The following is a 226,633-nucleotide window of genomic DNA, read 5'->3' on the forward strand; positions in this document are numbered from 1 at the left end:
ACTCAACGACCGCCCCCGCATGACCCTGGGCTGGGCCACCCCCGGTGAGAAGATGACCCAGCTACTCGGTGTTGCAACCACCGCTTGAGCCCGCCGCGAGAACGGAAACTGTCCAAGATCTGCGGGGATGCATCACCACCCGCACCGGCAGCGGTCAGAAGAGGACGGTGGCCAGGGTGCCGATCGGCTGGAAGCCACAGCGCTCGTAGACGCGGCGGGCCGGGAGGTTGAAGTCGTTCACGTACAGGCTGACGGTGGGGGCGACCCGCAGCAGCGCGTCGCGGACCACGGCTGCCATGGCGGCGGTGGCGATCCCCCGGCCTCGCCACTCCGGTGCCACCCAGACGCCCTGGATCTGCGCCGTCCGTTTGGTGACCACTGCCAACTCGGCCTTGAACACGACCTTGCCGTCGATGATGCGGGCGTACGCGCGACCGGTGCGGACCAGGTCGTTGACCCGTCGGCGGTAGCTGCGTCCGCCGTCCTCGGCCAGCGGGGAGACGCCAACCTCTTCGGTGTACATGGCCACCGCCGCCGGGAAGAGCCGGTCGACCTCGCCGGAGCGAACCTGGCGTACCTCCGGATCGGCCGGTACGGGTGGCAGCGTGTCGGTGACCAGCAGTGGCTGATTGGGGCGAACGTCTCGCGCTGGCCCCCACGTGTCGGAGAGGCGGTCCCACAGGCCGAGGACGGCATCGGCCCGGCCGACGATGGAGGAACAGAGCCGCTCCTCGCCTGCGAGCAGGTCGGCGAAGGCAGCCACCGCGGCGTCGCTGGCCAGCACCGGCGTGAGGTTGCCGCCGAGCCAGCAGAGTGATTCGAGGTTGCGGCGGGCTCCGTACCCCAGGATTCTGCCCTCGGCCCGCCACCACGAGAGTCCGCGCGCGGCGATGCGCTCGGCGACCTGCGCGCCCGCGAACGGGTCATGGTCGAGCAGTCGCTCGACCGCGCGGCGCTCCGATTCCCCCAGTTGGCGTACCGGCACCGTCAGCACGGCTATCAGCCTGCCAGATCAGCCCCCCGCTTCGCCGGTCGAGTGACAAGGCCGGCACCGGTTACCCGAGGCCGGGTCCGCCCGGCCCACCGGACGACCGGGGGCACCAGGGCTCCGAGCAGGAGGAACAGGGCACCGAGTACGAGCCAGCCGGGTACGCCCCAGCCGAGGGCCAGGGTGGTCACCACTACCGGTGCGAGCATCTTGCCCAGCTCGTAGCCCATGCCGTACGCCCCCTGGTACTGCCCCTGGGCGTCCGCCGGTGCCAGCCCGAAGGAGATCCCCCAGCCGGCGGCGGAGTGCCACAGTTCTCCGGTGACGTGCGCGAGCGCCCCGAGGCCGAGCAGGCCCACCGCCCCGGCGGTGGGCAGCGCGCCGCTGGCGGCGAAGAGTACGCAGGCCAGGGCGATGGCCACGCCCGCTCGACGAGCGGCGCGGGCGGCTCCGGGCAGGGTGGCGGCGGTGCCCGCGGCGCGTACCTGAAGGAGCACCACCGCCACGGTGTTGACCAGCGTCAACGCGGAGATCATCCAGGCTGGGGCCTGGGTGTGGCCGGCGATCCACAACGGCAGGGCGATGGTGAGCAGACTGAAGTGCATCGACATCAGCCCGTCGACCAGGGTGAAGGCGAGGAACGGGCGGTCCCGTAGGGCGACCAGCCGAGGGCCGTGCGTCGGAGCGGCGACCGGGGCGACGGTGGGTAGTCGAAGGAAGACCACCGCTGCTGCCAGGGATGTCCCCGCCGAGGCCAGGATCAGCGCGACGTACCCGGTCCGGGTGTCGGCGGCGATGGCGAAGCCGCCGAGGACGGCGCCGACGGAGATCCCGACGTTCGTGGTGGCTCGCAGGTAGGCGCGGGTGCGGACCCGCTGGTCGGCCGGGATCGCTCCGGCGATCAACGCGCCGCGGGCACCTCTCTCGACCGCGTCGGCAAGCGCGGTGGCGGCTCCCACCAGCACGAACGTGGGGAACGACCGGACGGCGACCAGGCCGACGGTCAGGGTGCCGGCGGCGAACAGCGCGCCGACCTGCACGCCGCGTGGGCCGACGCGGTCGGCCAGGTAGCCGCTCGGGGCGCTGGCCAACACACCGACCAGGGCCGAGATGGTCAGCCCGATGCCGACCTGGGTGGCCGACAGGCCGACCGACCGGGTGAGGAAGAGCGCGCTGGCGACGAGCCAGAGGCCCCGCCCCACGGTCTTGACCAGAGTGCCGAGGGTGAGGACCCGGGCCGGACCCGGCGGGGGAAGCAGGCGCATGACCGACACCCTAACAAGACGTACGTACGGTTTGTTAGATCGGGGTTGTCGGCGATGCATTGCCGATATATCGTTGATGCATCAGCGATAGTCCTAAGGAAGGAAGAGCCTCATGAGGTTCCACCGACAGCACCACCCGATGCACGAGGCCCGGATGCGGGGGTTCGGCTTCCCACCGGTCCCGCCCGGTCCGCACGGTCATGGCCACGAGCACGGACACGGCGGCCCCTGGGGCGGCCGGGGCCGTGGACGGGGTCGGGGCAGACGCCCCAACGTCCGAGCCTCCGTGTTGGCCCTGCTCACCGAGCGGCCGATGCACGGCTACGAGATGATCCAGGAGATCGACTCCCGCACCGGCGGTGCATGGCGGCCAAGCCCCGGCTCGATCTACCCCACCCTCCAGCTCCTCGAGGACGAGGGCGTGATCGTCGCCAGCACCGAGGAGTCCGGTGGTGGGCGGAAGCGGTTCACCGTCACCGAGGCCGGTCAGGCGGAGGCCACCGAGGCCGCGCAGACCCCGCCGTGGGCGGACGTCGCCCAGGGCACGGTGAGCAGCTGGCACGACATCCGCGACTCCGGCACACAGGCGATGAACGCTCTGCGCCAGGTGATGATGAACGGCACCGACGACCAGCGTGAGCGGGCCGCCCAGGTGCTCGACGAGACCCGGCGCAAGCTGTACGCGATCCTCGCCGAATCCGAGTGACGCCAGGCCGCGCCACAGCGCCAGCCCGCACCACAGCGCCAGCCCGCACCACAGCGCACGATCAGCACAAACGCACAGCGGCCGTTCCCCGCACGGGGAACGGCCGCTTTTTTCACATCGAAAATCAGTGCACGGTGACGGTCGGGCCGGTGACCAGCCCGCGCAGTTCCTCGGGAAGCTCGGCGCCCATCTCGTCGGCGATCCGCAGCGCCTCTTCGATGAGGGTCTCGACGATCTGGGCCTCGGGCACCGTCTTGACGACCTGCCCCTTGACGAAGATCTGGCCCTTGCCGTTGCCGGAGGCGACGCCGAGGTCGGCTTCCCGGGCCTCACCCGGACCGTTCACCACGCAGCCCATGACGGCGACCCGCAGCGGCACCGGCAGCCCTTCCAGGCCGGCGGTGACCTCCTCGGCGAGCTTGTAGACGTCCACCTGGGCCCGCCCGCAGGACGGGCACGAGACGATCTCCAGGCCCCGCTCGCGCAGACCGAGGGATTCCAGGATCTGGTTGCCGACCTTGATCTCCTCCACCGGCGGGGCGGACAGCGACACCCGGATCGTGTCGCCGATCCCCTCGGCCAGCAGCGCTCCGAAGGCGACCGCCGACTTGATGGTGCCCTGGAACGCCGGCCCGGCCTCGGTGACGCCGAGGTGCAGCGGGTAGTCGCACTGCTCGGCGAGCTGCCGGTACGCCCGGATCATCACGACCGGGTCGTTGTGCTTGACCGAGATCTTGATATCGCGGAAACCGTGCTCCTCGAACAGCGAGCACTCCCACAGCGCCGACTCGACGAGCGCCTCGGCGGTGGCCTTGCCGTACTTGCTCAGCAGCCGCTTGTCCAGCGAGCCGGCGTTGACGCCGATCCGGATCGGCACCCCCGCGGCCCCCGCGGCACGGGCGATCTCCTTGACCTTGTCGTCGAACTGCCGGATGTTGCCCGGGTTGACCCGGACCGCCGCGCAGCCGGCGTCGATCGCGGCGAAGACGTACTTGGGCTGGAAGTGGATGTCGGCGATCACCGGGATCTGCGACTTCTTGGCGATCGCGGGCAACGCCTCGACGTCGTCCTGGGACGGCACCGCCACCCGGACGATCTGGCAGCCGGACGCGGTCAGCTCGGCGATCTGCTGGAGGGTCGCGTTGATGTCGGAGGTGAGGGTCGTGGTCATCGACTGCACGGACACCGGCGCACCGCCGCCGACCGGAACCGAACCGACCATGATCTGGCGGCTGGCCCGACGGGGAGCGAGCGGCGGGGGCGGCACGGCGGGCATACCGAGACTGATAGCTGTCACTTCAGGCACTCACCTTGAGAAGAGCGTGATGGGGTTGACGACGTCCGCGGCGATGGTCAGCAGCGTGAACGCGCCACCGATCAGGATCACCGCGTACGTGAAGGGCATCAGTTTGAGGTAGTCCACCCGGCCGGGGTCGGCCCGGCCGATCCGGGCGTAGATCCAGGAGCGGGCTCGTTCGAACCAGGCGACGGCGATGTGGCCGCCGTCGACCGGAAGCAGCGGCAGCAGGTTGAACACGCCGATGAAGAAGTTCAGCGACACGAAGAGCATGAAGAAGACCAGCCAGGCGTTGTTCTCGACCGCCTCGCCGCCGAGCCGGCTGGCGCCGACCACGCTGATCGGGGTGTCGATGTCGCGCTCGCCGCCGGTGAGGGCGGTCCACAGGGCGGGGACCTTCTGCGGGAGGCGCTGGAGTGCCTGGACGGTGCCGACGGCCAGTTGACCGGTGAAGTCGGCGGTGGCGCCGAAGGCCCCGACCGGGCCGTACGTCACGCGGGTGGGCGTGCTGGGGACGAGCCCGACGCCGAGGGCGGCCACCGGGGCGGCGGCACCGGTCGGGTTGTCCAGCGGCGGACGCTGCGTCTGCGCGAGCACGGTGCTGGTGGTGGCCGGCTGCCCGTCGCGGACGTACGCGATCTGCGCGGTGTCGCCCGGCTTGAGGCTGCGCAGCGTGGTGAGCAGGTCGCCGTAGGAGTTGACCGGGGTGCCGTTGATCGAGGTGATCCGGTCCCCGTTCTTCAACTGCGCCTGGGCGGCCGGGCTGGCCGCGTCGGCGGAGGTGCAGGCGCGCACCGCGTTCTCCGGGACCACGCACTGGCTGAGCTGGATGACGGCGGGCTCCTGGCGGGCCTGCGCGTCGGTGGTCGGGAAGTCGGGGTTGGGCAGGCCGGCGGAGACGGCCAGGATCCAGATGGTGACCAGGGCGAGCGCGAAGTGCGTGATCGACCCGGCGGCCATCACGATGGTCCGCTTCCAGACCGGGTAACGCCACATCACCCGGGACTCGTCGCCCGGCTCGACATCGTCGTCCTGCGGCGTCATCCCGACGATCTTGCAGAAGCCGCCGAGGGGGATGCCCTTGAGGCCGTACTCGGTCTCACCCCGCCGGAACGACCAGATGGTGGGCCCGAAACCGACGAAGTACTTGGTGACCTTCATCCCGAACGCCTTGGCGGTCAGCAGGTGACCCGCCTCGTGCAGGCTCACCGAGATGAGAATGGCCAGGGCGAAGAGGACCACCCCGAGCAGGTACGACATCAAGCTCCTTCCACCGAACCCGCGATGATCTCCTGCGCATGCGCGCGCGCCCACGACTCGGCCGCGAGCACGTCCTCGACGGTACCTGGTTCGTCGAAGTCCGGAGCCTCCTCCAACACCCGTTCGAGGGTGTCGACGATGCCGAGGAACGGCAGCCGGCCCGCCACGAACGCGGCCACGCACTCCTCGTTCGCCGCGTTGTAGATCGCCGGCCGGCAGCGCCCGGCCTCCCCGGCGGCCTTGGCCAGGGCGACGGCCGGGAACGCCTCGTCGTCGAGCGGCGCGAACTCCCAGGTGTGCGCGGCCGTCCAGTCGACGGCGGTGGCCGCCTCGGGGACCCGGTCGGGCCAGCCCATGCCCAGCGCGATCGGCAGTCGCATGTCCGGTGGGCTCGCCTGGGCGATCGTTGACCCGTCGACGAACTCGACCATCGAGTGGATCACCGACTGCGGGTGCACCATCACGGTGATGTCGGAGTACGGCACGTCGAACAGCTCGTGCGCCTCGATCACCTCAAGGGCTTTGTTGACCATGGTGGCCGAGTTGATCGTGACGACCGGCCCCATGTTCCAGGTCGGGTGCGCGAGGGCCTGCTCGGGTGTGACCTGCGTCAACTCGTCGCGCCGCCGACCCCGGAACGGACCGCCGCTGGCCGTGACGATCAGCCGCCGCACCTCACCCCGCGTCCCGGAGCGCAGACACTGGGCCAGCGCCGAATGCTCCGAGTCGACCGGCACGATCTGCCCGGGCCGCGTCACCGCGGCCTTGACCAGCGGGCCGCCGGCCACGAGCGACTCCTTGTTGGCAAGCGCGAGGGTACGACCACCGCGCAGCGCGGCCAGCGTAGGAGCGAGGCCCAGCGAGCCGACCACCCCGTTGAGGACGATGTCGCACTGCCACTGGGCCAGCTCGGTCATGGCGTCCGGCCCGGCCACGATCTTGGGAAGCTTGAAGTCACCGGTGGCCCATCCGCGCCGGCTCGCCTCCGCGTAGAACGCGAGTTGCAGATCCTGCGCGGCGGACGCCTTCGCCACCCCGACCGCCTCGACGCCCAGTTCGAGGGCCTGCGTGGCGAGCAGCTCGACGTTGCCGCCGCCGGCACCCACGGCGACCACCCGGAACCGGTCCGGGTTACGCCGGACGATGTCGATGGCCTGGGTGCCGATCGAGCCGGTGGACCCGAGCAGAACAAGGTCGCGGGGGGTAGTCACCCGGCCATTCTTCCCCACCGCCGCTGCACGCCCGCTGGGAGCCTCAGCCCTCCCCCTCCGCCGGCTCCTCCTCGTCCAGCAGCTCGGCCGGATCGATGGAGAACTCGAACGGCTCCCGCATCGCGAAGGTGCTCCCCGCCGCAGCGGCGGCCAACGGCCGGTACTCCCCGTCGGACAGCTCGAACAGGGCAATGGTCGGCACCCGGTTACGCAGGTCCACCCGGAGAAAGAACGGCACCCCGACGGCGGCGTACTCGCGGGGTCGGTCGATCACGTCCTTACGCCGGTTACCCGGCGAAACGATTTCCCCCAACAACACCGCCTCGGCGATGGGGACCGTCGTGCGGCCACCACCTGATTTCCGCAGCACAGCGATGTCCGGGATGAAGAGGTCATCCCCGGAGATGACGTTGATCTCCGGATATACCCAGAATCCGGCCTTCCGCGCAGCACGGTGCAGCACGTAGGGCAATTCCCGCTCGACCGACTGATGATCGATTCCCGCGTGTGGTGTCACGATCACGCTTCCGCTCAGGACCTCAACCTTGGGGCCGTTGGTCTCCGGCAACAGGTCGAGGGCGAGCTGCGCAGTCCAGGGTTCGTCGTGCCACCGCAGCACGTCGAACGACGGCTCGGTGTGCTGCGGCGCCGGCTCCGGCGCGAACGCGGCCTGGGCCATCCGGGCTCACCCCCTCAGAGGGACATTCTGCTCAGGTCAGCCTAGCCACCGCAGCCCCAGAAACGCGTCATCGCACACCGGGTCCGTCTATCCGAGTGGACTGCACCGCAGCGAGGCGCGTGCAGATCTTGGACAGTTTCCGTCATGGCCGAACGGAAAGTGTCCAAGATCTGCGGGCCGGCGCCCGACTCGTCGTTGTTCGAGGCCGCACGACGGCCAACCAGACCGCTGCGCCGACGCAGAGGACGGCCAGCAGGGACAGCAGCACCAGGGCCGGGTTGATCCAGGCGGGCACCAGGTCGTAGGTGGCGTTGCACCGGTCGTGGAGGGGGAACCACCGCGACGACTCACGCCAGTGCGCGGCGCGGTAGGCACTGTCGTAGGTGACGCCGGCCTGTCGGCAGGACTCCTCCGAGCTCATGGATGAACCCGAGAACGCGCCGACGAACCAGGTGACAGCGGTGGCGACGACCGAGAGCCCGGCCGTCGCGGCGAACCAGCCCGGAGTCTTCCAGCGGCCGGTGAGCAGAGGTCGGCCCCACAACCAGAGCACGAGCAGAGCGGGTACGGCGAGGCAGAGCCCGGTCGTCACGACACCCATCCTGATTCGTCAGCCTCCCGCCAGCGAGCCGGCCTTGATCATCGCACGGGCCGGCTCACCGCCGCGAACGCGACGAAGCGATCGACTCGGCTTCATGGAAATCGGGGTGTCCGCAGTCCGCGGACACCCCGACTTCACTGAAGCCGTGTTGATCAAGCGGCGAACTAGCCGCCGGTGATGACGAACTGCGAGCCCGGCTGGATGACGATGTTGCCGTCGGCCGAGTTGGTGATTGTCACGTTCGTCAGGTTGGCGTTACCACGCGCGCCGCTCATCGCGAGGATGCCGGCACCGTTGTTGGACTTGTCGATCCGTACGTTGGTGATGGCGACGTTCGGGATGTTGCCGCCACCGTTCTTGAACTGGATGCCGTCGAAGGTCGAGTCGATGATGTCGGTGTCCCGGACGGTGACCCCGACGATGTCCCTGGTGGCCGGGAAGATCGTGATGGCACCGAACTCCTGGTCCTCGTTCCAGAACGCGCCGCCGGTGCGGTAGAGCCCGTTGTTCGCGATCAGCGTCGTGCCGGAGAACGGCAGCGGGTCGTGGTCGGTCGCCAGCATGATGCCCGGGTAGTTGGCGGTGTCGTAGATCAGGTTGTTCTGGATCGAGTTGTCGTAACCGCCGTAGATGGCGATGCCGTTCGCCCGCCAGGGCAGCTGGATGGTGTTGTTGACGAAGTGGTTGTCGTGGGCGATGTCGACGTTGCGGTCCTTGACGTACGGGTTGGCCCAGACGGCGAGCGCGTCGTCGCCAGTGGTGCGGAACGACGAGTTGAACACCCGCGAGTTGCGCGTGCCGTTGCTGAAGTTGATGCCGTCGGCGTACGTGTTGCGGATCCGCATGCCGCTGAAGTCCAGCCCGTCGGCCGGCCCCCACAGGTCGGGGATGTTGTCGTAGTCGCGACCCACCCAGACGCCCACGTTGGCGTGCTCGATCCAGACGTTGCTGATCTTCGTGCCGGCGCCGAAGCGACCGTTCAGACCGACGCCACCCTCGGCGTTGCCGTCACCGCCGCGGATCCGGCCCGAGCCGAAGATGGCGATGTCGGAGATCTGGGTGTTCTTGTCGATGTCGAAGCCGAAGTTGCCCTCGTGCGGGTGGTTGATGCCGCCCACCACGTTCTGCGGCTCGGTCAGCGTGTAGAGCTGCGAGTGCCACATGCCGGCGCCCCGGATCGTGACGTTGCTGATGCCGACCTGGTTGTGCGTGCCCCGGTTCAGCGGGTCGTCGGTCAGGATCTTCTGCTCCTGCCGCCACTGCCCGGCCGGGATCCAGACGCAGCTGATGACACCGTTCTGGTCGTCGGTCACCGCCCGCTGGATGGCTGCGGTGTCGTCGATTCCGTCGTTCGGAACCGCGCCGTACGAGGTGATCGAGGTGCAGCCGGCCGGCTGGCTCGCCGGCCCCGCCACCTGCTCCAGGTCGATCATATCGATGACGTAGAAGGAAGCGGTGTCACCCGAGTCGCGCTGCAACTTGAACCGGGTGCCGGCCGGGTACGACTGCGCCAGCAGCGCGTTCGACTCGTCGAAGAGCCGCCGGGCGTCGGCCTGCGGGGTGTTGGTCAGCGCCTCCGGCCCGTCGGTGTTGCCGTAGAGCCAGCTGTGCTTCGACGACAGTGTCAACTTCCGGGAGAAGACGTCGTTGACGTAGAGGCTGATGGTCGCCTCGATGCCGCCGCCACCGGGCGCGTCCGGGATGGAGTTGCGCACCACTATGGAGTTGGCCTGGTTGGCCGAGGTGAACTCGACGAACTGGCCGGTGCTGGTGAGCCGTACCGACTTGCGACCGGACGACTCGCTGGCGAAGTTGGTGTGTCCGAACGTCCGCAGGGCGTCGGTCTCCAGCAGCGTGCCCTGGTAACGACCGGCCTCCGCCTCGTAGGAGACGTACGGGACGGCTGCCCCACGCCCGACCACTATCGACTGGCTGAACGCGTTGTTGGTCTCGTTGGTCTCGGCGACCACGTTCGTGGCGTCGGCGGTGGCGGTGAGGGTGGCGCCGCCGCTGGTGGCGGTCCAGGTGCCGCTGACGGCCACGGTGACCGTCGCGCCGGCGGCGATCGAGGCGGTGTTGGTGTTGAGCGTGGTGCTGCCCGCCACCAGTCGGGTGACGGTGGTCGCGCCGGTCGCGGTGGTGCCCCGGTTGCGAACCGTCACGGTGAAGGTGACGGACGCCCCGACGGCCGGGTTCGGCGGGTTCGAGGCGATGCTGAGCACCTGAAGGTCCGGGCCCGGTGCCTGCGCCACCACCAGCGGCGACGCTGCCGTGAAGCTGTTGTTGCCGTTGTTCTGCTCGACGATCGTGTTCGCCGGGTCGACCACCGCCGAGACGGCGTAGCTGCCCATCGGCCGGGTACCGGCGTTGAACGACACAGTGGTCGAGGCGCCTGCGGCCAGCGCGCCCACCGAGGCGCTGCCGACGACCGCGCCGGCCAGGCTGAAGTTCACTGTCGTCGCACCGGCGGACGCTGAGCCGATGTTCTGCACCACGGCCGAGAGGGTGACCGGGGAGACCTCGCTGGGCGACGAGGGCGACCAGGTCACCGAGCTGACGACCAGGTCCGGGTTGGGCGCCGGGGTGCCGCACACCTCAAGCTCGGCGACCTGGCCGGACGGGGCACTGGTGTTGCCGGTGAACCGCAACTGCACGTCTGCGGTGGTCGCGCTGACCGGGATGGTCACCACGTTGCTGCCCTGGACGAACTGGTAGGCCGCCGCCGACACCAGGCTGGTGTACGAGGACGAGGCCTGGTCGCGGCCGAGGACCTGGATGGTCTGGGTACGGGTGCCCCAGGACGAATCCGGGTTGAGCTTCACGGTGACGCCGGAGATGGAGTGGTTCGCGCCGAGCGCCACAGTCAGGTTCTGCGGGTAGCTCGCCGCGCCCTCCCAGTAGGTGGAGAGCTGCCCGTCGTTCGCCTTGTCCGGGGTGAAGCTGAAGGTGGAGCCGCTCGCCGTCATGCTCTTGCCCTGCGCCACGTTGGTGCAGGCGGGCGGGTTGCTGCCGGTCCGGGTGACGGTGTTGCTGTTGCCGGAGAGGTTGCCGGCACCGTCGCGGGCCCGGACGTAGTAGGAGACGGTCGCCGTCGCCGGCTGGGTGTCCTGATAGGTGAGGACGGTGCCCAACGTGGCGATCAGGCTGCCGCCCCGGTAGACGTTGTAGCCGGCGAGCCCGCTGCCACCGGAGTCGGTGGAGGCCCCCCAGGTGAGCGTGATCGTGCTGCCCGACGTGCTCTGCGAGAGCGTCCCCGGGACACTCGGCGCGGTGGTGTCACCACTGCCCGTGCGGGTCACCGTGTTGCTGTTGCCGGACAGGTTGCCGGCCGCGTCGCGGGCCCGGACGAAGTACGACACTGTCGCCGTGGCCGGCTGGGTGTCGTTGAAGGTGGTCACGGTGCCGACGGACTGGAGGAACGCGCCGTTGCGGTAGACGTCGTAGCCGGCGATGCCGCTGCCGCCCGCGTTGTCGGTCGACGCGACCCAGTTGAGGCTGATGGTGGTGCCCGACTGGGTGTACGAGAGGTTGCCGGGAACGCTCGGCGCTGTGGTGTCCGGGGTGGTGCCGCCGCTGCCGTACACCTCCAGTTCGGAGAGTTGCCCGGCCGGCCAGCCGCTGTTGGCGGTGATGGTGATCCGGACGTAGCGGGTGGAGGCCGAGCTGAAGTTGATCGTGGCGGTGCTGCCGCTCGCCGGGTTGAAGGTGTACGTCTGCGACCCGACCAGGTCGGTGAAGGACGAACCGTTGGTGCTGCCCCGCACGCTCAGCGTCTGCGTCCGGGTCCCCCAACCGGAGGTCGGCAGCTTCAGAACAACCTGGTTGACGCTCTGCGACGAGCCGAGATCGACCTGCACCCACTGGGGGAACGCGTTGTTGACGCTCTCCCAGTAGCTGCCCGCGTTGCCGTCGACGACCTTCGACGAGTCGTAGACGTCGGCGTGGCCGCTCTCCTGGGTGGGACGACCCTGGGCGAGGTTGGTGGCCGCCGGGGCGAAGGCGCTCGGTGCTGCTGCGCCCGCCTCGGTGGGGCGGGCGGCGGCGGCCGGGTTCGCGAGGGCGGTCGCCCCGGCCGTCGCGATCAGCGCGGCGGCGGCCGTGGCCGCCACCATCCTGAACAGATTCGTTCGTCTCATCACTGTCCTTGTCGTCGGGGGACGGTTGCCGCGGTGGCTGGACCACGGGGGTGGGGGTGCGGCGGTGCAGCGCCGGCCGACGCGAGAGGGCCGGTGTCGAGAGAGACGGGTGGTACGGGCGGCGCGGGGGCGCCGACCGCCCTGGAAACACCAGAGGGGTACGACCATCAACGGGCCTCCCCAGGAGGCCCGTTGAATCTTCCGAGTGTGTGCACAGAACCGTGCACGCCTTTGTCGAAATCTTGCGTTACTTTGGCCCAAAGGTTACTGACGTGCTACGGGAGCGTCAACACTTCGACCGCCGTGACTATTGACGAACTTGTCTGCCCTGGGAGTCGACCCACGGCCCGACCTGCAGACAATTTCGGGGAAGGTGCCGCCTCCCGACGACTGGAGGCAGCACCTTCCCCGAAGTTGCGCGGATCTTGCGTCAGGTCGTGCGGGAACGATCAGGCATCTGGTGCGGTCAGCACGAACGTCTCCAGCAGCTCCCCGCCGTACCAGTCGGTGCGCTGACCGACATGGGTCATGCCCAGCCTCCGAGCGACAGCCATCGACGGCTCGTTGCCCGGCGCCACGACCGCGTAGATCTGCCGGGTGCCGGCGGCGAACTCCCGGTCGACCGCCGCGCGGGCCGCCTCGGTGGCGAAGCCGTGGCCCCACGCGTCCGGGTGCAGGTGCCAACCCACCTCGATGTCGTCGCTCCGGCGCGACTCGTCGCGCCCCGGCAACGGCTTGAGCAGCACCGTGCCCACCACCTGACCCGTCTCCCGTACCTCGATCGCCCAGGTGCCGTACCGGCCGCCGTCGGCGGCGTGCCGCTCCTGCCAGATCCGCAACCGCTCGACGGCCTGCGCCGGGTCGGTCAGCGGCAGGCCCGGCGCGACTCCCAACCAACGGCTGATCTCCGGGCGGGAGTAGATGTCGTAGATCCGGGCCAGATCGGCCGGATCGGCGGTCCAATCGCGCAGGATCAGGCGTTCGGTGGTGAGAACAGTCATGACCGGCGATCTTAAGGAGTGACAGCCGCGACGACAGGGAAGGAGGACCCGATGGGCAACGGATGGCAGCGCACGAAACGGATCACCAGTGCGGCGTTCCGTCCGGTGCGCGGACGGGACCTGTCGCTGCACGCCGCCGCGATCACCTTCTACGGGGCGATCGCCGTGGTGCCGGTCGCCCTGCTGGCGATCTGGCTCACCGCGCTGGTGGCCGGGGCCGACCGGGTACGCCGGCTCACCTCGTACGCCGTGGAGGCCCTGCCCACCGCGATCGGCGCGCCCCGGGCGGTGGAGGCGCTGGTCGACGCCGGGGTGGGGTTGACCCCGCTGCTGGCGCTGGCCTCCCTGCTGCCCGCCTCGCTGTACGGCGAGGGCCTGCGCCGGGCGTTCGTCTCTGTGGCCGCGCCCCGCTCCGACGAGCACCTGGTCGGCTGGCGGGGTCGGCTCCTGCTGCTGCCACTGCTCGCGCCGGCCCCCGCGCTGCTGCTGTCGATCCTGCTGGCGCTTCCGCTCACCACCCGCCTCGTACGCCAGGGCGGTTGGCTCGGTGTGCTCGGCGTGGTGCTGTCGTTCCTGGCGGTCTGGCTGGTGCTGACGCCGGTGCTGGTGTGGGTGTTCCGGGTCGTCGGGCCGGCCTCACCGGACTGGCTCTCCACCCTCGGGGTCGGGTCGTTCACCGCGGCGAACCTCTCCGGATTCCTGCACGGCTTCGTGCTCTTCGCCTCGCTCCCGCTGGACCTGGGAGTGCCCTTCGGCGGCTTCGACGACATCGGCGCCGGCGTGGCCGTCCTCCTCTGGCTCTACCTGTTCCACGTGATCGTCCTGGCCGGCTACTCCGCCACCCTGGCCCTCTCAAACTGGCGCACCAACCGCCCCACCCCCACCCCCGCCCCCACCCCCGACCCGTCGCCCTCCCCCGACCCGCCACCCCGTTGATCATGAAGTTATTGCCACGACCCGCCGCGCCGAGTGGCAATAACTTCATGATCAACCAAGGGGGTCACCGCAGCGGGGGCCGGTCGTCAGGGGGTTGATAGGGCTTCGGTGGGGGTTTGGCGGGCGGCTCGGATCGACGGGTAGACGCCGGCCACCACGCCTACCAGGAGGGCGGCGGTCACTCCGCCGAGCACAGCGGGCAGTGGGATGGTGGGCGGCCAGCCCTGGTAGCTGGCGTAGCCGACAGTGGCGAGCACCCCCAGGGCGGCCCCGGCGGCACCGCCGAGCACGCTGAGCAGCACCGACTCGGTGAGGAACTGCACCCGGATCTGGCCGCGGTTCGCGCCGAGCGCCCGGCGCAGGCCGATCTCCCGACGTCGCTCCAGCACCGAGATGACCATCGTGTTGGCCACGCCGATGCCGCCGACCAGCAGGGCCACCGCCGCCAACCCGAGGAACAGCGCGGAGAAGCTGTCCTCGGTGGCCCGTTTCGCGGCGAGCGCGTCGGAGGGGCGGCTGACCTGGACCAGCCCGGGCAACTGCGGGTTGAGGGTGGCCGGCAGCACGGCACGGACGTCCTCCAACGCGTCCTCCCTGGCCCGCAGGTAGACGACGGTGGGGTGACCGTCGAAGCCGAGCATGGCCCTGGCGGCGTCCCACCCGACCAGCACCGAACGGTCGAGATCCGGGGAGAGCGGCAACGGGTCCAGGATGCCGATCACCGTGAACCAGCGCTCGCCGATGAACACCTGGGGTGGTTGTCGCGGGTCCACACTGGCGAAGCCGAGCCGGCTCGCCGCGACGTAGCCGAGGACGGCGGTCGGAAGCCGGGCCGACCCGTCGTCGAGGGGCCGACCGCTGCGGACCCGGCCGTTGACGGTCCCCAACAGGTCCGGCCGGGACGCGAGCACGGTGAGCCCGGACGTGTCGTACCGGTCCAGCAGGTCGTTGCGGCGCACGGCGGTGTGGGTGTTCGCGACCGCGCTCGCCGCGTGGACCGGCCCGATCCGCGCCGCCATGGCGGCGGCGTCCTCGGGCAGGAGGACGGGCGGGTTCTGATCGGGCACGGGTTCGGCCCGCAGCAGGTTGGTGCCGAGGGCGGAGAGCTGCTCCATCAGGTCGCGCTGGCTGGACGCGGGGATACCCACCACGACGACCAGCGTGGCGATGCCGATGGAGATGCCCAGGGCGGAGAGGACCGCCCGCATCCGGCGGGTGGTCAGGCCGAGCAGACCGAGCCGGAGTACGTCGGTCGGGGCGAGCCGGGTCGACCGGGTGCCACCCGGGGACGCGCTCACGCCCCGCTCCCGGCGACGGTGTCGGCGACGATCCGGCCGTCGCGGATCTCCACCTGTCGAGGCGTACGGGCGGCGAGATCGCGGTCGTGGGTGATCACGGCGATGGTGGTGCCCTCCGCGTTGAGGTCGGTGAGCAGGGCAAGAACCGCCTCCCCGTTCGCCGTGTCGAGGGCGCCGGTCGGCTCGTCGGCCAGCACCAGCGCCGGCTCGTTGACGAGCGCCCGAGCTATCGCCACCCGCTGCCGCTCCCCGCCGGAGAGCTGCTGCGGCAGGTGGTTCACCCGGTGCGCCAGGCCGACCCGGGCCAACGCCTCGATCGCGGTACGGCGACGGCGACGACGGGGCACCCCGGCGTAGAGCAGGCCGGTGGCGACGTTCTCGGCGGCATCCAGCCCGTCGCTGAGGTGGAACTGCTGGAAGACGAAACCGAGCCAGCGGCCCCGCAGCGCGGAGAGCCGACGGTCGGACAGCGCGGTGACCTCCTGCCCGGCGACGCGTACCCGACCGCTGGACGGCAGGTCGAGGGTGCCCATGATGTTCAGCAGCGTGGACTTGCCGGACCCGGACGGCCCGACGATGGCGAGCATCTCGCCGGCGCGCACGGTCAGTGAGACGTCGTCCAGTGCGGTCACCCCGCCGGGGTACGTCCTGCTGACTCCCTCGACGTTCAGCACCGCTTCGGCGATCACGATGCCGTCACCACGTCGAGGCCCTCGGTCACACCGGTGCCGCTGACCTCGACCAGGCCCCGGGCGAACATCCCGGTCTCCACTGCCACCAGCGCGCCGTCGGGCAGTTGCAGCGCATGCCCACCCTCGCGGAGCGCCACGAGCGCGCCGACCGGCACCGCGAGTACGCCCTTGTGGACGGCGGTGGTGAAGCGGACCTGGACCGTGGCCGCGTCCAGCTTGGCCACGTCCGCCGCCCGGGTCGGTGCGACGAGGACGTCCACGGTGGGCGGGCTGCCCTGCCCGGTGCCGCCGTCCGACCCCCCGCCGCGCACCGTCTGCGAGATCGAGGCGACCTTTGCCGGGATCTCGGAGCTGTCCGGCAGGGCGACGACCACGGCGGCGCCCACCGTGATGGCGCCGACGTCGGTGGCCCCGACCGGCACAGTGACCAGCTTGACCTTCTCGGTGACGGCCAGCAGCTCACCGGCGACCGGGTCACCGGGCAGCGCCTTCACCGCGCTGATTCGGGCCGGCCCGGTCAGCACCGCGACCTGCCCGACCCCGATCGTGCCGGTGGGGTCCAGACCGAGGGCCTGCTGCCACTTCTTGATCGCGCCGACGAGGCTCTTGGTGAGCAGGGCCTGACCCGTGCCGATCTTCGTGCCGTCGGTGGCCCGGGACGGCTGCGAGCCGGTGTGGTAGCCCAGCGTCTTCAGGTTGTCCGACACGATCCGTACGTCGCTGCCCACCAGACCCGGCTTGTCGAGCGTGCGAAAGAGCGGCGTCCCGCCGAACAGCACCGGCACCGGTCTGTCGTTGACCCAGTAGAGCGGCTTACCCCGGGCCACCGTGTCGCCCACCCTCGGCAGCCGGGTGACAACGCCCTCCCCGGCACCCTTCACCAACCGCTCCGGGCCGAAGCCGAGCGTGCCGTTGAGCGAGCGGCTGTCCGACAGGTCGGCCCGGGTCACTGTCGTCGTGGTGACCGGCGGCGGTGCGCTCGCGACATCACCGCCGGGGTGGCGCCGCAGAGCCAGCGCACCGACGCCGGCAGCGACGGCGACGGCGACCACCAGGGTCACCGCCGCCACCACGATCGCGGTACGCCGGGTCGTCCGCCGGCCAGGATCATCGGTCGGGTTACTTCTTGGCACCGAAGATCTCCATCGTGCATTCCCGCTCGACCTTGTCCATCGCGGGACCCTCAAGTCCGTTGGTCGGGTCGGCGACGCCGTCGTCGTAGGTCCAGCCGGAGCCGTCCGGCAGTGAGTGGATCTTCAGCCCGCGCCCGCGCAGGCACTGGACGTAGTCGTTCCACTGGCTCACGTAGTTCGGGTTCTTCTCCGGGTCCAGCTCCGGCGGCTGGAGCGGCAGCTTGTTCGCGCACGCCACGTACGCCGCCTTCGGCTCCCCGCTCTGGTCCAGCGACAGGCCCGTGCCGTCCCCCACCGGGCCCGGTTGTGACCGGCCGTCGTTCAGCTTCACGCCGTTGTCGTGCAGGCAGATGTTGTACGTCCCCCAGAGCCGCTCCTCCTCCTCGTCGGTCATGTCCAGGCGTAGCTGCGGCCGACCATTGGTGGCACCACCGGCCGGGGTGGCGCTCGCCGGGGCGGACGGGGTGACGAGCGACGCGACGTCGCCGCTGGCGGTGTCCTTGTCGGCGCTGGACGCACCGCCGCCGCAGCCGGTGAGGGCGACGACGAGCACGACGACCGCGGCGAGCCCGGCCGCGACCCGATGGGTTGAGTTGGTCATGGCGTGCAGCTTCACGCCCGGGTGTCAGAGACCTGTAAGGAAGCGGTCGTCATCCGATAGCCCCAGCTCAGCGGCCCTGCTGGAACCGGTCTGGGCCACGTACAGTCGCTGCCGTGTGTGCGTACGTGCTGGTAGCCGAGGACGACCAGAAGCAGGCGGAGTTGGCGCGCCGGTATCTGGAACGCGAGGGGCACGAGGTGACTGTGGTGGCCGACGGGCGGGCCGCCCTGGAGCAGATCCGTCAACGGCCCCCGGCGCTGCTCGTCCTCGACGTGATGATGCCGAAGGTCGACGGCCTGGACGTGTGTCGCATCCTGCGCCGGGAGTCCGACCTGCCGGTACTCATGCTGACCGCCAGGTCGACCGAGGACGACCTGCTGCTCGGCCTCGACCTGGGCGCCGACGACTACATGACCAAGCCGTACAGCCCCCGCGAACTGGTCGCCCGGGCCCGTAGCCTGCTGCGCCGGGGCCAACGGACGCCGGCGGACCCGGTGCTGCGGGTCGGCGCCGTGCACGTCGACCCCGTACGCCACGAGGTACGCAGCGACGGACGCCTCGTCGACTGCACACCCGGTGAGTTCCAGCTGCTCCAGGCGATGGCCGCCCAGCCCTCCCGGGCGTTCACCCGGGATCAGCTCCTGGGCTACCTGCACGGGTTCGACAGGTACATCACCAACCGGACCGTCGACGTGCACGTGATGAACCTCCGCCGGAAGATCGAGCCGAACCCGCGCAAGCCCGCCCGCTTGGTGACCGTGTACGGCATCGGATACAAGCTCGTCGAAGAGTCACCCCGTGTCGGGTGAGGTCCCGCTGCGCCGCAGCCTGCTGCTCCGACTGCTGGCGCTGGCCGTCCTCATCGCCATCGGCTCGATCGCGGCGACCGCGTGGCTGGCCGTCCGCACCACCACCGGAGCGATCCGGCAGGAGCAGGGGCAGGCGCTCGCCGACGACGCCCGCATCTACGACACAGTGCTCGCGTACGCGGCGACCCACCCGAGCTGGGACGGAGTCGACGCGGCCCTTCGGCCGCTCGCCCAGGACGTCGGCCGACGGATCGCCCTGACCACCGAGACCGGTGCGCTGATCGCGGACTCGGCCCCCGGCGCGGGCCCCTTGCCGACGACGTCGTCCGCGACCGTCGACGCGCTCGCCGTCGACACCGCCCTGACACCCGGCACCACACTGCCGGGCGGCGGTGACGGCGGCACCACCCTGCCGAGGGGCAGCGGTGACGGCGGCACCGGCCGCATCGACCCGCGCACCACCGGGCCGTACCTGCTCCCGCCCGAGGAGCGCGCCGCGCTGCGCGACAAGGCGGCCCGGGCGGCCCAGTGTCTGCGGCTCCGGGCGCAGATCGACGCCACCGTCGTGGACGGGCCCACCGGCCGCCCCCGCCTCGACACCCCCGGCACCGACCTCGCCGACAGTGCCGCCTGCGCTCAGCTGAGAGAAGAACTCGCGGCCCGTACGGCCACCGAGGGCAAGGCGCTCGCCCAGCTCAACGCCCTGGTGAACACCTGCCTGGCGCGGCGGCGCCTGCCCGCCGTGCAGGTGGACCTGAACTGGACCTGGACGAGGCAGCCGGCGGCCAGCGCACCCGACTCCCGCAGCGCGGCCGGCGTCGACCAGGAGCACAACCGGGCGGTCAGCGCCTGCGTCGGCACCAGTCGACGCGAACAGCTCCTCCCGTACGTCGCCCCGGCCGCGACCCTCTTCGTCACCGACCCGGGCGGTCGCCCCTCGACCACCTTCGACCTCTCCCCCGCCAACCAGACCCGCATCGTCGCGGTCGCCGGACTCGTCCTGCTGGTGACGATCGGCTTCACCGTCCTCGCCGGCATCCGGCTGACCCGTCCGCTGCACGCGCTGACCGGGGCCGCCCAACGGATGCGCGACGGCGACGGCGCCGCCCGGGTCCGGGTGACCGGCCGCGACGAGATCGCCCGGCTGGCCGAGGCCTTCAACGACATGGCCGAACGGCGGGAACGGCTGGAGCAGCTACGCCGGGCCATGGTCAGCGACATCGCCCACGAGATGCGGACGCCGGTGAGCAACATCCGGGGTTGGCTCGAAGCGGTCGAGGACGGCGTCGCGGCCCCCGACCGCCGGCTGCTCTCCTCACTGCTGGAGGAGGCGACACTGCTCCAGCATGTGATCACCGACCTGCAGGACCTGGCCGAGGCCGACGCGGGCGCGCTGCGGCTGCACCGTGAACAGGTCTACCTCACCGACCTGCTCGCCCAGGTCGCGGAGGCGCACCGGGCCCAGGCCGACCGGGTCGGCGTCACCATCACGGTACGCACCGAGGCCGACCCGCAGGTGGACGCCGACCCGGTCCGACTCCGCCAGGCCGTCGGCAACCTGGTGGCCAACGCGGTACGGCACACCCCGTCGGGCGGGCACGTGACGATCAGCGCCGGTGCGACCGACGCCGAGGTCACCATCTCGGTGACCGACACCGGCAGCGGTATCAGCGCCGAGGACCTGCCCCGGGTCTTCGACCGCTTCTGGCGGGCCGAGAAGTCCCGGAGCCGGCAGACCGGCGGCAGCGGCCTGGGTCTCGCCATCGTGCGCAAGCTCACCGAGGCCCACGGCGGCACAGTGCGCGCCACCAGCACCCCCACCCAAGGCTCCACCTTCACCCTCCACCTCCCCCACCCGGCCCGCCGGCCTGGTTGATCATGAAGTTGTTGCCACTCGGCGCGGCGTGTCGCGGCAATAACTTCATGATCAACGGGACGACGGGGTGGGGGTGGGTGGGTGGGGGTGGGTGGGTGGGTGGAAGGGGTGACCTGGGGTGTTGGGGCGGACTAGGCTGCCGCGGCATGAGCAGTGAGATTCCGGCCCGCGCCGACGTCGTGATCATCGGTGCCGGGCACAACGGTCTGGTCTCCGCTGTCCTGCTGGCCCGGGCCGGCCTGGACGTCCTCGTGCTGGAGGCCGCCGACGTGATCGGTGGCGCGACCCGCACCGAGAACCCGTTCCCGAAGGTGCCGGGGCTGCGCCACTCCACCGGGTCGTACCTGCTCGGGCTGATGCCCCCGGAGCTGCTCGCCACGCTCGACGTACGGATCCCGGTGCTGCGCCGCGACCCGCACTACTTCCTCCCCACCCCGGGCGGCTTCGGCTCGCCGTACCTGCTCTTCGGCAGTGACACCGCCGCCACCCGGGCGCAGCTCGCCGAGTTCTTCTCCCCCGCCGACGTGGCCGCCGACGACGCCATGCAGGCCGAGCTGGCCGCGCTACGGGAAGACCTCGCCCCGGCCTGGCTGGCCGAGCCGCTGAGCGTCCAGGAGACCGCCGAGCGGCACGTCCGTCCGGCGCTGCGCCAGGTCTTCGTCGACCTCGTGCAGGGCTCGGTCGCCGACTACCTGGACCGGTTCGAGTTCCACTCGGAGCTGCTGGTCAGCATGTACGCGGTCACCGACGGCCTGTCCGGGCTCAACGCCGGCCCGGACGACCCCGGCACCGGCCACAACTTCCTCGTGCACAACATGTGCCGACTGCCCGGCTCCGGCGGCACCTGGATGATCGCCGAGGGTGGGATGGGCACCGTCTCCAGGACCTTCGCCGAGGCCGCGCGCGCCGCCGGAGCGACAATCCTGACCGGTACGCCGGTGCGCGCGGTGACCATGGACGGCGGCGCGGCGAGCGGAGTGGTGCTGGCCGACGGTCGGGAGGTCGCCGCCCGGGTGGTGCTCGGCGCGTGTGACCCGTACCGGCTGATGGACCTGTTGCCCGACGGCGCGCTCCCGGCGCGGCTCGGCGAACGGATGGCGGCGGTTCGTCGGTCCGGCACCACCCTCAAGCTCAACCTGGCGCTCACCGGGCTGCCGCGGTTCTCCTGCCTGCCGGACGGCACGCCGAGCCCGTTCGGCTCGACCATCCACCTGCTGCCAGGGTCGGCGTCGCTGGTCGGCGGGGCGGAGACCTCACCGATGACCGCGCTGCGCGCCATGTGGGCGGACGTGCAGGCCGGGCTGCTGCCGGCGGAGCCCACCATCGAGTGGTACCTGCACACCACTGTCGACCCGTCGCTCTCCGACGCCGCCGGGCACCACTCGTCGGCGCTCTTCGTCCAGTCCGTGCCCTACGAGTTGGCCGGCACCACCTGGGACGCGGAGCTGCCCGGCTACGTCGACCGGCTGCTCGGGATCGTCGAGCGGTACGCCCCCGGCACCGGCGAGCTGATCGCCGACGCGGTGCCGCTGCCGCCGCCCGGCATCGAGGAGCACTTCGGTATCACCGGCGGGCACATCCACCACGTCGACAACACCGTCTCGTTCACCGACCGGATGCCCTACGCCACCGGCGTCGACGGTGTGTACGCCGGCAGCGCCGGCTGCCACCCGGCCGGCAGCGTCATCGGCGCCGCCGGCCACAACGCCGCCCGCCGCATCCTCACCGACCTCGGCCGCTGACCGAACTCCGGCGATCTTGCACTTTTGGTCGCCGCTATGGGCGGTACGCCCTGCTTCGGCGCAACAGAAAGTGCAAGATCGCGGGTGGGGCGCGGGGTCAGATCACCGCTTCGCCGGCCGGGGCGGGGGTTTCCGCGTCCACCCGGTGGGCTCGCACCTTGTGGCCGACGCTGGTCAGGCAGCGGCCGCTGGGCAGGTCGAAGCGCCAGCCGTGCAACTGGCAGGTGAGCTGGTCACCGTCGACGATGCCGAAGCGGGTCAGGTCCGCCTTCAGGTGCGGGCACCGCCGCTGCACCACCCAGTCGCCCAACGTGATGTCCTCGGCGTCGGTGCTGCGCTCGTGCTCGTCGTACCAGCCCTCGGCGTACTGGAGCCTCTCCTCGGAGAGGCACTTGAAGAACGCGTAGACGAACTCGTTGTACTGGCCGATCCGGGCCGCCGAGAACCGGCAGGACAGGAAGAGCGAGTTGACCCAGTCCACCTCGTCGATGAAGAGCAGGTGCTCGATCAGCGACCGCTCGGTCCGGAACCGGTAGCGCACCTTCTCGTCCGCATACGGCCGGACCTCCTTACCGGGGAAGTCCACCACGATCGACTCGACACTCTCGCCGTCGTACCCCACCAGGTCGAAACGGACCGGGCCACCGACCCCCTTGGCCAGGTAGATCGACTCGTCGAGCAGCGGTTCGATCCGACGCTTCATCTCGCCGAGCACGTCCACCTCGGGGTGCCGCCAGGACGCCTTCTCCGCCTCGATGATCGGGCGCTTGCGCTCCCGCATCTCCTCCAGGTGCGCGACCTTGTTCGCGAAGAACTCCTGCACCGGCACGGGGTGGGTGGTGCTCGCGCCCTCGGTGGTGACCTCGGCGACGCTGCCCGGCAGCAGCACGATCCCGTTGGTGCCGCCGACCTTTGCGTACTCCGACAGGAAGACGGACTGGTCGGGGAAGATGTTGCCCTCGTCGCCGTGGATGTCGTTGAACTGCCACAGCGCGTCGTCGAGGAAGCACGGCGGGCCGGCGATCGGGAAGACGTGCGACGCCTTCAGGTCGTCGATGTACCGCCAGGTCCGGTCGAACTGCCGGTCACGCTTCTGCTTACCGAACGCGGTCTTCGCCGCCTGCGGAAGTTCGTAGACCATCGGGTACCAGATCGCACCGGAGAACTGGAGCAGGTGAGCGTGCACGTGCCCCAGCTCGGCGAAGACGCTCAGGTCGGTGGGGCGGGCGTCGTTCTGGTTGAGCAGCCGCACACCCTCGTACTCGACCCAGAGCGAGGAGTCGCCGATCGGCCCGTCGGTCGGGCTGGTCAACGCCTGAATCATGATCTTCAGGCCGCCGGGCAGCTCCACCACCTGCTCGTTGGGCGCCTTCAGGAACTTGGTGAAGCCCAGCGCCCGGAACTCGTCCTCCATCTCCGAGGTGGGGAACTCGGGGAGCAGGACCGTGGCGTCCTTCGAGATGAACTCGCGCAGGTGCTTCGCGTCGAAGTGGTCCCGGTGCAGGTGGGAGACGTACAGGTAGTCGACCTGACCCAGACTCTCCCAGTCCAGCAGTGAATTGTCGGGGAACGGAAACCACGACGCGAAGTAGGCCGGGTTGACCCACGGGTCGCAGAGGATGCTGCCCGCGGCCGTGTCGATCCGCATGCTGGCGTGCCCGGTTCCGGTCACTCGCACCGCACAGTCCCCCTCAAACAGACAATCAGGTGTACGCCAAACGCTACCGGAGCGAGTCTGACCGCCGCCCCGCGACGCCGGTAGTGCCATCCAGCCCGGGTGGGGCAGGGCCGATGGCCAGGAAACCCCCACCCCACCGCACCGCGTACGAGGCGTGCCAGACTAACCAAAGATCCGATCGCGAGGGAAGGACCGACAGTGGCAGGAAGCGAGCCGGTAACGTCGCCAGACCAGCACAAGCCCGGGCACCGCAAGGCCGGGCAGATCGGCGCCGTGCTGTCCGCACTGGCGCTGCTGGCGATGATCTGCGGCAACCACGAGGGCAGGGTCGAGGACATCTGGCTGATCGGCCTGGCCGCGCTGCTGCTGATCATCGTGATCGGCGACATCGTGTTGCGGCGCAGCGGTCTGCGCTCCTGACCCGACCCACCGCCGGACGACCGGCCGACGTACGCCGAGGGCCCGCCCCCACCTGGGGGACGGGCCCTCGTCCGTATCGCGTCGGGGTCAGCGCCCGAAGAGAATGTCCTGCACGTCCTTCAGCGCGGCGTCGACCTCGGCCTCGAAGTAGCCACCCGGCACCAGGCCGAACCGGAGCGTGTCCAGGTCCTTCGGGTCGACCGGCATCGGGTTGCGGCGCTGCATGCCACCGAGCAGGGTGTCGAAGAACCGGTCCACCTGGTCGGGGTCGTACCCGCTGCCGAACCGGCGCACCTGGAAGCTGCGACGAATCTGGTCGACCCGGTACAGGTCGCTGCCGGGCGGACCGGCCATCGGCGGGCCACCCATCGGCGGACCGGCCACCGCAGGCGGACCGGCCATCGGCGGCGGACCGGCCATCGGCGGGCCACCCATGCCCTGCTGCGGCAGCGGAGGCGGACCGGCCGGACCACGGCGCATGTCGCGCAGATCCCGCTCCGGCATCCGGATCTCGGCCGTCATGTCGGCGCGACCGTGCCGCCCGGCCTCGAAGCCGTCGAAGCGCGGCTCCTCCGGCGGCGGCGGATAACCGCCGGGCGCGCGCTGGTCGTCCTGGCCGTACCCGCCGCGCTGGTCATCCGGGCCGTAGCCACCGGGTGAGCGCTGGTCGTCCGGGGGGCCGTACCCGCTGGGGCCGGCGGGCAGGCCGCGCTGCGGCATGCCGTGGCCACCCATCGGGCCGGGGCCCATCGGGCCAACGGGACCCATCGGCGGGCCGGCCGGGCCACGTGGCGCGTCGTAACCACCGCCGCGGGGGGCGTCGTACCCACCGGCGAAGGCACCGGTCGGCTCGTCGTAGCGGCCGTAGGGCGGGCCGGGCTGCGCGGGCATCGGGCGGGGCGGCATCGGCTGCGGGACCATGCCCCGCTCATCACGCATCGGCGGACCCATCCGGTCCGGTGGGCCCATCCGGTCACCCATCCGGGGGTCGCCGCCGCGTCCGGCGCTGTTGCGCTCCTCCAGCTCGGCCAGCTGCCGCTCGACCCGGTCCAGGTGCAGGTCGACCTGCCACTCGTCGTAGCCGTTGAAGCGGACCCGGAAGACGACGTCATGAACCTCCTGGGAGGCCACCGGGGCACCGACCTGTCGGCCGTCGAGCGTCGCCTCGACCCGGTCGAGGAAGGCATCCACCTCGTCGACCTTGTATCCCCGGCGGAGCGCCTTGCGCCGGAAACGCTGACCCTGACTCGCCACTATGTCTCCTGGTCTCGTTCGCCACGCCCGGTCACGCCGGTGCCTCTCCGGCGCGGTCGGTGTTGGTGTCGTTGTCTTCGGCAGCGGCAAGCTGGCCACACGCGCCGTCGATCTCGCGACCTCGGGTGTCCCGAACTGTGGTGGACACCCCGGCGTCGCGCAACCGCCGGACGAACTCCCGCTCGACCGGCTTCGGGCTCGCGTCCCAGCGGCTGCCCGGCGTCGGATTGAGCGGAATGAGGTTCACGTGGGCCAACTTGCCGGCCAGCAGCCGCCCGAGCAGGTCGGCTCGCCACGGCTGGTCGTTCACGTCCTTGATCATCGCGTACTCGATCGACACGCGGCGGCCCGTCCGGGCGGCGTAGTCCCACGCTGCGTCCAGCACCTCGGCTACCTTCCAGCGCTGGTTTACCGGCACGAGTTCGTCGCGCAGATCATCATCGGGCGCGTGCAACGACAACGCAAGGGTCACTGAGAGGTCTTCGCTGGCCAGTCGGTGGATGGCCGGAACCAGGCCAACCGTGGAAACGGTGATGTGCCGCTGGGACAGGCCGAGCCCCTCCGGAGCCGGGCTGACCAGCCGACGGATCGCCGCGATCACCCGGTTGTAGTTGGCCAGCGGCTCGCCCATGCCCATGAAGACGACGCGCGACAACCTCGGCGGGGAACCCGCCACCACGCCGGAGGCCGCCACCCCGGCCATGTAGACCGCCTGGTCGACGATCTCCGCCGTCGACAGGTTGCGGGTGAGCCCGGCCTGACCGGTCGCGCAGAACGGACAGGCCATGCCGCAGCCCGCCTGGCTGGAGATGCAGACGGTCACCCGGTCCGGGTAACCCATCAGCACGCTCTCCACCAGCGCGCCGTCGTGCAGCCGCCAGAGCGCCTTGCGGGTCGCGCCGTCATCACAGGCCAGCTCGCGCACCGGGTTGAGCAACGTCGGCAGCAACTGGTCGGCCAGCCGCTCCCGGGTCGCCGCGGGCAGATCGGTCATCGCCTGCGGGTCGCGGACCAACCGCCCGAAGTAGTGGTTGGAGACCTGCTTGGCGCGGAAGGCCGGCTCACCCAGCCCGGTAACCAACGCCTGGCGACCGGCCAGGTCCAGGTCAGCGAGGTGCTGAGGGGGCATGGAGGCCCGGCGCGCGGCGGGGGCGACCGAGATGGCGGGGATCAAGGGCAGGCTCGTCATGGCTGGTCCAGTGTGTCACGCCGTCGGCGGCGGCTGCCGGTCCGGAGGTGTCGAACGGGCCGCGACCGCCGGAGCCGGATGACCGGGACGCCGTGATTCATACCTCAGCTCACCACCGGCACGAAAACCGCCAACAGCAGGTAGGCCGTCGGCACCGCGAACAGGATCGAGTCCAGCCGGTCCATCAGACCGCCGTGGCCGGGCAGCAGGTTGCTCATGTCCTTCACGCCGAGATCCCGCTTGATCATCGACTCGGCCAGGTCGCCGAGGACCGCCGCGCAGGAGACGGCCACCCCGAACAGCGCGCCCCACCAGGGAGCCACCTCGAACATCAGCCACAGCAGCAACGCCCCACCCAGGGCCGCCGCGGTGACCGAGCCGGCGAAGCCCTCCCAGGACTTCTTCGGGCTGATCGACGGGGCCATCGGGTGTTTGCCGAAGGAGACCCCGGCCGCGTACCCACCGGTGTCGGAGAGGACCACCCCGATCAGCGTGGCCAGGATGCGCAGATGCCCATCGTCGGGGGCCGCCGCCAGCAACGCCGCGAAACCGGCGAGGAACGGCACGTAGACGGCGATCAGGGTGGCCGCCGTGAGATCCCGCTGGAAACCGGCGGGCCCGTCACCCAACCGCCAGATCATTGTGCCCAGCACGGTGACCAGCAGCCCCAGGCTGAGCGCGTCCGGGCCGGCGTACCAGGCCAGACCCACCGTCAACACGCCGCCGGCGATCAGTGGCACCAGCGGCGGGTGCGCGCCGCTGCGTCGTACCGCGCGGGCCATCTCCCAGGTGCCGACGGCGACCGCGGCGGCGATCACCGGCAGGAAGGCCAACGGATAGAAGGCCAGCGGCACCACGATCAACGCGCCGAGGCCGAGCCCGACCCCGATCGCCGCGGGCAGGTTGCGCCCGGCCCGCCCGGTGCCCACCTGCTGCGTGGCCGGTCGGTCGAGGCTGGCCCGACGTCGCCCCTTCGACCGTCGACCGGTCGTCGGCTCCGGCTCGACGGTCGGCTCCGGATCCGGCCCGATCTCGGCCCCGATGGGCGCCAGCTGCGTGGTCGGGTAATCGGCGTCGTCGTCATGACGGAACGGCCCGTCGAACGGTCCCGGGCCGTTGTACCGGCCGGGCTCGTCGAAAGGCGGGAGGCCGCCGCGGGAGGGGGCACCGTCCGCACCGGCGGGCACGCGGTCGCCGTAACGGTCACCGCGACCCCGGTCGTCGTACCGGTCGGGCTGGTTGCGGTCGTCGACGTGCCGGTCACGGTCGTCGAAACGGTCGTCCGGGCGGACCGGGCGGCCACGCTCGTCGTACGGGTCCGCGGGCCAGGGTTCGGCGTACGGCCGGGCGTGCGGATCGGCGTACAGCTCAGGGCCGGCGGCCGGACGGCGGCTCCACTGGCCGGCCTCCAGCTCCTGCTCCGGCCAGGGCAGCGCCACCGGGCGCTCCGGCCGGTCCCAGCCGCGAGGCTCGCTGCCGTAGGGGTCGGGGTGGGACATCACGCACCGCGAAGCGGCACGAGAACCACCACATGACGCAAGACCACAAGCATCCCCTACACGTGCGATGTTCCTCCGATTGACCGCCCCGACGGTCGGTCGATCCCCGGTGTTCACCACCCGGTGGCCGGGAATCCTGCCGAGCCTACTGCACACGCCGGATCGGCACGGCGGACGAGGCACGCCCACCGACGCCACCCGGCGCCGCCGGCCCGCCGGCCAGCGACGCACACCCATCCGGTACGGCAGAGCTGACCCAGGAATGGAACGAGGCCCGTTCCCGACGTCGGGAACGGGCCTCGGAGCATGGGTCACACCTCGAGCAGCTCGGTTTCCTTGTGCTTCACCAGGTCGTCGATGCTGGCCACGTACCGCTGGGTCAGGTCGTCGAGTTCCTTCTCGGCGCGGCGGCCGTCGTCCTCGCCGGCCTCGCCGTCCTTGACGATCCGGTCCAGCTCCTCCTTGCCACGGCGGCGGACGTTGCGGATCGCCACCTTGGCCTCCTCGCCCTTGTGCCGAGCCACCTTGATCATGTCGCGGCGGCGTTCCTCGGTCATCTGCGGGAGCAGGATGCGCAGCTGGTTGCCCTCGTTGTTCGGGTTCACCCCGAGGTCAGAGTCGCGGATCGCCTTCTCCATCGCATTGATCTGCGAGTTGTCGTACGGCTTGATGATGGCCATCCGCGGCTCGGGAACCGCGATGGACGCCATCTGCGTCAGCGGCGTGGGCGTGCCGTAGTAGTCGATGATGACCTTGGAGAACATGGCGGCGTTGGCGCGACCGGTACGGATGGCGCCGAACTCCTCCTTGGCGTGCTCAACCGCACGCTCCATCTTCTCCTCGGCCTCGAGGAGGGTGTCGTCGATCACCGGTCTCCTCGCCTCCTTCTGTGCTCGTGGTGGGCTCTGCTGAAAGTCGTCAGACCGCTGTCGTCGTCGCCGGTGGGCGGGACTCAGGCGGTGATCAGGGTGCCGATCTTGTCGCCACCCACCGCGCGGATGATGGTGTCGTCACCCTGCGCGCCAAAGACCAGCATCGGCAGGCCGTTCTCCATGCAGAGGCTGAACGCCGCCGCGTCGGCCACCCGCAGGTTGCGGCGCAGCGCCTCGGAGAAGGTGATCGAGTCGAGCTTACTGGCGGTGGGGTCGATCCGCGGGTCGGCGGTGTAGACGCCGTCCACGCCGTTCTTGCTCATCAGCACCACGTCGGCCCGGATCTCCAGCGCCCGCTGGGCGGCCACCGTGTCCGTGGAGAAGTACGGCATCCCGGCGCCGGCGCCGAAGATGACCACGCGGCCCTTCTCCAGGTGCCGGATGGCCCGCAGCGGGATGTACGGCTCGGCGACCTGAGCCATCGTGATGGCGCTCTGCACCCGGGTCTCGATGCCCTCCTTCTCCAGGAAGTCCTGGAGCGCGAGGCAGTTCATCACAGTGCCGAGCATGCCCATGTAGTCGGCGCGGGCCCGGTCCATCCCACGCTTCTGCAGTTCCGCGCCGCGGAAGAAGTTGCCTCCGCCGACCACCACGGAGACCTGCACGCCGCGGCGGACCACTGTGGCGATCTGCCGGGCGATGGCCTGGACGACATCCGGGTCGACGCCGATCGCGCCGCCACCGAAGACCTCACCGGAGAGCTTCAGCACCACCCGGCGGGCGCGCCCCGGCGGCGGTGCCGTCGGATCGTCCAGCTCCAGCGTCCGGTCACTCACAACCTGCGTCATCCGCCCCGCCCTTCCCCACGCGCACGCCCCGTGCGGCGCGTACCGCGAACCTGCCGCTGCCGACCCTATGTGACGAGGAGGCCGCGGTGCCTGTCACGTACACCGGCGGCCTCCTCGTTGACGTCTTCTGCCCACGGGCGCGCGTGGCGCCCGGTGGCGGCTCAGGCCTGGCCGACCTCGAACCGCACGAAGCGGGTGACCTCGATGCCGGCCTCGGCCAGCAGCTGCTTCACCGACTTCTTGTTGTCGGAGACGGACGACTGCTCGATCAGGACGAAGTCCTTGAAGAAGGAGTTGACCCGACCCTCGATGATCTTCGGCAGGGCCGCCTCGGGCTTGTTCTCCTCGCGGGCGGTCTGCTCGGCGATGCGCCGCTCGGACTCGACGACCTCGGCCGGAACCTCGTCCCGGGTGAGGTACTTCGGCCGCATCGCGGCGATCTGCATCGCCACACCGCGGGCGTCGGCGTCGCCGGCCTCGTCGGTCTTGCCGGTGTACGACACCAGCACGCCGACGGCCGGAGGCAGGTCCTGGGCCTTGCGGTGCAGGTAGACGGCGGTGGTGCCCTCGACCCGGGCGAACCGGTTGAGCACCAGCTTCTCGCCGATCTTGGCGGACTGCTCCTGGATCAGGTCCGCGATGACCTTGCCGTCGAGCTCGGAGGCGAGCAGCTCCTCGGCGGAGTTCACGCCGGCGCGCTCACCGTGCTCGACCAGCTGCTGGCCCAGCGCGATGAACGACTCGGTCTTGGCGACGAAGTCGGTCTCGCAGTTGAGCTCGAGCAGCGCCTTGCCGGAGTGGGCGACCAGGCCGTTCGCGGCCGTACGGCCGGCCCGCTTGCCGACGTCCTTGGCGCCCTTGACGCGCAGGATCTCGACGGCCTTGTCGAAGTCGCCCTCGGCCTCGGTCAGCGCCTTCTTGCTGTCCATCATGCCGGCGCCGGTGAGGTCGCGGAGCTTCTTGACGTCCGCGGCGGTGATTTGGGACATGGCTCTCTCTTCGATGTTGAGACGGCGTGTGGATGGTCAGAGGTGCCGGTTACCCGGATCCGGGCCGATAGTGCCCGGCGTACCGTCGCTGCCCGCCGTCCGCGAAAACGGACGGCGGGGCAGCGACGGTGCGATCACTCCGCGGTGGCGGCCGCCGGCTGCTCGGTGGCGGCCTGCGCGGGCTGCTCCGGGGTGGCGGGCTGCTCGGTGGCGGCAGCGGCGGGCTGCTCGGCCGGGGCGGCCTCGTCGGCCTTCTTCGGCTCCAGCAGCTCGCGCTCCCACTCGGTCAGCGGCTCGTCGCTCGCGACACCCTCGGGCTTCTCGTCGTTGCCCCGGCGACGGCCGGAGCGCGCGATCAGACCATCCGCGACGGCGGCGGCGACGACCTTGGTCAGCAGCTCCGCCGAGCGGATCGCGTCGTCGTTACCCGGGATCGGGAAGTCGACCTCGTCCGGGTCACAGTTGGTGTCCAGCACCGCGATCACCGGGATTCCCAGCTTGCGGGCCTCGTCGACGGCGATGTGCTCCTTCTTGGTGTCGACGATCCACACCGCGGCGGGAAGCTTCTGCATGTCCCGCAGACCACCGAGGGTGCGGGTCAGCTTGATCTTCTCGCGGGAGAGCTGCAGGGTCTCCTTCTTGGTGTAACCGGCGGCGGTGCCGCTGAGGTCGCCCAGGCCCTCCAGCTCCTTCATCCGCTGAAGCCGCTTGTAAACGGTCTGGAAGTTGGTCAGCATGCCACCGAGCCAGCGGTGGTTGACGTACGGCTGGCCGACCCGGGTCGCCTGCTCGGCAATCGCCTCCTGGGCCTGCTTCTTGGTGCCGACGAACAGGATGCTGCCGCCCTCGGCGACGGTCCCACGCACGAACTCGTACGCCTTCTCGATGTACTCGAGGGTCTGGCGCAGGTCGATGATGTAGATGCCGTTGCGCTCGGTCATGATGAAGCGCTTCATCTTCGGGTTCCAGCGCCGGGTCTGGTGCCCGAAGTGGACACCGCTCTCCAGCAGCTGACGCATGGTCACGACGGCCATGGTTGGGGTACTCCTCAAGGTCCCTGGTTGTCACGCCCGGCCGGTGGCCGGGCGTCCTGGTGCCTGGTCGCCGACCCATGGTGGACCCGATCAAGATCGGGACCAGGGAGGCCGTCGCTCCACGACGATTCGTGAAGAGGGCACGCGAGGTCGACCGCACGAGGCGGTCGCCAGTTGGCCAGTGTACGCCCCTCACCCGTTCAGCCGCCCCGGGGTGCGCGTGGCGTGCTGCTCCGCCGCCCCACCGCTCTCTCGCGCGAGTTACGCGGGCCGGGTCAGCCGGCGGCGAGCGCGGCGGCCACGAAGAGCACCAGGCCGACGGTCAGGTAGGCCGTCGGTGGGCGCAGCCAGCCCCGACCGTTGTCGGCGAGCGCCAGACCTCCGGTTCGTAGCCCGTACAGCCCGGTCGCGAAGATCGGCAGTCCGGCAACCAGGGCGATACCCACCACCACGTTCCCGGCGTCCACCGGGTCGCCGGTCACGCCAGCGAACAGCACCCGCAACGCGGGGACTTCGAAGACCAACACCAACAGAGCGAAGAGTACGGCCAGCACCGGTCGCCTGGTCCGATAGACGCCGTCGGCGGCCGGCGGATACACCGGTGGCTCACCTGCGGGCAGGTCGGGTCGCGGGCCGATCCCGGGCATCGGCCCGGTCGGCATCTCCAGCGGGTGCGGCGTGTCGACGCCACCCCGGGTCGGCTCGATGATCGGGTACCCACCGAGCGGAGCGGGACGAGCCTGGTCAGCGAGCACGCCGGCCGGCGCTGTCGACGTGCTGTCGCGGGTGGTCTCCGGCACTGCGCTGGTCACCGGAGATCCCGTCGTGGTCGTCTCTCGGGCGGCCCTACGTCCGGGTAGCTCCCCGGAGGTCTCCGACGGGTCCCGGTCCGCCCGCCGCGACCGGGTGGCCCGGTAGGCGTCCGCCTCCGGCCGCGCCACACCCAACGGGTCGACCGCGCCGAAACGCCCCGAATCAGCCTCGCTCCCGCCGAACCGACCGGTCTGAGCGTCCAGGGCGCCAAAGCGACCCGAGTCCGATTCGGGCGTACCGAAGCGGCCCACGTCCACCGCGCTCAGGCGACCCGAATCCGACTCCGGCGTACCGAAGCGGCTCTCGTCGACGGCGCCGAAGCGTCCCGAGTCCGGCTCGCGGCGGCGGCCGACGCCGGTGTCCTCGACGGAGCGGCCGTCTTCAGCGCCACGCGGCTCGGGGATCTCACCGTCCCGGTAGCGCGGTTCGCCCGCGCCACGCCAATCCGACTCGCCGTAACCGCGACCCCGCTCGTCGGGGTACCAGCGCGACTCCTGATCTTCCGGGAAACTCCGTCGTCCGTCCACGTCAGGCACCGTATGCGACCGGCCACGCCCGCGCCATTTCAGCCCGGCCGAACGGGCCCTCGATCGTCGGGGCAGCGCGGACACGGGTGGGCCAGTAGCACAGCGCGGGCATGATCGTCCGACTGTCCACAGCACCCCTGTTGTCCACAGGTGGGCTGCTGCCGGGTCGCGGCGACCACCCTCCGGCGGGCACCGTGCCGGCCATGACGAAGCGGAACCAGGCGGTTGGCGCGTACGGCGAGCAATGTGCGGCCCGGCACCTGACCGAGGCGGGGCTGCGCCCGATCGCCCGGAACTGGCGCTGCCCGGCCGGGGAGATCGACATCATCGCGTGGGACGGGCCCGTGCTCGCCTTCTGCGAGGTGAAGACCCGCCGGGGTGAGGGCTTCGGCACCCCGGCCGAGGCGGTCGTACCGGCCAAGGCCCGCCGGCTGCGAGGGCTCGCCGCGCGGTGGCTGACCGAGACCGGGACGACCGCCGAGGAGGTGCGCTTCGACGTGCTGTCGGTGCGGCTGCCCGACGCCGGTCCGGCGCAGGTCGACCACCTCAAGGGCGCGTTCTGACATGCGTACCCGGAGGAACGGTGATGTGCCGTGAGCTACGCCAAGGTGCTCTGCGTGGGGTTGGTCGGCGTGACCGGACACCTCGTCGAGGTGGAGGCCGACCTGGCCGCCGGCCTGCCGGCGGTGGTGATCTCCGGGCTGCCGGACACCGCCCTGCACGAGGCCCGCGACCGGGTCCGCGCCGCCGTGGTCAACTCCGGCCAGCGCTGGCCCAACCGGCGGATCACCCTCAACCTGCTGCCCGCCACGCTGCCGAAGTTCGGGTCGGCCTTCGATCTGGCCATCGCCGCAGCGCTGCTGGGCGGCTCGGGTGAGTTGCCGCTGCTCCCGCTGGAGGGAGTGGTGGTCCTCGGCGAGCTGGGGCTCGACGGGACGGTCCGGCCGGTGCGCGGCGTACTCCCGATGGTCGCCGCCGCGGCCCAGGCCGGTGTCGCGCGGGTGATCGTCCCGGTCGGCAACGCCGCCGAGGCCGCCGTCATCCCCGGCGTACGGGTGCGAGCGGTGGACAACCTGCACCGGCTCGTCGCCTTCGTTCGGGACGGGACCCCGCTGATCGAACCACCGGCGGACATCCCGGAGCCGCTGACCGGTGGGCCGGATCTCGCCGACGTCGCCGGGCAGCAGCTGGGTCGGCGCGCCTTGGAGGTCGCCGCGGCCGGCGGGCACCACGTGGCACTGCTCGGCCCACCGGGGGCCGGCAAGACGATGCTCGCCGAACGGCTGCCGTCGATCCTGCCCGAGCTGGACGACGACGCGGCGCTGGAGGTCACCGCGCTGCACTCGGTCGCCGGGCTGCTGCCGCCGGGTGGTCGGCTGCTGCGTCGCCCGCCGTTCCAGGCGCCGCACCACACCGCGAGCATTCCGTCGCTGGTCGGGGGTGGCTCGGGGCTGGCCCGACCCGGCGCGGTGTCGCTGGCGCATCGCGGGGTGCTCTTCCTGGATGAGGCTCCCGAGTTCAGCAAGGGTGCGCTGGAGGCACTGCGCCAGCCGCTGGAGCACGGCCGCATCCAGCTGAGCCGCAGCGGGGGCGGCACCGTGTATCCGGCCCGGACCCAGCTGGTGCTGGCTGCCAATCCGTGTCCGTGCGCGAAACCGGCTGGCGACGCGCACTGCGAGTGTTCGCCGCTGGTTCGCCGCCGCTACCTGGGAAGGCTCTCCGGGCCGCTGCTCGACCGGATCGACGTCCAGGTACGGCTGATGCCGGTGCGGGCGGCCGAGCTGATGGCGACCGACGGCGGTGTCGAGCCCTCGGCGACGGTCGCCGCCCGGGTGGCGGCGGCCCGGCAGGCGGCGGCCAGCCGCTGGGCAGACCTCGGCCGACGGCTCAACGCCGAAGTGGAAGGGCCGCACCTGCGCCGGCCGCCGTGGCGGCTGCCGGCCCGGGTCACAGTGGAACTGCGGGGCCGGCTCGACTCCGGCTCGCTGTCGGCGCGCGGCTTCGACCGGGTGATCCGGATGGCCTGGACCATCGCCGATCTCGACGGTCGCGACCGACCTGACCAGGACGACGTCCGGGAGGCGCTTCAACTTCGGACGGGGGAGGCGACATGAGCGCCGAGGAGCAACGACGGCTGGCCCGGGTCGCCCTGACCTGGTTGGCGGAGCCGGGCACGCGCGCTGTGCATCACCTGGTCGAACGGCACGGTCCGGTGGAAACCCTGGAACTGCTGCTCGACGGGGGCAGTCCGGACGGCTGGCTGCACACCACTGTCGCCGCACGCTCGGCGGCCGGCGACGCGCGGGCAGTGGCCGCGGAGGCCCTGGAGCGGGCGGACCGACTGGGTGCCCGCCTGGTAACGCCGGACGACGAGGAGTGGCCGGCCCAGGTCGCCAGCCTGGCCGCGTTGCGGCTGCCGGACGTCAGCCGCCGGGTGGACGCTGAGACCGCCCCGCCGCTGTGCTTCTGGGTGCGCGGGAGCTGGCCGCTCGGCGAGGCTCTGGATCGTTCGGTGGCCGTGGTCGGGGCGCGGGCGGCCACCGGATACGGGCAGCACGTCGCGACCGAGCTGGGATACGGCTTGGCGGAGCGGGACTGGACAATCGTGTCCGGTGGCGCGTTCGGCATCGACGCCGCCGCCCACCGGGGCGCACTCACCGCTGGCGGTCTGACCGTCGCGGTGCTCGCCTGCGGGCTCGACCGTCCGTACCCGATGGGCAACGCCGCGCTCTTCGACCGGATCGCCGAGACGGGGCTGCTGGTCAGCGAGTGGCCGCCCGGTGCCGAGCCGCTGCGGCCCCGGTTCCTGATCCGCAACCGGGTGATCGCCGCAGGCACCCGGGGCACCGTCGTGGTGGAGGCGTCGGCGCGCAGTGGCGCGACGCAGACCGCGCGGCGAGCCGTCCACGTCAATCGGGTGGCCATGGTGGTGCCGGGGCCGGTGACCTCGGCGATGTCCGTCGGCGCGCACGAGTTCCTGCGCGAGTTCCCCGACAAGGTCCGGCTGGTCACCGGGGTGGCGCACGTGTTGGAGGAGGTGGGTCGGATCGGCGCGGACCTGGCCCCGCTGGCGCGTGGACCGCAGCGGGCCACCGACGCGTTGGACGACGACGCTCGGTCGCTGCTGGAGGCGCTTCCCCGCCGCGGCGCGATGGGCGTGGACCGACTCTCCGCGCGCGCCGGCGTCGACGTACGGACCGCATTGCGCAAGCTGTCTCTGCTGGAGGAACTGTCCATGGTGGTCCGTCGTGACGACGGCTACGCCATCGCCGCACCCGCCAGACAGCAGCGTGCGGCGGCGGAGATGTCCGGTCGGCCTGTTGCCTGAGCGGATGCGTCACCGCCACCCGGCCGGGATGCCCGTAACCGCTCGCGATCGGGGTCTCGGCCAGCCGATACTGCCGGTACCGTGCCCGGTCATGGGTGCAATCAAGCCGTGGCACGTAAGCGTGCTCTGCTGTCTCGCGGTGACCGCCGTGCTCGTCGTCGGCCTGGTCGTGTTGCTGAGCAAGAGAAACAACCGCCGCTAAGGCGTGGACGCCGGCAGCGTCGTGTCCGGTGGTGGCCGCGGACCGGCCGTAGGCTGGTGCCGTGTCAGCCGTCAGTGAGGGTGCCGGGGCCGAGGAACCGGCCGGTACGTCGGTGCGGCCACGATGAGCCGACCGGACCGGGGCACCCGGGCCATGCACCAGGCACTCCCGCCAGCGTTGCGCGACGCTGTCGACGACTTCGCCGAGCACCTGTCCCGGGTGCGTAACCGCTCGGCGCACACCGTCCGCGCGTACGTCACCGATCTGGTCTCGCTGCTCGACCACGCCGTCCGGATGGGCTGCGTCGACCTCGCCGAGCTGGACCTGTCGGTGCTGCGCAGTTGGCTGGCGCGGCAGCGCACCACGGGTGCGGCCCGCACGTCGTTGGCCCGGCGGGCCGCGTCGGCGCGGGCATTCAGCGCCTGGGCACACCGGGCCGGCCTGCTCCCCGCCGACGTGGGCGCCGCGCTGGCCAGCCCTCGCGCGCACCGGGATCTGCCCAGCGTGCTGCGCGCCGATCAGGCCGCCGCTCTGGTCGAGGCGCCGTCCCGGCAGGCACCTCCCCCGAACCCGCCAGCCGAGTCAGGCCCGAGCCAAGCCGTCGAGGCGGTTCCGCTCCGGGACCGGGTGCTGTTGGAGCTGCTCTACGCCACCGGCGTACGGGTCAGCGAGGCCTGTGGGTTGGACGTCGGGGACGTCGACCACGGCCGACGGGTGATCCGCGTGTTCGGCAAGGGCGGGCGGGAGCGCTCGGTGCCGTACGGGGTGCCCGCCCAGCGGGCGTTGGACGACTGGCTGCGCCGGGGCCGCCCGGTGATGGTGGGCGCCCGCTCCGGTGACGCGCTGCTGCTGGGTGCCCGGGGTGGTCGGCTCAACCCGACGACCGCCCGTCAGGTTGTCGGTGCGTACGCCGAGACCGCCGGGCTGCCCCCGACCAGCCCGCACGATCTGCGCCACTCCGCTGCCACCCACCTCCTGGAGGGTGGCGCTGACCTGCGCGCCGTGCAGGAACTGCTCGGCCACTCGTCGCTGGCGAGCACGCAGATCTACACCCACGTCTCGGTCGAGCGGCTGCGTACCGCCTATCGGCAGGCGCACCCGCGCGCCTGACAAAGGGCCGGAGAGCACGCCCGCCCGCCCTGATCAAGGGCCGCGGGCGCGCGAGCGTGGCGGTTACGATCATCAGGTGAGCGTCCCGAATCCTCCTGAGCCGATCCCGGGCGCCCGCCTGCTCTTCTCCCTGGATCCGGCGGTCAGCCACCTCAACCATGGCTCGTTCGGCGCGGTGCCGATCAACGTGCAGCGCGCCCAGCAGCGGCTGCGCGACGAGATGGAGGCGAGCCCGCTGCGCTTCTTCACCCAGGGGCTGGTGGACCGGATCGCGCACACCCGCCGGCATCTCGCCGGGTTCCTGGGCGCCGACCCGGACGGCAGCGCCCTGGTGGGCAACACCACCACCGGCGTCGCAGTGGTGCTCCAGTCGATTGGTCTCAAGGCCGGCGACGAGGTGCTGAGCACCGACCACGAGTACGGGGCGGTGAGCCTGGCGATCCAGCGCGAGTGCCGCCGCACCGGCGCGGTCAGCCGAGTCCTGCCGATCCCCCTGGCCGCCACGGACGAGCAGATCGTGCAGATCATCCGCGCCGGCCTGCGCCCGGGGCGGACCCGGTTGCTCGTCGTCGACCAGCTCACCTCGGCCACCGCGAAGCTGTTTCCGACCGCCGCCGTCGTCGGGGTGGCCCGCGAACACGGCGTGCCGGTCCTGGTGGACGCCGCGCACGCCCCGGGCATGCTGCCCATTTCGGTGGCCGGCATCGGCGCGGACTTCTGGGTGGGCAACCTGCACAAGTGGGCGTTCGCACCGCGTGGGACCGCCCTGCTGGCTGTGGCACCGCAGTGGCAGGACCGGATCGAGCCGCTGGTGGTGTCCTGGGAGCAGGAGTCGGGTTTCCCGGCCCGGCTCGAGTGGCAGGCCACGCTCGACTACACGTCCTGGCTGGCCGCCCCGGCGGGCCTGTTCACGATGCGCAGCCTCGGCGTCGACCGGGTGCGGGCGCACAACGCGGCGCTCGCCGCGTACGGCCAGCGGGTGGTGGGGGACGCCCTGGGGGTGGCCCCCGCCGATCTGCCCGACCCCGGCGGGCCGGGGGTGGCTCTGCGCCTCATCCCGTTGCCGGCCGGCACTGGCACCACGATCGACGCGGCGCGGGCATTGCAGGCGCGGATCGGTGAGCGGCTCGCCGCCGAGGTGGCGGTGATGAGCTGGAACGGCCGGGGGTGGCTGCGGCTCACCGGCCAGGTCTACAACGCCACCGACGAGTACGAACGGCTGGCCGCACGGCTGCCGGCACTGCTCGCCCAGCGCTGACCGGACGGCCGGGAGCGGACACCCGGGCCAGCCCGACCGGGAGCAGCCGCACCGGGCCGAGGCCGAACAGGGCCAGCGGGTCGAGATAGTCCTCGCCGCGGCGCAGGCCCCAGTGCAGGCACGCCTCGGCCGGGCACCCCGGATGCCCGGGCAGCAGCTCGCCCAGCGGCGCGCCGGCGGTGACCGGCTCGCCGGGGCGTACGCCGGGTCGGACCGGCTCGTGGGTGGTCCGCAGCCCGTCGGCGTGCCCCACGGTGACCACCGGTCGACCGGCCACCAGACCGGCGAAGAGCACGGTGCCCGGCCCGGCGCTGCGGACCACCGCCGCGGCGGGAGCGGCCAGGTCGACGCCGCGATGGCCGGGCAGCCACGGTCGCGGCGGCGGCTCGAACCGGCGCACCGGACGAGGCGGCCCGTCGAGCGGCCACCGGAACCGCCCGGCGGGCGTCGGGCCAACGACCGGCGCGGCGCGGGCCGCGACCGGCAGAGTCGGGTCGACGACCGGCTCCCCCAGGGCCGCGACCGGCGCGGTCGGGGTCGGGGCCTGGCCGGGCACCGCCGCTGCCAGCACCGCCAGCCCGCAGAGCTGGACGGTCAGCGCGAGCGGGAGCGCGGCGCAGAGCAGCACGGTGCGGCGGATCGAACGGACGGAGGGCTGTCGCATGACGGCAGCCTCCAGCCGACGCCGGGCCGTCCGCCAGCCCGACCGACGAGGCTGTGGACAACCGGAGGCGCTGTGGACGACCACCCGGAGCCCTCGATGATCTGCTATGCGAGACGGCGGAACGATGGCCACGGCCCGCCGCGAGAACGCGGCCGCAGCTCCGGTGTCGTTCTCGGGCCGCCATGCAGGGCCTAGGCTGGGCCGCGTACGGCGGGTGCCGCCGTCTGTGCCGGGGAGGCCGCATGACCACTCTCGATGACCGGACGTCGTCCCCCACCGGGCCCACTGTGGCCGACGTGAGCGGCCCGGCCCGGCTCGCGGATCCGGACGAGACGATCAGCGCCGAGGAGCTGCGACTCGCAGCCCGCAACCACGGCATCCCGTTGGAGGCGCTGCGCTACGACGTCACCCCGGCCGGGTTGCACTACCTGCTGGTCCACTACGACATCCCGGAGCTCGACCCGGAGACGCACACACTGACCATCGGCGGCGCGGTCGACAGTCAGTTGACTGTCACCCTCGCCGACCTGCGCGAACGGCCCCGCGTCACCCGGCAGGTGACCCTGGAGTGCGCCGGCAACGGGCGAGCCCTGCTGCACCCTCGACCGGTCAGCCAGCCCTGGCTGGTCGAGGCGGTCGGCAACGCGGAGTGGACCGGCACCCCCCTCGCTCCGCTGCTGCGGGAGGCGGGCGTCGACCCGGACGCGGTGGACGTGGTCTTCACCGGCGCCGATCACGGTGTGGAGCGTGGGATCGAGCAGGACTACCAGCGTGCGCTTCCGGTCGCCGACGCGCTGCGCGAGGAGGTGCTGCTGGCGTACGAGATGAACGGCGCTCCCCTGCTGCCGCAGCATGGCGCGCCGCTGCGGCTGATCGTGCCGGGCTGGTACGGAATGGCCCACGTGAAGTGGGTCCACTCGATCGAGCTGCGGACCGAGCCGTTCGAGGGGTACCAGAACGCGGTGGCCTACCGGGTACGCCGCGACGCGGACGACCCGGGCGTGCCGGTCACCCGGATCGAGCCACGGGCGCTGGTTCGTCCGCCCGGCTTCCCCGACTTCATGTCCCGTCGTCGGGTGCTGCGACAGGGCCCGTGCACGCTGGATGGTCGGGCCTGGTCGGGGCACGCCCCGGTGGTCGCCGTGGAGGTGACCACCGACGGCGGGCGGAGCTGGGCGCAGGCCGAGCTGGACCCGGCGGACGCGGGGGATTTCGCCTGGCGGCGCTGGCGGCACGAGTGGGTCGCCACCCCCGGCCGGTACGTGCTCGGCGCGCGGGCGACCGACGCGTCCGGGCGGACCCAGCCGGTCGAGCAACAGTGGAACCGTGGCGGCTTCGCCAACAACATGGTGCAGCGGGTCGAGGTCGTGGTGCCGACCGAGTGATCGGCGGCGGGTGTCACGTCACGGGTGGGGGCCCGTGGCACGGCCCGGCGGTTCGGGTGCGTTCAGCCGCCGAAGCCAGAGTCGGCGGGCAGTGAGATGTCGGGCTTCTCCAGCTCCTCGACGTTGACGTCCTTGAAGGTCATCACTCGGACGTTCTTCACGAAGCGGGCAGGACGGTACATGTCCCATACCCAGGCGTCGTGCATCTCGACCTCGAAGTAGACCTCGCCGTCGGAGTTACGCACGTGCAGGTCGACCTGGTTGGCCAGGTAGAACCGGCGCTCCGTCTCCACCACGTAGGAGAATTGGCGGACAATGTCGCGGTACTCCCGGTAGAGCTGCAGCTCCATCTCGGTCTCGTACTTCTCGAGATCTTCCGCGCTCATCGCACTCCGCCTTCCATGGCCACATCTTCCCCCACCGGCGTCTGAGGCCGAGGCTGCTCGCCCAACGCCACGCCGACGGTACCCCCTGACGCCCACGAGCGCTCCATCGGCTCGTCCGGGCCGTGGCCGCCGGGCCGTCGGGCGCGCGGCGGCCGGCCGTCGCGGCCGGAGACCGCGGCGACATTGACGTACGAGAACCGGTGCTCCCGGCACGGCCCGTGCTCCCGCAGCGCCGCCGAGTGTTCCGGGGTGATGTAGCCCTTGTGCTCGGCGAAGCCGTACGCCGGGAACACCCCGTCCAACTCCACCATGAGCCGGTCCCGGGTAACCTTGGCCAGCACACTGGCCGCCGCCACACACGCGGCCACCCGGTCGCCCTTCCACACCGCCAACCCGGGCACGCCCAGGCCGTCCACGCCGAACCCGTCGGTCAGCACGTACTCCGGGCGGGTGGTGAGCGAGGCGAGCGCCCGGCGCATCGCGGCCAGGTTGCACACGTGCAGACCCCGGGCGTCGACCTCCTCGGCCGGAATGACCACCACGGCGTACGCGAGCGCGCGGTCCACCACCTCCGCGTACACCCGTTCCCGGCTGGCCGGGGTGAGCAGCTTCGAGTCGGCCAGCCCCTCGATCTCGCCGCGCCGCCCCTCGGGCAGCACCGCCGCGGCGGCGACCAGCGGACCGGCACACGCCCCCCGGCCCGCCTCGTCGGCGCCGGCGACGTGCCGGAAACCACGCCGCTGCAACGCCCGCTCCAGGGCGTACAGGCCGGCCTCGCGGCGCACCACGGTGCGCGGCGGGGTCAGCACGACGCTCCGCCCTGGCCGGCCGCGGTCGACTGCCCCAGCCGGGTCAGCAGGGCGGGCAGTTCGGGCGGGTAGAACCGGTCACCGCTGGCCACCAGCTCGGCCGGAACCCACCAGCGGTGGTCAGCGATGCTGCGGCGCTCGATGTCGTTGAAGCCGGTGGTGTCCACCTGCCAGGAGTCCACCCGGAAGAGGAAGAAATCCTGCTCCTGGCGGTACCAGGTGCCGTCGAAGGAGAACTCGGTCGCATCGGCCCAGACCGGCTCGCCCAACTGGGCCGGGTCGAGCCGCAGGCCGGTCTCCTCGGCCAGCTCCCGGGCCGCGCCCGCCGCCGGCGACTCCAACGGATCGAGCCCGCCGCCGGGAGTGAACCAGTATCGGTGCCCGGGTCGGGCCGGGTCGAAGCCCTCGAACAGCAGGACCCTGCCGGCCGCGTCGACGAGCAGCACGCGAGCCGCGCGTCGAGGGGTGTAGACGGTCACCGCACCAGCCTGCCAGACCGGCGGCGGATCGCCCACGCCCCATCGGCCTACGGCTTGGGAATGCCGTCGAACCCGTCGGGCACCGTCAGCCAGGTGGCCCGGTTGACCGGCCAGAAGACGGTGAACGCTCGCCCGACCACATCTTTCTCGGGGATGGTGGCCTCGGTGATGTCCTGCTGGGACTGCTGCCAGTGCTCCAGTGAGTCGCCGGAGGCGGAGCGGTGGTCGCCCATCACCCACAGCCGACCCTTCGGCACGGTGATGTCGAACTCCTGGTCGGCGGCCTTGTCGCGAATCCCGTCCATGGAGAAGATGTACGGCTCGTCCAACGACTTGCCGTTGATCATCAGCCGTTCCTCGGGGTCGCAGCAGACCACGTGGTCGCCGGGGATGCCGATCACCCGCTTGATGAAGTCCTCACCGTCGGGGTTACCGCTCCAGGCGGTCGGTGCCTTGAACACGATCACCTCGCCGCGGTGCGGTGACCGGAAGTCGTAGACCAGCTTGTTGACCAGCACCCGGTCATCGATCTTGAGAGTGTTTTCCATGGACGGGGAGGGGATGAAGAAGGTCTGCAGCACGAAGGCGCGGACCAGCACCGCGACCAGGATCGCCACACCCAGCAGGATCGGCAGCTCCTTCCAGAAGGAGCTGCGCGGCTTGTCGGTCTGCTCGTCAATCACGCCAAGGAGCCTACGTTGCCCGGCTGGACGGCACCGTCCGGAACGCGCGGGAACCACGTAGAGCGGCTGCCAACGGAAGCATCAGCAGCACACCGCCCTGCGGAGTCGGTCGCGCCGGAGTCGCACCGGGGGACGCCGTGGCCGGCCCGGAGACGTCCTCGAACGTGGACGGCACCGACAGCGCGCTCCACCGCGACGACGGCCAGACCACCATGAAGGCTCGGCCGACCACGTTGTCGATCGGCACCGGCCCCTGGCAACGCGCGTCCTGGGAGACCTCACGGTGGTCACCCATCACGAAGATCTGACCGGGTGGCACGACGATCTCGTCGAAGCGCCGGGAGCGACACTCCGCCGGGTTGGGTGGCAGGTCCAGGGGTGAGTCCCGCAGGACGTACGACTCGTTGAGCGGGACGCCGTTGACGGTCACCCGGCCCTGACTGTCGCAGCACTTGACCCGGTCACCGGGGAGACCGATCACCCGCTTGATGAAGTCCTTCTCACCGGGGCGACTCACCCCGACCAGATCGCCGACGGTGCGGGCGAGCCGGCCGCCGACGCCGGGCTTCGGCTGCTCGTCGACCTGCGGCGCCCAGCGGTCGGTGCCCCGGAAGACCACCACCTCGCCGCGCAGCGGGTCACGAACGTCATAGACGACCTTGTTGACCAGCACCCGGTCACCGACGAGGAGGGTGTCCTCCATCGAACCGGACGGAATGAAGAACGCCTGGAGCAGGAAGGTGCGAATCAGCACCGCGAGGCAGAACGCGACCACCAGCAGCAGCGGCAACTCCTGCCAGAGCGGCATCTGCCGGCGGGTGCGGCGAGCCCGTCGGCGCCACGGATCGACGGTGCCGTCCTCGTCAAGCGTCTGCACCACGCCACTCCCCGGTCCGCAGAAAACACCACCGCCCGGGAGCCTCGTCGAGGCTCCACGGGCGGTAGTGGACAACTACCCGCCACCTGGGCGGGATCGCCGCCTCGCTGCGCCCGTACCGACCAGGGTAGTGCGCTCTGGTCGGTACGGCATACGCGCAGCTCGGGCGGCGTGGCGAGCGGGAAGTCAGCTGGGCTGCTTCTCCCGCTTCTCCTTGATCTTGGCCTTCTTGCCGCGCAGCTCGCGCAGGTAGTAGAGCTTGGCGCGACGCACGGCACCGCGGGTCACGACCTCGATCCGGTCGATGCCCGGCCCGTTGAGCGGGTAGGTCCGCTCGACGCCGACACCGAAGCTGACCTTGCGGACCGAGAAGGTCTCGCGCAGACCGTCACCCTGGCGGCGGATCACGACGCCCTGGAAGATCTGGACACGGGACCGGTTGCCCTCGACGACGCGGGCGTGCACCTTGACGGTGTCACCGGCCCGGAAGTCGGGAAGGTCGGTCCGCTTCGACTGGGCGTCAAGGGCGTCCAGGATGTTCATCGCTGCGTCCTCGTAAGGCTCACGGCGCACCGTCACTCGGTGCGCGGGTGGGTGATTCTGATTCCCGGGTGGTGATCGGCGAACCGACCCCGGTCGGGGATCCTCGCAGCCGACCGCGGGCGCGGACGGATGCGGCAACCCCCCTACTTTGCCACATCCCCCGGTGGAGGTTGAAATCCGGCCTGGTCCAGGGCCGCGATGTCCCGTTTGTCGAGCCGATCGGCCGGCAGCGCGGCCAGCAGATCCGGCCGGCGGGCGGCCGTGCGCAGCAGACCCTCCTCGCGCCGCCAGCGGGCGATCCTGCCGTGGTCACCGGAGCGGAGCACGTCCGGCACGTCGTGCCCACGCCAACTCGGCGGCTTGGTGTAGATCGGCGCCTCCAGCAGCCCGTGCGCGTGCGACTCCTCGTCCAACGAGCCCGCGTTGCCCAGCACCCCGGGCAGCAGCCGGGTGACCGCTTCCAGCATCACCAGGACCGCGACCTCGCCGCCGAAGAGCACGTAGTCACCGAGCGACACCTCGGTGACCGGCATCCGGGTGGCGGCGTGCGCCAGGACCCGCTGGTCGATCCCCTCGTAGCGGCCGCAGGCGAAGAGCAGATGCGACTCGGCCGCCAACTCGTACGCCATGGCCTGAGTGAAGGGGGCACCGGCCGGCGACGGCACCAGCAGCCGTGGCGGCGGGGCGTCGAGCGGCGCGAGGGCGTCCAGTGCCTCACCCCACGGCTCGGGGCGCATCACCATTCCCGGCCCGCCACCGTAGGGGGTGTCGTCGACGGTGCGGTGCACGTCATGGGTCCAGGTCCGCAGGTCGTGCACGGCGAGTTGGAGTACGTCGTTGGCCCGCGCCCGTCCGATCAGCGACAGGTCCAGCGGGGCGAAGTACTCCGGAAAGATCGACACGACGTCGACGCGCATGCGGGCTGGTCCTAAAGGTCGAGCAGTCCGGCTGGCGGGTCGACGATCACACGTCCGCCGGCCAGGTCGACCTCCGGAACGATCGCCCGGACGAACGGGATCAACGCGGTACGCCCCTCGGGGCGCCGCAGCACCAGCAGGTCGGACGAGGGCGCGTGGTCGATGCGGGCGACCTCGCCCAGGCGTTCGCCGGCCGGGGTCACCACGGCCAAACCGACCAACTGGTGGTCGTGGAACTCCTCCGGGTCGTCCGGTGGGGTCACGTCGGCGCTGTCCACCACGAGCAGCGTCCCCCGCAGCGCCTCGGCGGTGTTGCGGTCCGGGATGCCCTCGAACGCGATCAGCACCCGGCCCTGGTGGAAGCGGGCTTCCTCGATGGTCAGCTCCGCGGGAACCCGGAACGGCACCCCGGGCTCATCGCTGGCCGGCGGGGGTGTCGCCCCCGGCTCAGTGCGCAGCACGCCGCTGCTGCGCGGGGACGCAGTCGGGGGCGTCGCCCCCGGCTCAGTGCGCAGCACTGTGCCGGGGGCGAACCGTGCCTCGGGCTCGTCGGTCCGCACTTCCACGGTGACCTCACCGCGGACACCGTGCGGCTTGCCGATCCTGCCGACGACGAGCTGCATCAGTACGAGTCGACGATGTCGACGCGAACCCCGCGCCCGCCGATGGAGCCGATCACCTGGCGCAGCGCCTTGGCGGTCCGGCCGGACCGCCCGATCACAGTGCCGAGGTCCTCGGGGTGCACGCGGACTTCGAGCCGCTTGCCCCGACGGGAATCGACAAGCCGCACCCGGACGTCGTCCGGGTGGTCGACGATGCCCTTGACCAGGTGCTCCAACGCCGGACGCAGTGGCATGTCAGGCCTGCTCACCGGCGTCGGCAGCGGCCGGAGCCTCGGCCGGAGCCTCGGTCTTCGGAGCCTCGGCGGCCGGAGCCTCAGCCGGAGCCTCGGTCTTCGGAGCCTCGGCAGCCTTGGCGGCCTTCTTGGCCGGCTTGGCCGGGGTCTCCGGGGCGAGCCCGGCGGCGGCCTTCGCCTCAGCCTCGTACGCCGCCTTGCGGTCGGCCCGCTCGGGGGCGACCAGGAGCGGCGGCGGGGCCGGCAGGCCCTTGTACTTCTGCCAGTCACCGGTCAGCTCCAGCAGACGCTGCACCGCCTCGCTCGGCTGAGCGCCGACGGACAGCCAGTACTGGACCCGCTCCGACTTGACCTCGATGATCGAGGGGTCTTCCTTGGGCTGGTAAACCCCGACGAACTCGATCGCCCGACCGTCACGCTTGGTGCGCGAATCGGCGATGACGATGCGGTACTGCGGGTTGCGGATCTTGCCCATCCGCAGGAGCCGGATCTTTACGGCCACAGTTGTTTCGCTCCTGTTGCGATCTCACCGGCCCAGGCGGGCGGTGTGCATGGGTGAGCGCCGACCGGACCCGTGGGGTTGGGCCGGAGACTACTCGGTGGACTGGCGACGCGCCCGGGTTAGAGGGCGCCGGACGCGCGCCGGATACCAGCGACCCATTCTGCCAGATCCGCTGTCGATCGCACGCATCGGACCCGGACACCGCGTCACCGGTGACCCGGAACACTCGTCAGCGAACCGGCGGACGGTCCCATCCGGGCGGAAGTTTGTCCGGTACGCCCCAATCCGACGGAGGCGTGAAGTCGCACCAGGTGCCGTCGAACGGGAACGCACCGGCCTTGGCGAGCGCGATCACCCGCTCCCCCTCGGCGCGGACCGCCTTCTCGTCGGTCACCCAGTAGTCGTCGGCGAAGGCGAGCCGCTCGGCGAACTCGTCCTCGTCCTTCCACTCCCAGCTGAGGTCCGGTCGCACCACGACGTCCAAGTCCTGGTCGACCATGTCGACACCGGCGACCGGGCCGTCGTCCCAGCGGACGGCCGGCTCCTCCAGGTTGACGTACCAGTTGGCGAAGCGACCCCGCTCGTCGGAGAACCACCAGACGGAGTGCGCCACCCCGGTGGGCAGGAACTTCAGCAGCGGCGGGCCGTTCCAGCGCCCCTCCGCCAACCGGTACGTCGGGGTGATCCAGTCGGCGAACGGCAGCGACCGCATGGTCAGGCCCGCCGCGTTCACCTCGTGCGCCACCGGCGAGTCCCTGGCGATCCAGAGCAGCAGACCCCGCTCGTCGTCGAGGACCACCCGCGCCGGCCGGGCCCACCCGATCCGCCCCCGCCGCACGTTGCGGTGCACGATCAGCCGGCCCGGCGCGAACCGGTCGACGGGGTTGCCCGGCCGCACCTCAGTAGGCGCGGGCGAGGATGGCGACCAGATCCGGCTCGTCCTCCGAGTCCGGTACCGAACCGTCGGCGCGCAGCAGGCAGCGCACAGTGACGCCCTGACCGTTCGCCTCCGCCTCACCGGCCACGCCGACCGCCGACCACGGCACCCGCGCCCAGCCGGTCGCCGCGGCCTCGATCGCCTCGGCCAGGGTGGCCACCTCGACGGTGCGCGACTCGCGGTTGGCCAGCGCCTGGTCGTGCAGCACCTGCTGGTCGGTCTCCAGGGCGGCCAGCACCGCGGTGACCACGTCCGCCACCGGCGTCGGCGTCTTCGAACCGTCGGTCCGACGCACCACCGTCGCGTTGCCCACGGCCAGGTCACGGGGGCCCACTTCGACGCGTACCGGATAGCCACGCAGCTCGGCGTCGACGGCCCGGCGGCCGAACGGGGTGTCGGTCCGGTCGTCGAGCGCGACCCGGACACCGGCGTCGCGCAGGGCGTCGCGCAGCTTGGCCGCCGCCTCGCCGACGCCGTCGCCGTCCTTGACGATCATGACGTACGCCTGGATCGGCGCGAGCCTCGGCGGCACGCGCAGGCCGTTGTCGTCGCCGTGCGCCATGATCAGGCCGCCGAGCATCCGGGTGGACGTGCCCCAGGAGGTGGTCCAGGCGTGCTCCCGGCCGCCCTCCTTGGAGGAGTAGCTGATGTCGAACGCCTTGGCGAAGTTCTGGCCCAGCTCGTGGCTGGTGCCCAGCTGCAACGCCTTGCCGTCGCCCATCATGCCTTCGCAGGTGTACGTGGCCGTCGCCCCGGCGAAGCGCTCACGCTTCGTCTTCAGACCGACCACCACCGGAATGCCGATCACGTTGACCATCAGGTCCTCGTACGCCTCGTGCAGGATCCGCCGCGCGTACGCCCGGGCGTCCTCACGGGTGGCGTGCGCGGTGTGCCCCTCCTGCCAGAGGAACTCGCTGGTACGCAGGAAGATCCGCGGACGAAGCTCCCACCGGACCACGTTCGCCCACTGGTTGAGCAGCAGCGGCAGGTCCCGGTACGAGTCGATCCACTTGGCCATGAACTCGCCGATGACCGTCTCGCTGGTCGGACGCACCACCACCGGCTCGGCCAGCGGCTTGCCACCACCGTGGGTGACGACCGCCAGCTCCGGCGAGAAGCCCTCGACGTGCTCCGCCTCACGCTTGAGGTAGCTCTCGGGGATGAACAACGGGAAGTACGCGTTCTCCGCACCCGCCGCCTTGATCCGAGCGTCCATCTCGGCCTGCATACGCTCCCAGATGGCGTAGCCGGCCGGTCGGATGACCATGGTGCCGCGAACCGGGCCGTTGTCGGCCAGCTTCGCCTTGGCGATCAGGTCCTGGTACCAGCGGGGAAAATCCTCCGCACGGGGAGTGAGCACGCGTGCCATGACCGCACATCCTATGCGCCGCTCGTCAGGGCGGTGCGCTCGGGCGCGGCATCGTCGGCCCCCGCCGCCGAATCCTTCCTCCATCCGCACGCCCGGGGAGCGGCTCCCACCCCCGGGTCCGAGGCCCCCGATCCGGCTCACCGGGCCGCGAACCGGGTGCGCCGGGCGGCCCGACACCGGCAGCTGAGCCGGCCCGATCGTCGACCGGTCCGGCCGGCGCGCCGGCCTACACTTCGACCACCATGATTGAGCAGAGGAACCCCACCCCGGTACGGACCGGCATCGTCGACGCCGCCCGCGCGCTGACCGTCGCGACCGGATGGGACGGCGTCCGGATGGGTGCCGTCGCGAACACCGCAGGGGTGAGCCGACAGACCGTCTACAACGAGTTCGGCAGCAAGGCAGGGCTGGCCGAGGCGCTCGCCCGCGCGGAGGTGGACCGGTTCGTCGGCGCCGTCCGGGCCGCTCTGCTCGCCCACGACACCGACGTGCGGGCCGGCGCGTACGCGGCCATCGCAAACACCCTCACCACGGCTGCGGAAAACCCGCTGATCAAGGCGATCCTGACCAGCGCCCGCGGCGGCTCGGACGAACTACTGCCGTACCTCACCACTCGGGCCGAGGTGGTGCTCACCGAGGCGTCCGGCGCCCTGATCGACTGGGCCGGCGACCACCTGCCCGGAGCGGACCAGGCCGCGCTGACCTTCGCCGCCGACAGCATCGTCCGCCTGGTGGTCAGCCACATCGTGCTCCCCCGCGAACCGATCGAGCAGACCGCCACGGCCCTCGCCGACCTCGCCGTACGCCTCTTCAGCGCCGCCGCCCGCCCACTCTCCTGACCCCCCACTCCCGCGCCCCGCGCAACTTCCCGGATGTTGCGGCCTCAGGTGCGCAAGAGGCAGCAACATCCCCGATGCTGCGGGGATCCCTCTCGGGCCCGCCTGATCTCGCTACCACGACCAAGATCGCGCCCGATCATGGATGTAGTGGCATCCTCCAACGCGGAGGCCATTTCATCCTGGTTCGAGCGCGATCCTGCGACCCGGCCGGCTCGGCCCGGGGCCGGGCGGTGTGGCGCTCGCTGGGGGTCAGCGGATGACGCGGCCGCGAAGGATCGTGCGCGACGGGGCACGGACGACGCGCAGGTCACTGCGGGGGTCTTCGGGGTAGACGGTCAGGTCGGCGAGGCCGCCTTCGACCAGGCCGGCGAAGCCGAGCCACGCGCGGGCGCCCCAGGAGGCGGCGGCGAGGACGTCGATGGGTGCCATGCCGGCCCGTTCGTGCAGCAGCAGCATCTCCTCGGCGGCGAGCCCGTGATCGATGCCGCCACCGGCGTCGGTGCCCACGTAGATCGGCACCCCAGCCTCGTACGCGGCACGCACCACCTCGGGGAAGCCGTCGCGCAACGCGAGCATGTGGTCGGCGTACCCGGGAAACTTGCCTCGCGCCTGCTCGGCGATGCCCCCGAAGGTGGCGATGTTGATCATCGTGGGCACCAGGGCGGTGCCCTGACGGGCCATCTCGTCGATCAGGTCGAGGCTGAGCCCGGTGCCGTGCTCCACCGAGTCCACCCCGGCCCGCACCATGATCTCGACTGCCGACTCGGAGAAGGTGTGCACCGCGGCGCGTACCCCGGCGTCGTGCGCCGCCCGCACCGCGGCGGTGAGGGTGTCCGCGTCCCAGGCCGGCGCCAGGTCACCGACGCCACGGTCGATCCAGTCGCCGACCAGCTTGACCCAGCCGTTGCCGGCCCGTGCCTGCGCGGCAACAGTGGCGGCCACCTCGGTCGCGTCGACCTCCACGCCGATGTCGCGCAGGTAGCGCTTCGGCGGGGCGACATGCTGGCCCGCGCGGGCCAGTCGCGGCAGGTCCGGCTCGTCGTCGAGTTCGGGGTACGGGTACGGCGAGCCGGCGTCCCGGATCGCCAGCACCCCGGCGTCCCGGTCGACGTGGGCCAACGCGCGGGCCTGGTCGAGCGAGGTGATCGGGGCGCCACCTCGGGCGATGCCGATGTGGCAGTGAGCGTCGACCAGCCCCGGCAACACGAAGCCGCCGTCGACGACGGTCTGGGCATCGGGTACGGGGGTGAAGGTCACCCGGTCGCCGACCAGCCAGAGATCCCGGACCTCGTCGTCGGGGAGCAGAACGCCGCGCACATGAAGAGCCATGCGCACAGTCCTACCCGATCACGCCCCGTCGGGGGCGAGCAGGTCGTCCCGCGCCGTTACCGACACACGTCAGCGCGGGCCCTTGTCGCCGCCCTTGCCGAGCTTGTTGAAGTCGATCTTCGGAAGCTTGAAGCCGGGCGGCAGGCCCTGGCCGCCAGCGAGGTCGTTCGGGTCCATCCCCGGCGGGAGCTGCGGCATGCCGCCCGGGAAACCGGCGGGCATACCGGCGCCGGCGCCGGTACGCGGACGACCGCCACCCTTGGTGCCCTTGCGCTTGTTCTTCGGCGACTTGGTCGCCTTGCGGCGGCCACCGCCGGGCAGGCCCATCATGCCGCCCATCTGCTTCATCATCTTCTGCGCGTCGGCGAAGCGGTTGAGCAGCTGGTTGACGTCCATCACGGTGACGCCAGACCCGTTGGCGATGCGCGCCCGGCGGGAACCGTTGATGATCTTCGGGTTGGTCCGCTCGCCCGGGGTCATCGACCGGATGATCGCGGTGACCCGGTCGAAGTGACTGTCGTCCAGATCGGCGAGCTGGTCCTTCATCTGCCCCATGCCGGGCATCATTGCCAGCACGTTGGCGATCGGGCCCATCCGCCGCACCGCGATGAGCTGGTCGAGGAAGTCGTCAAGGGTGAACTGCTCACCGCCCATCAGCTTGGCGGTCATCTTCTCCTTCTGATCGGAGTCGAAGGCCTGCTCGGCCTGCTCGATCAGAGTGAGGACGTCGCCCATGCCGAGGATCCGGCTGGCCATCCGGTCGGGGTGGAAGACGTCGAAGTCCTCCAGCTTCTCACCGGTGGAGGCGAACAGGATCGGCTGCCCGGTGACCTCGCGGACCGACAGCGCGGCACCACCACGGGCGTCGCCGTCGAGCTTGGAGAGCACCACACCGGTGATGCCGACGCCGTCGCGGAACGCCTCGGCGGTGCGGACTGCGTCCTGACCGACCATCGCGTCGATGACGAAGATGACCTCGTCCGGCGAGACGGCGTCGCGGATGTCGGCGGCCTGCTGCATCATCTCGGCGTCGATGCCGAGGCGGCCGGCGGTGTCGACGATGACGATGTCGCGGGCGGCGCGCTTCGCGTGCTCGATCGACGCGCGGGCCACCTGCACCGGGTCACCGGTGCCGTTGCCGGGCTCCGGGGCGTACACCTCGACACCGGCCCGGCCACCGAGCACCTGGAGCTGCCCGACGGCGTTGGGGCGTTGGAGGTCGGCGGCGACGAGCAGCGGCTGATGCCCCTGGCCCTTCAGCCAGCGGGCCAGCTTGCCGGCGAGGGTCGTCTTACCGGAACCCTGGAGGCCGGCCAACATGATCACCGTCGGCGGCTGCTTGGCGAACTGGAGCCGCCGCCCCTCGCCGCCGAGCACGGTGATCAGCTCTTCGTTGACGATCTTGATGATCTGCTGGGCCGGGTTCAGCGCCTGGGAGACCTCGGAGCTGCGGGCCCGCTCCTTGACGGCCGCGATGAAGCCCTTGACCACCGGCAGCGCGACGTCCGCCTCCAGCAGCGCGAGACGGATCTCGCGCGCGGTGGCGTCGATGTCGGCGTCGGTGAGCCGCCCCTTGCCGCGGAGCTTGGTGAAGATCCCGGACAGGCGGTCACTCAAGGTGTCAAACACGCGAACATCCCGTTTGTCAGTGTTCCGGCGGGCACAACACGGCCGGCACTGCGGAGTCCGGCCACCGCTAGGGTAACCGCCCGGCCGTAGGGCCGCTGTCGCCCGGCCCGGGCCTCACCCCGACACCAACCCCGACTGGTACGCGAACACGACGAGCTGGGCCCGATCCCGGGCTCCCAGCTTGCCCATCGCCCTGCTGACGTGGGTCCGCGCGGTCGCCGGGCTGACCACCAACCGTGCGGCGATCTCCTCGTTGTTCAGGCCCTCACCGACCAGGCCGACGACCTGACGCTCCCGATCGGTCAGCGCCTCCAGTCGCGGGTGCGGACGAAGCACCCGGGACGGCCGGGTGGCGAACTCCCGCACCACCCGACGGGTCACCGACGGCGACAGCAGCGCCTCCCCCTCGGCGACGAGCCGGATCGCGCGCAGCAGCTCAGTCGGTCTGGTGTCCTTGGTGAGGAACCCGCTCGCACCGTGCCGCAGCGCGTCGAAGACGTACTCGTCCAGCTCGAAGGTGGTGAGCACCACCACCCGCGTGCTGGTCAGGTCGGGGTCGGCGACGATCCGGCGGGTCGCCTCGATGCCATCGATGCCGGGCATCCGGATGTCCATCAGCACCACGTCCGGCCGTTCCCGACGAGCCAACTCGACCGCCCGCAGCCCGTCGGACGCCTCGCCGGCCAGCGCCAGGTCGTCCTCGCTCTCCACCAGCGCACGCAGCCCGAGCCGGACCAGATCCTGGTCGTCGGCGATCAGCACCCGGATCACGTGGTCGGCTCCACGGGCAGCCCGGCGTACACCCGGAACCCGCCCCCGGAGCGCGGCCCGGTGGTCAACCGCCCGCCCAGCGCCGCGACCCGCTCGCGCATGCCGGCCAGACCGTGGCCGCCCTCGCCGTCGGCCGGAGCCGTCCCGGCGCGGTCGGCACCTGCCCCCCGGTCGGTGACCTCGACGGTCACCTCGTCGACGCGGTAGTCCACTGTCACCTCCGCGCTCGCCACTCCCGCGTGACGCAGCACGTTTGTCAACGCCTCCTGCACCACCCGGTACGCGGCCAGGTCGACCGCGGCCGGCACCTCCCTGGGCTCCCCGACCACGCGTACCTCGACGGCGAGCCCCGCCCCGGCCAGCCGGTCGCGCAGCGCTGGAAGCCGGGCCAGGCCGGGTACCGGCTCGCGCTCGGCGCCCCGCCGCACCGCACCCAGGGTGACCCGCAGCTCGTCCAGCGCCTCGCGGCTGGTCCGGCTGATCGCTGTCAGGGCCACCTCCGCCTGCTCCGGCCGCTTCGGCAGCAGGTGCAGGGCGATCTCCGCCTGCATACTGATCGCGGCCAGCCCGTGCCCCACCACGTCGTGCACCTCCTGCGCGATGCGCAGCCGCTCCTCGTCGGCCTGCCGTCGCGCCTGCTCAACTCGGCTGCGGGCCTCTTCGGCACGGGTACGCGCGGTCGCCTCACGGCTCACCCGCACCACCACCCCCACCGCGAACGGTACGACCACCCAGGCCGACGCGGGCAGCACTCCCGTCCAACCCGGCGCGGGCCCCCGCCCGAAGAAGACGTGCGCCAACAACAGAACGAACGCGCCGCCGGTGGCGAGCGCCGCCGGTCGCACCGGCAGCCACCCGGCCACGGTGTAGACCGCAACCAGGAACGTGATCAGAATCGGCCCGTACGGGTAGCCGACCAGCAGGTACGTCGAGGTGGCCACTGTGACCACGGCGAGGACGGCGACCGGAGCACGCCGCCGCACGAGCAGGGCGAGCGCCGCGACGGCGATCAGCACCCGACTCACGGCGTCCACCGGCCTCGACCCCGGCTGGTTGTCCCCGGCCAGGCCGGTGGCGAGCAATCCGAACCCGAGCAGCACCAGGGCGAGCACGGCATCCGCCGCCACCTCCGGCCACCGCCACTGCCCGCCTCGCCGCATGGCCGTCATTCTGCCCGCGCAGACACCGCTCGACGTGCGTCCACGAGCGGCACCGCCCCTACGCCCCCCGACGTACCCCCACCCCCGCCTCCGCCCTCCGCCCTCCGCCCTCCGCCCTCCGCCCTCCGCCCTCCGCCCTCCGCCCTCCGCCCTCCGCCCTCCGCCCTCCGCCCTCCGCCCTCCGCGATCTTGCACTTTGTGTCGTCACTACGCGGCTTTTGCGTGGTATGCGAGGACACAAAGTGCAAGATCGACGCGGGAGTGCGGGGCGGGGCGGGGCGGAAAGGCCGGGCGGGAGGGCAGGGCAGGGCGGGGCGGGGCGGGGCGGTCAGACGGCGGCTAGGACGGCGGCTTCCAGGCGGGCCCGGGTGGCGTCGTCCGGCCAACCGCCCACCAGGTAGAAGGCGTCGACCACGTCGGCGCCGAGGGTGGAGATGCGGGCCGCCCGCACCAGAGCGCCGGCCTCGTCGAGAGCGCAGGTGACCCGGTAGAGCAGCCCGGCGGCGTCGGCCGCGCGCAGTTCCAGCAGTACGGCGTCAGTGGCCGCCTCGCGGTGCCAGACCACTCGTGGAGCCGCGCCGCCGCCACGGCTGGCGAGCGCACGGCCCCGCAGCCGTTGGGTGACCGACACGTCGCCGGCGACCGCCCGACGCAGGTCGGCGCGGAGCGGGACCGGGTCCGGCGGAAGGCCGTAGCGGGGCTGCACCCGGCACTCGACCAGGGCCCGGCCGTCGACGGCGGAGGCGTCCGCGGAGATCACCTCCAGCCGGTGCAGGGCCAGGCAGCCGGCCACAGTGCCGAGCAGACCCCGTCGGTCGGCCGCCGCGACCGACACCCGGTCGCCGGTCAGGTGGACGACCGGCAGGGGCCCGGCCAGCAACTCCGGGTCCGGGGCGGGTGGCTCGGGGAGTACGCCGGTGTCCAGCGCGGTGCGGACCCGGGCGACCAACTCGGCGACGAGTCGGCCCTTCCAGTCGGACCAGGCCGCCGGCCCGGTCGCCGCCGCGTCGGCGCGGACCAACGCGTGCAGCACGTCGAGGGTGCCGGTGTCCCCGACCGCCTCGGCCACCGAGGCGATGGTGACCGGGTCGCTCAGGTCCCGGCGGGTGGCCACGTCGGGCAGCAGCAGGTGCAGCCGGACCAGCTTGCCGATCAGCTCGACCTCGGCGGTGGGCAGACCGACCCTGGTGGCAACCGCCTGGGCAACCGGCACGCCGACGGTGCTGTGGTCACCGGGGAGTCCCTTGCCGATGTCGTGCAGGAGAGCGCCGAGGAGCAGCAGGTCCGGGCGCTCCACCTCGCGGGCGTGCCGGCTGGCCTCGTGCGCGGTCTGCACGAGGTGCCGGTCGAGGGTGAAGCGGTGCACCGGGTTGTGCTGGGGCAGGCTGCGCAGCCGGGTCCACTCGGGCAGCCAGCCGTCGACCAGCCCGTACCGGTCGCAGGTCTCCCAGGCCGGCACCAGGCCGGGACCGGCGCCCAGCAGGGTGATCAGCGCGGCCCGGGCCTCGGCCGGCCAGGGGGCCGGCAGGGGCGGACAGTACGCCGCCAGCCACTCGCACGTGGCGCGCGCGATGGGGATTCGGGTCGTGGCCGACGCTGCGGCCACCCGCAGCGAGAGGCTCGGGTCGGGGCGTGCCCCGATCGCCGTGCGGGCGAGCACCAGCTCGCCGTCGTGTTCGACCACGTCACGGGCGACCGGGCGGCGGGCCGGACGGCCGTTGCCGCCGCGGGAACGGCCGGAGCGCAGCCGGTCGGCGGCCCGGAAGGCGTCGTCCAGGGCGTGGCTGACAGTGCGGGCGTCACCGGCGACCCGACGCAGCAGCGCGTCACCGTCGTGCACCACGGCTCCCGGCCGCCCCTCGGCGTCGGACGCGCCGGGCTGGAGTTGTCGCAGGCCGAGCAGGTTGGCCACTCCGTCGCGCTCCTGGGCGACCAGCCGGTCGACCCGTCGGCCGACCTGCTGGTGCAGCGCGTCGCGGGTGTCCAACAGGCGCAGGTGAGCGGCGCGTACGGCAGGACGCAGCGCGTCGGTGATGCCGGCGGCGGAGATCGCCCGCAGCAGCCCCACGTCGCGCAGACCGCCGGCGGCTTCCTTGAGGTCGCCCTCCAGCAGGAACGCCAGCTCACCGTGGGCCTGCCAACGGGCCTCGGTGACCTCGCGCAGGCCGGCGAGGTGCCGGACGGCGGTACGCCGCCAGTGATCGGCGGCGGTGCGGATCAGCGCGTCGGCCAGCGCCTGGTCCCCCACGATCAACCGGGCGTCGAGCAGCCCGAGGGCTACCTTGACGTCGTCCTGGGCCACCGAGAGCGCCTCGGCGACGGTGCGTACGGAATGGTCGAGCCGCAGGCCCGCGTCCCAGATCGGGTACCAGACCGAGGCGGCCAACTCGTCCGTGCCGGGCACCCCGGCGTGCACCAGCACCAGGTCGAGGTCGCTGTACGGGGCACACTGCCGCCGACCCAGGCCCCCGACGGCCAGCAGTGCCACCCCGTCCCGCGGCGGCAGCAACCCCCGCAGGAACGAGTCGTAGGCGGCGGCCCGCCCCCGCCGGGCCGCTTCCCCGATCCCCCCGGGAACGCCGACGACCTCGTTGATCAAGAGGTTCGCGTCGCCGTCATCGGCGGGTCCTGACGCGTTCTTCTTGATCAACGAGGTCATGTCAGTCGTGGCCGCGTCAGAGTGCGTCGAGGCCGCGTTCGCCGGTACGTACCCGGACGACCTCTTCGACACCGGTGACCCAGACCTTGCCGTCACCGATCTTGCCCGTCCGGGCCGCTCCGACGATGGCGTCCACCACCTTGTCGACGTCGATTTCGTCGGTGAGCACCTCGACCCGGATCTTGGGCAGGAACTCGACCGTGTACTCGGCACCCCGGTAGACCTCGGTGTGCCCCTTCTGCCGTCCGTACCCCTGAACCTCGCTGACGGTCAGCCCGGCCACCCCGAGGGCGTGCAGGGCCTCCTTCACCGCGTCCAGTTGGTACGGCTTGATGACTGCGGTCACCAGCTTCATGTCCAACCCCTCCATCCCAGGAACGTTAACCGGCGACCTTTTCGCTGACCGGCTCGGCGGGCTCCGCCTCCGGCTTGGCACCACTCGTCGTGCCGCCACCGGGGGTGCCGATGCCGGCCATCGCGAATGCGCCACCAGTGCCGCCACCGGCCGGGGACAGGTCGTAGCTGCTCTCGGCGTGCTCGGCGATGTCGATGCCCTCGACCTCGTCCTCACCCTTGACCCGGAAGCCGATCGTCTTCTCGATGACGAAGGCCAGCACCCAGGCGATGCCGAACGACCAGACGGTGACGATCAGGCCGGCGAGGGCCTGCCGCCCGAGCTGGGTCGCGCCGCCGCCGTAGAAGAGGCCGTCGGAGGCGCCCACCACGTCGGTGATCGCGGCGTTGACCGAGTTGGTGGCGAAGAGACCGAGCCAGAGCGAACCGATCCAACCACCGACGAAGTGCACGCCGACCACGTCGAGCGAGTCGTCGTAGCCGAGCTTGTACTTGAGGCTGATGGCGAGCGCGCACACCGCGCCGGCGACGACGCCGAGCAGGACGGCCGCCCAGGGGGCGATGAACCCGCAGGCGGGGGTGATGGCGACCAGGCCGGCGACGGCGCCGGACGAGGCACCGACCATGGTCGGCTTCCGGTCCTTGATCCACTCGACAGCGATCCAGCCGAGCACCGCAGCCGCCGTGGCGAGCTGGGTGTTGATGAAGGCGAGGCCGGCGACCGAGTCGACGGTCAGCTCGGAGCCGGCGTTGAACCCGAACCAGCCGAACCACAGCAGGCCCGCACCGAGCGCGACCAGCGGGATGTTGTGCGGCTTCATGCCCTCCCGCGGCCAACCGAGCCGCTTGCCGAGCACCAGGGCAACGGCCAGGGCCGCCGCACCGGCGTTGATGTGCACCGCGGTGCCACCGGCGAAGTCCAACGCGTGGATGTCAGCGCCGATGATGCCGCCGCCCCACACCCAGTGGGCGACCGGGAAGTAGACCAGGGTGGCCCAGCCGAAGGCGAACAGCAGCCAGCCGGCGAACTTGGCCCGGTCGGCGATGGCACCGCTGATCAGCGCGACGGTGATCACCGCGAAGACCATCTGGAAGGCCATGAACACGTAGAGCGGGACGCCGATGCCGCTGGGGTTCTCCGCCGTGGCACCCCACAGGTCGGTTTCGGCGAGGAAGGTCTTGGTGCCGAGGTACGCGCCCGGGTCGCCCCAGAAGCCGTTCACGTCGGTCCCGAAGGCGACGCTGAATCCGTAGAACCACCACAGAATAGAGATGAGCCCGATAGCCGAGAAGCTCATCATCATCATGTTGAGTACGCCCTTGGCCCGGTTGAGGCCGCCGTAGAACAGCGCCAGTCCGGGGGTCATGAGCAGCACGAGCGCGGTCGAAACCAGCAGCCACGTAGTATTGGCGCCGTCGATCGTCGGTGCTTCAGGCACGCTGGCCTCCTAAAGGTGAAGTCCTCCTTCGCGGCTTTCCGGGGCAGCGTCGCCCGTAGGCCGGTTGGGCGGAAGCTTCGCGGCCGCCTGTTTCACTTTGGGTCCCGTGCGGGTTTCCGTTTCGTGACGGGTTGTTTCGGACGTGTCACGAACTCCGCACAGTCGTCAGCATGGACGATTGTGGATCGACCGGACGGCGATCGTCGATGGCTGACCGGTCAACGGCATCGACCGGTGCGCGTGACGCGTCCGGCCGAGCATCGCCGGACCTGCGCTCAGCGGAGGGCGTTCTCCAGGGTGTGCCGCTCGTAGTCGAGCAGTCGCAGATCGCGCATCGGTCGACGCAGGTGGCCCTTGTGCACGATCCGGACGAACGCCGGCTCACCGGCGGCGGCCATCCGGCGGATCCCCTCGACGTGGTCCACGATCCGTTTACGGATGGTCCGGATCAGCCGGTGCCGGTCCCGGGGGATCAGCCCGTACGCGTCGGCGAAGAGCCGGAGGCGGCGAGGGCGGTCCGGGTTCTTCCAGCCCAGCGTGATCGAGTCGCGGTCCGCGAAGATCGGCACCCAGGTCCAGGCCGCGTACGCCACGTCGTAGATCCGCGCTCCGGGCGAGGCGAGGTCGAAGTCGATCAGCCCGAGGGTGCCGTCCGGACGCCAGATCACGTTGTGCGGCGCGGCGTCGTGGTGGCAGATCACCTCGGTGTCCGGCGGTGGGGGCCCGAACGAGCGCCAGACCGCCGCCTGCGGAGGAGTGAAGCCGTACTGCGCGTCGTGGAACATGCGCAGCATCGTGGCGACGGTGACCAGGGCCTCGTCGGTCACCCAGTGCGGGGCGAGCGGATATTCTCCGCACTCCCCCTCCAGGTACGACAGCACCTCACGGTTGCGCTCGTCCATCCCGAGGGCCCGGGGGGCTCCGGTGAACCCCACGTACTCCAGGTGGCGCAGCAGCGCGTGCACGGACGGGGTCCACGGCCCGGCGTTGCGCCGGACCGTGTCACCCACACGGACAACGGTGCTCACGTTGCCGCCGTGCAGCGGGATCTCCTGCGAAGTCACGTACGGTCTCCCGAGGCGCTGCGAAGGATGGCCCGGGTCACGCCAGCCCGCGTACGCGCGATCGTCAGTGGTCACCCGAGACTACGCGTCCCGGCCGGTGGCCTCGGTCCCCAGCAACGCGTCGACGAACTGCGCCGGGTCGAACGGGGCCAGGTCGTCCTTGCCTTCGCCGAGGCCGACCAGCTTCACGGGGATGCCGAGCTTGCGTTGCACGGCGATCACGATGCCGCCCTTGGCGGTGCCGTCGAGCTTGGTCAGCACCACGCCGGTCACGTTGACCACCTCGGTGAAGACCCGGGCCTGCTCCAGGCCGTTCTGCCCGGTGGTGGCGTCCAGGATGAGCAGTGTCTCGTCGATCGGGCCCTGCTTCTCCACCACGCGCTTGACCTTGCCCAGCTCGTCCATCAGGCCGATCTTGTTCTGCAGGCGGCCGGCGGTATCGATGAGCACGGTGTCCACGCCGGTGTCGATGCCGCGCTTGACGGCGTCGAACGCGACGCTGGCCGGGTCGGCTGCCTCGGGCCCCCGCACGGTCTCCGCTCCGACGCGCGAGCCCCAGGTCTCCAGCTGGTCGGCCGCGGCGGCCCGGAAGGTGTCCGCCGCGCCGAGCAGCACGCTGCGACCGTCGGCCACCAGCACCCGGGCGATCTTGCCGCAGGTTGTGGTCTTGCCGGCGCCGTTGACGCCGACGACGAGGACCACCGCCGGCACGCCGTCCTTGGGGGCGGTCCGCAACGAGCGGTCCAGGCTCGGGTCGAGCGCGTTGACCAGCTCGGCGGCGAGCAGTGCCCGCAGCTCGGAGGCCGAGCGGGTGCCGAGCACCCGGGTGCGCTCGCGAAGCCGGTCGACGATGTCGCGGGTGGCGTCGACGCCGACGTCGGCGGTGATCAGGCTGTCCTCGATCTCCTCCCAGACGTCCTCGTCTAGGTGGTCACGGGCGAGCAGGCCGAGCAGGCTCTTGCCGAACACGTTCTGTGAGCGGGACAGCCGCGAGCGGAGACGGACCAGCCGCCCGGCGGTCGGCTCGGGCACCTCGACCTGCGGTTCGAGCACCGGTGGCGGCTCGACCAGGACGCCGGTGGACAGATCGGACTCCGGTGCCTCGACCGGCGGGCCGGCGAGGTCCTCCTCAGCCCTGGTGTCGACCTCCGTGCGCGGCAGCGGGGGCTCGGGTCGTCGCCGCAGGCGCGGCACGACCAGCCCGACTGTGCCGGCGATCAGCACACCGAGCAGGACCAGAGCGAGGACGAGATATTCGGCCATGCCGGAATCCTGTCAGATGCCGGCGGCGGCGTCCCAGCCACCGCACCCCGAGCCGTGCACGGAGTCCCAGCCACCGCTCCCCTGGGCGATGCCCAGCATCTCAGCCACCGCCCCCTGGGCGATGCCCAGCATCTCAGCCACGGCCCGCAGCCGGTGCCCGGAATCCGGCGGTAGGCTCGCGCCATGTCCGCCGCACACCTCCTCATCGGCCCACTCCTGCGGCGAGTCGTGGACACCCGGGCCACCATCTGGGTAGAGACCGCCGGGCCCGCCGTGGTCACCGTCCGTACCGCCGACGGCGCCACCGGCACCGCGCCCACCTTCTCGGCGTACGACCACCACTACGCCCTCGTGGTCGTGGCGGGGCTCACCCCGGACAGCGAGACCACCTACGAGGTGCTCGTCGACGACGAGCTCGTCTGGCCGGTGCCGAGCAGCGGGTTCCCGCCGAGCGTGATCCGCACCCGGGCCGCCGACGACCGGGACCAGCCGGTCAATTTGATCTTCGGCTCGTGCCGGGAGACCACTCAGCACGCCACCACCCGCAAGCTGCCACCTGACGCGCTGGACGCGTACGCCCGGCGGTTGATGGCGGACCCGGAGTCGAACCCGCTGCCCGACCTGCTGGTGCTGCTCGGTGACCAGGTCTACGCCGACGTCACCTCGCCCACTGTCCGCCGGCTGCTGCGTCGACGGCGGCGGCGGCCGAAGGGCGCTCCGGCCGACCAGGTGGTGAGCTTCGACGAGTACACCAAGCTCTATCTGGAGTCCTGGCGTGATCCGGAGATCCGCTGGCTGCTCTCCACGGTGCCCAGCGTGATGATCTTCGACGATCACGAGATCATCGACGACTGGAACACCTCGGCGGCGTGGCGGGCCGAGGTACGCGAGCAGCCGTGGTGGGCGGAGCGGATCGGCAGCGGGCTCGCCTCGTACTGGGTCTACCAGCACCTGGGCAATCTCTCCCCCGACGAGATCGTCGCCGATCCGGTCTTCGCGAAGGTCGCCGCGGCCGAGGACGCCACCAGCGTGCTGCGCGAGTTCGGCCACCGGGTCGACCAGGAGTCCGACCTGGCGCACAACACTGAGCGCTGGCGCGCGGTGCAGTATCAGTGGAGCTACGCGCTGGATCTGGGCCGGACCCGGCTGGTCATGCTGGACAACCGGTGCAGCCGGGTGCTCGAGCCCAACAGTCGGGCGATGCTGCCGCCCGGCGAGTGGGCCTGGTTCCTCGACCAGGCGCACGGGGTCTACGACCACCTGGTGGTGGGCGCCTCGCTGCCCTGGCTGCTGCCGCAGGGCATCCACCACATCGAGGCGTGGAACGAGAAACTGGCGGACTCACGCCGACCGTGGGTGGCGCGCGGGGCGGAGAAGCTGCGGCGTGCGCTGGACCTGGAGCACTGGGCGGCGTTCCGGCGGTCCTTCGAGGCGCTCGCGGAGACGTTCGCAAGGATCGGCACCGGCACGCCGCGGCAGTCCGGCGCGCGGATCGGGGCCGGCCCGGCGTACGCCCCACCGGCGTCGATCAGCGTGCTCTCCGGTGACGTGCACCACTCGTACGTGGCGCGGGCCCGGTTCGCGGACCCAGCGGTGGTCACTCCGGTGCACCAGCTCACCTGTTCGCCGATCCACAACCAGGTGCCGGCGGGCATTCGCCCACTGATGAAACTGGGCTGGTCGCCGGGTCCGGCCGGGGCCACCCGGGCGCTGGCCCGTTCGGCGGGCGTACGCCGGCCGGGGGTGCGCTGGCGCAAGCTGGCCGGCCCGTACTTCGGCAACGCGGTGGCCACTCTGACCCATCAGGGGCGCGGGGCGGACGTGGTCATCGAGGGCACCACGAAGGACGGGCACCTACGCCCGGTGATGCGGCGTCGACTCTCCGGCGACGGCGAGCCGGCCGCGCCGTAGTCTCTACGCCGTGGACGAGCACCTGCCGGAGCCGATCCGGGCGGTCGAGCACGAGTTGACCGCTCTGTTGCGCCGTGGGCGGGCGGTCTCCTGGGAGATCGCCCGGGAGGTACACCCGAATCTGGAGCCGAACACCTACGGGTTGTTGCTGTGGTTGCGGCGTAGCGGGTCGATCCGGTTGACCGAGTTGGCGGCGCGGCTGGGCGTGGGCAAGGGCACGCTGAGCCGGCAGATCAACGCGTTGGAGGTCCTCGGCCTGGTCCACCGCGACCCCGATCCGAGTGATCGGCGGGCCGCGCAGATCAGCATGACCGAGGAGGGGCAGCGCCGGTTCGACGTTGCCCGTTCGGCGCGACTGGGTGAGTTTCTGCGTGCCCTGGACGGTTGGCCGGAGCGGGACGTCGAGGAGTTCGCCCGGCTGCTCGGCCGGTTCAACGACTCCTGGCAGTAGGCATCGCGAGGGGGAATAGCGCGCCGGTCCGACAAGTTGTTGCTTCAGGCAACCAAGGCATACGGTTGCCTCAGGCAATTCTCAGGCGGCCCACGCGTACCAGCCCGCCGCCGTTCCACATCGACTCCGCTCGGAGGCAACACACGATGAGCCAGGCCACAGTCCCCACGCGGGCGGCCGCCGTCGACATGACCCACCGGCAGATCCTGGAAGCACTCTCCGGCCTGCTGCTGGGTCTGTTCGTCGCGATCCTCTCCTCCACGGTCATCTCGAACGCGCTGCCGCGGATCATCACCGAACTGCACGGCGGCCAGTCCGCGTACACCTGGGTGGTGACCTCGGCCCTGCTCGCGACCACAGCGACCACCCCCATCTGGGGCAAAATGGCCGATCTGACCAACAAGAAGACACTCGTCCAGCTCGCGCTGGGGATCTACGTGCTGGGCTCGGTGCTGGCCGGCCTCGCCCAGGGCACCGGTGAGCTGATCGCCTGCCGGGTGCTCCAGGGCGTCGGCGCAGGCGGCCTCACCGCACTGGCCCAGGTGATCATGGCCACGATGATCGCGCCGCGCGAGCGGGGCCGCTACAGCGGCTACCTCGGCGCCGTGATGGCCGTCGGCACCATCGGTGGCCCGCTGATCGGCGGCGTGATCGTGGACACCTCCTGGCTCGGCTGGCGCTGGTGCTTCTACGTCGGCGTGCCGTTCGCCATCATCGCGCTGATCGTGCTCCAGAAGACCCTGCACCTGCCCGTGGTCAAGCGGAAGGCGCAGATCGACTGGTGGGGCGCCACCCTGATCACCGCCGCCGTCTCGCTGCTGCTGATCTGGGTCTCGCTCGCCGGCGACCAGTTCGCCTGGGCGTCCTGGCAGACCGCCGCGATGGTCGTCGGTGCCCTGGTCCTCGGCGCGCTGGCGATCCGGGTCGAAACCCGGGCCGCCGAGCCGATGATCCCACCGCGGCTGTTCCGCAACCGCACCATCACCCTCGCCGTGGTCGCCAGCATCGCGGTCGGTGTGGGCATGTTCGGCGCGTCGATCTTCCTGGGCCAGTACTTCCAGATCAGCCGTGGGCAGAGCCCGACCATGTCCGGCCTGATGACCCTGCCGATGATCCTCGGCCTGCTGGTCGCCTCCACGGTCATCGGGCGGGTCATCAGCAAGACCGGCCGCTGGAAGCGGTACCTGGTGATCGGGTCGGCGCTGCTCACCGTCGGCTTCGCGCTGATGGGCACCCTGCGAGCCGACACCAGCTTCACCCTGCTCAGCGTCTACATGCTGCTGATCGGTGTCGGCCTGGGCATGACCATGCAGAACCTGGTCCTCGCCGTACAGAACACCGTCGGCCCGCACGAGCTCGGCGCGGCCAGCTCGGTGGTGGCGTTCTTCCGCAGCCTGGGTGGCGCGATCGGCGTCTCCGCCCTCGGCGCGGTGCTCGCCCACAAGGTCAAGGACTACACCGCCGACGGGCTGGCCCAACTCGGCATCCCCGCCTCCAGCTCGGGCAGCGGCGGCGCCCTGCCCGACGTGCACACCCTGCCCGGCCCGCTGCGGGCTGTCGTCGAGAGCGCGTACGGCCACGGTGCCGGTGACATCTTCCTCGCCGCCGCCCCGTTCGCGTTGATCGCGCTGATCGCTGTGGTCTTCATCAAGGAGGTGCCGCTGCGCCAGCACAACGGCGACCCGGTTTCCGAGCAGGTCGAGCGGGAATCGACAGTCGCCGCCGGCGCTGGCGCACCCGTGATCCGTACCGGCGAGCAGAGGTGAGGTAGAGCCATGGGCGTGGGAGCACCGGACCGCGAGGAGTACGGCCCCCGGACCCGACCGCTGCCCTTCGAGCGCGGCACGGACGGCCCTCGGGTGATCATGGCGGGTGTCGACGGCACCCGCACCTCCGAGCGGGCCGGTGCCTACGCCGCCGGCCTGGCCCGTCGGCAGAGCGCCGCGCTGGTGGTGGTCTTCGTCAGCTCACCGAGCGGGCTGACCGCCCTGGTTCCCGGCATGGACGCCGGCGCGATCCAACGCACGCACGACGAGCTGGCCGACGAGCTGCGCCGGGAGTGCCGGCGTGGGGCCGAGCAGTGGGGCATTCCGGTGACCCTGCTGGTGCGGCGCGGCGACGCGTACGGCGAGCTGTGCGCGGCGGCCGACGAGTTCCAGGCCGACATGCTCGTGGTCGGCGCCTCCGAGCAGGCCGGACACCGGCTGGTCGGCTCGGTTGCCACCCGGCTGGTCCGTGCCGGCCGCTGGCCGGTCGTCGTGGTGCCCTGATAACCCGTCGCGGCATGTCCGGGGTGCCGGGCAGGATGCGCGGCATGACCTGGACCGCACCGGAGATCACCCGGACTCCCGAACCGTACGTCGGCGACGAGCGCACCATGCTCGACGGCTGGCTCGACTACCACCGACAGACACTGCTGCTCAAGTGCGCCGGGCTGACCGAGGAGCAGTTGCGCACGCCCAGCGTTGAACCGTCCGGGCTGACCCTGCTCGGCCTGGTCCGGCACCTGGCCGAGGTGGAGGCCTGGTGGTTCCGGGAGAACTTCGCCGGTGAGCCTGTCGACTACCCGTACTTCACCCCGGAGAACCCGGACGCCGACCACGACGTCAGCACCGCCGACGCCGAGGCCGACTTCGCCATCTTCCACCGCGAGGTGGCGCTGGCCCGCGAGGCCGCCGCCGGCCACTCGCTCGACGAGACGTTCACCGAGGTCGGCGCGAAGAAGCGCACCTTCAACCTGCGCTGGGTGTACGTGCACATGATCGAGGAGTACGCCCGGCACAACGGCCACGCCGACCTGATCCGGGAACGCATCGACGGCGTCACCGGCGAGTGACAGGCGCTCAGTAGTCCAGGGCCGCCCGTAGGTAACGCAGGTCCGCGTGGCCGCCCCAGCGGTGCGCCGACAACCCGGCGGACCGGGCACCCCGCACGGCCCAGTCCTCGTCGTCGACGCAGAGGACCCGGGCCGGCGGGGTGGCCAGTGCCACGCAGGCGGCCTTGAAGTATTCCGGGGCGGGCTTGTGCACGCCGATCACCGAGGAGTTGACCACCACGTCCAGCTCGCCGACCAGGCCGAGCGCTGCCAGGTCGGAGTCGAGCAGGTCGGTGGCGTTGGTGCCCAACCCGACCCGGACGCCCGCCGCACGGACCTCCCGAACGAACGCCAGCACCTCCTGGTCGACCTCTCCGCGGTAGCTCTGCCACTGCTCCACAGCGGCGCGGGCGCGTTCCGGGCTGCCCACCGATTCGGCCAGGGCGTCCGCCACGCTGTCCATCCATTCAGCGTGGTTGACCTGGCCGGTGAGCACCGGCTGGAGCCGCCCCCACTGCATGGCGATCTCACCGAGCACCCCCTCGGAGAGGCCGTACTCCCGCTCGACAACGGCGGCCACCGCCGGGTCCCACCGGCGCAGTACACCGTCGAAGTCCAGCAGGAGCGCCGTCGCGCGTTCCCGAGCCACTACCCGTTCTCCTCGCCGCGGCCGTGCCGCTGGTCGTCCTCGTCGGCCCGGTTGAGCCGTTGGCTGATCACCTGGGTGACCCCACTGCGCATGGTCACGCCGTAGAGCGCGTCGGCGATCTCCATCGTCCGCTTCTGGTGCGTGATGACGATCAACTGACTCTTCTCGCGCAACTGTGCCATCAACGTGATCAACCGGCCCAGGTTGACGTCGTCCAGGGCCGCCTCCACCTCGTCCATGATGTAGAACGGGCTGGGCCGGGCGCGGAAGATCGCCACCAACATGGCCACCGCCGTCAGCGACCGCTCGCCACCGGAGAGCAGCGACAGACGCTTGATCTTCTTGCCCGGCGGGCGGGCCTCCACCTCGACGCCGGTGGTGAGCAGATCGTCGGGTTCGGTGAGGATCAGCCGTCCCTCGCCACCGGGGAAGAGCACTGTGAACACCTGCTCGAACTCCCGGGCGGTGTCCTCGAAGGCGCTGGCGAAGACCTCAAGGATCCGCTCGTCCACGTCCTTCACCACGGTGAGCAGGTCCCGACGGGTGGCCTTGAGGTCCTCCAACTGCTCGGAGAGGAACTTGAAGCGCTCCTCCAGCGCGGCGAACTCCTCCAGCGCGAGTGGGTTGACTTTGCCGAGCAGGGCGAGTTCCCGTTCCGCCTTCGCGGCCCGCTTCTCCTGCACCGGCCGCTCGTAGCGCACCGGCTCGGGCACCGGCAGACCGTCACGTTCGGCCGTCGCGACGTCCACCGGGGTCGGCGGAACGGGCTGAGCCGGACCGTACTCGGCGACCAGCGTCTCCACGTCCAGCCCGAAGTCCTCGGCGGCCTTCGCCTCCAACTGCTCGATGCGCAGCCGCTGCTCCGCCCGGGCCACCTCGTCGCGGTGCACCTGGCTGGTCAGTCGCTCCAACTCCGCGCCGAGCCGCTTGGCGGCACCGCGTACCTCCTGAAGCTCCGCCTCCCGCGCGGCGCGCTCCAGGGCGACCGCGTCGCGGTGCTCCTCCGCCGTCGCGATCGAGGTGGTCAGTCGGGTCAGCGCCTCCCGGGCGCCACCGGCGACGGACCGGGCGATGCCCGCACCCCGGGCGCGGGCGGCCCGCCGGGCCGCCGCGCGTTCCCGGGCAGCCCGTTCCGCGGTGGCCTGCCGCGCGAGCGAGTCGGCCCGGCCGGCGATCGAGGAGACCCGCTCCTCGGCGGTACGCACGGCGAGCCGGACCTCCATCTCGTTCTGCCGGGCCTGCGGCACCATGGCCGCCAGTTGATCCCGTTCCTCGGTGGAGGGCTCGGCGTCGACCGGGGTCTCCTCGGCCAGCCGTAGCCGCTCCTCCAGCTCGGCGAGCGCGGTGAGGTCCCGTTGCCGGGCGGCCTCGGCGCGGGAGCGGGAGTCGCCGAGCCGGTCGGTCTCGGCCTTCGCGGAACGGGCCGCCGCGCCCAGCTCGGCCAGCCGGCGAGCGGCGGCGTTGCGGTGGCTCTCCGCCTCACGCTTCTCGGCGGCGGCGTGCTGCACGGCCTCCTTGGCGGTCGCCACCTCGGCGCGCGCCTCGACCAACTGATCACGCAGCTCCAGACCGGCGCGTTCGGCGGTGACCCGGTTCGCGCGGGCCTCCTCGACTGCGGCCTGCACCTCGATGTAGCTGGGAGCCTTGGCCGACCCGCCCGCCGCCGCGTACGCCCCGACCACGTCACCGTCCGGGGTGACCGCCCGCAGCTCGGGGTTGCTGGCGACCAGCTCGGCGGCGGCGGCGAGATCGTCGACGAGCGCCACGTCCCGCAGGGCCCGGTGCACCGCCGGACGCAGCTCGGCGCTGCACTCCACAAGGTCGGGCGCCCACCGGGCGTCGTCCGGCAACTTCGGACGCAGCGCGTCGGCGGAGCCGGTCATGCCGGGCCCCGCCGGGCTACCGACCAGCAGTCCGGCCCGGCCGGCGTCGGAGATCTTCAACAGCCGCATCGCCTCGACGGCCTCGTCCACCCCACTGACGGCGACGGCGTCGGCGAGGCCGCCGAGCGCGGCGGCCAGCGCGGCCTCGTGACCGGGCGCGACGGTGAGCAACCCGGCGAGGCTGCCGAGCAGGCCGGGCACGTCTCCGCCGCGGGCGAGCAGCGCCCCGGCGCCGTCCTTGCGCCGCAACCCCAGGGCGAGCGCCTCCTCACGGGCCTTCCAGGAGGCGGCGTCCTTCTCCGCGGCCCGCTCGGCGTCGGACAGCGATCGGACGGTGGCCTGGGCCCGTTCCTGCACGGCGACCGCCTCGGCGTGCCGGGCGTCCAGGTCCGCGTTGTCCCGGTCGGCCTCGGTGGACTGGGCGGCGACCGCGTCCAGGTCGGCCTGCGCCTGCTCGGCGCGGCCCAGCGCGTCGGCGTGCGCGATCGCGAGGCGTTCGATCTCCTCGCCGGCGCTGGTGGTCCGGGCCCGGGCGGAGTTGACCTGGCCGGTGAGTCGGGCCATCCCCTCGCGCCGGTCGGCGATGGCCTTGGCCGCGACGACCAACTCGCGCTCGGCGGCGGCCAGCTGCCGCTCCAACTCCTGGCGGTGCTCGACCGCCTCGGCCAGTCGGATCTGGTCGTCGGTGAGCGCGCCGCGCAGCTCCTCCTCCTGCTCGCGGACGCGTTCCGCCTCGGCTTCCAGCTGATCCGGGTCGCGGCCGGGCCGCTCGTCGTCGCCGGTGGCGCTGAGGTGCCGCAGCCGCTCCCGGGCCAACTGCTCGATCGAGCGGAAGCGTTCCTGGAGGGCGGAGAGCTTGTACCAGGTGTCCTGGGCGGCGGCGAGCAGCGGCGCGTCCTCCGCGAGGGCGGCCTCCAACTCGCCGAGCCGACCCTGCACCTCGGTGTGCTCACCCTCGATCTGCTCGCGCCGCTCGCGCAGCGCGGTCTCGTCGGCGATCTCCCGGTCCAGGGTGGTCCGCAGGGTGGCCAGGTCGTCGGCGAGCAGCCGCAACCGGGCGTCGCGCAGGTTGGCCTGGATGGCGGCGGCGCGCCGGGCCACCTCGGCCTGCCGGCCCAGTGGCTTGAGCTGACGACGCAGCTCCGCCGTGAGGTCGGTCAGGCGATTGAGATTCACCTGCATCGCGTCGAGCTTGCGGAGCGCCTTTTCCTTGCGCTTGCGGTGCTTGAGGACGCCGGCCGCCTCCTCGATGAACGCGCGGCGGTCCTCCGGCTTGGCGTGCAGCATGCCGTCGAGGCGGCCCTGCCCGACGATGATGTGCATCTCCCGGCCGATGCCGGAGTCGGACAGCAGCTCCTGGATGTCGAGCAACCGGCAGGAGTTGCCGTTGATCTCGTACTCGCTCTCGCCGGAACGGAACATCCGGCGGGTGATGGAGACCTCGGTGTACTCGATCGGCAGCGCGCCGTCGGTGTTGTCGATGGTGAGGGTGACCTCGGCACGGCCCAGCGGGGCCCGGCCGGCGGTGCCGGCGAAGATGACGTCCTCCATCTTGCCGCCACGGAGGGCCTTGGCGCCCTGCTCGCCGAGGACCCAGGCGATGGCGTCGACGACGTTGGACTTGCCCGAGCCGTTCGGGCCCACCACACAGGTGATCCCGGGCTCCAGCTTCAACGTCGTGGCGGAGGCGAAGGACTTGAACCCCTTCACCGTCAGGCTCTTGAGATACACCTACTCGATCCTCGTCCGGTGGCCGCCGTACCGTCGCCGGCTGTGGGGACCTGGGTGAACCCGCAGACTAACCCGGCGGTGGGAGCGGGCCGGCACGCGACCCGCCCCGCGTCGCGTCGGCAGTGGGCGCGCTGTTGTTCGGTTGACCGCGAGAAAGACAAGCGCCTTTCATGATCGGCTTATCCGCCGACACGCTTTTCGGTAACTGTGCGGCGCGCTTCCCGCACGATCGGCTGCAAGATCATGAATCGTCGGCGCCGAAAAGGTGCCGGACAGTGTTGCGCGCCGGCACTGAGGTGTCGGCGCGCATTTTTGCGGTGGTGCGATTCAGTTTTTGCGACGTGAAGATCAGGTCAACGCCGGCTCGGCCAGACGGAGAAGATCGTCCGCCTCCGCCGCAGCCGCCGCGAGCCGATCATTGTCGGCACGCAGACGCGTGATCTCGAACTCCAGCGCCTGAACCCTGGAACGCAGTCGGGTGACCTCGTCGAGCAGACGCCGGTCGGGCGCTGCACCTACGTGGCCGTAGAGGGCCTTCGCCATGCTGACTCCTTGATATGCGCTGCCGGAAAGGCCGGCCAAACGCGCGCCCATTTGTACGCGGCTGTCATTCCAGGCTGTATCTGGGCATGACCGGGCGCGACTGGCGACACCTATATATTGAGCCGCAAACCCCTCCTTCGTCAAGTTCTCGCAGGCCGTAGATCATCTCCACGTCGACCTGTCCACTTGCCGGGGGGCTGCCGCAAGGCACGGACACTCTCTGTCCGGACACCTTTACTGTACGCCCGGATCCGCGGAAGTCAGCACCCTCGTGTCCCACTTCCCCTTAACTCTTTCTTAGCCACGTTGCCGCAGCTCGTAGGCGCGCCGTAGCGTCAGCCCGGCCCGCAACCGACCCGTGGAGGCATAGGCGTGTACGGCTGGACCGATCCGATGGACCCCAACGGCGCCCCCCGGCGCGCCGGAGGGCCGACCGACGAGCCGGCCTGGCTGCACGACCGCCCGGAGCCCCGCTCGGCCTATCTCTTCGGCGACGAACCCGGCCAGCCGGGCGACGAGTGGCACCGGGAGCAGCCCACCGACGGCCGGCTACCGGACCCGGCGATCCCCGCCGAGGAGGCCGACGCCCGCACCGCCGCGTGGGGGGCCCACCAACCGGACGGCGAGACCCACGGTTGGGGCGACAGCCGCCCGGCCCAGGACACCACCGGCGGACGACGCGCCGAGGTGCCCGGCGGCTGGCACACCTACACCGACCCGGAGACCACCGACGGCTGGCACGGCACCGCCGAGACCAGCCGGCCCGGCGAGGGACGGCACCGCTCCCCACGCCGCTGGCGCCGGCCACTGATGATCGGAGGGGCCGCCGCGGCCGCCACCCTCGTGGTGAGCTTCGGCGTCGGCGCGCTCACCCTGCCCGGCGGTGACGACGGGGCCGCTCAGCCGACGGCCGTCGACGACTCCTTCGCGACGTCGGCCGCGCCCACCGAAGAGCCGGCGCTGGACACCCTCGCCGCACCCTCTCCGTCGACCATCCCCAGCCCGGCTTCTCCGAGCCCGTCGCCAACCAAGGTCGTCAAGCCCACACCGGCGTCGTCGCGGAGCACCGCCGCGTCGCGCCGCAGCGTCCAGCGCAGCACCGCGCCGAGCAACACCGGCAGCTCCACCGGCACCAGCGGCTCCAGCGGCACCGTCAGCGCCCAGGCCCGCGAGGTGGTGGACCTGGTCAACGCCGAGCGGGCCAAGGCCGGCTGCAAGGCGCTGAGCATCAACACCAAGCTGATGACGGCCGCCCAGCGGCACAGCCAGGACCAGGCCGACAACAAGAACATGTCGCACACCGGCAGCGACGGCAGCAACGCCGGCACCCGGCTGGACCGGGTCGGCTACACCTGGCGCACGTACGGCGAGAACGTGGCCTGGAACCAGCAGACCCCGGCCGCGGTGATGGACGCGTGGATGAACAGCTCTGGCCACAAGGCCAACATCCTGAACTGCGCGTTCACCGAGATCGGCGTCGGCATCGCCAACAGCAACGGACCGTACTGGACGCAGGTCTTCGCGGCGCCGCGCTGACCGCGCGTCGTTCCCGCCCCTGCGCTCGTTGACCCGGTGAGGTACGTCGGGCCGGAGCGTGGGGGCCGCGTACCGGTGCGGGCGGCGACCGGCCGCCCGGGACCCGGGAGCTGCCGATGCGGATCCGGCCGCGGCGACGCGTCGCCGTACGCCCAGTGCGCCGTGTCCTGTCCGCCAGCGTCGCGCTAGTCCTGGTCGTGCCGGCGTACGGGTGCCGGCCCGCGCTGACCCCGCCCGGGGCGCCCACCGCGTGGCCAGCGGCGCAGGCCCGGCACTGGCAGTGGCAGTGGCAGCTCAGCGGCCCGCTCGACCCGGCGGTGGACGCCCACGTCTTCCTCCTCGACCCGGTGGCCACCACCGCCGCGCAGACCGCCGACCTGCGCTCCCGGGACCGCCGGCTGATCTGCCAGGTGAACGTGGGATCGGTCCGCTCCGACGACCCGGACGCCAGCCGGTTTCCCGAGGTCGTCCGGGGCGCGGCCGGGCGGCGGCCCGACAGCCGGTGGCTGGACGTCCGGAGTTGGGACGCACTCCGGCCGGTGCTGACCGACCGGTTCCGGCTCTGCCGGGGCAAGGGCTTCGGCGCGGTGGCGCTCTTCGACGCCGACGGGTACGCGGCGCGCTCCGGCTTCGCGCTCGACTTCGACGACCAACTGCTGTTCAACCGCCGGCTGGCCGAGCTGGCCCGCTCGTTGAGCCTCTCCCCGGGGCTGGCCAACGACGTGCCACAGCTCGCCGCGCTGGCCCCGGACTTCGACTTCGCTGTCAACGAGGAGTGTGTCCGGCTGGCCCAGTGCGCCAAACTGCTGCCGTTCAGCGACGCCGGCAAGCCGGTCTTCCACGTCGAGTACACCGGCTCGACCGACGACTTCTGTGTCACCACCGTCGGCTACGGCTTCGCGTCCATCCGAAAGGACCACACCCTCGACGCATCCCGCGAACCCTGCCCCCTCCCCTAACCCCACCCCACCCCACCCCACGTCATCCCCGCCCCGCGCCCCGCGCCCCGCGCCCCGCGCCCCGCGCCCCGCGCCCCGCGCCCCGCGCCCCGCGCCCCGCGCCCCGCGCCCCGGCGATCTTGCACTTCGGTTGCCGGTTTGCCGGTTTGGCCCCGCTTCGCCACGACAGAAACTGCAAGATCGACGGGCTGGAGGGCGGCGCGGGACGGGGCCGGGGCGGCGCGGGGGCGAGGGCGGGGGCGGCGCGGGGGCGGGTGGTTAGGGCACTGGGACCAGCTCTGGGGCGGAGGACGGCGGGTCGGTGGGGGCGGGTGCCGGGCGGGGGCGCAGGAATTGCGGGGCCCACCAGTTGGCGTCGCCGAGCATGGTCATCAACGCCGGCAGCACCACGCCCCGGATGATGGTGGCGTCCAGCAGGATGGCCGCCGCCAGACCGATGCCGAGCTGCTTCATGTCGATCGTGCTCAGCGTGGCGAAGATCGAGAAGACCCCGACCATCACGATCGCCGCGCTGGTCACCACCCCGGCCGACGACGTGATCCCGTACGACACGGCGTCGCGGTTGGGCAGGCCGGACCGGACGCCCTCGCGGATCCGACTGACCACGAAGACGTGGTAGTCCATCGAGAGGCCGAAGAGCACCACGAACAGGAACAGCGGCAGCCAGGACACGATCGCGCCCATCGAGGTAAAGCCGAGCAGTCCCTGCGCCCACTCGCCCTGGAAGATCAGCACCAGCAGGCCGTACGCGGCGCCGGCGGACAGCAGGTTCAGCGCGATCGAGCTTGCCGCGATCACCACCGACCGGAAGGTGAACGTCATGACCAGGAAGGTCAGCACCAGCACGAAGCCCATGACCAGCGGCAACTTGTCCCGGACGTGCTGGGCGTAGTCCTCGCTGTCGGCAACGCTCCCGCCCACCGCGTACTCGATGCCGGGAATGCCCCGCAGTTCGACCGGGACCAGGTCCCCGCGCAGCTTCTCCAACGACTGCACCGACCGGTCGTCCCGACTGGCGTACGGGGTGGGGACGTCCAGCACCGAGACCCGCCGGTCGGCCGACACCTCGATCTTCGGGCCGTCCGCCTCGGCCGGGGCGAACAGCGGATCGGCAGCCGCCCGGGTGGACAGGCCGGTGAGGGCGGCGCGTACCCGATCGGCCTGGTCGGCGGGCGCCCGGACGGCGACCACGTGATTGGTGCCGGCGCTCGGGAAGGCGGTGGTGAGCCGGTCGTACGCCTGCATCGCCGGAGTCGTGCGGGGCAGGTCCTCCATGCCGGGGAACTTCAGCTTCATGCCGAGCGCCGGCGCGGCCAGCGCGAGGAGCAGCCCGACCGAGATGATGAGCGTCGCCACCGGCGCGCGCAGCGCGGGCCGGAGCACCGCCGGCCACAGCCGGGGCGCGCGGGGCTCACCGTGCCGGCCGGTACGCGGCGCGGTCAGTCGCCAGAGCAGCGGCACCCGTGGCCGGTCCACCCAACGGCCGAGTCGGGCCAGCAGGGCGGGCAGGACGGTCAGTGAACCGGTCACCGCGACGGCCACCACGAGGATCGAGCCGATGGCGAGGGACGAGAAGACGACGTCGCCGGCGAGCAGCAGCCCGGCCATCGAGATGATCACCGCGAAGCCGGAGACCACGACGGCGTGCCCGGAGGTCTCCGCGGCGATCTCCACCGCGTCCAGACCGGAGCGGCCCTTGGCGCGTTCCTCCCGCTCTCGACGGATGTAGAACAGCGAGTAGTCGACGCCGACCGCCATGCCGATCAGCAGGATCACCGGTGCCGTGGTGTCGGTGGCCGGCACCAGGTGCGAGGCGAGAGTGGACAGACCCATCGCCGCGGCGACCGAGGAGAGGGCCAGCAGCACCGGCACGCTCGCCGCGATCAGCGCGCCGAACGCGATGATCAGGATCGCCAGGGTGACCGGCAGGCTGAGCAGCTCGGCGCGCTTGAAGTCCTTGCCCAGGGTGTCGTCGAGGGCCTGACCGATGGACGGTCCGCCGACCTGCTCGACGCGAAGCCCGGGGTGCGCGGCCTGCACGGAGGCGGTGGCGTCCCGCAACGGCTGCACCCGCTCCGATGCCGTCTCCGGGTCACCCGACATGGTGATCGGCAGTAGCAGCGCCGAGCCGTCCCGCGCGGTGACCGGCTGGCCCACCCCGGCAACCCCGGTGACCGTACGCAGCCGGGCCGCCGCGTCGTCGGCCGCCGACTTCGCCGCCGCCGGGTCCAACGCGCCACCCCACGAGGTGATGAGGACGTTGTCCACGGCCGGGTCGTCGAAGTCAGCGGCGTCGACGATCAGGCCGGCCCGCCCTGCCTCGCCGATCGCCTGGTCACCGCTGGTGGCCTCGTTGAGTCCGGCGGCGTTGCCGCCGACGAAGCACACCGCCACGAACACGGCCCACAGTGCGATCGCCCGCCACGGGTGCTCGGCGCTCCACCGCGCCAGCCGCACCGTCACCGGTCTTCTGCCCATCTCGGGTCCCCCTGTCACGTCAACCCCCTGTCAACGGTGCTGACGCTAGGTGCGTGACGAGGCGGTCACATCGGGGATCGACCTGGGCTCACCCTGGAACCAGCGGACCGTGCGCGGGGGTGCGTTCGCGGGACATCGGCCCGCGATTCGGACGTACACCGGGGGCCTGCCCCGAGCGACGGGCCGCGACCCGCCGGCATCGCCCCGAGCCGGCTCCGGGTCATCCCCGAAGGGCACCCCGGGGCCGTGGCTGACAGTGCGGGCAACTGTACGAGGACCGGTTCATGAACGCCTCGCGGCGGATCGGCGCGCCACACCGACGGCACGGCTCGCCCTCACGGCCGTAGGCGTTGAGCGCCCGGTCGAAGTAGCCACTCTCGCCGTTGACGTTCACGTAGAGGGCGTCGAAGCTGGTGCCGCCCTCGCTGATCGCCTCGGCCAGCACGTCGCGGACGTGGCCGAGCAGACGCTGCGCGGCCGGGCCGGTCAACGCGTCGGTCGGTCGGCCGCCGTGCAGCTTGGCGCGCCAGAGCGCCTCGTCGGCGTAGATGTTGCCCACCCCGGAGATCAGGGTCTGGTCGAGCAGCGCGCGCTTCACCTCGGTGTGCCGGCGGCGCAGCGCCGCGACGAACGCCTCGTCGGAGAACTCCGGGTCCATCGGGTCGCGGGCGATGTGCGCGATCTCGTCGGGCAACTCGGCGCCGCCCTCGCTCACCGAGAGCCCGCCGAACGTGCGCTGGTCGACGAAGCGCAGCTCCGGGCCGTCGTCGCTGAACCGGAACCGGACCCGAAGGTGGGTCTCGTCCGTCGTGCCGGGTGGCTGGAGCAGCAGCTGACCCGACATGCCGAGGTGCCCGACGATCGCGTCACCGCTGTCCAGTGGCAGCCACAGGTACTTGCCGCGACGGCGGGCGTCGAGCACCGTCCGGCCGGCGAGCACGTCGGCGAAGTGCACGTCGCCGGGAGCGTGCCGGCGGACCGCACGCGGATGACGAACCTCGACCGAGGAGATCCGGCGGCCGACGACCCACTGGGCCACCCCCTGCCGGACGGTCTCCACCTCGGGCAGCTCAGGCACGCGGGCGGCCCGTCTCGTGGCCGTCGGCGCCCCCGGCCGGCAGCGCCTGCGCCAGGTGGTCGGCCTGCTCGGCTTCCGCCGCCCGCTCGGCGCTCTCCAGCGGCCCGAACGGCTCGCCGCGGTCGGCCGAGTCGTCCCGGTCGACCGGCTGGTCCTGACGATCGTCGGCGACCGGACCACGCTGGCCGCCGTCGCCGTTCTGACCACCCTGGCTGCCGTCGCCGTTCTGGCCACCCTGGCCGCCGTCGCCGTTCTGGCCGTTCTGCTCGGCGAGCGTCCGCCAGGCGGCCTCGGCGGCCCGCTGCTCGGCCTCCTTCTTGCTGCGCCCCTCCGCGCCGCCGTACCGGTTGCCGGCAACCACCACCCAGGCGGTGAACGTCTTGAGGTGGTCCGGGCCGGTGCCCTCGATCCGGTACTCCGGTACGCCGAGACCGAGCGCGGCCGTCAGCTCCTGGAGACTGGTCTTCCAGTCCAGTGCGGCCCCACGACCGGCCGACTCGGCCATCAGCGGGTCGAAGAGCCGGTGGATGACGATCCCCGTGGTGTCCAGGCCGTACTGGAGGTAGATCGCGCCGAGCAGCGCCTCCAGCGTGTCGGCGAGGATGCTCGCCTTGTCCCGGCCACCGGTCGTCTCCTCACCCTTGCCGAGCAGCAGGTACGCGCCGAGCCCGTCCGGGCCCAGACCGCGGGCCACGTCGGCGAGCGCCCGCATGTTGACCACGCTGGCCCGCAGCTTGGCCAGCTGCCCCTCGGGCAGGTCCGGGTGGTTGTGGAACAGCGCCGTGGTGATCACCACGCCGAGCACCGAGTCGCCGAGGAACTCCAGCCGCTCGTTGGTCGGCAGCCCGCCGTTCTCGTACGCGTACGACCGGTGGGTCAACGCGCGCTGGAGCAGCTCGGGTTCCAGGCTCACTCCGAAGGCGGCTTCCAGGTGACCGACGGACGCCCGCCGCCGCTTGTCGTTGCTCATGTGCGTACCTCGGTGTCGGTGGAGCGGTCGGTGCGACCGGTCGCGGCGTCGCGGTCGAGCAACGCGGTGACCAGATCGGTGGCGCGCCGCCGCCACAGGTGGGCGGCGAGAGCTATGCCGGAGGCGACGTCGTCGGCGCGGGCGGACCCGTGACAGACGACCACCGTCCCCGCGACGCCCAGCAGGGCCGCCGCGCGGGGCGCGCCGCCCTGGGCAGGTGGGCCGCCGGCCATCGCGTACGCGCCCTCAATGGCCTTGAGCAGCACGTTACCGGTGAAGCCGTCGGTGACGACCACATCGGCGCGCGCGCCGAGGGCGACGTCGTACCCCTCGACCAGGCCGACGTAGCGCGCCGCGCCGGGCAGCGGTTCGACGGCGAGCAGGGGGTCGGTGGCGCGGCGGACCCGGTCGCCCTTGCCGGCCTCGGTGCCGACCGAGAGAAGTCCGACCCGGGGCGCGGCGATCGAGTGGGCCACCGCCGCGTAGGCGGCGCCGAGCACGGCGTGGCGGGCGAGGGTGGCCGGGCGGGGTTCCAGGGAGCCGCCGACGTCGAGCAACACGACCGGCCCCGCCACGGCGGGCAGGGTGGCGGCCAGCGCGGGTTGGCGGATCTCCGGTGAACGGCCGAGGCCGAGTACGGCCGCGGTGACGGTGGCGCCGGTGGCGCCGGCGGAAACCAGGGCGTCGGCGGTTCCGTCCCGGACGGCGGTGACCGCGGCCCGGACGGTGCTCTCGGAGCGGGCGGCGCTGGGATGGTCGGCCATGCCGACGACATCGCGAACGGGCCGCACCGCGATCCGGGCGCGTTGCGCGGGATCGAGGGCAGCGATCAGCTCGTCGGCGACCTCGGTCGGACCGACGAGAAGCAGATGCAGGTCGGGGTCGGCGCGCATGGCCCGCAGAGCGCCGTCAACCACGACGGCGGGAGCGTCGTCCCCGCCGAGGAGGTCAACGGCGATCCGCGCGGCGCCCGGCTCCACCGGAACGCCGGCCGGACTGGGCCGGCCGGCGTCGGAGGGAGCCGGGGCACCGGGCGAATGCCAGGATGCGCGCGCCGCCCGACCTGGGGTCGGGGGCGTCACTCGGCGTCCAGGTCAGACCTCGAGAACCTGGCGGCCGTTGTAGGTGCCGCAGACGGAGCAGGCGGCGTGCGGCAGCTTCGGGGACTTGCACTGCGGGCACGCGACGGTCGCGACCACTGTCGCCTTCCAGTTCGCCCGGCGGGACCGGGTGTTGCTGCGCGACATCTTGCGCTTCGGGACGGCCACGGTTCTTACTCCTCTGTAACGGTCAGTTGCGACAGGCCCGCCCAACGCGGGTCGATCTGCTGGTGACTGTGGTCGGCCGGCAGATCGTCCCAGTGCGCCCCGCATTCAGGGCACAGTCCTGGGCAGTCCTCCCGGCAGAGCGGGTTGGTCGGCAGCGTGAGCACCAACGCGTCCCGCAGCGCCGGCTCCAGGTCGATCAGATCGCCCTGCATCCGGCCCACCTCGTCCTCGTCGGTCGTGGCGTCCGTGGTGCTGTCCTCGTACGCGTACAGCTCCTGGATCGTCACGCCCATCGAGTCGTTGATCTCGCGCAGGCAACGGCCGCACTCACCCCGGACGGGACCGGTGATGGTCCCGGAGACGAGCACGCCCTCGGACACCGACTGCAACCTCAGATCGAGGTCGAGGTCCGCGCCCTCCGGCACGCCGATCAACTCCACACCGAGGTCCGCCGGTGCCGGCACGACCCGCTGGACCTCACGCAACGCGCCAGGGCGACGCGGCAGGTCCCTCGTGTCGAGGACCAGCGGCGCCCTGGGGTTGAGTGTCGATGGCGAGTGCTTGGGCATAGTTAGACTCCGGCCGGTGAGAGGCCGACAAAAAAGGTTACCTGGACGACCGCCCGACCGTCGAACCGGGGGCGACGCCCGCCTGAGAAGTCGGCTGGTGAGGTGCCGCTCAGAAGGGTAGCGGGCGTTCCGCCTCATCCCCAGCGAAGGTGCCGATCTCCCGCAGCGCGTGCATCTTGTCCCGGCCGCGCTCTATCGAGGCCAGCGCCCGGGTGAGGAACTGCTCGAAGTTGGCCAGCGCGGTGTCGACGTAGTCGTCGACCTCCTCACGCAGGCGTTGCGCCTCGGCGCGGGCCTCGCCGATGATCCGGGCGCCCTCGTGCTCGGCCGACACGGTGATTTCGTTCACCGAGACCAGGCGGGCGTGTTCTGCCTCACCCTCGCTGATGATCCGGTCCGCCTCGCGCTTGCCGGCGTCCATGATCTTGTCCCGCTCCTCCAGGAGCGCGGCGGCGCGACGCAGGTCGGCGGGGAGATCGGCACGCATCTCATCGAGGGCAGCGATCATCTCACCCCGGTCGACCATGCAGTTGTTGCGCGACATCGGGACGGAGCGGGCCTGCTCCAGGATGGCGATCAGTTCTTCGATGCGATCGAGCGGGTCCACCGGCTACCTCACTCCTGTCGTTCGTCGGCCGACCTCCATGATGCGGGCTACGGCCGTTCCCCGCGCCACCAATCATGTCGTGCCGGCCCCACCGCCGCCCCACTCACCCCAACCCGGCGAGTCGCGACATAGTCACCCGCGGCTCCCACCGCGCCGATCTTGCACTTGCGGTCACGTCAAACCATGCCGAAAGGAGCGATGCGGGCACCGTAAGTGCAAGATCGCGAAGGTGGAAGGGAGTCAGGGTCCGTTCAGCGGCGGGGGCCCAGGCGGGCCTGGAGGGCTTCGCGGACCGGGTCGGGGACGTGGGCGGAGATGTCGCCACCCCACTTGGCCACGTCCTTCACCAGGCTCGACGAGAGGAACGAGTAGAGCGGGTTGGTCGGCATGAAAAGCGTCTCGACGCCGGCCAGCCCGATGTTCATCTGGGCCATCTGCAACTCGTAGTCGAAGTCGCTGACCGCCCGCAGGCCCTTGATCAGCACACTGGCCTGCTGCGCCCGGCAGAAGTCCACCAGCAGCCCTCGGAACGACTCGACCCGCACGTTGCCGTACGACGAGGTCACCTCGCGGAGCATCTCGATGCGCTCCTCGACGGTGAACAGGCCACTCTTCGACTGATTCACCAGCACACCGACGATCACCTCGTCGAAGAGCCGACTGGCCCGCCCGATGATGTCGAGGTGTCCGTTGGTGACCGGATCGAACGAACCGGGGCACACCGCACGTCTCATGATCGGCGACCGTACCAAAGGGTGGTCTCGCCGTAACGGCGACTGCGCTCGGCGGTGATCCCCTCCACCCAGTCGAACTCCCTGGTGCGGCGGGACCGCTCCACCACCACCAACGCGTCGGGCGCCAGCCAACCGCCGTCGACCAGCGCGGCCAACAGCGCGGTGATCTCCTCGTCCGGCACCGCGTACGGCGGATCGGCGAAGACCACGTCGTACGGCCCGTCGTCCGGCCCGGCGGCCAGCACCGTCGCCACCTTGCCGGTGACCAGACGGGCCGCCGGACCCGCACGGAGGGCCGTCACGTTCTCCCGGATCACCCGGGCCGCCCGCGGGTCGGACTCGACCAGCAACACGTGCCGGGCACCTCGGGAGAGCGCCTCCAGCCCGACCGCGCCGGAGCCGGCGTACAGATCCGCGAAGCGGGCACCGTCGAGATCGACAGCGGCCTGGACGGCACTGAACAGCGCCTCCCGAACCCGGTCCGAGGTGGGTCGGGTGCCGGCGCCGGGTGGCGCGGCGATCCGCCGGCCACCGAGCGTCCCGGCCACGATCCGGGTCACCGTTTCCTCCTGCTCATGCCCGCGACGCTACGCGATGCGGCGCGGACCCGGTCAGCACGGCGCGGATCCGATGAGCGGGCCGGCCAGCGACGACAGGGGGCACCTGAGCAGCCCCGACGGCACGGCGTCCATCGTGGAGCCCGGGCGGCGCGGGCCGTCCCCAGTGACCGGACCGACACCTTCGGTATATCAAAGATCACGAATCAACTACATTGCCGGATGGCAATGATCTGAACTCCCCTCATTAACCACCCATCAGTACAGTCTCCCCCTGTCCCCGCTTTCGCCGCGGGAACACCACCGCGTCGCGCGACGCCCCGGTGAGCAGTGACTGCCCGGTCACGATGCCTCCCGGCCTTCCGCCACGCGATCCGTACCCCCCTCACCAGGAGCAGGCGTGAACCCTCCCAAGTCTCCGTTCCGGCGCGTCGCGGCCATCGCCGCGGGTGCGCTGATCGGCCTCGCCGGCGTCGGCGTCATCGCGAGCCCCGCGAGCGCCCACTACACCGAGCCGAGCGGCCAGGCGGTCTGTGACACCACCACCGGCGAGTGGGTGGTGAACTGGACCGTCAAGAGCGTCTACCACTACTCCTCGAAGAGCTTCCAGCTGGCGAGCGTCGAGCTCACCCCCGCCAACACCACCGTGACCAACATCGTGGCGGCATCGGACAAGTCCTCCTACCCGTACGACGTCAACACGCCGATCACCGGCGTGCAGCGGGTGCCCGGCTCGGCCACCGAGGCCACCCTCGCCGTGAAGGCCCGCTGGGACGACGGCTACCCCGAGAAGAACGCCCGCACGGCGAAGGTGACGTTCGAGGGCACCTGCGAGACGGATGAGCCGCCGGCCAGCCCGTCGCCGGAGCCGACGCCGAGCGCCACCCCGAGCACCCCGCCGAGCACCCCGCCGACGACCCCGCCGGCGGTGTCCATCCCCACCGCCAGCTTCGCCTCCGACTGTGAGGGCGCCGTCACGGTGACGCTCGCCAACGGCGCGGACGCCACGACCGAGGCCAAGCTCACCGTCAAGGCCAAGGGCTTCTCGGAGACGTACACCGTCAAGCCGGGCGAGAGCAAGAAGGACATCGTGGTTCCGGCCAAGGCCGGCGAGATCACCGTCAGCGAGGGTGACAAGCCGGTCGGCGAGCCCTACACCTGGGCGACCCCCGAGGACTGCGTCAAGCCGGGCGAGCCCCAGGCCGGCTACGAGTCCACCTGCGACAAGCTGATCTTCGGCTTCGCCAACCCGGAGGACGGCAAGGCCTTCGAGGTGACCCTGACCCCGAACAAGGGTGAGGCGCAGAAGCGGACCGTCGAGCCGGGCAAGACCGTGGTCGTCGAGTTCGAGGCGTTCGAGGGTCTGACCGTGACGCCGGCGGCCGAGGGCCTCGACGACACCAGCCCGATCGCCTGGGAGAAGCCGGCCGACTGCACCCCGGGTCAGGGTGGCGGTAAGGACGAGCCGGCTCTGCCGCTGACCGGTGCCGCCACTGGCGGAATCATCGCCGGCGCCGTGGTGCTGCTGGCCGCCGGTGCCGCCCTGTTCGTGGTGGCCCGTCGTCGTCGGGTTCGCTTCACCGCCTGAGACAACCCGCTCTGACAGTTGAGGGCGCGTCGACCACCCGGTCGGCGCGCCCTCAGCCATGTAGTGGCCTGCGTGATCGACTCGGCATCACTGAACCCGGGGTATCCCCGTCGGCGGGATACCCCGGTTTCATGAAAGCCGAGTCGATCATCAGCCGGCGCAGCCCGACGGCCTGCGTGGTCAGCCCTTCTCCAGGTACTCCGCGCGGTCCTCGTCCACCAGTGCGGCCACCGACGCGGCCAGTGCCGGGCTGCGGGCCAGCTCCGGGTCGTCCTCGATCAGGGTGATCGCCTCGGCGCGGGCGTCGCGGATCAGGTCGGCGTCGCGCCGCAGGGACAGCAACCGCAGGTGCGAGCGGTGCCCGGACTGGGTGGCACCCAGCACGTCTCCCTCGCGGCGTTGCTCCAGATCCAGTTCGGCGAGCTTGAAACCGTCGCTCGTGGACGCCACCGCGTCCAACCGTTCCCGCGCCGACGAACCCTCGGCCGCCTCGCTGACCAGCAGGCACAGCCCGGCGGCGGCACCCCGGCCGACCCGGCCGCGCAACTGGTGCAGTTGGGAGACACCGAACCGGTCGGCGTCCAGCACGATCATCACTGTCGCGTTCGGCACGTCCACGCCGACCTCGATCACTGTCGTCGCCACCAGCACGTCCAGGTCACCGGCCGCGAAGGAACGCATCACCGCGTCCTTCTCGTCGGCCGGCAGGCGACCGTGCAGCACCCCGATCCGCAGGCCGCGCAGCGGGCCCTCGGCCAGCAGCGGGGCCACCTCGGTCACCGCCAGCGGCGGCCGACGGCCGTTGTCGTCCTCGGCTGGCGGCTCCTCGTCGCTGATCGGACCGTCACCGATTCGCGGACACACCACGTACGCCTGGTGGCCGGCGGCCACCTCCTCGCGCAGCCGACGCCAGGCCCGATCCAGGTAGGCGGGCTTCTCGGCGGCCGGCACCACGTGGGAGGCGATCGGCGACCGCCCCCGGGGCAGCTGGGAGAGCGTGGAGACCTCAAGGTCGCCGTAGACGGTCATCGCCACAGTGCGCGGGATCGGGGTGGCCGTCATCACCAGCACGTGCGGCGGCTGGTCGGCCTTGGCACGCAGGGCATCGCGCTGCTCCACGCCGAAGCGGTGCTGCTCGTCGACCACCACCAGGCCGAGGTCGGCGAAGTCGACCCCCTCGTAGAGCAGCGCGTGTGTGCCGAGCACGATGCCGGCGGCACCGCTGGCCACCTCGCCGAGCGCCCGGCGGCGGGCCGCTGCGCCGAGCGAGCCGGTGACCAGCTCGACCCGGGTGGCGTGCTCGGCGGAGCCCAGCTCACCGGCCCGCCCGAGCGGCCCGAGCAGGTCGAGCATGCCGCGGTGGTGCTGGGCGGCGAGCACCTCGGTGGGCGCCAGCAGCGCGGCCTGCCCACCCGCGTCGACCACCTGGAGCATCGCCCGTAGCGCCACCACCGTCTTGCCCGAGCCCACCTCGCCCTGCAACAGGCGGTGCATGGGGTGCGGAGTGGCCAGGTCAGCCGCGATCTCCACACCGACCTCCCGCTGACCGGCCGTCAGCTCGTACGGGAGTCGGGCGTCGAAGGCCTCCAACAGCCCGTCCGGGCGTGCCGGGCGGGGCCGGGCCGGCCAGTCGGCAGCCCTGTGCTTGCGCTGCACCAGGGTCACCTGGACGGCGAAAGCCTCGTCCCACTTGAGGCGCCGCCGCGCCTGGTGCAGCGCCTCCTTGCTGGACGGCCGGTGGATCTCGGTCAGCGCGACGCCCAGCCCGACCAGCTTCCGGCTGGCCCGCACGCCGCTCGGCAGTGGATCGTCCGGCGGGGTGAACGTGTCCAGTACGACGCGCACGCAGCGCGCGATCACCCAGGTCGGCACAGCCGCGGCGGCCGGGTAGACCGGGATCAGCGCCCCGGCGAACTCCTCGATGTCGTCGCTGAGCGCCGCCTCACCGTCGCCCCCCTCACCGAGCAGGACGTATTCCGGGCCGTTGAGCTGCCGTTTGCTGCGGAACTCGGTGACCTTGCCGGCGAACAGGCCCCACCGGCCCGGGCGCAGCTCGCGCTCCCGCCACGCCTGGTTGCCGAAGAAGGTCAGGGTCAGCACTCCGCCGGAGCCGTCGCCGACGGTCACCTCCAGCAGGTTGCCCCGCCGCTGACGCATTGGGCGCACAGTGGTGCGCTGCACCTGGGCCATGACGGTGACCTGCTCACCGACGTCCAGTGAGCGGATGTCGGTGTGTTCACCACGCTCGTCGTAGCGACGCGGGAAGTGGTAGACCAGGTCACCCGCGGTGTGCAGGTCGAGGTGCGAGGCCAGCGCCTTTGCTGTCTTGTCCCCGACCAGCTTCTTCAGCGGAGTGCCCACGGTGGCTGGTTCGCTCATTCGATCCCTACCAGGAGCGGATAAAACGGCTGGCCGCCCGGGTACGCGTGCACCTCGACGAACGGCCAGCGTCGCGCGACGTGCGCGCGGACGGCGTCGGTGAGCCCGGCCGGAGCGTCCACCCCGGCCAGCAGGGTGACCATCTCGCCGCCACCACCGAGCATCCGGTCGACCACCGCCGCGCAGGTGTCGGTGAGGTCGGTGCCGATCAGGTGCACCTCCCCCTCCACCAGCGCCAGCACGTCACCGGGACGGCACGGGCCGGCGACGGTCAGCGCCTCCCGGCTGGCATGGCAGACCTCGGCGTACCGGCAGGCCCCAGCCGCCTCGGCCATCGCGATCACGTCGTCCTCGAAACGGCGGTCACCGTCGCGGACCGCGAGCGCCGCCAGTGCCTGCACCGGCGAGCGGGTCGGCACCACGCTCACCTTGATGCCGTACCGATGGGCCTCGCGGGCGGCGGCGCTCGCCACCGCCTCGGTGTTGGCGTCGTTGGGCAGCACCACCACCCGGGCCGCGCCGGTGCTGCGGACGGCGTCCAGCAACTCACCGGTGGACGGGTTGCCCGGCACGACGGTCGCGCCCTCCGCGGCGAACAGGTCGGCGATGCCGCCACCGGTGGCCACCACCACCGCGGCCCGGCCGGCCACCACCGGGCCGGAGGGCGACTCCGGCTGGTCGGCGAAACGGGTGACCGAGATGCGGTACGGGCGGCCGGCGGCGACGCCCGCCTCCACCGCCGCGCCCACGTCGTTGACGTGCACGTGCACGTTCCAGGTGCCTTCCGGCTCACGCCCGTCGCCGACGACGACCAGCGAGTCTCCCAGGGCGTCGAGGGCCCGCCGCAACCCGTCGACCGCCTCGGCGCGGGCGTCGAGCAGGAACTGCACCTCGTACGCGTACTCGTCCGAACCGGTCTCGCGGGCGACGGGGGCCGCCGGGCGGGCGGAGCGCGGTGCCGGTGCGGGCCGGTCGGCGCTCTCCCCGGTCAGCACCTCGACCAGGGCGTCGAGCAGCACGCAAAGCCCCCGGCCACCGGCGTCGACCACACCCGCGCGGGCCAACGCCGGCAACTGCTCCGGGGTGCGGGCGAGCGCCTCGGCCGCCGCCCGGGCCGCGACGCCGGCCACCGCCGGCAGGTCGTCGCTGTCCGCGCCTTCGGCCGCGGCGGCGGCGGCCGAGATCACGGTGAGCAGGGTGCCCTCGACCGGCCGGGAGACCGCTGTGTACGCGGCGGTGGTGCCGGAGCGCAGCGCGGCGGCGAACTCCCGGCCACGCACCGCCGGCACCCCGGCGACCTGGTCGGCGAGACCACGCAGGATCTGCGAGAGGATCACCCCGGAGTTGCCCCGCGCGCCGAGCAGCGCGCCCTGGGCCATCAGCCGCAGCGCGTGCCCGTGCGCTGTCGGCCCGCTGTGCGGGAGAGTGTCCAGATCCATGGCGAGGGCCTGCTGCGCCGAGGTGAGGGTGAGCACCAGGTTGGTGCCGGTGTCGCCGTCGGGCACCGGATAGACGTTGAGCTGGTCGATCTCGCCCTGGTGACGCTTCAGTGCGGCCAGCCCGCTCGCGCACCAGCGGCGGACCGCGGCGGCGTCGAGGGTGTCCAGCACGGGCAGAAGCCTACTGGCGCGCACCGACACCCGTCGGACTCGTCCGGCGTGTCCTCGCCGGGCCCGGGCGGCGCGGGCCGCAGTCTCTCGCGGGCCATGGGCGGCGTAGGCCGCAGGCTCTCGCGGGCCATGGGCGGCGTAGGCCGCAGGCTCTCGCGGGGCGCGTGCGGCGCTGGCCGCAGCGGGGACGAGCGCCTCCGGTACCCTTGCCGCCGGGCCGGCCCACCGCAGGGCGGACGGGCCCACGACCAGGCGTGAGCCGGGGCACGGGCGAGCGCCGGACCGGGCCGGTTGGCCGAGTCGGCGAGTCATCGGGTAACCTGACCAGGTTGCCCGGGCAGCACCTGCCGGCGACCTCATGAACGTATCAATCCCAGGAGTATCCCGTGGCTAGCGTGTGCGACGTCTGTGGCAAGGGACCGGGCTTCGGCCACAACGTGTCCCACTCGCACCGGCGGACCAACCGCCGCTGGAACCCGAACATCCAGTCGGTGCGTACCCCGGCCGGTGGCGGCAACACCAAGAAGTTGAAGGTCTGCACCTCGTGCATCAAGGCCGGCAAGGTCACCCGCGCCTGACGCGGTAGCACCCACCTTTCGTTCGGCTCAGCCGGCGGACCCCGAGGGTCCGCCGGCTCTGTCGTGTTCCCGGGGCGGACGACGCCGCACACCGCCCCGCCGGGGCCCGGCACACCGGCCAGTCCCGGGCCCGACGAGCAGGTCAGAGGGTACGGCCGAAGGAGACGCAGCCCTCCGCGTCCTTGTAGAAGCCGAAGTTCGGGATCCTTTCGTACCCGGCGGAGCCGTACATGGCGATCGCCTCGGGCTGCCTGTCGCCACACTCCAGGACCACCCGCTTGCGGCCCTGCTCGCGGGCGGAGCGCTCGACGGCCGCCAGCACCGCGCGGGCCACCCCCCGCCCCCGTGCCGTCGGAGCCGTGTACATCCGCTTCAGCTCCGCGCTGTCCGCGCCGTGGCTGCGCCAGCCACCGCAGCCGACCGGCTCACCGGCCAGGTAGGCCACCAGGAACGCGCCATCGGGCGGCTCGAACTCGGCCGCGTCCACCGGGGTGTCGTCGCCGGTGCCGCCGTACCGGGCACCGAGGTCGGCCAGTGCGGCATGGATCAGGTGCTGCGCCACCGGTGCGTCGAACCGCACCGCCCGGATCTCGATCTCACTCACGGTATCCAGGGTACGGCCGGGCGCGGACCTCACCGGAAGTGGTCCCAGCCGGCCGGGCCGTCGTAGGCGACGCCGTCGACAGTCACGCCGGCACCGTCGGTGACCAGACCGATCGGCCGCCAGCCCGGCGGCAACGCCACCGCCGGGGGGAAGGTCGCGGCCAGCGCGTGATCGTCGCCACCGGCGAGGATCCAGGTGTACGGGTCGACGCCGAGCGCCTGCGCCGCGTCGGCCATCTGCCGGGGCACCTCGAACCCGTCGCGGCGCACGTCGATCGCCACCCCGCTGGCCGCCGAGACGTGCCCGAGGTCGGCGAGGAGCCCGTCCGACACGTCGATCATGGAGGTGGCACCGAGCTGGGCGGCTTGCGGGCCGGCCTGGTAGGGCACCTGCGGCCGCCGGTACGCCTCGACCAACAGCCGGGGCGTACGGAAGCCCCGGGTCAGCACTGTCAGCCCGGCTGCCGCGTACCCGGTGCGCCCGGCCAGAGCGAGCACGTCCCCCGGTCGGGCGCCCGAGCGCAGCACGGGCGGACGGCCTGCCAGGTCGCCCAGCGCGGTGACCGCGACGGTCAGGGTGGGACTGGCCGCCATGTCCCCGCCGACGACGCTCGCGCCGACCGTCGCCGCCTCCGCGGAGAGCCCGTCGGCCAACTCCTCCGCCCAGGCGGTGTCCAGGTCCGCCGGCATGCAGAGAGCGACCAGCAGGGCGGTCGGCGTGGCACCCATCGCCGCGATGTCCGCCAGATTGGCGGCTGCCGCCCGGTGCCCGACGTCACGGGCCGAGGACCAGTCCCGTCGGAAGTGCCGCCCATCGACCAGCACGTCGGTGGAGGCCGCCACCCGGCCGTCCGGCGCGGCCACCACCGCCGCGTCGTCGCCCGGGCCGAGCAGGGTCGTCGGCCCGTACGACAGCCGAGCGGTGATCTTCCCGATCAGCCCGAACTCCCCGATCCCGGACACCCCGACACCACCGCGGGCGTTCCGCCCGTGTTGTCCGGCCCCGCCGTGCTCGCTCACCGCTGCTCCTTGACCACCGATAGGGATCAGACCTGGTCCGTAAGGTAGTTTCACCCTTCGGGCCGCTCCCGGGCGGCGACGGACGGAGGTCGAGTCGTGGTACAGGCGTACATCCTCATCCAGACCGAGGTCGGCCGCGCACGTGACGTGGCGGGTCTCATCGCGGACATCCCCGGCGTGGTACGCGTCGACGCCGTCACCGGGCCGTACGACGTGGTCGTCCTCACCGAGGCGAACACCGTCGACGAGCTCGGCAAACTCATCGTCAGCAAGGTGCAGATGGTGCCCGGCATCACCCGCACCCTCACGTGTTCGGTGGTGCGGCTGTAAGTGGACGAGATGACGACCTCCTCCTCGGCTCTGGACGACGGCGGGGCGCGCGACGCGGCCGACGGGACGTCCGAGCCGGCTGACGGTAACCGCGAGTCGACCGATCCCGCCGCCGCCGCGCCGGCCGGCCGTGATCGGACCATGCGTGGCGCGGCCCTGCTGGCCACGTTGATCGCGCTGCCGATCACGCTGCTGGTGGCCGTGCTGGCCTTCAGCAAGCTCAGCCCGGACGCGCCGGCCGCCGCGCCGACGCCCTCCGCGACCACCGCCCGGGTGCAGTCCACCACCCCGGTGGAGATGGCCGCCCCGGCGCTGGCCGCCCGCCCGGCCACCGTCTGCCGGGCCCTGCTCTCGCAGCTTCCGGCGAGCATCCGCGACCTGGCCCAGCGGCCCGTGACCGCCGGCCCGGAGCAGAACGCCGCCTACGGCGACCCCGCGCTCACCGTGGCCTGCGGCGGCACCGAGCCGACCTTTCCCAGCACCGACGAGGTCTGGACGGTCAACCGGGTCTGTTGGCACCTGACCGATCAGGCCGACGCGGCGGTCCTCTCCACTGTCGACCGGGAGACGCTGATCACCGTGCGCGTCCCGCGCTCGTACGAGCAGCCGTTGCAGTGGTTGCCGACGATCTCCAGCACGATCGTGGCGAGCGTGCCCTCCGGCGGCACGATCCCGTCCGGCTGCCAGCGCTGAACCCGAACCGACTCCGCCCGCGCCGGTCAGCCGGCGCGGGCGGGGTTCGGACGGCTCAGTGCAGGCCGACGCCGCGCCGCTGGGCGGTACGGATCAGCCGGTTGACCAGCTTCGGGTACTCCAGGCCGGAGGCCGCCCACATCCGCGGGAACATCGACGTCGGGGTGAAGCCGGGCATCGTGTTGATCTCGTTGAGGTAGACGTCCAGCTCGGGAGTGACGAAGAAGTCGGCCCGGGCGAGACCGGCGCAGTCCAGCGCGGTGAACGCGCGGACCGCGTACTCCTGCACCTGGCGGGTCACCTTCTCCGGCAGGTCGGCCGGAATGTCGTACTCGCAGGAGTCGTCGAGGTACTTCGCCTCGAAGTCGTAGAAGTCGTGGTCGGCGACGACCCGCACCTCGGCCAGCACGGACGCCTCGGGCGTGCCACCGGCCTCGCCCTCCAGCACACCGCACTCGATCTCGCGGCCGACGATCGCGGCCTCGATGATGACCTTCGGATCGAACTGCCGGGCGGCGGCGACCGCCGCGTCAAGCTCGGCCCAGTCGGTGACCTTGCTGACGCCGAACGACGAACCGGCCCGGGACGGCTTGACGAAGACCGGCAGGCCGAGCCGCTCCTTGTCCTGCTCGCTGAGTGTCATGCCGTTGCGCAGCACGGCGTACGTGCCGACCGGGATGCCCTCGACGGCACAGAGCTTCTTGGTGAACTCCTTGTCCATGGCGGCCGCGGAGGCGAACACGTTCGCCCCGACGTAGGGGATGCCGGCCATCTCCAGCATGCCCTGGATCGTGCCGTCCTCGCCGTAGGTGCCGTGCAGCACCGGGAAGACCACGTCCACGTCGGCCAGCGCCCGCGGGCCCTCGGTCGGGTCGAGCACCATCAGTCCGTTACCGGTGGGGTCGGCGCGCAGCACGATGTCGTCACCCGAGTCGGCGGTGATCTCCGGCAGCTGACGGGCGTTGATCGCGAGCTGGGCGGGGTCTCCGTTGGTCAGCACCCACTGGCCGGCCCGGGTGATGCCCACCGGCACCACCTCGAACTCGTCCGGGTCGAGTGCGCCGAACACGCTGCCGGCGCTGACGCAGGAGATGCCGTGCTCCGGGCTGCGTCCGCCGAAGACGATCGCCACGCGGGTCTTGCCTGGGGTGGTCACTCCGGTCACCTCTTCGTACGCGACTGCGGCTGGTCGTGCTCGCTGGTGGCGCTCACCCGGTTGACCTTACTGTGCGTGGCCGCGAGGCGAGGCGATACCCGGCGAGCCACGGGACGACACGGCAAACAGTCAGGAGAGGATATACGGTGCGTAATCGGACGGTGGCAGTGTCACGGACCGCCGACCTGGGGCTGTTCAGTCTCGGGAGTGCCGACGGCCGACCGCGATCACCTTCACCCGCTGCCGGCCGGCCCGCACCATGCCCAGCGCCATGAACGCTCCGGCGATGCGGTCGGCGGCCTCCCGGCTGCTGGCCCCGACGACCTGCCGGCGCCGTTCCGGCGCGACCCGCTCGTTGCGGTTGACGCCCTCGACGGGGCGCACGTCGGTGAGCACCACGAGGAAGCGGGTCATCGCACTCCGCCCGAGGGTACGGCGGGGGGCTCCGGGCGGGTTCGCACGTCGTCTCCTTCCGGCGGGCCGGGGAATGGAGGGGCGGCACGCGACGATCGGGTACGGGGGAGAAACCCGATCGCCGCGCGCCCCATCCCCTCCGGTCGCTCACCACCACCGTCGCCACGACAACCGGCGGTGAGGACGCCATAACAGATTGACACGTGTATAGGCGTGAATGCAACTCCCATAGACGTTCTCTCATGCAGACGTTCCCGCAAATGTATGCGACCATCGATGCATGGCCCCCAAGACCGCCCGCGCCCGCCGGCTCGGCATCGCCCTGCGCCACCACCGGGAAGCCGCCGGGCTGACGCTGGAGACCGCGGCGGACGAGATCAACAGCACCCGCAGCACCCTCTCCCGCTACGAGAACGCCCAGACCCTGATCAGCCCCGCCACCGTGCGCGCCCTGCTCACGTCGTACGGGGTGAGTGCCGAGGAGGTGGCCGCGGCGGTGCAGCTCGCCAAGGACGCCCGCAAGCCCGGCTGGTGGGTGTCGTACTCCTACCTGCTGGATCCGCGCACCATCGACTTCATCGCACTGGAGGCCGAGGCGACCGCCATCGCCAACTTCGAACCCTCGGTGGTGCCCGGCCTGTTGCAGACCGCTGACTACATCCGTGGCGTCATGCGAGGCGGGCCGCACACCCTCGGCGACGACCTGGTGGAGCAGCGGGTCAAGATCCGGCTCGACCGACAACAGCGGCTCACCGCCGACCAGCCGCCCATCCTCGACGCGATCATCGACGAGGGCGCGCTGCTACGGCCGGTCGGTGACCAGTCGGTGATGAACGGGCAATTACGGCACCTGGTCAAGATGGCCGAGTTGCCGAACATCAGCGTCCAGGTGATCCCACTCTCCGCCGGCTACCACCGGGGCACCCGGGGTTCCCTGCACATCCTCGAGTTCGCCGACCCGGAGGACCCGATCATCGCGTCGGTGGAGACCGTCGCGGGTCAGATGATCCTCGACCGCGCCGGCGAGACGCGTACCTGCACCAAGATCATGGAGCATCTCCGAAGCGTGGCGCTCAGCCCGGCGGACAGCCGCGAGATGCTCCTGTCAGTCCTGAAGGGACGGTAGGACCGATGACCCCGATGATCACAGCGGCCTTGGCCGCGGCGCGCTGGCGCAAGAGCAGCCGCAGCGGCGACGAAGGCGCCTGCGTGGAGGTGGCCGCGATCCCGCGGCTCATTGCCGTGCGCGACTCCAAGGACCCGGCCGGCCCGGCCCTGCTGTTCCCGACGGCGGCCTGGGCCGCCTTCGCCCAGGCCCCACCGCAGCGCTGACCAGAGGTGCCGCCTGGGCCGCCATCGTCCAGGCGGCACCGCAGCGCTGACCAGAGGTGCCTGAGCCGGTGCGGGCCGAGGCCCGCGCCGGTTCAGGCAACCAGCGGGCGGGGCTCCGGAGTGGCGCGTAGCGCCTCCAGCGCGGCGATCGCGACGCCTCGGGCACCGGCCATGTCCCGATCCGGCACCAGGGCGAAGGTGGCCACCGCCGCCTGCTCCTCGCGGAGCACCGTGTGCTCGCGGACCGTCGCCAGGAACCAGTCGCGGAACTCCGGTGCCGCCTCCACCACTCCGCCGCCGACGAAGTACGCGTGCGGGTCGCTGAAGTTCGCGGCGACGGTGAACAGCCGCCCCAGCGCCATCGCCTGCTGGGTGAAGAGGTCCCGCGCGAGGGCGTCCTCGCGCTCGCCGTACCCCCGGACCAGCTTTGCCGCCCGGGCCACCGGCTCGGCGGCGAGCGGGTGGTCGGGGTACCGGGTCAGCCAGTACGGCAGCAGGTTGCGTTCGATGCCGGTCAGCGAGGCGATGCTCTCGACATCTCCGGTGAATCCGCAGGCGCAGGTGGGCTCCGGCTGACCCGGGCCGAGCAACCCGCTCAGGGGGATGTGCACGTGGCCCAGCTCCCCCGCCATGCCGGCCGCACCGGCGATCACCCGACCGCTCTCGACCACACCGCCACCCAGGCCGGTGCCGACGATCGCGGACACCGACGAGCGGCTCATCGCGTCGGCGCCGAAGTAGACGTGGTGGGCGTAGAGCGCTGCCGCGTTGCCGTCGTTGTGATAGATCACCGGAAGCCCGAGCCGTCGCTCCAGCGCCCCTCGCACGTCGAAGCCTCGCCAGGCCGGCTGAGAGAAGTTGGTGGAGCCCCGCGACGAGATGACGCCATCGGCGCTGGCCGGGCCGGGCGTGTCCAGCCCGACCGCCTGGACCAGGTCACGCGGCACGCCGGTCTGCGCCAGGGCGCCGTCCAACGCCTGGGCCAACGCCTCGATCGCCGCTTCCGGCCCGGCCCGCACCTCGCTGGGGATCTCCAACAGCCCGTCCACCAGGAAACGGCCGTCCACCGTCAGCACTGTGGCGTTGTTGCTGGTGCCGCCGTTGTCCAACCCGACGACCACCGGCACCCCTGCGCTGCCCACCGAAACCGCCTCCCGCCGTCATGAGTGTGAGCCGAGGCTAGTGCCAACCCCTCTCCCCCGCCATGCCCGGGCGGCCCCGCCAGCCGCACCCCGACCGGAAACCGGACAGCCCGCCCGGGTCGATCAAGGAGTTGTGGTGGGGGACAAATAACGCATAGCTGAGTCAACCAGGCACCACAACTCCATGATCGACGCGGGCCAGGGGTCGGGGTCAGGGGTTCCGGGGGGTACGGGGTTCCGGGGGTACGGGGTACGGGGTGCGGGTCAGGCGGGGCGTCGGGCGGTCAGGGCGGTGGCGTCCAGGTCCTCGTCGTGGTGGACGGTGGGGATCAGGCCGGCTTCGCCGAACGCGTCGCAGAGGGCTTCGAGCTGGGTGGTGCCGGCTTCCACCACCAGGTGGCCGCCGGGGGCGAGCCAACCAGCCGCGTCGACACCTACCCGACGTAACACGGAGAGCCCGTCTGGGCCGCCGTCGAGCGCCACCGGGGCCTCGTGCAGCCGTGCCTCCGGCGGCATCAGCGCGACCGCGTCGGTCGGCACGTACGGGGCGTTGGCGACCACCAGGTCCAGCCGACCCCGCCACCGCTCGGGCAGCGGCGCGAAGAGGTCACCCTCGTACACCTCGACGTCCAACCCGGCGACGTTGCGACGCGCACACGCCACGGCCGCCGGGTCGATGTCGGCGGCGGCCAGCCAGCGCGGCGCGAGCCGGTGCGCCAGCGCGACGGTGGTGGCCCCGGAGCCGCAGCACAGGTCGACCACTGCCGGCGCCGCGCCGGTCAACTCGGCAGCCATCTCGACCAGCAGCGCGGTCCGGGCCCGGGGCACGAAGACGCCCTCGTCGACGGCTATCCGCAGGCCACAGAACTCCGCCCAGCCGAGCAGGTACTCCAACGGTTCGCCCGCCACCCGACGGTCGGTCAGGTCGGCCAACACCGCCGGGCTGCGCGCGGCGGCCAGCAGCAACTCGGCCTCGTCCTCGGCGTAGACGCAACCGGCGGCCCGCAACCGACTCACGAGAGCGGCCCGCTCGGCGGGGGAAGGAGACGTCAAACCGGTCCGGCCACATCGAGCGCGGCGGCGATGTCCGCCACCAGGTCCGCGGTGTCCTCCGCGCCACAGGAGAGCCGGACGAAGCCGGGAGCGGTGTCGTCGCCCCACTGCGCCCGCCGGTCCGCCGTGGTGTGCAGGCCACCGAAGGAGGTCGCCGCCGCCACCAGCCGGGCGGCCTCGACGAATCGGCCCACCCGGTCGGCGTCGCCCAGGTCGAACGAGAGCACCCCCGGTATCCGGCGCATCTGCGCCGAGGCCACCGGGTACGCCGGGTCGTCCGGCCGCCCCGGCCACCGCAGGCCTGTCACGTCCGACCGGTTGGCGAGCAGGTCGACGACCGCGGCGGCGTTCGCGCTCTGCCGCGCCAACCGCAGGTCGAGAGTGGCCAGTGACCGGTGGGCCAGCCAGGCGTCGAACGCGCCCGGAACCGCCCCCGTGGTGGTACGCCAGGTCGTCACCGCGTCGATCAGCTCGGTGGACCGGCTGGCCAGATAGCCCAGCAGCAGGTCGGAGTGGCCGGTGAGCGCCTTCGTCCCGGAGGCGACCACCAGGTCGGCACCGAGATCCAGCGGACGCTGTCCGAGCGGCGTGGCGGTGGTGTTGTCCACCGCGAGCAGCGCGCCGGCGGCGTGCGCCCGCTCGGCCAGGGCCGCCACGTCGACCACGTCGAGGCCCGGGTTGGCGGGCGTCTCCACCAGCACCAGCCGGACACCCTCGAACGACGGGTACGGCCCGACGGTCGGCGCGAACAGCACCCGGACGCCGATCGCCTCCAGCACACCGGTGGCGAACGCCCGGACCGGGAAGTATCCGTCGGTGGGAAGCACCACCGTGTCCCCCGGCCGCAGCAGGGTGAGCAGCAGGCCGGTGATGGCCGCCTGACCGGTCGCGAAGACCCGGCAGTCACCGCCCTCCAGCTCGCCCACCGCCACCTCCAACAGCCGGCGGGTCGGGTTGTCAGGGCGGCCGTAGCCGTTCGGTGACGTGCCCTGACCCTCGAACGGGTCGAGGTGGTACGGCGCGGCGAAGACCGGCCCGGGGAGGAACGGGTCCCCCGGCGCCGGCTCGGGCAGGCCAGCGCGTACGCAGCGGGTGCCGTCCCCCCACTCGCTCATCGGGTTCCTCACTCGTACGACTCGGGTTTGGCGGTGCGGCTCATCAGGGTCTCCACGGCGAGCCGCGGGTCCATCCCCTCGTGGCAGATCCGCTCGACATGCTCGGTGATCGGCATCTCCACGCCGTGCGCCCGGGCCAGGTCGCGGATCGCCAGGCAACTCTTCACGCCCTCGGCGGTCTGCCGGGTGGCGGTCTGGGCCTGCTCCAGCGTCTCACCCCGGCCCAGATGCTCGCCGAAGGTGCGGTTGCGGGCCAGCGGGGACGAGCAGGACGCGACCAGGTCGCCCATGCCGGCGAGGCCGGCGAAGGTGATCGGGTCCGCGCCGAGCGCCACGCCCAGTCGGGCCGTCTCGGCCAGCCCACGGGTCATCAGCATGGCCCGGGTGTTGTCGCCGAAGCCCATCGCGGTGGCGATGCCGTACGACAGGGCGATCACGTTCTTGACCGCCCCGCCCAGCTCACAGCCGATCACGTCGTCGTTCGTGTAGGGGCGTAGGTACGTCGTCCGGATCGACGACTGGACGAGCGTGGCGCGGGCGCTGTTCGTTCCGGCGACCACTGTCGCGGCGGGCTGCTCGGCGGCGATCTCCGGGGCCAGGTTCGGGCCGGACACGACGACCACCCGGTCCGCGGCGACCCCGGCGGTCTCCACGATGACCTCGCTCATCCGCTTGGTGGTGCCCAGCTCGATGCCCTTCATCAGCGACACCAGGGTGGAATCCGGGTGCAGGTGCCCGGCCCATTCGGCGAGGTTGCCGCGCAGGGTCTGCGACGGCACTGCCAACACCACCACCTCGGCCCCGGTGATCGCCTCGGCGGCGTCGGCGGTGGCCGTGACACGGGCCGGGAGCAGCAGGTCGGGCAGGTACTCCGGATTACGGCGCTCGGTCCGGATGCTCTCGGCGACGGGCGCCCGGCGGGCCCACACCGTCACGTCCCGCCCCGCGTCCGCGAGGATCTTGGCGAACGCGGTGCCCCAGGAACCGGCACCGAGCACCGCGACATGACCGCTCATGCCACCGCTCCGCTTCGCTGCGCGGCGGCCTGAAGGGCACCACTGAGCCCGATGATTCGCTCGCTTCGCTCGCTCATGCCGCGTCGTCCCGCTGCTCGCGGCCGACGGACGGTCGGGCCGGCCGCTCCCACAGTGGCGGCGGGGTACCGCCACGGATCTCGGCGAGCATGTCCCGCAGCCGCAACATGATGGTGTCCGTCATCTCTTCGAGGGTGTCCCGGGTCGGCGGGGCGTCCACCCACCGGCTCAGGTCGATCGGCTCCCCGGCGGCAACGGTCACCGGGATCCGGGGGCGCAGGCTGACACGGGTCGTCCGCGGGTCGAAGATCCGTTCCGGCCCCCACATCACCACCGGTACGACCGGGGCGCCGGTGGCCAGGGCCAGGCGGGCCGCACCGGTCTTGGCCTTCATCGGCCAGAGCTCCGGCTGTCGCGTGGTGGTGCCCTCAGGGTAGATCACGACCGCGCCGCCCTCGTCGAGCGCGGCGACCAGTGCGTCCAGCGAGCGGACGGCGTCCACGCTGCCCCGCTCCACCGGGATCTGCCGGCACCGGTGCAGGATCCAGCCGACGACCGGCACCCGGAACACGCTGGCCTTGCCCAGGTACTGCGGCCAGCGCCCGGAGTCGTAGATGAAGTGCGCGGACACCAGCGGGTCGGCGTGGGAGATGTGGTTCGCCACGATGATCACGCCGCCGTTGCCGTGGAGATGTTCCTGACCACGCCAGGTACGCCGGGTCCAGACGGTCATCACCGGCTTCACCAGCCACACGGCGAACCGTTGCCAGAACCCCAGGCTCCGCCGTGCCACTGTGCCTCCTCGTCGCGCCCCAACCGCCGCGAAATCCCGCCCGCGACGCCCGCAGCGGAAATCATGCCTGCTCGCCCCCGGTACGGCCAGCGAGGGGCCCGCCGTACGGCTGGCAGGATTGCGGACGTGACTCAGCCGAGGTGGGCCGTGGTGGTGCCGGTGAAGCGGCTGGCCGTGGGCAAGAGCCGGCTGCGGGGCGCGCTGGCCGGCGTACCGCATGAGGAGTTGGCACTGGCCCTGGCGGCCGACACGCTCCGCGCGGTGCTGGCCTGCCCGGCGGTCGCCGAGGCTCTGGTGGTGACCGACGACGCCCGGGTGGCGGCGGCGGCGCGGGCCGCCGGCGCGGGGGTGCTGCCGGACGAACCGGACGCCGGCCTGAACGCCGCGTTCCGGCACGGGGCGGCCGCTGCCGCCGCCGGGTGGGTGGCCGGGATCACCGCTGATGTGCCGGCGCTGCGCCCGGCCGAGCTGGCCGGCGCGCTGCTCGCGGCGCAGAACGGTCGACCCGGGGTACGCCGGTTCCTGCCGGACGCGCCCGGCGGGGGCACGGTGCTGCTCACCGCGGGGCCGGGTGTGCCGCTGGATCCGCGTTTCGGGGTGGGGTCGGCGGTAGCGCACGCGGCGAGCGGGGCGCTGCCGCTCGACGGCGACTGGCCCAGCCTGCGCCGGGACGTGGACACCGCCGCGGACCTGACCGCCGCCGCCCGGCTCGGGCTGGGGCCGCGCACTGCCGCGTTGGTGGCCGCCGGTCGCCCGGCCCGCGCCGCAGGCTGAGCCGCCCGGTGGGCCGAGCCCGCGCCACAGGCCGAACCGCCCGGTGTACGGTGCCAGCATGCAGGGCACGGTGGCCAGCTACGACGCGGCGACGCGCAGCGGTGTCCTGCTGCTCGACGACGGCACCGAGATGCGTTTTCCCGCCCGGGCCTTCGACGCCTCCGGGCTGCGGCTTCTCCGGCTCGGGCAGCGGGTCCGCATCGACACGGATCCCGACGGCGAGGTTGTCCGGGTGACATTGCCGACGATGATCTGAGCCGGCGAGCCCAAGTTCATTTTGCGTTTACCGTAATCGGGTGATTATGAGCGGGTGAGCACCCCTCGCGAGCAACCGGCCCGCCCGCCCGCCACCGACCTCCGCAACGGCTCCCGTACGCGCGGCACCGATGGGCGCTTCCGCCCGTCCCGCGCCGAACGTGCCGGTGCCGCCCGCGCCGACACGCTCGCCGACGATCCCGGAGCCGCCTCCTCCGGGCTGGACGAGGTCATCGACCCCGCCCCGAAGGTCGAAGCGGACAGCCCCGCCGCCGGTGGCGTCCACCAGGTCCTGCCCGACGACCTGCCGACCCGTGCCGCGCCTGAGGACGACGACGAGGCCGCAGCGCCCCCGCCGCTGCCCGAGGACCGGTTCCTCAACCGGGAGCTGTCCTGGCTCGACTTCAACGCCCGGGTCCTCACCCTGGCCGAGGACCAGCGCACCCCGCTGCTGGAGCGGGCCAAGTTCCTGGCCATCTTCGCCAGCAATCTCGACGAGTTCTACATGGTGCGCATCGCCGGTCTGAAGCGGCGGCTCTCCGCCGGCCTCCCGGTGCGCGGCGGGGACCGGCTGCCCCTGCGTACGCAGTTGGAGCTGATCGCCGAGCGGACCGCGGCGCTGGGCGCCCGGCACGCCGCCTGCTTCGTCGACGACGTGCTGCCCAAGCTGGCCGACGAGGGCATCCGCATCCTGCGCTGGGGCGAGCTGGGCGACGGCGAGCGGGAGCGGCTGCGCACCTACTTCCGGGAACACATCTTTCCGGTACTGACCCCGCTCGCGGTGGACCCGGCGCACCCGTTCCCGTACATCTCGGGGCGGTCGCTGAACCTGGCGGTGGCGGTCCGTGACCCCGACGGCGGTTCCGAGCTGTTCGCCCGGGTGAAGGTGCCCAACAACGTCCCCCGTTTCGTCCGGGTGGACCGGGACCAGCCGGGCGTCCGGATGTTGCCGGTGGAGGACCTCATCTCGGTGCACCTGGGGCAGCTGTTCAGCGGCATGCAGGTGGTCGAGTGCCACCTGTTCCGGGTCACCCGCAACGCCGAGGTGGAGGTCGACGAGGACCGCGACGAGGACCTGCTCCAGGCCCTTGAGCGGGAGCTGGCCCGACGGCGGTTCGGTCCCCCGGTCCGGCTGGAGGTCGCCGCGTCCATCTCCGACCACATGCTGGAGCTGCTCGTCCGCGAACTGGACATGGACGACCAGGACGTGCTCCGGGTGCCCGGCCTGCTGGACCTGTCCGCGCTGTGGCAGGTCTACGGCGAGGCGGACCGGCCGGACCTGAAGGACCCGCCGTTCGTGCCGGCAACCCATCCCCGGCTCGCCGAGGGCGAGGTGCCGCGCAGCGTCTTCTCCACCCTGCGCGACGGGGACATCCTGGTGCACCACCCGTACCACTCGTTCGCCACCAGCGTGCAGCGCTTCATCGAGCAGGCCGCCGCCGACCCGAACGTGCTGGCCATCAAGCAGACCCTCTACCGGACCAGCGGCGACTCGCCAATCGTCGACGCGCTCGTCGACGCGGCCGCCGCCGGCAAGCAGGTGGTGGTGCTGGTGGAGGTGAAGGCCCGCTTCGACGAGGTGGCGAACATCGGCTGGGCCCGCACGCTGGAACGCGCCGGCTGCCACGTCGTCTACGGCCTGGTCGGCTTGAAGACGCACTGCAAGACCGCGCTGGTGGTCCGGCAGGAGGGCAACCAGATCCGTCGCTACTGCCACATCGGCACCGGCAACTATCACCCGAAGACGGCCCGACTGTACGAGGACTTCGGCATGCTCACCGCCGACCCGGAGATCGGCGCCGACCTCACCGATCTGTTCAACGTGCTCACCGGGTACAGCCGGCAGACCGCGTACCGGCGGTTGCTGGTGGCCCCGCAGGGCATCCGCAGCGGCCTCATCGAGCGGATCGAGCGGGAGATATCGCACGTCCGCCTGGGCATGCCCGGCCTGGTCCAGTTCAAGGTCAACTCCCTGGTCGACGAGGGGGTGACCGACGCGCTGTACCGCGCCTCCCAGGCCGGCGTCCACGTCGACCTGCTCATCCGCGGCATGTGCACGCTGCGCCCGGGGGTGCCGGGGCTGTCGGAGAACATCCGGGTCCGCTCGATCCTCGGCCGGTTCCTGGAACACTCCCGGGTCTTCCGGTTCGGCAACAACGGTGAGGCCGAGTTCTGGATGGGCTCGGCCGACCTCATGCACCGCAACCTGGACCGGCGGGTGGAGGCGCTGGTGCAGGTGAGCGACCCGATCGCCCGCGCCGAGTTGGACCAGGTGCTCACCGCCGCGATGAGCCCCGAAGTGGACGCGTTCGAGCTGGCCGGCGACGGGACCTGGACCCGGCGTACCGGCGATGACAACGCGGCCCGGGCCCATCTGCAGGAACTGCTGCTGCGCCGCGTCGGTGGCACGGCCAGCTGACCGCGCAGCGCATAGGCTGAGCTGATGGTCGAGGAGGAGCAGAAGTACGAGGTGGACGACGCCTACGTGCTGCCGGACCTGGCCGGTACGGCCCCGGCCGGCGGCCGGGTGCGGGCACTGCCACCGGTGACGCTTGTCGCCCGCTACCTCGACACCGTCGACCTGCGGCTGGCCCGGGCCGGTGCCTCGCTGCGCCACCGTAAGGGTGACGAGCTGCCCTGGACGGTGAAACTGCCGACCGGGACCCCGGGCGTCCGGCACGAGATCTCCCGCGCCGGGGCGAAGGGGCAGCCGCCGCCGGAGCTGGTGGAGTTGGTCACCGTCCTGCACCGGGGTGCGCCGCTGGCCCCGGTGACGGTGGTCCGCACGGTGCGGCACGCGTACGAGGTGTGTGACCGGGCCGGCACAGTCCTCGCCGAGGTGGTGGACGACCGGGTGACGGTGCTCGACGACTCCGGCACCACCACCGACACCTTCCGCGAGGTGGAGGTGGAGCTGAAGGCCGGCGACCGGGAACTGCTCGACCGGGTCGGCGGGGTGCTGCGCGGGGCCGGCGCCCAGGGCGGGTCGTTCACGCCGAAGCACGTACGGGCGCTGGGCGCGACCGCGCAGGCCGATCCGGATCTGGTCGCGCCGGCCGGGCTGACCGCCGAGCCGAACGCCGGTGACGTGGTGACCGAGTCGCTCCGCAAGGAGATCCGCCGGCTGTTGGCGCACGACCCGCTGGTCCGGCTGCGCGCCCCGGCAGCCGGTGGCGACACCGCGGTGCATCAGATGCGGGTGGCCTGCCGACGCCTGCGCAGTGACCTGCGCACCTTCAAACCGTTGTTGCGAAAGACCTGGTCCCGCCCGCTGCGCACCGAGCTGCGCTGGCTGGCCGACGTGCTCGGCGCGGCCCGCGACGCCGAGGTGCTGCGCGCGCGGCTGCGCCGTACCGCCGACGCCGATCCGCTGAGCCCGCTCGACCGGGGCGCTGTGGACCGGCTCGACGAGGTGCTCGCCGAACGGCAGCGGCAGGCGCTCACCGCCATCGACGAGATGCTGCGCTCCGCGCGCTACCTGGCCCTGGTGGACTCCCTGGTGCTGGCCGCCCGCGCGCCCCGGTTCACCCGAGGGGCGGCAGCGCCCGCCGCGCAGGTGCTACCCGCGCTGGTGGCCCGCCCCTGGCGGCGGTTGACCGGGCCGGACGGCGTCGGCGGGCTCGACGCGCAGTCGCCGGACGACCGCTGGCACGCCGTCCGCAAGGAGGGCAAGCAGACCCGGTACGCGGTCAACGCGGTGGCCCCGACGGTCGGCAAGGGCGCGCGGCGGCTGTCCCGCGCACTCGCCCAGGTGCAGGACGTGCTCGGCGAGCACCAGGACGCCGCGGTGGCGGCGGACACCTGGTTGGAGATCGCCGCCGAGCGACCGGGCGACCACGAGCTGGCTGTCACCGCCGGGCGGCTGGCCGAGCGGGAACGCCAGTCGGTACGCCGGACGCGGGGTCTCCTCCCGGCTGCCTGGCACCGGGCCACCCGGCGACGGCGCACCAGTTGGCTGCCGTGACGGGCATCCGGGCAGCGGGCGGGGTGGCCTGGCGGCCGACCGACGACGGCGTACGCGTCTGCGTGGTGCACCGTCCCCGTTACGGCGACTGGACGCTGCCGAAGGGCAAGCTGGAGCCGGGCGAGCACGCGCTGGCCGCAGCGGTCCGTGAGGTGGCCGAGGAGGCCGACGTGCGGGGCGTGCCGCAGGTGCGGCTGCCGTCGGTGCGCTACCGCAGCGAGGGGCAACCCAAGCTCGTCGACTACTGGTCGATGCTCGCGGTGGCCAGCGGCGGTTTCCAACCGGACACCGAGGTGGACGACATCCGCTGGCTCGCGGTGGACGACGCCATCCGGTTGGTCAGTTACCCGCACGACGCCGAGGTGTTGGCGGCGTTCGCCGCGCTGCCGTCGGTGACGGCGACTGTCGCGCTGGTCCGGCACGCGCACGCCGGTAAGCGGGCCACCTGGTCCGGCCCGGACGTCGGGCGACCCCTGGACGCCGAGGGGTGGGCCCAGGCGAGCACGCTGGCCGGGCTGATCGCCCTGATCCGGCCGGCCCGGCTGGTGTCGGCGTCGCCGCGACGGTGCGTGCAGACACTCGATCCGGTCGCCGCGTTGCTCGATCTGCCGATCGAGGTCTGTGGCGACCTGGACGAGCCGCAACCCGGCCAGCAGGGCGACGAGCAGATCCTGCACACCGCCGCCCGGCTGCTGGAGTTGGCCGGCACCGGTGGGCAGTCGGCGGTGTGCAGTCAGGGCAAGGTCCTGCCGGGCGCCCTGGAGCGGCTGACCGGCCGCACCGATGAGGACTTCACCACGCCGAAGGGCGGAGGTTGGCTGCTCTCCTTCGCCGCCGACCGGCTGTTGGCCGCCGATCGCCTGTAGGGCCGGCCTTCGTCAGCGGGGCGGCAGGGTCACTGTCACCGCGACCGGCAGGTGGTCGCTGGCGGTGCTGCGCGGCGCGACCGGATCGCCGGGGGTCAGGCCGGGCGAGACGAAGATGTGGTCGATCTGCTGGCGCGGGTCGTCCGCCGGGCTGGTCGCCAGTGGTCGGGCGGCGGCCAACGCGTCGACCAGGCCGGCCCTGGTGAACTCCACGAACGCCTCGTCGCCCGGTTCGGTGTTCAGGTCACCGGCCACCACCAACGGCAGACCGGCCGCGTACCGGGTGGCGAAGTCGGCGACCGCGCGGGCCTGGACCACCGGGCCCTTGCCGGGTGGTGGTTGCAGGTGGGTGCTGACAACGGCGGTACGGACACCGTCGCTGAGATCGAGCGTGACGGCGAGGGCCTGCGCGCCGGTGGGCGCGCCGACGGCGGCCAACGGCAGGGTCCGCGGATCGTCCACCGGCCAACGGCTGAGCACCGCGTCGCCCCAGACCGGGTCGGCTGCCGGCCCGAAGACGTACGGCATACCGAGCCGGTCGGCCAGCAGGTCCAGGGTGTCGTGCCCGCCGTTGAGCAGCCACGCCCGGTCCACCTCGCTGAGCAGCACCACGTCGGGCCGTTGCCGCTCGACCACCTCGGCGAGACCGGCCAGGTCGAACCGGCCGTCCAGCCCGAACCCCATCCGGATGTTGTACGCCACCACTGTCAACCGTTCCGGCGGGCCGTCCCGGTTGCTGGCCACCGGCACCTCGTCGGCGAGCACCGGTGCCAGCAGGGCCAGCGCGGTGACCGCGGCGGCGGCCCGGAGCGGCGGAAACGGCCCGGGAAGCCGGTCGACGACGGGGCGGGCGGTGAACGCCACGGCGGCGATCAGCACAGCCACCACCACCGGCACCGCCGCGTTCGGGTAGCCGAGGTCGTAGGCCGAGTAGTAACCGACCGCCCCCAGCGCGAAGACGAGCATCCCGGCGGCCACCGCGTACCCCCGCCGGGCGGCGCTGGTGCCGGCGCTCGCGGTGTCGGCGGCGGGCTGGCGGGTCTCGTCGGTCAGCGCGAGGCAGGCACCGAGGCCGACCGCGGCGAGGAGGATGGCCGGCAGGAGCAGGTCGCCCCGGTCGAGGGCGAACAGCACCGCGCCGCCGAGCAGCGCCACCGGGCCGTACGCCCGGCCCCACCCACGCGGCGGCCCTGTCAACGCGGCGCAGAGGAACCCGGCGACCGCCACCGGCACCGGCGCCAGGCCGAACAGTGGCGAACGAGCCACCCCGTCTCCAGCGACCAGGTACGACATTCCGGTTCGGGCCAGCGCCGGGGAGAGCGCCACCATCCCGGCCAGCAGCAGCGCCGGCCCGGCCAGCAGCCAGGCCCGGCCACCACCAGGGCCGGCAGGGGCCTCAGCGGGGCCGACAGGGGCGTCAGCGGGGGCGTTACCCGCACCGCCGCGCTGGCCGGGTTGCGCCGTGCCGACCAGGAACACCGCCACCGCGACGGCGCTGAGCAGCCAGGCCACCCAGTCACCCCGCCAGACCAGGTCGACGGTGTCCAGCACCGCGTGCACTGCCGCGTTGACAGCGAACCCCAACGCCAGCCCCGGGACCGGGCGGTCGGTGTCGGCCGCGACGCCGACCAGCCAGACCAACCCGGCGAGCAGACCGGCGGTGGCCAACCAGAGCTGCGTACGCCCGCCAGGAGCGGCCGTGAGCGCGAGCCGGGCGACGGCGAGCGCGACGGCGGCGACGACAGTGACCGGGCGGGCTCCGACCCGGCGGACCACGGCGGGTGCGCCCATCGCGAGCACGAACCAGCCGAGGGCGAACGCCCCCATCAGCTCGGCCGGGGTGGACGCTGCCTGACCGAAGATGGTGATGATGCCGGGCAGCCAGACCCGCAGCACGTCGATGAGGAGGAGCACGCCCAGCGCGAGCGTGCCGGTGGTGAGCTGTCGGTAGCGCACCGGCGCCCCATTTCCCGTCGACGGGCCGGCCCAGGGGTGGCCGGCACGGCGATTCTGCGCGAGCGGGCCAACCCGGTCAACGGTCCCCGTACGCCGAAAAAGTCGTCCTGGTACGCCGAAAGGGCGCCCACCCACTGGTGGACGCCCTCGCGGTACCTCTCGGTCAGCGCTTGCTGGCCGCCTTCTTGGCCGGAGCCTTCTTCGCCGGCGCCTTCTTGGCCGCCGTGCTCTTGCTCGCCGCCGCGGTGGTCTTCTTCGCCGCGGTCGACCGGGTCGCGGCGGTGGTCTTCTTCGCCGCGGTGGTCTTCTTGCTGGCGGCCGTCTTGGTCGCCGTGGTGGTCTTGCTCGCCTTGGCCGGGGCGGTCTTCTTGCTGGCGACCGTCTTGGTCGCCGTGGCGGTCTTGCTCGCCTTGGCCGGGGCGGTCTTCTTGCTGGCCGCCTTCGCCGTGGTCGCCTTGGTGCCCGCCGCCTTGGCGGTAGCCGCCTTGGTGCCGGTCGCCTTCGTGCCCGCCGCCTTGGCCGTGGCGGTGCTGGTGGCGGTCTTCTTCGTCGCCGCCGCGGCCTTCGGCACCTTGCCGCTGGCCACCATTTCCTTGAACCCGGCGCCGGGGCGGAAGGTCGGGACTGACGTCTTCTTGACCTTCACCGCCTCGCCGGTACGCGGGTTGCGCGCTGTTCGCGCGCCACGCACACGCTTTTCGAATGCTCCGAATCCGGTGATCGCCACCTTCTCGCCCTTGGTGACCGCCGCCTGGACCTCGGTGAGGACCGCGTCGAGCGCGGCCGTCGCCATCTTCCGGTCCCCCAGGCGAACGGCGAGCGCCTCGATGAGCTCGGCCTTGTTCACGACTTCCTCCCGATTGTGCAACTGACTCGTCGCGAGCCATTCTGCGCGCACGGTATGCCCTGTGCTGCCGGGACACAAACATTCGGTAGAAAAAAGCCCTTGTGTCGTAACGGATTCACCCCCACCGGATGGACCGATGGGGGTGAAATCCGCTGCGCGGGCGGCCTAACGGCTATGCCACGGAGGGCAGGAAGGGCAGTCGGCGCGCCTCGTAGGAGTCGATGTCGGCGGCGTGGCGGAGGGTGAGTCCAATGTCGTCGAGGCCCTCCAGGAGGCGCCAACGGCTGAAGTCGTCAAGCGGGAACGACCAGCTGGCGTCCCCCGCCCGGAGCTGGCGGGCGGTCAGGTCGACCGTCACCGCAGTGGTGGGATCCGCTTCGACCAGGTCCCACAACTCTTCGACGGCTTTCAATTCCAACTCGACCGGCAACAGACCTTCCTTGAGGGCGTTGCCGCGGAAGATGTCACCGAAGCGCGGGGCGACCACAGCACGGAAGCCCCAGTCCCGTAGCGCCCAGACGGCGTGTTCCCGGGAGGACCCCGTGCCGAACTCCGGACCGGCGATGAGGATCGACGCTCCGGAATAGTTTTCATCGTTGAGCACGAATGCCGGATCTTCCCGCCAGGCGCTGAACAGCCCGTCGGCGAAGCCCGTCCGGGTCACCCGCTTGAGGTACACGGCGGGGATGATCTGATCGGTGTCCACGTTGGACCGGCGCAACGGCACGGCGGTGCCGGTGTGGGTGGTGAACTTGTCCATCTCGTCGGTCCCTTCTACAGGTCGGCGGGGGCGGCCAGCCGGCCGACCACGGCGGTGGCGGCGGCCACCGGCGGGGAGACCAGGTGGGTGCGCCCGCCCCGGCCCTGACGGCCCTCGAAGTTGCGGTTCGAGGTGGAGGCGGAGCGCTCGCCCGGCTTCAGCGTGTCGGGGTTCATCCCCAGACACATGGAGCAGCCGGCGAACCGCCACTCCGCCCCGGCGTCGGCGAAGACCTTGTCCAGGCCCTCGGCCTCGGCGGCCTCGCGCACCGCGGCGGAGCCGGGCACCACGAGCATCCGGACGCCGTCGGCGACCCGGTGGCCACGCAGCACGTCGGCGGCGGCGCGCAGGTCCTCCAGGCGACCGTTGGTGCAGGACCCCACGAACACCACGTCGATCGGCAGCTCCCGAAGCGGGGTGCCGGGACGCAGGTCCATGTACTCCAGGGCGCGGCGTGCGGCGGCACGCTCCGAGTCGGTGACGAACTCCTCCGGATCCGGCACCGGCGCGCTCAGCGGCGCGCCCTGCCCCGGGTTGGTGCCCCAGGTGACGAACGGGGTGATCTGGCTGGCATCCAGGGTCACCTCGGCGTCGAAGCTCGCGCCCTCGTCGGTGGGCAGCGTCCGCCACCACGCCACCGCCGCGTCCCAGTCCGCGCCCTGCGGCGCGTTCGGTCGACCCTTGAGGTACGCGAAGGTGGTCTCGTCCGGCGCGATCATGCCGGCCTTGGCGCCCCACTCGATGGACATGTTGGCGATGGTCATTCGCCCTTCCATGGAGAGGGCGCGGATCGCCTCGCCGCGGTACTCGACGATGTGCCCGCGACCTCCACCGGTGCCGACCTGCGTGATCAGCGCGAGCACCAGGTCCTTGGCGGTCACGCCTGGCGCGAGCCGGCCGGTGACGTTCACGGCCATCGTCTTCGGCCGGCTCTGCGGCAGCGTCTGGGTGGCCAGCACGTGCTCCACCTCGCTGGTGCCGATGCCGAAGGCGAGCGCTCCGAAGGCGCCGTGGGTGGCGGTGTGCGAATCGCCACAGACGATCGTCATGCCCGGCTGGGTGACGCCGAGCTGCGGGCCGATCACGTGCACGATGCCCTGGTTGTCGTCGCCGAGCGGGTGCAGCCGCACTCCGAACTCGGCGCAGTTGCGGCGCAACGTCTCGATCTGCGTACGCGACGTGGGGTCCGCGATGGTGAGCAGGTCACCACGGCGGAGGCGGAACGCCGGGTCGTCGTACCCGGTCGGGGTGTTGTGGTCCTCGGTCGCGAGGGTCAGGTCGGTACGACGCACCCGGCGTCCGGAGAGCCGCAGCCCGTCGAAGGCCTGCGGGCTGGTCACCTCGTGCAGCAGGTGCAGGTCGATGAAGAGCAGGTCCGGCTCACCAGCGGCGGACCGTACGACGTGCGCGTCCCAGACCTTCTCGGCCAGGGTCCTCGGCTCAGGAGTGACTCCCACCATCTGGACATCCTAAATTCTGGGAGGTAAGTTTCGGCTTGTGGGACACAGTATGAGCGGTGTCGGCGTTCTCGACAAGGCGGTGGTCATCCTGGCCGCCTGCGTGGACGGCGCCAGCCTGGCCGAACTCGTCGAACGCACCAAGCTGCCCCGGGCCACAGCACATCGCCTGGCCCAGGCCCTGGAGATTCACCGAATGCTGGTGCGTGACACCCAGGGCAGATGGCGGCCCGGCCCCCGCCTGGGCGAGCTGGCGAACGCCGCACCGGACGTTCTGCTGACCGCCGCCGAGCCGCTGCTGGCCGCGCTGCGCGACGCCACCGGTGAGAGCGCGCAGCTCTACCTGCGCCGTGCCGACGAGCGGATCTGCGTGGCGGCGGCGGAACGCGCCAGCGGTCTACGGGACACCGTTCCGGTGGGCTCGGTGCTGCCGATGACGGCCGGCTCAGCGGCCCAGATCCTGCTCGCCTGGGAGCCGCCGGAGGCGGTCATGCCGCTGCTGCCGCGCAGCAAGTTCACCGGCCGCACCCTCGCCGAGGTACGCCGTCGCGGCTGGGCGCAGAGCGTCGCCGAGCGGGAGGCCGGTGTGGCGAGCGTCTCCGCCCCGATCCGCGACCGCACCGGCCGGGTCATCGCCTCGGTCAGCATCTCCGGCCCGATCGAGCGCCTGGGCCGCCGCCCCGGCGAACGCCACGCCATGGCAGTGGTGAGAGCCGGCCAACGCCTGTCCGGCCTCTAACCCTCACCTACCCCTACCCCCTGCCCCCTACCCCCTCCAGCCCGACCCACCCTCGTTGATCATGAAGTTATTGCCACGACACGCCGAGGGCGAGGGCAATAACTTCATGATCAACCGGGGCGAAGGTGGGTGCGCGGGGGGGGGGGGGGACGGGAAAGGCTCATCTCGCTTTGCGAGATGAGCCTTTGGTTGTAGCCCCGACCGGATTCGAACCGGCGCTACCGCCTTGAGAGGGCGGCGTCCTGGGCCGCTAGACGACGGGGCCAGAACTTTTCCGTTCACCACCCTCGCGGGCGGTGCGAATGTAGTCTAGCGGCACCGTACCCGGGCGCGAGCGCGGGGTGCGCCGTCACCCGAAGGCCCGGCGGGGGCCGGACCGGGCACCGACGGGCGGACACGAAACAGCCCGCCTCACGAGGTGAGACGGGCTGTGCACGCTGTAGCCCCGACCGGATTCGAACCGGCGCTACCGCCTTGAGAGGGCGGCGTCCTGGGCCGCTAGACGACGGGGCCAGAACAACTTTTGCTCCCCCACCTTGGCGGCGGAGGAGCTGCACTCTGCCGAAGACCACCCTCCGCCCCCGAAGGGGCGGAGTAGAACTCCGTCAGAATCCAGCGTCTGGAAATTCTCGCGAATTCCAGCAGCGCTGGGGTACCAGGACTCGAACCTAGACTAACTGAACCAGAATCAGTCGGGCTGCCAATTACCCCATACCCCATTGGCCCCTTGCGGCGCCGGGAGTGAACTTTACCCTCCCGGTGCCGGCAGGCCAAATCCGATCCCCCCGAACCACCCGTGAGCTGCGGAAACAGGGGCATCAGACGGATCAGGCGACGGGAACCACCGGGTTGGTGAGCTCGCCGATGCCGTCGATCCGCACGGTGACCGTATCCCCCTCGACAAGCGGGCTAACCCCGGCTGGAGTGCCGGTGAGAACGACGTCGCCGGGCAGCAGAGTCATGACGTGCGAGATGTACGACACCAGGCCCGGCACGTCGAAGACCATGTCCTTCGTCCGGCCGAGTTGGCGTACCTCCATCTCCTCCGGGTTGCGACCCACCTCACACCGGATCTCCAGGTCGGACACGTCCAGCCCGGTGGTGATCCACGGGCCGATCGGGCAGAACGAGTCGAAGCCCTTGGCCCGGGTCCACTGCCCGTCCGACCGCTGAAGGTCCCGAGCGGTGACGTCGTTGGCGCAGGTGTAGCCGAAGATGGCGCGTTCGGCGGCCGCGCGGTCGGCGCGGCGCGCACCCGGCGCCCCGATCACGACCGCCAGCTCCGCCTCGTGCTCGACCTGCTTGGAGAAGATCGGCAGCCGGATGGCGTCCCGGGGGCCGATCACCGAGGTGGACGGCTTGAGGAAGAGCAGCGGCTCCTTGGGCACCTCGTTGCCGAGCTCGGCGGCGTGGTCGGCGTAGTTGCGGCCGACACAGACCACCTTGCTGGGCAGGATCGGCGAGAGCAGCCGAACGTCGGAGAGGGCCCAACGGGCCCCACTGAAGGAGAGATTGCCGAACGGGTGGCCCTCGATCTCGGCGATGGTCAGACCCTGCGGCCCAGCCTCCGCTTCGCCTTCGACGGCACCGAACGACATTCCCTTGGCATGGGCGAAACGAGCGATACGCACCCGGCCAATCTAGCGCCGCCGGCACCCCAGACGGCCAGGACAGGCGCTCGGGTGTGCTCAACCCGTCAGCGCGCGGCACCCTACCGGAGCTGGAGGTGACCGGGGCGGACTTCTCGACTTCGTACCCGCACGGAGGCGGCTGGCCCCTAGCGTCGGCTCCGGAGGTTCGTTCGTATGCCTGCATCGACACGACACCACAGAGCCCTCGCAGTGTTCGTGCACTGCCTCGGCATCCTCGCCGCCGTGCCGGCCCTGCCGACGGCGGCCCCGGAGGCGGCGGCCGCGCCACGACCACCGGCGTCCACGCCACAACCACCGGCGTCCACGCCACGACCACCGGCGGCCACGCCACAACCACCGGCCGCCGCACCACCACCAACGGCGGTCGCACCACCGGCCGCCACACCAGCACCAGTGGGAACCCGGCCGCCGGTGGCGATGGTCGCGCGGGTGACCGAGCCCACCCCGCCCTCGGCGCCACCGGCGATGGCACCACCGACCCGGGCACCGGCTTCGGCACCCCCGCAACAGGTCACCGTGGCGGTCGCCACGGAGAGTAGCCCGGCACCCAGGTACCGGATCCAGGTGCGCAACGTGAGCAACTCGCCGCTGGAGACCACGGTGCGTCAGGAACTGCCGCCCGGCTCGTCGACGACCGCGATCAGCGGTGGTGGCCGATCCAGCTCGGCCGGCGGATCGGCCACCGAGGTGACCTGGCGGCTGCGGCTACCCGCGCACAGCACCACCACCTTGGGCACCGCGCTCGCGGCGACCGCGCCGGGCCGGCCGCTGACCGCGCCGACCTGCGCGTTCACCAGTGACGGCAGCCGACCGTACGACTGCGCCACGGCCACCTGGCAGGCGGCAGCGGCACCGCCGGCCGAGGTGAGCGAGGCGCCACCGTGGCGCCGCTACCCGGTGCTGCTCGCCGGACTGGCGGTCCTGCTGCTGATCAGCGCCGCCCTGGTCTGGGTGTGGCGACGTCGGCGCGGGCGTCGGGTGACGGCTGCCGCGCTCTCCACCGGCGGCGGTGCCGAGGGTGGCCGCGGGACTGTCTATCCCCGGCCGGCGGCCCCGAGTCCGGTGCGACGTCGGCGTACCCCGCCGGTCTGGATGTTGGTGGGTGCCGCCGTGGTGGTGCTCGCCGGCGTGGTCGGCACCGCGGGCTGGACGGCGACCCGGCAGGTCGCGGCGATCGACACGCAGAAGCAGCCCACCAGCGGCGCGTGGGTGGGAACCGGAGTCGCCGGGGCCATGGGAGTGCCGCTGCGCGAGTCGGCGTTCGAGTTCACCGTGTACCGGATGACCTGCGGCGCGCCCGGCACCGCCGGGAAGACCGGCGGCGGCGGTGCCGCACCGGCGAACGGGCGACGCTGCGAGGCCACCGTCGGAGTGCGCAACGTCACCGGGGACCACCAGCCCTGGCACAGCGAGCTGCAACGGGCGTACCTGCCCGACGGGCGCTGGGTGAGCACCGACGAGTCGGCCACCCGGACGGCGAACCTGGGTCGGGACGTCTTCGCCGACCCGATGGCAGCAGGTACCCGGATGGTGCTCCCGCTGGTCTTCACCGTCGACGGGCGGGACCCGCCCCAGCAGTTGGAGCTGCGCAGCGGGGTGTTCTCCGCAGGCGTCCGGGTGCAGATGCCCTGACCGGTGCGCGGGCGGCGGTCGTACCCTGGGGTGCGTGACCGCCGCCCTCGCCCCCGCCGTGCTCGACGCGGCGCAGTGGCAGGCCCGCCGACGGGCCCACGAGGAGCGGGTGGATGTCTGGCTGACCCCGCACCTGGCCCGGCGACGACGCGGTGAGCGGCATCCGGTGGCCGACTTCCTGTTCACCTACTACTCGCACCGCCCGGCCCAACTGCGGCGCTGGCATCCGGGGCCCGGGGTCGAGCTACGGGACGCCGACCCGGCCGAGTTCGGCCGCGACTACCGCGCCGGCACCGCCGGGGTCATCCTCGACACCGAGGGGGTACGCGCGAGGCGCGGCGAGTCGATCGCCTGGATCCGCTCCCTGCTGGAGGCGACGCGCGGACGGGCGCCGCACTTCGGCTGCTTCGGGATGCACGAGTGGGCGATGGTCTACCGGCAGACCCGGGAGGAGTTGCGGCACAACGCCTGGCCGTTGCGGCTCAGCGCGGAACGCACCGCCGAGGTCGTCGAGGAGCGGGGCGTGCGGTGCAGCCACTTCGACGCGTTCCGGTTCTTCACCCCGCCGGCCCGCCCGCTGAACCTGCTCACCCCCACCCGGGAGACGCAGCACGCGCACGAGCAGCCGGGCTGCCTGCACGCCAACATGGATCTGTACAAGTGGGCGTACAAGTTGTCGCCGTTGGTCACCTCGGAGCTGGTGGCCGACGCGTTCGGCCTGGCCCGGGACATCCGCACGCTGGACATGCGGGCCAGCCCGTATGACCTGGCGGCCCTCGGCCACCCGCCGGTGCGGGTGGAGACTCCGGACGGTCGGGCGGAGTACGCGGCGGCGCAACGCGGCTTCGCCGAGCGTGCCGCCGTGCTGCGCGACCGGCTGCTCGCCGCCGTCCCGGGGTAGTCGTCGGCGCGGCGCTGTCCCCGTTCCCGTTGGGACCGGCCTAGTCGTCGTCGGCGCGACGGTCCCGTTTGCGTTGGGACTGGCGCTTCTTCTCGGCCAGTCGGCGTTCCTTGGCCCCACGGGACGGCCGGGTGGCCCGGCGGGCCGGCGGTGGGGGCGCGGCGGCCTCCCGCAGCAGAGCTGTCATCCGGGCGCGGGCCGCCTCCCGGTTGGCCAGCTGGGCACGGTGCTCGCTGGCGGCGATCGTCAGCACCCCGTCGACGAGGCGGTTGGCCAGCCGGGCCAGCGCCCGCGGCCGCAGCCACTCGGGCACGGCCGGCGAGTTGGCCACGTCGTAGCTCAGCTCGACCCGGGAGTCCGCGGTGTTCACGCCCTGCCCACCCGGCCCCGACGAGCGGGAGAAGCGCTCCCGCAGCTCCCCGGCGGGGACGACCCACCGGTCGGTCACCCGCAGTCCGTCGTCCACGCCCCGAGGCTAACCCGCGCCGACCTGCCGGGGGTCATCGGTGCGGAGGCTCACTCTGCGTCGGGGACTGGCTGGGTGCCGGCCCGGCGGTCTCCTCGTCGGAGCCGACGGCCGCGTACGCCACCGCGCCGAAGAGCAGCACTCCGATGACCGCGGCCTTCACGACGACGCCGCGGATCAGTGACCAGGCGCCGCGGCGGGCGCCTGGCACCGATTTCTTGACGGTCTGGTAATCGTTCCACCCGCGCCGTGCCCGGGCGTACGCCGACCCCACTGCACATCCGATGACCAGGCCCACCAGCAGGAGGACCGTGAGAAGAGGACGCTCCACCTCAGCCAGTATCCATACCGAGCGTAATATTTCCATTGTCCGATGCCGTCCGGCCGGATATCCGACAGTGCCGGCACCGTCAGGGGTGTTCGGGCAGCTCAGCCGCCCTTGCCGATGATCGTGTCGGCGGTCTGCTGCACCTGGTCGATCGGGATGGCGAACCCGATGCCGATCGAGCCGTTTCCATCGATGGTGGCGATCGCGGTGTTCACCCCGACCACTTCCCCGCGTGCGTTGACCAGTGGCCCACCGGAGTTGCCGGGGTTGATTGACGCGTCGGTCTGCACCGCGGTGTGCCGGTTGTTGCCGAGCCGCACCTCCCGGTCGAGCGCGCTGACGATGCCCGCGGTGACCGTCCCCGCCAGACCGAGCGGTGAACCGACAGCGAGCACCGGCTCACCGACCCGGGTCGCGCCGGGCTTGGCCAGGGGCAGCGGGGTGAGACCCGCCGATGCCGGCACCTTCAGCACCGCCAGGTCGCTGCGCGGCTCCCGTCCGACCACCTCGGCGGCGAACCGGCGGCCGTCGGGCAGCTCGACGGTCACCGGTCCGCCACCCCCCTTGGCCAGGATGTGGTCGTTGGTGATCAGGTGCTGCTGGTCGTCCACGGCGAAGCCGGAGCCGGTCGCGGACCCGCTGGTCGCGCCGCCGGCCAACACCGACACCACCCCGGGTACGGTCCGCTCGGCCGCGGTGACCAGCTCGGCCGGCACCGGAGCGGCGGACGCCGCAGCCGGGCCACCAGCCCCGTCCCGACTGGCCACCACGCCGCCGGCGAGAGCACCGGAGACGGCCGAGACCGCCACCACTGCCAACACGGTGAACAGCCGCCCGGGCCCTCGCCTGCCCGGGTCGCGTTCGGGCGCGTCCCACCACCCGCGCCCGTCCGGGTCGAGTTCCGGTGAGATGAACCAGGGACCGCGCGGTTCGCCCAGTCCGGTCTGCACTGCCATGCGCACTCCTCACTGTCGACGTCGGTTGTGCGTGCAGGTCAGGGCAGCCGGGAGAACCAGCGCATCGAGCCGGCGGCGGCGCCCATCGCGAACACCAGTCCGAGGCCGATGAAGCGGGCCGAGATGTCCTGCCGCTCCGTGCGGTAGCCGACCGAACTGCCGATGTCGTCGTAGACGGCCCGCAGTTCGTCGGTGGTGCTGGCCTCGTGGAACATGCCGCCGGTCTCCTCGGCGACCGCCTTGAGGGTCTGTCCGTCCACCGGCACCTGGATGGGCCGTCCACCTCGGTCGACGAACCCGGACGGGGTGCCGAACGAGATCGAGTGCACCGGCACCTCCGCCTTCACCGCTTCCGCCGCCGCCTCCATGGGGTCCATCCCGGAGGTGTTGGCGCCGTCGGAGAGCAGGATGACCCGGGCGGGTGGGGTCTCCTTCGCGGCCTCGCTGTCCAGGCTCTTGACCGCGCCGAGTGAGGTGTTGATGGCCTCGCCGATCGCGGTGCCCTGGACGCCGGTGATGCCCTCGGCGAGCCGGTCGATCCCCTCGTCGAGGGCGTCCCGGTCGGTGCTCGGGGGCACCAGTACGGCGGCACTCCCGGCGAAGGCGACGAGACCGACGTTGAACTCGTCGGGCAGGCCATCGACGAAGCGCCGGGCGGCTTCCTTCGCCGCGGCCAGCCGGTCCGGTTCGACGTCGGTGGCGAGCATCGACGTGGAGACGTCCACCGCCACCATCACCGTGGCCCGTTCCCGGGGCACCCGGACCTCGGCGCTCGGTCGGGCGAAGCCGACCACGAGCAGCGCCAGCATGGCCAGGAAGAGTCCGGCCGGTACGTGCCGACGCCAGGCGGGCCGCTCCGGCGCGACCCGGTCCAGCAGCCGCAGGTTGGTGAAGCGGACCGCGTACCGGCTGCGTCGCCGCTGCAGCACCAGATAGGCGACGACCAGGGCGAGCACGCCGAGCAGCAGCCAGAGGCGCAGCGGCGACTGCCAGATCACGCGACACCTCCCCGGGGCCGGCCGGCCGGCGCGGCGGCCAGCCGACGCTGGGCGTGCACGTGTCGGACGATGTCGGCGCTCCAGTCGCCGTCGGTGCGCAGCGACAGATGGGTGGCCCCGCTGCGGCGCAGCGCCTGGTGGACCTGTTCGCGCTGGGCGGCGGCGGCCTCGGCGTACCGCTCGCGCAGCCCACGGTCCGATGTGCACACCTCTCGGTGCCGACCGGTCTCCGGGTCGACGAGCGTGATCAGGCCGACGTCCGGTAGTTCCAGCTCACGCGGGTCGGTCACCTCGATCGCCAGCACCTGGTGCCGGACGGCCAGCCGGCGCATGGTCCGCTCCCAGGGCGCTGTCTGGCCCGGGTCGTCGGGCAGTCCGTCGAGGAAGTCGGAGACCACCACGACCAGCCCACGCCGGTTGGCGATCCGGTGCAGCGCGTCGAGGCCGTCCGCCAGGTCGGGCGGTCGGGTCGCCGGCCCACGCCCCGGCCGGTCGGTGGGCGCGGTGGCCCGGGGGGCGGCGAGCAGCGCGCGAAGCAGGGAGAGCAGATGGGTACGCCCGCTGCGGGCCGGGAAGCGGCGTACCCCGTCGGCGCGGAGCACCTGTGCGCCGAGGCGGTTGCCGACGCCCGCGGTCAGGAACCCGACCGCCGCGACGGCAGCTACCGCCAGCTCCCGTTTGTCCAGTTCGGCGGTGCCGAACTCCATGCTGGCGCTGCCGTCGACGAGCAGCCAGGTGGTCAGTTCCCGGTCGGCGTCGACCTGCCGGACGTGCGGCACGGCGGTCCGGGCGGTCACCGCCCAGTCCATCCGGCGCACCTCGTCCTCGCCCGGCCGGTATTCGCGACTGCCGGAGGGTTCACTGCCGGGACCGGGCAGCAGACCACGGTACTGACCGTGCAGCAGGCCGTTCAGCCGGCGCGTGACGGTCAGCTCCAGGCGACGCAGGCGCTGGTCCGGGGCCAGCTCGACCAGGCCGGGGTCGGCTGGCGCGACAGCGGCGCGTCTCATGCCGCCGCCAGATCCGGTGTCTGCAGCGGGTGTCCGGTGGCCAGCCTGGGCGGCGGTACCGCCTCGACGAGCCGTCGCACCACGCTTTCCGCCGTCACCCCGTCGGCCACCGCGTCGAAGGAGAGCACCAGCCGGTGGGCGAGGACGTCGACGGCCAGCTCGCGAATGTCCTCGGGCAGCACGTACTCCCGCCCTCGCAGCAGGGCCTGCGCCCGGGCCGCCGCGACCAGGCCCAGTGTTGCTCGGGGACTGGCCCCGTACGCCAACAGCGGGGCGATCTCCGGTAGGCCGAACCGGCCCGGGTCGCGGGTGGCGAGGATCAGCCGCACCACGTACTCGGCCAACGCGTGGTGGACGAAGACCCGCTCGGCGTGGATCTGGAGGTCCCGCAGCCGTTGGGCGTCGAGCACCTGACGCGGTGTCGGCCGGTCGGTGCTCATCCGGTAGAGGATGGCCAGCTCGTCGGCGTCGCTGGGGTAGTCGACAACCACCTTCATCAGGAACCGGTCACGCTGCGCCTCCGGGAGCTGGTAGACCCCCTCGGACTCGATGGGGTTCTGGGTGGCCAGCACCAGGAACGGCTCCGGCACCGGCCAGCTGCGCCCGCCGATGGAGACCTGCCGTTCGGCCATCGCCTCCAGCAGCGCCGACTGGACCTTGGCCGGGGCCCGGTTGATCTCGTCGGCCAGCACCAGGTTGGCCATGATCGGGCCCAGCTCGATGTCGAAGGTCTCCTTCGACGCCCGGTAGATCCGGGTGCCGACGATGTCGGAGGGCACCAGGTCCGGAGTGAACTGGATCCGGGAGAAGGTGCCGCCGACCACCGTCGCGAGGGTCTGCGCGGCCAGTGTCTTGGCCACGCCGGGTACCCCCTCCAGGAGGCAGTGTCCGTTGGCGACCAGGGCGGTGAGCAGGCGTTCGACGAGGCGATCCTGCCCGACGATCACGCGTTTGACCTCGAAGAGGGTCTGTTCCAGCTCGATGCCGGTCGGCTCCGGATCGACCGGGCTGGGCATGCTGGCCAGGGTGTCCGAGATGTCCGTCACGGTGCTTGCTTCCCGGGCACAGGCCCGGCAAACGTGGGATTGTGCGGGCCGGACCGCCCCGGAGTGGCCGGAATGGGGATGAGCCGCGCGTAAGGGTGACGACCGTCGCGAGGCTGCCGAGGGCCGCCCAACCGGCAGGTGACCAACCGCCGAATGCTCGACCGGGACGAACCGGTCGAGGCCCTCGCCGACCGCCGATTCCGCGGCGGCGGCGTCGAGCGCGCCGATCCGCTCGGGTTCAGGGAAGTCGGGGCGTCCCCGTACTCAGGGCACTCCGACTTAGGCGAAAGCCGAGCGGATCGGGTTGTCCGGCCGAGTCGGCCGAGGTAGCGGCCGGCGGGCCGGCACGCTGAGCGGACAGGGTCCGGCCCCCGCGCCGGATGCGACGGGGGCCGGGTGTCGGTTCGGTCAGGGTGTGTGGGTGAGCAGGGTGAAGCCCAGGTTGGCCGGTGTCCCGGCCGAGTTGCGGGTCTGCACGAAGACCGCGTTGGGCGTCAGCAACCGCGGGGCGACCGAGACCTCGCCGCCCGGCGGAATGCAGCAGGAGCCGGACAGGGACAGGGTGGCCAGGAAGGCACCGGCCGAGACGTTGTAACCGAAGATCACCTCGTACTCCCCGACGCCGTACTTGACCACGGTGCCGGTGCCGCGCGCCTTGGTGCCGTTGGAGTTGACGACGGTGAAGACGTTGGTGGCCACCAGTGGGGTGGCCGCGCTCGCCTTCAGCGCGGCTTTCGCGATACGCGCCGACTCGGCGCTGACCGGCGGCTGCGAGTTCGTGCCGCGTGCCGGTTGGACCGATTCCTGCGGCGCCTTCGCCGACGGCTGGGCGATAGCGATGCCCCCGCCGGCGAGACTGAGCCCCAGGACAGCGAACGTGACCGCCGCCACCTTACGTCGGAAGGATGTGCTCATGACAGGTCCCCCTTGTGTGAGCGTGCGAATTCGGCCGACCCGCGGGGCGGGACGGATGACTGCCAACAAATAGGCGTACGACGACAGTTGGGTGGGGAGAGCTGCCTTGCTCACACCCTCCGAGATTGATTTCTCAGTAATCTGCATCCCCTCTGAGCTGCTGATACTACTCAGAGTTGCGTCGTTTAAGCCAGATGGAACGTAGCACCGGAAAAAGCTGCCAGTCAATAGTTGATCTCGCTTTTCCGGGGTGTCAACCAACCGTCAGACAATTATGAAATGTGAGCGCATCACCATTCATGAAATGGATTCGTCGGGCCCGACTACGATCATCTTCGTGATCGTCGACGCTCCACCCGCGCACCGGAACGCCCGGCTCGGCACTGCGCTCTGCTGGCTTGCCGTCGCGCCCACCGCCCTCTGGGCGGGGGCCCGACTGCTCGGCCTGGACCGGGGGCCGTTGGTGCAGGCGCTCGCGTTCACGCCGTACGTCGCGGGGGTCAGCGTGCTGGTCCTGGCCCTCGCGCTCGCCCTGCGGCGCTGGTGGCCGGCGGCGGTCGCGGCCCTGGCGGCGGTGGCGTTGCTCGGTGCCGTCGCACCTCGGGCGCTGGCCAACCCGCAGCCGTCAGCGGCCGGGCCGACCGTGCGGCTGCTCACCGCCAACTTGCTCGCCGGGGCCGGCGACGCGCGGACACTGGTGGAGCTGGTCCGGCGACACCAGGTGGACGTGCTCACCGTGCAGGAGTTCACGCCGGACGCGCAGGCCGCCCTGGATCAACTCGGCCTCGCCACGCTGCTGCCGCACCGGCAGCTCAACCCCGAGATCGGCACCCCCGGCTCCGGGCTCTACTCGCGGTGGCCCATCACCGACGGCGGCGTCCGACGCAACCTCGAGGGCTGGGGCTTCAGCCAGGCGTACGCGACGGTGTCCGTCCCCGGAGGGCCCCCGGTCCGCGTCGAGTCGGCCCACCCCTCGGCGCCGTACGCGCTGGACCAGGTGGGTGCCTGGCGTGCCGACCTGACCGCCCAACCACCGGCCACCCCGGACGGTGGCCTGCGGATCCTCGCCGGAGACTTCAACGCGACCCTCGACCACGGTCCACTGCGGGCACTGCTGCGCAGCGGTTACGTCGACGCCGCCGACGCCACCGGGGCGGGCCTGACCGGCACCTGGGGTCCCTACGACGGTGACCTCATCCCACCCGTCACCATCGACCACGTCCTGGTCGACCACCGGATAGCAGTCCGCTCAGTCGAGGTGTTCACCCTGCCCGGCAGCGACCACCGCCCCGTCCAAGCCACCCTCACCCTCCCCCAACCCACCCCCTAACCCCCGCACCCCCTAACCCCCGCGCCCCCGCGCCCCCGCGCCCCCGCGCCCCACCCCCGCTCTCGTCGATCTTGCACTTACTGTCCCGACATCAGCGACAAGAGCCGCAAACAGTCGACACAAAGTGCAAGATCGACGAGAGTGAGGGTGGGGAGGAACGGGGTGGGGTGGGGTTAGACGGAGGTGGGGGCCAGGCCGTAGGTCAGGGCGTCTACCAGGGCGTGCCAACTGGCCTCGACCACGTTGGGGTGGACGCCGACAGTGGTCCAGTCCCGGCCGCCGCCGTCGGAGGTTTCCAGCAGGACCCGGGTGACCGCTCCGGTGCCGTGACTGCCCTCCAGGATCCGCACCTTGTAGTCGGCCAACTCGAAGTCGCGCAGTTGCGGATAGTGCCGCGCCAGCCCCACCCGCAGCGCCTCGTCGAGGGCGTTGACCGGGCCGTTGCCCTCGGCGGTGGCGATCACCCGCTCACCGCGAACCCGGATCTTGACGGTCGCCTCGGAGACCACAGCGCCGTCCTCACGGTGCTCGACCAACACCCGGTACGACTCCAGGGTGAACGGTCGGGCCGGGCTGCCCTCCGGCATCTCGGAGCGGACCAGCAGCTCGAACGAGGCGTCGGCCGCCTCGAACGACCAGCCACCCGCCTCCAGCTCCTTGACCCGCTTGGTGACCCGGTTCAGGGCGTCCGGGCTGGCGGCCAGGTCCAGGCCGAGCTCACGACTCTTGAGCTCGACGCTGGCCCGGCCGGCCATCTCCGTGATGAGGATCCGCATGTCGTTGCCCACCACCGACGGGTCCACGTGGTTGTAGAGCAACGGGTCGACCTTGATCGCGCTCGCGTGCAGCCCCGCTTTGTGGGCGAAGGCGGCGGCCCCGGCGTACGCCTGGTGGGTGTCGGGGGCGATGTTGGCGATCTCGGCGATGGCGTGCGAGACCCGCACCATCTGCGCCAGGCAGCCCTCCGGTAGGACGGGCATGCCGAGCTTGAGTTGAAGGTTGGCGACGACAGCGAAGATGTCGGCGTTGCCTGGGCGCTCGCCGTACCCGTTGGCGGTGCCCTGCACGTGGCGGACGCCCGCCTCGACGGCGGCGATGGTGTTGGCCACCGCGCAGGAGGTGTCGTTCTGGGCGTGCATACCGAGCAGCCCGGCGTCGATCCCCAGCCTGTTCGTCAGGTCATGGATCACGGCGGTCACCTGGGACGGCAGCATGCCGCCGTTGGTGTCGCAGAGCACCATCCGCTCGGCGCCGGCGGCGAGCGCGGTCTGCACCACGGCGGCGCCGTACGCGGGGTCGTGCCGGTAGCCGTCGAAGAAGTGTTCGCCGTCGACGAAGACCCGTCGACCCTCGCGGACGAGGTGGTTGACGGTGTCATGGATCATGGCGAGGTTCTCCGCGCCGGTGGTGCGCAGCGCGCGCTCGACGTGCCGGGTGTCGGCCTTGGCGACCAGGGCCACGGCCGGGGTCTGCGCGTCCAGCAGGGCGCGTACCTGGGGGTCGTCCGCAACCGCGACGCCGGCCTTGCGGGTGGCGCCGAACGCGACGAGTACGGCGTGCCGCAGGTCCAGTTCGGTGCGGGCGCGGCGGAAGAACTCGGTGTCCTTGGGCACCGCGCCTGGCCAGCCACCCTCGATGAAGCCGACGCCGAACTCGTCGAGCAGCCGGGCCACGGCCAGCTTGTCGACCACCGAGTAGGTGAGCCCCTCGCGCTGAGCGCCGTCGCGCAACGTGGTGTCGAAGACCTGGAACGTCATCAGGATCCTTTCTCGGAGCAACAAAAAGACCTCCCGCGGATGCGGGAGGTCTGCGCGCTCGGCAGAGGGGAGAGCCGGCGCGCTAGGTCGCAATAATCAGGGCGGTGCTGGTCACGATGGCCACTCTGCCACCCCTCCCCCGAATCTGGGAGGAACAATCCATATAGCGGGATGGTGACGGAGGGTTCGTACGCCCCGAACCGCCGCTCGTGATCGGCTTCACAAGCCACCCAGCCCACTCATCGGGGGAACCAGCCATGCGGAAGCATCGGGAACGGATCCGATGATGGCCACCGTGCCGTCAGCAAGGAGGACCTGTGCTCACCGTCAGTGACCGCTTACCTGAGCACGGCCTCGCCGCCTGTGTATCGCTGGGCGCCAACAACGCGTCCACGGCGGTCAACCACACGTCCCACGAGGGCACGTGGTGTGTGGTCTTCGTCGGGCCGATGGGTTTCACCACCATCAGCCCGACGGGGATCGCCGACGAGACCTCCGCCGGCGGATTCTGACCATGGGCCTGGACGCGATCAAGGCAGCCCTGCCGGAGTACGCCAACGACATCAGGCTCAACCTGGGCGCCACAATCGGTTCCTCGGCGTTGACCCCGCCACAAACCTGGGGCGTCGCGCTGGCCTGTGCGGTGACCGCTCGCAACCCGGTGGTTCTGCGGGAGATCGCAGCCGAGGCGCTCGGGCACCTCGGGCCGGAAGGTGTCGAGGCGGCCAAGGGCGCTGCGGCGATCATGGCGATGAACAACATCTACTACCGGGCCAAGCACCTGATCGGCGACGAGCGGTACGCCTCGATGCCGGCCCGACTGCGGATGCGGATCATCGCGAGGCCGGGGGTGGACAAGGGCGACTTCGAACTCTGGTGTTTCGCCGTCTCGGCCATCGCCGGCTGTGAAGTGTGCCTAGAGTTGCACGAGAAGAAGCTGCGCGGCAGTGGCTTCACCCGGGAGCAGCTGCACGAGGCCCTGCGGATCTCCGCCGTGGTGCACGCCGCGGCGGTCACCCTGGACGCCGAGACCGCCCTGGCCTGACGGACGCCCCGAGACGGGCCGACGCCGCGCCTCGCGGCCCCTCGCCGTACAGCGGTCTGTCGCCGTGCCGCGCCCTGATCGCCGTTTCCGGCCCCCGACGGCCGGGTAGCTCCTGCGGGGACGCACCCACCCTTCGGCGAGACGATCGGCGACAGTCAGGAGTGAACGGCATGGACAGGATCGATCCGCACGCCACCCACGCGGGGCCGGACCCGCTGCGCGGCGGCGACCAGGGCGCGGTGCCCGGCGGTGCGCCGGCCGGCACGTTCGACCCCTGGCGCTACCGGGACCAGGCCGGTGTGGCCGACGTCGACCTGGTCGGCTACAAGGTCGAGGCCACCGACGGGGGAATTGGCAAGATCGACAGCGCCAGTCACGAGGTGGGCGGCAGCTACCTGGTCGTGGACACCGGGCCCTGGATCTTCGGCAAGAAGGTGATGTTGCCGGCCGGCACCGTCAACCAGGTCGACCACGACCAGCGCACCGTCTCCGTCGACCGGACCCAGGACCAGATCAAGGCCGCCCCGGAGTACGACGAGACCAGCCACAGCGACCCGCGCTACCGGGATCAGCTCGGCGGCTACTACGACGAGACGTACGGCGCGCTCCCGCCCGGCACCGCACGCTGACTGTTCGACCCGACGGCCGGTGGGGCACTGTCCCACCGGCCGTTACCGTGTGAACGTGGACGCCACCGAGAACAACCCCCAGCTCTCGCTCCCCGCCACCTTCAACTTCCGCGACGTCGGTGGCCACCTCGGCCACGACGACCGGTCGGTCCGCCGAGGTCGGCTCTACCGCTCCGACTCGCTGCACCGCCTCACCGAGCAGGACCACGACGCGTTCGCCGCGATCGGGATCCGCACCGTCATCGACCTGCGCCGCCCCACCGAGGTGCAGCGCGACGGCCGGGTGCCGGAGTACCAGGGACTGACCTACCGGAACATCCACCCGGAGCACGCCGACTGGGCGGGTACGCCGCACGAGGAGGGCGCCAGCCTGGCCCGGTACCTCGCGGACCGGTACGCCGACCTGGCCCAGACCGGCACCGCCGGGCTGGCCGAGGCGGTCGGCCTGATCGCCGACTCCGCAAACTCCCCGGTGGTGGTGCACTGCGTCGCCGGCAAGGACCGCACGGGCATCGTGTGCGCGTTGACCCTCGCCGTGCTCGGCGTCGACGACGCGGACATCACCGCGGACTACGCGTTGAGCAGTGTGGCGTCGGCCCGGTACAGCGCCTGGCTGGCTTCCGTCACCCCGGGCGGCGTGGACGTGCCGGCGCCGTTCCTGAGCTCACCCGCGGAGGCGATGCAGATCTTCCTCGACGAGTTGCGCGCGGGGCACGGCTCGGTCGAGGCGTACCTGCGCCACGCCGGGGTGACCGAGGAACAGCTCGCCGCGCTCCGCGACCACCTGCTCGACGAGCCCACTGAGGCGCAGCCCAGCGACGCGTAGCGCCGACTGCGCCGGCCCGTCCGGGTGGACGGGCCGGCGCGGCGACGGAGATCAGAAAACCCGCTGCACCCAGCCGTGCGGATCGGCCGCCTTGCCCCGCTGGATGTCGACCAACTGCTGGCGCAGGGCCATGGTGACCTGACCGGGCTCGCCACCACCGATCAGGAACTCGCCGTCCGGGAAGCGGACCCCACCGATCGGGGTGACCACCGCGGCGGTGCCGCAGGCGAACACCTCCTTCAGGCGTCCGCTGGCGGCGTCGGCCTGCCAGTCGGCGAAGCTCACCGGCCGCTCCTCGACCTGGTGTCCGGCCCCGGCGGCCAGCGCGAGGACGGCGTCGCGGGTGATGCCCGGCAGGATCGTGCCGGTCAACGGTGGGGTGACCACTGTGCCGTCGTCGTAGACGAAGAAGACGTTCATGCCGCCCAGCTCGTCGACGAACCGGCGCTCCACCGCGTCCAGGAAGACGACCTGGTCGCAGCCGGCCTCGATGGCCTCCGCCTGGGCGGCGAGCGACGCGGCGTAGTTGCCGCCGCACTTGGCCGCGCCGGTGCCACCGGGCGCGGCGCGGGTGTAGTCCGGGGAGACCCAAACGGTGACCGGCTTGACGCCACCGGTGAAGTACGCCCCGACCGGTGAGGCGATCACCATGTAGAGGTACTCGTTGGCCGGCCGGACGCCGAGGAAGACCTCGCTGGCGAACATGAACGGCCGCAGGTAGAGGCTGCCGTCCTCGCCGGTGGGGATCCACTCCCGGTCGATCTCGATGAGCTTGTGCAGCGAGTCGACGAACACGTCCGGCGGCAGCACCGGCATCGCCATCCGCTGTGCGGAGGTGGCGAAGCGGGCCGCGTTGGCGTCCGGCCGGAACATCGTCACGCCACCGTCGGCAGTGCGGTACGCCTTGAGCCCTTCGAAGATCTCCTGGGCGTAGTGCAGCACCGCGCTGGCCGGGTCCATCGGGATCGGGGCGCGGGCTTCCACCCGGGCGTCGTACCAACCCTTGCCGTCGGCGTAGCGGACGGTGACCATGTGGTCGGTGAAGACCCTGCCGAACCCGGGGTTGGTCAGCAGTGCGGCCCGATCGGCGGCGGATACCGGCGCGGCATTCGGACGGATCTCGAAGTCGAGCTTGTCACCACCGCTCATCGCGCTGACCTCCCTGCGGGACAACGGCATGCGGGACCGCACACCGACATGGCTGTGCCAGAAACTTACCCCGAACGGTCGTTAAGCGGGTAGCGCCGGTCGGGCTGCCCGCGGCAGACCGGCCCCGAGGCCGGCCGCCAGGCGGGCCGGGGTGATCAGGCTACGGCGTGGGCGGCGAGCCGGTCGCCGACCTCTTCGGTACGCAGCGTCACGCCCGGCGCGCGGCTGGCCAGCTCGGCGGCGACCGCCGCGTTGACCCGGGCGGCCGACTCGCTGTGCCCGAGCTGCTCCAGCAGCAACGCGGCGGAGAGCACAGCGGCGACCGGGTCGGCGATGCCCTGCCCGGCGATGTCCGGCGCCGAGCCGTGCACCGGCTCGAACATCGAGGGGTACGCCCCCTCGGGGTTGATGCAGCCGCTGGCGGCCAGCCCGATGCCACCGGTGACGGCAGCGGCGATGTCGGTGAGGATGTCGCCGAAGAGGTTGTCGGTGACCACCACGTCGTAGCGCTGGGGCTGGGTGACCAGGAACATCGCCGCCGCGTCGACGTGCTGGTACTCGGTTTCGATGTCCGGGTGCTCGGCGGCGACCGCGTCGAACGTACGCGCCCAGAGCGACCCGGCGTGGGTGAGGACGTTGGTCTTGTGCACGAGGGTGACCTTGCGCCGCTCCCGGCGGCCGGCACGGGCGAACGCGTCGCGGATCACCCGCTCCACGCCGTGCCGGGTGTTCAGGCTCTCCTCGGTGGCGACCTCGGCCGGGGTGTCCCGGTGCAGGGAACCACCGGCGCCTGCGTAGAGCCCCTCGGTGCCCTCCCGCACCACCACGAGGTCGACCTCGCCCGGCTTCACGTTGCCCAGCGGGCCGGCGACCCCGGGCCAGAGCCGGGACGGGCGCAGGTTGACGTACTGGTCGAAGGCGAAACGGAGCTTGAGCAGCAGCCCACGCTCCAGCACACCCGGCGGGACCGTCGGGTCACCGACCGCGCCAAGCAGGATCGCGTCGTGCCCGGCCAGCTCGGTCAGCACCGAGTCGGGCAGCACCTCTCCGGTACGGTGCCAGCGGGCGGCGCCGAGGTCGTACTCGGTGGCCTGCACGTCGGGCAGCACCGCGTCGAGGACCTTGCGGGCCTGCGCGACCACCTCGGGCCCGATGCCATCTCCGGCCACCACCGCGATCCGCGCCACGACCGCACTCCTCTGCTCAACGGTTGTTCGGGCAACGGTACGTCGCCGTCCCGCCTCCCGGTACGCGGCGTCCACGATGCGGGATTTCTGGATCCACAGCACCCTCTCAGCTGGGACTCATGGGGCGGTCATCTCCGCTGCCTACGGTAGTACCCAGTGGGTCGCGGGGGCCTGCTGACCGACGGGGTCGCGGCGACGCGGCACCATGTGCGAGGGGGCAGATGCGATGCGCATCGACGAGCAGCCGCGGACCCGCTGGCCGGACACGTCCGCGTTCCGCAACCGCCGGCCGGACCTTCGACTCGGCAGCCGCCGGCACCGGATCGACCCGGCTGCCGCCACCGAGGGCCGGATCGCGGTGCAGCACACCGTACGCACCGCGACCGCCGAGTACACCCTGCTGCTCAACGCCCCCGAGTGGCTCGGCCGCCGGGGCGTGGGCGAGGCGTTGCGGGACAGCGTCGCCGAGTTGCGCGCCATCGACCTCACCTACGGTCCCAACCGGCCGGAGAGCCTGGTCTCCCGGCTGCGTCGGGGCGAGATCAGCCCGGAGTCGTACCCGCCGCTCGCCGATCTGGTGGACCGCTGCGCCGCGATGCGCGCGGCCACCGACGGGTGGTTCGACGCCTGGGCGGTGCCCGGCGGCTTCGACCCGGGCGGCCTGCTCGGCGGTTGGGCTGTGGAACGGGCCGCTGAGCGACTGCGCAACGCCGGCATCCACGACTACGCCGTCCTCGTCGGCGCTGACCTCGTCGTCCGGGGCCACGCGCCGCACGGCGGACCCTGGCGGGTCGCGGTGCACCACCCGACCGCACCCCAGCGCGCGCCGCTGGTGCTGGAGATGACCGCCGGCGCGGTCGGCACCTCCGGGGTGACCGGGCGGCAGGGGCACGTGGTGGACCCGCACACCGGCGAGCCGGCCGATCACCTCGTCGCCGCCACTGTGGTGGGCCCCGACCTGACGATCGCCGACGCCTACGCCACAGCGCTCTACGCCGCCGGCCCCACCGGCCTGGCGTGGTTCCGGGGCAACTCCGACTATCGCGCGCTCTTCGCCCACCGTCGCTGAGCGGAGCGAAATAGCGATCGGCCCCCACGGTCTCGGCAACGACAGTGGGGGCCGGTCAGCGACGAGTGCGCGTGGCTCGCACAACCGAGGGGTGCGGACCGGTCGGGCCGGACGTCGACCGCGCCACCCGAAGACGGGCCGGCGCCTCGAACTCGGCCAGTGACCGCAGTGCGTACGCTAGCGAATCGACGCAACTCGACGCAAGAGTCTCCACACCGGACCGTCGCTACCGGAGACTGCGGTAATCGGTGGTTGACCGGCGGCGAGGCAGTTTCGACATGATGAACGACGGATGGCACGCTATCCGCCGTGAGTTTCGATCTGAGCGTGTGGGCCCTGGAGGACGGGGCGACGCCTGAGGACGTGCGGACAGCGGTCAACGGTTGCCGGCAGGGGCGGCACGTGGACCGCTACCCCGATCCGCGGGTGGTCAGCTTCTACCGGGCGATCACCGCCTCCTATCCGGACCGTCACCCCGGCCCGAACAGCCCGTGGGCGGTGGCACCGCTGCACGCGGCCCACGACCACGTCGAGCTGAACCTGCACCCGACCTGCGCGGACCAGGTGCTACTGGACATCGAGCGGCTGGCCGGCGAGCACGGGCTGATGCTCTTCGACCCGCAGGACGGCTCGGTCTACCCGCCGCCGGCCCGGCTGCCCGGCTGACCTGACCGGCGGCACGGACGGGAAATGACGAGGGGCCCGGCGAATCGCCAGGCCCCCCACGGTGTTTGTCGTCTACTACTCGTCGCGCAGGTCGGCGGCGCTGGCCGACGTGGCACCGATCGAATCGGCGGCCGACGTGAGCAGGTCGGCACCGAGCGCCTGGTCGACGGTGAGCGTCATCAGCGTCTCACCGCCCGCCTCCCGACGAGCCACCTGCATGGCGGCGATGTTGATGCCCGACTCGCCGAGCAGGGTACCGACAGTGCCGACCACACCGGGCCGGTCGGCGTAGCGCAGGAAGAGCAGGATGCCCTCCGCGCCGATCTCCACGTCGAAGCCGTCCACCTCGGTCAGCTTCAGCACGTCCCGAGCGCCCGAGTGGGTGACAGTGCCGGAGACACTGACGGTCCGGCCGTCCGGCAGCGCGCCGCGCACCGTGACCAGGGTCGGCTGCTCGGCCGTCTCGCCCAGCGTGGCCAGGGTGACCTCGACGCCACGCTCGGCGGCCAGGTGCGGGGCGTTGACGTAGGTGACCTGCTCCTCGACAACGGAGCTGAACAGGCCCTTGGTGGCGGCGAGCTTGAGCACCGACACGTCGTGGCTGACGATCTCACCGCGGACCTCGACAGTGACGCTGGCGGCGACCCCACCGGCGACCGCGGTGAACGCCCGGCCGAGCTTCTCCGCCAGCGGCAGCAGCGGCCGAACGTCCTCGGCGACCACACCGCCGGCCTGCACGTTCACCGCGTCCGGAACGAACTCGCCCTGCAACGCCAGCTTGACGCTCTTGGCCACGGCGAGACCGGCCTTGTCCTGCGCCTCGTGGGTGGAGGCGCCCAGGTGCGGGGTGGCTACCACGTTGTCGAAGGCGAACAGCGGCGACGAGGTGCACGGCTCCTTGCTGTACACGTCGACACCGGCGCCGGCGACCCGACCCTCGGCGATCGCGTCCGCGAGCGCCTGCTCGTCGACCAGCCCACCGCGGGCGGCGTTGATGATTCGAACGCCGGGCTTGACCAGCGCCAGCTCCTTCTCACCGATCAGCCCCACCGTCTCCGGCGTCTTCGGCAGGTGGATGGAGATGAAGTCGCTCTCCCGCAGCAACTCCTCCAGGCCGACCAGGCGGACGCCGAGCTGCGCCGCGCGGGCCGGCTGGATGTACGGGTCGTACGCGATCAGCCGGGTGCCGAACGCGGCGATGCGAGACGCGAAGAGCACCCCGATACGACCGAGCCCGACCACGCCCACCGTCTTGCCCTGCACCTCGACGCCGGTGTACTTCGACCGCTTCCACTCCCCCGCCTTGAGCGCGGAACTGGCGCTCGCGGTGTTACGGGCGACGGCGAGCAGCAGCGCGACGGCCTGCTCGGCGGCGGAGACGATGTTGGAGGTGGGCGCGTTGACGACCATGACGCCCCGCGCGGTGGCGGCCGGAACCTCGACGTTGTCCAGCCCGACGCCCGCCCGGGCGACCACCTTGAGTCGCGGCGCGGCGGCGACCGCCTCGGCGTCGATCTGGGTCGCGCTGCGCACGATGACGGCGTCGGCCTCGGAGAGCGCCGAGAGCAGGGCCGGACGGTCGGTGCCGTCGACGTGACGGACGTCGAAGTCGTGGGCGAGCACCTCGATGGCGGCGGGGGCGAGTTCTTCGGCGATCAGTACGACAGGATTCATCGGTCCTCGTAGAGGTCGTGTATGCGATCGGCCCGGGCGGCGGGGCGCCGCACTGCGCCCTGCGCTGATCCGTGCCGTGGCCGTCAGGTGCCGGCTGCTGCACCTACAGGCGATCGTAGGGGCCCCGCTGGTCGGCGTGTTCCGGTCTTCGGGGTGAGTGCCCTCACACGCCCGGTCGAGCGACGGACATCGGCCGTTCACCGCACCGACACGGTTGCTCCGGCCGCGCCGAGCACCGGCGGCACCGGCCAGCCGGTCACTGCGGGAGAGTCGTGGCGCACGAACACTGCCGCCCGACGTATCGACGGGCGGCAGCATGCCGGGCAGCCCCGGGGCGGCGCTGGGGAGAGCGCCGGCCCAGGGGCTGTCGGTGGATCGTCGGTCGGACGGGTCAGGCGGTCTCGGTGATCGGGCGGTCGACCCAGCTCATCATGCCGCGCAGCTTCTTGCCGGTCTCCTCGATCGGGTGCGCCGCACCCTCGGCCTGCCACTTCTTGAAGTTGGGCCGGCCGGCCTCGTCCTCGGCGACCCACTCGCGGGCGAACTCGCCGGATTGGATCTCACCCAGGATCTTGCGCATCTCGTCCTTGACCCGGGAGTCGATGATGCGCGAGCCGCGGGACAGGTCGCCGTACTCGGCGGTGTCGGAGATGCTGTAGCGCATCTTCGCGATGCCGCCCTCGTACATGAGGTCGACGATCAGCTTCAGCTCGTGCAGGCACTCGAAGTAGGCGACCTCCGGGGCGTAGCCCGCCTCGGTGAGCACCTCGAAACCGGTCTGCACCAGCGCCGAGGCGCCGCCGCAGAGCACCGCCTGCTCGCCGAAGAGGTCGGTCTCGGTCTCCTCGGTGAAGGTGGTCTTGATCGCGCCGGCACGGGTGCCGCCGATCCCCTTGGCGTACGCGAGGGCGAGCGCGAGCGCGTTGCCGCTGGCGTCCTGCTCGACGGCGACGAGACAGGGCACGCCCTTGCCGTCGCTGTACTGGCGGCGGACCAGGTGGCCGGGGCCCTTGGGGGCGACCATCGCCACGTCCACCTCGGCCGGCGGCTTGATCAGGCCGTACCGGATGTTGAAGCCGTGGCCGAAGAAGATCGCCTTGCCGGGGGCCAGGTGCGGCTCGATCGACTCGGCATAGATCTTGCGCTGGGCGGTGTCCGGTGCGAGCACCATGATCACGTCGGCCTCGGCCGAGGCCTCGGCCGGCGTGAGCACCCGAAGGCCCTGCTCCTCAGCCTTGGGACGGCTCTTCGAGCCCTCCGGCAGACCGATCACCACGTCGACGCCGGAGTCGCGCAGCGACAGCGCGTGGGCGTGGCCCTGGCTGCCGTAGCCGATCACCGCGACCTTCTTGGCCTGGATCAGGCCGAGGTCGGCATCGTCGTCGTAGTACACCTCAACGCTCATGAGAACTTCCCTTTCGTACGACGGCCGGGGCGGCCCGTCGTGGTCTGTGCGGATGAATGCGCCGGACGGCCGGCCGAGGGCCGACCGGTGGCGGGTCAGGCGGCCCGCAGCGCGGGACCGGCGGTGATCGAACGCGAGCCGCGCCCGATGGCCACCAGCCCGGACTGGACCATCTCCTTGATGCCGAAGGCCTCGAGGTCGCGCAGGAGCGCGTCGAGCTTGTCCGGGGTGCCGGTGGCCTCGATGGTCAGTGTGTCCGGTGCGACGTCGACCACCCGGGCGCGGAACAGGTTGACGGTCTCCAGCACCTGCGACCGCGCGGCCCGGTCGGCGCGCACCTTCACCAGCAGCAACTCCCGGGCGACCGAGACCTGGGGATCCAGCTCAACGATCTTGAGCACGTTGACGAGCTTGTTCAGCTGCTTGGTGACCTGCTCCAGCGGGGACGACTCCGCGTTGACCACGATGGTGATCCGGGAGACGTCCGGGTTCTCGGTCTCGCCGACCGCGAGGCTGTCGATGTTGAAGCCGCGCCGGGAGAACAGGCCGGAGACCCGGGCGAGCACGCCCGGCTTGTTCTCCACCAGCACGGACAGGGTGTGCATGGTCATGCCATGGCCTCGCTTCGCTCGGTCATGGCATGGCCATGCGCAACACTGAGCTTGATGATTCGTTCGCTTCGCTCACTCATCAGATGTCATCCTCGTCGAAGACCGGGCGGACGCCACGGGCGAACATGATCTCGTCGTTGCTGGTGCCGGCGGCGACCATCGGCCAGACCATCGCGTCCTTGCCGACCACGAAGTCGATCACCACGGGGGCGTCGTTGATCTCCATGGCGGCGGCGATGGTCTTGTCCACGTCATCGGCGCTCTCGCACCGCAGCCCGACGCAGCCCAGGGCCTCGGCGAGCTTGACGAAGTCGGGGATGCGGTGCTTGTGGGTGCCGAGCTCGGTGTTGGAGTAGCGCTCGTTGTAGAAGAGCGTCTGCCACTGCCGGACCATGCCGAGGTTGCCGTTGTTGATGACGGCGATCTTGACCGGGATGCCCTCCAACGCGCAGGTGGCCAACTCCTGGTTGGTCATCTGGAAGCAGCCGTCCCCGTCCACCGCCCAGACCACAGTGTCCGGCTTGCCGACCTTGGCGCCCATCGCCGCCGGCACCGCGTAACCCATCGTGCCGAGACCGCCGGAATTCAACCAGGTGTACGGCTTCTCGTAGGAGATGAACTGCGACGCCCACATCTGGTGCTGGCCCACCCCGGCCACGAAGATCGCGTCCGGGCCGACGATCTCGCCCAGCCGCTTGATCACGTACTGCGGGGACAGGGTCCCGTCGACCGGCTCGTCGTAGCCCAGCGGGTAACGGTCGCGCAGGTCGTTCAGCTGCGTCCACCAGTCACCGAGGTCGGCGGTGCGCCCCGACGACCGCTCGGCGGTGACAGCGGCGATCAGCTCGTCGATGACGTGCTTGGCGTCGCCGACGATCGGGACGTCCACGTGCCGGTTCTTGCCGATCTCGGCGGGATCGATGTCCGCGTGCACCACGACCGCGTCCGGGGCGAACGAGTCCAGTTTGCCGGTGACCCGATCGTCGAAGCGTGCGCCGAGCGCGACGATCAGATCCGCCTTCTGCAGGCCGTAGACCGCGGCGACGGTGCCGTGCATGCCGGGCATCCCCAGGTGCTGCTGATGCGAGTCGGGGAACGCGCCGAGCGCCATCAGCGTGGTGACGACCGGGATGCCGGTCAGCTCGGCCAGCCGCCGCAGCCCGTCGGTGGCACCGGCCTTGAGGACCCCGCCGCCGACGTAGAGCACCGGCCGTCGGGCTGCGGCCATCAGCCGCGCCGCCTCCCGGATCTGCTTGCCGTGCGGGTGCAGGGTGGGCCGGTAGCCGGGGAGGTCCAGGGTGGGCGGCCAGGAAAAGGTGGTCGGCGCCTGGAGCACGTCCTTGGGGATGTCGACCAGCACCGGGCCGGGTCGCCCGCTGCTGGCCAGGTGGAACGCCTCGGCCAGCACCCGCGGGATCTCCTCGGCGTTCTGCACGAGGAAGTTGTGCTTGGTGATCGGCAGGGTGATGCCCTGGATGTCCGCTTCCTGGAAGCCGTCGGTGCCGATCAACGGGCTGGCCACCTGCCCGGTGATGGCCACCATCGCCACCGAGTCCATGTACGCGTCCGCGATCGGGGTGACCAGGTTCGTCGCGCCCGGGCCGGAGGTGGCGATGCAGACCCCGACCTTGCCGGTGGCCTGCGCGTAGCCGGTCGCCGCGTGCCCCGCGCCCTGCTCGTGCCGCACCAGGATGTGCCGGACCGTCGAGTCGTAGAGCGGGTCGTACGCCGGCAGGATCGCGCCGCCCGGAATGCCGAAGACGACGTCGACCTCGAGCGCCTCGAGGGACCGCACGAGCGAGCCGGCCCCGGAGATCGGGGTCGCGGCGGCGGGCCGTACCGCCGGGGCGGCCGGGTTGGCCGTGCGCGTGGCGGCCTGGTCGACGTCGGCGGTCGGGTCGGCGGTCGCGCGGGCCCGGCGGGCGGTGTGGGCGAGGGTCTCGGGCGTGGGTCTCGTCATGGCGGTTCTGGCCTTCGGCTGGAGTGGCTGGTGGCTAGTCAAGCGATGCGACGCGGGCGGGGCCCGCTCGCCAGGTTCCGATGGCAATAAAAACGGCCCTCGTGCAGATGCACGGGGCCAGCGCACTCTCGGTGAGGGAGAGTGCGCTCAGGTAAGTACTCGCAGCGACCGGTACGACGACATGCGGCTAAGCCTGACGCATCTCACGCGATGAGTCAACTGATCCCACATGTTGGTTAACGGAGGTCGGCGCGTCGACCGGCGACGCGCCATCGGCGGGCGGGTTGAGCTGCCCGGACATGCCCGGAGCGCGGCGTGGCGCGGGCACCGGAGCGGGACGCGCACCCGGTGACGTGGCCGCCTCCAGCATCGCCTCCAGGTGCTCGGCCGGCACCCCCCAGCCGAAGAGCGCGCCCTGGCCGAAGCGGCAACCGGCCGCCACCACCGCGGCCAACTCCGTCGGGGTGGTCACCCCCTCGGCGATCACCTCCAGCCCCAACTGGTGACCCAGGCGCATGACGATGTCGACCATCGGGGCGAACGCCGGGCCGTCCTGGCCGACCGGGCGGACCGGCTCGTGCTCGGCGACCAGGCTGTGGTCGATCTTGAGGATGTCGATCGGCAACCGGCGCAGCTGCCCCAGCGACGAGTAGCCGGCCCCGAAGTCGTCGAGCGCGATCCGGACACCGGTCAACCGCAGCGCGGTCAGCCGCCGGATCAGCTCGTCCAGGTCGGTGGCGACCGCGTGCTCGGTGACTTCCAGCACCAGCCGCTGCGGCGGCACATGGTGGGCGCGCAGCGCCTCGGCGACCTGGACCACGTACTCCGGGGCGTGCAGCTCGCGCGGGGAGACGTTGACCGACACCCAGACGTCGTGCCCGTCCGCCAGCCACCGGGAGAGCTGGTAGCAGGCCTGATGCAGCACCCAGGCACCGAGCGGGGCGATCATGCCGCACTCCTCGGCGAGCGGGATGAACTCGTCCGGACGCACGTTGCCCAGCTCAGGATGGTGCCAGCGGAGCAGCGCCTCGGCGCCGACCGGCCGCACCGACGGCAGCGACGCCACCGGCTGGAACGCCAACCGCAGCTCGTCGCGGTCGATCGCGCCGCGCAGCTCGTGCTCCACCGTCGTACGCCGGCGCAGCAGTTGGTCGTACGCGGCGTCGTACCGCTCGATCCGGTTCTTGCCACGCTGCTTGGCGTAGCGCAACGCCAGGTCGGCGTGGCGCAGCAGCAACTCCACGTCCGGCTCGTCGGCCCAGTCGGCCACCCCGATGCTCACCGACAGGAAGACCGGCCCCTCCGGCTGGTCGTAGGGGCGGTTGATCACCCCGAGGAGCCGTTCGGCGACCCGGTCCGCCTCCACCGGCCGGCCCTGCATGAGTACGGCGAACTCGTCGCCACCCAGCCGGGCGGCCACGTCGCCGGGGCGCAGGTTGCCGCGCAGCCGCCGGCCCACCTCGGCCAGCACGGCGTCGCCCACGTCGTGGCCCCGCATGTCGTTGACGTTCTTGAAGCCGTCCAGGTCCAGGCCGAGCAGCACACACGGGTTGTGGTCGGCGGCGTTGCGGTGCAGCGCCCGGAGCAGCCCGCGCCGGTTGGCCAACGACGTCAGCGGATCGGTGTGCGCCAGCTCACGGAAGTGCGCCTCCCGTTCGGCCAGGCGACTCGCGTACCCCCGGACGTCGCGAAGGGTGAGGTACTGCCGTGCCACCAGGGCGAAGCCCTCCACGCTGCCGGCCACGATGCCCGCCGCGGTGAACCGGCCGTCCTGGGCGAGGTGGTACATGGCCGAGGCGGCCATCGCCAGCATCGGGGCGATCGCGTACTCGCCGTCGCTACCGACCAGGTCCAGGTCGATCTGCCCCGGCCGGTCGGCCCGGTAAACAGTGAGCGCCACGGTCAGCAGGCCGGCGGCGAGCACCACCGCGCCGGTCAGCGCCATTGTCGGCCCGGCCTGGCAGAGCCCGGCGCTCAGACCCAGCCCGCCGCAGGTCACCGCGCTGATGCCGGCGCCCAGCGCGGCGAGCCGTCGACGTGGGGTGGCGGCCCGGAAGACGACGATCACGACGAGCCCGGCGCTGAGCGCGGCGCTCACAGTGGCCACCAGGATCGCCGGGCAGGCCATCGGTGTGGCGGCACCGAGCAACCGGGTGGGCTCGGAGAAGAGCACCCAGCCGACGAACCACAGCGCCGCCGCCATGACCAGGCCGTCCAGGGCGAGCCGGGCCGTTCCGGCCGCGGTGGCGGCCACCCCGGGCAGCCGGAGCAGACCAGCCGCGAAGGCCAGCCCGCTCACCGCCGTGCCGATCGCCACCATCGTCGCCCAACCGGTGCGCTGCCCCTGCTCGTGGGCCCAGTGGTCGTTCGCGCTGAGCGTGGCGACCACCCCGGCCAAAAGGCTGAGCAGGGCAACTCCGGCGGCGCCTGCGAGCAGCACGTGTGCCGGCCGACGCGGCACCGCCCGCCGCCGGGCGACGACGGTCAGCAGCACGGCGGCCACCGCGGCGACGAGCCCGCTGAGCGCCGCGACAGCGACCATGCCCGGTGGAAAATGCACGCCTCCAAGAGTGCCGGATGGGCGCACGTCATGGGGGGCTGGGTGTGCATCTGTTGGGACACGGCAGATACGGGGGCGGGCCGGTGCGTCGACGGTGTCATGCTGGTATGCATGCCTGAGCTGCGGTCGAGGACTTCCACACACGGTCGGACGATGGCCGGCGCCCGGGCCCTCTGGCGGGCCACCGGGATGACCGACGACGATTTCGGCAAGCCGATCGTCGCCATCGCCAACAGTTTCACCCAGTTCGTGCCTGGTCACGTACACCTCAAGGACATGGGTGGCCTGGTCGCCGACGCGGTCGCCGAGGCCGGTGGGGTGGGCCGGGAGTTCAACACCATCGCTGTCGACGACGGCATCGCGATGGGCCACGGCGGCATGCTCTACTCGCTGCCCAGCCGTGAGCTGATCGCCGACGCTGTCGAATACATGGTCAACGCGCACTGCGCGGACGCCCTGGTCTGCATCTCCAACTGCGACAAGATCACCCCCGGGATGCTGCTGGCCGCGCTGCGGCTCAACATCCCGACAGTCTTCGTCTCCGGCGGCCCGATGGAGGCCGGCAAGACGATGGCGATCGAGGGCGTCGTGCACAGCAAGATCGACCTGATCGACGCGATGATCGCCTCCTCCAACGAGGCGGTCACCGACGAGCAGCTCGGTGAGATCGAACGCTCCGCCTGCCCGACCTGCGGTTCCTGCTCCGGCATGTTCACCGCCAACTCGATGAACTGCCTCACCGAGGCGATCGGATTGGCGCTGCCCGGCAACGGTTCGACGCTTGCCACCCACGCCGCCCGCCGGTCACTGTTCGTCGAGGCCGGCCGGACCGTCGTGGAGATCTCCAAGCGGTGGTACGACGGCGACGACGACTCGGTGCTGCCGCGTACTGTCGCCTCCAAGGCCGCCTTCGAGAACGCTGTCGCCCTGGACGTGGCGATGGGCGGCTCCACCAACACGGTGCTGCACCTGCTGGCCGCCGCCCGCGAGGCGGAGATGGACTTCGGCGTCACCGACATCGACGCGATCTCCCGCCGGGTGCCGTGCCTGGCCAAGGTCGCACCGAACTCGCCGAACTACCACATGGAGGACGTGCACCGGGCCGGCGGCATCCCGGCGATCCTCGGCGAACTGGACCGGGCCGGGCAGCTCAACCGGAACGTGCACGCCGTGCACTCCCCCTCGCTGGCGCAGTGGCTGACCGACTGGGACGTGCGCGGCGGCTCCCCCACCCCGACGGCTGTCGAGCTGTTCCACGCCGCGCCGGGCGGAGTGCGTACCGTCGAGCCGTTCTCCACCACCAACCGGTGGTCGTCGCTGGACACCGACGCGGCCGGCGGCTGCATCCGGGACCGCGAGCACGCCTACTCCGCCGACGGTGGGCTGGCCATCCTGCACGGCAACCTGGCACCCGAGGGCAGCGTGGTGAAGACCGCCGGCGTGCCCGACGACTGCCTGACCTTCCGCGGCCCGGCGAAGGTCTACGAGTCGCAGGACGACGCGGTGACCGCGATCCTCGCCAAGCAGGTGGTCGCCGGGGACGTCGTGGTGATCCGGTACGAGGGGCCCAAGGGCGGCCCCGGCATGCAGGAAATGCTCTACCCCACCTCGTTCCTCAAGGGCCGCGGGCTCGGCCGCTCCTGTGCGCTGCTCACCGACGGCCGATTCTCCGGTGGCACCTCGGGGCTCTCCATCGGGCACGTCTCCCCCGAGGCGGCCTCCGGCGGGCTGATCGCCCTGGTCCGCGACGGCGACGAGGTCGTCATCGACATCCCGGCCCGGTCGATCGAGCTGAACGTGCCCGCCGAGGAGTTGGAGGCTCGCCGGGTGGCCGAGGAGAAGCGCGACAAGCCGTACACCCCGACCGATCGGCAGCGGCCGGTGTCGGCGGCGCTGCGCGCGTACGCCTCGATGGCCACCTCGGCCAGCGACGGCGCCTACCGCCGTGTCCCGGAGTAACCACCGGGACGTCACGCCGCCGCTGCGACAAGATCAACACGAGTTCCGCGATATCGGGGTGTCCCGTCGACCGGGACACCCCGATTTCTGCAATCTCGTGTCGATCACCGCTGCGTGGCGACCCTCAGGTCAACCGTAGATCGCGCAGGTCGGGGGCAGCGGCGAGGAGCCGTACTCCGTCGTCGTCGTGGCGGTGCACCGTGCAGCCGGCGCGGGTGAAGCGAACGGTGACCACATGCCCGGCGTGCCGGGCCGCCAGGCGCAACAGGTCCTGCTCGGGATCGGCGACATGACGCGGCCCGGAGCAGGGCACCGGGATGGACGCCCTCGGGTCGGTTGGGGCGGCCCCGGCGACGGCGTCGGTCAGGCACTCGACACACCAGGAGAGCGCGGCGGCAAGACTTGGTCGGTAGGGGAAGTCGTCGGGACGGACAGGCGCATCGAGCGGCTTCACCTCGACTGACCAGCGCATTCCGTCGGCCAGCAGTGGGTCTGCGGCGTTGTGCCGCAGGTCGCACATGGCCACTACGAGGGCCAGGTCAAGGCCGAGGGCGAGCCGCAGCAACTCGGCCAGCGGTGGCGCGTCGGGAGGCGTCGCCACCACGATCAGACGGCCGGCCGCCGCGCCCCGGCCTGCGCTGCGGACGTGCTCCCCGACCGGGTCGGCCCCGGCCCAGGGCAGGGTTACGTAACCGTCGCGGAGGTCTTTGCCGATCTGCTGCCCGCCGTCGGCATCGGCCAGGTCGTCGGGCCGCGCGCCGAGCACGGCCGCCCAGGAGCCGAGCCGATAACGGCCCGGAAGCTGGACGACGGGCCTGCCGCCCGGTTGGGTGGCGACCAGCGGAGCGACTTCGGGCGTACCGGCCTGCCAGGCCAGGTGCATCACCCGGTGCCGCAGGTCGGTGACGGTGACCAGCACCGTCTGGTGCAGACGCTGACTGTCCCCGCAGGTGAAGCAGTGCAACGCGGATGGGCGCAGGCCGGCGCCGCAGCAGTGCGGGCAGTCGGGGTCGGCCGCGCGACCGCCGAGCCGGCAGTCGCAGGCGCGTAGCCGGCTGTGGGGTCGGCAGTCCGGGCAGGGCCGCCAATGGACGGGTTCACCCAGCCAGGGCGGGTCGGGTGGTTCGTAGCCGCGGCTCACCGGCACCCGCACACGGCGGACGACCTGGCCGGTGGGCTGCTCCGCGAGGGTCTCCACCGGCTCGCCAGTGCGCAGAGTCGTGTGCCACCAGCGGCCGTTGCGCCACAGGGCCTGCGCGCCGGGCAACTCGTCGCCGTGGGCCGCGTCGACGCAGTCGGCGAGGACGCGTCGTTCGAGTTGGTCGACGTCCACGGCCGGAGCGGCGGGTGGGCGCGGCGAGTCGGGGCGCAGCAGCCGGGCGGGAGCGGCCAGGCCTCGCTCGGCAAGGCCGCTAAGCGCGTCGGCCACGTCGGTGCAGGCCAACACCTCCAGCAGGTCCCCGCACCAGCCGGGCGGAGCGAGCGGCACCGGTGAGCCGGGCACCTCGTACCGAATGGCCCAGCAAAAGCTCACGCCCTGCCGGCGGACCTCGACGACCAGGTCGAGCAGCAGCAGGTCGGCCAGCGCACACAGCCGGACCAGCCGTGCGGCCGGGTCGACGGTCGGCGGGGCGGTGGATCGGCCCAGCACCAGCCTCCAGGGTGCGTGATCGGCCCGGAGGATGGCGTGGGCCTCCAGCTCGTACCGCTGCGCGGCCGGCAGGTCGGGTTGCCACTGCCGGTCCAGCCACAGCGAAGGCGCGTCGGCCTCATCCAGGACCGCGCCGACGGTCGCGGCGAGTTCGCGTACCCGGGAAGCAAGGTCGACCACCCAGAGGCCCGCCGGGTCGGGGTGGGGGTCGAGGCCGCCGGGCGCGACCTGGTGGGACGCGACCGCGCCGGTGTCCAGGTTGGCGACGGTGACCACGAGCTGCGCCCGCCGCCGGCCGCGCCGCCCGCAGCGATAACAGGGGTACGCGACGGTGCCCGCGCCGCGACACTGCTCGCAGCTCCGGTACGCCTCCCGGCGCGGCCCGAGCACGTCGGCGTCGGCGAGGAACCGGTCGCCGTAGGTGGTGCACCGGCACGGTTCCAGCGTGAAGGTCATCCCGTCGCAGTCCGGGCAGACGACGACGGGCACGGCGGTCACCGACACCACCGGGCGGCGCAGTCACCGTCGTGTTCCACCCGCCGCACGCACCGCCGACCGCCGTCGAGCGGCAGGTCGCAGAACACCCGATGGCGTACGCCCTGAGCGTCCTCGGCGGACACGGTGGTCTCACCGGCGTCCACTTCGGTGAGGAAGCTCAGCGAGCGGGCCAGGGTGCCGGCGAACTGCTGGGCCGCCGGCAGGTCGGCGGCGGTGAACGGCAGGTGCGCCACCCAGCGGGCGCTCATCGGCGGGCCGCCAGGTCCTCGCGGGCCCGCCGCGACTGCCAGCACCTCAGCGCATCCTTGATCCGCTCGGTCTCCCGCCGGCTGCTGCCCAGCGCCGCGTACACGTCGGCGAGATCGTGAGCGACCCGGTCGAGGAACTCGGCGACCTCCACGGCGTCCACGCCACGCCGGCCACGGCGGGTGAACCGGCGCCCGCGGACCTGCCAGGGCTTGAGGGGTACGTAGTTGGCCGCCCGGTAGGGCGCCGGCTGGGGTGGCTCGGCCCGGAGATGACGGAGAAACGCGCGCACGAAGCAGCACCACCCTTCCTCGAATTGATCGGCCCTCGCAGGCGTGGGAATTGCGCACCCATAGGCGTTGTCGGACCAATCTTGTAAGGTCGGAGGCACTATCACAATAAATTTCGACTCATGCTGTTCTGCTATTTGTACGCACCATTCCCCTGTTGCAGAACGGCTGTGCTGATGTTGCAAAACTCAACAGGAAGGAGAGCCGGGTGGCCGATGACATGGGCTCGACGGTGCCCCGACGCCAGCTCGGCAGGGCGCTGCGTGACCTGCGCACCGAGGCCGGGGCGACCCTCGACGCGGTCGCCGAAGCGCTGGAGTGCAGCCGCCAGAAGGTGTGGCGGATCGAGAGTGGGCTCGGCTCGGTGCGCGGCGTCGATGTGCGAGCCATGTGCGAGCTGTACGGAGCGACGAGCGACCTGACCCGGGCGTTGACCTCCCTGGCCGGCGAGACGAGAGCGAAGGGCTGGTGGCACGCGTACGGCGATGCCGTCCCCGAATGGTTCGAGCTGTACGTGGGCCTCGAATCCGCGTCGTCGAAGCTCCGCTTCTACAAGAACAGTCTCGTGCCCGGCATCCTCCAGAGCCGCGACTACGCCCGGGGCATCTACCGCATCGACCAGCCCGACATGTGCGACGACGACCGGGAACGCGCGGTCGAGCTTCGACTGCAACGGCAGTCGCTGCTGACCCGTCGCCTCCCACGGGCTCCGCAGGTGCAGGTGGTGCTCTGCGAGTCAGTGCTCCTCCGGCCGGTAGGCGGCCCAGAGACCATGGCGGACCAACTCCACAGCCTGCTACGGCTGACCCGCCTACCGAACATCTCGATTCGCGTGTTACCCCTGATCGCGGGGCCCCACCACGGGACCGTTGCTGGCGAGTTCGTGCTCCTTGATTTTCCGCTCGGCAACCGAAGCACGCCTGAGCCGCCGCTGGTCTACAGCGAGGCGATCACGGGCGCTCTCTACCTCGACCGTCCTAAGGAGTTCGCGACCTATGAGAAGGTCTGGTCGAGCCTGCTGTCACTCGCTCTTGATGAGGGACAATCGTTCCAACTGATCAATAAGATCATCGGGGAGGTTCACCATGGTTGACCTGACGGGCGCTTCCTGGCGCAAGAGCACCCGCAGCGCAGGCAACGGCGGCGAGTGTGTCGAGGTCGCCGACAACCTGCCTGGCATCGTCGCCGTCCGCGACAGCAAGGACCCGCACGGCCCGGCCCTCACCTTCTCCCCCACCGCCTGGGCAAGCTTCGTTCGGGGGACCCACCGCCACTAAACTATTCGTAGCGAGCGCGCTCGCGTCGAGCCTTCGTCAGGTGACTCCTCAGACGTAACCCGGCGCACGCTGGCTTGGGGTATCACTACCCAACACCGGCCCTAACGCGAGGCCCCCAGCGCTTGCCGGGGGCCTCGCTCTTCACTCAGGCGGACCGGGCGCGACGGCCGGTCGAGTACTTCGGTGGACGTGTCGGGCGTTGAGAGCGCATCGTGACACTGGTCAAGCAAAATCACCGGGAGGCTTGGCGACGGTCAGAGTGCGACGACGGCGTCCTCGGCGAGGGTGAACAGCCCGGCGTCCAGGGTGATCGTTTTGAGCTTGGTGCCCTTCGGAACGTCGAAGAACACATTCGCGGTCACCGAGTTGCCCGGATTGATCTCATCGAGGAATCCCTGCCCGTCATCATTGCCGTAGATCCCTGCCTCTCCGTCGGCCTCGTATTTCCGGCCACTCCCGTCCTGCGCGGAAAGACTGCCGTCGGCGTGGAAGCTATGCGCCTTCTTAGTAACGTTCTTAACCGTCACGCTGACTCTGCAGAACGTGCCCTGCGCCTTGGTGTTGAGGAACTCGCTGCCCACCTTCGCGATCCCACACTTCACACTCTTGACGGTGAATTCGAAATCACCGCCGCGTACCTTGTCGCCGATGCCGGCTACCTTGGGCTTCGTTTCTGCGGGAGCCGCTGAAGTCTTGGCCGGTGTGGGTGCGACCGCCTCGCCTGCCAGTGGCGCTGCGCTCGCGGCAACGCTGTTCGTAGCGGCGGGTGCGCCACCGCTAACGGCGGCGGCGTCAACTTTCTTGTCATCAGCGGTAAGACTGACCACTATAGCGCCACCACAGCACAGCACCACGAACGCGCCGACCCCGATGAGAGTGGGAAGTAGCCATGATGCACGCTTCTTTGGGGCGGACGGCGGCGGGAACTGGCCGGGCGGCGGCGGAGACTGACCTAACGGGGTCGGCGGGAACTGCCCGGCGGGCACCTGCGAGAACTGAGCCGTCGGTGGCATCGGCGGCTGGCCGGCGGGGAGCTGATTCTGGTGAGGCTCGTTGGGTGCCGTCATCGAGTGGTGTCTCCCGGGTCTTGACTGGCGCTGCTGCGCAAAGAAGCAAAGCGCTTTGCACAGTGCCATAGACACCCTTGGAGATTAGTCCTCCGGCCGGGCTGGAACCACACGACGAGGCAGCTCAGAAGGCACCCGATCTGACCAGTTCAATGTCAGCCGTTCGGACAATTACTGAACTCGGTCTAGCAAGCGTCGAAACACCTCCACTCCCGACTCTGTCAGATATCCTACAAATGCCTCGCTGTCTGACCGCAAGCCTGTTCATGCCCCGATCAGGAGCCGGAGGAGGAAGCGGCTTCTCCGCAGAACCGGCACAGCCCATAAGGACATCGACCACGGAACCCTCGACCATCCGATCCCGCGGAACCGTCCAATTCGGTGGGCCTCAGGCCATCTAGTCCGGATCACCGGATCAGGACGGCGCCCACGGTCCGCTGACGAACTGGCCGTTGCCGACGAACGGGCTGACGTTGGGCACGCACCCGCCCAGGCCCATCGTCTGCGTCATCATGACCGGGGCCGGTTTGCCGCGACCGCCGCACTTCATGTGGGCGAAGCCGAGGAAGTGGCCGAACTCGTGATTGATAACGCCGGCGTGGTACTCGTCGATGCTGACCGGATATCCCGGTGAGCCCTGGAGCCACCGCCGCAGGTTGATCATGATGGTCTTGCCGTACTTGCAGGAGTAGACCCCCTCGGTGTCGACACCGCTCGCGCCGCAGAGTCTGTCCACTGTCCTCGGTGTCGCGAGCCGCACGTCGACGTCGACAGTTGAGCTGCCGACCCGCTGGAAGGACCACGACGCCCGGTTCAGGTTCACCGCCGCGTTCGTGACCGGGTGCTGTGCCGACGTGGCCCATCCGTTCGGTGCGGCCAACACCTGCTCGATGCTCGCGGCGAACCGGGCCGGCTTCCAGGCGGGGATGTCACCCCAGGCGATGCCCTTCTCCACCGAGACGCTGTAGCGCACCCGCTTCTTGCCCTTGCCGATCACGCGACCGTTGCCGGTGGCGGTGGTGAAGGTGCCGGCGGCCCTGGTGGGGACCTGCGCGTCGGTCGGGATGTCCGGGGTCGGGCTGGAGGTCGGCGTGTCGTCGGGGCTCGGAGCTGAGCTCTGCGTACTCGGGCCGGAACGTGGGACTTCGGCCTGCCCGGACGCCGGTGCCGAGAGGCCACAGGCGGCGGTCGCCAGCACCGCTGCCAACGAGATCGGCGCGAGCAGCCGTCCGTTGATCCGCACGTCGGAACCTCCAGGAGCAGTCACGGGTGGGTGAGGAACACCGGAAGGCTACGTGACTGCCTGTAAGGAAAATGTCAGGATGATCAGTGCCGACGCACGCGCAAAAGTAGATAAATCTGGCATGAAACACTGATACGGGTCACCCTGGGTGAGCGATGCGGTCGCTGTGAGCGAGGTCAGGCGGCCGCCACGACGTGGTCGATCACGAGGTGGGCGGCACCGGTGATGCCGACGTCCTGGCCGGCGGCGACCCGTTCGATGAGCAGGGTCTGGGTGGCCAGCGGGAGGCACCGCTCGTAGAGGGTGGCCCGCATGCTGGCCAGCAGCGGCTCACAGTCGGCGAGCCGACCACCGATGGCCACCACCTGCGGGTTGAAGAAGTTGACCACCACGGCCAGGATCTCGCCAACGGCGCGGCCGGCCTGCCGGGCGAGAGCGGTGGCCTGTCGGTCACCGTCGTCGATCAGCCGGATCACACCGGTCAGGTCGGAGACCGGCACGCCCTGCTCCCGGAGCGCGGTGACCAGCGCGGCACCGCTGGCCACGGCTTCCAGGCAGCCGGCGTTTCCACAGGTGCACGGTGGCGCGGGATCGGCCACCACCCGGCAGTGGCTGATGTCCCCGGCCGACCCCTGCGCGCCCCGGTGCAACCGTCCACTGGAGATCACACCGGAGCCGATTCCGGTGCCAGCCTTGATGTAGACGGCGTGGTCCAACTCGGAATGCGCGGTGCGGTGCGCGCCGAGTGCCATCAGGTTGGCGTCGTTGTCCACGACGACCGGCACGTCGACGCGACCGGCGCAGAACGCGGCGACGTCGAAGCCGTTCCAGCCGGGCATCCGCGACGGGCTGACGATCCGCCCGGTGGAATGCTGCACCGGGCCGGGGATCCCGATGCCGACGCCGCGGAGCGCACCTGGTGCCGAGCCGCCGCCGGCCGCCGGATCGCTGCCGACCAGCGTGGCGACCTCGGCGAGTAGTGCACCGAGCACCGCCTCCGGGCCGTCCTCGATGCGGACCGGCAGGGTACGGGCCTGGACCACCCGCCCGGAGAGATCCAGTGCGCCGACGCGGGCGTGATGCGCGCCGAGGTCGATGGCGCCGACCACCGCGCCGCCGGTGGGCACGGCGAGTTGGCGGGGTCGCCGCCCACCCCGGGACCGCCCGGCACCGGCCTCCTCCAGCAGCCCTTGGCTGATCAACGCCTCGACCCGCTGGGAAACCGTCGACGGGGAGAGCCCGGAGAGGCGGGACAGGTCGGCCCGACTGACGGCCGCACCGGTGGCCACCCAGCGCAGTAGCTCTCGGGGGCCGCCCCGGAGGGCATCGCGTGGCGCGTCGTCAATCGTCACGTCAGCTTCTTAGCACCCGCAGTTTGTTCAAGCAACTGGTTGACTTAGTTTGCTAGCTACCTTTAGATGGCGCTGTTGGTTCGATATGAAGCTGACTTAGTTTTGTAGTCGAAGGAAGTGAGGCCGTCTGGTGGCACCGGAGACGACGGGTGCGGACCGACCGATGGTGTCGGTACGCGGCCTGAACAAGTGGTTCGGTCCGCTGCACGTGCTCAAGGACATCGACCTCACGGTGGCCGCCGGCGAGGTGGTCGTCGTGGTGGGGCCCTCCGGCTCCGGCAAGTCGACACTGTGCCGCTGCCTCAACCGGTTGGAGACCGTCGGGCAGGGCAGCGTCGAGATCGACGGTGAACCGCTGCCCGCCGAGGGCCGCGCGCTGGCCCGGCTGCGCGCCGACGTCGGCATGGTCTTCCAGTCGTTCAACCTCTTCGGCCACAAGACGGTGCTGGACAACATCACCCTCGGCCCCACCCGGGTCCGCCGGATCCCTCGACCCGAGGCGCGGCAGCAGGCGTTGGCCCTGCTGGAGCGCGTCGGCATCGCCGACAAGGCAGACCACCACCCGGCCCAACTCTCCGGCGGGCAGCAGCAGCGGGCCGCGATCGCCCGAGCCCTGGCGATGCAACCGAAGGTGCTGCTCTTCGACGAGCCGACCTCGGCCCTCGACCCGGAAATGGTCAACGAGGTGCTCGACGTGATGGTCTCCCTCGCCGCCGAAGGGATGACCATGATCGTGGTGACCCACGAGATGGGCTTCGCCCGTCGCGCCGCCGACCGGGTGGTCTTCATGGACGACGGCCGGATCGTCGAATCCGGCGAACCCGACGACTTCTTCGCAGCTCCGCGCACCGAGCGGGCCCGCGACTTCCTATCCAAGATCCTCCAGCACTAGCCCCCAACGGGAGGGTGTCATGTCAATCCTCAAGATGAGCTTCACCGGGCGGCGGTCGCTCGCCCTCACCGCCACCGCGGTGGCGGTGGCCCTCGCCGCCGCCGGCTGCGGCGGCGACAGTGGCGGCAGCGCTCCGACGCTGCCCGGCAACCCCGGTCTGGGCGGCGACGGCGTGGTCGCTCAGTCGGTGTACGACGCGGCTCCGGTCGCCACCGACGCGGACATCCCGGCCGGTTCGACGATGGAGGCGATCCGCAAGCGCGGCTACCTGAACATCGGCGGATCCCTGGACGCGCCGCTGCTCGCCCAGCAGAACCCGGTCAGCGGCACCATCGAGGGCTTCGACGCCGACATGGCGAAGTTGCTGGCGAAGTACATCATCGGCAAGCCCGAGGTGAAGACGACGACCATCGGCACCCAGACCCGGGAGGCCATGCTCCAGGCCAAGTCGGTGGACGCGGTCTTCCAGACGTACACGATCACCCCGCAGCGGGCCACCCAGGTCGCCTTCGCCGGGCCGTACCTCACCTCCGGCCTCGCGGTCGGGGTCCGCAAGGACGACACCTCGATCAAGAGCGTCAAGGACCTCGCCGGCAAGACCGTGATCGTCGGGGCGAACACCCCCGCCGTCACCGCGCTGCCCACCGCCGCGCCCGGCTCGAAGCAGATCGCCTTCGGCACCGACCCGCAGGCGTTGCAGGCACTGCTGCAGAAGCGCGGCGACGCGTACGTGCAGGACTTCACGCTGCTCGCCTCGGGCGCCAAGGCGAACCCGGGGATGAAGGTGGTGGGCGAGCCGTTCACCACCGAGGCCTACGGCATCGGCCTCAACAAGGAGGACGCGCAGTTCAAGGAGTTCGTCAACAACTGGCTGAAGAAGATCCAGGCCGACGGCACGTGGGCGAAGGTCTGGGAAGGCACCCTCGGCTCGGTGGTGGAGGGTGGGGCGCCCACCCCGCCCGCCCTCGGTTCCGCCGACGGCTCCTGAGCAGCCTCTCGTACCGATGGAAGCCCTCACCGCCCACCTGAGCGAGCTTGGCCACGGCCTGGTCACGACGGTCGAACTGACCGTCGTGACCACCGTCGGCGCGATGCTGCTGGGCATCGTCGTGGCCACTCTGCGGATCGCCCCCGTCCCGCTGCTGCGCGCCATCGGCACCGCGTACGTGGAGGTGTTCCAGAACCTGCCGCTGCTGGCGCTACTGGTGCTCTTCGTGTTCGCGTTGCCGACGATCGGCATCACGTTCCCGCTGTTCACCTCCGCCGCGATCGTCATCGCGGTGTACGAGGGGGCGTATCTGGCCGAGGCGATCCGAGCTGGGATCAACACGGTTGGTGTGGGCCAGGCTGAGGCGGCCCGAGCCATCGGGCTCACCTTCGGCCAGTCCCTGCGGCACGTGATCCTGCCGCAGGGACTGCGGGCGGTGATCCAGCCGATCGGCAACATCTGCATCGCGCTGCTGATGAACACCTCGCTGGCCGCCGCCGTCGGCGTGGTCGAGCTGACCCAGGCGGCCAACACCGTGAACCTGGTCGAGGCTCAACCGATCGCCGTCTTCACCGGCGCGGGTCTCGCCTACATGCTGCTGGCGCTGATCATCGGTCAGGTCACCGGCCTGCTCGAACGAAGGCTGGCGATCGTCCGATGAACAAGACGCAACAGATCCTCTTCGACGAACCCGGCCCGCGCGCCCAACGGCGGATCCGGATCGCCACAGTGCTCGGCGCCGTCGTCCTGGCCGGCGCCCTGGTCGCGGCGGTCTACCAGTTCGCCAGCCACGGCGAGTTGGCCGCCGCCCGGTGGGAGCCGTTCACCACCTGGCCCATCTGGCGGTACCTGCTCAACGGCCTGTGGGCCACGCTGCGCGCCGCCGCCGCGACCGCCGTGCTGAGCGCCGCGCTCGGGCTGTTGCTGGCGCTCGGCCGGCTGTCGACGCATCGACCGCTGCGCTGGCTGGCCGGCGCGTACGTGGAGATCTTCCGGACCGTCCCCACCCTGCTGCTGATCTACGTGACGCTGTTCGCGCTGCCGCAGTACGGGCTGAACTTCCCGCTGTTCTGGAAGCTCGTGGTGCCGCTGGTGGTCTCCAACTCGGCGGCGTTCGCGGAGATCTTCCGGTCCGGCATCCTGGCGCTGGACCGAGGGCAGACCGAGGCCGGCCTCGCGGTCGGGCTGCGCCGCGGCCAGGTGATGGCCCTGGTGGTCCTGCCGCAGGCGCTGCTCCAACTCGCCCCGTCCCTGGTCAGCCAGCTGGTCGGGCTGCTCAAGGACACCTCGCTCGGCTTCGTGGTCAGCTACACCGAGCTGCTCTACAGCGGGCAGGTGCTCTCCTCGTACACCCACCTGCTGATCCAGACGTTCCTGGTGGTGGCGCTGATCTACCTGGTGGTCAACGCCTCGCTGTCGAAGTTCGCCCGCGTACTCCAGGCCCGTAACGGCCGCTTCGGCGGACGGCGCGGCCGGCGGACGGCCGAGTTGCCCCCGCCACTCCTCGAAGGGAACACCCCCCGGTGACCATCTTCCGCTACGCCGAACTGGCCCGGGTCGTGCGTAACGGCTTCGTCGAGAGCCGGCACTACGGCAGCGTCGTGGTGCTCGCCCCGGACGGGGCTGTCGCGCTCGCCGCCGGCGTACCCGACGAGCCGGTGCTGCCCCGCTCCACCCTCAAGCCGGTGCAGGCACTGGCCTGCCGGATCGCTGCTGGCGACGAGCTGACCGGCCCGGCGCTGGCCGTCGCCGCCGGCAGTCACACCGGCGACGACCGGCACGTCGAGGTGGTTCGGGCGATGCTGGCCGGGGCCGGCCTGACCGAGGACGCGCTCGGCTGCCCGGAGGACTGGCCGGAGGACGAACCGACCCGGGACCGGCTGATCCGCGCCGGCGGACAGCGCGACCGGATCCGGATGAACTGCTCCGGCAAGCACGCCGCGATGCTCGTCGCCTGCGTCGCCAGGTCCTGGAGCACCCACGACTATCTCGACCCCGACCACCCGCTCCAGCGGGAAACCGCCGCCGCCGTCGCCCGGCTGGCTGCCGCGCCGGTCGCGCACCACGCGGTCGACGGCTGCGGTGCACCGCTGTTCGGCCTGTCGCTGACCGGCCTGGCCCGCACCTTCCAGGCGTTGGTCACCGCGCCCGCCGGCAGCGACGAGGCGCTGGTCGCGCAGGCCATGCGCCAACACCCGGAGTACGTCGGCGGCTGGAACGGGCACCCGAACACCGACCTGATGCGGGCGCTGCCCGGCGTCCTCGCCAAGGGTGGGGCCGAAGGCGTGCTCGCGGTGGCCGCACCGGATGGTCACGCGGTGGCGGTGAAGGCGATCGACGGTTCGCCCCGAGCCACCACCGCAATCGCCCTCGCCGCCCTCGACGCCGTGGGCGTACCGGTGGGTGGAGCCGACGCGCTGCGCCAGGTGCCGGTGCTCGGCGGCGGCGTACCCGTCGGTGCCGTCACGGCCGTCATCGACTGGGCCACAGCATCGTCTCGGACCGAAGCGGCATCGCCTCGCACGGAAAAGGAAGAATCATGAACACATTCGAGATCTGCATCGACAGCGTCGAGGGAGCGGTCGCCGCCGAGGAGGCCGGCGCCGACCGGGTGGAGTTGTGCTCCGCGCTCTTTGACGGCGGGCTGACCCCCAGCCTGGGCACCATCGAGACGACAATGCGCGCGGTCAGCCGGATCCGGGTACACGTGATCGTCCGTCCCCGGGCCGGCGACTTCATCTACTCGCCGTTCGAGATCGAGGCCATGGAGCGGGACGTCCGGGCCGCCGTGGCGGCCGGCGCGCACGGCATCGTGATCGGCGCGTTGACCGCCGAGGGTGACATCGACGTGCCGACCACCCGCCGGCTGATCGCCGCCGCGGGCGACGCCAGCATCACCTTCCACCGGGCGTTCGACATGACCCGTGACCCGCACGCGGCGCTGGAGCAGCTGATCGAGCTGGGCGTGCACCGGGTGCTCACCTCGGGTCAGGAGGTCAGCGTGCTGGAGGGTGCTCCGCTCATCGCCGACCTGGTACGCCGGGCCGCCGGCCGGATCGTCGTCATGCCGGGCGGTGGCATCACCCCGCGCAACATCGCCCGGATCGTCGAGGCGACCGGCGCCGACGAGTACCACTTCGCGGCCCTGGTCAGCTCGGACAGCCCGGCCGTGCACCGCAACCCGGCGCCCCTGATGGGTGGCAGCCTGAACCGGCCCGAGTACGAGCGTTCGGGCACCTCGGGCACCCTGGTCGGCCAGGTGCTCGCCGCCGCCCGCCCCTGACCCACAGCGCGTTCCGACGAGCGGCGGACCTGGAGGAGTCACCTTCAGGCCCACCGCTCGCGGGTGTCAGCCGAGGGGCAAGCGCCGCGATGTCACCCCGGTTCGCCGGCGACCGCTCAGTAGCCCAACACAGCGATGAGCAGCGAGGACACCGCGGCGACCAGGAGCACTCCGCCGGTGCCGAGCCCGACCACCGCGCTCACCGCCACGACGCGGGCCCGGGCCACCGGCACCGCCGCGAGGGCCACCACGGTGACGAGCACGGCAACCAGATGAATCAACGGATAGTCGATCAGCGCCGCAACCGGGAAAAGGTGCACGCCCACGACGAGGGCGATCCAGGGGGCGGCCAGCTCATTGCGCCGCAGCATTGCGAGCAGTCCCGCACCGACCGCGGCGACGCCGAACTCGATGCCGACGACGATGCCGAAGGTAGGGCTGGTGTCGGCGTCGAAGGCCGTACCGTCCGACCAGTGACGCCAGGCGAGCAGGGCCCCGGCGACTGCCGTGAGCAGGGAAAGAACCGACCCGGCGATGAGCACTGGCCGCCACCGCTTGGGCGGCGCCTCCTGCGCCCAACCGAACCAACTGATGGCGAAGAAGCCGAAGACGAACGCCGTCGCCGCCGCGTCCCGGACATGGTCGGTGATCATTGGCTCCCCGATTACTGCCTGGGCTTGGTGAGGGGGCACAGGCTACCCCCGCCCCCTTTGCTCTGCACCCCGATAAGCACCAGTCGCAGACCGTGACCGTCGCGTCCGCGGGTGCAGAGCAAAGGACAATCGACGAGCCCTTACCTCCCGGCCACCTCAGGCACCCGGCACCAGTGACACCCAGCGGCCACGCAACCCGACACCGGGAAGCAGCGGCCTCCGCAGCCGTGCGAGCCCACTACTTCATCGATTGAGCATGATCATGGGACCGTGAGCTGACTCGACGCGATGTCGTTGACGCAGCGCAGCACCGGGCGTGCGGTCAGTGCGGCGGGGTCCAGCGACCGATCCACGTGCACGGTGAACGTCGTCGACTCGCCGGGCAGCAGCGTGACCAGGGCCGTGTCCACCGTGGCGGCGCCGTCGAGGCGGTCCGCGAACAGCGTCAGGTCGCGTAGCACGGTGCGGGCCGTGACCCGGACCCGCTGCCCACTGTCGACCGGCTCGACCGTCGCGTCCCAGGCCGCCGTTGGCCAGTCCACCTCCCGGTCCTCGGCGAAGAACCACAGGGCGCGCTCCGCGGTGCCACCGGACTCCGCGACCAGCAACTCGCGCCGGGCATCCTCCGGCCGCGCCAGGTCCGCGGGCAGCGGCAGCACCACCGAGGAGTACGCCGGGACGTCGAGGTCGACCGAGGTCTTCGCCCTCGGCTCCCCGGTGAGCGTGAACCGGGTGACCGCGGCCGGTACGGCCCACGCCTCGGCGGTCTCGTTGACCGCTACCAGGGCCAGGCCGCCGTCGCGGGGCTGCACGGTGAGCAGCCGGTCGGCGTACGCGTGGCGCAGCGCGTACCACAGGGGTTTGCGGCGGCCGTCGCCGTCGACGGCCGACCAGGAGGTCACCGGCCAGCAGTCGTTGAGCTGCCAGACGATGGTGCCGGCGCAGACGTCCCGGTGGGAGCGGAAGTGCTCCACCCCGAGCTGGATCGCGCGGGCCTGGTTGAGCTGTGTCAGGTAGTGCCAGTCGTCGAAGTCGGCCGGGGTGGGCAGGTGCGCGTCGAGGCCGCGCTGGAGCTTGGCGTCTCCGCCGGCCGCCTTCTGGTGGTGCGCCATGCCCGGTGAGTCGTGGGCCAGGGGTTCGTCGCTCAACGCGCGGCGGAGCGTCGCGTACGCCGGTGGGGCCTGGTAGCCGAATTCGGCGACGAAGCGCGGGACGTACTCCCGGTATCTGGTGTAGTCGTCGGTGTTCCACACGTCCCAGATGTGGGTGGTGCCGTGCGCCGGGTCGTTGGGGTGGAGCGCCTCGCTGCCCGACCAGGGGCTGCCCGGCCAGTACGGGCGGGTCGGGTCCAGCTCGCCGACGATCCGGGGCAGCACGTCGAGGTAGTAGCCGCGCCCCCAGGTGCGCCCGGCGAGGGCCTGCTGCCAGTCCCAGTCGTGCCAGCCCCAGATGTTCTCGTTGTTGCCGGTCCAGAGCACCAGCGACGGGTACGGCGCGAGCCGGGTCACCTGCTCGGCGGCCTCGGCGGCGACCTCGGTGCCGAACGGCTCCTCCTCCGGGTACGCGGCGCAGGCGAAGAGGAAGTCCTGCTGGACGAGCAGGCCGCGCTCGTCGGCGAGGTCGTAGAAGTCCGCCGACTCGTACCGGCCGCCGCCCCAGACCCGCAACAGGTTGACGTTGGCCGCGACCGCCTGGTCGAAGCGCTCGGCCAACCGGGCCCGGGTGATCCGGGTGGGGAAAGCGTCGTCCGGGATCCAGTTGACCCCGCGTACGAAGACCGGGACGTCGTTGACCGACAACGCGAACGGGGTGCCGTGCGCGTCGGGGGTGGTGTCCAGCCGTACCGAGCGGAAGCCGATCCGGTGCGACCAGCTGTCCACTGTGTCGCCGTCCGGTGCGTGCAGTGTCACAGCGATCGGGTGGCGGGCCTGCTCGCCGTACCCCCGGGGCCACCACAGCGCGGGATCGCGGACGGTGAGGGTGAGCACGGCCGTGCGCTGCCCGGCCGGGACGACCACCTCGGCGCGGACGCCGGCCACGGCGGCGCGGACGGTCAGCGGGACGTCCGCGACACGCTCGACCTCGACGTGCACCTCGACCCGGCCGTCGCGACCGTCCATGGTGACCAGCGGACGGACGGTGGCCAGTTGAGCGGTCGACCAGGCGTGCAGGCTGATCTCCTGCCAGATGCCGGCGGTGACCAGTGTCGGCCCCCAGTCCCAGCCGAAGTTGCAGGCCATCTTGCGGATGAAGTGAAACGGCTCCGGGTAGGCGTTCGGTCGGTCGCCGAGCCGTTCCTGCTGTGCCTCGGCGTAGCGGTACGCCGAGTCGAACGTGACGACCAGGTCGTTGTTTCCGTCACGCAGCAGCGGTCGCACGTCGAACCGGTAGCCGCGGTGCATGTTCGCGGTCCGGCCGACCTCGACGCCGTTGAGGGTGAGAGTGGCGACGGTGTCCAGGCCGGCGCAGACCAGGTCGACGCGCTCCTCGTCGCCCGCCCGGTGGACGAATGTGGTCTGGTAGACCCAGTCGGTGCGCCCGATCCAGGCCAGCGCCAACTCGTTGTCGTCGAGGTACGGGTCGGGGATCAGCCCGGCGTCGAGCAGATCGGTGTGCACGCAGCCCGGCACTGTCGCCGGCACCGACCGGCCGGCGACCTCCTCGGGCACCTGCGCTCCGGGGGCCGCCCGCACTGTCCAACCGTCGTAGAGTGCCTGTCGACTCACGATGTCACCGCACCTTCCCGCATCGAAAGATGCCAACTGAACCGGATAAGCTGAGCCACGCTACGGTCCGGAATCGGGGCTGTCAACGGCCAGAGAGCGAAGGAGCACGCCGGTGAAGCGGCCGACCATCGCCGACGTCGCCCAACGCGCCGGGGTGTCCAAGGGTGCCGTGTCGTACGCGCTCAACGGGCAGCCCGGCGTCTCCGAGGCCACCCGGCAGCGAATCCTCGCCATCGCCACGGAGATCGGCTTCAGCCGCAGCAGCGCCGCCCGCGCCCTCTCGGCCGCCACCGCCGGGGCTGTCGGCCTGGCCCTGTGCCGCCCGGCGCGGACCCTCGGCGTCGAGCCGTTCTTCATGGCGCTGATCAGTGGCGTCGAGGCCGAACTCTCCGCCCGCTCGTACGCGCTGACCCTCCAGGTGGTGGCCGACCCGGACGCCGAGATCGCGGTCTACCGGCGTTGGTGGGGCGAACGACGGGTGGACGGGGTGCTCGTCTGCGACCTGCGCACCGACGACCGTCGCATCCCCGCACTCGAACAGCTGCAACTGCCGGCGGTGGTGATCGGCGGTCCCGGCGGCACCGGTGAGCTGGCGAGTCTCTGGTCCGACGACGCCGCCGCGCTGACCGAGACGGTGGAGTACCTGGTCGCGCTCGGGCATCGCCGGATCGCCCGGGTCGCCGGTCTGCCCGAGCTGCGGCACACCGAGATCCGCACCGACGCCTTCGCGGCGGTCTGCCAGCGGCTCGGCCTGGTCGACGCGGTCACCGTCTGGTCCGACTACACCGGCGAGGAGGGCGGCCGGGCCACCCGCCGGTTGCTGAGTTCGGCCGGCCGGCCCACAGCTGTCGTCTACGACAACGACGTGATGGCCATCGCCGGGCTCTCCGTCGCTCAGGAGATGGGCCTCACCGTGCCCGGCGACCTGTCCATCGTGGCCTGGGACGACTCGCCGCTGTGTCGGCTGGTGCACCCGCCGCTGACCGCGCTGGGCCGGGACATCCCGGCGTACGGCGCGCACGCCGCCCGGCAACTGCTCGCCGTCGTCGCCGGGCAACCGGCCGGGCGGGTGCAGGACGAGACACCCCACCTCACGCCGCGTGGCAGCACCGCACCGCCGCGAGGGAGATGAACCGGTTCAGCGGGACGCTGAGGGAAATTCCTCGAAGTACGCCTCGACCCGCTCGGCAGTCGCCGGCCGGGACAGCGCGAACCCCTGCCCGTACCGGCAACCGCCCCGGCGCGCGCCCTCGACCTCCGTCGACGACTCCAACTCCTCGGCGACGATCTCGACGCCCAACCGTTCGCCCACGTTGACCACCACGTCGATCAGCGGCGGTTGCCCGTCCGGCCGTGCGCCCACCAACTCCGGGCCCACCTTGAGCAGGTCGATCGGCAGGCGGCGAAGCTGGGCCAGCGAGGCGTGCTCGGCCCGGAAGTCGTCCAACGCGGTGCGCACGCCCAGCGACCGCAGCCCGGCCAGCCGAGCCACCACCGTCGACAGGTCACCGGCGACCCTCGGCTCGCTCACCTCCACCACCAGTCGCTCCGGCGGCACCCCGTACGCGGCCAGCACGGCCGCGAGCCGCTGGACGAAGTCGGGAGTGGTCAGCTCCCGGGTGGTGACGTTGACGGCCATCCACAGCTCCCGGACGCCCACCGACCAGTTGGACAACTGCCGGCAGGCCCGGTCCAGCACCCACCACTCCAACTCGCCGACCAGGTCCAGGTCCTCGGCGACCGGCAGCAACTCGGCCGGGAGCACAGTGCCGAGCACCGGGCTGCGCCACCGCAGCAGCGCCTCCGCGCCCACCGGCTGCCCGTCGGCCAGGTCGACCACCGGCTGGTAGACGAGGTCCAGCTCCCCGCGCGCCACCGCACCGGGCAGCTCGCGTTCCAGGTCGAGCCGACGCACCAGCTGTTCCTCCAGGAACGCGTCGTACCACTCCACCCGGCCCCGGCCCAGTTGCACGGCCCGTCGCCGGGCCAGCTCGGCCTGCCGGAGCACGTCCGCCGGCCCGGCGCCGCTCACCTCGGCCAACCCGATGCTCGTCTGCACGCGCAGCATCGCGCCGGCCAGCCGGTAGGGCGGGTCGAGCGCGCTCAACAGTCGGGTGCCCAGCGCGTACGCCAGCACCGGGCCGGCGGCCGTGACCACCGCGAAGCCGGTTGCCGTGCAGCCGGTGACCAGATCGTCGGGGGCGATGACCGCGCGGGCCCGGTGCACCGCCTCGGCCAGCACGTCCTCCCGGGCCGTCGGGCCGAACCCCTCGGTGCCGTGCAGGTCCACGAGCAGCAGCGCACCGGCCGGCGCCGGAACGTCGCCGATCGCGGCCAGGGCGTCCAGCAGGGCGACCCGGTCGCCGGGGGTGCCGCCCGCCGAAGCGGCTGGCCGGTTGAGCCCCGACCACGCGGAACTGTGGTCAGGCGACCAGGTGGAGCCGACGCCCGTGGCGGTGGCCGCGCCCTCCGGGACGCCGAGGGCCTGCTCGGGCGGCGGCTCCGGCGTGCCCGGCCAGCGTGCCGGCACCGGACGGCGGTGCCGCAGCGAACGGCCGGCAGGTCGCCGATGAGCGGCCCGCCGGGCGGACCTGGACGCGTCACCGGCGCGCAGCAGCTCGCGCAGCACCAGGGGCGGCACCGCCGCCAGGGCCAACAGCACGCTCGTCTGGTCCGGTGCGCGGCCGGCGCTCAGGTGCAGACCCGATGCCAGCAGCAGCACCGCCGCGGGGAGCACCGACCGGGGCCAGGCCGCGGCGACCGGATCCGCCGGCTCCGTGTCGTCAGCCGCATCCGCCGCGCCAACGGCGACGAGCAACATCCCGAACACCAACGGGGGTACGGCCAGCAGCGCCACCCGACCGCCCGGCGCGGCCGGCAACGTGGCCAGCAGCACCAGCCCGCCCAGGGTTAGCAGCACGCCGCCCCGGCAGACCGCGGCACCCGAGCGCCGTCGTGGCCCCGCGAACGCGTTCAACGCGGCCATGCCCAACCCGCCGAGCGTCAACGCGGCGACCAGCCGGACCGGGGCCGGTGTGCCGTCGGGGGGCAGCAGCAACCAGCCGGCCAGAGCCAGACCGACGGCCGGGCCGGTCGACTCGACCAGCCACCGCAACCGGACCGGGGCCGCCTCACGGGATCGGCCGGGGAGCCGGTGCAGACCGGCCGCCGAGAGGGCCGCCACGACCAGCGACCCGATCAGCACGGCGACGGCGTGCCCGATGCCGGCCAGCGGCAACACGACGGCGGTGAGGCCCGCCGCCACCACCGCCGCGTCGAGCAGCACCCCCGCCGCACGCGGTGTCGGATCGGTGCCGCGCCGGGCGGCCAGCCGGGACAGTCGAAGGCCCGCGAGCGTGGCGCCGGCACCGGCGGCCAACGCGATCACCACCGAGGGCGGGACCAGGTCGACGGAACCGGCGAGAAGGAGCAGCGCCACCGCCACGGACGTGGCGGCCTCCGGTGCCGCACGGCGGGGGACGATAACGCGGAACGGGTACGCGAGGAGCACGGCGGTCGCCTTCGTGAGGGGGCACGGGGGCGGTGCGGCGGTGCGGGACATCGGACGTTGCGAGTCCGCTACCCACGATTGGCAACGATGGACGGCCGAATTGGTTACTTGCCGGTCACTCAGGGGAGACAACGACCTGTGTCACTGTACGGCGTACCGCACGCTGCCGGCACCGCCCGCCGCGAGCCGAAACAACCCGGAGTGGGATCATCGGAGGGTGAGTAAGCCCGACACGGTCCGCTTCCGGTACAACCAAGCCATCCTGGTGGCCGCGATCATCGCCTTCGTCGGCGCCCTGCCGCTGGCCAACGCCCGGGACTACCTGCTGCCGGTGCTGCTCGTCCCGCTCGCCGTCGCGGTGTGGGCCTGGCGGGCCGGCACCGACGCCGACGCGCGGGAGCTGCGCATCCGGGCGCTGGTCGGGCAGCGTCGGATCGACTGGAACCAGGTCCTCGAGCTGACCACCGACCAGCGCGGGCGCGCGGTGGCCCGGCTCGACGACGGCCACCAGGTCACCCTGCCGGCCGTCCGAGGAGCGGATCTGCCCCGACTGGTCGCGGCGACCGGCCAAACGCTGCCGGACGCTGCGGCGGAAACCCCCGGTCAGTAGCCGTCGACCACCGTGTTGATCAGCGGTTGCCCGGCGGCGAACCGGCGGACCTGATCGCCCACCAGTCGGTAGGCCCGTGGCAACAACCCGCGCACCGATCCGCCGACGTGCGGGGTGAGAAGCACGTTCGGCATGACCCAGAGCGGCGAGTCGGCGGGCAGCGGCTCCGGGTCGGTGACGTCCAACGCCGCCGAGATCCGACCGGTCCCCAGCTCGGCGACGAGCGCCTCGGTGTGCGCCACCGGGCCCCGGGCAGCGTTGACCAGCAGCGCCCCATCGGGCATCGCGGCCAGGAACTTCTCGTCGATCAGGCCACGGGTCTGGTCGGTGAGCGGCACGATCACCACCACCACGTCCGCGTCGGGCAGCAGCCGGGGCAGCTCCTCGACGGCGTGCACCCCCTGCTCCGGGCGGGCCGACCTGGCGACAAGGGTGAAGCTCACGTCGAACGGGGCGAGCCGGTCGCGCACGGCCGAGCCGATCGAGCCGGCCCCGACGATGAGCACACGCTTGCCGGTCAGCTCGTCGGTCGGGGTGTTCTCCGCGAACGTCCAGCGCCGCTCGGCCTGCGCCCGAACGAACGCCGGGAACGCCCGCAGCTGGGTGAGGATCGCGGTGACGACCCACTCGGCGGTGGACGGGTCGTGCACACCCCGAGCATCGCAGAGCGTCACCGCCGGCGGTGTCCGGCCGGCCCAGGCGTCCGCCCCGGCGGAGAGCAACTGCACCACCGCCAGGTCGGGCAGCTCCCGCAGCACCGCCGTCCCGTCCGAGCCACCCAGGAACGGCGGCACCCAGAAGCGGACGTCGGCCGGATCGGACGGCATCCGGTCGGTGTGCTCGAAGACCTCCACCGTCACGTCCGCGGGCAGCTCGCCCAGGAGGTTCAGGCCGGCCTGGTGCGGAATCCATACCTTCACGTCCGCCGACGATAGTCCCCGACGCGGCGACCGGTGCGGGCACGGCGGCGAACGGGTGTCCCGGACTGTGGCGGACGAGGCCGGGACGGGCGAGACTCAGCACACCGATGTTCGGCACGAGCCCGTGCGAGGTATAAGAGAGGGTCGGAGGGCCGGTCCGCCTCCGCCCGGCAGACAGGTGCACGATGACCGACGGCTCCCCCGCCACCAACCGGCGTTCGATCGCCCCACCCGAGGCGCTCGGCGATCCGGAACGGTTGCGCGCGCTCGCCGACACCGGGCTGGACGCCACCCCGGACGTGGCGTTCGACAGGTTCGCCCGGCTGGTCAGCGACCTGCTGGACGTGCCTGTCGCGTTGGTCTCCCTGGTCTCCGCCGACCGGCAGTTCTTTCCGGGCGCTGTCGGGTTGCCCGAGCCCTGGTCGCAGCGGCGGCAGACTCCGTTGAGCCACTCGTTCTGCCAGCACGTGGTCGACATCGAGGCGCCGATGGTGCTGCCGGACGCCCGGCTCTACCCCCGTGTCCGGGACAACCTGGCCATCGACGACCTCGGCGTGGTCGCGTACGCGGGAATGCCGCTGACCGACCTGTCCGGCCGGGTGCTCGGCTCGCTCTGTGCCATCGACAGCAAGCCCCGCGCCTGGACGGCAGCGCAGCTGCGGACCCTGGCCGACCTTGCCGCAGCCTGCTCGTCGGAGCTGCGGCTGCGGATCGCGCTCGACGGCGCACAGGAGGCGCAGCGGCGGGCCGTGCAGGCACACGAGCGGCTGGAGCTGCTGGCCGGGGTGAGCGAGACGTTGGCCGGCACCCTGGACGTGGGCATCGCGCTGCGCCGGCTCGCCGCCACCATGGTGCCGCTGCTCGCCGACTGGTGCCTGCTCACCCTGATCGGGCCGACCGGCCTGCCCCGCGAGGTGGTCTCGGTGCACCGGGACCCGGCCCGCACCGCGGACGTCGACCGGTTCGGCGAGCTGCTGCGCGGCGGGTTGAGCCCCGAGTCGGTCATCCGGGCGGTGCTCCGGACCGGCCAGCCCCGGCTCGGCAGCGTGGCGTCCCTGGCCGACGTCACGAGGGGCACCACCAACCCGGAGATGACACTGATCGCACAGCGCCTGGGCATCGCCTCCTACCTGAGCGTGCCGGTGCGGGCCGCCAGCGGCACGGTGCTGGGGGCGATCACGCTCGTCAACGGCGGCAAGCGTCAGCCGTTCGACGACCGCGACCTGCTCACCGCAGTCGACATCGGCCGCCGGGCCGGCCAGGCCGTCGGCAACAGCTCGATGTACGGCGAGCAGCGGCACGTCGCCGAGGTGCTGCAACACAGCATGCTGCCCCGGCTGCCGGTGGTGGCGGAGCTGGAGCTGGCGGCCCGCTACCAGCCGGCGGCCGACCGGGTGGAGGTGGGCGGTGACTGGTACGACGCCTTCGTGCAGCCCGACGGCGACGTGATCGCGGCGATCGGGGACGTGGCCGGGCACGACATCGAGGCCGCAGCGACAATGGGCCAGCTGCGCAACCTGGTGCGGGGCGACGCCTTCGGCCGGCCGGACGCGGTCGGGGCACTGATGAGCAACCTGGACAGCGCCATCCGTGGCCTGCGGCTGCCGATCGCCGCCACCGCGACTCTGGTGCGGATCTGTCCGCAGCGTGCCGGTGTGCACGAGATGACCTGGTCCAACGCTGGGCACCCGCCGGCCCTGGTGGTCCGCTTCGGCGGGGCGGTCGAGGTCCTCCAGGGCACACCGGAGCCGCTGCTCGGCCTGGCCCGTCCGTCGCCGCGGAGCAGCCACAGCACCAGCCTGGCCACCGGCGACACCCTGCTGCTCTACACCGACGGGCTGATCGAACGGCGGGACCGCTCGATCGACGAGGGGTTGGCCGAGTTGGCGGGCCGGCTGTCCGACACCGACAAGCTGCCCCTCGACGACCTGTGCGACCTGCTGCTCGCCTCGATCCAGCACCGTGAGGACGACACCGCGCTGCTGGCCCTGCGGGCTCGGTGAGTGGCCCACCGGGGCTCATCGGGCGGGTCCATCGGCATCCGTTGCATCTCGACGGGCCCGGCCGGGTCGTGCGGCGGGCTACGCTGGGCCGGGTGAGCGCCCGTCCCCCGTACCCTCGCATCCGCCGCCTCCGGGTGGCCCTCGCGGCGTCCTGCGCGACGCTGCTGTTCACCGCCGGTTGTAGTTTCGGTGAGCCGGAGCCCGACCCGGCCGGCGAACCGCCCAACCTGCCCACCCCGTCCGCCTCGGCGGGCCCCGGTGGCGCCGGCCAGCAGGCGGTGGCGACGGTGCTCGCCAAGGGGCTGCGGGTGCCGTGGGCGATCGCCTTCCTCCCGGACGGCGGCGCGCTGGTCACCGAACGGGACAACGGCCGGATCCTCCAGGTCGGGCCCGAGTCCGGGCCGGACGGGCTGCGGGTCCGCCCGGTGCAGACGATCCCCGACGTGGCCGCGGCGGGCGAGGGTGGCCTGCTCGGCATCGCCGTCTCCCCCGACTACGCCCGGGACCGGACGGTGTTCGTCTACTACACCGCCGAACGGGACAACCGGGTCGCCCGACTGCAACTCGGCGGGCAGCCCACCCCGATCCTCACCGGCATCCCCAAAGCCAATGTGCACAACGGCGGAGGGCTCGGCTTCGGCCCGGACAAGCAGCTCTACGTCAGCACCGGTGACGCCGGCCAGCGCCCCCTCTCGCAGGACGTGAAGAGCCTCGGCGGCAAGATCCTGCGAATCACCCCGGACGGGAAGCCCGCCGCCGGCAACCCGTACCCCAACTCCCCGGTCTGGTCCCTGGGGCACCGCAACGTCCAGGGTTTCGCCTGGGACGCCGCGAAGCGGATGTACGCCGTCGAGTTCGGCCAGAACACCTGGGACGAGATCAACCAGATCAACAAGGGCGGCAACTACGGCTGGCCGGAGGTCGAGGGCCAGGCCGGCGACAAGCGGTTCACCGACCCGATCGTGCAGTGGGCGACGTCGGACGCGTCCTGCTCCGGTCTGGCCGCCACGGACCGACTGCTGGTCACCGGCTGTCTGCGCGGCAAGCGCCTCTGGGTGATGGAGCTGACCGACACCGGCACCCTGCTCGGAAAGCCCAGTGAGCTGCTCACCAACCGCTACGGTCGGCTGCGTGCGGTGGCCGCGGCACCGGACGGGTCGCTCTGGGTGAGCACCTCCAACCACGACGGCCGGGGCGACCCGGCGGGCGACGACGACCGGCTCCTGCGGGTGGTCTTCGCGGGTGGTGACGGCGGACGCAGCTGATTGCGTCACCATCCGTTCAGGTTTGCCAAGATCTTCCGACGGGCAGGTCAGACTCTCAGCATGGACGGGCAACGCGACGAGCGGCACGACGACGCCGATGACCGGGACGACCCGGTGACCGGCGACGATCGGCCGCGCCCTACCGGTTGGTGGGTCGGCGCGGTCGGCCCGCTGCGCCGCCTCGGGCTGATCGTCGCCGTCCTCGCCGTGGCGCTGGCCGGGGCGGTGCTCGGGGTGCTCGCCGGTGGCCAGGTGAGCACCGACATCGGCCCGTTCCGGGCCAATCTCAGCATCTCCCCCGCCCGGGACGGCGGCACCACCGTCGACATCCCGCCGCTCGGCGCGCTGCTGCTCGACAGCCACGACGGGCCGACCCATCTCACCGTCCGGCTGGGCGCCCTCGACCAGGGGCGCACCGAGGCGCTGATCGACGATCCCGCCAGCATCAGCCGGGCCAGCCAGAGCGCGGTGGAGGACGTCCGCTCCGGGGTGATGCGCCTCGGTCTGCGTACCCTCGGCGCGTCGGTGCTCGTCACGTTGATCCTGGCCGGGCTGATCTTCCGCGACGTCCGGCGGACCGCCTGGGCGGGAGGGTTGGCGCTGCTGGTCACCGCCAGCAGCCTCGGCACGGCGGCGGCCACCCTTCGCCCGCAGGCCATCGAGGAACCGCGCTACGAGGGGCTGCTGGTCAACGCGCCGGCCATCGTCGGTGACGCCCGCCGGATCGCCAACGACTACACCAAGTACGCGGAGCAGTTGCAGCGCCTGGTCGGCAACGTCAGCCAGCTCTACACCACTGTGTCGGCGCTTCCGCTGTTGGAGCCGACCCCGGGCACCACCCGGGTGCTGCACGTCTCCGACATGCACCTCAACCCGACCGGCTGGCAGCTGATCCGGACGGTCGTGGAGCAGTTCGGCATCGACGTGGTGATCGACACCGGGGACATCACCGACTGGGGCAGCGAACCGGAAGCCTCCTTCGTGGCCTCGATCGGCCTGCTGAAGAAGCCGTACGTCTTCATCCGGGGCAACCACGACTCCGGCAAGACCGCCGCCGCGGTGGCCCGTCAGCCGAACGCGATCGTGCTGAACAACACGACGACGACCGTCGCCGGGCTGACCATCGCCGGCATCGGCGACCCGCGCTTCACCCCGGACAAGAACACCTCCCCGGCCGGCAGCGGGTTGACCCAGCAGGTGGCCGACCAGGTGATCGGAGCGGGCAACCAGCTCGCCGCGACGGTCCGCAGCTCACCGCGACCGGTCAACATCGCGCTGGTGCACGACCCCGCGTCGGCCGGGCCGCTCGCCGGCACGTGCCCGTTGGTGCTGGCCGGGCACACCCACTCCCGGCAGGTCTCCGAGCTGCCGCAGGCGCCCGGGCAGCAGCCCACCACGCTGATGGTGGAGGGCTCCACCGGCGGCGCCGGGCTGCGTGGCCTGGAGGGCGAGAAGCCCACCCCGCTGTCGATGAGCGTGCTCTACTTCGACCAGCAGAAGCTGCTCCAGGCGTACGACACCATCACCGTCGGCGGCACCGGGCAGGCCCAGGTCAACCTGGAACGACGCCTGGTGGAGAACCCGACCGCCGGCGTCCCCGCCACACCCACGCCCACACCGACGCTGAGCGGCGGCGTCCCCGCCACACCCACGCCCACCCCGACCGGCTGAGCCGACGCCGACGCCCGCCAGCGGGCCGGCCGGTCAGCGCAGGGCGATGGCGGCCAGGGCGGCGTTGACGATGCTGCCGGGCAGCAGGTCGTGCAGTTCGTACAGCTCGGCGACGCTGCCGGACTGGCCGAACTCGTCCACACCGAGTGGCACCGCCGGTGCGCCGACCGCCGAACCGAGCCAGGCCATCGCGTGCGACGCGGCGTCGTGCACCGACACCACCGGCACCCGATCGGCGAACGCGGACCGCAACGCGCCCGGCACGCTGGGCACCGTGGCCGTCCGCACGCCCTGGCGAAGGGTGCGCTGCCAGGCCCGGTAGAGCCGGTCCAGCGAGGTCACGTCCACCACGTGCGCGGCGACGCCCTCGTCGGCCAGCTCCGCAGCGGCGGCCAGCACCTCGGGCAGCACCGCGCCGGAGGCGGCCAGCTGCACCACCGGGGCGTCGACCAGGTGCGGGTACGCCTGGTGCGCGTCGACCAGCCGGTACGCCCCGGCGACGACCTGCCGGCGCAGCACCGCGTCGCCGAGCCGCGCCCGGGCCGCCTCGAACGGCGTCTGGTCCAGTGGTCGGGTGCTCAACCGGAAGTAGTACGCGCCGTCCTCGGCAGGTGCGGCGGTGGCGGCCGGCGCCGACCCACCGGCGATCTGACCGAGCGCGTCGCAGAGCAGCCAGTCGAGGGTGGCCGCGTACGCCGGCTCGATGAAGGTCACCCCGGGCAGCTCCAGGCCGACCGACGCGGTGATCGTGGACTGGTGGGCGCCGCCCTCCGGGGCGAGGGTGATGCCGGACGGCGTGCCGGCCACCACGAACCGCGAGCCGGAGTACGTGCCGTACAGGAACGCGTCCAGGCCGCGCAGCACGAACGGGTCGTAGACGGTGCCCACCGGTAGCAGCGGCTGCCCGGACAGGTCCCAGGACAGCCCGAGCTGACCGAGCAGCAGGAACAGGTTCATCTCCGAGATGCCCAGCTCGATGTGCTGCCCAGCGGGGCTCTCGGTCCAGCGCAGCATCCGGTCCTCGGTCCAGGAACGCTGCTCGGTGGGGGCGAACACCCCGGTCTTGTTGATGAACCCGGCGAGGTTGGTGGAGGTTGCCACGTCCGGGGCTGTGGTGACCAGGTAGCGGCCCACCTCCCGGTCGCGCGCCAGGTCCACCAGCACCCGACCGAAAACCTCCTGGGTGGAGATCGGCTTGGTTGCGCGTACTCCTGTGCTTTCCGGGACGGTGACCCCCAGCGCACGCTCGCGCGGCGCACGGGACAGCGCCTCCCGGCGGGCGCCGGCCTGGATCCCGGCGGGTGACGCCGGGTCGAGGCGGTCCCACTCGGTCTCGGCGGTCAACCCCTGCGCTGCGCGCAGCGTGTCGACCTGCTCCGAGCTGAGCAACGCGGAATGGTTGCGCGGGTTGCCGGCGATGGGCAACCCCCAACCCTTCACCGTGTACGCGAAGACGACGCTGGGCCGGTCGGTGACCGCGTCGCACTGGGCGTACGCGTCGAGCATCGCCTGAAGGTCGTGCCCGCCCAGGTCGGTGACGAGCGGGCCGAGGTCCTCGTCGTCGATGCCGGCGATCAGCTCGGCGATCCCGGTCGGCGCGCCGTCCAGGAACTGCTTGCGCAACGCCGGACCGGCCAGCCCGAACAGCGACTGGTACTGCTCGTTCGGCATCGCGTCGATCCAGTCGCGCAGCGCCTCACCGCCCGGCCGGGCGTACGCCTCGGCGAGCTTACGGCCGTACTTGACCTCCACAACGTGCCAGCCGGCCGCCTCGAACTGGCCCCGCCACTGGTTGATCCGGATGCCGGGGACCACCCGGTCCAGCGACTGGCGGTTGAAGTCGACGAGCCACATGACGTTGCCCAGCCCGGTGGTCGCCGGGTCGGCCACCGCCTCCCAGATGTTTCCCTCGTCCAGCTCGGCGTCGCCGATCAGCGCCACGAACCGGGAGTGCGGGCGGGCCCCGAAGTGCGCGTCGACGTACCGCCGGGTGGCGGCGGCGAAGAGCGGCGCGGCAGCGCCCAGGCCGACCGACCCGGTGGAGAAGTCCACAGCGTCCGGGTCCTTGGTGCGCGACGGGTAGGACTGGAGGCCGCCGCGGGCCCGCAGCCGGGGCAGGTAGGAGCGGTCCAGGTTGCCGAGCAGGTACTGGATGGCGTGGAACACCGGAGACGCGTGCGGCTTCACGGCGACCCGGTCCTCGGCGTCCAGGTGCGCGAACCAGAGCGCTGTCATCGCCGTGACCAGCGAGGCGCTGGACGCCTGATGGCCGCCGACCTTCACACCGTCGCCGGTGGCCCGGTCATGATTGGCGGCGTCCACGATCCGGGTGGCGAGCCAGAGCACCCGCCGCTGGATCTCGTCGAGGACATCGAGGTCATGCTGGGTCACTGTGGCTCCATCCAGGCGTCGCCGTTGACGCCCTCGCGAGGGGTGCGGGGTGGCCGCTCAGTCGGCAGGGGGTGGCGGAAGGCCGCCGCCGGGTCACGGCGGCGGCCTCCTCCGGGCGGGTCTCTCAGCCCTGGACGCCGAGGCGCTCCAGGATCAGCTCACGCAGCGTCTTCGCGTCGGCCTGACCACGGGTGGTCTTCATGACCGCGCCGACCAGCGCGCCGACCGCCGCGACCTTGCCGCTGCGGATCTTGTCGGCGATGCCGGGGTTCGCGGCGATCGCCTCGTCAACGGCGGCGGTGAGCGCGCCCGTGTCCGACACGACCTCCAGGCCCCGGCTGGTCATGATCTCGGTGGGCGAACCCTCACCGTCGACCACGCCCTCCAACACCGTGCGGGCCATCTTGTCGTTCAGCTTGCCGGCGTCGACCAGACCCTGAAGCTCGGCGACCTGCGCGGGGGTGGCACCGATCTCGCCCAGCTCCACACCGCTCTCGTTGGCCCGGCGGGACAGCTCACCCAGCCACCACTTGCGGGCCGCCGCCGGGGTGGTGCCGGCAGCAACGGTGGCCTCGATCAGCTCGACCGCGCCAGCGTTCAACACCGACTGCATGTCCAGGTCCGAAAGGCCCCACTGCTCCTGGAGGCGACGCCGGTGCACCCGGGGCAGCTCCGGCAGAGCGGCCTTCAGCTCGGCGACCCAGGCCGGGTCCGGGGCGATCGGCACCAGATCCGGCTCGGGGAAGTACCGGTAGTCGGTGGCCGTCTCCTTCGAGCGACCCGGGGTGGTGTCACCGGTGTCCTCGTGGAAGTGACGCGTCTCCTGGGTGATCCGGCCGCCCGCGTCCAGCACCGACGCCTGCCGCAGCATCTCCGAACGGACCGCCCGCTCCACCGACCGCAGCGAGTTGACGTTCTTCGTCTCGGTGCGGGTGCCCCACTCCGCGCCCGGCAGGTTGAGCGAGGTGTTCACGTCGCACCGCAGCGAACCCTCCTCCATCCGCACGTCGGAGACGCCCAGGGTGCGGATCACGTCCCGCAACTCGGCGACGTACGCCTTGGCCACCTCGGGGGCGAGCGCACCGGTGCCCGTGATCGGCTTGGTGACGATCTCGACCAGCGGAATGCCGGCCCGGTTGTAGTCGACGAGCGACTCCGTCGCCCCGTGAATGCGGCCGGTGGCGCCGCCGACGTGCAGCGTCTTGCCGGTGTCCTCCTCGAGGTGCACCCGCTCGATCTCGATCCGCACCGTCTCGCCGCCCACCTCGACGTCCAGGTAACCGTCGACGCAGATCGGCTCGTCGTACTGGCTGATCTGGAAGTTCTTCGGCATGTCCGGGTAGAAGTAGTTCTTCCGGGCGAACCGGCACCACTCGGCGATCGAGCAGTTCAACGCCAGGCCGATCCGGATGATCGCCTCGATGGCCGCCTTGTTGGCCACCGGCAGCGACCCGGGCAGGCCCAGGCACACCGGGCAGACCCGGGTGTTCGGCTCGCCGCCGAAGTCGGTCGGGCAACCGCACCACATCTTGGTGTTCGTGCCCAGCTCGACGTGGGTCTCCAGGCCGATCACCGGTTCGAAGCGCGCAACGACCTCGTCGTACGCGGGCAGTGTCGTGGTCATGAGACGCTCCAGGCGCGATCCGGACAGAACCTGTCCAGCCTAATGGGGTTGTCCGATCAATCCTCGGGCGGGTTTCGTCACGGGCGCGTGGCGTCGTCGGCGGCGGGGTAGGGAACGGCGATGACGAATACGGGGAGAGAGTCAGGAGTGCAGGCCCGGCCGGTCATGGAGGCCCGGCGGCGCTCAAGCCGGATGACCAGGGCCGCGGTGGTGCTGTTGGCGGCCACCGTCCCCGCCACGTTCGCCATCGGGATGCTGATCTCCGACGGGAAACGGGATGCCGGCGACCCGCTGATCCGGCTGCTGCTCCTCCTGGTGACTGCGACGCTGGGCGTCGCAGTCATCCTGCTGATCAACGCATGGATGACGAGAAACTCTTCTGTGTCCGACGGCGCCGACCCGGCCAGCCGTCGGCGGGTGAAGGCGGCACTGCGCGACGGGTCGAGCACTGACCCGCAGATCGACGCACTGGCCCGCAAGGAGGCTGAGCGGCAGGTACGTCGACGGTGGGTGTTCTGGGCCCTCGGTGCTGTCCTGGCGTTGCAGATGCTGAACGCCATCAGCACCGACCGCACGTCCGCCCGCTGGACGTCCGGACTGGGCGCGGTGGTCTGGGCGGTGGTGCTCTACCAGCACTGGCGCACCACCCAACGGGCCCGCCGCTACCTCGCCGGTCCGCCAACCGCCGAAACACCCGAGGCGGGTCACGGACCGGCGTGAACCGCCCGTCCCGACCCGCCTCGGCCCCGTTCGTGCCTACAGCGCCGGCGGGGTGAACGTGCCGATCGCCGACTCCAACGCGGCGGCGACCCGGTACATCCGGTCGTCGGCCATCGTCGGGGCCATCACCTGCAGACCGACCGGCAGCCCCTCGGAGAGCCCACACGGCACCGAGATGCCCGGCCCGCCGTACAGGTTCGTCGGAATCGTGTAAAGGTCGGCCAGGTACATCTGGTACGGGTCGGCGGTCCGCGCACCCATCGGGAACGCCACCGACGGGGTGGTCGGCGAGATCAGCGCGTCGACCCGCTCGAACGCGGCAGTGAAGTCCCGGGTGATCAGGGTCCGGACCTTCTGCGCCTGCCCGTAGTACGCGTCGTAGTAACCCGACGACAGCGCGTACGTGCCGATCATGATGCGGCGCTTGACCTCCGGACCGAAGCCGGCCTCGCGGGTCAGCGACATGACCTCCTCCAGCGACCGGTTGCCGTCGTCGCCGACCCGCAGGCCGAACCGGACACCGTCGAACCGGGCCAGGTTGGAGGAACACTCGCTCGGGGCGATCAGGTAGTACGCCGGCAGGGCGTACGCGAACGTCGGGCAGGACACCTCGACGACCTCGGCACCCATCTTGGTCAGCGCGTCCACCGACTCACGGAACGCGGCCATCACGCCCGGCTCGGCACCCTCGCCCACGAACTCGCTCACGATGCCCAGCCGCACACCGGTCAGGTCACCCGTAGCGCCGAGCTTCGCCGCCGCCACCACGTCCGGCACCGGCTGCGGGATGGAGGTGGAGTCACGCGGGTCGTGCCCGCCGATCACCTGGTGCAGCAGGGCCGCGTCGAGCACGTTGCGGGCGCACGGGCCCGGAGTGTCCAGCGACGAGGAGAAGGCCACCAGCCCGTACCGGGACGTGCCGCCGTAGGTGGGCTTCGCGCCCACGGTGCCGGTGACCGCGCCGGGCTGACGGATCGAGCCGCCGGTGTCCGAGCCGATCGCCAGCGGCGCCTCGTACGCGGCCAACGCGGCAGCGCTGCCACCACCCGAACCACCGGGGATCCGGCTCAGGTCCCACGGGTTGTGCGTCGGGCCGTACGCCGAGTACTCGGTGGACGAGCCCATCGCGAACTCGTCCATGTTGGTCTTGCCGAGCATCACCGTGCCGGCCTCCCGCAGCCGCTGCACGATCGTCGCGTCGTACGGCGGGCGCCAGCCCTCCAGGATCTTCGACCCCACGGTGGTCGGAATGCCCCGGGTGGCGAGCACGTCCTTGACCGCGACCGGCACACCCGCTAGCGGGCCCAACTCCTCGCCGGCGGCCCGGCGCTCGTCCACCGCGCGGGCAGCGGCGAGCGCACCCTCGGTGTCGACATGCAGGAAGGCGTGCACCCGGTCGTCGACCGCGGCGATCCGATCCAGGTGCGCCTGGGTCACCTCGACTGCGGACGTCTCGCCCCCAGCTACCAGGGCCGCGATCTCCGTCGCGGTCATACCAATGAGATCGCTCATGCCGTCACTCCGCTGCCGCTCGCTCATGAGGCCACATCCTCGGTCAGGATCCGCGGTACGCGGAACCGCTGGTCCTCGGCGTCGGGCGCGCCCGACAGCGCTTCCTCCGGGGTCAGGCACGGCGTGACGACGTCCTCGCGGAAGACGTTTGTCAGCGGCACCGAGTGCGAGGTCGGCGGGATGTCCGCGGCGGCGACCTCGCCGACCTGGGCGACCGCCTGGAGGATCACGTCGAGCTGGCCGGCGAACGTGTCCAGCTCCTCCTCGGTGACGGCGAGCCGCGACAGGCGCGCCAGGTGCGCGACCTCCTCGCGGGAGATGGCGGCCATCCGTGCCCCCTTCTGAATTCCTGCTGGTCGGGCGGTGTGCCGGCCGCGCGACGGGTGGAGCGTGACACGCGGTGACCGGAGCGAGTCTATTGTTCCGCTCCGGTGCCGCGTCCCCGACTCCCCCTCCAGCGGCCCTCGCGCGGGGTCAACGGGTGGGGCGGCGAGCGGCATCCGGCTGCGGGTGCCCGCCGGTCGGGCGGACCGGCCGGTACCGGGTCAGCCAGATGACCAACTCCTCGGCCGGCATCGGCCGGGCGTAGAACCAGCCCTGCGCGGCGTCGCAGCCGGCGGCGTGCAGCATCCGCCAGGTCCGTTCGTCCTCGACACCCTCGGCCACCACGCGCAGCCCCAGCGCGCCGGCCAGCTCGATCATCGACCGGACGATCGCCGCGTCGTCGGTGTCGTCGGCCATACCGAGGACGAACGACCTGTCCACCTTCACCTCGGACAGCGGCAACCGGCGCAGGTGCTGGAGCGAGGAGTAGCCGGTGCCGAAGTCGTCGAGCGCGATGGCCACCCCGATCCGGTGCAGCCGGGAGATGGTGGCCAGCACCCGACGCGGGTCGGCCATCAACGCGCCCTCGGTGATCTCGACCTGAAGCCGCTCGGCCGGCACCCCGTAGCGGGCCAGCCGGTCGGCGATCTGGTCGGCGATCTCGCCGGTGTGCAGGTCACGGACGCTCACGTTCAGCGCCGCGCGCAGGCCGATGCCGGCCGCCGACCACTTGGCGAGCTGCTCCACCACGTCGTCGACGACACGACGGGTGAGCAGTCGCATCACGGCGCTCTGCTCGGCGACCCGAATCAGTTCCTCCGGGTCGACCATGCCCCGACGGGGGTGCCGCCACCGCAGCAGCGCCTCGACGCCGACCACCTCGCCGGTCGCGATGGCGATCTGCGGCTGGTAGTACATGGTGATTTCCCCGGCGTCGTCGGCCGGCTCCTCGTCCGCGTGTGCCCACCCGGTCGGTTCGAGCGGCTGCCCGGGTGTACCCGGCCCGACGTCCCGCCGCGCCCCGGTGCGACCCCTGCCCACCGCGCTCCCGTTCGGGGACCGCCGGCCGATCCCGCCCCCGGCGCGCCGCTCCCGAGCCGAGCCGGAACGGGTGCCGGCGACAGTGGCACGGGCGTTGCGGCCCCGGATCGGGTCGGCTCCGGTGGCGATCCGGTTGATCAGCTCATCGGAGTGCACCAGGTCGGCGTCGGTGTGCCGACGGCGGGCCCACCACCGGGCAGCTCCCGGCCGTGCTGTGGCGACCGCTGACGCCGGGTCCGCCGCTGGCGCGGACCGGTCCGACGCCGCGGTGGGCAGCGCGCCCTCGGCCGGCGCGCCGGTGGGCAGCGCCGCTCCGTCACCGCCGCGCACCTCCGCCGACGCGACAAGGGGTACGTCGGCAGTTCGCTCGGCGTCGCTCGGCCCGCTGTGCCGGCCGTTGCCGTCCGGCTGCGCGTCCTCCTCCTGGGCTGCCGCTTCGACCTCTGCCGGCAGCTCGGTCGACGGGCTGGCTTCCAGTACGCGCCGCAGGTCGGCGAGGAGGCCGAGTCGCTCGGCGGAGTTGTGGTCGGACTCCGGGGCGTACACGGCCACCGTGTCGTTGCGGTGCTTGGCGTCGTACATCGCCACGTCGGCGTGGCGCATCAGGGTGGCGAAGTCCTCGCCGTGCTCAGGGAAGAAGGCGATTCCGATCGACCCGCCCACGTCCAACGGCAGCCCGTCGAGCGGCACCGGCTCGGCCAACGCCTGAACCACCCGGTCGGCCAACTCCCGCGCCTGAGCGACGTCGGTCAGCCCGGTCATCACGATCGCGAACTCGTCACCGCCGAGCCGGGCGATCATCTGCGGTCGGGGCTGCATGTCGGTCAGCCGGGCGCTCACCTCGACCAGCAACCGGTCGCCCACGGCGTGGCCGAGGGCGTCGTTGACGTTCTTGAAGCGGTCCAGGTCGATCAGCAGGAGCGCGAGCTGCCCGTCGGGTTCGCCGCGGGCGGTCCGCTCGGCGTGCAGGTGCACCTGCTCGGCCACCTCGGCCAGCAGCGCCTTGCGGTTGGGCAGACCGGTCAGCGGGTCGGCGGCGGCGAGGTGCTGCTGTTCGTTGGTCAACCGCGCCATCCGGTAGACGGCGAAGAGCGGCACCAGCACCAGCGGAATCAACGCGGCGCTGACCCGCGCCGCCGCGACCAGCACCGGGGCGAGCAGCAGCAGCGAGCCGGTGGAGAGCAACTCGAAGCCGAGGCCCTGGCGGAGGGTGGGCCACCACCGGTCCCCGAAACGCAGCCGCACCGCCCAGCTGACCAACCCGTAGTTGACGACGAACCAGGCCAACGCGGCACCGCCGACGGCGGCCACGTCGGTCCAGTGCAAGCGCCCGCCGGAGAAGATGGTGCTGGAGCCGAGCTGAATCACCCCGTACGCGGCGGCGAGGGCACACGCGTACTGGCCGACGTTGAACGCCGTGCGCCACGCGGCGTGCCGCATCCGCCAACCCGAGACGACCACGCCCACCGCCTGCACCACCACCGCCGGGCCGAGACCCCAGCCGAGCAGGATCGCGAAGGTGAAGCAGGTGGACGGGAACACCGCCGACGTCTGCCGGCGCCCCGGCGGCACGAACGGGCGCGCGTCGCAGACCACAGCGAGCGCGGCCATCGTCCAGAACGCCACCGGCAGGTCGGGCAACTCGCCGGGGAGCGTCGCGAGTGGAACGGCGGCGGTCAGCGCGGCGACCGCCAGGATGCCGGCGACGAAGGCGGCGAACGGTGCGACCCGTCCCGCAGGAAGCGAGTTGCGTGGGTCGGCGACCTCCACCACACCTCCCGACCGACCATCGGCGTGCCGGTGCGCGCGCCGTGACCCAATGAAACGCCCTCGGCCCCCAGTTTCCCGGTATGACAGTCACGAATCGGTCGTAGTCGTAATTAAGTTGGTATACGCGGCCAGTCGCCGTGCCCAGCGACCGGCCGGGTCACTCCCCGAGCTGAGCGACCTCGCGCGCGGCCTCCGGGCCCGCCTCCAGCAGGAGCCGGAACCCGTCCTCGTCGAGCACCGGCACCTTGAGACTGACGGCCTTGTCGGCCTTCGACCCCGGGTTGTCCCCCACCACCACGAAGCTCGTCTTCTTGGAGACCGACCCGCTGACCTTGCCGCCCCGGCTCTGCACGGCCTCGGCGGCCTGGTCGCGCGAATAGCCGGCGAGGGTGCCGGTCACCACCACTGTCAACCCCTCCAGCGGGCGCGGCCCCTCGTCGACGGCCTCCTCCGCCATCCGTACGCCGGCCTCGGCCCACTTGCGGACGACCTCGCGGTGCCAGTCCACTGCGAACCATTCCCGGATGCTGGCGGCGATGGTCGGCCCGACACCGTCGACGGAGGACAACTCCTCCTCGGTGGCCGCGTCGATGGCGTCCATCGAGCGGAAGTGCCGGGCGAGCGCCTGGGCAGCGGTCGGGCCGACGTGCCGGATGGAGAGCGCCACCAGCACCCGCCACAGGTCCCGTTCCCGGGCGACAGCGAGATTGTCCAGCAACTTGGTGGCGTTGGTGCCCAGGCTGCCGTCCTTGTTGACGAAGAACGGCGACCGGGACAGCTGCTCGGCGTCGAGGTGGAAGAGGTCGCCCTCATCGCTGATGATCTCGGCGTCGAGCAGGGCGGCGGCGCCCTTGTAGCCGAGCACCTCGATGTCGAAGCCACCCCGACCGGCGAGGTGGAACACCCGCTCCCGCAACTGCGCCGGGCAGCTGCGGGTGTTGGGGCAACGGATGTCCACGTCGCCCTCCTTCGACGGCGCGAGCGGAGTGCCGCAGGCCGGGCAACTGGTCGGCATGACGAACGGCCGGGCATCGGCGGGCCGCAGGTCCACCACCGGGCCGAGCACCTCGGGGATCACGTCGCCGGCCTTGCGTAGCACCACCGTGTCGCCGATCAGCACCCCCTTGCGCTCCACCTCGCGGGCGTTGTGCAGGGTCGCGAGCGCGACCGTGGAACCGGCCACGCGCACCGGCTCGAGCACGGCGAACGGGGTGACCCGGCCGGTGCGCCCCACGTTGACGTCGATGTCGAGCAGCTTGGTGGTGACCTCCTCCGGCGGGTACTTGAAGGCGATCGCCCAGCGGGGGGCACGACTGGTTGACCCGAGCCGGCCCTGGATGGAGACCGGATCGACCTTGACCACCACGCCGTCGATCTCGTGCTCGACGTCGTGCCGGTGCTCGGCGTAATAGGCGATGAACTCCGCCACGCCGGCCAGATCCGGGACGACCCGCCACCGGTCGCTGGTCGGCAACCCCCACGACCTGAGTGCCGCGTACGACTCGGACTGCGCCGTGGGCTGGAACCCACGACGGGCGCCGATGCCGTGCACCACCAGGCGCAACGGCCGGGTGGCGGTGACCCGTGGATCCTTCTGGCGCAGGCTGCCGGCGGCGGCGTTGCGGGGGTTGGCGAAGGGCGCCCTGCCCTGCTCCACCAGACCCGCGTTGAGATCAGCGAACGCCGCGATCGGGAAGTAGATCTCGCCCCGGACCTCCACCAACTCGGGGACGTCCGGGAATTCGGCGGACGGGACGAGCTGGCCGGGCACGTCCCGAATGCTGCGCACGTTTGCCGTGACGTCCTCACCGGTGCGCCCGTCGCCCCGCGTGGCGGCCCGGACCAGCCGGCCGTTCTCGTAGGTCAGGTTGATCGCCAGGCCGTCGACCTTCAGCTCGCACAGGTAGGGCACCGGACCGCCCGCGTCCCGTTCGACCCGCTCGGCCCAGGCTGCCAACTCCTCGTCGGCGAAGGCGTTGTCGAGCGAGAGCATCCGTTCGGCATGGGTGACCGGGGTGAAGTCGGTGGAGAAGGTGCCACCCACCCGCTGGGTCGGCGAATCGGGCGTCCGCAGCGCCGGGAACTCCTCCTCCAGTGCCTCCAGCTCGCGCAACTGCCTGTCGAAATCGGCGTCGGGGATGGTCGGCGTGTCCAGCACGTAGTAGCGGTACTGGTGCTCGGTCAACTCCTGACTGAGCGCGGCGTGCCGTTCCCGGGCCTGCGGCGTCGGCTCAGCCCCGGCCGCCGCCTCCTGCGCCGGGCTGACCTGCTGACCGATCTGCTCCTCGGACACACCGCCACCTTCGGACACGCCTGCGACCTCCCTGATCACGCTACTCCGGCACCGTATCGGGCCGGTGGGACAATCCGCCGCCCACCCGCGCCCGAAGCGACCCCGCCCTCAGCCGCATCCGGTGATCCCGTGACGCTCGGTAGCCGTCGACCGGCCGTTCCAGCTACCGACCCATCGAGTGACGGCCGGCGCGGCGTCGTCGAGGTGTGCGTGCGGCGGGGCGGCTGCGGTGTGGTTGGCAGGCGGCACGGCCGCGGTGTGGTTGGCAGGCGGCACGGCCGCGGTGTGGTTGGCAGGCGGCACGGGCGGCGGCGTGCAAGGATCGCCGGACGGTGCGACCGGCGGGTCGCCGCAACGCGGAGGTACGGATGCGCGAGGCACTGCTCTGGGCGGTGGCGATCCTGCTGGCCGTGGCCGCCGGCTGGGCGTGGAACAGTTGGCGGCACCGGGTGGCCAACCGGCGTCCGGGCACCCGGCCGGATCGGGGCGACGCCGGTGGCCGTCGTTCCACCCCGCCGCGGCCCCGTGACGCCGAACGGCCCTCCACCAAACCCCGCTCGCGCGACACCGACCGGCACGGCGACGCCCCGGCGGCCGGCGAGATCTGGTGGGCCGACGTGCCATACGCCGACGGCACCGGGTCGAAGGTGCGCCCGTGCCTGGTCCTGCGTGCCGACTCCCGAGGCGCCGACGTTCTGAAGATCACCAGCCAGGACAAGAGCGACCGGGACGACCACGTGCGGATTCCGACCCGGGACTGGGACCCGGGCGCGGAGCACGACAGTTATCTCAGCCTCACCGAGCCGATCCGACTCAACTCGGCCGCCTTCGCCGACCATGCCGGCCGCTGCGACGCCGACCTGTGGCGGAAGGTCCGCAGCCTGCGCCACCTCCCCACCTCCTGACCACCCCTCGTGGCCGCCCGCCGGCCACCCTCGACCGCCTTCATGCCCGCCCGCCCGCCATGATCGACTCGGGTTCCTGAAAGTCGCGGTGTCCTGAGCTCCCGGATGCCCCGGTTTACAGGAACCCGAGTTGATCATGAGCGGGGGTCGGCCGCGGGGGTCGGGGCAGACCACGCCGGCCGGTCCGGTCGGGGCAGACCACGCCGGCCGCGCGGGCCGGGGCAGACCACGCCGGCCGGTCCGAGTCAGTCCCAGGTCGCGCCGAGTGTGGCGAGCTGGTCCGCGTACTCGATGCGGTTGACCCATTCGCGCGGCCAGGCGGTCATGCCGACGGCCGCGCCCACGAACGCGCCGGCCAGGGCTGCGATCGAGTCGGAGTCGCCGGCGGTGGTCGCGCCCCGAGCCAGCGCCGAGACCGGGTCGTCGGCGTGCCGTACGGCGCAGAGCAGCGCGGTGGCCAGCGCCTCCTCGGCCACCCAGCCCTCCCCGGTGGCCTGGCACGGGTCACCACCGTCGTCCGGCCGCGCCAGGGTGTCTGTCAGTCGGCCCAGCACCGCCAGACACTCGTCCCAGCCTCGCGCGATGAACTCCTCCGGCGTGCCGACCCCCGGGCGCTGCCAGAGGTCGCCCAGCCACCGCTCCCGGTAGACCAGGCGTTGGGCGAGCGCCCGCTCGGTGAGCAGCGCGGGCACCTCAGGCAGGGTGGCGCCCGCGCGCAGCACGAAGACCGCATAAGCGGTGAGTTCGCTGGCGGCCAGGCCGGTGGGATGGCCGTGGGTCAGCCCGGCCTGCAACTGGGCCAACCCGGCGAGCGTGTCGAGGTCCACGTCGAGCAACCCGACCGGGGTGACCCGCATGTTGGCGCCGCACCCTTTCGACCCGCTCACGGTGGCCTCCTGCCAGCGCACCCCACGGCTCAGCTCGGCGCAGGCGCGCAGGCAGGTCATGCCCGGGGCACGGTTGTTGTCCGGGCTGGCCGCCCAGGCCAGGAAGCGTCGCCGCAGCAGTGGCTCGACCGCCTCCGGCGTGAACGACGGCGCCTCGTGCAGCGCCCAACCCACCGCCAGGGCCATCTGGGTGTCGTCGGTGACCAGTGCGGGCTCGCCGACCAGCTCGCGTGGACCGGTCGGGCCGTACCGGCGCTCGATCTCGGCGACGGTCAGGAACTCGGTCGGCTTGCCCAGCGCGTCACCGTAGGCGAGGCCGAAGAGCGAACCGGAGGCGCGAAGCGCAGAGGTGTGGATCACGGCGGCCATGATGCCCGGCCGCCGCAACCCATGCCGGTCCGGCCAGCTCTTCCGAAACCAGCGCCCTAGTCCCAGCAGAGGCAGAACGGGTGGCCGGCCGGGTCGGCGTAGACGCGGAAGCCCTCACCCTCACCTGGCAGCCGCCGCGCACCCAGCGCGAGCGCAGCCTTCTCGGCAGCCTCGATGTCGTCCACCGTCACATCGAGGTGGAACTGCTGTGGGCGCTCGGGATCCGGCCAGACCGGTGGGCGCAGGTTGAGCGCCCGTTGGAAGGCGAGGCGCGGCTGGTGACCGGGCGGGCCGCCCAGCACCACCCAGTCGTCATCGGAGTCGCCCTCGGCGAACGGTACGCCGAGCAACTCGGCGTAGAACGCCGCCAACGCCCGCGGATCCGGGCAGTCGATCACCACTGAACGCATCTGTCCAATCATGACCGTCATCCTGCCCACCGGGTACGACAGGAAACCTCAGTCCTCGGCGAGGCGCCGGCCGGCGTCCCGGCACGCGGAGAGCACCGCCCTCGCGTAGTCCGGGGTGGCGCCGGCGAGGCCGCAGGCCGGGGTGACCACCACCTGTTGGGCGAGTTGGCGACGAGGGAAGCCGAGGCGGTCCCAGACCTGGCGTACCCGCTCGGCGATCTGCGCGGAGTTCGGCGCGCCACCGGCCGACGGCGGCCGGGTCGGCGCGGCCCCGGCCAGCAACCCGAGGCCGGCGTCGATCGCCTCGCCCAGCGGGTCGAGCTTGGTGACCAGGTCCAGGTCGAGGGCGACCGCGACGGCGCCGGCGGAGCGGATCAGCTCCAGCGGCACGTCCGGAGCGCAGCAGTGCACCAGCGTCGGTACGCCGACCGCGTCGACGGCAGTGCGCAGCAGCGCGGCGGCGTCCACCGACTCGACCGCCCGGTACGCGCCCAGCCCGCTCTCGGTCGGCACCCGCCCGGCCAGCACGGTCGGCAGTGACGGTTCGTCCAGTTGCAGCAGTACCGACGCCCCGGGCAGCCGGCGGGCGACCGCCGCGACGTGCGCGCGCAGCCCCTCGGCGAGGGAGCCGGTCAGGTCGCGGACCGCGCCGGGATCGCGCAACAGTCGGCCACCGATCGGCAGCTCCAGCGAGGCGGCCAGTGTGAGCGGGCCGGCGGCCTGCACCTTGATCGGCCCGGTGTACCCCTCGGCCTGCTCGGCGAGCTGGTCCAGGTCGCGTTCCATCAGGTCACGGGCCCGGCGCAGGTCGCGGCCCGGGCGTGGGGCGACCCGCCACCGCCCCGCGTACACCTCGACCGGCAGCTCGACGAGCAGTCCGGCGGACCGGCCGATGATGTCCGCTCCGGGGCCACGGGCCGGCAACTCGGGCAGGTGGGGCAGCTCGGGAAGCTCACCGAGGACCACCCGCTGAGCCTCGCCGATGTCGGTGCCGGGCAGCGAGCCGATTCCGGTTGCCGCGCCGGCCGGCCAGGGCCACGCCTGATCTGTCACGGGCGAAGGCTATCCCGGGAACACCGAGGCCGTGCGGTCAGCCGGTGATGGTCGCGGAGCCGAGGACCACGTCGCCGGCCGGATCTGGTCGGTACGCCACCAGGGCCTGACCGGCAGCGACGCCGCGTACCGGTCGGCGCAGCTCGGCGTGCAGCCGGTCACCGTCGAGGGCGACGGTCGCCGGCACCACGTCGCCGTGCGCGCGCAACTGCACCTCGCACTCGACCGGGGCGTCCGGTCGGGCGCCGCCGGTCCAGACCGGACGTACGGCGTGCACGTCGGACACGTCCAGGGCCTCGGCCGGGCCCACCGTCACAGTGTTGGTCTTCGGCGTGATGGAGAGCACGTAGCGTGCCCGACCGTCCGGGGCGGGCCGGTCCAGGTGCAACCCGCGACGCTGCCCCACCGTGTACGCGTACGCGCCGCTGTGACTGCCGACGACCGCGCCGGTGGAGGCGTCCACCACGTCGCCGGGCGCCTCACCGAGCCGGCCGGCCAGGAAGCCGCGGGTGTCCCCGTCGGCGATGAAGCAGATGTCGTGTGAGTCCGGCTTGTCGGCCACGGTCAGGCCACGCTCGGCGGCCTCGGCGCGGACCTGCGCCTTCGTCAGGTCACCGAGCGGGAAGATCGACCGGTCGAGCTGCTCGCGGGTGAGCACGGCGAGCACGTACGACTGGTCCTTGGCCAGGTCGACACTGCGCCGCAGCAGCCCGTCCGCGCCGAGGCGGGCGTGGTGCCCGGTCACCACCGCGTCGAAACCCAGGGCCACCGCCCGGTCCAGCACCGCCGCAAACTTGATCTTCTCGTTGCAGCGCAGGCAGGGGTTCGGCGTACGGCCGGCGGCGTACTCGGCGACGAAGTCGTCGACCACGTCCTCGTGGAAGCGGTCGGCCATGTCCCACACGTAGAACGGAATGCCGATCACGTCGGCCGCCCGCCGGGCGTCCCGGGAATCCTCCAGGGTGCAGCAGCCGCGCGCCCCGGTCCGGTAGGTCTGTGGGTTGCGCGCGAGGGCCAGGTGTACGCCGGTCACGTCGTGCCCGGCCGCCACCGCCCGTGCCGCCGCCACGGCCGAGTCAACCCCACCCGACATCGCCGCCAGAACCCTCACTGACCCACTCCCCTTCCCCGTCCCGCCCGTTCCCCCACAACAACCCTATCCACCAGCCCCGAACCCCCCGCCACCCCACAACCCCAACCCAAACCCCAAACCCCAAACCCAAACCCACGCCCACGCCCACGCCCACGCCCACGCGATCTTGCACTTTCTGCTGGGACATATGCCGCACAAGACGCGAACAGACGACCGAAAGTGCAAGATCGCGGAAATCAGGGGGTGGGGGCCCGGTGGTTAGCGGGGGGTGCGGAGGGCTGCGGCTCGGCGGGCTCGGTCGACTGCTGCCGGAAGGGCCGCGATGAGGGCGTCGACGTCGGTCTGGGTGCTGGTGTGGCCCAGTGTGAAGCGCAGCGAGGAGCGGGCGCGGTCGTCGTCGGCGCCCATCGCCAGCAGCACGTGCGAGGGCTGGGCCACGCCGGCCGAGCAGGCCGAGCCGGTCGAGCAGGCGATTCCCTGCGCGTCGAGCAGGAGCAGCAGCGCGTCCCCCTCACAGCCGGGGAAGGAGAAGTGCGCGTTGCCGGGCAGCCGATCGGTCGGGTCACCGTTGTAGATCACCTCGGGCACCGCCTGGCGGACCCGCTCGATCAGGTCGTCGCGGAGCGCGGCCACCCGGGCCGCGTACTCCTGCTGACCCTTCACCGCCGTCTCCACAGCGACCGCGAAGGCGACGATGCCCGCGGTGTCCAGGGTGCCGGAGCGGATGTCGCGTTCCTGGCCGCCGCCGTGCAGCAGCGGCGTGGCCGGCACGTCCCGGGCGAGCAGCAGCGCGCCCACTCCCATCGGGCCGCCCAACTTGTGCCCGGTGACGGTCAACGCGGCGACCCCGCTCGCGCTGAAGTCGACGGGCACCTGTCCGACCGCCTGGATGGCGTCGGTGTGGAAGGGCACACCGTGTTCGGCGGCGACGGCGGCAAGCTCGGCCACCGGCTGGACGGTGCCCACCTCGTTGTTCGCCCACATCGCGGTGACCACGGCCACCTGGTCGGCGTGCGCGGCCAACTCGGCGCGCAGGGTCTGCGGGTCGAGCCGACCGACGGCGTCCACCGGCAGCCAGCCGACCTCGGCGCCCTCGTGCTGGGCCAGCCAGTCGACCGCGTCCAGCACCGCGTGGTGCTCGACGGCGCTGGAGACCACCCGGCGGCGGTCGGAGCGGGCTGCGCGGCGGGCCCAGAAGACGCCCTTGACAGCGAGGTTGTCGCTCTCCGTGCCACCACCGGTGAAGATCACTTCAGAGGGCCGCGCGCCCAGCACAGCGGCCACCTGTTCGCGTGACTCTTCGACCCGGCGGCGGGCACGGCGGCCCGACGCGTGCAGGGAGGACGCGTTGCCGACCTCGCGGGCGGTAGCGACGTACGCCTCCAGTGCCTCGTCGAGCATGGGAGTCGTCGCCGCGTGATCCAGGTAAGCCATCACCGTTCAGCGTACGGCCGACACCTTGGGGACCGGATGCCGGAGGGGACTGCGCGCACGGGCCGGGGCGGAACTCCACCCCGGCCCGACGCGTGCGGGCCCGGTCAGGCGGGCACCGCGGTGACGACGATGTTGTCGCGGTACTTGCGCGCCTTGGCGTCGAACGGCCCACCACAGGTGATCAGGGTCAGCCGCGGCTTGCCGTCGCGGGCGAAGTACCGGTCCAGCGGGATCTTGGTCTTGTCGTACTCCTCCCGGGCCACGACCCGGTACTTGCGGGCCTCGCCATCACTGCCGGTCGCGGTCAGGGTGTCGCCCTGATCGAGCTCCCGCAGCCGGAAGAACGCGCCCTTGCCCTGCTGGGCGCTGTCCACGTGACCAGCGATGACGATCGAGCCGGCGTTCGCCTCCAGGCCGGGCCCGTACCGGTACCAGCCGATCTTGTCGACGCTCGGCGGCACCTCGAAATCGTTTGTCCGCTTGTTGATGCCGACAGCGTTGATCGTGGCGGTGACGTCGATCGCCGGGATCACCAGCCGCACCGGCGGGACGATCTCCGCCCCGGCCGGCAGTTCGCCGACGGTCACCGGGACAGACTGGCCATCGGCCGCGCTGGCCGACGGGGTCGGGGTGGCGGTCGCGAGGTTGGCCGCCTCGTCGCCGCCCACGTCCTCGGCCGGCTGGGAGCCGCACGCCACGAGCGTGGCGACGGTGAGCGCGGCAACGCCGGCGGCCAGGGCCGCCAGCGCGCCGCGATTGCGCACCGTCACTTGCGGCCGGTCCGCGCGGTCGCCATCCGCACCCCACCACCAAGGAGCAGGAGTACGCCGGCGCCGGTGAGCACGTACCACCAGGTGTCCACGCCCGTGCCGGCCTGTCCGCCGTCACCGCTGGGCACGCCACCCGGGGCGGAGTGCAGGCCGGTGATGGTCTGGGCCACCACGTCGAGGGTCTTGCCCTCGGCGGAGCCGATCGCGTAGACGATCGTGGCGGTGCCCTCCTTGAGGTTGAGGTCCGCCGGGCCGATGGCCACGGTGTCGGTGCCGGCCAGCACCACGTCCGCCTTCACCTCGCCCGCGTCGACGTCACCCTTGGCCTCGTTCGGGTTGGTGAGGTCCTCGAAGACCGGCTTGCCACCGGCGCGGACGTCGACCGCCGGAGCGGCGGCGGTGTGCCGGACGATCAGCCGCGCCTTGCCGGCGTCGACCTTCGAGACGTCGTTCACGAACGGGGTGATCTTCGGCTGGCCGGCGGCGTCGAGGTGGGCCGCGATGCTGATGTTCGCACCGCCCGGCACCGCTGCGTTGTCGACTTTGAGGATCGCGCTGCCGATCGGCTCGCCCGGCTTGGTGAGCGCGACGTCGTAGTCGCCCTCCTCCAGGTTCAGCGGTCCGGCGACGTCACCGGGCTTGAAGTTGTCGAGCGTCTTCTTGCCGTTGACGTAGACGTCGACCGGGGTGTCCGGAATGCCGTGCACGACGGAGACCTTCGACGTGGCGGCGTACGCCGGGCCGGCGGTGAGCCCACCGACGCCGGCGAAGGTCAGCGCGGCTACCGCGCCGCCCGCGGCGACCCGACGGAAGTACGAGAGCTGCATGTCTGCCTCCTGGTGATAACTGCTGATTCGTCAGGCCTGGCTTGCAGAACGGGTTACGCCGGCTGTCGGACGGGCGGATGCGCCCCGGAGGCACTTTTCTTTTCCGGCCCCGACCGCATCCGCAACGGGGTCGGGAGACGAAGAGCAGGTGAGATGACATCGACCGGGGAAGTGGGGCGGAGACTGTGGCAGCTACAGTCGGGTATGCCCCATCGAAGGCGAGCCGCCCGATGACGGCGCTACGACAGGAACCGGACCCTCCGGTGGACGACCTCGACCGCAGGTTCCGTGACGGCGACGACGTGGCGCTGCGCGAGGCGTACGACCGCTACGGTCGTGCCGTGCTCCATCTGGCCACGTCCATGCTGGCGAACCGCAGCGACGCCGAGGACGCCACCCAGGCGACGTTCGTCGCCGCCTGGTTGGGCCGCGACACGTTCGACCCGTCCAAGGGGTCGCTGATCGGTTGGTTGCTCGGCATCGGCCGGCGGAAGGTGATCGACCGGATGCGCGCCTCGGCCCGGGAGACCCGGGTGGTGGAGACGGTCCGACAACTGCCCGAGCCGGCGCAGACCGAGCCGGATCCGGACCGCGTGGTGGACCGGTTGGTGATCGCCGACGAGTTGGCTCGCCTCCCGGACGACCAGCGACGGATGCTGGAGCTGGCCTTCTACGACGACCTGACACACCAGCAGATAGCCGCGGTGACCGGCGTGCCGTTGGGCACCGTGAAGAGTCACATCCGACGCGGCATGGCGAGCTTGAAGCGCAGATGGGAGGTGGACGGTGCAGCACCTGGACCACGACCGGCTGGTATTTCTGGCACTCGGTGAGAGCGAGGCGGACAACGGGGAGAGCACCCACCTCTCCACCTGCGCGCTCTGCCGCGCGGAGGTCGCGAGCCTTCAGCAGGTGGCGGGGCTCGGCACCGAGACGCAGGGCCTGGCCGACCTGCCCGACCCACCGGAGCACGTCTGGCAGGGCATCGAGGCCCAGGTCAGGGCGGCGGAGGCCGGGCCGTTGCTGACCGAGACCCGTCGACACCGGGTGCCCGGGCAGGCCGACACCACGACGGCCGGACAGGCCGACACCACCACGACCGAGCGGACCTCCGGCGCGGCGGCCGGGTCGACGGTGACCCGGCTGGACCCGGCGCGGCGATCCCGCCGGGGTCGCGGCTGGTCCGGTTGGGTGGCCACAGCGGTGACCGCGGCCGCCGCCGCGGCGGTTGCCGTCGTGGGCACCGTCTCGGTGCTCCGACCGGACGATCAGACGCCCACCCCGACGCCGGTGGTGGTGGCGAGCGCTCCGCTGGCCGCGTACGGAGCGACCCCGCCGACGGCCAAGGGCGACGCCCGGGTTTTCCAGGACGGCCAACTACATCTGCATGTGGCGAATCTCCCGAGCGTCCCGGGGTACTACGAGGTCTGGCTCATCAATCCGACGACCATGGAGATGTTCTCGGTCGGCACCCTGGGTGGCGGCTCGGACGCCCTGCTGCCCCTGCCTCCGAATGTCGACCTCAAGAGCTACTCGGTGGTGGACGTCTCCGCCGAGCAGTACGACAACAACACCCGCCACTCCGGCGACAGCCTGCTGAGGGGCTCCCTGACGGGCTGATCGGCGGGCCGGCTCAGCTCCCCGGCTCGCCGATCAGCTCCCATACGGCAGTGGCCGCCCGTGCGAACGGGCGGCCACTGACGTATCGCTGGCTTACTTGCGCTTGCGGATCTCCTCGGCGGCCTGCGGGACGATCTTGAACAGGTCGCCCACCACCCCGAAGTCAGCCAGCTCGAAGATCGGCGCCTCGCCGTCCTTGTTGACCGCGACGATGGTCTTCGAGGTCTGCATGCCGGCCCGGTGCTGGATCGCACCGGAGATGCCGAGGGCGACGTAGAGCTGCGGGGAGACCGTCTTACCGGTCTGGCCCACCTGGAACTGGTGCGGGTAGAAGCCGGAGTCGACGGCCGCGCGGGACGCGCCGACGGCGCCGCCGAGCAGGTCGGCGAGCTCCTCGACCAGCTTGAAGTTGTCGGCGTTGCCGACGCCCCGACCGCCGGAGACGACCACGCCGGCCTCGGTCAGCTCGGGGCGGGAGCCCTTCTGCTCGGCGACCCGCTCGACGACGGTGGCCAGCTTGTCGGTGTCGGTGACCGACACACTGAGCTGCTCGATCGCCGGGGTGGCCGCCGCCGGGGCGGGGGTGACCGAGTTGGGCCGGACGGTGACCAACGGCAGGCCCTTGGTGACCTTGGACTTGACGATGGTGGAGCCGGCGAAGGCGACCTGGGTCGCGGTGCCGTCGGCGTCCAGGCCGACCACGTCGGTCAGGATGCCGTTGTCGAGCTTGACGGCGAGCCGGGCGGCGATCTCCTTGCCCTCCTGGGCCGACGCCAGCAGCACGGCGGCCGGCTGCACGCGCTTGACCAACTCGGCCAGCACCGTCGCCTTGGGGGCCACCAGGTAGCCGTCGATCTCGTCACCCTCGGCGGCGTAGATCTTCTCCGCGCCGTACTCGCCCAGCTTGCCGCTCAGCGCCTCGGCGGCACCGGCGCCGCCGAGCACCACAGCGCTCGGGGTGCCCAGCTCACGCGCGAGGGTGAGCATTTCCAGGGTGACCTTCTTGACGCCGAATTCCTTTGTGGCTTCGACGACGACGAGAACCTCGGACATGTCAGACCCCCCTCTCACACGAACTTTTCGGTGGCGAGGAACTCGACCAGCTTGACGCCGCCCTCGCCCTCGTCAGTGATCTTGGCGCCGCCGGAGCGCGGGGGGCGCTTGGTGTGTTCGACGACGGCGCTGGTGGCGCCGTCGAAGCCCACCTCGTCGGCCGCGACTCCGAGGTCGGCCAGCGAGAGCGTCTGCACCGGCTTCTTCTTGGCGGCCATGATGCCCTTGAAGGAGGGGTAGCGCGGCTCGTTGATGGTGTCCCAGACGGAGACCACGGCCGGGGTGGCGGCGGTGACCACCTCGTAGCCCTCCTCGGTCTGCCGCTCGACGGTCAGCGTCGCGCCGTCGACGGTGAGCTTGCGGGCACCGGTGAGCGCCGCGACGCCCAGCCGCTCGGCGATCATGTGCGGCATGACCTGGACCCGGCCGTCGGTGGACTCGGCACCGCAGATGACCAGGTCGGCGTTGAGCTGACCGAGCGCGGCGGCGAGCACCTTCGAGGTGGCGACGGCGCACGAGCCGTGCAGGGCGTCGTCCAGCACGTGCACGGCCTTGTCCGGGCCCATGGAGAGCGCCTTGCGGATCGACTCGGTCGCCCGGTCCGGACCCATGGTCAGGATGGTGACCTCGCCGCCGTGCGCCTCCTTGATCTTCAGCGCCTCCTCGATGGCGTACTCGTCCATCTCGTTGATCACGTTGTTCGCCGAACCGCGGTCGACGGTGTTGTCGTCATTGCGCAGGTTGCGGTCCGCGCCCGAATCAGGCACCTGCTTGACGAGTACGACGATGTTCATCGCGCTTCGACGACCCTCCTGTGTGGTGTTGCGATTCGCTCGCCCGGTATGGGGCGCAGCGTCGCGCGTCGGTCGACGCCAGGTCAACCGCGGGCGGTTGTGCAGTTGCCCACGGCGCAATGTTACCTGCCAGTAGGTTGCACTCCCGCAGCACTCAGCGTGACACAGCTCACCGACGCGCGGCCGGTCAGGCCGGCTCGGCCAACGCGACCCGGATCTGGTCGATGGCCGCCGCCTCGGCAGGCGCCACCCCGTCGTGCGCGCGGGCCACCTGCTCCGCCGCGGCCAACACCAGATCGCGGTACGCGTCCACGTCCCGTGGGGACTTCTCGCGCAGGATCCGCACCGCCTCGCCCAGCGCCGGAAGCACCACCGACTCGATCTCCAGCTGCGAGTCCCGCGGAAGTCGCGGCAGCGGGCCGGTGGTCAGCGCCTCCTTGACAGTGCCACTGGCGTCGGCCAGCGCGCCGGAAGCGGCGATGCTCTCCCGGATCACCCCCAGCACACCGGGATCGGCGTTGGAGACCAGGAAGACGGCACCGAAGGCACCGGTCTTGAGGGTCAGGCGCTCCTCGTCCGTCAACCGCTGTTCCATGATCACGGAGTGTAGACGTACGGGGTGGTGGTGGTGACCGGGACGAGGCCGAGCCGCTGGAGGATGGGCCGGCTGTCCTCGGAACAGTCGACCTGCATGAGCGTCCGACCCCGCTGCTCGGCGAGCCGCGCCCGGTAGTTGACCAACGCCCGGTAGATGCCCTTGCGCCGCCACTGCGGCAGGGTCGAGCCACCCCACATCGTGGCGAAGCCGGTGTTCGCCGGGAACCGCACCCAGCCCGCGCTCACCACAGTCCCGCCCGCCTCGGCCACCACCACGGTGATCGAGTTCGGGTCGGCGTCGATCTCCTTGGCCAGGCCCGTCACGAGGTGCGAGCGATCCTCCTGCCAGACCTCCTCCTCCATGGCGGCGATCCGCTCCAGGTCCTCCCGGGCGGTCACCTCACGCAGGCGTACCCCCTCGGGAACGACAGGCAGCGCGGCGGCCAGCGGGGCGACCGGCCCGACCACGACGGTCTCGCGGTCCTCCGGCACGAAGCCGGCAGCGCGCAGCCGGTCCGCCAGATCGGCCGGCTCGTCGTGCTCGTTGAGCTTCCACTCGACGGACTGGCCACGCTCACGGAACAGCTGCACCTGCCGGGCGATCAGCTCGTCCAGCGCGTCACCTGTCAACCCGCCCAGTGTGCGGTAGGTGAGGAACCCGCCGGCGTCGAGCCCGATGATGCGGACCAGCGGCCCGTCCCGCTCCACGGTCACCCCGGCCGGAACCGGGTCGGGGATCTCCGGGCGGAGTTGGTTGTCGTAGGCGTCGCGCAGCGTCTGTACGTCGAGATCAGTCACCGGACCAGGCTAAGCGGGAAGGGAAACGGATATTCTCCCACTGTGTGGGAGGCGATCAGGCGGTGGTTCGACCCGACGGAGCTGCGTTCGGTCGGTGAACCGCCGGACTACCGCTTCTCCCTGGCCAACGAACGGACCTTCCTCGCCTGGCTGCGCACCGGGCTGGCACTGGTCGGAGGCGGGCTGGCCGCCGCGCAGTTCCTGCCACCCCTGCCGATGAGCCACCTGCGTGAGGTGATCGCGGTGGCGTTGCTGCTGCTCGGCGCGGCGGTCGCGATCCGCGCTGTGGACCACTGGGCGCGTACCGAGCGGGCCATCCGGCTCGGTCAGGAACTGCCCGCTTCCCGGTTCCCCGCCATCCTGGCGCTCGCCGTCGGCGGCGGCGCGTTGCTGCTGGTGGTCGCCGTCCTGATGCGGGCGGTCGGCGGGCGGTGAACACCGAACGCGACCCGGGGCTGCAACCGGAGCGGACCCGGCTGGCCTGGCGGCGCACCCTGCTCACGGTGACCGTGGTGAGCGTGCTCGCCGTCCGGCTGGCGGCGACGGGAGACCCGACCGGTGCGCTGATCGCCGGCGGCACCGTTCTGGTGTGGGGCACCCTGCTGGTGCTCTGCTGGCCCCGGGGCACGGGCACCGGTCCGGCCCGCACCGGCGGCCGGACACTGCCCCTGGTCACCGTGGGCACCGTGGTGCTGGCGCTACTGGGAGTGCTGCTGGTGCTGCGCGGACTGGGGTGACGCGCGCAGGTGCGTCATCATGGGTGCATGGCCCGGCTTGGCGTACTCCTCTTCCTGGTGCAGATTGTCCTCGCCGTCTGCGCGCTGATCAGCTGTCTCTCCGCCGAGGAGGGCAAAGTTCGCGCCCTTCCCCGGATCGCCTGGGTGCTGATCATCTTGTTCTTCCCGCTGGTCGGCTCGATCGCCTGGTTCATCGTCGGCCGGGAGCCCAGCCCCGGCGCCGGCAAGGGTTGGCCGGGCGGCGGCGAGCGGCAGCGTCCTCGGCAGGTGGCCCCCGACGACGACCCGGAGTTCCTGCGCTCCGTCGAGGAACGCGCCCAGCAGCAGGACCAGGAGCTGTTCCAACGCTGGGAGGAAGACCTGCGGCGACGCGAGGACGACCTGCGCCGCCGCGACGGTGAGCCGCCACGCGAGGGCGACCGACCGGAGGTGTGAGCGCGCCGCCGCCGGCGCGGGAGCGACGGCGGCGGCGGGTGCGACTCAGGCCAGGTTCGACGACCGGGGGTACGCGTCGGTCGGGTCGGTGAGCACGTTCACCAGGTACGGCACTCCGGAGTCGAACGCCCGCTGGAGCGCCGGGCCCAGGTCGGCCGCCTTGGCGACCGTCTCCCCCGCCCCGCCGAGCGCGCTGACCACCGTGTCGTACCGCAGCTCCGGCTGGAGGTCGGCGGCGACGTCGTAGCCGTACATGGCACGCATCGGGTGCTTCTCCAGCCCCCAGATGCCGTTGTTGCCGACGACGATCACCACCGGCAGCTTCTGGCGGACCAGCGACTCGACGTCCATCAGCGAGAAGCCCGCCGCGCCGTCACCCATCAGCACGCAGATCTGCCGGTCCGGGTGACTGACCCGGGCCCCCATCGCGTAACCCATGCCGGTGCCGAGGCAGCCGTACGGGCCCGGGTCCAGCCACGTGCCGGGCTGGGCCGGCTCCAGGTACCGCCCGGCGTACGACACGAAGTCGCCGCCGTCGCCGATGGTGATCGCGTCCGGGGCGAGCGCTCGACGCAGCTCGCCGTAGATCCGGGCCGGGCGGATCGGGTCGGTCTCGGCGGCCATCTCCGCGGCGTCCCGAGCCTTCGCCGCGTCCTCGGCGACCCGCAGGTCGGCGATCCAGTCGGAGTGGTCGGCGCGGTCACCGGAGTGATCGGCCAACGCGGAGAGGATCAGGCGCAGGTCACCGGCGGGTGCGGCGGCCGGCTGCACGTGCGTCGCCCGCTGGCTGGGGGCGTCGACGATGTGCACCACCTTGGCGTCACCGAAGTCACCGAAGCTGAGCCGGAAGTCCAGCGGAGTGCCCACCACCACGACCACATCGGCGCCGGAGAGCGCGGCCCGTCGGGCCTTGGCGAACGCCAGCGGGTGCTCCGGCGGGAGCGAGCCGCGACCCATGCCGTTGGTGAAGACCGGCACCTGCAACGCCTCGGCCGCCTCGCGCAACGCGGCGACCGCGTCGCCCGCGTACACGTCGGAGCCGGCGATGATGACCGGCCGCTGCGCCCCGGCGATGAGCAACGCGGCGCGGCCGACCTCCTCCGGGTCCGGGGCGATCGGGTCGACACCCGTCACGGTGGGCAGCTCGGCCTCCGCGACCGAGAAGACCGTCTCCAGCGGGAAGTCGAGGAAGGCCGGGCCCCGGTGCGGGGTGAGCGCGGCGTTCAGCGCCGCACCCACCGCACGCGGGATGTCGTCGGTGCTGAACACCGTCTCGGCGTGCTTGGTGACCGGGGCGACCAACGGCAGGTGGTCCATCTCCTGGAGGCTGCCCGAGCCCCAGCGGAACGCGGGCGCGCGCCCGCCGAGCACCAGCACCGGCGAGGCGTTGAAGAACGCGCTGGTCATGCCGGAGATGCCGTTGGTGACACCGGGCCCTGCGGTGAGCACGGCGAGGCCGGGGCGGCGCTGGAGCTTGGCCACGGCCTCGGCGGCGAAGACCGCGGACTGCTCGTGCCGGACGTCGTAGATCGGGAAGTCGGTCTTGTACGCGGCGTCGTAGAGCGGGAAGACGTGCCCGCCGGACAGCGTGAACATCTCCCGTACGCCGTGCGCGCGTAGTGCCGCGAGCGCCAACTCGCCGCCGTGACCCTCGATCCGCTCCGTCATGTCGCTCCCATCGTCCGTGGCCGGGATCACAGGTTACCGGCCAGTCACTTGGCCCTGCGACCGTGGCCCCGGCCGGTGGACGGTGCCGAGGTCAGAGCGCCGTCGGGGCGGGAGGCGACGGATCAGCGGCCGGTGAAGCCCGGCTTGCGCTTCTCGACGAAGGCCGCCATGCCCTCGCGCCGGTCGTCGGTGGCGAACAGCGCCGCGAAGAGCTGACTCTCCCAGGCGAGGCCCGAGTTCAGGTCCATGTCCAGGCCGCCGTCGACCGCCAGCTTCGCCGCGCGCAGCGCCTGCACCGGGCCCCTCAGGTACGGCTTCACGTAGGCGACAGCGGCCTCGTAGACCTCGGCGGCCGGGACCACGCGGTCGGCCAGGCCGATCCGCAGGGCCTCCTCGGCGTCGACCATCCGGCCCGTCATGATCAGATCCTTGGCGCGGGCCGGGCCGACCAGGCGGGCCAGCCGCTGCGTGCCGCCGGCACCCGGGATGATGCCGAGCTTGATCTCCGGCTGACCGAGCTTGGCGTCCTCGGCGACGATCCGCCAGTCACAGGCCAACGCCAGCTCACAGCCGCCACCGAGGGCGTACCCGGTGATCGCGGCGACCACCGGCTTGGGGATCCGGGCGATCGCGCCGAGCGCGCTGGACAGGTTCGCCGCCCGGTCGGCCATGTCCACGTAGGACATGTCAGCCATCTGCTTGATGTCGGCGCCGGCGGCGAAGACCTTCTCCCCGCCGTACACGATGACCGCGCGGACCTCGGGATCGGCGGTGGCCGCCGTCGCAGCGGCGCGCAACTCCTCCTGCACCTGGGTGTTGAGCGCGTTCATCGGCGGCCGCTCCAGCCGGATCGTGCCAATGCCGTCAGTGGTCTCCAGCCGAACGAACTCGCCCACGCTGCCCTCACTTCCTCGTCGAAGTCGCGTGCCAACCTTACGACCCGGCTCGTTTGGGTAAGTAGTGTGGTGTCAGCCCCGTGGGCGGGAGTCCAGCCATGGTCACGTATTACGACGACAGGTCGGTGCAGGTCACCTCCACCACTCTTCGCGTGGACGGTCGCAGCTACAAGCTGGCCGACATCACGATGATCTGGCACCGCCGGGGCACCCGCTCCTGGCGTGTGCTGGTGGGGCGGGGCGCGATCGGCGCAGCGCTCGCCGGCCCGCTGGTCGCGGCGGTGCTCGGCATCGGCGTGGCCGTCTGGCTGCACCGCTCCCCCACCGTGACGATCGCGATCGTCGGCGCGTCGGTGCTGGTCGGCCTGGCCGTCGGGCCGGTCGCCGACTTCCTCTTCGAACACCTGGACCGCTCGTACGCCCGGGGCAGCCGCCAACTGGAGATCTGGGCCCGTTGGCGGGGCCAGCCGGTGCGTCTGCTGCACACCGGTGACGCGCTGCGCTTCGGGCAGATCTACCGGGCGGTGCAACGCGCGGTGGAGCACAGCCAGCCGGCCCACCCCGCCACGCGCCGCTAGCCGGCCCGTTCCGCACGGGCACGGGCACGGCAGACCGCACGGGCACGGCAGACCGCACGGGCACGGGCACGGCCGGACTCGGCGAGGTTGCCCGGCGGTGGTTAGGCTTAGTGATGACCCTCTATTACCGGGACGACGCGGTGCAGGTGACCTCCGAGTCGATCCGGGCGGGTGGTCACGTGATCGCCCTGTCCGACGTGACGTTCGTCTGGCACGCACGTGGGCAGAAGACCCTCGCCGTACGCGGCCGTGTGCTGGGGCGCGGTGTCCTGGTCCTGCTGCTCTCGCTGCCGCCGCTGGTCGCCGTGGTCTGCGTGCTGTCGCTGGCCTGGTCGGCTCAGGACCGAGGCAACTGGCAGCTGGCGCTGATCATCCTGGCCGCCTGCGCGGCGGGGACGCTCGCGCTGGCACCGTTCCTGGAGATTCCCCTCGGCTGGCTGGACCGCTCCTACGAGCGCGGCAGCCACGTGCACGAGTTGTGGGTGCAGCACCACGGTCGGGAGGACCTGCTGGTGCGCACCCCGGACGCGCTACGGTTCGGGCAGATCTACCGGGCCGTGCAGCGCGCCGTCGAACAACAGGGGGACCACCGATGACCACCCGCCGCCGCGAGGCCGTCGCCCTGGCCGGCCTGCTCGCGACGGCCGGCGTCACCCATCTGGTACGCCCCGGCGTCTACGACCCGATCGTGCCGCGTGTGCTGCCCGGCCCGCCCCGTTTCTGGACGTACGCCAGCGGGGTCGCCGAACTGGTGGTGGCTGCGGCTGTCGCGAACCCGGCCACCCGGCGGGCCGGCGGCCGGGCAGCCGCCGCTCTCTTCGTCGCCGTCCTGCCGGCGAACGTCAAGATGGCCGTGGACTGGCGGCGCCGACGCCCGACACAGCGGGCCATCGCGTACGGCCGGGTGCCGTTGCAGGTGCCGCTGATCTGGTGGGCGCTGCGGGTGGCCCGCGCCGACACCGCCGGTCGACAGTCACGCTGACCTGCTCCGACGGGCGGTTGTGGCACGGCCGACGCACACTTGGCCCCATGGCGATTCCCCTCCCCACCCCGACCGCCGTGGTCGGTCTGACCCGCTCCGCCCTCGACCAGGCGCTCGGCTCGGCCGCCTCGATGGCCGCCGTGCCCGCCCGCGCGTTCGCCGTGCTCGACGGGGTGGAGCAGCTCCTGGCCCGGATCAACGGCGTGGTCGACCGGATCGAGACGACCCTGGATCGGACCGACCAGGTGCTCACCGACGCCGAGGGCGCGGTTCGCGAGGTGGCCGTCATCAGCACCGCCGCGACCACCGCCATCGACACGGCCACCGAGGTGGCCACCGCCGCCGCCGCTGTGGTCGCCGAGGCCGACCGGGTCTCCCGGGTGGCGGGCACCGTGGTCGCCGAGGCCGACCGGGTCGCGAAGCGCGCCTCCGTCACCGTGGGCACCGCGACGGAGGCCGCGGCCACCGCGGCCGAGTTGCTGTCGGCGTACGAGCCGGCGCTGCGCCGGGCCGCACCGATGGCCGAGCGGTTCGTCGGGGAGCTGAGCCACGAGGAGATCACCGCGGCGATCCATCTGATCGACGAGCTGCCCAAGCTCCGGGAACATCTGACGGCGGACATTTTGCCGATCCTTGCCACGCTGGACCGGGTCGGCCCGGACCTGCACGACCTGCTCGACGTCACCCGTGACCTCAAGCTCGCCGTGGCCGGCATCCCCGGGCTGGGCATGCTGCGCCGCCGCGGCGAGAAGCTCGCCGACGAGCCGGTGGGGTGAACGCCAGCCCGCCCGTGCCGTGGATCAGCAGTCGCAGGTGATCGTCGTGGCGGGCGCGGTGTGTCGGTGTTCGAGACCGGGATCGTGACCGAGGTGTTCGGACTGGCCCGGCCCGAATTCGACGTCGACTGGTACGACCTCGTGGTCTGCGCCGAGCGGCCGGGGCCGGTGCCGGTGGTCGGCGGAGCGAGCCTGCACACCCCGTACGGTCTGGCCGAGCTGGCGGCGGCGCGCAACGGGGTCAGGCCGGCGCGTACAGCTCGTCGATCTCGGCGCGTTGCGGCAGCGCCACCGAGGCGCCGAGCTTGCGCACGCAGGCAGCGCCGGCCGCCGACGCCCAGCGCACCGCGTCGACCAGCTCGCGCCCTTCGCCCCAGCCGACGGCCAGCGCGGCGGTGAACGCGTCACCGGCGGCGGTGGAGTCGACCACGTCGACCCGTACCGCCGGCACGTGCACCTCGGTGCCGTCCCGGTCGACGTACCAGGCGCCCTCCCCGCCGAGAGTGAGCACGGCCCGGGGAGTCAGGTCGAGCAGCGCGCGCGGCTCCTCCCGACCCCGGCCGGCGAGCGCCTGCGCCTCGCCCTCGTTGACGACCAGCAGGTCCACGGCGGCGAGCAGCTCGGGTGGGAGGTCCCGCGCCGGAGCGGCGTTCAGGATGACCCTGGTGCCGGCCTCGCGGGCGGCCACCGCGGCGGCAGTCACGGTCTGCACCGGGATCTCCAGTTGCGCGACCAGGACGTCCGCCGTACGGACGGTGGTCAGCTCCTCCTCGGTGAGGCCGACCAGGGCGTCGTTCGCGCCGGGGGTGACCACGATGGCGTTGTCCCCCTGGGCGTTGACCATGACCAGCGCCACTCCCGAGGTGCCGTAGACCACGCGAAGCTGACTGGTGTCCACGCCGGCCGCTGTGATGCGGGCCTTGAGGGTGACGCCGAAGGCGTCCGAGCCGATCGCGCCGAGGAAGGCACAGGAGGCGCCGGCGCGGGCCGCGGCCACGGCCTGGTTGGCGCCCTTGCCGCCGGGCACCATCACGAAGTCGGTGCCGAGCATGGTCTCGCCCTGTCGAGGCAGCGCGGGTGCCATCGCGACCAGGTCCATGTTGGCGCTGCCCACCACGGCGACCCGGGTCTGCGGCACGGCCGTCTCCGCCTGTCCGGCGCTCAGGCGGCGCGGGCGGTGAAGCGGTCGCCCGACCGCTCGACGACGAGTGGCAGCCCGAAGGTCTTGGAGAGGTTGTCACCGGTCAGCGTCTCGGCGAGCAGGCCCTGGGCGACCACCCCGCCCTCGCGCAGGAGTATCGCGTGGGTGAAACCGGGAGGGATCTCCTCGACGTGGTGGGTGACCAGCACCATGGCCGGGGCGTCCGGGTCGTAGGCCAGCTCGGCCAGTCGGGCGACCAGGTCTTCCCGACCGCCCAGGTCGAGCCCGGCGGCGGGCTCGTCGAGCAGCAGCAGCTCCGGGTCGGTCATCAGGGCACGGGCGATCTGCACCCGCTTGCGCTCACCCTCGGAGAGGGTGCCGTAGCGGCGTTCGGCGAGACCACCGACGCCGAGTTGACTCAGCAGTGCCCGCGCCCGCGCCTCGTCGCCACGGTCGTAGTTCTCCCGCCAACGGCCGACCACCGACCAGGCGGCGGTCACCACCACGTCGCTGACCCGCTCGTCGGCGGGCAGCCGCTCGGCGATCGCGGCGGTGGTGAGCCCGATCCGGGTACGCAGCTCGTTGACGTCGGTGCGGCCGATCCGCTCGCCGAGCACGTGCGCGACACCCGTGGTGGGGTGCAGCCGGCCGGCGGCGAGGTTGAGCAGTGTGGTCTTGCCGGCGCCGTTGGAGCCGAGCACGACCCACCGCTCGTCCAGTTCGACACGCCAGGTCAGGTCCTCTAGGAGGGCGGTGCCGGAGCGGCGCACGCCGACGCCGTCGAGGCTGACCACCAGATCCGGGTTCACCGCACCATCCAACCACGCAGCGCCGGGGTGCCCCCCATGGGCGGCACCTCAGCCATAGGGTGAAGCGCCGTGTCATTGATCACCAAGCCCGAAGGACGGCCCATGCCCAGCCGACGTACGGAGCTGCGCAGATGAGCGCGGTCATCGAGATCGAGGGTCTACGCAAGAGCTTCCGCAGCCTGCGCAGCGGCCGACGGGTGGCGGTGGACGGGTTCGACCTGCTGGTCGAGGCGGGCCAGGTCCACGGCTTCCTGGGCCCCAACGGCTCGGGCAAGACCACCACCCTGCGGGCCCTGCTCGGGCTGGTACGCGCCGACAGCGGCCGGATGACGGTGCTCGGCGAACCGTCGCCGGAGTTGCTGCCCCGGGTGGCGGGTCAGGTCGGCGCCATCGTGGAGAGCCCGCAGTTCTTCGGCAACTTCACCGGCTACCGGACGCTGCGGCTGTTGGCCCGCGCCGGTGGTGTGCCGGTCTCGCGGGTGGACGAGGTGCTGGATCTGGTGGGCCTGCACGACCGGGGCGATGAGCGGGTGAAGGGCTACTCGCTGGGCATGAAGCAGCGTCTGGCGGTGGCGTCCGCGCTGTTGAAGGACCCGCGTCTGCTCATCCTGGACGAGCCGGCGAACGGCCTGGACCCGGCGGGCATCCGGGAGATGCGGGACCTGATGCGGTCGCTGGCGGCCAACGGGGTGACAGTGCTGGTGTCCAGTCACATCCTGGGCGAGATCCAGCTCATCTGCGACCACGTCACGATCATCTCTCGGGGGCGGCGGGTCGCGACCGGTCGGGTGGACGAGGTGCTGGCGGGCCACGACCGGCACGAGTTCCTGGTCCGGGTGGCCGAGCCGGAGCGGGCCGTCGAGCTGCTGCACGCGGCCGAGCTGACGGCGGTGGTGGACGGTGGAGCGTTGGTGGTGAGCGGGGTGAGCGACCCGACGGCGATCAGCCGGGTGCTCGGTGAGCAGGGTCTGTGGGTGGGCGAGCTGACGCCGCTGCGGCCGGATCTGGAGAGCGTCTTCCTGGAGCTGACCGGCGCGTACGAGCATCCGTCGGTGCCCCGGCAGGTCGGCGACCCGTCGCTGCCGCAGGACGAAGCTGTGATCGACCTCGATCGGGGAGTGGACGCGTGAACCTGGTGCGTGCCGAGTTGGAGCGACTGTCCGCGCGTCGCTTCGTGCAGCTCATGGTGGTCCTGTTGGCGTTGGCGTTCGCCGTCACGGCGGCGACCACCCTTGCCGGCTCCCACAAACCGAGCGTCAGTGAGCTGAACTCGGCGCGGACGCAGGCCGCCGAGGCGCGGCGTGACATGGAGGCCACCCACCAGGAGTGCCTGGCCCGCCAGGACGGCACCTCAACCTCCGACTCGGACAGGTACTTCCCCAGCGACTGCTCCCAGATCGACCCGATCCGGCAGGACCGGCTGCCGATCGCCGCCGACTTCCTGCCGGGTGTGTTCACCTTCGCCGAGCAGGCCCAACCGCTGCTGTACTTCCTCATCGCGTTCCTGGTGTTGTTCGGGTTCCTGGTCGGCGCCTCCTACATCGGCGCGGACCTGACCTCGGGCGGGGTGGTGAACCTGCTGCTCTGGCGACCGCGCCGGTTGACGGTGCTCGCGACCAAGCTGGGCACCCTGCTCGGCGCGGTGCTGGTCCTGGCCCTGCTGGCGTCGGTGGTCTATCTCGCCACGTTCTGGGTGATCGGGCAGGCTTTTGGGTTGCCGGGCAGACTGGACGGCGATTTCTGGCGCTCACTCGGCGCGGTGCACGGCCGTGGCCTGGTGCTGGTGCTGCTGGCCTCCGCGCTGGGCTTCGCGATCGCCACGCTGGGTCGGCACACGTCTGCGGCGCTCGGCGCGCTCGCCGCGTACGCGGTGGTCTGGGAGTTGGGTGGCCGAGTGGTCCTGGAGATCATCGACGCGCGGAAGTCGGACCTGTTCATGCTGTCCAGCCACATCGGGGCGTGGCTCAACGGCGAGGCGCGGTTCTATGACGAACAGGTCTGCCGGGGCAGCGGCCAACTCCCGTACTGCGAGGGGTTCTACACGGTGACCTGGCTGCCGGCGCTGTTGGTGCTGCTGGCGATCACCGGCGGTCTGACCGCGGCGGCGTTCGCCGTGTTCCGTCGCCGCGACCTGATCTGAGTCGAGGCCGTCGGGTCGCCCCGGTCCGGGCGGCCCGACGGAACGGCCAGGCGACGCCCGGCAGGAGCTTGCAAGCCGTGGGGGCGCGGTGAAATATTCCTTCACATGACCGCCGCAGCGGGCTCAGCCGACGGTGGAGCCGAACACCTCGTCGCGCACGGCGTTGAGGGCGGTGCGCAGCGCGCCGTGCAGGATCGGCTCCTCGGTCAGCCCGGTCGGCACCACTCGCGGCTGGACCAGGGTGATCGCGGCGACCTCCTGCTGCACCCGGTCGGCGAGCGCCGCGCCACCGGCCTGGCCCACCTCGCCGGCGAGCACGACCAGCGGCGGGTCCAGCACCACGCAGGTGCTGGCCACGCCGAGCGCGAGCCGACGGGCGAGTTCGTCGAGCATCGGGCCGCCGTCAGCGCCGGCCGCGACGGCCGCGCGGACCGCCTCGGCGGCGTCGGCATCCGGGTAGCCGTGCTCGCTGGCCACCGCGCGCACCGAGTCCGCACCGATCAGCTGCTGGAAGGCCGGCTTGGCGCGACGCGAGACGTCGCGCGGGATGGGCGCGCCGGGCACCGGAAGGTAGCCGATCTCGCCGGCCGCACCGCTGCTGCCGTGGTGCAACCGCCCGCCCAGCATGATCGCCAGGCCGACGCCGGCGCCCACCCAGACCAGCACGAAGTCCGACAGCCCTCGCGCCGCGCCGGACTGCGCCTCGGCCACGGCCGCCAGGTTGACGTCGTTCTCGAAGACTACAGGTGTGTGCAGGTCGTCCCGCAACGCGGCGAGCAGACCACTGTGCCAGCGCGGCAGGTTGAAGGCGAAGGTGATGTCGCCGGTGCCGGGGTCGACCAGGCCCGGCGTGCCGAGCACGATCCGTCGTACGCTGCTCAACTGCGCCTGGGCGCTGCTCGCCGCCTGCACGACGGCGTTGTGCACCACGCCCACCGGGTCGTCGGTGTCCCGGGTCGACTGCTCCACCCGGCCGATGACCGCGCCGGTGATGTCGGCGCACGCGGCCACCACCCGGTCCGGCCCGACGTCCACGCCGACGACGTGCGCACTGCTCGGGCGGACGGCGTAGAGCTGGGCGTTCGGCCCCCGCCCGCCGGCCTGCTCGCCGACCCGCGCGACGAGGCCGCGTTCCTCCAACCGCTCGACAAGTTGCGAGGCGGTGACCTTCGACAGACCGGTCAGTTCGCCGAGTCGGGCCCGGGTCAGCGGGCCGCGTTCGAGGAGCAGTTCCAGCGCGGCACGGTCGTTGAGCGCCCGCAACAGACGGGGGGTGCCGGGCAGCCGGGTCGCACTCATGACACGTCCTCTAGTTTTAGTAAACTTTGCTAACTGTAAACCGACCTGCGAACGGGTAGCCGTAGCGTAACGGTCACCCGACGGTGGGACGCTCGGCCGAGTCGGCAGGGCCAAGACCACCACCGGTACGACGTTTCGTACCCGCGGGGGCACCGAAGGGGGAAACACGTGGGGTTGGATCCAGGACTGCGCCGGCTCGCGCTGGGCACGCTGCTGGCCGCGTACCCGGGACCGGTTCCGCCGGACTGGGCGGTCGACCTGCTGGCCGACGGGCTGGCCGGGCACACCCTGTTCGGCACCAACGTGCACGACACCGCGCAGGTGGCGGCGAGCACCGCCGCACTGCGCACCGGTCGACCCGACGCGCTGATCGCGATCGACGAGGAGGGTGGCGACGTGACCCGGCTGGCGCACGCCACCGGCAGCCCGTACCCCGGCAACGCCGCCCTGGGTGCGATCGGCGACGTGGCCCTCACCCGACGGGTCTACCAGGCGATCGGCGCCGAACTGGCAGCGCTCGGCATCACCGTCAACCTCGCTCCCACCGTCGACGTCAACACCGCCGACGACAACCCGGTGATCGGCACCCGGTCCTTCGGCGCGGATCCGGTGCGGGTGGCCGCCCACTCGGCCGCCGCCGTGGCCGGGTTGCAGGCCGCCGGCGTCGCCGCCTGCGCCAAGCACTTCCCCGGGCACGGTGCCACAGTCACCGACTCCCACCACGAACTACCCACAGTGGATGCTCCGCTGGGCCTGCTCCGCCAGCGGGACCTACCGCCGTTCGCGGCCATCGTCGCCGCCGGGGCGCGCGCCGTGATGACCGCGCACATCCGGGTGCCGGCACTCACCGGCGCCGACCCGGCCACCTTCAGCCGAGCCGTCCTTGTCGACCTGTTGCGCACCGAGTACGGCTTCACCGGCACCGTCATCACCGACGCGCTGGAGATGAAGGGTGCCGCGGTGGCCGCCGGTGGGGTCGGGCCGGCTGCGGTCCGGGCCCTGAGCGCGGGTGCCGACCTGCTCTGCATCGGCGCGAAGGTCGACGCCGAACTGGTCGAGCGGGTGGCCGCCGAGATCGTCGACGCGCTCGCCGACGGCCGGCTGGCGAGAGCGCGGGTCGAGGAGGCGGCCGGCCGCGCCGCCGATCTCGCCGCCTGGACCCGGGCCGCCAGCGGGTCACCGGCCACCGGCGACACCGAGCTGGGGTACGCGGCAGCGCGTCGAGCGGTCCGGGTGGATGGCCTGCTCACCGGCCTGGACCAGCCACTTGTGGTGCAACTGCACACCGAGTCGACGATCGCCGAGGGGCGGGTTCCGTGGGGCCTCGGTCCGCACCTGGACGGGGTGTCGGAGATCCGGGTGATCGCCGCAGAGACCGACCCGGCCACGCTGCGCGGGCTGGCGGGCGACCGTCCCATCGTCCTGGTCGGACGACACCTGCACCGGCTGCCCGGCGGCCCGGACCTGATCGCCGACCTGGCGGCCCAGCACCCCGTGACAGTGGTGGAGATGGGCTGGCCGGCACAGTGGCGGCCCGTCGGCGTCCGCGCCTTCGTCACCACCTACGGCGCGAGCCACGCCAACGGTCGCGCGGCTGCCGAGGTGCTCGGCCTGGCCGGCTGAGCCGCGGCGTTCTCCGGCCGGGCTGAAAAGCTCGGCCGGATGTCGCGCCCCGGCACCGCGCCGAAGTGTCCACAGTCACTGGTCGCCACTTCTTGAACATGTTCAACATCGGCCCTAGTCTGATGACGTCGGTAGTTGAACATGTTCAAGAAGGGCGTCCACATGGACATCAAGGTCTGGATGTACGTGATCTACCTCGCGGTCAGCATCGGCCTGACCATCTGGGTGGCTCGAGCACTGTCCCGCAACGGGCAGGTCTTCCTGGAGGAGGTGTTCGCCGAGGAACGACTCGCCCGGGCCGTCAACAGCCTCCTGGTGGTCGGCTTCTACCTGCTCAACCTCGGCTACGTCACGGTGGCGATGAAGCACCCCGACCCGGTCGATTCGACCAGCCAGGCCATGGAGGAGCTGTCTATCAAGATCGGTTTGGTGCTGCTGGTGCTCGGCGCGCTGCACTTCTTCAACGTCTTCGCGCTCGGCCGCTACCGCCGAAACCGACTCCGCCAGCTCGCCACCCACCCCCCGCTCGCCCCGATCGGCCGACTCCCCATGCCGTCCGCCCCTCCCGGATCGCAGTTCGTCGGCGCGTACCCGGGCGGACCGCAGCCGACCGGTGCACACCCGGCAGGACCCCCGCCGGCTGGCCCGCAGCCGGGCGTCGGCCCGACGAACAACCCACAAACCCGATGACCGCGCCCCCGACCGGCGGCGGCGGTCGGCTCCCGGATCCCACCGCTCACTCCGGCGGTGGGATCCGGGGGTTCACCGTCCTGTTCGACGCCGCCTGCCCGATCTGCCGCGCCGCCCGCCGCTGGTTGTCGTCCCGCGCCCAGCTCGTACCCCTGGAGTTCGTGCCGGCCGGGTCCACCGAGGCCCGGCGGCGCTTCCCCGGCCTGAACCACGACGCGACGCTGCGCGACCTCACCGTGATCGCCGACACCGGCGAGGTGTACGCGGGCGACGGCGCCTGGTTCGCCTGCCTCTGGGCGCTGACCGACCACCGGTCCACGGCCGAGCGGCTGGCCCGACCGCACCTGCTGCCCCTCGCCCGCCAGACGGTGGCCGCCGCCTCGGCGATCCGCGAACGGATCCGCGACCCGTGGGCCGAGCCGACCGACGAACCGGCGGGATACGGTGACCTCGATGACCGAAGAGCCTGCGCAGACGACCACTGCGGGTGACCCAGCCACCGCCCGGGGCGAGCAGACCCGGCAACTGATCCGGGACACCGCGATGCGGCTGTTCCGCGAACGCGGATACGCCCAGACCACCATGCGGGCGATCGCGCAGGAGGCCGGCGTGGCGGTCGGCAACGCCTACTACTACTTCGGCTCCAAGGACCACCTGATTCAGGAGTTCTACGCCCAGTCCCAGGTCGAGCACCGGGCCGCCGCGCAGCCCGTGCTCGATCGGGAGGAGGCGTTCGGTCCCCGGCTCGCCGGAGTGCTGCACGCGGGGATCGACGTGTTGACGCCCTCACACGGATTCGCGGCGACCTTCTTCAAGACGGCGGCGGAACCCACCTCGCCGCTGAGCCCCTTCTCCGCTGAGTCCTCCGGCCCCCGACAGGCGGCCATCGACCTCTTCGGCGAGGTGTTGACCGGCTCGACGGCCACTGTCGACGCCGAGCTGCGTCCACAGCTGCCCGAGCTGCTCTGGCTCGCGTACATGGGCGTGATCCTCTACTGGGTGCACGACCGATCACCGGGCCAGACCAAGACCCGCCAACTGATCGACGGGGCCGTGCCGCTCATCGATCGCCTCGTGGCGCTGTCCCGACTCCGGGTCCTTCGGCCGGTGACCCGACAGGTGCTCGACCTGATTCGTACGCTCCGTCACTGATCCGGTCGACCTCCTTCGGCTGGCGAAGCAGCAGGTCAAGTCCGCTTTTCGACACTCCGAACCGACAGCTTCAACCTTGCCCCGAGCCTGTTCGATACGTAGCGTGATCGACACGTAGCGGCCCGCCGCTACACCCGGAACCGGGGCCTGGGGGGAGGTTGCGGACCGTGGATCCGGCCCGGGATCCACGGTCCGCGCCCATCACCCCGCCCCCACCCCACCCCACCCCACCCCGCCCCACCCCACCCCACCCCACCGATCTTGCAGTTTCGGTGGTTGAGATGCGTGGAATGCCCGGGTATGTCGCGACAGAAAGTGCAAGATCGCGGACAGTTGCGGCTTCGGGCCGGTCAGCGCGGATAGACCCCGTACGCGCGCCAGCCCCGGTCCGGGAAGCCAGCCGCTTCGGCGACCCGAGCCGAGGCGTGATTGTCCCGCTCGTGCAGGTAGGTAGGGATCGCTCCCTCGTCGAGCACCCGCCGCGCAGCCTGGGCCACCAGCCGACGGGCGAGACCACGCCCCTGGGCGGCCGGCACTGTGCCGACTGCCAACTCGTGCCCGTACGCGTCGTGCCGTTTGATCGCGGCACCGGCCAGATAGGCACCGTCCGGGCCACGGACCACCAGTACCGGCCGGTCGAAGAGTCGCAGCCACGGCGGCAGCCCGGTGGCGGTCGGCTCGGTCCACTCCCCCACGTCGGGCAGCGGAGCGGGTGTCCGGCTCCACCGGAACGGACCGTCGTGTACGCAGAATTCGGGCCGGCCGACGGCCTCCGGCAGCGCGGCGAGCAACCGAGCCGGCGTACGGCGAACCAACGCGCGGATCGCCGCCACCCGGTCCGGCGCCACGGAGAGCACGGCGCTCTGCCCGGTGTCCACGGCGAGCGCGGGGCGTAACCGGCCGTCCCAGGCCGGTTCGGCACGCCGCTGCGAGGCGACCACGTGCAACCCCGGCCCGGCCGGCCACTGGCCGAGCCAGGTGGCCAGGTGCAGGTGAAGTCGCCGGTCGAGCATGCGCACCTCCCCGCGTCACCCGACCCGTCGTCGATCACCGTACGCCGGAAGGCAGGGCCGGGCGCAGGATACGTCAGGGCCGAGCGGAAAAGGGCCCGGGAACCGAGCACTGGGATCGACCGTCATATGTATTTCCATATCTGGACACCTTTGTTTGGGACGGTGAACGCATGCCGATTCAGCCGAGCGACCACTACCAGCAGGATCCCGAGCGACTCTGGCGGGCGGCGGAGGCCGTCGGGGGCAATCCGCCCCAGCCGCGCTACCGGAACCCTCGGACGGTCGGCGGCGGCCTGTCGTGGGCCGGCCTGAACAAGCTGTCCGTCGGCAGCTCCGGTCGGCACCGCCTGAACAACCACTGACGCCCCACCGAGCGGGTGGCACCGAAGGGCAGCCTCTGACGTTCGCCCGGGGCCGACACACCGGAGGAGGTCCAGCGGCGGCTTTCGCACACCTGTCGGGTAATTTCTTGTGGTCCGCCATCCCGGCCTACGACAGGAGAAGCTCCGCGCATGGGCAAGAAGACGATCCACGTCTCCGACTTCACCGGCACGGTTCTGCAGCAGGACGACGAGGTGGTCCGCGTCGTCGTACTGGAGCACCCGGACCTGGTCGCCGGGCCCGTGCAGTTGGACGCCACCCCGGGCGAGGTGGAGAACATCGACGACGCGGCACTGGACGTGGCGGTGGTGGAGATCCACGATCGGCACGGCCACGGTGAGCCCCGCCGGGTGGTGTTGACCGCCAGCGAGTTCGACGCGATGGCCACCGACGTGCCGATGGCGCAGCTGTTGAAGACGGCCGAGCGGGTCCGCCCGCCCAAGGCCCGCAAGACCACCGAGAAGATCGACTACGGCACGCTGGAGCACGCCGGCAAGCCACACCGGGGCCGGGTCACCGAGGAGGAGGCCCGCCTGGTGCGCGAGCAGCTCGACGAGGTCAACAAGCGACTCGCCGACGCGGGCGTACGCCAGATCGACCCGGCCGATCCGGAGCACGCCCTGCGTTACGGCTTCCCTGAGGCGTCCTGACCCCGCGTTCTCACTTCTTTCCGACGGCGGCGGCGAGGGCGCTGGCCAGGTCGCCCTCGACCGTCGCCTTGTCCAGGCCCAGGTTGGTGAGCACGCCGGCGCCGTCCTCCTGCTCCAGCAGGGCGAGCAGGATGTGCTCGGTGCCGATGTAGTTGTGCCCGAGGCGCAGCGCCTCCCGGAAGGTCAGCTCCAGCGCCTTCTTGCCGCGCGCGTCGTACGGAATGAGGTCCGGCACCTGCTCGACGCGCGGTGGCAGGACGGCAACGACCGCCTTCCGTACCGCCTCGGAGGTGGCGCCGCGACCAGCCATCACCCTGGCGGCCAGCCCTTCCGGCTCGGCCAGCAGGCCCAGCACCAGGTGCTCGGGGCCGATCTCGGCGTTGCCGCTGGCGCGGGCCTCCTCCTGCGAGGCCATCACCACGTTGCGGGCGCGCGGGGTGAACCGGCCGAAGCCGGCGTTGGGGTCGAGCGCGGCCGCGTCGGTCGCCTTCGGCACGAAGCGCTTCTGGGCGGCCTGCTTGCTGACGCCCATGCTGCGGCCGATGTCGGTCCAGGAGGCGCCCGAGCGCCGGGCCTGGTCGACGAAGTGCCCGATCAGGTGATCAGCGACCTCGCCGAGGTGGTCGGCGGCGATGACCGCGTCGGTGAGCTGGTCGAGCGCGTCGGTGTGCGCTGTCTTGATCGCCTGGATCAGGTCGTCGAGCTTGACGGTGCTGCCGATCTGAAGAGGATCTGTCATGCGTCAACCATAGGTTGACGCATGCGCCTCGTCAACCCTGAGTTGACGATGGTGGTCCCGTCAGGCGGCGTACTCCGGCAGGAGCTGTGCGACGGCCTCCGGCGACGGCATGCCGGCGATCTCCTCGGAGATCAGTCGTGCGGCGTGCCGCTGGTCGACCTGACCACGCCGCGGAAGCAGGAGGTGTGTCTGCTCGGCGATGGCGCTCGCGTCCACCTCCCCGGGGAGGAGCCGAAGACCGACCCCGGCCGCGGTGAGGGCCTCCGCGTTGGCGAACTGGTCCGCGCCCTGCGGCAGCAACAACTGGGGTACGCCGGCCGCGAGCGCGCCGAGGGTGGTGCCGCTGCCGCCGTGGTGCACCACCACGTCGGCGAGCGGCAGCAACTCCGCCTGCGACACCCACGGATGCACGCTGACCTGGTCGGGGATCTCTCCGAGCTGTTCCACTGGCACCCGGCCCGCCGCGACCACCACCTGCGCGCCAAGCGTCGCCAGACCGGCGATGGCCGTGCGGAGCAGCTCAGGCGTACCGAACGCGGTGCCGAGGGTCAGGTAGATCAGCGGCCGGCCCAGGCGAGCGGGCAGTGGGGCCGGCGTCGAGAACGCGACCGGTCGCAGCTCGATCCGGCGTTCGGTGGCGAGGAAGTCCCTGTCCTGCAGCGAGGGTGGCCAGATGTCCAGGTGCGGCCTGCCGACGACCTCGGCGTTCCTGGTCGGGAGTTCCAGACCGATGCCTTCGGGAAACATCCGGCCGAACCCGTGCCACAGGCCCGGGATCCCGGCCCGGTGAGCCGCCACGGCCGCCCCCGGCAACCCCCACTCGTGCACCACCAGGTCGGGCCGCAGCCGCGCCAGCTCCGGTGCGAGATCCTCGGCGTACACCTCGTAGAAGGCGTCGCCAGGGCGGAACGGCCGCAGGCCGTTCGCGGCGAGCGGCGCGTGCACCTCCGGGCCGGCGGCGAAGTGGACCTCGTGCCCGGCGTCCCGGGCGGCGATCGCCAGCGGGATCAGCGGGTAGGTGTGACCGACGGACGCAAGACTGGCGAACAGCACACGCATGGCGACGGACCCTACCTGCCGGACCGTGGGTCCCACCGGGTCTGTCGGCCCGGATACGGTGGGCTCCGGTCAAGTCGGAAGGGCGGTCATGCGTCTGCACGTGGGGTGCGCGATGTGGAGTCACCGGTCGTGGCCGGGTCACCGGCTGCCACCCACCGAGCGCCTGGCGCACTACGCCAGTTGGTGCGACGCAGTGGAGGGCAACACCACGTTCTATGCGACCCCGGCCCGGGAAACCGTGGCCTCGTGGGCCGCCCAGACGGACCCCGAGTTCCGGTTCGTCCTCAAGCTTCCCAAGGTCATCACGCACGAACGCCGGCTCACCAACGTCGACGAACCACTGAGCGCCTTTCTGGACGCCATCGGACCGCTCGGCCCGCGCGCCCACACCCTCTGGATCCAACTGCCCGGCTCGTTCGCGCCCGCCGACGTCCCGGCCCTGGGCCGTTTCCTGCAACACCTTCCGCAGTCCCACAGGTACGCGGTGGAGGTGCGCCATCAGGCGTTCTTCACCGAGGAGCGAGCGGCCCGACTGCTCGGGGCGACCCTCGCCGCCGCCCACGCCGAGTGGATCCCCTTCGACACGACCGCCTTTTTCGCGAGCCCGCCCACGAGTGACGCGGAGCGGGACGCCTGGACCAAGAAGCCCCGCGTGCCGCTCCGGTCCCTCGCGCTGACCGACCGGCCGATCGTCCGCTACCTCGGCCGCGACGACCCGACGCGCACGGTCGAGGGGTGGCAGCGCTGGATCGACGTGACAGTTACCTGGCTACGCGAGGGACGCTCGCCGACGATGTTCATCCACACCCCGGACAACGCCGAAGCGCCGACGCTCGCCCGCCGGTTCCACGACGAGGTACGGGCACGCGTACCCGGGCTCGACGCGTTGCCCGAGCCGATCCCGGTCGAGCCGTTGACGCTGTTCTGACCGGACCGTCAGCCCTGGTCGAGCAGGTCGTCGAGGTGGGCCGCCGTACTGATCAGCGAGAGGTGGCTGAACGCCTGCGGGAAGTTGCCGATCTGCTCGCCGGTCGGCGCGATCTCCTCGGAGTAGAGGCCGAGCGGGTTGCTGTAGGTCAGCATCTTCTCGAAGGTCAACCGGGCGTCGTCGAGCCGGCCGGCCAGGGCGAGCGCCTGCACGTACCAGAAGGTGCACATGTTGAAGGTGCCCTCGGTGCCGGCGAGACCGTCCGGCGAGGCCCTCGGGTCGTAGCGGTAGACCAGGCTGTCGGAGACGAGGTCGGCGTCCATGGCCCGCAGCGTCGACTCCCACATCGGGTCGGTCGGCGAGATGAAGTTCAGCCCGGGCATCGCCAGCAGCGAGGCGTCCAGGATGTCGGAACCGTAGTGCTGCACGAACGCGCCACGTTCCCGGTTGAACCCGCGTGTCATCACCTGCTGGTAGATGGCGTCGCGTTCGGCGGACCAGCGGGCGATGTCGCCGGGGCGGCCCCGGCGTCGCGCGATCCGGATGGCCCGGTCCAACGCGACCCAGGAGAGCACCCGACCGTAGGTGAAGTCCTGCCGGCCGGACCGGGTCTCCCAGATCCCGTCCTCGGGCTGGTCCCAGTGGTCGCAGAGCCAGTCCATCAACCCTGCCGTCTTGCGCCACCCCTCGTACGGCGCGATCAGACCGTTGCGGTCCGCGAGTTCCAACGAGATGAGCGCCTCGCCGTAGATGTCGAGTTGCAGTTGGTCCGCCGCGCCGTTGCCGATCCGCACCGGTGCCGAGCCGCGGTAGCCCTCCAGGTGACCCAGCACCTCCTCCGGGATGTCAGGTGAGCCGTCGATGCGGTACATGATCTGCAGGGGCATGTTGCCGTCCCGTGCCTCACGGATGCGCGCGTCGAGCCAGAGCAGATACTTCTGGGCCTCGTCGGTGAAGCCCAGGCGCAGCAACGCGTGCACCGAGAAGGACGCGTCCCGGATCCAGGTGTAGCGGTAGTCCCAGTTCCGCTGCCCGCCGATCTGCTCGGGCAGCCCAGCGGTGGGCGCGGCGACAAGGGCGCCGGTCGGTGCGTACGTCATGAGCTTGATGGTCATCGCCGACCGCTCGACCACCTCCCTCCAGCGGCCCTTGTAGCGGGAGCGGCCCACCCACCGCCGCCAGTGGTCGCGGGTCTCAGCGAGCAGTTCGCACGCCTCCTCGGTGCTCAGTGCCCGGGGCGCGTCCGGGCTGGCCGTCTCCAGGGCAACCCCGCCGATGTCGCCCGCGTGCAGCGTGAACCGCGCGGACACGCCGTCGGCGTCGCGGTGGAAGTCCCCCACGTGGAACGCCCGCTCCACGTCCTTGAAGGCGGCGAGGGAGAAGGTCAGCGTCGGGCTCCGGAAGACGTCGCCCTCGGGGTGCACCTCCAACTCGTACGGATCACGCCCGTAGTTGAACCGCGGGCGGCAGTGGAAGCGGAACTGCATGCTCCCCCGGACCATCCGGACCAGGCGGATCAACCGATGTCGGTCGGTGGCCTCCGCACCGGTGACGGGCATGAAGTCCAAGAGCTCCCCGACACCGTCAGCGCTGTGGAAGCGGGTGATCAGGATCGGCGTACCGGGCAGGTAGAGCTGCTTGCTGGAGTAGTCGACGCCGTCGGGCGAGAGCTGGAAGTGGCCACCGTTGCGGCGGTCGAGCAGCGCGCCGAAGACGCTCGGCGAGTCGAAGCGCGGCGCGCAGAACCAGTCGACGGTGCCGTCCGTGCTGATCAAAGCAGCGGTCTGCAGGTCACCGATCAGACCGTGGTTCTCGACTGCCGGGTAGCTCTGCACGTTGTCCCCCGCCATCCGTGCTGGCAATGGCAGCGACTACCCGGGAACTGACGGAAGATGCGACCCGCCGCCCGACACGGCCGAGACCCACCGCTCATTGAGGAAGCAAACCTTCCGCAATCGTCGATAGCGTCATCACCAACGACATCGACGAGACGAGAGGACACCCGATGAGCCTGCGAGGATTCGCCACACTGAACATCTGGGCGGACGACGTGGCAGCGGCCACGGCCTGGTACGCGGACTTCCTCGGGATCGAGGCGTACTTCATGCGCCCCGGCCCCGACGGACGCCCGGCCTACACCGAGTTCCGCATCGGGGACTACCAGGCCGAGTTGGGCATCATCGACAGTAGGTACGCGCCGGCCGGCGCGGCGACCGGGCCCGGCGGCGCGGTCATGCACTGGTGCGTCGACGATCTCGAGGCGACAGTCGCGCGGCTGTTGGCGATGGGTGCCACGGAGTACCAGCCGATCACCCCGCACGGGGACGAGGGGTTCGTCACGGCGGCGGTCGTCGACCCGTTCGGCAACGTGCTGGGCGTCATGAAGAACCCGCACTACCTCGACATCCTCGCCTCGCTCAAGACGACGTGACGGCTCGGCTCAGCCCCATTCGTCCGGGTCCGCCGTCCGCCGCACCAGCTCCGCCGCCCGGTCGGCATCCAACCCGCTGGCGATGAGCAGATCGTGTGCCGCCGTACGGAACTCACCGGCGGCGATCATGCCGGAGTAGCCCAACCGGTGGGTGTGCGGGCGGGTCGGATCCGCTGCGGCTGCCCCCTGCGCCTTCCCGATCAGCTCGACAGCCGCCAGGATCTGTTGGCGGGCCTCCCGTGGTTCCTCCCGTGCGCGGATCGCGCATCTGAGGGTCTGCACGCTCGTTGCCAGCAGGTCGATCGCCGCGGGAAACTCCTCGGATATCGGCTCGTCGTCCCGAAGGGCTTTCGTGAGCCGCCTCGCGATGGACCGGCAGCTGTGCAGGCTGCGCTCCATGTGGCGGACGGCTTCGGTGTAGAAGGCCAGGGATGGTCGTTCACGCCAGCGCAGTGGTGCCAGTCGGACCACCTCCTGTGCAGCGTCGAGCCCTTCGTCCAGCGCTCTCAGTCGAGGGCTGAGCGTCCGCAGCGCGCCCAGACCCCGCTGGGCCGCGCCGAGATCGCGACGGCGGAGCGCTGCGGCCAGGTCGTGCAGAGCGACGAGGGCCGGGTCGAGGACAGGTTCGGCCAGCCGCTGCACCGTCCGCTGCGGGTGGATGGGCACCACCAGCAGACCGACCGCCAGCCCGATCAACCCGCCGACAGCGGCGTCGACGAAACGGGGCACTGACAGGTCCCGTACCGGAGGTTCCAGGGTGGCGATGAGCACCGCGGTGCCGCCGGCCTGGGTGAGCAGCGAACCGCCGCCCTTGAGCAGCACCGCGACGATGATCGCCAGCACGACGACCACACCGGTCTGCCAGGCCCCGATGCCGAAGAACGGCATGAGCGTGTCACCGACGGCGAGCCCGAGAACCACCCCGACCAGCAGTTCGATGGTGCGCCGCAGGCGTGAGCCCATCGAGGCGGCCACGATGCCGACCGCGGTGGTGGGCGCGAGGACCGGGGTGGGATTGCCCAGGAACTGGAACACCACGAACCAGGCCAGCGCCGCCGCGACGCCGGCCTGCACGGACAGCAACCCGTAGAGACGGAGTCGCCAGGCGCGGGTACGCAGCCCGTGGCGCACCCGCTCGCGCAGGCCGTCCGACACCCGGATGGCCCTGGCCCCCTCGCGCGGGGACGGGTCGTCGCCGGTTGCTGGCTGCTGCTTCGCGGGCATCCGCGCCGCTTACCCAGGGCGGGCGTCCCTATCCGGCAGGTACGCGGCCAGAATCGGTCAGTGGGCCGGATTCGGCGTGTGCGGAAGTTTGCCGAGTTGACGCCAGTTCGTCTCCGCGACCTCGACACCGTAGTGGGCGGCAGCGGCGAGGATGTTCTGAAATGCCAGGTCACGCTCCTTGTCGGTAACGCCCTGCACCTGGTCGAACCGGGCGATGGCGTTACGGACGTGGCCCGCGTCGGTCATCGGCTCCTTGCGTTTGTCGGGGAACGCGAAAACGCTCTCCGGCAACTCGCGCTTGTCCTTGTCCGACAGGCCACCGTGTTTCTCGTGGGGTTTCCAGGTCGACGTCATCCCCCACCAGTACCCGCCAACTGTCCGGTAGCACCTCGCTCGCCGACATTTCCCCTGCTGACGGCCCACCACCACAAGATCCATACCATGCGGCCGACGTGCGTGCGGCCGAAGCCCTTCCCCGGCGGTCCTATGTGGAGTGCGAGCATGGCGGGCATGGATATCTACGAGGACGCCCGTACGGTGTCACGCTCGGACCTGGCCGCCTGGCTGCGTCAGTTGGCGAACCAGCTGGAAGCCGACGGGCGGCTCTTCTACGGCGCTGCGGGTGCCGTGTCCGTGGCGGACACCGTGCGGTGCGAGTTGGAGATCGAACGGGAGAGCGAGACGGAGGTGTCCGTCGAGATCGAGTTCTCCTGGATCGAGCCGACGTCCACGCCGGCGGCGAACGAGGTCGAGGAGTCTTCGAGCGCGGAGCAGCAGGCTGAGGTCACGCCGGAGGCGTGATATCGGGCGGACGACGTACCGAACGGACGTCTTCGACCTGCTCATCGTCGTGGCGCCGCTGATGCCCGGCGTACGCGAGAACGTCACGATGCTGAGGCTGTTGCGCCTGGCCCGCATCGTCCGCGCGTTCCGCCTCTTTCCCGGATGTTGTTGGCACAGCTACGCGTGATCACTACCGATCTGGAGCACCGGCTGCCGAAGGCCGCGCGCACGGCTCGGGAAGACCAACCGTCCCCTGTGGACGCAACCCGTCCGTAATGATCTAATTCAGCCGCTAGTTCCGCTTCCGGGTGGGATGTCCCACCTGCTGCTCGTAGGAGATCGCATGAGCGTCACCGCCGACTTCAGCAAGCTGGTCGTCAAGGCCTACCAGGACAAGTCCCTCGCCGAGCTGGTCGACTCCCCCGTGAGCGCCCTCACCGGCGTCAGCGCGGGAGACGCCAAGCTGCTCAAGGAGGCGTTCAACATCACCACGGTTGGCGACCTCGGTCGCAGCCCGTACTTCCGCACCGCCCAGGCACTTGTCGCCCTGAGCGCCGCCAAGTAACGACGACGGCAGTGCCGGTGGGGGCACCGATCGTCGGACCGGACGGTCGCTGCCTCCACCCCCAGGTGGCAAGCAGTATGGGGACGCTGCGGCTGGGCGGGACACGAACGACCAACCTTCTTTAAGGAAGCTTTAGGAAACTGTCGGTCGTGATCGGGAAGCGCCTACCATACGGCGGCCGTGGCCGTCCGGGTCAGCGCCGTCGTCTGCTCGTTGGGAGTGACCCGTGTCGTACGCCTCGTTGCCCGAACCGGACGCGAGCCAACCGCCGCCCCGTCACCGCCCGCCGAGCTGGTTCACCCGCAACAGACTGGGCGCGGCCGCGGGAGCCGCAGTCGCGCTCGTCATCGCCGCCGGAGGCGTGTACCTGGCCAGTGGCGACGTGACGCCCGAGCCGTCGAACGCGGCCAACGCCCTCGAATACCCCTCGCCACCGGCCGGGCAGCCGGCATCGCCCGGGGTGGCGGCATCGGCCGCCGCGACGCCGTCGACCGCCACGACCCCGTCGGCCGGCGCGACACCGTCGACCGCTGCCGCGCCGAAGGCCCCGGCAACCGGCTGGATTCCGGTCGACCGGGCGACCTGGAACGCGCAGGCCGACGCGTACCGGGCGTTGAAGATCGACCCCGTTCCGTCCGGGGTGGGCAACCTCCCGGAGTTCCGGGCCGACTGCCAGTACAGCCACCGGCTACCGGACGACCCGATCGTCGCCCCCGGCCTACCGGGGGCGTCACACATGCACTCGTTCGTCGGTAACAAGGCCGTCGACGCGAGCACCGTCGCCGGCGACCTGACGAAGTTCACGGCCACCTCCTGCAAGCCCGTCCAGGACCACTCCGCCTACTGGGTGCCCACGCTCTACGACAACGCGACGGGAAAGCCGGTCGAGACCACCGGGTTCCGGGTCTACTACCGCTCGCTGGCCAAGAACTCGACAGGCCAGATGCCGATGCCCAACGGCCTGCGCATGATCTCCGGCGACGCCAAGAAGAAGAAGCCGACCCCGCGGGGCGCGACCGGCCAGTTCTACTGCGCCTTCTACGGCCCCGGTGACCTCGACGGCATCGCCCGCAGCACCAATGGCAACTGGCCCATCTGCGGGGGCGACGCGACGCTGCACTTCATGATGCAGTTCCCCGACTGCTGGGACGGCAAGCACCTGGACAGCCCCAACCACAAGGACCATGTGGCGTACGGCAGCGGCAACTCCTGCCCGACCAGCCACCCGGTCCGGATCCCGGCGATCACCTTCGACATCCAGTACCCGGCGAAGGGCACCCCGGCGGGCTACTACCTCTCCTCCGACAAGGAGGGTAAGAGCGCCTCGTCGATGCACGGCGACGCGTTCGTGATGTGGGACGTCGACACCATGAACAAGCGCACCAAGAACTGCGTCCTCGGCCGCCGGACCTGCGACAACTACGGCTACCAGAAGTAGCCCGGGGCCAGGCCCGTGTCGGCCTGGCCCCGGAGTCTGGGTGGATCAGCTACGCAGCGTCCACTGCTGGTTCGGACCACCGTTGCAGGACCACAGGATGATCTTGGTGCCGTTGGCGGTGCCAGCGCCGTTGGCATCGAGGCAGAGCCCGGACTGACCATTCGTGATGGTGCCGTTGCTGTTGACGTTCCACTGCTGGTTCGTGCCGCCGTGGCAGTCCCAGATGATGACCTGGGTGCCGTTGGCAGTGCCGTTCCCGGACGCGTCCAGGCACTTGTTGCCGTAGACGGTCAGTTGCTTGCTGCTGGTGGCGGTCCACCGCTGGTTCGTGCCGCTCCCGCAGTCGTATAGCTGCACCTGGGTGCCGTTCGTGGTCGACGAGTTCGGCACCTCGACACAGCGGCCGGACTGGCCACCCACGAGCTGCCCCTGCCCCGTACCGCTGCCGCCGCCCTGCTGCTGCCGGACGATCGCTGTCGACTCGGCCGACCTGTTGCCCTGTCCGTCGACGACGTAGAGCCGGTACTCGCCCTGCGTGGCCGGTACGGCGATGGAGGTCGCGTTGCCGGCCGCCCTGGTCATCGTCGCCCCGGCGGTGAAGGTGGTCGTGCCGTACGGCGCCAACCAGACCGACTTGGTGGCGTCGCCGGTGCTCCGGATCGGGATCGACGCCGTGGCACTGGCGACGAACGTGCTGGCCGGCAGCACGTAGTTCGGCGCGGAGAAGTTGCTCGCCGGGATGATGTCCCGGTAGGCGTCCTCAAGGCCGGAGTTCGCCGCGATGCCGTACGCCGCCGCCGGCCAGACGTAGTCGGAGGAGACGAGGATGTCGGCGACCGTGCTGTTCGGCAGGTTCTTGTTGGAGACCTTGTTGATCGGGCCGTAGATCTGGGTGATGCTCAGGTCGTGCTTGCGCCCGAAGTCGTCTGAATTGATCATCCAGGTGACGTTCTTGTCGATGCTCAGCACGTTGTCCCGGAAGGTAATGAAGGCCGATCCCTCGTCCGGGTGCAGTCCGTACTTGTGGCCCGAGGGCACGCCCTGGAGATAGTTGTTGGTGATCGTCGTCCCGGGCTGGCTGCCGAGCGTGTAGATCGGCGCGGTGTCACTCAGGCGCTGCACCGTGTCGATGATGTGGTTGTAGCTGATGGTGTTGTTTCTCGCCGTCGTGGTGGGCCGGTTGGGCTGGATCGAACCCGACGACCCGTCGAAGTTCCACCAGCCCCAGCCGAGCGTGATGCCCGACCACGGGGCCTTCTCGATCCGGTTGCGCTGGATGGTGAGGGTGTCGGCGAAGTACGCCGAGATGGGGCTGTGCCCGTTGAACAGGACGGCGCTGTCGTACAGGTAGTTGTTCTTGATGTCGATGTTCTTCGGCAGCCCTTCGACCGACGCGGAGTACTTCTCCCGGTTGGTCGACGTGCCGTCGCCGATGTAGACGTGCTGGGGATGACCGACATTGATGGCCGACCCGGCGATGTCGTTGGTGGCGTTCCCGATCAGCTGCGTGCCCTGCACGTCGTTGACCATGCTGATGCCGTCCGCGCCGGTGTGCTCGATCCGGTTGCGCTGCAACAGGAGGCCGTCAGCGTTCTGGATCTGGATGATGCCGGGGGTGACGTCCACGTTGCGGTAGTGGTAGACGTGGAAGTTGCCCTTGGCGTACACCTGCGCTCCGAGGTTGCCCTGCTGCGCCTGCTTGAAGGACGAGCCGGCCACGTTGAACAGGTTCCAGTCCGAGTGCCGCACCGTCAGACCCGAGAACGTGATATTGCGGGCATGGCTCGACGTCGAGGTGCCGGCCACGCGCAGCACTGTGGTGACGTTGTTCGGCGCGTAGACCGTCGCTGTCGACATGTTCTCGGCACTGGCCTTGTAGTAGTAGACCGTCTTGGTGCCCTTGTCGAAGTAGAACTCACCGGGCGCGTCCAGGAACTCGTACGCGTTCATGAGTTTGTGGGTGCCGCCGACCTGGGCGTTGCCGTTGAACGCGCCCTGCGCGATGGCCGCACCCGGCTGCTGGAAGAGAGCGACCCGGCTCCCGCCGTCGGTGGTCACCTGTCGGACGCCGACGATGGCAGTGGTCCAGGTCGTGCCCGTCTCAATCTCGATGTCGTCCTGGTTGCGCGCGATGGCGGGGAAGTCGCTCTGGTTGTACCTGGCGCCGTCGCACTGCGACCCCGACTCCCAGGCCCACGCGGCCTGGTTGGCCGTGATGTTGTACGTCCCGAAGCACCCGCCGGAGCTGATCGTCTTCGTCGCCATGACAGCACGCTTGTCGTTGACGTAGAGCGCCCGCAGCTTGTTGGCGCGGTCCAGCGGCGCCTTCCAGATGTTGCCGCTGTGCTGGGTCCACCCGGTCACCTGGACGCCACCGTCAAGGACCGGCTTCTCGTTGGCGTAGGCCCCGTAGCTGATCCGGTATCCGTTGGTGCCGGAGTCACTCGACCCGAATTCGATGGTGCTGGTCACCGGATAGGTGCCGCCCCGGAGGAGGACGTTGACGTCGCCGGTCAGGTTTCCGCTTATCGTTCGAACGACGTCCCGCGCACGTTGGATCGTCTTGAACGGCGACTGCAACGTTCCCGGATTGGCGTCGCTACCGTCCGGGGCGACATAGTAGGTCGCCTGGACCGCGGCCGAGGCCGGGAGTTGGTTTGTCAGCACTGCCGGCAGTGTGGCGGCGACAAGCGCCGCCGCCGCCAACACTGACATTCGAGCGGTGGATAAGGCTGACTTCACGTCTGTTCCTCTCACTGGTCGTCGATGTGGTGCCCAAAGTGCGTATCGAGCGACGAGTACGGAACAGCGACGCCACGAAGGGCCGGCGGGGATTTCCGTCGCCCCGACCGCACTCTTTGTTAACCGCCCCGAAATTCTTACTGGGAGCGTAGGTCACACGTCTGACCAATGCAACAGGCAATCGGGGAGCGTCTATGCATAAATGCCCACGGACCGGGCAGACCAGCCATGTCGCCCGGACAACCGTGATCACGTCGTCCGACGAATCCACAGTGCTGTGACGACGTCGCCGCTGAGCACCGAGCCGCCACGCGGCCCGAGCCGGGTCGGGGCCGGGTCGACGATCGACCCGGCCCCGATCTCGGGTCAGCTGATGGAGAACTCCGCCAGCCGCAGCGGGGAGTCGAACACCAGGTACACGTCGTGGGTACCGACGACCCGGGCCAACTCGGTGCTGGCGCTGACGTACCGGTAGTCGTCGCCGGTGCTGGGCACTGTGGCCGTGCCGAGCAGCCGGCCGGTGGGCGACCCCATCCGGATCTGGATCGTGCCGGCGCCCGCACCGGCCTTGGCGACCTTCGCGGTGAAGGTGCGCTCGCCGGCACGCAGCGCGGAACCGTCGAAGGAGATCCACTGACCGGCGGCGGTGGCACCGACCGCCGTACCGCGGGGTTTCGTCTCGTCGACGAGCCGGACCCCCGCGTACCTGTCGAAGTTCTCCGCCCGGGTGGGCCGGGACAGGTCGCGGGCCGGGATGGTCTCACCGCGGACCCGGACCGCGGCGCGGGCGCGGATGTCCTCGACGGACGCCCCGACCATCAGGTCGTGGACTGACGACTCGACCACCCACCTGCCGCGGGTGACGTCCCAGTGCGCCAGATCCACGGCGGGCAGGCGCAGGGTCACCGTACGGGTCTGCCCAGGCGCGAGTTTCACCTGCTGGAACGCCTTGAGCTGGCGGATCGGGGTGGTGTCCCGCGAGGTGCGCTGGTGGGTGTAGAGCTGAACGACCTCGGTCCCGGTCCGGCTGCCGACGTTCGTCACGTCGACACTGGCTGTGATGGTGCCGTCGGCCGCCACCGACTGGGCACCGGCCCGCAGCTGGCCGTACCGGAAGCGGGTGTACGACAGCCCGTGGCCGAACGGGTAGAGCGGTTTCGCGCTGTTGTAGAGGTAGGTCTGCCCGGACGAGATGATGTCGTACTCCAGCAGGTCCGGCGGTAGTTGCGAGTCCGAGCGGTACCAGGTCTGGGTGAGCCGACCGGACGGGTTACGGTCGCCGAAGAGGACGTCGGCGATGGCGTGACCGGTCTCCGCGCCCGCGTGGGTGGTCCAGACGATGGCCGGTACGTGCTCCTGCTCCCATCGGATGGTGACCGGGTAGCTGGTCTGGAGCACGAGCACGGTCCGCGGGTTGGCCCTGACCACCGCCTTGACCAGTGCCTCCTGGCCGGCGCTCAGCGCCGTCGAGGTCCGGTCGTGCGCCTCGCGACCGTTGATGAACGGGTTGCTGCCGACCACCAGCACCGCGGTGTCGGCCGCCTTGGCTGCCGCCACGGCCCGGTCGATGCCGCTGCTGATCACCTCGCGACTGAAATGGGTAGCTGCGTCCGGGGTCGATGCGCCGAGCTTGAGGGCGCCGTCGTCGCCGACCGTCACGTACGTGTCGGCACCGAACCAGCTCTCAGTGGTCTCGTAGCCGACGTAGCGCAGCACCACGGTTCCGTCGGCCTGCGGCTCAAGCTTGAACTGCTGCTGGACGTACCAGCCGTTCGGCTGTTCGTCACGGGTGATGAACGGCCCCCAGTTGTAGCCGAGGTAGCGGCCGCTGGCGGCGTTGCGCAGCGTCACCACGTCCTGCCCCCAGTCGACCACGTCGAACTGGGCGACGAGCGCCGGGGTGGCGCCGGTCCCGAGGACCGGGTCGGCGTCGGTGGTGCCGGTGGCCGAGACGTACCGGCCGGTCGACACGTCCTTCAGCGCGATCCGGTCCGCCCCGTCGAGCCCGCGCACACTGGCCGAGCCGCCCCAGCCGTTCGCGGATGCCGTCGAGCGCCGTCACCTGGTAGGGCAGGTCGCCGCCGTACCAGTCCGAGTAGAGGGTGTCGGCCAGCGGGCCGAGCACCGCCACCTTGCGGGTCCGGGCCGGATCCAGCGGTAGCGCCTGCCGCTCGTTCTTCAGCAGCACCATCGCCTCGCCGGCGGCCTGCCGAGCCAACCGCTGGTGTTCGGGGCTGTTGATCACGTCCGGGGTGATGCCGCCGTGCCGGCCGCCACCCGGGTCGAACTCACCCAGCCGGAATCGAATGTTGAGGATCTCGCGGATCCGGGCGTCGATGTCGGCCTCGGTCAGCAGACCGCTGGCGAGGGCCTGCTTGATCGCGGTCATGGTCGGCTGCGCGTTCGTGTCGTCGGTGATGAAGCTGCTCAGGCCGGCCTTGATGATCGCCGCGTTGCCCTCGGCCTGGGTGGCGTAGTACTTCTGGGTGTTGACGAGGTTGTTCGGCGCCCAGGCGTCGGTGACGTTCATCAGCGGCCTGTCGGTCCAGTCCCGGAACACCGTCATCGGGTCCGGGTCCACTGTCGCCGGACGACCGTTGACCAGGTTGTACGACGCCATCACCCCGGTCGCCGCACCGGCCGCGATGGCCGGCTTGAAGGCGGCGCGGTCGTACTCGTTGAGCACCCGAGGCGGCACGTTCGAGGAGGTCACGTCGCGTCGGACCTCGTTGTTGTAGGCCAGGTAGTGCTTGAGGGTCGGTGCGCTCTTCAAGTGGTTCGGGTCACCGCCGGTCATTCCCGACCCGTACGCGGTGGAGATCTTCGCGGTGAGCAGCGGGTCCTCGGAGTAGCCCTCCTCGTTGCGGCCCCACCGGGGGTCGCGCAGCAGGTTGACCACCGGCGCCCAGAGGTTGAGCCCCCAGACCCGGGGATTCTGCGCGTGGTAGCCGCGCGCCTCGTCGCCGACGGCCGAACCGACCTGCTGGATCAGGTCGGTGTTCCAGGTGCTCGCCATGCCCACCGGCTGTGGGAAGGCGGTGCCGCGAGCCTTGACCACCGCGCCGTTGTTGTCGATGTCGGTGGACCAGGCCACCCCGTGCAGCGCCTCGGTGCCGGTCTTGAACAGGCCGATGCCCAGCCGGGGAATGGCCGGCTGGTACTGGTGCAGCCAGGAGATCTTCTCGTCCTGCGTGAGCCGGCCGAGCAGGTCGTCGACCCTGACGTTCACGGGCAGGCTGGGATCTCGGAACGGGTAGGTGGGTTCGGCGAGCGCGGTGCCGGGAACGGCCGGTAGGGCCAGCAGGGCGAGCGCGAGCGCGGTGATTCCGCGCCGAAGGCGCCAGTTCCGCATGCGGTTCTCCTCATGTCGTACGACAGACGCCCAGCGGGCGCCGAGGCCGGCGTGACCAGGCTCGACACCCGGCTGACGGGCCTGAACGACGAATCGTCGAAGCGCTTCGACGACCCGGCCGCGTCACCACGGCCATGATTGTTGTGATCCGCGCAACTATAGATGCCCCTCGATGACCGGGCAATAGCTGCTCCGGCAGGATGAGTTCGTCGGGCCAGCCCAGGACGTCGTGGGAGGCGCACCAACCGATTCACCAGTGGTAGAGCACGTTCACTGTCAGCGCGGCCACCTCGGTGACGAAGAAGACAGCCCAGCCCACCAGCTGACGGGAGCCGACGCGCAGATGCGCGATGAGCGCGCCGATGAAATACAGCACCAGCCCGGCGGCGGCGAGGGTGCCCAGCAGCGGTACGGCGAAGCCCGCCAGCAACCCCAACGAGCCTGCCGCCAGCGCCATGCCCAACCGCGGTACCCATGACCGTGGCACGCGCTTCATGTCCGCCTGGGCCTTCGGATAGTCGTGACCGATCAGGTAGGTGACGGCGGCGAAGCCGGTGAAGATCGACGCGAGAATGGTGACCGTGACGTAGGCAGCGAACATTCTTTCCTCCGTTGTGTCTGCTCGCCCCTGGACGATCTGGCAAGGCGGAACGTGACGGCTGCCGGATGCGCAGCGATCAGCTCGCCGGTCGCAGCGCGCCGAACCGTACGCCGGTGGCCTGTTCGGACAGTTCCCACAGACGGCGGCCGTGCTCGGGGTCGGTCGCGGCGGCGGAGAGCTTCGCCGGCGCGGGGTGGCCGCGCAGTTCGCCCGGCCCGCCCGGGGCGACGAGCTGGCCCGGCTGCGCACCGGGGTCGGTGGCGGCGAACAGCTGCGGCCAGACACCGCGGTCGACCGGCTGGGCGAGGAGTGGGTTGCCGATCCGGCCCAGCAGCAGTCGCCAGATCGGTGTGGTGGCGCTGCTCTGCAGATTCGTCGCTGTGTAGCCGGGGTGGGCGAGGAAGCTGCCCAGCGGACTCGCCACGGCGCTGAGCCGCTGGTGCAGCTCGTAGCCGAAGATGGCGTTGGCCAGCTTGGATGTGTTGTAGAAGCCCATCGGAGAGTAGCCCCGCTCGCCGGTCGGGTCGTCGAAGCGCATCTTCGCCTGCCGGTGGTTGACCGAGGTGACGGTGACCACCCGTGGATCCCGGCCGGCCAGCAGGAGGTCGAGCAGGAGCCCGGTGAGAGCGAAGTGCCCGAGGTGGTTCGTGGCGAACTGCATCTCGTGGCCCTGCGGGCTGAGGGTGCGCGGCAGGGCCATCACCCCCGCGTTGTTGATCAGCACATCCACCCGGCGATGGTCGGCGTGCATGCCGTCGGCGAACTCCCGCACCGAGTCGAGGTCGGCGAGGTCGATCCGCCGGACTTCCAGGTCGACGCCGGGCCGGGCTGCGGCGATGTCGGCCGCCACCCGGCGACCTCTCTCCTCGTCGCGGACGGCCAGCACGACGCGCGCACCGCGGACGGCGAGTGCCCGGGTCGTGACCAGGCCGAGGCCCGCCGTGGCACCGGTGACGACGAAGGTACGGCCGCTCAGGTCGGGGATCTGTTCAGTGGACCAACCATCGACAGTCATGCGACCCACTGTGCTACTCGTGGCACTCAGTGTCAAGCAATGCGCATGATGCCAACAACGGCATCAAGCGGCAGCGAATGACGTAGCATCGACTGATGAAATCCCGTGCGGACAACAGCCTGGCCGAGCGCAAACGCCAGTTCGTTGCCGACGAGTTGCGTGACGCCGCCCTGATGCTGCTCGCGACCAAGGGTTTCGACGCGGTGACAGTCGACGACATCGTGGCGGCGGCCGGCATGTCGCGGCGTACCTTCTTCCGCTACTTCGCGTCGAAGGAGGACGTGGTCGTCCGGTTCCTGGCCGACACCAGCGCGGACATCATCACCGAACTCGCCGCCCGGCCGTCCGCCGAGGCACCGTCGGTCGCGCTGCGTCACGCACTCTGGGTGCCGCTCGCCGCCTGCAACGACCACCCGGAGCACTCCGAGCGGGCCCGGGTCGTCGTCCGTCTGATCCTCGACACCCCCGCCCTGCACGCCCGCTGGCTGGAACGCCAGATCGAGTGGCGCACCGAGCTGTCCGCCGAGTTGGCCAACCGCCGTCGCCTCGACCCGCACACCGACCCCTACCCACGGATGGCCGCCGGGATGGCCCTGCTGGCACTCGACACGGTGCTTCAGCGGTGGCAGCCGGGCGACGACGAGCAGCACCTGGCCGAGCTGATGGACCAGGCGTTCGCCGTCGTGGCACCGGCCCTCGACGCGCCTGCCGCGTCACCCGCCGCCGGCTGAGCACGAGTCAGCGCGGTTTCAGCGCCCCGCACCGGCGACCGTGGTGACCGGTCGGTGAGCCTGCTGAGCGTCCGGCTTGCATCCGGTACCCAGGTACACGCTTACCGTCGTTGGTATGACCACTGACTCCCCGGCGTGGGTGCCCGAGTCGTGCACCCTGCCGAGCGGGCAACGGCCGCTGCGGCTGGTCGAATTCGACAACCTGTTCGCCACCTTCCTGCTGGCGCAGCAGCGGCTGTCCCCCACCGAACTGCTGTGGCGTCTCGACCCGGCCGCCGAGGCGACCGCCCGAGACCTCATCGGCCGGGAAAGCTCCTGCTGCTCGTTCTTCTCGTTCACCCTCGCCGCCGACACACACACGCTGCGCCTCGACGTACGGGTGCCGGTCGCGCACGTCGACGCCCTCGACGCGCTCGCGCAGCGCGCCGCCGCCGGGATGACGACGTGAGCGGGTTGCGCAGCGGCCAGGTCGCCGCCGCGGCCGGAGTGAACCCGCAGACGCTGCGCTATTACGAACGCCGCGGGCTGCT

At 71.6% G+C, this 226,633-nt stretch carries 212 protein-coding genes, 3 tRNA genes and 2 pseudogenes (1 of these 217 cut by a window edge); 83 read left to right on the forward strand and 134 right to left on the reverse strand.

The window, feature by feature from the left end:
* Positions 1 to 154 precede the first annotated feature (154 nt).
* The gene (locus ACGF3C_RS17040) at positions 155 to 994 is read right to left on the reverse strand and encodes a DUF4081 domain-containing GNAT family N-acetyltransferase (RefSeq protein ID WP_196921561.1); all 840 of its coding nucleotides are present in this window, start codon (positions 992 to 994) and stop codon (positions 155 to 157) included.
* 5 nt (positions 995 to 999) lie between these two features.
* Positions 1,000 to 2,253, reverse strand: a complete 1,254-nt coding sequence (locus ACGF3C_RS17045; RefSeq protein WP_357229618.1) for an MFS transporter — start codon at positions 2,251 to 2,253, stop codon at positions 1,000 to 1,002.
* 112 nt (positions 2,254 to 2,365) lie between these two features.
* Here ACGF3C_RS17045 and ACGF3C_RS17050 point away from each other — a divergent pair, with 112 nt between their 5' ends.
* Positions 2,366 to 2,959 (forward strand): PadR family transcriptional regulator, encoded by a 594-nt coding sequence (locus ACGF3C_RS17050; RefSeq protein WP_357200254.1) that lies wholly within the window; start codon positions 2,366 to 2,368, stop codon positions 2,957 to 2,959.
* Between the two features lie 124 nt (positions 2,960 to 3,083).
* On the opposite strand, the gene ispG is transcribed toward ACGF3C_RS17050, so the two are convergent.
* From ispG to ACGF3C_RS17085, 7 genes are all read right to left on the reverse strand, one after another.
* The gene (gene ispG / locus ACGF3C_RS17055) at positions 3,084 to 4,256 is read right to left on the reverse strand and encodes a flavodoxin-dependent (E)-4-hydroxy-3-methylbut-2-enyl-diphosphate synthase (RefSeq protein WP_112588507.1); all 1,173 of its coding nucleotides are present in this window, start codon (positions 4,254 to 4,256) and stop codon (positions 3,084 to 3,086) included.
* A 9-nt stretch (positions 4,257 to 4,265) separates the two neighbouring features.
* Positions 4,266 to 5,516, reverse strand: coding sequence for a M50 family metallopeptidase (locus ACGF3C_RS17060; protein ID WP_393222901.1), 1,251 nt, complete (start codon positions 5,514 to 5,516; stop codon positions 4,266 to 4,268).
* Complete coding sequence (dxr, locus tag ACGF3C_RS17065; RefSeq protein ID WP_393222904.1) at positions 5,516 to 6,727, reverse strand: 1-deoxy-D-xylulose-5-phosphate reductoisomerase; 1,212 nt, start codon at positions 6,725 to 6,727, stop codon at positions 5,516 to 5,518. Before dxr ends, ACGF3C_RS17060 begins: the two co-directional genes overlap by 1 nt.
* A gap of 43 nt (positions 6,728 to 6,770) precedes the next feature.
* Complete coding sequence (locus tag ACGF3C_RS17070) at positions 6,771 to 7,406, reverse strand: Uma2 family endonuclease (RefSeq protein ID WP_357229612.1); 636 nt, start codon at positions 7,404 to 7,406, stop codon at positions 6,771 to 6,773.
* A gap of 142 nt (positions 7,407 to 7,548) precedes the next feature.
* Entirely contained in the window at positions 7,549 to 7,998 is a 450-nt protein-coding gene (locus ACGF3C_RS17075; protein WP_393222907.1) for a hypothetical protein, read from the reverse strand.
* Between the two features lie 173 nt (positions 7,999 to 8,171).
* On the reverse strand, positions 8,172 to 12,143 hold the full coding sequence (locus tag ACGF3C_RS17080) for a CARDB domain-containing protein (protein WP_393222910.1): 3,972 nt from the start codon (positions 12,141 to 12,143) through the stop codon (positions 8,172 to 8,174).
* 449 nt (positions 12,144 to 12,592) lie between these two features.
* Positions 12,593 to 13,144 (reverse strand): GNAT family N-acetyltransferase, encoded by a 552-nt coding sequence (locus ACGF3C_RS17085; protein WP_393222913.1) that lies wholly within the window; start codon positions 13,142 to 13,144, stop codon positions 12,593 to 12,595.
* 51 nt (positions 13,145 to 13,195) lie between these two features.
* Here ACGF3C_RS17085 and ACGF3C_RS17090 point away from each other — a divergent pair, with 51 nt between their 5' ends.
* On the forward strand, positions 13,196 to 14,080 hold the full coding sequence (locus ACGF3C_RS17090) for a YhjD/YihY/BrkB family envelope integrity protein (protein WP_393222916.1): 885 nt from the start codon (positions 13,196 to 13,198) through the stop codon (positions 14,078 to 14,080).
* 86 nt (positions 14,081 to 14,166) lie between these two features.
* Here the strand turns inward: ACGF3C_RS17090 and ACGF3C_RS17095 are convergent, their stop codons facing one another.
* Genes ACGF3C_RS17095 through ACGF3C_RS17110 form a run of 4 tightly spaced genes read right to left on the reverse strand, consistent with a single transcriptional unit; the run spans position 14,167 to position 17,804 of the window.
* Positions 14,167 to 15,378 carry an ABC transporter permease gene (locus ACGF3C_RS17095; protein ID WP_357224043.1) on the reverse strand — a complete coding sequence of 404 codons (1,212 nt, stop codon included), beginning with the start codon at positions 15,376 to 15,378 and terminating at the stop codon, positions 14,167 to 14,169.
* The gene (locus ACGF3C_RS17100; RefSeq protein WP_393223608.1) at positions 15,375 to 16,064 is read right to left on the reverse strand and encodes an ABC transporter ATP-binding protein; all 690 of its coding nucleotides are present in this window, start codon (positions 16,062 to 16,064) and stop codon (positions 15,375 to 15,377) included. The genes ACGF3C_RS17095 and ACGF3C_RS17100 overlap by 4 nt, the downstream gene beginning before the upstream one ends.
* A complete protein-coding gene (locus ACGF3C_RS17105; protein ID WP_357224046.1) occupies positions 16,064 to 17,203 on the reverse strand; it encodes a hypothetical protein in 1,140 nt (379 codons plus the stop codon). Before ACGF3C_RS17105 ends, ACGF3C_RS17100 begins: the two co-directional genes overlap by 1 nt.
* Entirely contained in the window at positions 17,190 to 17,804 is a 615-nt protein-coding gene (locus ACGF3C_RS17110) for a hypothetical protein (protein WP_393222919.1), read from the reverse strand. Before ACGF3C_RS17110 ends, ACGF3C_RS17105 begins: the two co-directional genes overlap by 14 nt.
* Positions 17,805 to 17,917: 113 nt before the next feature.
* On the opposite strand from ACGF3C_RS17110, the gene ACGF3C_RS17115 reads away from it, so the two are divergent.
* The 3 genes from ACGF3C_RS17115 (at position 17,918) to ACGF3C_RS17125 (ending at position 22,231) form a co-directional block, all read left to right on the forward strand.
* Positions 17,918 to 18,613 carry a response regulator transcription factor gene (locus tag ACGF3C_RS17115; RefSeq protein ID WP_355005218.1) on the forward strand — a complete coding sequence of 232 codons (696 nt, stop codon included), beginning with the start codon at positions 17,918 to 17,920 and terminating at the stop codon, positions 18,611 to 18,613.
* Positions 18,603 to 20,489 (forward strand): HAMP domain-containing sensor histidine kinase, encoded by a 1,887-nt coding sequence (locus tag ACGF3C_RS17120; protein ID WP_357224052.1) that lies wholly within the window; start codon positions 18,603 to 18,605, stop codon positions 20,487 to 20,489. Before ACGF3C_RS17115 ends, ACGF3C_RS17120 begins: the two co-directional genes overlap by 11 nt.
* 146 nt (positions 20,490 to 20,635) lie before the next feature.
* Positions 20,636 to 22,231: a phytoene desaturase family protein gene (locus tag ACGF3C_RS17125; protein WP_393222924.1), complete on the forward strand. Its 1,596-nt coding sequence runs from the start codon at positions 20,636 to 20,638 to the stop codon at positions 22,229 to 22,231.
* A gap of 97 nt (positions 22,232 to 22,328) precedes the next feature.
* On the opposite strand, the gene ACGF3C_RS17130 is transcribed toward ACGF3C_RS17125, so the two are convergent.
* Positions 22,329 to 23,909: a Rieske 2Fe-2S domain-containing protein gene (locus ACGF3C_RS17130; RefSeq protein WP_393222927.1), complete on the reverse strand. Its 1,581-nt coding sequence runs from the start codon at positions 23,907 to 23,909 to the stop codon at positions 22,329 to 22,331.
* 198 nt (positions 23,910 to 24,107) lie between these two features.
* On the opposite strand from ACGF3C_RS17130, the gene ACGF3C_RS17135 reads away from it, so the two are divergent.
* The gene (locus tag ACGF3C_RS17135) at positions 24,108 to 24,329 is read left to right on the forward strand and encodes a DUF2631 domain-containing protein (RefSeq protein ID WP_036412111.1); all 222 of its coding nucleotides are present in this window, start codon (positions 24,108 to 24,110) and stop codon (positions 24,327 to 24,329) included.
* Between the two features lie 87 nt (positions 24,330 to 24,416).
* Here ACGF3C_RS17135 and ACGF3C_RS17140 read toward each other — a convergent pair whose 3' ends face one another.
* From ACGF3C_RS17140 to ACGF3C_RS17175, 8 genes and pseudogenes are all read right to left on the reverse strand, one after another.
* Complete coding sequence (locus ACGF3C_RS17140) at positions 24,417 to 25,583, reverse strand: DivIVA domain-containing protein (RefSeq protein WP_393222930.1); 1,167 nt, start codon at positions 25,581 to 25,583, stop codon at positions 24,417 to 24,419.
* Between the two features lie 31 nt (positions 25,584 to 25,614).
* Complete coding sequence (gene rlmN, locus ACGF3C_RS17145) at positions 25,615 to 26,772, reverse strand: 23S rRNA (adenine(2503)-C(2))-methyltransferase RlmN (protein WP_091400305.1); 1,158 nt, start codon at positions 26,770 to 26,772, stop codon at positions 25,615 to 25,617.
* A 104-nt stretch (positions 26,773 to 26,876) separates the two neighbouring features.
* Positions 26,877 to 28,271, reverse strand: coding sequence for a phosphatidate cytidylyltransferase (locus tag ACGF3C_RS17150; RefSeq protein WP_357224061.1), 1,395 nt, complete (start codon positions 28,269 to 28,271; stop codon positions 26,877 to 26,879).
* Positions 28,272 to 28,582: 311 nt separating this feature from the next.
* Complete coding sequence (gene frr / locus ACGF3C_RS17155; RefSeq protein WP_088946658.1) at positions 28,583 to 29,140, reverse strand: ribosome recycling factor; 558 nt, start codon at positions 29,138 to 29,140, stop codon at positions 28,583 to 28,585.
* Positions 29,141 to 29,223: 83 nt separating this feature from the next.
* Positions 29,224 to 29,991, reverse strand: a complete 768-nt coding sequence (pyrH, locus tag ACGF3C_RS17160) for a UMP kinase (RefSeq protein ID WP_030487501.1) — start codon at positions 29,989 to 29,991, stop codon at positions 29,224 to 29,226.
* A gap of 161 nt (positions 29,992 to 30,152) precedes the next feature.
* Entirely contained in the window at positions 30,153 to 30,980 is an 828-nt protein-coding gene (gene tsf, locus ACGF3C_RS17165; protein ID WP_091400300.1) for a translation elongation factor Ts, read from the reverse strand.
* Positions 30,981 to 31,114: 134 nt separating this feature from the next.
* Positions 31,115 to 32,014 carry a 30S ribosomal protein S2 gene (gene rpsB / locus ACGF3C_RS17170; protein ID WP_357205559.1) on the reverse strand — a complete coding sequence of 300 codons (900 nt, stop codon included), beginning with the start codon at positions 32,012 to 32,014 and terminating at the stop codon, positions 31,115 to 31,117.
* 275 nt (positions 32,015 to 32,289) lie between these two features.
* Positions 32,290 to 33,391 (reverse strand): annotated as a pseudogene (locus tag ACGF3C_RS17175) (hypothetical protein).
* 166 nt (positions 33,392 to 33,557) lie between these two features.
* On the opposite strand from ACGF3C_RS17175, the gene ACGF3C_RS17180 reads away from it, so the two are divergent.
* The 5 genes from ACGF3C_RS17180 to ACGF3C_RS17200 all read left to right on the forward strand — a co-directional run bounded on the left by ACGF3C_RS17180 (position 33,558) and on the right by ACGF3C_RS17200 (position 39,252).
* Positions 33,558 to 33,917, forward strand: a complete 360-nt coding sequence (locus tag ACGF3C_RS17180; RefSeq protein WP_355005226.1) for a YraN family protein — start codon at positions 33,558 to 33,560, stop codon at positions 33,915 to 33,917.
* Between the two features lie 30 nt (positions 33,918 to 33,947).
* A complete protein-coding gene (locus ACGF3C_RS17185; RefSeq protein WP_393222937.1) occupies positions 33,948 to 35,468 on the forward strand; it encodes a YifB family Mg chelatase-like AAA ATPase in 1,521 nt (506 codons plus the stop codon).
* Positions 35,465 to 36,682: a DNA-processing protein DprA gene (gene dprA / locus ACGF3C_RS17190; RefSeq protein WP_357226446.1), complete on the forward strand. Its 1,218-nt coding sequence runs from the start codon at positions 35,465 to 35,467 to the stop codon at positions 36,680 to 36,682. The genes ACGF3C_RS17185 and dprA overlap by 4 nt, the downstream gene beginning before the upstream one ends.
* Before the next feature lie 325 nt (positions 36,683 to 37,007).
* Positions 37,008 to 37,994, forward strand: coding sequence for a tyrosine recombinase XerC (locus ACGF3C_RS17195; RefSeq protein ID WP_393222940.1), 987 nt, complete (start codon positions 37,008 to 37,010; stop codon positions 37,992 to 37,994).
* Between the two features lie 76 nt (positions 37,995 to 38,070).
* A complete protein-coding gene (locus ACGF3C_RS17200) occupies positions 38,071 to 39,252 on the forward strand; it encodes an aminotransferase class V-fold PLP-dependent enzyme (RefSeq protein ID WP_393222943.1) in 1,182 nt (393 codons plus the stop codon).
* On the opposite strand, the gene ACGF3C_RS17205 is transcribed toward ACGF3C_RS17200, so the two are convergent.
* Positions 39,173 to 39,916: a murein hydrolase activator EnvC family protein gene (locus ACGF3C_RS17205; protein WP_393222946.1), complete on the reverse strand. Its 744-nt coding sequence runs from the start codon at positions 39,914 to 39,916 to the stop codon at positions 39,173 to 39,175. The genes ACGF3C_RS17200 and ACGF3C_RS17205 overlap by 80 nt on opposite strands.
* Before the next feature lie 242 nt (positions 39,917 to 40,158).
* Between ACGF3C_RS17205 and ACGF3C_RS17210 the strand changes: the two genes are divergently transcribed.
* Entirely contained in the window at positions 40,159 to 41,301 is a 1,143-nt protein-coding gene (locus ACGF3C_RS17210; protein WP_393222949.1) for a sulfite oxidase, read from the forward strand.
* A gap of 62 nt (positions 41,302 to 41,363) precedes the next feature.
* Here the strand turns inward: ACGF3C_RS17210 and ACGF3C_RS17215 are convergent, their stop codons facing one another.
* The 12 genes from ACGF3C_RS17215 to proS form a co-directional block, all read right to left on the reverse strand.
* On the reverse strand, positions 41,364 to 41,687 hold the full coding sequence (locus tag ACGF3C_RS17215; RefSeq protein ID WP_007075222.1) for a DUF2469 domain-containing protein: 324 nt from the start codon (positions 41,685 to 41,687) through the stop codon (positions 41,364 to 41,366).
* Positions 41,684 to 42,496: a ribonuclease HII gene (locus ACGF3C_RS17220; RefSeq protein WP_357205579.1), complete on the reverse strand. Its 813-nt coding sequence runs from the start codon at positions 42,494 to 42,496 to the stop codon at positions 41,684 to 41,686. The genes ACGF3C_RS17215 and ACGF3C_RS17220 overlap by 4 nt, the downstream gene beginning before the upstream one ends.
* Positions 42,490 to 42,975, reverse strand: coding sequence for an NUDIX domain-containing protein (locus ACGF3C_RS17225; RefSeq protein ID WP_357226454.1), 486 nt, complete (start codon positions 42,973 to 42,975; stop codon positions 42,490 to 42,492). Before ACGF3C_RS17225 ends, ACGF3C_RS17220 begins: the two co-directional genes overlap by 7 nt.
* Positions 42,976 to 43,022: 47 nt before the next feature.
* Entirely contained in the window at positions 43,023 to 43,658 is a 636-nt protein-coding gene (gene lepB / locus ACGF3C_RS17230; protein ID WP_357226426.1) for a signal peptidase I, read from the reverse strand.
* Between the two features lie 10 nt (positions 43,659 to 43,668).
* Positions 43,669 to 44,538 carry a signal peptidase I gene (gene lepB, locus ACGF3C_RS17235; RefSeq protein ID WP_355005241.1) on the reverse strand — a complete coding sequence of 290 codons (870 nt, stop codon included), beginning with the start codon at positions 44,536 to 44,538 and terminating at the stop codon, positions 43,669 to 43,671.
* Positions 44,539 to 44,721: 183 nt separating this feature from the next.
* Positions 44,722 to 45,078: a 50S ribosomal protein L19 gene (rplS, locus tag ACGF3C_RS17240; protein ID WP_088991045.1), complete on the reverse strand. Its 357-nt coding sequence runs from the start codon at positions 45,076 to 45,078 to the stop codon at positions 44,722 to 44,724.
* A gap of 143 nt (positions 45,079 to 45,221) precedes the next feature.
* The gene (trmD, locus tag ACGF3C_RS17245; protein ID WP_355005242.1) at positions 45,222 to 45,995 is read right to left on the reverse strand and encodes a tRNA (guanosine(37)-N1)-methyltransferase TrmD; all 774 of its coding nucleotides are present in this window, start codon (positions 45,993 to 45,995) and stop codon (positions 45,222 to 45,224) included.
* A gap of 11 nt (positions 45,996 to 46,006) precedes the next feature.
* The gene (gene rimM, locus ACGF3C_RS17250) at positions 46,007 to 46,618 is read right to left on the reverse strand and encodes a ribosome maturation factor RimM (protein WP_357226419.1); all 612 of its coding nucleotides are present in this window, start codon (positions 46,616 to 46,618) and stop codon (positions 46,007 to 46,009) included.
* The gene (locus ACGF3C_RS17255; protein WP_186718042.1) at positions 46,618 to 46,878 is read right to left on the reverse strand and encodes an RNA-binding protein; all 261 of its coding nucleotides are present in this window, start codon (positions 46,876 to 46,878) and stop codon (positions 46,618 to 46,620) included. Before ACGF3C_RS17255 ends, rimM begins: the two co-directional genes overlap by 1 nt.
* Complete coding sequence (rpsP, locus tag ACGF3C_RS17260; protein ID WP_112736214.1) at positions 46,853 to 47,353, reverse strand: 30S ribosomal protein S16; 501 nt, start codon at positions 47,351 to 47,353, stop codon at positions 46,853 to 46,855. Before rpsP ends, ACGF3C_RS17255 begins: the two co-directional genes overlap by 26 nt.
* Positions 47,354 to 47,582: 229 nt before the next feature.
* The gene (locus tag ACGF3C_RS17265; protein WP_393222958.1) at positions 47,583 to 48,251 is read right to left on the reverse strand and encodes a DUF402 domain-containing protein; all 669 of its coding nucleotides are present in this window, start codon (positions 48,249 to 48,251) and stop codon (positions 47,583 to 47,585) included.
* Position 48,252: 1 nt separating this feature from the next.
* Positions 48,253 to 49,659: a proline--tRNA ligase gene (gene proS / locus ACGF3C_RS17270; protein WP_393222960.1), complete on the reverse strand. Its 1,407-nt coding sequence runs from the start codon at positions 49,657 to 49,659 to the stop codon at positions 48,253 to 48,255.
* A 242-nt stretch (positions 49,660 to 49,901) separates the two neighbouring features.
* Here proS and ACGF3C_RS17275 point away from each other — a divergent pair, with 242 nt between their 5' ends.
* On the forward strand, positions 49,902 to 50,498 hold the full coding sequence (locus tag ACGF3C_RS17275; RefSeq protein WP_393222963.1) for a TetR family transcriptional regulator: 597 nt from the start codon (positions 49,902 to 49,904) through the stop codon (positions 50,496 to 50,498).
* A 249-nt stretch (positions 50,499 to 50,747) separates the two neighbouring features.
* On the opposite strand, the gene ACGF3C_RS17280 is transcribed toward ACGF3C_RS17275, so the two are convergent.
* From ACGF3C_RS17280 to ACGF3C_RS17325, 10 genes are all read right to left on the reverse strand, one after another.
* Positions 50,748 to 51,827: an amidohydrolase family protein gene (locus tag ACGF3C_RS17280; RefSeq protein ID WP_393222966.1), complete on the reverse strand. Its 1,080-nt coding sequence runs from the start codon at positions 51,825 to 51,827 to the stop codon at positions 50,748 to 50,750.
* A gap of 69 nt (positions 51,828 to 51,896) precedes the next feature.
* Entirely contained in the window at positions 51,897 to 53,456 is a 1,560-nt protein-coding gene (gene ffh, locus ACGF3C_RS17285; RefSeq protein WP_112581984.1) for a signal recognition particle protein, read from the reverse strand.
* A 114-nt stretch (positions 53,457 to 53,570) separates the two neighbouring features.
* Entirely contained in the window at positions 53,571 to 54,227 is a 657-nt protein-coding gene (locus ACGF3C_RS17290; protein WP_357229994.1) for a response regulator transcription factor, read from the reverse strand.
* Entirely contained in the window at positions 54,224 to 55,387 is a 1,164-nt protein-coding gene (locus ACGF3C_RS17295; RefSeq protein WP_393222971.1) for a sensor histidine kinase, read from the reverse strand. The genes ACGF3C_RS17290 and ACGF3C_RS17295 overlap by 4 nt, the downstream gene beginning before the upstream one ends.
* Before the next feature lie 328 nt (positions 55,388 to 55,715).
* Positions 55,716 to 58,046, reverse strand: coding sequence for a [protein-PII] uridylyltransferase (locus ACGF3C_RS17300; RefSeq protein WP_357234753.1), 2,331 nt, complete (start codon positions 58,044 to 58,046; stop codon positions 55,716 to 55,718).
* 16 nt (positions 58,047 to 58,062) lie between these two features.
* Entirely contained in the window at positions 58,063 to 58,401 is a 339-nt protein-coding gene (locus tag ACGF3C_RS17305; RefSeq protein WP_172862163.1) for a P-II family nitrogen regulator, read from the reverse strand.
* A gap of 25 nt (positions 58,402 to 58,426) precedes the next feature.
* Complete coding sequence (locus tag ACGF3C_RS17310; RefSeq protein ID WP_357230654.1) at positions 58,427 to 59,839, reverse strand: ammonium transporter; 1,413 nt, start codon at positions 59,837 to 59,839, stop codon at positions 58,427 to 58,429.
* A gap of 275 nt (positions 59,840 to 60,114) precedes the next feature.
* Positions 60,115 to 60,978: an aminoglycoside phosphotransferase family protein gene (locus ACGF3C_RS17315; RefSeq protein WP_355005253.1), complete on the reverse strand. Its 864-nt coding sequence runs from the start codon at positions 60,976 to 60,978 to the stop codon at positions 60,115 to 60,117.
* A gap of 6 nt (positions 60,979 to 60,984) precedes the next feature.
* Complete coding sequence (gene ftsY, locus ACGF3C_RS17320) at positions 60,985 to 62,166, reverse strand: signal recognition particle-docking protein FtsY (protein ID WP_355005254.1); 1,182 nt, start codon at positions 62,164 to 62,166, stop codon at positions 60,985 to 60,987.
* Between the two features lie 12 nt (positions 62,167 to 62,178).
* On the reverse strand, positions 62,179 to 62,307 hold the full coding sequence (locus tag ACGF3C_RS17325; RefSeq protein ID WP_393222976.1) for a hypothetical protein: 129 nt from the start codon (positions 62,305 to 62,307) through the stop codon (positions 62,179 to 62,181).
* Between the two features lie 42 nt (positions 62,308 to 62,349).
* On the opposite strand from ACGF3C_RS17325, the gene ACGF3C_RS17330 reads away from it, so the two are divergent.
* From ACGF3C_RS17330 to ACGF3C_RS17350, 5 genes are all read left to right on the forward strand, one after another.
* The gene (locus ACGF3C_RS17330; RefSeq protein WP_393222979.1) at positions 62,350 to 64,077 is read left to right on the forward strand and encodes an alkaline phosphatase D family protein; all 1,728 of its coding nucleotides are present in this window, start codon (positions 62,350 to 62,352) and stop codon (positions 64,075 to 64,077) included.
* Between the two features lie 10 nt (positions 64,078 to 64,087).
* Positions 64,088 to 64,528 (forward strand): MarR family transcriptional regulator, encoded by a 441-nt coding sequence (locus tag ACGF3C_RS17335; RefSeq protein WP_366608238.1) that lies wholly within the window; start codon positions 64,088 to 64,090, stop codon positions 64,526 to 64,528.
* A gap of 146 nt (positions 64,529 to 64,674) precedes the next feature.
* Positions 64,675 to 66,294 (forward strand): MDR family MFS transporter, encoded by a 1,620-nt coding sequence (locus ACGF3C_RS17340; RefSeq protein WP_393222983.1) that lies wholly within the window; start codon positions 64,675 to 64,677, stop codon positions 66,292 to 66,294.
* A gap of 9 nt (positions 66,295 to 66,303) precedes the next feature.
* Positions 66,304 to 66,798, forward strand: a complete 495-nt coding sequence (locus tag ACGF3C_RS17345) for a universal stress protein (protein WP_357232881.1) — start codon at positions 66,304 to 66,306, stop codon at positions 66,796 to 66,798.
* 44 nt (positions 66,799 to 66,842) lie between these two features.
* Positions 66,843 to 67,364 carry a DinB family protein gene (locus ACGF3C_RS17350; protein WP_357232883.1) on the forward strand — a complete coding sequence of 174 codons (522 nt, stop codon included), beginning with the start codon at positions 66,843 to 66,845 and terminating at the stop codon, positions 67,362 to 67,364.
* Positions 67,365 to 67,371: 7 nt separating this feature from the next.
* Here ACGF3C_RS17350 and ACGF3C_RS17355 read toward each other — a convergent pair whose 3' ends face one another.
* From ACGF3C_RS17355 to ACGF3C_RS17365, 3 genes are all read right to left on the reverse strand, one after another.
* Positions 67,372 to 67,992: an HAD-IA family hydrolase gene (locus tag ACGF3C_RS17355; protein WP_355005260.1), complete on the reverse strand. Its 621-nt coding sequence runs from the start codon at positions 67,990 to 67,992 to the stop codon at positions 67,372 to 67,374.
* Positions 67,992 to 71,606 (reverse strand): chromosome segregation protein SMC, encoded by a 3,615-nt coding sequence (gene smc / locus ACGF3C_RS17360; protein ID WP_393222988.1) that lies wholly within the window; start codon positions 71,604 to 71,606, stop codon positions 67,992 to 67,994. Before smc ends, ACGF3C_RS17355 begins: the two co-directional genes overlap by 1 nt.
* A 348-nt stretch (positions 71,607 to 71,954) precedes the next feature.
* The gene (locus tag ACGF3C_RS17365) at positions 71,955 to 72,149 is read right to left on the reverse strand and encodes a hypothetical protein (RefSeq protein ID WP_030487463.1); all 195 of its coding nucleotides are present in this window, start codon (positions 72,147 to 72,149) and stop codon (positions 71,955 to 71,957) included.
* A gap of 372 nt (positions 72,150 to 72,521) precedes the next feature.
* Here ACGF3C_RS17365 and ACGF3C_RS17370 point away from each other — a divergent pair, with 372 nt between their 5' ends.
* Both ACGF3C_RS17370 and ACGF3C_RS17375 read left to right on the forward strand, forming a co-directional pair.
* A complete protein-coding gene (locus tag ACGF3C_RS17370) occupies positions 72,522 to 73,685 on the forward strand; it encodes a CAP domain-containing protein (protein WP_393222991.1) in 1,164 nt (387 codons plus the stop codon).
* A 116-nt stretch (positions 73,686 to 73,801) separates the two neighbouring features.
* Complete coding sequence (locus tag ACGF3C_RS17375) at positions 73,802 to 74,644, forward strand: endo alpha-1,4 polygalactosaminidase (RefSeq protein WP_357226016.1); 843 nt, start codon at positions 73,802 to 73,804, stop codon at positions 74,642 to 74,644.
* A 258-nt stretch (positions 74,645 to 74,902) separates the two neighbouring features.
* Here ACGF3C_RS17375 and ACGF3C_RS17380 read toward each other — a convergent pair whose 3' ends face one another.
* The 9 genes and pseudogenes from ACGF3C_RS17380 to rsmD all read right to left on the reverse strand — a co-directional run bounded on the left by ACGF3C_RS17380 (position 74,903) and on the right by rsmD (position 82,908).
* Positions 74,903 to 77,122 carry an MMPL family transporter gene (locus ACGF3C_RS17380; protein ID WP_393222995.1) on the reverse strand — a complete coding sequence of 740 codons (2,220 nt, stop codon included), beginning with the start codon at positions 77,120 to 77,122 and terminating at the stop codon, positions 74,903 to 74,905.
* 220 nt (positions 77,123 to 77,342) lie between these two features.
* On the reverse strand, positions 77,343 to 78,200 hold the full coding sequence (gene mutM / locus ACGF3C_RS17385) for a bifunctional DNA-formamidopyrimidine glycosylase/DNA-(apurinic or apyrimidinic site) lyase (RefSeq protein WP_357226023.1): 858 nt from the start codon (positions 78,198 to 78,200) through the stop codon (positions 77,343 to 77,345).
* 220 nt (positions 78,201 to 78,420) lie between these two features.
* Positions 78,421 to 79,170, reverse strand: a pseudogene (gene rnc, locus ACGF3C_RS17390) (ribonuclease III); the annotation flags it as partial.
* Positions 79,167 to 80,150, reverse strand: a complete 984-nt coding sequence (locus ACGF3C_RS17395) for a phosphate acyltransferase (protein ID WP_393222999.1) — start codon at positions 80,148 to 80,150, stop codon at positions 79,167 to 79,169. The pseudogene rnc and the gene ACGF3C_RS17395, both read right to left, overlap by 4 nt.
* 114 nt (positions 80,151 to 80,264) lie before the next feature.
* Entirely contained in the window at positions 80,265 to 80,438 is a 174-nt protein-coding gene (rpmF, locus tag ACGF3C_RS17400) for a 50S ribosomal protein L32 (protein ID WP_030335284.1), read from the reverse strand.
* A gap of 5 nt (positions 80,439 to 80,443) precedes the next feature.
* On the reverse strand, positions 80,444 to 81,007 hold the full coding sequence (locus ACGF3C_RS17405; RefSeq protein WP_238684615.1) for a DUF177 domain-containing protein: 564 nt from the start codon (positions 81,005 to 81,007) through the stop codon (positions 80,444 to 80,446).
* A 109-nt stretch (positions 81,008 to 81,116) separates the two neighbouring features.
* Positions 81,117 to 81,614 carry a hypothetical protein gene (locus tag ACGF3C_RS17410; RefSeq protein WP_355005267.1) on the reverse strand — a complete coding sequence of 166 codons (498 nt, stop codon included), beginning with the start codon at positions 81,612 to 81,614 and terminating at the stop codon, positions 81,117 to 81,119.
* A 251-nt stretch (positions 81,615 to 81,865) separates the two neighbouring features.
* Positions 81,866 to 82,348 carry a pantetheine-phosphate adenylyltransferase gene (gene coaD / locus ACGF3C_RS17415; RefSeq protein WP_030335289.1) on the reverse strand — a complete coding sequence of 161 codons (483 nt, stop codon included), beginning with the start codon at positions 82,346 to 82,348 and terminating at the stop codon, positions 81,866 to 81,868.
* Entirely contained in the window at positions 82,345 to 82,908 is a 564-nt protein-coding gene (rsmD, locus tag ACGF3C_RS17420; protein ID WP_357226031.1) for a 16S rRNA (guanine(966)-N(2))-methyltransferase RsmD, read from the reverse strand. Before rsmD ends, coaD begins: the two co-directional genes overlap by 4 nt.
* Positions 82,909 to 83,305: 397 nt before the next feature.
* On the opposite strand from rsmD, the gene ACGF3C_RS17425 reads away from it, so the two are divergent.
* Complete coding sequence (locus ACGF3C_RS17425; protein ID WP_393223004.1) at positions 83,306 to 84,493, forward strand: LPXTG cell wall anchor domain-containing protein; 1,188 nt, start codon at positions 83,306 to 83,308, stop codon at positions 84,491 to 84,493.
* 180 nt (positions 84,494 to 84,673) lie between these two features.
* On the opposite strand, the gene recG is transcribed toward ACGF3C_RS17425, so the two are convergent.
* Together recG and ACGF3C_RS17435 are read right to left on the reverse strand one after the other, a co-directional pair.
* Positions 84,674 to 86,872: an ATP-dependent DNA helicase RecG gene (gene recG, locus ACGF3C_RS17430; protein ID WP_393223007.1), complete on the reverse strand. Its 2,199-nt coding sequence runs from the start codon at positions 86,870 to 86,872 to the stop codon at positions 84,674 to 84,676.
* A complete protein-coding gene (locus ACGF3C_RS17435) occupies positions 86,869 to 88,482 on the reverse strand; it encodes a DAK2 domain-containing protein (RefSeq protein ID WP_393223010.1) in 1,614 nt (537 codons plus the stop codon). Before ACGF3C_RS17435 ends, recG begins: the two co-directional genes overlap by 4 nt.
* A gap of 386 nt (positions 88,483 to 88,868) precedes the next feature.
* On the opposite strand from ACGF3C_RS17435, the gene rpmB reads away from it, so the two are divergent.
* Positions 88,869 to 89,060: a 50S ribosomal protein L28 gene (gene rpmB, locus ACGF3C_RS17440; protein WP_011905179.1), complete on the forward strand. Its 192-nt coding sequence runs from the start codon at positions 88,869 to 88,871 to the stop codon at positions 89,058 to 89,060.
* 142 nt (positions 89,061 to 89,202) lie between these two features.
* Here rpmB and ACGF3C_RS17445 read toward each other — a convergent pair whose 3' ends face one another.
* Together ACGF3C_RS17445 and ACGF3C_RS17450 are read right to left on the reverse strand one after the other, a co-directional pair.
* Positions 89,203 to 89,664 (reverse strand): GNAT family N-acetyltransferase, encoded by a 462-nt coding sequence (locus ACGF3C_RS17445; protein WP_357223686.1) that lies wholly within the window; start codon positions 89,662 to 89,664, stop codon positions 89,203 to 89,205.
* 29 nt (positions 89,665 to 89,693) lie between these two features.
* Positions 89,694 to 90,683: a thiamine-phosphate kinase gene (locus ACGF3C_RS17450; protein WP_393223013.1), complete on the reverse strand. Its 990-nt coding sequence runs from the start codon at positions 90,681 to 90,683 to the stop codon at positions 89,694 to 89,696.
* A gap of 96 nt (positions 90,684 to 90,779) precedes the next feature.
* Here ACGF3C_RS17450 and ACGF3C_RS17455 point away from each other — a divergent pair, with 96 nt between their 5' ends.
* Together ACGF3C_RS17455 and ACGF3C_RS17460 are read left to right on the forward strand one after the other, a co-directional pair.
* Positions 90,780 to 91,013 carry an Lrp/AsnC ligand binding domain-containing protein gene (locus tag ACGF3C_RS17455; RefSeq protein ID WP_030487446.1) on the forward strand — a complete coding sequence of 78 codons (234 nt, stop codon included), beginning with the start codon at positions 90,780 to 90,782 and terminating at the stop codon, positions 91,011 to 91,013.
* Positions 91,014 to 91,022: 9 nt separating this feature from the next.
* Positions 91,023 to 91,706, forward strand: a complete 684-nt coding sequence (locus ACGF3C_RS17460) for a DUF3515 family protein (RefSeq protein WP_357223692.1) — start codon at positions 91,023 to 91,025, stop codon at positions 91,704 to 91,706.
* 55 nt (positions 91,707 to 91,761) lie between these two features.
* Here ACGF3C_RS17460 and ACGF3C_RS17465 read toward each other — a convergent pair whose 3' ends face one another.
* Together ACGF3C_RS17465 and ACGF3C_RS17470 are read right to left on the reverse strand one after the other, a co-directional pair.
* A complete protein-coding gene (locus tag ACGF3C_RS17465; RefSeq protein WP_357198924.1) occupies positions 91,762 to 92,862 on the reverse strand; it encodes a D-alanine--D-alanine ligase family protein in 1,101 nt (366 codons plus the stop codon).
* Between the two features lie 195 nt (positions 92,863 to 93,057).
* On the reverse strand, positions 93,058 to 93,276 hold the full coding sequence (locus ACGF3C_RS17470) for a hypothetical protein (RefSeq protein ID WP_030335309.1): 219 nt from the start codon (positions 93,274 to 93,276) through the stop codon (positions 93,058 to 93,060).
* Positions 93,277 to 93,556: 280 nt separating this feature from the next.
* On the opposite strand from ACGF3C_RS17470, the gene ACGF3C_RS17475 reads away from it, so the two are divergent.
* On the forward strand, positions 93,557 to 94,402 hold the full coding sequence (locus tag ACGF3C_RS17475; protein WP_091393087.1) for a helix-turn-helix transcriptional regulator: 846 nt from the start codon (positions 93,557 to 93,559) through the stop codon (positions 94,400 to 94,402).
* A gap of 5 nt (positions 94,403 to 94,407) precedes the next feature.
* The gene (locus ACGF3C_RS17480; RefSeq protein ID WP_355005274.1) at positions 94,408 to 94,608 is read left to right on the forward strand and encodes a DUF397 domain-containing protein; all 201 of its coding nucleotides are present in this window, start codon (positions 94,408 to 94,410) and stop codon (positions 94,606 to 94,608) included.
* Positions 94,609 to 94,700: 92 nt separating this feature from the next.
* Here ACGF3C_RS17480 and ACGF3C_RS17485 read toward each other — a convergent pair whose 3' ends face one another.
* The 5 genes from ACGF3C_RS17485 to ACGF3C_RS17505 form a co-directional block, all read right to left on the reverse strand.
* Complete coding sequence (locus ACGF3C_RS17485; RefSeq protein WP_393223020.1) at positions 94,701 to 95,750, reverse strand: ROK family protein; 1,050 nt, start codon at positions 95,748 to 95,750, stop codon at positions 94,701 to 94,703.
* Between the two features lie 264 nt (positions 95,751 to 96,014).
* Complete coding sequence (locus tag ACGF3C_RS17490; RefSeq protein ID WP_393223022.1) at positions 96,015 to 96,767, reverse strand: putative protein N(5)-glutamine methyltransferase; 753 nt, start codon at positions 96,765 to 96,767, stop codon at positions 96,015 to 96,017.
* Between the two features lie 32 nt (positions 96,768 to 96,799).
* A complete protein-coding gene (locus ACGF3C_RS17495; RefSeq protein ID WP_357223700.1) occupies positions 96,800 to 97,918 on the reverse strand; it encodes a cystathionine gamma-lyase in 1,119 nt (372 codons plus the stop codon).
* Positions 97,919 to 97,926: 8 nt separating this feature from the next.
* Positions 97,927 to 98,934, reverse strand: a complete 1,008-nt coding sequence (locus ACGF3C_RS17500; protein WP_357223704.1) for an NAD(P)H-dependent glycerol-3-phosphate dehydrogenase — start codon at positions 98,932 to 98,934, stop codon at positions 97,927 to 97,929.
* Between the two features lie 73 nt (positions 98,935 to 99,007).
* Positions 99,008 to 99,745, reverse strand: coding sequence for a lysophospholipid acyltransferase family protein (locus ACGF3C_RS17505; protein ID WP_357223707.1), 738 nt, complete (start codon positions 99,743 to 99,745; stop codon positions 99,008 to 99,010).
* A 126-nt stretch (positions 99,746 to 99,871) separates the two neighbouring features.
* On the opposite strand from ACGF3C_RS17505, the gene cofC reads away from it, so the two are divergent.
* Genes cofC through ACGF3C_RS17530 form a run of 5 tightly spaced genes read left to right on the forward strand, consistent with a single transcriptional unit; the run spans position 99,872 to position 105,604 of the window.
* Positions 99,872 to 100,519: a 2-phospho-L-lactate guanylyltransferase gene (gene cofC, locus ACGF3C_RS17510; RefSeq protein WP_357223710.1), complete on the forward strand. Its 648-nt coding sequence runs from the start codon at positions 99,872 to 99,874 to the stop codon at positions 100,517 to 100,519.
* 58 nt (positions 100,520 to 100,577) lie between these two features.
* Positions 100,578 to 100,775, forward strand: a complete 198-nt coding sequence (locus tag ACGF3C_RS17515) for a cold-shock protein (RefSeq protein ID WP_030335323.1) — start codon at positions 100,578 to 100,580, stop codon at positions 100,773 to 100,775.
* A gap of 54 nt (positions 100,776 to 100,829) precedes the next feature.
* Positions 100,830 to 103,193: an RNA degradosome polyphosphate kinase gene (locus tag ACGF3C_RS17520; protein WP_357223712.1), complete on the forward strand. Its 2,364-nt coding sequence runs from the start codon at positions 100,830 to 100,832 to the stop codon at positions 103,191 to 103,193.
* A 24-nt stretch (positions 103,194 to 103,217) separates the two neighbouring features.
* On the forward strand, positions 103,218 to 104,738 hold the full coding sequence (locus ACGF3C_RS17525; protein WP_357223715.1) for a CYTH and CHAD domain-containing protein: 1,521 nt from the start codon (positions 103,218 to 103,220) through the stop codon (positions 104,736 to 104,738).
* A complete protein-coding gene (locus ACGF3C_RS17530; protein ID WP_357198901.1) occupies positions 104,726 to 105,604 on the forward strand; it encodes an NUDIX hydrolase in 879 nt (292 codons plus the stop codon). Before ACGF3C_RS17525 ends, ACGF3C_RS17530 begins: the two co-directional genes overlap by 13 nt.
* Before the next feature lie 12 nt (positions 105,605 to 105,616).
* On the opposite strand, the gene ACGF3C_RS17535 is transcribed toward ACGF3C_RS17530, so the two are convergent.
* From ACGF3C_RS17535 to leuC, 4 genes are all read right to left on the reverse strand, one after another.
* Positions 105,617 to 107,560 carry an endonuclease/exonuclease/phosphatase family protein gene (locus tag ACGF3C_RS17535; protein WP_357223718.1) on the reverse strand — a complete coding sequence of 648 codons (1,944 nt, stop codon included), beginning with the start codon at positions 107,558 to 107,560 and terminating at the stop codon, positions 105,617 to 105,619.
* A 163-nt stretch (positions 107,561 to 107,723) separates the two neighbouring features.
* Positions 107,724 to 108,407, reverse strand: a complete 684-nt coding sequence (locus ACGF3C_RS17540; protein WP_355005285.1) for an HU family DNA-binding protein — start codon at positions 108,405 to 108,407, stop codon at positions 107,724 to 107,726.
* A gap of 172 nt (positions 108,408 to 108,579) precedes the next feature.
* On the reverse strand, positions 108,580 to 109,167 hold the full coding sequence (gene leuD / locus ACGF3C_RS17545; protein ID WP_091393128.1) for a 3-isopropylmalate dehydratase small subunit: 588 nt from the start codon (positions 109,165 to 109,167) through the stop codon (positions 108,580 to 108,582).
* Positions 109,168 to 109,181: 14 nt separating this feature from the next.
* Entirely contained in the window at positions 109,182 to 110,627 is a 1,446-nt protein-coding gene (gene leuC, locus ACGF3C_RS17550; RefSeq protein ID WP_393223031.1) for a 3-isopropylmalate dehydratase large subunit, read from the reverse strand.
* Positions 110,628 to 110,676: 49 nt separating this feature from the next.
* Here leuC and ACGF3C_RS17555 point away from each other — a divergent pair, with 49 nt between their 5' ends.
* Positions 110,677 to 111,363, forward strand: coding sequence for an IclR family transcriptional regulator (locus ACGF3C_RS17555; RefSeq protein ID WP_007456408.1), 687 nt, complete (start codon positions 110,677 to 110,679; stop codon positions 111,361 to 111,363).
* A 192-nt stretch (positions 111,364 to 111,555) separates the two neighbouring features.
* On the opposite strand, the gene ACGF3C_RS17560 is transcribed toward ACGF3C_RS17555, so the two are convergent.
* The 4 genes from ACGF3C_RS17560 to ACGF3C_RS17575 all read right to left on the reverse strand — a co-directional run bounded on the left by ACGF3C_RS17560 (position 111,556) and on the right by ACGF3C_RS17575 (position 112,994).
* A tRNA-Glu gene (locus tag ACGF3C_RS17560) sits at positions 111,556 to 111,628 on the reverse strand.
* Between the two features lie 175 nt (positions 111,629 to 111,803).
* Positions 111,804 to 111,876 (reverse strand) — tRNA-Glu (locus ACGF3C_RS17565).
* A gap of 134 nt (positions 111,877 to 112,010) precedes the next feature.
* A tRNA-Gln gene (locus tag ACGF3C_RS17570) sits at positions 112,011 to 112,082 on the reverse strand.
* Positions 112,083 to 112,190: 108 nt separating this feature from the next.
* The gene (locus tag ACGF3C_RS17575) at positions 112,191 to 112,994 is read right to left on the reverse strand and encodes a fumarylacetoacetate hydrolase family protein (protein WP_091393135.1); all 804 of its coding nucleotides are present in this window, start codon (positions 112,992 to 112,994) and stop codon (positions 112,191 to 112,193) included.
* A gap of 174 nt (positions 112,995 to 113,168) precedes the next feature.
* Here ACGF3C_RS17575 and ACGF3C_RS17580 point away from each other — a divergent pair, with 174 nt between their 5' ends.
* Positions 113,169 to 114,647 (forward strand): hypothetical protein, encoded by a 1,479-nt coding sequence (locus ACGF3C_RS17580; RefSeq protein WP_393223035.1) that lies wholly within the window; start codon positions 113,169 to 113,171, stop codon positions 114,645 to 114,647.
* 34 nt (positions 114,648 to 114,681) lie between these two features.
* The gene (locus ACGF3C_RS17585; RefSeq protein ID WP_393223038.1) at positions 114,682 to 115,548 is read left to right on the forward strand and encodes a 3-methyladenine DNA glycosylase; all 867 of its coding nucleotides are present in this window, start codon (positions 114,682 to 114,684) and stop codon (positions 115,546 to 115,548) included.
* Between the two features lie 40 nt (positions 115,549 to 115,588).
* Here the strand turns inward: ACGF3C_RS17585 and arfB are convergent, their stop codons facing one another.
* From arfB to ACGF3C_RS17620, 7 genes are all read right to left on the reverse strand, one after another.
* The gene (gene arfB, locus ACGF3C_RS17590) at positions 115,589 to 116,014 is read right to left on the reverse strand and encodes an alternative ribosome rescue aminoacyl-tRNA hydrolase ArfB (protein ID WP_091393146.1); all 426 of its coding nucleotides are present in this window, start codon (positions 116,012 to 116,014) and stop codon (positions 115,589 to 115,591) included.
* 34 nt (positions 116,015 to 116,048) lie between these two features.
* Complete coding sequence (locus ACGF3C_RS17595; RefSeq protein WP_210786404.1) at positions 116,049 to 116,345, reverse strand: hypothetical protein; 297 nt, start codon at positions 116,343 to 116,345, stop codon at positions 116,049 to 116,051.
* Positions 116,346 to 116,443: 98 nt separating this feature from the next.
* Positions 116,444 to 117,298 carry a trypsin-like peptidase domain-containing protein gene (locus ACGF3C_RS17600; RefSeq protein WP_357232004.1) on the reverse strand — a complete coding sequence of 285 codons (855 nt, stop codon included), beginning with the start codon at positions 117,296 to 117,298 and terminating at the stop codon, positions 116,444 to 116,446.
* 38 nt (positions 117,299 to 117,336) lie between these two features.
* Positions 117,337 to 118,296: a VWA domain-containing protein gene (locus ACGF3C_RS17605; protein ID WP_357232007.1), complete on the reverse strand. Its 960-nt coding sequence runs from the start codon at positions 118,294 to 118,296 to the stop codon at positions 117,337 to 117,339.
* Positions 118,293 to 119,306 carry a DUF58 domain-containing protein gene (locus ACGF3C_RS17610; protein ID WP_393223043.1) on the reverse strand — a complete coding sequence of 338 codons (1,014 nt, stop codon included), beginning with the start codon at positions 119,304 to 119,306 and terminating at the stop codon, positions 118,293 to 118,295. The genes ACGF3C_RS17605 and ACGF3C_RS17610 overlap by 4 nt, the downstream gene beginning before the upstream one ends.
* Positions 119,303 to 120,352, reverse strand: a complete 1,050-nt coding sequence (locus ACGF3C_RS17615) for a MoxR family ATPase (RefSeq protein WP_357200805.1) — start codon at positions 120,350 to 120,352, stop codon at positions 119,303 to 119,305. Before ACGF3C_RS17615 ends, ACGF3C_RS17610 begins: the two co-directional genes overlap by 4 nt.
* A 408-nt stretch (positions 120,353 to 120,760) precedes the next feature.
* Positions 120,761 to 121,267, reverse strand: coding sequence for a hypothetical protein (locus ACGF3C_RS17620; RefSeq protein ID WP_357232013.1), 507 nt, complete (start codon positions 121,265 to 121,267; stop codon positions 120,761 to 120,763).
* 340 nt (positions 121,268 to 121,607) lie between these two features.
* Between ACGF3C_RS17620 and ACGF3C_RS17625 the strand changes: the two genes are divergently transcribed.
* Positions 121,608 to 122,597 (forward strand): endonuclease/exonuclease/phosphatase family protein, encoded by a 990-nt coding sequence (locus ACGF3C_RS17625; protein ID WP_357232016.1) that lies wholly within the window; start codon positions 121,608 to 121,610, stop codon positions 122,595 to 122,597.
* A 173-nt stretch (positions 122,598 to 122,770) separates the two neighbouring features.
* On the opposite strand, the gene cimA is transcribed toward ACGF3C_RS17625, so the two are convergent.
* The gene (gene cimA / locus ACGF3C_RS17630; protein WP_357229538.1) at positions 122,771 to 124,354 is read right to left on the reverse strand and encodes a citramalate synthase; all 1,584 of its coding nucleotides are present in this window, start codon (positions 124,352 to 124,354) and stop codon (positions 122,771 to 122,773) included.
* A 317-nt stretch (positions 124,355 to 124,671) separates the two neighbouring features.
* On the opposite strand from cimA, the gene ACGF3C_RS17635 reads away from it, so the two are divergent.
* From ACGF3C_RS17635 to ACGF3C_RS17650, 4 genes are all read left to right on the forward strand, one after another.
* Entirely contained in the window at positions 124,672 to 124,866 is a 195-nt protein-coding gene (locus ACGF3C_RS17635) for a hypothetical protein (RefSeq protein ID WP_357229535.1), read from the forward strand.
* 2 nt (positions 124,867 to 124,868) lie between these two features.
* A complete protein-coding gene (locus tag ACGF3C_RS17640) occupies positions 124,869 to 125,399 on the forward strand; it encodes a carboxymuconolactone decarboxylase family protein (protein ID WP_357200817.1) in 531 nt (176 codons plus the stop codon).
* A gap of 170 nt (positions 125,400 to 125,569) precedes the next feature.
* Entirely contained in the window at positions 125,570 to 126,028 is a 459-nt protein-coding gene (locus tag ACGF3C_RS17645; RefSeq protein ID WP_357229528.1) for a PRC-barrel domain containing protein, read from the forward strand.
* A 19-nt stretch (positions 126,029 to 126,047) separates the two neighbouring features.
* Positions 126,048 to 126,854 carry a tyrosine-protein phosphatase gene (locus tag ACGF3C_RS17650; RefSeq protein ID WP_393223049.1) on the forward strand — a complete coding sequence of 269 codons (807 nt, stop codon included), beginning with the start codon at positions 126,048 to 126,050 and terminating at the stop codon, positions 126,852 to 126,854.
* 51 nt (positions 126,855 to 126,905) lie between these two features.
* Here the strand turns inward: ACGF3C_RS17650 and ACGF3C_RS17655 are convergent, their stop codons facing one another.
* Together ACGF3C_RS17655 and ACGF3C_RS17660 are read right to left on the reverse strand one after the other, a co-directional pair.
* Positions 126,906 to 128,003 (reverse strand): branched-chain amino acid aminotransferase, encoded by a 1,098-nt coding sequence (locus tag ACGF3C_RS17655; protein ID WP_393223052.1) that lies wholly within the window; start codon positions 128,001 to 128,003, stop codon positions 126,906 to 126,908.
* Between the two features lie 155 nt (positions 128,004 to 128,158).
* A complete protein-coding gene (locus ACGF3C_RS17660) occupies positions 128,159 to 129,190 on the reverse strand; it encodes a 3-isopropylmalate dehydrogenase (protein WP_393223055.1) in 1,032 nt (343 codons plus the stop codon).
* A 226-nt stretch (positions 129,191 to 129,416) separates the two neighbouring features.
* Here ACGF3C_RS17660 and ACGF3C_RS17665 point away from each other — a divergent pair, with 226 nt between their 5' ends.
* Both ACGF3C_RS17665 and ACGF3C_RS17670 read left to right on the forward strand, forming a co-directional pair.
* Positions 129,417 to 130,259 (forward strand): FAD:protein FMN transferase, encoded by an 843-nt coding sequence (locus tag ACGF3C_RS17665; protein ID WP_357229520.1) that lies wholly within the window; start codon positions 129,417 to 129,419, stop codon positions 130,257 to 130,259.
* A gap of 309 nt (positions 130,260 to 130,568) precedes the next feature.
* On the forward strand, positions 130,569 to 130,925 hold the full coding sequence (locus ACGF3C_RS17670; protein WP_091393184.1) for a hypothetical protein: 357 nt from the start codon (positions 130,569 to 130,571) through the stop codon (positions 130,923 to 130,925).
* Between the two features lie 75 nt (positions 130,926 to 131,000).
* Here the strand turns inward: ACGF3C_RS17670 and serA are convergent, their stop codons facing one another.
* From serA to ACGF3C_RS17695, 5 genes are all read right to left on the reverse strand, one after another.
* A complete protein-coding gene (serA, locus tag ACGF3C_RS17675) occupies positions 131,001 to 132,599 on the reverse strand; it encodes a phosphoglycerate dehydrogenase (RefSeq protein ID WP_357229517.1) in 1,599 nt (532 codons plus the stop codon).
* 391 nt (positions 132,600 to 132,990) lie between these two features.
* Positions 132,991 to 134,004, reverse strand: coding sequence for a ketol-acid reductoisomerase (gene ilvC, locus ACGF3C_RS17680; protein ID WP_393223059.1), 1,014 nt, complete (start codon positions 134,002 to 134,004; stop codon positions 132,991 to 132,993).
* Between the two features lie 95 nt (positions 134,005 to 134,099).
* A complete protein-coding gene (ilvN, locus tag ACGF3C_RS17685; RefSeq protein ID WP_088991111.1) occupies positions 134,100 to 134,615 on the reverse strand; it encodes an acetolactate synthase small subunit in 516 nt (171 codons plus the stop codon).
* 79 nt (positions 134,616 to 134,694) lie between these two features.
* Positions 134,695 to 136,575, reverse strand: coding sequence for an acetolactate synthase large subunit (locus tag ACGF3C_RS17690; protein WP_393223063.1), 1,881 nt, complete (start codon positions 136,573 to 136,575; stop codon positions 134,695 to 134,697).
* A gap of 187 nt (positions 136,576 to 136,762) precedes the next feature.
* Positions 136,763 to 139,117, reverse strand: a complete 2,355-nt coding sequence (locus ACGF3C_RS17695; protein WP_393223612.1) for a putative bifunctional diguanylate cyclase/phosphodiesterase — start codon at positions 139,115 to 139,117, stop codon at positions 136,763 to 136,765.
* A 129-nt stretch (positions 139,118 to 139,246) separates the two neighbouring features.
* Here ACGF3C_RS17695 and ilvD point away from each other — a divergent pair, with 129 nt between their 5' ends.
* Positions 139,247 to 141,094 carry a dihydroxy-acid dehydratase gene (gene ilvD, locus ACGF3C_RS17700; RefSeq protein ID WP_357200844.1) on the forward strand — a complete coding sequence of 616 codons (1,848 nt, stop codon included), beginning with the start codon at positions 139,247 to 139,249 and terminating at the stop codon, positions 141,092 to 141,094.
* 124 nt (positions 141,095 to 141,218) lie between these two features.
* On the opposite strand, the gene ACGF3C_RS17705 is transcribed toward ilvD, so the two are convergent.
* The 3 genes from ACGF3C_RS17705 to ACGF3C_RS17715 are packed head-to-tail and all read right to left on the reverse strand — an operon-like array spanning position 141,219 to position 143,781.
* Complete coding sequence (locus ACGF3C_RS17705; RefSeq protein WP_393223066.1) at positions 141,219 to 143,243, reverse strand: hypothetical protein; 2,025 nt, start codon at positions 143,241 to 143,243, stop codon at positions 141,219 to 141,221.
* Positions 143,240 to 143,491 carry a hypothetical protein gene (locus ACGF3C_RS17710; RefSeq protein ID WP_393223069.1) on the reverse strand — a complete coding sequence of 84 codons (252 nt, stop codon included), beginning with the start codon at positions 143,489 to 143,491 and terminating at the stop codon, positions 143,240 to 143,242. Before ACGF3C_RS17710 ends, ACGF3C_RS17705 begins: the two co-directional genes overlap by 4 nt.
* A complete protein-coding gene (locus ACGF3C_RS17715) occupies positions 143,488 to 143,781 on the reverse strand; it encodes a DivIVA domain-containing protein (RefSeq protein WP_393223072.1) in 294 nt (97 codons plus the stop codon). The genes ACGF3C_RS17710 and ACGF3C_RS17715 overlap by 4 nt, the downstream gene beginning before the upstream one ends.
* A gap of 206 nt (positions 143,782 to 143,987) precedes the next feature.
* Between ACGF3C_RS17715 and ACGF3C_RS17720 the strand changes: the two genes are divergently transcribed.
* Positions 143,988 to 144,872: a helix-turn-helix domain-containing protein gene (locus ACGF3C_RS17720; RefSeq protein WP_393223074.1), complete on the forward strand. Its 885-nt coding sequence runs from the start codon at positions 143,988 to 143,990 to the stop codon at positions 144,870 to 144,872.
* The gene (locus tag ACGF3C_RS17725) at positions 144,865 to 145,056 is read left to right on the forward strand and encodes a DUF397 domain-containing protein (RefSeq protein ID WP_393223077.1); all 192 of its coding nucleotides are present in this window, start codon (positions 144,865 to 144,867) and stop codon (positions 145,054 to 145,056) included. The genes ACGF3C_RS17720 and ACGF3C_RS17725 overlap by 8 nt, the downstream gene beginning before the upstream one ends.
* Before the next feature lie 254 nt (positions 145,057 to 145,310).
* Here ACGF3C_RS17725 and ACGF3C_RS17730 read toward each other — a convergent pair whose 3' ends face one another.
* From ACGF3C_RS17730 to ACGF3C_RS17740, 3 genes are all read right to left on the reverse strand, one after another.
* Positions 145,311 to 146,123: a DUF4352 domain-containing protein gene (locus tag ACGF3C_RS17730; protein WP_393223080.1), complete on the reverse strand. Its 813-nt coding sequence runs from the start codon at positions 146,121 to 146,123 to the stop codon at positions 145,311 to 145,313.
* A gap of 415 nt (positions 146,124 to 146,538) precedes the next feature.
* Positions 146,539 to 147,366, reverse strand: a complete 828-nt coding sequence (locus ACGF3C_RS17735) for a DUF3152 domain-containing protein (RefSeq protein ID WP_393223083.1) — start codon at positions 147,364 to 147,366, stop codon at positions 146,539 to 146,541.
* A gap of 176 nt (positions 147,367 to 147,542) precedes the next feature.
* Positions 147,543 to 148,718, reverse strand: coding sequence for an ROK family transcriptional regulator (locus tag ACGF3C_RS17740; protein ID WP_393223086.1), 1,176 nt, complete (start codon positions 148,716 to 148,718; stop codon positions 147,543 to 147,545).
* A gap of 163 nt (positions 148,719 to 148,881) precedes the next feature.
* Here ACGF3C_RS17740 and ACGF3C_RS17745 point away from each other — a divergent pair, with 163 nt between their 5' ends.
* The 6 genes from ACGF3C_RS17745 to ACGF3C_RS17770 are packed head-to-tail and all read left to right on the forward strand — an operon-like array spanning position 148,882 to position 153,881.
* Complete coding sequence (locus ACGF3C_RS17745) at positions 148,882 to 149,610, forward strand: amino acid ABC transporter ATP-binding protein (protein WP_393223615.1); 729 nt, start codon at positions 148,882 to 148,884, stop codon at positions 149,608 to 149,610.
* A 19-nt stretch (positions 149,611 to 149,629) separates the two neighbouring features.
* Entirely contained in the window at positions 149,630 to 150,598 is a 969-nt protein-coding gene (locus ACGF3C_RS17750) for a glutamate ABC transporter substrate-binding protein (protein ID WP_357203148.1), read from the forward strand.
* Between the two features lie 16 nt (positions 150,599 to 150,614).
* Positions 150,615 to 151,259, forward strand: a complete 645-nt coding sequence (locus ACGF3C_RS17755; protein WP_112582064.1) for an amino acid ABC transporter permease — start codon at positions 150,615 to 150,617, stop codon at positions 151,257 to 151,259.
* Positions 151,256 to 152,125, forward strand: a complete 870-nt coding sequence (locus tag ACGF3C_RS17760) for an amino acid ABC transporter permease (RefSeq protein WP_124859725.1) — start codon at positions 151,256 to 151,258, stop codon at positions 152,123 to 152,125. The genes ACGF3C_RS17755 and ACGF3C_RS17760 overlap by 4 nt, the downstream gene beginning before the upstream one ends.
* Entirely contained in the window at positions 152,122 to 153,141 is a 1,020-nt protein-coding gene (locus ACGF3C_RS17765) for an asparaginase (RefSeq protein WP_393223090.1), read from the forward strand. Before ACGF3C_RS17760 ends, ACGF3C_RS17765 begins: the two co-directional genes overlap by 4 nt.
* The gene (locus ACGF3C_RS17770) at positions 153,138 to 153,881 is read left to right on the forward strand and encodes a copper homeostasis protein CutC (protein ID WP_393223093.1); all 744 of its coding nucleotides are present in this window, start codon (positions 153,138 to 153,140) and stop codon (positions 153,879 to 153,881) included. The genes ACGF3C_RS17765 and ACGF3C_RS17770 overlap by 4 nt, the downstream gene beginning before the upstream one ends.
* Before the next feature lie 116 nt (positions 153,882 to 153,997).
* On the opposite strand, the gene ACGF3C_RS17775 is transcribed toward ACGF3C_RS17770, so the two are convergent.
* Entirely contained in the window at positions 153,998 to 154,534 is a 537-nt protein-coding gene (locus ACGF3C_RS17775) for a hypothetical protein (RefSeq protein WP_393223096.1), read from the reverse strand.
* A gap of 260 nt (positions 154,535 to 154,794) precedes the next feature.
* Positions 154,795 to 157,260, reverse strand: coding sequence for a glycoside hydrolase family 2 protein (locus ACGF3C_RS17780; RefSeq protein WP_393223098.1), 2,466 nt, complete (start codon positions 157,258 to 157,260; stop codon positions 154,795 to 154,797).
* Positions 157,261 to 157,372: 112 nt separating this feature from the next.
* On the opposite strand from ACGF3C_RS17780, the gene ACGF3C_RS17785 reads away from it, so the two are divergent.
* Positions 157,373 to 158,392, forward strand: coding sequence for a LacI family DNA-binding transcriptional regulator (locus tag ACGF3C_RS17785; RefSeq protein ID WP_387354159.1), 1,020 nt, complete (start codon positions 157,373 to 157,375; stop codon positions 158,390 to 158,392).
* Positions 158,393 to 158,398: 6 nt separating this feature from the next.
* On the opposite strand, the gene ACGF3C_RS17790 is transcribed toward ACGF3C_RS17785, so the two are convergent.
* Positions 158,399 to 160,771 carry an EAL domain-containing protein gene (locus tag ACGF3C_RS17790; protein WP_393223101.1) on the reverse strand — a complete coding sequence of 791 codons (2,373 nt, stop codon included), beginning with the start codon at positions 160,769 to 160,771 and terminating at the stop codon, positions 158,399 to 158,401.
* A gap of 217 nt (positions 160,772 to 160,988) precedes the next feature.
* Between ACGF3C_RS17790 and ACGF3C_RS17795 the strand changes: the two genes are divergently transcribed.
* Positions 160,989 to 161,381: a PH domain-containing protein gene (locus tag ACGF3C_RS17795; RefSeq protein WP_357199590.1), complete on the forward strand. Its 393-nt coding sequence runs from the start codon at positions 160,989 to 160,991 to the stop codon at positions 161,379 to 161,381.
* On the opposite strand, the gene ACGF3C_RS17800 is transcribed toward ACGF3C_RS17795, so the two are convergent.
* Entirely contained in the window at positions 161,375 to 162,301 is a 927-nt protein-coding gene (locus ACGF3C_RS17800; RefSeq protein ID WP_393223103.1) for a 2-hydroxyacid dehydrogenase, read from the reverse strand. The genes ACGF3C_RS17795 and ACGF3C_RS17800 overlap by 7 nt on opposite strands.
* A 185-nt stretch (positions 162,302 to 162,486) precedes the next feature.
* Here ACGF3C_RS17800 and ACGF3C_RS17805 point away from each other — a divergent pair, with 185 nt between their 5' ends.
* The 3 genes from ACGF3C_RS17805 (at position 162,487) to ACGF3C_RS17815 (ending at position 167,240) form a co-directional block, all read left to right on the forward strand.
* On the forward strand, positions 162,487 to 164,304 hold the full coding sequence (locus ACGF3C_RS17805; RefSeq protein WP_393223106.1) for a SpoIIE family protein phosphatase: 1,818 nt from the start codon (positions 162,487 to 162,489) through the stop codon (positions 164,302 to 164,304).
* Between the two features lie 92 nt (positions 164,305 to 164,396).
* The gene (locus ACGF3C_RS17810; RefSeq protein ID WP_393223109.1) at positions 164,397 to 165,569 is read left to right on the forward strand and encodes a PQQ-dependent sugar dehydrogenase; all 1,173 of its coding nucleotides are present in this window, start codon (positions 164,397 to 164,399) and stop codon (positions 165,567 to 165,569) included.
* 60 nt (positions 165,570 to 165,629) lie between these two features.
* Positions 165,630 to 167,240 (forward strand): metallophosphoesterase, encoded by a 1,611-nt coding sequence (locus ACGF3C_RS17815; protein ID WP_393223112.1) that lies wholly within the window; start codon positions 165,630 to 165,632, stop codon positions 167,238 to 167,240.
* A gap of 33 nt (positions 167,241 to 167,273) precedes the next feature.
* Here ACGF3C_RS17815 and ACGF3C_RS17820 read toward each other — a convergent pair whose 3' ends face one another.
* Together ACGF3C_RS17820 and gatB are read right to left on the reverse strand one after the other, a co-directional pair.
* Complete coding sequence (locus tag ACGF3C_RS17820) at positions 167,274 to 169,631, reverse strand: pyruvate dehydrogenase (protein ID WP_357221568.1); 2,358 nt, start codon at positions 169,629 to 169,631, stop codon at positions 167,274 to 167,276.
* Between the two features lie 124 nt (positions 169,632 to 169,755).
* Complete coding sequence (gatB, locus tag ACGF3C_RS17825; RefSeq protein ID WP_357221565.1) at positions 169,756 to 171,255, reverse strand: Asp-tRNA(Asn)/Glu-tRNA(Gln) amidotransferase subunit GatB; 1,500 nt, start codon at positions 171,253 to 171,255, stop codon at positions 169,756 to 169,758.
* Between the two features lie 120 nt (positions 171,256 to 171,375).
* Here gatB and ACGF3C_RS17830 point away from each other — a divergent pair, with 120 nt between their 5' ends.
* Positions 171,376 to 171,975, forward strand: coding sequence for a hypothetical protein (locus ACGF3C_RS17830; protein WP_393223116.1), 600 nt, complete (start codon positions 171,376 to 171,378; stop codon positions 171,973 to 171,975).
* Positions 171,976 to 172,011: 36 nt separating this feature from the next.
* On the opposite strand, the gene gatA is transcribed toward ACGF3C_RS17830, so the two are convergent.
* From gatA to ligA, 4 genes are all read right to left on the reverse strand, one after another.
* Entirely contained in the window at positions 172,012 to 173,487 is a 1,476-nt protein-coding gene (gatA, locus tag ACGF3C_RS17835; RefSeq protein ID WP_124859764.1) for an Asp-tRNA(Asn)/Glu-tRNA(Gln) amidotransferase subunit GatA, read from the reverse strand.
* A 23-nt stretch (positions 173,488 to 173,510) separates the two neighbouring features.
* Positions 173,511 to 173,816, reverse strand: coding sequence for an Asp-tRNA(Asn)/Glu-tRNA(Gln) amidotransferase subunit GatC (gene gatC / locus ACGF3C_RS17840; RefSeq protein WP_354889995.1), 306 nt, complete (start codon positions 173,814 to 173,816; stop codon positions 173,511 to 173,513).
* A gap of 145 nt (positions 173,817 to 173,961) precedes the next feature.
* Positions 173,962 to 176,622 carry a putative bifunctional diguanylate cyclase/phosphodiesterase gene (locus ACGF3C_RS17845; RefSeq protein WP_393223121.1) on the reverse strand — a complete coding sequence of 887 codons (2,661 nt, stop codon included), beginning with the start codon at positions 176,620 to 176,622 and terminating at the stop codon, positions 173,962 to 173,964.
* 157 nt (positions 176,623 to 176,779) lie between these two features.
* Positions 176,780 to 178,915, reverse strand: a complete 2,136-nt coding sequence (gene ligA, locus ACGF3C_RS17850; protein ID WP_393223124.1) for an NAD-dependent DNA ligase LigA — start codon at positions 178,913 to 178,915, stop codon at positions 176,780 to 176,782.
* 332 nt (positions 178,916 to 179,247) lie between these two features.
* On the opposite strand from ligA, the gene ACGF3C_RS17855 reads away from it, so the two are divergent.
* The gene (locus tag ACGF3C_RS17855) at positions 179,248 to 179,820 is read left to right on the forward strand and encodes a type II toxin-antitoxin system PemK/MazF family toxin (RefSeq protein ID WP_393223127.1); all 573 of its coding nucleotides are present in this window, start codon (positions 179,248 to 179,250) and stop codon (positions 179,818 to 179,820) included.
* A 245-nt stretch (positions 179,821 to 180,065) separates the two neighbouring features.
* Here ACGF3C_RS17855 and ACGF3C_RS17860 read toward each other — a convergent pair whose 3' ends face one another.
* The 7 genes from ACGF3C_RS17860 to ACGF3C_RS17890 form a co-directional block, all read right to left on the reverse strand.
* The gene (locus ACGF3C_RS17860) at positions 180,066 to 181,076 is read right to left on the reverse strand and encodes an ADP-ribosylglycohydrolase family protein (protein ID WP_357221550.1); all 1,011 of its coding nucleotides are present in this window, start codon (positions 181,074 to 181,076) and stop codon (positions 180,066 to 180,068) included.
* 56 nt (positions 181,077 to 181,132) lie between these two features.
* A complete protein-coding gene (locus tag ACGF3C_RS17865) occupies positions 181,133 to 181,498 on the reverse strand; it encodes a VOC family protein (RefSeq protein WP_393223131.1) in 366 nt (121 codons plus the stop codon).
* Between the two features lie 36 nt (positions 181,499 to 181,534).
* Complete coding sequence (locus tag ACGF3C_RS17870) at positions 181,535 to 182,539, reverse strand: methionine synthase (protein WP_393223133.1); 1,005 nt, start codon at positions 182,537 to 182,539, stop codon at positions 181,535 to 181,537.
* Positions 182,540 to 182,576: 37 nt separating this feature from the next.
* Positions 182,577 to 183,650 (reverse strand): tRNA 2-thiouridine(34) synthase MnmA, encoded by a 1,074-nt coding sequence (gene mnmA, locus ACGF3C_RS17875; RefSeq protein WP_393223136.1) that lies wholly within the window; start codon positions 183,648 to 183,650, stop codon positions 182,577 to 182,579.
* Between the two features lie 240 nt (positions 183,651 to 183,890).
* Positions 183,891 to 185,066, reverse strand: coding sequence for a cysteine desulfurase family protein (locus ACGF3C_RS17880; RefSeq protein WP_357221538.1), 1,176 nt, complete (start codon positions 185,064 to 185,066; stop codon positions 183,891 to 183,893).
* Positions 185,067 to 185,170: 104 nt separating this feature from the next.
* Entirely contained in the window at positions 185,171 to 185,836 is a 666-nt protein-coding gene (locus ACGF3C_RS17885; protein ID WP_357199541.1) for a class F sortase, read from the reverse strand.
* Positions 185,833 to 186,663, reverse strand: a complete 831-nt coding sequence (locus tag ACGF3C_RS17890) for a DUF4397 domain-containing protein (protein ID WP_393223141.1) — start codon at positions 186,661 to 186,663, stop codon at positions 185,833 to 185,835. Before ACGF3C_RS17890 ends, ACGF3C_RS17885 begins: the two co-directional genes overlap by 4 nt.
* A 230-nt stretch (positions 186,664 to 186,893) precedes the next feature.
* Between ACGF3C_RS17890 and ACGF3C_RS17895 the strand changes: the two genes are divergently transcribed.
* Both ACGF3C_RS17895 and ACGF3C_RS17900 read left to right on the forward strand, forming a co-directional pair.
* A complete protein-coding gene (locus ACGF3C_RS17895; RefSeq protein WP_355005355.1) occupies positions 186,894 to 187,496 on the forward strand; it encodes a sigma-70 family RNA polymerase sigma factor in 603 nt (200 codons plus the stop codon).
* Positions 187,450 to 188,283 (forward strand): anti-sigma factor, encoded by an 834-nt coding sequence (locus tag ACGF3C_RS17900; protein WP_357221534.1) that lies wholly within the window; start codon positions 187,450 to 187,452, stop codon positions 188,281 to 188,283. Before ACGF3C_RS17895 ends, ACGF3C_RS17900 begins: the two co-directional genes overlap by 47 nt.
* Positions 188,284 to 188,376: 93 nt before the next feature.
* Here the strand turns inward: ACGF3C_RS17900 and ACGF3C_RS17905 are convergent, their stop codons facing one another.
* The 4 genes from ACGF3C_RS17905 to ACGF3C_RS17920 form a co-directional block, all read right to left on the reverse strand.
* Positions 188,377 to 189,336, reverse strand: a complete 960-nt coding sequence (locus ACGF3C_RS17905) for an electron transfer flavoprotein subunit alpha/FixB family protein (RefSeq protein WP_091393283.1) — start codon at positions 189,334 to 189,336, stop codon at positions 188,377 to 188,379.
* Between the two features lie 14 nt (positions 189,337 to 189,350).
* Positions 189,351 to 190,130: an electron transfer flavoprotein subunit beta/FixA family protein gene (locus ACGF3C_RS17910; protein ID WP_112582103.1), complete on the reverse strand. Its 780-nt coding sequence runs from the start codon at positions 190,128 to 190,130 to the stop codon at positions 189,351 to 189,353.
* 187 nt (positions 190,131 to 190,317) lie between these two features.
* Positions 190,318 to 190,725 carry a hypothetical protein gene (locus tag ACGF3C_RS17915; RefSeq protein WP_393223146.1) on the reverse strand — a complete coding sequence of 136 codons (408 nt, stop codon included), beginning with the start codon at positions 190,723 to 190,725 and terminating at the stop codon, positions 190,318 to 190,320.
* Positions 190,726 to 190,727: 2 nt separating this feature from the next.
* Positions 190,728 to 191,525: a GNAT family N-acetyltransferase gene (locus ACGF3C_RS17920; RefSeq protein ID WP_357221524.1), complete on the reverse strand. Its 798-nt coding sequence runs from the start codon at positions 191,523 to 191,525 to the stop codon at positions 190,728 to 190,730.
* Positions 191,526 to 191,567: 42 nt separating this feature from the next.
* Here ACGF3C_RS17920 and ACGF3C_RS17925 point away from each other — a divergent pair, with 42 nt between their 5' ends.
* From ACGF3C_RS17925 to ACGF3C_RS17935, 3 genes are read left to right on the forward strand one after another with little or no spacing between them, the layout of a single operon-like run.
* Positions 191,568 to 191,960 (forward strand): DUF202 domain-containing protein, encoded by a 393-nt coding sequence (locus ACGF3C_RS17925; protein WP_357221521.1) that lies wholly within the window; start codon positions 191,568 to 191,570, stop codon positions 191,958 to 191,960.
* Complete coding sequence (locus ACGF3C_RS17930; RefSeq protein ID WP_393223150.1) at positions 191,957 to 192,262, forward strand: DUF202 domain-containing protein; 306 nt, start codon at positions 191,957 to 191,959, stop codon at positions 192,260 to 192,262. Before ACGF3C_RS17925 ends, ACGF3C_RS17930 begins: the two co-directional genes overlap by 4 nt.
* A 27-nt stretch (positions 192,263 to 192,289) precedes the next feature.
* Positions 192,290 to 192,697: a PLD nuclease N-terminal domain-containing protein gene (locus ACGF3C_RS17935; RefSeq protein ID WP_357221515.1), complete on the forward strand. Its 408-nt coding sequence runs from the start codon at positions 192,290 to 192,292 to the stop codon at positions 192,695 to 192,697.
* Between the two features lie 45 nt (positions 192,698 to 192,742).
* On the opposite strand, the gene ACGF3C_RS17940 is transcribed toward ACGF3C_RS17935, so the two are convergent.
* Together ACGF3C_RS17940 and ACGF3C_RS17945 are read right to left on the reverse strand one after the other, a co-directional pair.
* Positions 192,743 to 194,365, reverse strand: coding sequence for an acetolactate synthase (locus ACGF3C_RS17940; RefSeq protein WP_357206345.1), 1,623 nt, complete (start codon positions 194,363 to 194,365; stop codon positions 192,743 to 192,745).
* A 122-nt stretch (positions 194,366 to 194,487) separates the two neighbouring features.
* Entirely contained in the window at positions 194,488 to 195,261 is a 774-nt protein-coding gene (locus ACGF3C_RS17945; RefSeq protein WP_393223154.1) for an enoyl-CoA hydratase-related protein, read from the reverse strand.
* A 98-nt stretch (positions 195,262 to 195,359) separates the two neighbouring features.
* On the opposite strand from ACGF3C_RS17945, the gene ACGF3C_RS17950 reads away from it, so the two are divergent.
* From ACGF3C_RS17950 to ACGF3C_RS17965, 4 genes are all read left to right on the forward strand, one after another.
* Entirely contained in the window at positions 195,360 to 195,839 is a 480-nt protein-coding gene (locus tag ACGF3C_RS17950; RefSeq protein ID WP_357226821.1) for a DUF6232 family protein, read from the forward strand.
* Between the two features lie 113 nt (positions 195,840 to 195,952).
* Positions 195,953 to 196,435, forward strand: a complete 483-nt coding sequence (locus tag ACGF3C_RS17955) for a DUF6232 family protein (protein ID WP_393223158.1) — start codon at positions 195,953 to 195,955, stop codon at positions 196,433 to 196,435.
* Positions 196,432 to 196,821: a hypothetical protein gene (locus ACGF3C_RS17960; RefSeq protein ID WP_357226827.1), complete on the forward strand. Its 390-nt coding sequence runs from the start codon at positions 196,432 to 196,434 to the stop codon at positions 196,819 to 196,821. The genes ACGF3C_RS17955 and ACGF3C_RS17960 overlap by 4 nt, the downstream gene beginning before the upstream one ends.
* Positions 196,822 to 196,868: 47 nt before the next feature.
* Complete coding sequence (locus ACGF3C_RS17965) at positions 196,869 to 197,597, forward strand: hypothetical protein (protein WP_357226829.1); 729 nt, start codon at positions 196,869 to 196,871, stop codon at positions 197,595 to 197,597.
* A gap of 241 nt (positions 197,598 to 197,838) precedes the next feature.
* Here ACGF3C_RS17965 and ACGF3C_RS17970 read toward each other — a convergent pair whose 3' ends face one another.
* Together ACGF3C_RS17970 and ACGF3C_RS17975 are read right to left on the reverse strand one after the other, a co-directional pair.
* The gene (locus ACGF3C_RS17970) at positions 197,839 to 198,735 is read right to left on the reverse strand and encodes a ribokinase (RefSeq protein WP_393223162.1); all 897 of its coding nucleotides are present in this window, start codon (positions 198,733 to 198,735) and stop codon (positions 197,839 to 197,841) included.
* Between the two features lie 23 nt (positions 198,736 to 198,758).
* Entirely contained in the window at positions 198,759 to 199,559 is an 801-nt protein-coding gene (locus ACGF3C_RS17975) for an ABC transporter ATP-binding protein (protein ID WP_393223165.1), read from the reverse strand.
* A gap of 119 nt (positions 199,560 to 199,678) precedes the next feature.
* Between ACGF3C_RS17975 and ACGF3C_RS17980 the strand changes: the two genes are divergently transcribed.
* Both ACGF3C_RS17980 and ACGF3C_RS17985 read left to right on the forward strand, forming a co-directional pair.
* Complete coding sequence (locus ACGF3C_RS17980) at positions 199,679 to 200,677, forward strand: ATP-binding cassette domain-containing protein (protein ID WP_357226835.1); 999 nt, start codon at positions 199,679 to 199,681, stop codon at positions 200,675 to 200,677.
* Positions 200,674 to 201,687 (forward strand): ABC transporter permease subunit, encoded by a 1,014-nt coding sequence (locus tag ACGF3C_RS17985; RefSeq protein ID WP_357226837.1) that lies wholly within the window; start codon positions 200,674 to 200,676, stop codon positions 201,685 to 201,687. Before ACGF3C_RS17980 ends, ACGF3C_RS17985 begins: the two co-directional genes overlap by 4 nt.
* Before the next feature lie 123 nt (positions 201,688 to 201,810).
* Here ACGF3C_RS17985 and ACGF3C_RS17990 read toward each other — a convergent pair whose 3' ends face one another.
* Positions 201,811 to 202,986 (reverse strand): ROK family protein, encoded by a 1,176-nt coding sequence (locus ACGF3C_RS17990; protein ID WP_393223168.1) that lies wholly within the window; start codon positions 202,984 to 202,986, stop codon positions 201,811 to 201,813.
* A gap of 168 nt (positions 202,987 to 203,154) precedes the next feature.
* Between ACGF3C_RS17990 and ACGF3C_RS17995 the strand changes: the two genes are divergently transcribed.
* The 4 genes from ACGF3C_RS17995 to ACGF3C_RS18010 all read left to right on the forward strand — a co-directional run bounded on the left by ACGF3C_RS17995 (position 203,155) and on the right by ACGF3C_RS18010 (position 206,451).
* Positions 203,155 to 204,609, forward strand: a complete 1,455-nt coding sequence (locus ACGF3C_RS17995; RefSeq protein WP_393223171.1) for a glycoside hydrolase family 3 N-terminal domain-containing protein — start codon at positions 203,155 to 203,157, stop codon at positions 204,607 to 204,609.
* Positions 204,610 to 204,750: 141 nt separating this feature from the next.
* Entirely contained in the window at positions 204,751 to 205,299 is a 549-nt protein-coding gene (locus ACGF3C_RS18000) for a hypothetical protein (protein WP_393223618.1), read from the forward strand.
* The gene (locus ACGF3C_RS18005; protein ID WP_393223174.1) at positions 205,296 to 205,790 is read left to right on the forward strand and encodes a thiol-disulfide oxidoreductase DCC family protein; all 495 of its coding nucleotides are present in this window, start codon (positions 205,296 to 205,298) and stop codon (positions 205,788 to 205,790) included. Before ACGF3C_RS18000 ends, ACGF3C_RS18005 begins: the two co-directional genes overlap by 4 nt.
* Positions 205,753 to 206,451: a TetR family transcriptional regulator gene (locus ACGF3C_RS18010; protein ID WP_357226849.1), complete on the forward strand. Its 699-nt coding sequence runs from the start codon at positions 205,753 to 205,755 to the stop codon at positions 206,449 to 206,451. Before ACGF3C_RS18005 ends, ACGF3C_RS18010 begins: the two co-directional genes overlap by 38 nt.
* Before the next feature lie 350 nt (positions 206,452 to 206,801).
* On the opposite strand, the gene ACGF3C_RS18015 is transcribed toward ACGF3C_RS18010, so the two are convergent.
* Positions 206,802 to 207,464 (reverse strand): GNAT family N-acetyltransferase, encoded by a 663-nt coding sequence (locus ACGF3C_RS18015; RefSeq protein WP_357226851.1) that lies wholly within the window; start codon positions 207,462 to 207,464, stop codon positions 206,802 to 206,804.
* Positions 207,465 to 207,634: 170 nt separating this feature from the next.
* Here ACGF3C_RS18015 and ACGF3C_RS18020 point away from each other — a divergent pair, with 170 nt between their 5' ends.
* Both ACGF3C_RS18020 and ACGF3C_RS18025 read left to right on the forward strand, forming a co-directional pair.
* Complete coding sequence (locus ACGF3C_RS18020; RefSeq protein ID WP_393223179.1) at positions 207,635 to 207,826, forward strand: DNA repair protein; 192 nt, start codon at positions 207,635 to 207,637, stop codon at positions 207,824 to 207,826.
* Between the two features lie 150 nt (positions 207,827 to 207,976).
* A complete protein-coding gene (locus ACGF3C_RS18025; protein WP_357199425.1) occupies positions 207,977 to 208,495 on the forward strand; it encodes a hypothetical protein in 519 nt (172 codons plus the stop codon).
* A gap of 10 nt (positions 208,496 to 208,505) precedes the next feature.
* On the opposite strand, the gene ACGF3C_RS18030 is transcribed toward ACGF3C_RS18025, so the two are convergent.
* Positions 208,506 to 209,234 carry a Clp protease N-terminal domain-containing protein gene (locus ACGF3C_RS18030; RefSeq protein ID WP_393223183.1) on the reverse strand — a complete coding sequence of 243 codons (729 nt, stop codon included), beginning with the start codon at positions 209,232 to 209,234 and terminating at the stop codon, positions 208,506 to 208,508.
* Between the two features lie 60 nt (positions 209,235 to 209,294).
* Complete coding sequence (locus ACGF3C_RS18035) at positions 209,295 to 210,293, reverse strand: glycosyltransferase (RefSeq protein WP_393223186.1); 999 nt, start codon at positions 210,291 to 210,293, stop codon at positions 209,295 to 209,297.
* A 112-nt stretch (positions 210,294 to 210,405) separates the two neighbouring features.
* Here ACGF3C_RS18035 and ACGF3C_RS18040 point away from each other — a divergent pair, with 112 nt between their 5' ends.
* A complete protein-coding gene (locus ACGF3C_RS18040; protein ID WP_393223621.1) occupies positions 210,406 to 211,221 on the forward strand; it encodes a DUF72 domain-containing protein in 816 nt (271 codons plus the stop codon).
* 8 nt (positions 211,222 to 211,229) lie between these two features.
* Here ACGF3C_RS18040 and ACGF3C_RS18045 read toward each other — a convergent pair whose 3' ends face one another.
* A complete protein-coding gene (locus ACGF3C_RS18045; RefSeq protein WP_393223624.1) occupies positions 211,230 to 213,056 on the reverse strand; it encodes a glycoside hydrolase family 15 protein in 1,827 nt (608 codons plus the stop codon).
* A gap of 170 nt (positions 213,057 to 213,226) precedes the next feature.
* Between ACGF3C_RS18045 and ACGF3C_RS18050 the strand changes: the two genes are divergently transcribed.
* Positions 213,227 to 213,652, forward strand: coding sequence for a VOC family protein (locus tag ACGF3C_RS18050; RefSeq protein WP_357223324.1), 426 nt, complete (start codon positions 213,227 to 213,229; stop codon positions 213,650 to 213,652).
* A 9-nt stretch (positions 213,653 to 213,661) separates the two neighbouring features.
* Here ACGF3C_RS18050 and ACGF3C_RS18055 read toward each other — a convergent pair whose 3' ends face one another.
* Positions 213,662 to 214,876: an FUSC family protein gene (locus ACGF3C_RS18055; protein ID WP_357223321.1), complete on the reverse strand. Its 1,215-nt coding sequence runs from the start codon at positions 214,874 to 214,876 to the stop codon at positions 213,662 to 213,664.
* Between the two features lie 57 nt (positions 214,877 to 214,933).
* A complete protein-coding gene (locus ACGF3C_RS18060; protein ID WP_357223318.1) occupies positions 214,934 to 215,230 on the reverse strand; it encodes a DUF6582 domain-containing protein in 297 nt (98 codons plus the stop codon).
* Positions 215,231 to 215,377: 147 nt separating this feature from the next.
* Between ACGF3C_RS18060 and ACGF3C_RS18065 the strand changes: the two genes are divergently transcribed.
* The 3 genes from ACGF3C_RS18065 to ACGF3C_RS18075 all read left to right on the forward strand — a co-directional run bounded on the left by ACGF3C_RS18065 (position 215,378) and on the right by ACGF3C_RS18075 (position 217,662).
* Positions 215,378 to 215,677 carry an amphi-Trp domain-containing protein gene (locus ACGF3C_RS18065; protein WP_393223191.1) on the forward strand — a complete coding sequence of 100 codons (300 nt, stop codon included), beginning with the start codon at positions 215,378 to 215,380 and terminating at the stop codon, positions 215,675 to 215,677.
* Positions 215,678 to 216,002: 325 nt separating this feature from the next.
* On the forward strand, positions 216,003 to 216,224 hold the full coding sequence (locus ACGF3C_RS18070) for a hypothetical protein (protein ID WP_393223194.1): 222 nt from the start codon (positions 216,003 to 216,005) through the stop codon (positions 216,222 to 216,224).
* 226 nt (positions 216,225 to 216,450) lie between these two features.
* Positions 216,451 to 217,662 (forward strand): DUF1996 domain-containing protein, encoded by a 1,212-nt coding sequence (locus tag ACGF3C_RS18075; RefSeq protein ID WP_393223197.1) that lies wholly within the window; start codon positions 216,451 to 216,453, stop codon positions 217,660 to 217,662.
* A gap of 45 nt (positions 217,663 to 217,707) precedes the next feature.
* Here ACGF3C_RS18075 and ACGF3C_RS18080 read toward each other — a convergent pair whose 3' ends face one another.
* From ACGF3C_RS18080 to ACGF3C_RS18090, 3 genes are all read right to left on the reverse strand, one after another.
* On the reverse strand, positions 217,708 to 220,377 hold the full coding sequence (locus tag ACGF3C_RS18080; protein WP_393223200.1) for an RICIN domain-containing protein: 2,670 nt from the start codon (positions 220,375 to 220,377) through the stop codon (positions 217,708 to 217,710).
* Between the two features lie 393 nt (positions 220,378 to 220,770).
* On the reverse strand, positions 220,771 to 222,279 hold the full coding sequence (locus ACGF3C_RS18085) for a glycoside hydrolase family 3 C-terminal domain-containing protein (protein ID WP_393223627.1): 1,509 nt from the start codon (positions 222,277 to 222,279) through the stop codon (positions 220,771 to 220,773).
* The gene (locus tag ACGF3C_RS18090) at positions 222,188 to 223,756 is read right to left on the reverse strand and encodes a glycoside hydrolase family 3 protein (protein ID WP_393223202.1); all 1,569 of its coding nucleotides are present in this window, start codon (positions 223,754 to 223,756) and stop codon (positions 222,188 to 222,190) included. The genes ACGF3C_RS18085 and ACGF3C_RS18090 overlap by 92 nt, the downstream gene beginning before the upstream one ends.
* Before the next feature lie 12 nt (positions 223,757 to 223,768).
* On the opposite strand from ACGF3C_RS18090, the gene ACGF3C_RS18095 reads away from it, so the two are divergent.
* A complete protein-coding gene (locus ACGF3C_RS18095; RefSeq protein ID WP_393223206.1) occupies positions 223,769 to 223,894 on the forward strand; it encodes a hypothetical protein in 126 nt (41 codons plus the stop codon).
* Between the two features lie 112 nt (positions 223,895 to 224,006).
* On the opposite strand, the gene ACGF3C_RS18100 is transcribed toward ACGF3C_RS18095, so the two are convergent.
* Both ACGF3C_RS18100 and ACGF3C_RS18105 read right to left on the reverse strand, forming a co-directional pair.
* Positions 224,007 to 224,357, reverse strand: coding sequence for a DoxX family protein (locus ACGF3C_RS18100; protein ID WP_357223306.1), 351 nt, complete (start codon positions 224,355 to 224,357; stop codon positions 224,007 to 224,009).
* 76 nt (positions 224,358 to 224,433) lie between these two features.
* A complete protein-coding gene (locus ACGF3C_RS18105) occupies positions 224,434 to 225,372 on the reverse strand; it encodes an oxidoreductase (RefSeq protein WP_393223208.1) in 939 nt (312 codons plus the stop codon).
* Between the two features lie 95 nt (positions 225,373 to 225,467).
* On the opposite strand from ACGF3C_RS18105, the gene ACGF3C_RS18110 reads away from it, so the two are divergent.
* From ACGF3C_RS18110 to ACGF3C_RS18120, 3 genes are all read left to right on the forward strand, one after another.
* Positions 225,468 to 226,103 carry a TetR family transcriptional regulator gene (locus ACGF3C_RS18110; RefSeq protein WP_393223211.1) on the forward strand — a complete coding sequence of 212 codons (636 nt, stop codon included), beginning with the start codon at positions 225,468 to 225,470 and terminating at the stop codon, positions 226,101 to 226,103.
* A 115-nt stretch (positions 226,104 to 226,218) separates the two neighbouring features.
* A complete protein-coding gene (locus ACGF3C_RS18115) occupies positions 226,219 to 226,551 on the forward strand; it encodes a hypothetical protein (protein WP_393223214.1) in 333 nt (110 codons plus the stop codon).
* Positions 226,548 to 226,633, forward strand: the 5' end (the start) of a protein-coding gene (locus ACGF3C_RS18120; protein ID WP_393223217.1) for a MerR family transcriptional regulator. Its footprint extends 343 nt past the window's final position; the window shows 86 of its 429 coding nt (coding positions 1-86); it begins with the start codon at positions 226,548 to 226,550; the stop codon falls past the right edge of the window. The genes ACGF3C_RS18115 and ACGF3C_RS18120 overlap by 4 nt, the downstream gene beginning before the upstream one ends.

It is taken from the genome of Micromonospora sp. NPDC047762 (genome assembly GCF_043204655.1).
Taxonomy (GTDB): Bacteria; Actinomycetota; Actinomycetes; order Mycobacteriales; family Micromonosporaceae; genus Micromonospora.

What these genes read in the sequence shown, in the direction of transcription:
- ACGF3C_RS17045 (WP_357229618.1), bottom strand. Translation starts at nt 2,253, where the DNA reads ATGCGCCTGCTTCCCCCGCCGGGTCCGGCCCGGGTCCTCACCCTCGGC.
- ACGF3C_RS17050 (WP_357200254.1), top strand. Translation starts at nt 2,366, where the DNA reads ATGAGGTTCCACCGACAGCACCACCCGATGCACGAGGCCCGGATGCGG.
- ACGF3C_RS17060 (WP_393222901.1), bottom strand. Translation starts at nt 5,516, where the DNA reads ATGTCGTACCTGCTCGGGGTGGTCCTCTTCGCCCTGGCCATTCTCATC.
- ACGF3C_RS17070 (WP_357229612.1), bottom strand. Translation starts at nt 7,406, where the DNA reads ATGGCCCAGGCCGCGTTCGCGCCGGAGCCGGCGCCGCAGCACACCGAG.
- ACGF3C_RS17080 (WP_393222910.1), bottom strand. Translation starts at nt 12,143, where the DNA reads ATGAGACGAACGAATCTGTTCAGGATGGTGGCGGCCACGGCCGCCGCC.
- ACGF3C_RS17085 (WP_393222913.1), bottom strand. Translation starts at nt 13,144, where the DNA reads ATGACTGTTCTCACCACCGAACGCCTGATCCTGCGCGATTGGACCGCC.
- ACGF3C_RS17090 (WP_393222916.1), top strand. Translation starts at nt 13,196, where the DNA reads ATGGGCAACGGATGGCAGCGCACGAAACGGATCACCAGTGCGGCGTTC.
- ACGF3C_RS17110 (WP_393222919.1), bottom strand. Translation starts at nt 17,804, where the DNA reads ATGACCAACTCAACCCATCGGGTCGCGGCCGGGCTCGCCGCGGTCGTC.
- ACGF3C_RS17125 (WP_393222924.1), top strand. Translation starts at nt 20,636, where the DNA reads ATGAGCAGTGAGATTCCGGCCCGCGCCGACGTCGTGATCATCGGTGCC.
- rlmN (WP_091400305.1), bottom strand. Translation starts at nt 26,772, where the DNA reads ATGACGAGCCTGCCCTTGATCCCCGCCATCTCGGTCGCCCCCGCCGCG.
- ACGF3C_RS17150 (WP_357224061.1), bottom strand. Translation starts at nt 28,271, where the DNA reads ATGTCCCACCCCGACCCCTACGGCAGCGAGCCTCGCGGCTGGGACCGG.
- pyrH (WP_030487501.1), bottom strand. Translation starts at nt 29,991, where the DNA reads ATGACGCAGGTTGTGAGTGACCGGACGCTGGAGCTGGACGATCCGACG.
- tsf (WP_091400300.1), bottom strand. Translation starts at nt 30,980, where the DNA reads ATGTCCCAAATCACCGCCGCGGACGTCAAGAAGCTCCGCGACCTCACC.
- rpsB (WP_357205559.1), bottom strand. Translation starts at nt 32,014, where the DNA reads ATGGCCGTCGTGACCATGCGTCAGCTGCTGGAGAGCGGTGTCCACTTC.
- ACGF3C_RS17180 (WP_355005226.1), top strand. Translation starts at nt 33,558, where the DNA reads ATGACGAAGCGGAACCAGGCGGTTGGCGCGTACGGCGAGCAATGTGCG.
- dprA (WP_357226446.1), top strand. Translation starts at nt 35,465, where the DNA reads ATGAGCGCCGAGGAGCAACGACGGCTGGCCCGGGTCGCCCTGACCTGG.
- ACGF3C_RS17195 (WP_393222940.1), top strand. Translation starts at nt 37,008, where the DNA reads ATGAGCCGACCGGACCGGGGCACCCGGGCCATGCACCAGGCACTCCCG.
- ACGF3C_RS17205 (WP_393222946.1), bottom strand. Translation starts at nt 39,916, where the DNA reads ATGCGACAGCCCTCCGTCCGTTCGATCCGCCGCACCGTGCTGCTCTGC.
- ACGF3C_RS17210 (WP_393222949.1), top strand. Translation starts at nt 40,159, where the DNA reads ATGACCACTCTCGATGACCGGACGTCGTCCCCCACCGGGCCCACTGTG.
- ACGF3C_RS17215 (WP_007075222.1), bottom strand. Translation starts at nt 41,687, where the DNA reads ATGAGCGCGGAAGATCTCGAGAAGTACGAGACCGAGATGGAGCTGCAG.
- rplS (WP_088991045.1), bottom strand. Translation starts at nt 45,078, where the DNA reads ATGAACATCCTGGACGCCCTTGACGCCCAGTCGAAGCGGACCGACCTT.
- trmD (WP_355005242.1), bottom strand. Translation starts at nt 45,995, where the DNA reads ATGCGCGTCGACGTCGTGTCGATCTTTCCGGAGTACTTCGCCCCGCTG.
- rimM (WP_357226419.1), bottom strand. Translation starts at nt 46,618, where the DNA reads ATGCAGCTCGTCGTCGGCAGGATCGGCAAGCCGCACGGTGTCCGCGGT.
- proS (WP_393222960.1), bottom strand. Translation starts at nt 49,659, where the DNA reads ATGGCACGCGTGCTCACTCCCCGTGCGGAGGATTTTCCCCGCTGGTAC.
- ACGF3C_RS17275 (WP_393222963.1), top strand. Translation starts at nt 49,902, where the DNA reads ATGATTGAGCAGAGGAACCCCACCCCGGTACGGACCGGCATCGTCGAC.
- ACGF3C_RS17280 (WP_393222966.1), bottom strand. Translation starts at nt 51,827, where the DNA reads ATGGCTCTTCATGTGCGCGGCGTTCTGCTCCCCGACGACGAGGTCCGG.
- ACGF3C_RS17295 (WP_393222971.1), bottom strand. Translation starts at nt 55,387, where the DNA reads ATGCGGCGAGGCGGGCAGTGGCGGTGGCCGGAGGTGGCGGCGGATGCC.
- ACGF3C_RS17300 (WP_357234753.1), bottom strand. Translation starts at nt 58,046, where the DNA reads ATGACCTCGTTGATCAAGAAGAACGCGTCAGGACCCGCCGATGACGGC.
- ACGF3C_RS17305 (WP_172862163.1), bottom strand. Translation starts at nt 58,401, where the DNA reads ATGAAGCTGGTGACCGCAGTCATCAAGCCGTACCAACTGGACGCGGTG.
- ftsY (WP_355005254.1), bottom strand. Translation starts at nt 62,166, where the DNA reads ATGGCCGAATATCTCGTCCTCGCTCTGGTCCTGCTCGGTGTGCTGATC.
- ACGF3C_RS17330 (WP_393222979.1), top strand. Translation starts at nt 62,350, where the DNA reads ATGTCCGCCGCACACCTCCTCATCGGCCCACTCCTGCGGCGAGTCGTG.
- ACGF3C_RS17340 (WP_393222983.1), top strand. Translation starts at nt 64,675, where the DNA reads ATGAGCCAGGCCACAGTCCCCACGCGGGCGGCCGCCGTCGACATGACC.
- ACGF3C_RS17345 (WP_357232881.1), top strand. Translation starts at nt 66,304, where the DNA reads ATGGGCGTGGGAGCACCGGACCGCGAGGAGTACGGCCCCCGGACCCGA.
- ACGF3C_RS17350 (WP_357232883.1), top strand. Translation starts at nt 66,843, where the DNA reads ATGACCTGGACCGCACCGGAGATCACCCGGACTCCCGAACCGTACGTC.
- ACGF3C_RS17365 (WP_030487463.1), bottom strand. Translation starts at nt 72,149, where the DNA reads ATGGCGAAGGCCCTCTACGGCCACGTAGGTGCAGCGCCCGACCGGCGT.
- ACGF3C_RS17375 (WP_357226016.1), top strand. Translation starts at nt 73,802, where the DNA reads ATGCGGATCCGGCCGCGGCGACGCGTCGCCGTACGCCCAGTGCGCCGT.
- ACGF3C_RS17380 (WP_393222995.1), bottom strand. Translation starts at nt 77,122, where the DNA reads ATGGGCAGAAGACCGGTGACGGTGCGGCTGGCGCGGTGGAGCGCCGAG.
- ACGF3C_RS17405 (WP_238684615.1), bottom strand. Translation starts at nt 81,007, where the DNA reads ATGCCCAAGCACTCGCCATCGACACTCAACCCCAGGGCGCCGCTGGTC.
- coaD (WP_030335289.1), bottom strand. Translation starts at nt 82,348, where the DNA reads ATGAGACGTGCGGTGTGCCCCGGTTCGTTCGATCCGGTCACCAACGGA.
- recG (WP_393223007.1), bottom strand. Translation starts at nt 86,872, where the DNA reads ATGAGCGAACCAGCCACCGTGGGCACTCCGCTGAAGAAGCTGGTCGGG.
- ACGF3C_RS17460 (WP_357223692.1), top strand. Translation starts at nt 91,023, where the DNA reads ATGACGACCTCCTCCTCGGCTCTGGACGACGGCGGGGCGCGCGACGCG.
- ACGF3C_RS17470 (WP_030335309.1), bottom strand. Translation starts at nt 93,276, where the DNA reads ATGACCCGCTTCCTCGTGGTGCTCACCGACGTGCGCCCCGTCGAGGGC.
- ACGF3C_RS17475 (WP_091393087.1), top strand. Translation starts at nt 93,557, where the DNA reads ATGGCCCCCAAGACCGCCCGCGCCCGCCGGCTCGGCATCGCCCTGCGC.
- ACGF3C_RS17480 (WP_355005274.1), top strand. Translation starts at nt 94,408, where the DNA reads ATGACCCCGATGATCACAGCGGCCTTGGCCGCGGCGCGCTGGCGCAAG.
- ACGF3C_RS17495 (WP_357223700.1), bottom strand. Translation starts at nt 97,918, where the DNA reads ATGAGCGAGTGGGGGGACGGCACCCGCTGCGTACGCGCTGGCCTGCCC.
- ACGF3C_RS17500 (WP_357223704.1), bottom strand. Translation starts at nt 98,934, where the DNA reads ATGAGCGGTCATGTCGCGGTGCTCGGTGCCGGTTCCTGGGGCACCGCG.
- ACGF3C_RS17515 (WP_030335323.1), top strand. Translation starts at nt 100,578, where the DNA reads ATGCAGGGCACGGTGGCCAGCTACGACGCGGCGACGCGCAGCGGTGTC.
- ACGF3C_RS17525 (WP_357223715.1), top strand. Translation starts at nt 103,218, where the DNA reads ATGGTCGAGGAGGAGCAGAAGTACGAGGTGGACGACGCCTACGTGCTG.
- leuD (WP_091393128.1), bottom strand. Translation starts at nt 109,167, where the DNA reads ATGGACAAGTTCACCACCCACACCGGCACCGCCGTGCCGTTGCGCCGG.
- leuC (WP_393223031.1), bottom strand. Translation starts at nt 110,627, where the DNA reads ATGGTGGGAGTCACTCCTGAGCCGAGGACCCTGGCCGAGAAGGTCTGG.
- ACGF3C_RS17555 (WP_007456408.1), top strand. Translation starts at nt 110,677, where the DNA reads ATGAGCGGTGTCGGCGTTCTCGACAAGGCGGTGGTCATCCTGGCCGCC.
- ACGF3C_RS17580 (WP_393223035.1), top strand. Translation starts at nt 113,169, where the DNA reads ATGCCTGCATCGACACGACACCACAGAGCCCTCGCAGTGTTCGTGCAC.
- ACGF3C_RS17600 (WP_357232004.1), bottom strand. Translation starts at nt 117,298, where the DNA reads ATGGCAGTGCAGACCGGACTGGGCGAACCGCGCGGTCCCTGGTTCATC.
- ACGF3C_RS17610 (WP_393223043.1), bottom strand. Translation starts at nt 119,306, where the DNA reads ATGAGACGCGCCGCTGTCGCGCCAGCCGACCCCGGCCTGGTCGAGCTG.
- ACGF3C_RS17620 (WP_357232013.1), bottom strand. Translation starts at nt 121,267, where the DNA reads ATGAGCACATCCTTCCGACGTAAGGTGGCGGCGGTCACGTTCGCTGTC.
- cimA (WP_357229538.1), bottom strand. Translation starts at nt 124,354, where the DNA reads ATGACGTTCCAGGTCTTCGACACCACGTTGCGCGACGGCGCTCAGCGC.
- ACGF3C_RS17640 (WP_357200817.1), top strand. Translation starts at nt 124,869, where the DNA reads ATGGGCCTGGACGCGATCAAGGCAGCCCTGCCGGAGTACGCCAACGAC.
- ACGF3C_RS17645 (WP_357229528.1), top strand. Translation starts at nt 125,570, where the DNA reads ATGGACAGGATCGATCCGCACGCCACCCACGCGGGGCCGGACCCGCTG.
- ACGF3C_RS17655 (WP_393223052.1), bottom strand. Translation starts at nt 128,003, where the DNA reads ATGAGCGGTGGTGACAAGCTCGACTTCGAGATCCGTCCGAATGCCGCG.
- ACGF3C_RS17665 (WP_357229520.1), top strand. Translation starts at nt 129,417, where the DNA reads ATGCGCATCGACGAGCAGCCGCGGACCCGCTGGCCGGACACGTCCGCG.
- serA (WP_357229517.1), bottom strand. Translation starts at nt 132,599, where the DNA reads ATGAATCCTGTCGTACTGATCGCCGAAGAACTCGCCCCCGCCGCCATC.
- ilvC (WP_393223059.1), bottom strand. Translation starts at nt 134,004, where the DNA reads ATGAGCGTTGAGGTGTACTACGACGACGATGCCGACCTCGGCCTGATC.
- ilvN (WP_088991111.1), bottom strand. Translation starts at nt 134,615, where the DNA reads ATGACCATGCACACCCTGTCCGTGCTGGTGGAGAACAAGCCGGGCGTG.
- ACGF3C_RS17690 (WP_393223063.1), bottom strand. Translation starts at nt 136,575, where the DNA reads ATGACGAGACCCACGCCCGAGACCCTCGCCCACACCGCCCGCCGGGCC.
- ACGF3C_RS17695 (WP_393223612.1), bottom strand. Translation starts at nt 139,117, where the DNA reads ATGGTCGCTGTCGCGGCGCTCAGCGGGCTCGTCGCCGCGGTGGCCGCC.
- ilvD (WP_357200844.1), top strand. Translation starts at nt 139,247, where the DNA reads ATGCCTGAGCTGCGGTCGAGGACTTCCACACACGGTCGGACGATGGCC.
- ACGF3C_RS17710 (WP_393223069.1), bottom strand. Translation starts at nt 143,491, where the DNA reads ATGAGCGCCCGCTGGGTGGCGCACCTGCCGTTCACCGCCGCCGACCTG.
- ACGF3C_RS17725 (WP_393223077.1), top strand. Translation starts at nt 144,865, where the DNA reads ATGGTTGACCTGACGGGCGCTTCCTGGCGCAAGAGCACCCGCAGCGCA.
- ACGF3C_RS17730 (WP_393223080.1), bottom strand. Translation starts at nt 146,123, where the DNA reads ATGACGGCACCCAACGAGCCTCACCAGAATCAGCTCCCCGCCGGCCAG.
- ACGF3C_RS17745 (WP_393223615.1), top strand. Translation starts at nt 148,882, where the DNA reads ATGGTGTCGGTACGCGGCCTGAACAAGTGGTTCGGTCCGCTGCACGTG.
- ACGF3C_RS17750 (WP_357203148.1), top strand. Translation starts at nt 149,630, where the DNA reads ATGTCAATCCTCAAGATGAGCTTCACCGGGCGGCGGTCGCTCGCCCTC.
- ACGF3C_RS17755 (WP_112582064.1), top strand. Translation starts at nt 150,615, where the DNA reads ATGGAAGCCCTCACCGCCCACCTGAGCGAGCTTGGCCACGGCCTGGTC.
- ACGF3C_RS17760 (WP_124859725.1), top strand. Translation starts at nt 151,256, where the DNA reads ATGAACAAGACGCAACAGATCCTCTTCGACGAACCCGGCCCGCGCGCC.
- ACGF3C_RS17770 (WP_393223093.1), top strand. Translation starts at nt 153,138, where the DNA reads ATGAACACATTCGAGATCTGCATCGACAGCGTCGAGGGAGCGGTCGCC.
- ACGF3C_RS17775 (WP_393223096.1), bottom strand. Translation starts at nt 154,534, where the DNA reads ATGATCACCGACCATGTCCGGGACGCGGCGGCGACGGCGTTCGTCTTC.
- ACGF3C_RS17805 (WP_393223106.1), top strand. Translation starts at nt 162,487, where the DNA reads ATGACCGACGGCTCCCCCGCCACCAACCGGCGTTCGATCGCCCCACCC.
- ACGF3C_RS17815 (WP_393223112.1), top strand. Translation starts at nt 165,630, where the DNA reads ATGGACGGGCAACGCGACGAGCGGCACGACGACGCCGATGACCGGGAC.
- gatB (WP_357221565.1), bottom strand. Translation starts at nt 171,255, where the DNA reads ATGACCACGACACTGCCCGCGTACGACGAGGTCGTTGCGCGCTTCGAA.
- ACGF3C_RS17830 (WP_393223116.1), top strand. Translation starts at nt 171,376, where the DNA reads ATGACGAATACGGGGAGAGAGTCAGGAGTGCAGGCCCGGCCGGTCATG.
- gatA (WP_124859764.1), bottom strand. Translation starts at nt 173,487, where the DNA reads ATGAGCGATCTCATTGGTATGACCGCGACGGAGATCGCGGCCCTGGTA.
- gatC (WP_354889995.1), bottom strand. Translation starts at nt 173,816, where the DNA reads ATGGCCGCCATCTCCCGCGAGGAGGTCGCGCACCTGGCGCGCCTGTCG.
- ACGF3C_RS17860 (WP_357221550.1), bottom strand. Translation starts at nt 181,076, where the DNA reads ATGGCCGCCGTGATCCACACCTCTGCGCTTCGCGCCTCCGGTTCGCTC.
- ACGF3C_RS17865 (WP_393223131.1), bottom strand. Translation starts at nt 181,498, where the DNA reads ATGATTGGACAGATGCGTTCAGTGGTGATCGACTGCCCGGATCCGCGG.
- ACGF3C_RS17880 (WP_357221538.1), bottom strand. Translation starts at nt 185,066, where the DNA reads ATGGCTTACCTGGATCACGCGGCGACGACTCCCATGCTCGACGAGGCA.
- ACGF3C_RS17890 (WP_393223141.1), bottom strand. Translation starts at nt 186,663, where the DNA reads ATGCAGCTCTCGTACTTCCGTCGGGTCGCCGCGGGCGGCGCGGTAGCC.
- ACGF3C_RS17895 (WP_355005355.1), top strand. Translation starts at nt 186,894, where the DNA reads ATGACGGCGCTACGACAGGAACCGGACCCTCCGGTGGACGACCTCGAC.
- ACGF3C_RS17905 (WP_091393283.1), bottom strand. Translation starts at nt 189,336, where the DNA reads ATGTCCGAGGTTCTCGTCGTCGTCGAAGCCACAAAGGAATTCGGCGTC.
- ACGF3C_RS17910 (WP_112582103.1), bottom strand. Translation starts at nt 190,130, where the DNA reads ATGAACATCGTCGTACTCGTCAAGCAGGTGCCTGATTCGGGCGCGGAC.
- ACGF3C_RS17915 (WP_393223146.1), bottom strand. Translation starts at nt 190,725, where the DNA reads ATGGAACAGCGGTTGACGGACGAGGAGCGCCTGACCCTCAAGACCGGT.
- ACGF3C_RS17935 (WP_357221515.1), top strand. Translation starts at nt 192,290, where the DNA reads ATGGCCCGGCTTGGCGTACTCCTCTTCCTGGTGCAGATTGTCCTCGCC.
- ACGF3C_RS17940 (WP_357206345.1), bottom strand. Translation starts at nt 194,365, where the DNA reads ATGACGGAGCGGATCGAGGGTCACGGCGGCGAGTTGGCGCTCGCGGCA.
- ACGF3C_RS17950 (WP_357226821.1), top strand. Translation starts at nt 195,360, where the DNA reads ATGGTCACGTATTACGACGACAGGTCGGTGCAGGTCACCTCCACCACT.
- ACGF3C_RS17955 (WP_393223158.1), top strand. Translation starts at nt 195,953, where the DNA reads ATGACCCTCTATTACCGGGACGACGCGGTGCAGGTGACCTCCGAGTCG.
- ACGF3C_RS17960 (WP_357226827.1), top strand. Translation starts at nt 196,432, where the DNA reads ATGACCACCCGCCGCCGCGAGGCCGTCGCCCTGGCCGGCCTGCTCGCG.
- ACGF3C_RS17965 (WP_357226829.1), top strand. Translation starts at nt 196,869, where the DNA reads ATGGCGATTCCCCTCCCCACCCCGACCGCCGTGGTCGGTCTGACCCGC.
- ACGF3C_RS17980 (WP_357226835.1), top strand. Translation starts at nt 199,679, where the DNA reads ATGAGCGCGGTCATCGAGATCGAGGGTCTACGCAAGAGCTTCCGCAGC.
- ACGF3C_RS17990 (WP_393223168.1), bottom strand. Translation starts at nt 202,986, where the DNA reads ATGAGTGCGACCCGGCTGCCCGGCACCCCCCGTCTGTTGCGGGCGCTC.
- ACGF3C_RS18000 (WP_393223618.1), top strand. Translation starts at nt 204,751, where the DNA reads ATGTTCAAGAAGGGCGTCCACATGGACATCAAGGTCTGGATGTACGTG.
- ACGF3C_RS18005 (WP_393223174.1), top strand. Translation starts at nt 205,296, where the DNA reads ATGACCGCGCCCCCGACCGGCGGCGGCGGTCGGCTCCCGGATCCCACC.
- ACGF3C_RS18010 (WP_357226849.1), top strand. Translation starts at nt 205,753, where the DNA reads ATGACCGAAGAGCCTGCGCAGACGACCACTGCGGGTGACCCAGCCACC.
- ACGF3C_RS18015 (WP_357226851.1), bottom strand. Translation starts at nt 207,464, where the DNA reads ATGCTCGACCGGCGACTTCACCTGCACCTGGCCACCTGGCTCGGCCAG.
- ACGF3C_RS18020 (WP_393223179.1), top strand. Translation starts at nt 207,635, where the DNA reads ATGCCGATTCAGCCGAGCGACCACTACCAGCAGGATCCCGAGCGACTC.
- ACGF3C_RS18025 (WP_357199425.1), top strand. Translation starts at nt 207,977, where the DNA reads ATGGGCAAGAAGACGATCCACGTCTCCGACTTCACCGGCACGGTTCTG.
- ACGF3C_RS18030 (WP_393223183.1), bottom strand. Translation starts at nt 209,234, where the DNA reads ATGACAGATCCTCTTCAGATCGGCAGCACCGTCAAGCTCGACGACCTG.
- ACGF3C_RS18035 (WP_393223186.1), bottom strand. Translation starts at nt 210,293, where the DNA reads ATGCGTGTGCTGTTCGCCAGTCTTGCGTCCGTCGGTCACACCTACCCG.
- ACGF3C_RS18040 (WP_393223621.1), top strand. Translation starts at nt 210,406, where the DNA reads ATGTGGAGTCACCGGTCGTGGCCGGGTCACCGGCTGCCACCCACCGAG.
- ACGF3C_RS18050 (WP_357223324.1), top strand. Translation starts at nt 213,227, where the DNA reads ATGAGCCTGCGAGGATTCGCCACACTGAACATCTGGGCGGACGACGTG.
- ACGF3C_RS18055 (WP_357223321.1), bottom strand. Translation starts at nt 214,876, where the DNA reads ATGCCCGCGAAGCAGCAGCCAGCAACCGGCGACGACCCGTCCCCGCGC.
- ACGF3C_RS18060 (WP_357223318.1), bottom strand. Translation starts at nt 215,230, where the DNA reads ATGACGTCGACCTGGAAACCCCACGAGAAACACGGTGGCCTGTCGGAC.
- ACGF3C_RS18065 (WP_393223191.1), top strand. Translation starts at nt 215,378, where the DNA reads ATGGCGGGCATGGATATCTACGAGGACGCCCGTACGGTGTCACGCTCG.
- ACGF3C_RS18070 (WP_393223194.1), top strand. Translation starts at nt 216,003, where the DNA reads ATGAGCGTCACCGCCGACTTCAGCAAGCTGGTCGTCAAGGCCTACCAG.
- ACGF3C_RS18080 (WP_393223200.1), bottom strand. Translation starts at nt 220,377, where the DNA reads ATGTCAGTGTTGGCGGCGGCGGCGCTTGTCGCCGCCACACTGCCGGCA.
- ACGF3C_RS18090 (WP_393223202.1), bottom strand. Translation starts at nt 223,756, where the DNA reads ATGCGGAACTGGCGCCTTCGGCGCGGAATCACCGCGCTCGCGCTCGCC.
- ACGF3C_RS18095 (WP_393223206.1), top strand. Translation starts at nt 223,769, where the DNA reads ATGTCGTACGACAGACGCCCAGCGGGCGCCGAGGCCGGCGTGACCAGG.
- ACGF3C_RS18100 (WP_357223306.1), bottom strand. Translation starts at nt 224,357, where the DNA reads ATGTTCGCTGCCTACGTCACGGTCACCATTCTCGCGTCGATCTTCACC.
- ACGF3C_RS18105 (WP_393223208.1), bottom strand. Translation starts at nt 225,372, where the DNA reads ATGACTGTCGATGGTTGGTCCACTGAACAGATCCCCGACCTGAGCGGC.
- ACGF3C_RS18110 (WP_393223211.1), top strand. Translation starts at nt 225,468, where the DNA reads ATGAAATCCCGTGCGGACAACAGCCTGGCCGAGCGCAAACGCCAGTTC.
- ACGF3C_RS18115 (WP_393223214.1), top strand. Translation starts at nt 226,219, where the DNA reads ATGACCACTGACTCCCCGGCGTGGGTGCCCGAGTCGTGCACCCTGCCG.